Source organism: Streptomyces sp. NPDC001270, assembly GCF_042896695.1.
Taxonomy (GTDB): domain Bacteria; phylum Actinomycetota; class Actinomycetes; order Streptomycetales; family Streptomycetaceae; genus Streptomyces.
This window is the reverse complement of record NZ_JBIAXM010000005.1, coordinates 57,672-288,357: the sequence shown is the minus strand read 5'-3', so window position 1 is coordinate 288,357 and position 230,686 is coordinate 57,672. Positions and strand designations below refer to the sequence as shown.

Here is a 230,686-nt window from a genome sequence, read left to right as displayed (position 1 = left end):
GGCGGCCTGCTCGGCGTGCCCGGCCGGGTCCGTCCGGCCGGCCCACTCGGTCGGGCCGCCGGGGGCGAGAACGGGCGGAAAGGGCGGGGGCGAGGATGAACGCGGTCCGCTGCGGCGAGGATGGAGGCATGGGATTCCACGTCGACTCCGAGGCCGGGCGGCTGCGCCGCGTCATCCTGCACCGGCCTGATCTGGAGCTCAAAAGGCTCACCCCCAGCAACAAGGACGCCCTCCTCTTCGACGACGTGCTGTGGGTGCGTCGGGCGCGCGCCGAGCACGACGGGTTCGCCGACGTGCTGCGCGACCGTGGGGTCATCGTTCACCTCTTCGGCGACCTGCTCACCGAGACCCTGGAGATCCCCGAGGCCAGGGCCCTCGTCCTGGACCGCGTCTTCGACGAGAAGGAGTACGGTCCGCTCGCCACCGACCACCTGCGGGCCGCCTTCGAGACCCTGCCCGCGTACGACCTGGCAGAGGTCCTGGTCGGCGGCATGACCAAGCGGGAGTTCCTGGACGCGCACGCGGAGCCCGCCTCCGTCCGCTTCCATGTGATGGACCTCGACGAGTTCCTGCTCGACCCGCTGCCCAACCACCTCTTCACCCGCGACACCTCCGCCTGGATCTACGACGGTGTCTCCATCAACGCCATGCGCTGGCCGGCGCGGCAGCGGGAGACCGTGCACTTCGAGGCGATCTACCGGCACCACCCCCTCTTCAAGGGCGCGGGGTTCCACATCTGGTCCGAGGGGCAGGCCGACTACCCGTCCACCATCGAGGGCGGCGACGTCCTGGTCATCGGCAACGGCGCCGTCCTCATCGGCATGAGCGAGCGCACCACCCCGCAGGCCGTGGAGATGCTCGCGCACAAGCTCTTCGCCGCCGGGTCGGCCCGGACCATCGTCGCGCTCGACATGCCCAAACGGCGTGCCCTGATGCACCTCGACACCGTGATGACGATGGTCGACGGCGACGTCTTCACCCAGTACGGCGGGCTCGGCATGCTCCGCTCGTACACCATCGAACCGGGCGCCGCCGACCGGGAACTCAAGGTCACCGACCATCCGCCGGAGCACATGCACCGGGCGATCGCCGCCGCACTCGGCCTCAGCGAGATCCGCGTGCTGACCGCCACCCAGGACGTGCACGCGGCCGAGCGGGAGCAGTGGGACGACGGCTGCAACGTCCTCGCCGTCGAACCCGGGGTCGTCGTCGCGTACGAGCGGAACTCGACCACCAACACACATCTGCGCAAACAGGGCATCGAGGTGATCGAGATCCCGGGCAGCGAGCTGGGCCGCGGCCGGGGCGGGCCCCGCTGCATGAGCTGCCCGGTGGAACGGGCCCCGGTGTGACGACCGGAAAGGGACACCCGGGGTGTTGTATAGAAATGCTGCCTATCGTATAGACTTCCACGGTCTTCCGTAGTGTCCCCGTTCTCGCGATCCCTGGAGCGCCCCCCATGGCGACAGTCCCGACCGCCCTCGCCGGCCGTCACTTCCTCAAGGAGCTGGACTTCACCGAGGAGGAGTTCCGCGGCCTGATCGAGCTGGCCGCCGAACTGAAGGCGGCCAAGCGGGCCGGGACCGAGACACGGCACCTGAGCGGCAAGAACATCGCCCTGGTCTTCGAGAAGACCTCGACGCGCACGCGCTGCGCGTTCGAGGTCGCGGCGGCCGACCAGGGGGCGCACACCACCTACCTGGACCCGGCCGGCTCGCAGATCGGGCACAAGGAGTCCGTCAAGGACACCGCCCGGGTGCTCGGCCGGATGTACGACGCCATCGAGTACCGCGGCCACGGCCAGGGCGTCGTCGAGGAACTGGCCGCGTACGCCGGGGTCCCCGTCTACAACGGCCTCACCGACGAGTGGCACCCCACCCAGATGCTCGCCGACGTGCTCACCATGACCGAGCACAGCGACAAGCCGCTGACCCGGATCGCCTTCGCCTACCTCGGCGACGCCCGCTACAACATGGGCAACTCCTACCTGGTCACCGGCGCCCTGCTCGGCATGGACGTCCGCATCGTCGCGCCCCGGCTGCTGTGGCCGGACGAGACGATCGTCGAGCTGGCCCGGCAGCTGGCCGGGGCCTCCGGCGCCCGGATCACACTCACCGAGGACGTGGAACAGGGCGTGCGCGGCGCCGACTTCGTCGCCACCGACGTATGGGTGTCGATGGGCGAGCCCCAGCAGGTCTGGGACGAGCGCATAGCGCTGCTCGGCCCGTACGCCGTGACCATGGACGTGCTGCGCGCCACCGGCAATCCCGGCGTGAAGTTCCTGCACTGCCTGCCGGCCTTCCACGACCTCGGCACCGATGTCGGCCGGGAGATCCACGAGCGGCACGGGCTGACCGAGCTGGAGGTCACCGACGAGGTCTTCGAGTCCGAGCACTCCGTCGTCTTCGACGAGGCGGAGAACCGGATGCACACCATCAAGGCGGTCCTGGTCGCGACCCTGGCCTGAGCCCCGCTGTGCGGCCCGGCCCCGAACGTTCCTGAGCCGACGTCAGGCCGGGCGGCACTGACAGGGCGCGAGGAGCCGGAACCACACCGCCTTGCCCGACTCGGTGGGCCGGTGGCCGCAGGACGAACTGAGGGTCCGGATCAGCAGCAGCCCGCGCCCGCCCTCCTGCCAGACGTCGGGCTGCTCGACGGCCGGGTGCGTGAGGTCGCCCGGCGGCTCCGGATCCGAGTCGTGCACCTCCACCTGACAGCCGGTCGGCCGCACGTCCACCACCAGCTCGATCGGCCCGCGCCCGGCGGTGTGCTCCACCGCGTTGGCGACCAGCTCCGCCGTGAGCAGCTCCGCGGTGTCACGGTCGGCCGCGTGCCCCAGCGCCGTCAGGGCCGTGCGGATCAGGGCGCGGGCCACCGGCACCGCCGCGGTGGTGTGCGGCAGCGCGATGCGCCAAGAGGCCGATGCCGGCGGGCGTTCGTACACGGCGGTTCCGTTCATGGAGCAGGATGTCCTGCTTTCAACCGTAGAGAGGGTACGGGGCCCGCCGGACGGGGTTCCGCGCGGGTACCGCTCGGGGTCTTCGGCCCCGGTACGGGGCGGCATACCCGGGCCGGCGGCCCCTCTCGCACCTCCGGCCACGTTGTTACCGCGCTATTGACGAGTCGTGACCGTCGTGACCGTCGTGACCGGATCCGTCCGTCTTCCGCGGTCCACGATGTTGCGCCATCCTGACGACGGTCAGAATTCAGTGATAGCTTCGAGGGTAGAGATACGTGAGGAACCGCCCGCCCGAGGAGGCCGCACCTCATGAGTCCCTTCACCGGCTCCGCCGCCCGCACCCCGACCTGGGACCACCTCCGGGTCGAGCGCGCCGAGGGCGTCGCCACCGTCACCCTCGCCCGCCCCGAGAAGCTGAACGCGCTCACCTTCGGCGCCTACGCCGACCTGCGTGACCTGCTCGCCGAGCTGTCCCGCGAACGGTCCGTGCGGGCCCTGGTACTGGCCGGTGAGGGACGCGGCTTCTGCTCCGGCGGCGACGTCGACGAGATCATCGGGGCGACCCTCGCCCTGGACACCGCCCAACTCCTCGACTTCAACCGGATGACCGGCCAGGTCGTCCGGGCCGTACGGGAGTGCCCGTTCCCGGTGATCGCGGCGGTGCACGGGGTCGCGGCGGGCGCCGGGGCCGTCCTGGCGCTCGCGGCCGACTTCCGCGTGGCCGACCCGAGCGCCCGCTTCGCCTTCCTGTTCACCCGCGTCGGGCTGTCCGGCGGCGACATGGGCGCCGCCTATCTGCTGCCCCGGGTCGTCGGCCTCGGCCACGCCACGCGGCTGCTCATGCTCGGGGAACCGGTGCGCGCCGCCGAGGCCGAGCGGATCGGGCTGATCAGCGAACTGACCGAGGAGGGCCGCGCCGACGAGGCGGCGCAGGCCCTCGCCCGGCGGCTGGCCGACGGCCCGGCCCTGGCCCACGCACAGACCAAGGCGCTGCTCACCGCCGAACTGGACATGCCGCTTGCGGCATCGGTGGAACTGGACGCGTCGACCCAGGCGCTGCTGATGAACAGCGAGGACTACGCCGAGTTCCACGCGGCCTTCACCGAGAAGCGCCCCCCGAAATGGCAGGGACGGTGACCGGGCCGGGCGAAGGCGCGCGCGGCGGCGCCGATGACCGGCTCCGCCACGAGGCGGACCACCCGGCCACACCGCAGCCCGACCCGCAGTCGCGGTCGCAGTCGCCGGAGACTGCCGGTGGTCCCCGGCGCGTCGCGGTCATCGGCGGCGGCCCCGGCGGCCTGTACGCCGCGGCCCTCCTCAAGCGGCTGGACCCGCGACGGCAGGTCACCGTCTGGGAACGCAACGCCCCCCAGGACACCTTCGGCTTCGGCGTCGTCCTCTCCGACGAGACCCTCGGCGGCATCGAACACGCCGACCCGGTGGTCTACGAGGCCCTGCAACAGGAGTTCGTCCGCTGGGACGACATCGACATCGTCCACCGGAACATCCGCCACACCTCCTCAGGACACGGCTTCGCCGCCCTCGGCAGACGACGGCTCCTGGAGATCCTGCACGAGCGGTGCCGCTCCCTCGGCGTCGACCTGCGCTTCGGCAGCGAGGCACCGTACCCGGCCTGGCTCGCCGAGACGTACGACCTGGTCATCGCCGCCGACGGTGTGCACAGCACCACCCGCGAGGCGTACGCCCATGTGTTCCGCCCCCGGGTGACCACCCACCGGTGCCGCTACATCTGGCTCGCCGCCGACTTCGCCTTCGACGCCTTCCGCTTCGAGATCGCCGAGACCGAACACGGCGTGATGCAACTGCACGGCTACCCCTACTCCCACCCGTCACCCGGCCACCACCCCACAACGAGGCCCTCCGGGCCGCAGGACCGCTCCGGTGCCTCCACCGTGATCGTCGAGATGCGCGACGAGGTGTGGGAGGCCGCCGGATTCGGTGAACTCGACGAGCAGGAGTCCGTCGAACGCTGCGCCAAGATCTTCGCGGACGCGCTCGGCGGACGCCCACTGCGCTCCAACAAGTCCGCCTGGACCACCTTCCGCACGGTCGTCAACGAACGCTGGTCGCACGAGAACGTCGTCCTCCTCGGCGACGCCGCCCACACCGCCCACTTCTCCATCGGTTCCGGCACCAAGCTCGCCGTCGAGGACGCCCTGGCCCTGGCCGCCTGCCTGACCGAACACCCCACGACGGCCGGGGCGCTCGCGGCCTACGAGGCGGAGCGCAGACCGGTCGTCGCCTCCACCCAGCGGGCCGCCCGGGCCAGCCTGGAATGGTTCGAGGACCTCGGCCGCTACCTCGGCCAGCGGCCCCGGCAGTTCGCCTTCAACCTGCTCACCCGCAGCCGCCGCGTCACCCACGACAACCTGCGGCTGCGCGACGCACGCTTCACCGAGTCCGTGGAGCGCGAGTTCGGCTGCCCGCCGGGCACGCCCCCGATGTTCACCCCGTTCCGGCTGCGCGGGCTGACCCTGCGCAACCGGGTCGTCGTCTCACCCATGGACATGTACTCGGCCACCGACGGCGTCCCCGGCGACTTCCACCTCGTCCACCTGGGCGCCCGCGCCCTCGGCGGCGCCGGCCTGCTGATGACCGAGATGGTGTGCGTCAGCGCCGAAGGGCGGATCACCCCCGGCTGCACCGGCCTCTACACCGGCAGACAGGCCGAGAGCTGGCGCCGGATCACCGACTTCGTGCACACACAGGCACCGGGCACCGCGATCGGCGTACAGCTCGGCCACAGCGGACGCAAGGGCTCCACCAAGCTGATGTGGCAGGGCATCGACGAGCCGCTGCCCACCGGGAACTGGCCGCTCGTGGCCGCCTCCCCACTGCCGTACAAGCCGGGCAGCCAGACCCCGCACCGGCTCACCCGTGCCCAGCTCACCGACCTCCGCGAGCAGTTCACGGCCGCCGCCCGACGGGCCGCCCGGGCCGGCTTCGACCTGCTCGAACTGCACTGCGCGCACGGCTACCTGCTCTCCGGTTTCCTCTCCCCGCTCACCAACCGGCGCACCGACGCCTACGGCGGCTCGCTCCCCGACCGGCTGCGCTTCCCGCTGGAGGTCTTCGACGCCGTCCGCGGGGCGTGGCCCGAGGAGCGGCCGATGACCGTACGGATCTCCGCCACCGACTGGGCCGAGGGCGGGACCACGGCCGAGGAGGCGGTGGAGATCGCCCGTGCCTTCGCCGCGCACGGCGCCGACGCGATCGACGTGTCGACCGGACAGGTGGTGGCCGAGGAACAGCCCGAGTTCGGACGGTCCTACCAGACGCCGTTCGCCGACCGGATCCGGCACGAGACCGGCGTACCGGTGATCGCGGTCGGCGCGATCACCTCCTGGGACGACGTCAACTCGCTGATCCTGGCCGGGCGCACCGACCTGTGCGCGCTGGGCCGCCCGCACCTCTACGACCCGCACTGGACCCTGCACGCGGCGGCCGAGCAGGAGTACGAGGGCCCGGGCACCGGCTGGCCCGCCCCTTACCGCGCGGGCAGCAGGCGCCCGCGGACCGGACGCACCGACGCCCCCAAGCCCCGGCTCACACTGGAGCGCTGACCCGCGCCATGCCCGCGGTCAGCGTGCCGCCGTCCGCCGGGTCGATCAGGATGAACGCGCCGGTGCGCCGGGAGACGGCGTAGTCGTCGAGGGCGACCGGCTCCGCCGTGCGCAGGGTGATCCGGCCCAGGCCGTTCGCCGTCAGCTCGGCCGTCTCCCCGAGGGACCTGACGATCGCCCGCACGGTCCTGGTGGTGTGCTTGAGCAGCACCCGGTCGCCGGGGCACAGCGGACGGTCGGCGAGGTGGCAGACGTCCGCCGTGACGTCCTGGGTGAGCACGGGCGCGGCGGCGCCCGCGGTGATCATGTCGCCGCGGGAGACATCCCGCTGGTCGGCCAGGCGCAGTGCGATGGACTGCGGGGCGTGGGCCGCGGACACCGGCTCGCCCAGCGCGTCGATCCCGGCGATCTCGGAGGTGGCGCCCGAGGGGTGGACCGTCACCCGGTCGCCCACCCGCAGCGCGCCGGAGACCAGTTGCCCGGCGTAGTGGCGGACGTCGCCGTGCCGGATGACGTACTGGACGGGGAAGCGGGCCGGGGCGTCGGCGGGATCCGCGGCCACCGGGACGCCCTCCAGGAACTCCAGCAGCGCCGGACCGGCGTACCAGTCCATGGCGGCGGAGCGCTCCACCACGTTGTCGCCGGCCAGCGCCGACACCGGGATCGGGGTGAACGCCCCGAGGCCCAGCCCGGCCGCGTGGCCCGCGAAGTCCGCGACGATGCGGTCGAACTCCTCCTCCGCGTAGCCGACGAGGTCCATCTTGTTGACGGCGAGGACGACGTGGGGGACGCGGAGGAGGGCGGCGATGGCGGCGTGGCGGCGGGTCTGTTCGACGACGCCGCCCCGGGCGTCGACGAGGACGACGGTGAGTTCGGCGGTGGAGGCGCCGGTGACCATGTTGCGGGTGTACTGCACGTGGCCGGGGGTGTCGGCGAGGATGAAGCGGCGGCGGGGGGTGGCGAAGTAGCGGTAGGCGACGTCGATGGTGATGCCCTGTTCGCGTTCGGCGCGCAGTCCGTCGGTGAGCAGGGCGAGGTCGGGGGTGTCCTTGCCGCGGCTGAGGGAGGCGTGCTGGACGGCTTCGAGCTGGTCGGTGAGGACCGACTTGGAGTCGTGGAGCAGGCGTCCGACCAGGGTGGACTTGCCGTCGTCGACCGAACCGGCCGTCGCGAGGCGCAGGGTGTCGATGGTCGTGCTCATGTCTAGAAGTACCCCTCGCGCTTGCGGTCTTCCATCGCGGCTTCGGAGAGTTTGTCGTCGGCGCGGGTGGCGCCGCGTTCGGTGAGGCGGGAGGCGGTGATCTCGGCGATGACCTTGTCGATGGTGTCGGCGTCGGAGTCGACGGCGCCGGTGCAGGACATGTCGCCGACGGTGCGGTAGCGGACCTGGCGCTTCTCGACCGTCTCGCCGTCCCGCGGGCCGCCCCACTCACCTGCCGTCAGCCACATCCCGTCCCGCCGGAACACCTCACGGTGGTGGGCGTAGTAGATGGCCGGCAACTCGATGTCCTCGCGGGCGATGTACTGCCAGACGTCGAGTTCGGTCCAGTTGGAGAGGGGGAAGACGCGGACGTGTTCGCCGGGGGCGTGGCGGCCGTTGTAGAGGTTCCAGAGTTCGGGGCGCTGGCGGCGGGGGTCCCACTGGGAGAATTCGTCGCGGAGGGAGAAGACGCGTTCTTTGGCGCGGGCTTTTTCTTCGTCGCGGCGTCCGCCGCCGAAGACGGCGTCGAATTTCTCGTGCTGGATCTTTTCGGTGAGGGGGAGGGTCTGGAGGGGGTTGCGGGTGCCGTCGGGGCGTTCTGTGAGGGTGCCGCGGTCGATGTAGTCCTGGACGGAGGCGATGTGCAGGCGGAGGTTGTGGGTGTGGGCGGTGTGATCGCGGTGGTCGAGGACTTCGGGGAAGTTGTGGCCGGTGTCGACGTGGAGGAGGGCGAAGGGTACGGGGGCGGGGGTGAAGGCTTTGAGGGCGAGGTGGAGCATGACGATGGAGTCCTTGCCGCCGGAGAAGAGGATCACCGGTCGTTCGAACTCGCCCGCGACCTCGCGGAAGATGTGCACCGCCTCCGACTCCAGCGCGTCCAGATGCGAGAGTGTGCCGCTCACACCAGCCCCCGCTCCGCCAGCAGTACGTACACCGCGTCCGCCGACTCCCGCGGGGTCTGCTCCTCGGTCCGCAGCACCAGCGCCGGTTCGGCCGGCGGCTCGTACGGGTCGTCGACCCCCGTCAGACCGGACAGTTCGCCCGCCGCCTGCCTGGCGTACAGGCCCTTCACGTCCCGCTCGGTGCACACCTCGACCGGGGTGGCGACATGCACTTCGAGATAGGGCGTCGCACTCTTCTCGTGCCGGGCCCGGACCGCGTCACGGCTGTCGGCGTACGGGGCGATCACCGGGACCAGGGACAGCACGCCGTTGCGCGCGAGCACCTCGGAGACCAGCCCGATGCGCTGCACGTTGGTGTTCCGGTCCGCCCGGGAGAAACCGAGGCCGGAGGAGAGGAAGCGGCGTATCTCGTCGCCGTCGAGGACCTCCACCCTGCGTCCCTCGCCGGTCAGCCGGTCAGCGAGGAGACGGGCGATGGTGGTCTTGCCCGCGCTCGGCAGCCCCGTGAGCCAGATGGTGGCTCCCTGGGCCCTTGCCGTGGTGGTCATGCGCAACAGTCCTCTTCTTCTAACCAGGGCGTACCGGACCACCAGACTGTAGGTAAGAAACCTGAGAAGAGGTAAGGAGGAGGCTAAGGGTTCCATGAGTGACGCAAGATGTGTGTGGGATCACAGAAAGGGACGGTCGCCGGGCCGGTGTGTCCGGTCCGCCGGGCGACGGACACCGGCGCCGGGACGGCGTGCGGTGCGGTGGTGTCCGTCCGCGGTTGCGGCGTGGTGCCCCGCCCGGTTCCCGCCGCCGCTCCCGGGGCGCCCCTTCCTGGGACGCCGTCGCGGTCCGCGGTCCGTGCGGTCTGCGTGGTCCGTGCGGACCGCCCAGGATCACGCCCCGACGAACTCGGCCCCCGCGTCCCGCAGTCGTGCGTGCAGCGCGCGGAAGACCTCCGCCGAACGGGCGCCCGGCCAGTTCGCGGGCAGGAGGTGCGCCGGCAGCCCGGGGTCGGCGTACGGCAGGTGCCGCCAGGAGTCCAGGGCCAGCAGGTAGTCGTGGTACGCCTGCTCGGGCGCGGTGTCCGCCCGCCGCTGCCAGGCGTGCAGCACGGGCGCGTGCGCGTCCAGGAACACCTCGTGCTGCTTGGCGATGGCGGCCAGGTCCCACCAGCGCGCGACCGCCTCGGCGGTGGGCGCGAAGCCGAGATGCTCCCCGCGGAAGAAGTCCACGTACGGGTCGAGCCCCAGCCGCTGGAGGGTGTGCCGGGTCTCCTCGTGCAGCCGCGCCGGAGCGATCCACACCCCGGGCGCGGCCGTGCCGAAGCCCAGCCCCGCCAGCCGGGAGCGCAGCACGTGCCGCTTCTGCCGCTCCGATTCCGGCACCGAGAACACGGCGAGCACCCAGCCCTCGTCCTCGGGCGGCGCGGACGCGTAGATGCGCAGATCGCCGTCGTCGAGCAACTGCCGGGCGTCCGGCGACAGGCCGTATCCGGCCGCGCCCCGCTCCGTGCGGGCGGGCAGCAGCAGCCCGCGCCGTTTCAGACGGGACACCGACGACCGCACGGACGGCGCGTCCACGCCGACCGCGGCCAGGAGCCGGATCAGTTCCGCGACGGGTACCGGACCGGGCATGGAGCGGCCGTACGCGCCGTAGAGAGTGATGATGAGGGACCGGGGGGCGTGCTGCTCGGACACGTTGATCATCTTAGGTCTTCGTGATCATGGCTGGTCACCCTGGGTGCGGAGGCGAAAGCGCTGGAGCTTGCCGGTCGCCGTGCGCGGCAGCGCGTCCAGGAAGACGATCTCCCGCGGGCACTTGTACGGAGCCAGTTCGGACTTGACGAAGGCACGCAGGGCGTCGGCGTCCCGCTCGGCGCCCTCCGCCAGCACCGCGTAGGCCACCACTATCTGGCCGCGCGCCTCGTCGGGCCGCCCGATCACCGCGGCCTCGATCACGTCCGGATGGCGCAGCAGCGCGTCTTCGACCTCGGGGCCCGCGATGTTGTACCCGGCCGAGATGATCATGTCGTCGGCGCGTGCGACGTACCGGAAGTAGCCGTCGGCCTCGCGGACGTAGGTGTCGCCGGTGACGTTCCAGCCGCCGCGCACATAGACCTGCTGCCGCGGGTCGGCGAGGTAGCGGCAGCCGACCGGGCCGCGCACGGCCAGCAGGCCCGGTTCGCCGTCGGGCACGGGATCCCCGTTCTCGTCCTGCACACGCGCGTGCCACCCCGGTACGGGAACGCCCGTGGTGCCGGGTCGGATGTGCTCGTCGGCGGCGGAGATGAAGATGTGCAGCAGTTCGGTGGCGCCGATCCCGTTGATGATGCGCAGCCCGGTCCGCTCCATCCAGGCCCGCCAGGTCGCGGCGGGCAGGTTCTCGCCCGCGGAGACACAGCGCCGCAGCGACGAGGTGTCGTGTCCGTCCAGCTGGTCGAGCATCGTGCGGTAGGCGGTCGGCGCGGTGAACAGCACGGAGACCCCGTGCCGGGCGATGGCCGGCAGCAACTGCCGGGGCCCGGCCTGTTCGAGCAGGAGCGCGCTGGCGCCGGCGCGCATCGGGAAGACCACGAGGCCGCCCAGGCCGAAGGTGAAGCCGAGCGGGGGACTGCCCGCGAAGACATCGCCGGGACGGGGTCCGAGCACATGTCTGGAGAAGGTGTCCGCGATGGCGAGCACGTCCCGGTGGAAGTGCATGCACCCCTTCGGACGACCGGTGGTGCCGGAGGTGAACGCGATCAGCGCGATGTCGTCGGCCGCGGTCCGCACCGCCGGGTACGGGGTGCCCGGCGCGGGGCGGCTGAGCAGGTCGTCCGGCGCGTCACCGCCGTACGTCGTGACGCGCAGCCCGGGGATCCGGGCCTTCGTGAGATCGCCGACGGACCGCGCGTCGCACAGGGCGTGGCTCACCCGGGCGATCTCGCAGATGGTGGCCAGTTCGTGCGGGCGCTGCTGGGCCAGTACGGTGACGGCGACGGCGCCCGCCTTCAGCACCGCGAGCCAACAGGCCGCCAGCCACGGTGTGGTCGGGCCGCGCAGCAGGACCCGGTTGCCGGGCACCACGCCGAGGTCGCCGGTGAGGACGTGGGCGAGGCGGTCGACGAGCACGCGCAACTCGCCGTAGGTCCAGGAACCGCCGGTGGGCGTGTGGAACACCGGGCGTGCCGGGTCGGCGTGGTCCAGGAGTTCGGCCGCGCAGTTCAGCCGGTCGGGGTAGCGCAGCTCCGGCAGGTCGAAGTGGAGTTCCGGCCACTGGTCGGGCGGCGGGAGGTGGTCGCGCGCGAAGGTGTCGACGTGCGCCGAGACGTTCATGCCGGTTCGCCCCCTTGCCGGTCGGCTCGTGGTGGGCTCGCGCAACGAGCGTATCGTGTTGATGACGACAGTCAATGGTCCGCGATACCGTCGGGTGGGGTCCTGACGACCCGCCATGGAGGGAGGAACGGCTGTGCCCGCATTCTCACTCGAACCCGAGCAAATCGCCTGGAGCGCCCAGGTGCGTTCACTCGCCGCGCAGCGACTGCGCCCACTCGCCGAAAAGGGTGAGCCCGGTCGGGTCAATCGCCCGCTTGTCGCCGAACTCGGCCGACTGGGCCTGCTCACCCGACTGTTCGACTCCGGCGCCCTCGACCTCTGTCTGATGCGGGAGTCCCTGGCCCAGGCATGTACGGAGGCGGAGACGGCCCTCGCCCTCCAGGGCCTCGGCGCCCACCCGGTGCACGCCCACGGCACCCCGGCCCAGCGCGACCGCTGGCTGCCCCGCGTCATCGACGGCACGGCGATCGCGGCCTTCGCGCTGAGCGAGCCGGGGGCGGGTTCGGACGCCGCGGCGCTGGCCCTCCGGGCGGATGCGGAGCGGGACGCGGTCGCGCGCGGTGGGGACCCGGCCGGCGTCTCTCCTGCCGCCGCTGCCGGGTTGGGGAGCCTGGCGGACGCCGGGGGTGGGGACAGTGAGGACGGGAGCGGGGACGGTTTCGGGGGTGAGGGCCGCGGGGGTGTGGGTGGCGACGGCCGTGTGCGACGGGGCGTGCGGGGCGCCGGTCCGGATGCCGTGCTCGGTGACGCGCCGGCGGCTGAACGGGACGGCCCGCGCCGCTGGCGGCTCACCGGCGAGAAATGCTGGATCTCCAACGCCCCCGAAGCCGACTTCTACACGGTGTTCGCCCGCACCACCCCGGGCGCGGGCGCCCGCGGCGTGACCGCCTTCCTCGTGCCCGCCGACCGGCCCGGCCTCACCGGAAGCGCCCTGGACATGCTCTCCCCGCACCCCGTAGGCGCCCTGCGGTTCGACGCCGTACCCGTCACCGCGGACGACGTGCTGGGCGAGACCGACCGCGGCTTCCGGGTCGCGATGGGCACCCTGAACCTGTTCCGCCCGAGCGTCGGCGCCTTCGCGGTCGGCATGGCGCAGGCCGCGCTCGACGCCACCCTCCACCACACCCGCGGACGGGACGCCTTCGGCGGCAAGCTGATGGACCTGCAGACCGTCGCCCACCAGGTCGCCGAGATGGCCCTGCGCACGGACGCGGCCCGGCTGATGGTGTACGCGGCGGCGACGGCCCACGACGAGGCCGCGCCGGACGTCCCCATGCGCGCAGCGATGGCCAAGCTGCTCGCCACCGAGACCGCCCAGTACGTCGTCGACACCGCCGTCCAACTGCACGGTGCCCGTGCGCTGCGCCGCGGCCATCTGCTCGAACACCTCTACCGCGAGGTCCGCGCCCCGCGCATCTACGAGGGTGCGAGTGAGGTCCAGCGCGGCATCATCGCCAAGGAGCTGTACGCCACGTACGCCGCACCGCACACTCCGCAGGAGGCACCGTGACGGCCGAGCGCGTCAACCCGCCCGACCTCTCCCCGCCCGTCGGCTTCTCCCACGCCGTGGTCGCCACCGGCACCCGGTTGGTCTTCCTGGCGGGCCAGACCGCCCTCGACGCCGACGGCAAGATCACCGGTGACACCCTGCCCGAGCAGTTCGAGCGGGCCCTCGGCAACCTGCTCGCCGCCCTGCACGCGGCCGGCGGCGCCCCCGGTGACCTCGCACGGGTCACCGTCTACGCCACGGATGTCTCCGACTATCGCGGCCGTGCTCGTGAACTCGGCGCAATCTGGCGGAGGCTGACCGGGCGGACGTATCCGGCGATGGCCGTCGTCGGGGTCGTACGGCTCTGGGACGAGCGGGCGATGGTGGAACTGGACGGGTTTGCCGTGCTTTAGCGCTCCGCTTGGGGGCGTGGGCTTGTAGGTGGTTGGGGGCGAGGGCGAGGGCGAGGGCGAGGGCGAGGGCGGGTGTGTTGGGGTTGATTGCGCAGTTCCCCGCGCCCCTGGGCGGGTGGGTGGTGTCGGTCGGTGGATGGGTGCGGGTGGGGTGGGGGTGTTTGCGCAGTTCCCCGCGCCCCTGGGCGGGTGCCGGTGGTGGGGGTGTTTGTGTGGTTCCCCGCGTCTTCTGCGTGTGCTTGGGGTGGGGTTCAGGCGGCTGGGGTCAGGTGGGCGGTCGGAGGGCGGTGGGGTGGGACGACGCTGCCGTCGGGGTGCAGTTCGCCCGTGTCGTCGAAGTGGATCGTGCCGTCGCACAGCAGGTTCCAGCCCTGTTCGGGGCGGGCGGCGACGACGTGCGGGGCGCCGCCGGGGTGGCACGGGGAGAACTGGGGACACATGGCGGACCTCCGCGTCGGACGGGACGACTGCCCGGCGGCCTGGCTGCCGCACGGCATACCCAGACCATGCGCCGTCCGTGAACGCCCCGGAACGGCTCGTCGCGAGATGTGACAACACGCGGACAACTCCCCGACCGCTCCCTGACCGCTCCCTGACGGTCATGACGCGCCACCGATGGGGTGACGGTCACGGACCGGGCTCGGGCCAGCCGGTAAGTACCTGGCGTGACCCCCGCCCACCCCCATGATTCCGGGAGATACCCCATGCTCGTACGCCCCGTGCTCGGCACGGCCGCCGGTGCCGCCGCGCTGCTGCTCGGCGTGGTCGCACCGGCGACCGCGGCCGACGACCCGATCGAGACCGTCACCGTCGACAAGACCGGCCGGGTCGCGACGGACGGCACCGTCTTCCTCACCGGCACCTATCGCTGCAACAAGGGCACCGGACAGGTGTTCGTCAGTTCCTCGGTCAGTCAGAAGTCCGATTCGGTCCGGTACGGCGTCGGCGGCACCCTGGCCCAGTGCGACGGTGCCGAACACCGCTGGGCGAACTCCAGCAAGGTGTCGTCGGAACAGCTCGCCCCCGGGGCCGCCCGCGTCGAGGCCACCCTCCTGGAACTGCGCCCGCAGGGCGGCCTGCCGGTGCCGTACTTCCACGCCACCGGGCACCAGGACGTGACCCTCACCGCGAAGTGACCGCCGGTGTCGTGGTGGCCGGGACCCAGCCGCCCCCGCGGCCACCACGAAACCGGCCGGCGCACCGGGCCGGACGGATCCGGCAGCCGGGGGAGTCCGTGGCGTCCGGGGCCGCAACTGGGCGGCGTAGGTGCGTTCGATGTGCTGGGACAGCACCAGCACGCCGGTGGCCGGGGCCGCCGGTCGGGTACGGCGGAATGGCCGGGTACGGCGGTAGCCGGGGTACGGCGGGCGGTACGGCCGTGTCGTGCGACGTGCCCGGGTGCCGGCCGGTCCGAGTGCCGCCTCCGGGGTGACCACCGCGGCGGCCGGACGGTGGGCGCGTCGGCGGCGGGCAACTCCCGTTCTGTTCAGCGTGGTTCGGCGGCGGCAGCGGCTGACGCCCGGTCAGAAGTGAGTGGCGGTGCCGATGGTCCGACAGCCAGGCTATGTACAGTGCACCTATTTCTGAATACGATACTCGTCATGAACCTGATCAACCCCAGTTGTTCATCCATGGCCGTCAGCCTCCAGGCATGGCCCACATTCGTATTGCACTCGGCCAGGTCGGCGTAACCGTCGGGGACCTGGCCGGCAACGCGGACCTCATCCTCGAAGAGTGCGGCGTGCCGCCGAGCGAGGCGCGTACGTCGTCGCTCTGCCTGAAACGGTGTTACCCGACCGCCCGGTCGAGGGTGCGGCCCTGCCTGGGTCTTTCGTCGAAGCGTGCCCGATCACGGCGTCCTCGACGAGCAATCGGAATGTCGTTCCCGGCAACGAGTCGACTGCCGTACGCATACGCGGAATAGGTGTCGCCGTCGCGATCTGCGAGGACCTGTAGCAGGACGGCGGGTCGGTGGCTGCTGCTGGCACCATTCCCTGGATATCCCGTGCCGGACATCGGCTTGAATGGCTACGTCGAACAGGACAGGAATTCTACGGAGATCGTCACGGTCGGATTCGACCCGCCCTGATCGAGCGCCGGCACCGCCGGGTCGGCCGCTGGGCACGCCGTGAGCGTGCCGCGCCCAAAAACCCGGTCCGCGGTCTCGCGTAAAAAGTGGAAACAACCTCACTGTGGCGCGCCCCACGCCGCACACATATGTGCCCGTCAATTGGCGTGCGACAAATTTTGATCGCGCTGGGGGATGCGTGAAAACGGGGATCATAAACATGGCGACTTCGACAGGTGAGAGCGTTGGATAAAAATGGCATGGCCGCAGCAGGTAAAGCCTCGGCAAGGGAACTGTGGCAGAAGCTCTTTGAAGCCGGCCGGGTACTGAAGGTCGACCATGACATCCATCCGGGTGACATCGGCGGCCACCGTCCGCGTGAGGTAGTGGCCACTGTGTCGGTGGACTCTGTCGAACAGGTCCAGGACGTGGTGCGTGCCGCGACGCAGATCGGTGCGCGGTTGTACCCGCTGAGCACTGGTGCCAACTGGGGTATGGGTTCACGGTTTCCGGTGGTCGAAGGATGCACCGTGCTCGATCTGAGCGCGATGACCCGTATCCGCGAACTGGACCTGGACCACGGGTACGCGGTGATCGAACCGGGTGTGACGCAGGCTCAACTCGCAAAGGCCCTTGAGGGTTCCGAGTGGGTACTCAACGTCACTTCCTCCTGCGCGGACACCAGCATGGTGGGCAACGCCCTCGAACGCGGAGACGGCATCATCCGCTCCCGAGTCCAGGACACCCTCGCCGTCGAGGCGGTGTTGGGCAACGGTGAGCTGCTGACCACCGGCGGTCTGGACGGGCACAGCCAGTACCACGGCAGGGTCGCCGGCCCCGATCTCACCGCCGCCTTCGTGGAGTCCAATCTGGGCGTGGTCACCGCGATGGTGGTCAGCCTGGTCCGCCGGCCGGAGACCACGGAGCTGGTGTACGCCTCTTTCCGGCCCGAGGCGTTCCCCGACGTCGCCGACGCCGTGGTGCGGCTGGGCCGCGCCGGACTGCCGACGGACGGACTGCTGCGGCTGCGGGGCTCGGTCGTGCCGGCCGGCCCCCACGCACTGCCCGACACCCCGGACTCCGGGCTGCTCTCCATGACGGTGCCGCTGCTGGGGCGGAAGGAGACCGTGCAGCTCAGCCGACGTCTGATACAGGAAGCGCTGGAGTCGGTTCCGGACGTGGTGTCCTTCCGGAGCGTGGACGCCGCGACCGTCGAGGAAGACGACGCGTTGTACTTCCGGGCACGGATGGCACTCGGCATCCCCACCTGCGCTTCGCTGCGGCGCGGTCTGGGTGTGCCGAACTGTGAGGTGGAGGACACCGAGCTGGCGTGGCTCATGTTCCTGCCTCTGGTGCCCCTTGACCGGGAACACATGGTGCGCGCGGTGGACATCCTGCGCCGGGCGGTCGACAGGCACACGACGGCACTGACGGCCGAATTCAACATCGTCTCCCCGCACATCGCCAACATGGTCGTCCAGATAGCGTTCAGCAGGACCCCGGAGTCCACTGCCCGGGCCCACGCCCTGCGTGACGAGATCCGGGCGCAGTTCGCCGACGAGGGCTTTCCGGCATACCGCTCCAACATCGACCACATGGGCACCGAGCTGGCACTCAGGCGAAACGCCCTGATCGCGCCGCTGGCGGATCTCAAGCAACTGTTCGACCCGCGCGGCGTGATCTCTCCGGGCCGTTACCTGAAGGGATCCGCGAAATGACCAACGGCCTGGCCCCGTCCGGCACCATGAACACCCGCGGCGAATCCAGACCGGCGTTTGCCACCGCCAGGGACACGTCCGACAACGGGACGCTGCACAGCGATGTGGTCATCGTCGGAGCCGGCGTCGGCGGTTCCTTCCTGGCGCTGCTCCTGGGACAGCGCGGACTCCGTGTGACGGTGGTGGAACGCGCTGAGCGCATCGCGGCGCACGGCGCGGACTTCCTCAAGCCCCGGGGTATCCGGTTGCTCTCGGAGCAGGGACTGCTGCCCGAACTGCTGAGCCGAGGCGCGCTCCGGCGCGACACGATCAGTTATTACCACGACGGGGATCTGCTGCACGAATACAGCTACCTCGAGTACACCGGCCTCGGGTACTTCCTGATCCTGCCGTACCAGGAGATCGTCACTCCCATCGTCGAACGCGCCCAGCGCCTGCCGAACGTGGAGTTCGCCTTCAGCACGACCATCGCCGCCGTCGAGTCCCGGCCCCCCGCTGACCGGGACGGCGAGTCCGGCGGGGAGGAGTTCGCGGGTATCGCGGCTGTGGTTCTCAGCGACGGCAGAAGGCTGAGCACGCGGGCGGTGGTCGATGCCGGCGGTCCGAACTCACCGGTGCGGGCGTTTGTGGGTGCCCAGCGGGAGAGCTACGGATACGAGCACGAAGTGCGGATGGTCACCATCCCGGTCACGCCCAGCATCGCCGAGCGCAACCGGATGTACTTCGACTCCACCGGCTGGTTCGCCTACTTCTACCCGGTGGACGCGGAGCAGGCACGGGTGTTCGTGGGGGTGCCGCGGCACGAGGACGCCGCGGTCTTCGAGGAGCGCACGGAGAAGCTGACCGAGCGGCTGCGCGGCTTTGTCACCGACAGCGCCGACGCGCTGGACGCGCTGGACCCCGCCACATTCCTGCGCGCCCCCGTCAAGGCGCTGCGCACGGCGCACTACCACCGGGGCAACGTGGCCCTGCTGGGTGGCACGGCGTTCAGCTGTCACCCGATGACCGGACAGGGCATGAGCTACACCCTGGAGGACGCCTCGCTGCTCGCCGGGCTCATCGCCCGGTCCGCCGCCGGCGGCGGACCCGAGCTGGAGTCGTTGCTGGCCCAGGAGTACGAGTCGCGTCGCGAGGTGCATGCGCGGCTGGTCGACTACGGAGACGACCTGGCCGGCTCCTACCCGGACCGGGCGCTCTACCAGAAGAGTTTCCGGCCCGGGATGCACGGTGGTGACGTGTAGAACCCGAAGTCCGGGCGCCGTGCCGCAGTGTTCGTCGCCGCGTCCGTCGAAGTCGAGCCACCGCCACCGCCACCACCGGTGTTCCGCCGTGTCTTACGTGTGTCTCCGCCGCTCGGCGGCAATGAGAAAGGAAAATCTGCAATGGCGTCGACCGTCGCCGGGGAGCGGGGAAAGGAACAGCAGCCGCCCGCACCGGCAGCCAGGCTGCCCCGTCCGCAGCTCACCCTGACTGTGCTGCTGTGTGCGACCTTCATGCAGTTCCTGGACGTCTCCATCGTGAATGTCGCGGTGCCCTCGATACAGCGCGATCTGCACGCCGGCTCCGGCACCGTGGAGTTGGTGGCGTCCGGTTACACCCTGGCGTACGCCTGTGTGCTCATCACCGCCGGCCGGCTCGGTGACCGCTACGGCTACCGGCGCCTGTTCGTCACCGGAATGGCGGTCTTCACCCTCGCGTCACTGGCCTGCGTCGTCGCACCGGACAGCGCGACCCTCGTACTCGCCCGTGTCGTGCAGGGACTGGGCAGCGGGCTGATGGCTCCCCAGGTGCTGTCCGTCATCCAGGTCGAGTTCCCCCCGAGCAGCCGGGGCAAGGTCTTCGGCAGCTACGGCACGGCCATCGGCACGGCCACCGTGGTGGGTCCGGTGCTGGCCGGGCTGCTGATCGCGCTGCGGCTGCCCGGTCTCGACTGGCGGCTGGTCTTCGCCATCAACATCCCCGTCGGTCTCGCCGCGATGGCCGCCTTCCGGCTGATCCCGCCCAGCGTTCGGCAGGTCCGCGAGCGGCTCGACCCGGTGGGTGTCGGGCTGGTCGTGGCCGGCCTCGCCCTGCTGATCTATCCGCTGGCCGTGGGCCGGCAGCAGGGCTGGCCGGGCTGGTCCTGGGAGTCGCTGGGAGCGGCGGTGGTCGTGCTGGCGCTGTTCGCCTGGACTCAGTTCCGCCGTGAACGCCGGGGTCTGGATCCGTTGCTGCACCTGCGTCTGCTGGGCGACCGCACCGTCCGCCTCGGCCTGTTGGTGGTCCTGGCGTTCTTCGCCGGTGTGCCGCCGTTCTTCTTCCTGCTTTCGGTCTACCTCCAGGCCGGCTTCGGGCACTCGGCACTGGTCGCGGGCCTCACGCAGTTGCCCTTCGCGGTCGCGACCGCTGTCGGCTCCCGCGCCGCGGGATCGCTGGCCCGCCGGTACGGGACTGTCGTGCTGGTCTGTGCCACCGGCGCGCTGGCCGTCGCGATGGCCGCCCTGGCGCTGATCGTCCAGTTCGCCGGAGCGCAGGCCACACCATGGGAGCTGGCCGCGCCGATGCTGGTGGGCGGTACGGCCTTCGGAGTCTTCACCGCGTCGGCGTTCACCGTCCTACTGGCTCAAGTACCGGCATCGGCCGCCGGCTCGGCCTCCGGCATGTTGACGACGGTTCAGCAGGTCGCCGGGTCGCTGGGGCTGACCATCGGTGCTGTGGTGTTCTTCGCCTCCCAACCCCTGGTCGTCCACCAGGCCGGTCCGGCGGCACTGCGACACAACGCGGCGACCTCGTTCTTCCACACACTGCTCTACGAGACCGCGGTGTTCGCGCTCGCCTGCGTGGGCACAGTGGTGCTGCGCCGCAGGCCACGCGACGGGTCCCAGCTGTCCGCGCGGCCCGATCCCGCCGAGCGGTGAAGTCTCCCCGTGATCTCGGACCCTCGATGGTTGTGCCGTGAGGGCGTGTCGCTCCCCAGCTCTCCTGTTCCGAGGCGGAAATACGCTGGGGCGTTCCCGCTGCCGACCGGGCTCCAGCCCGCCTCTGCCGTGGGCCATGAAGTCCCAGAGGTGCCGCCGCACCCCCTCCAGAACCGCATCAGTGCAGCTCAACAGGGTGCGGCGGCCTCCGTCGGTCAGATGTCGCGGAACGTCTCGATCTGGGCCCCGATCGAGTTGAGGCGTTCCGCCAGGTCCTCGTAGCCGCGGTTGATGACGTAGACGTTGCGCAGCACGGACGTGCCCTCGGCGGCCATCATCGCCAGCAGGACGACCACGGCCGGACGGAGGGCGGGCGGGCACATCATCTCGGCGGCGCGCCAGCGGGTGGGACCCTCGACCAGGACGCGGTGCGGGTCGAGCAACTGAAGTCGGCCGCCCAGGCGGTTGAGGTCCGTGAGATAGATCGCACGGTTGTCGTAGACCCAGTCGTGGATCAGCGTCTGGCCCTGGGCGACCGCCGCGATGGCCGCGAAGAACGGGACGTTGTCGATGTTCAGGCCGGGGAACGGCATCGGGTGGATCTTGTCGATCGGCGCCTCCAGCTTGGAGGGCCGCACGGTCAGGTCCACCAGGCGGGTACGGCCGTTGTCGGCGACGTACTCCGTGGTGCGGTCGTGGTCGAGGCCCATCTCCTCCAGGACCGCGAGTTCGATCTCCAGGAACTCGATCGGCACGCGGCGCACGGTCAGCTCCGACTCGGTGACCACGGCGGCGGCCAGCAGGCTCATCGCCTCGACCGGGTCCTCGGAGGGCGAGTAGTCCACGTCGACGTCGATGACGGGCACGCCGTGCACGGTGAGTGTGGTGGAGCCGATGCCCTCGACCCGTACGCCCAGCGTCTCCAGGAAGAAGCACAGGTCCTGGACCATGTAGTTGGAGGAGGCGTTGCGGATCGTGGTGACGCCGTCGTAGCGGGCCGCGGCGAGCAGCGCGTTCTCGGTGACCGTGTCCCCGCGCTCGGTCAGGACGATCGGTCGGCCGGGGCGCACGGCCCGGTCCACCGTGGCGTGGTACTGCCCCTCGGTCGCGGCGACTTCCAGACCGAACCGGCGCAGCGCGATCATGTGCGGTTCGATGGTGCGCGTACCGAGGTCACAGCCGCCGGCGTACGGCAACTTGAAGGCGTCCATCCGGTGCAGCAGCGGGCCGAGGAACATGATGATGGAGCGGGTGCGGACGGCCGCCTCCGCGTCGATGGCGTCCAGCTCCAGCTCGGCCGGCGGCACGATCTCCAGGTCGACCCCGTCGTTGACCCAGCGGGTCCGTACGCCGATGGAGTTGAGCACCTCCAGCAGGCGGTACACCTCTTCGATCCGGGCCACCCGGCGCAGCAGGGTGCGCCCCTTGTTCAGCAGCGACGCGCACAGCAGGGCGACGCAGGCGTTCTTGCTCGTCTTCACGTCGATGGCGCCGGACAGGCGACGACCGCCGACCACCCTGAGGTGCATGGGGCCCGCGTACCCCAGCGACACGATCTCACTGTCCAGGGCTTCGCCGATGCGGGCAATCATCTCAAGGCTGATGTTCTGGTTGCCGCGCTCGATGCGGTTGACGGCGCTCTGGCTGGTTCCGAGCGCCTCCGCGAGCTGTGTCTGTGTCCAGCCGCGGTGTTGCCGGGCGTCACGGATGAGCTTGCCGATGCGTACGAGGTAGTCGTCTGCCATGGGGTTGAGGTTATCTCAGATATGAGATGGTGCCCGTTGGGGGGTCCATTCGAGTGACGGGACGTCAGTGGCCCCTGGGGGTACGGCGATGGGACGGTCCAGGGAGTAACCAGCTGGCATAAAAGGTGTTATGTGGCGATATTGCCTGATGGGGGCGTGGCTGTGGCGGGGCATCGGCCTCGGCGTGTCGCGCTCACGGCTACGCACGGCCGATGCCGCGGTCGATGCCGGGGCCCGTCCGGGCTCGCGGTCGGGGCCCGTCCGGGCTCATGCCGGGTGGTCGGCGGCTCGGCAGCGGCGGGATGGAGGGGTGGGGGCCGGGCCTGGACCCCGGGCCCGTATATCGCATGCGTACGTCGCACGCGTGGCCGCATCCGGCCGTCGGTCATCGACCGTCGGGAGGCTCGGCCTGCGGCTCGGGCCGGCCCGTCGGCGGTGCGCCCGCTGGGTCCGGCCTGTGTGACAGGTGTCTACCGTGGTGATGTCGTCACCGAGAGTGCCGGAGCGGGGGCGCGCTCCGGTTCGGTCGAAGCCGGGCGGCCGGTCCGGGCATGACCATTCGGGCCCCATGTACTAGAGTTATCTCGACATCGAGATATCTGCCGAGGGGCACCACAGCCGCCACCCCGGTAAGGACTGCCTAACTTAGCCTTACCTTAGCGGAACGGCCCGCGGGCCGTGGCGGCAGGATCGTGGTGGTACGCGCACATCAATGAAGGAGACTGTCGTGTCGGCGAACAGCTTCGACGCCCGCAGCACGCTGCAGGTGGGCGACGAGTCGTACGAGATCTTCCGGCTGGACAAGGTGGACGGCTCGGCCCGCCTGCCGTACAGCCTCAAGGTCCTGCTGGAGAACCTGCTCCGCACCGAGGACGGCGCGAACATCACCGCCGACCACATCCGCGCCCTCGGCAACTGGGACTCCCAGGCCCAGCCGTCGCAGGAGATCCAGTTCACGCCGGCCCGTGTGATCATGCAGGACTTCACCGGTGTCCCGTGCGTCGTGGACCTCGCCACCATGCGCGAAGCCGTGAAGGAGCTGGGCGGCGACGCCGCCAAGATCAACCCGCTGGCCCCGGCCGAGCTGGTCATCGACCACTCGGTCATCGCCGACAAGTTCGGCACCAACGACGCCTTCAAGGTGAACGTCGACCTGGAGTACGGCCGCAACAAGGAGCGCTACCAGTTCCTGCGCTGGGGCCAGACCGCGTTCGACGAGTTCAAGGTCGTCCCGCCCGGTACCGGCATCGTCCACCAGGTCAACATCGAGCACCTGGCCCGCGTCGTGATGGTCCGCGACGGCAAGGCGTACCCGGACACCCTGGTCGGCACCGACTCGCACACCACGATGGTCAACGGCCTCGGCGTCCTCGGCTGGGGCGTCGGCGGCATCGAGGCCGAGGCCGCCATGCTCGGCCAGCCCGTCTCGATGCTCATCCCGCGCGTCGTCGGCTTCAAGCTGACCGGCCAGCTCCGGCCCGGCACCACCGCCACCGACCTCGTGCTCACCATCACCGAGATGCTGCGCAGGCACGGCGTCGTCGGCAAGTTCGTCGAGTTCTACGGTGAGGGCGTCGCCGCCACCTCCCTCGCCAACCGCGCCACCATCGGCAACATGTCCCCGGAGTTCGGCTCCACCGCCGCGATCTTCCCGATCGACGACGAGACCCTTAACTACCTGCGGCTGACCGGCCGCAGCGACCACCAGGTCGCGCTGGTCGAGGCGTACGCCAAGGAGCAGGGCCTCTGGCTGGACCCGAAGGCCGAGCCCGACTTCTCCGAGAAGCTGGAGCTGGACCTGTCGACGGTCGTCCCGTCGATCGCCGGACCGAAGCGCCCGCAGGACCGCATCGTCCTCGCGAACGCCGCCCAGCAGTTCAAGTCGGACGTGCTCAACTACGTGGAGGCGGGCGACGAGGCGGGCAAGGAGTCCTTCCCGGCCTCCGACTCCCCGGCGGTCGCTCCCAACGGCGCCCCGTCCAACCCGGTCCAGGTCACCGCCCCCGACGGCACCACCTACACCCTGGACCACGGTGCGGTCACGGTCGCGGCCATCACCTCCTGCACCAACACCTCCAACCCGTACGTCATGGTCGCCGCCGCCCTGGTGGCCAAGAAGGCGGTCGAGAAGGGCCTGACCCGCAAGCCCTGGGTCAAGACCACCCTCGCGCCGGGCTCCAAGGTCGTCACCGACTACTTCGACAAGGCGGGCCTGACCCCGTACCTGGACAAGATCGGCTTCAACCTCGTCGGCTACGGCTGCACCACCTGCATCGGCAACTCCGGCCCGCTGCCGGACGAGGTCTCCAAGGCCGTCAACGACCACGACCTCGCCGTCACCTCGGTCCTGTCCGGCAACCGGAACTTCGAGGGCCGGATCAACCCCGACGTCAAGATGAACTACCTGGCCTCCCCGCCGCTGGTCGTCGCGTACGCCCTCGCGGGCTCCATGAAGGTGGACATCACGCGCGACGCCCTGGGCACCGACCAGGACGGCAACCCGGTCCACCTGAAGGACATCTGGCCGAGCGAGGCCGAGGTCAACGACGTCGTCGCGGGCGCCATCGGCGAGGACATGTTCAACAAGTCCTACCAGGACGTGTTCGCGGGCGACGCCCAGTGGCAGGCGCTGCCGATCCCGACCGGCAACACCTTCGACTGGGACGCCGAGTCGACCTACGTCCGCAAGCCCCCGTACTTCGAGGGCATGACCATGGAGCCGGCCCCGGTCGTGGACATCGCCGGCGCGCGCGTCCTGGCCAAGCTCGGCGACTCGGTCACCACCGACCACATCTCCCCTGCCGGTGCCATCAAGGCCGACACCCCGGCGGGCAAGTACCTCACCGAGCACGGGGTGGGGCGCCGCGACTTCAACAGCTACGGCTCGCGCCGCGGCAACCACGAGGTCATGATCCGCGGCACGTTCGCCAACATCCGCCTGCGCAACCAGATCGCGCCGGGCACCGAGGGCGGCTACACCCGCGACTTCACGCAGGACGGCGGACCGGTCTCCTTCATCTACGACGCCTCGCAGAACTACCAGGCCGCCGGTACCCCGCTGGTCGTCCTGGCCGGTAAGGAGTACGGCTCCGGCTCGTCCCGCGACTGGGCGGCCAAGGGCACGGCCCTGCTGGGCGTCAAGGCCGTCGTCGCCGAGTCCTACGAGCGCATCCACCGCTCCAACCTCATCGGCATGGGCGTGCTGCCGCTCCAGTACCCGGAGGGCGCCTCCGCCGAGTCGCTCGGCCTGACCGGCGAGGAGACCTTCTCCGTCTCCGGCGTCACCGCGCTCAACGACGGCAGCACGCCGCGCACGGTCAAGGTCACCACCGACACGGGCGTCGAGTTCGACGCGGTCGTCCGCATCGACACCCCCGGTGAGGCCGACTACTACCGCAACGGCGGCATCATGCAGTACGTGCTGCGCAACCTGATCCGCAAGTAACCGGCAGCGGCCCGAGCCCTCGGGCCCGGGCCGCCGCCGCCCAGGGCCGCATCCCCGATGACGGGGGTGCGGCCTTTTGCCGGTCACGTCCCGGGGCATCCGGGTCATCCGGGTCATCACCGACCCTCAGCCTGGACACAGGGTCCGCCCAGCGGACCGGGACAGGATCGGGACATGACTGGAACCCCAGGGCCGCGCACCGGCCGTACCCACGGGCCGATCGTCCGCCGCCCCGGCCACGCCGCCCGGCGCGGGGAGTGGTGGAGATGACCGCCGTGCCGGACCCGCCGCCGAGGGGCCGTTCCCTGGGCACGCGGCTGCTGACCGTCGTCATCGCCGCGCTCGTGGGTCTGAGCGTCGTGCCGGCCGTCGGCACCGTGATGGTCCAACGCGCCTACGTCCTGGGCCGTCTCGACGACCGGGTGACGGACGCCGCCGAGTGGGGCGCGGACGGCGCGGCACGCCACCCGGAACTCACCGCGGACCTCTCCTTCCTCGGCGACGCCGCCGGCCCGGCGGGCCTGCTCGCGGCCCGGCTCGACGAGAACGGGAAGATCCTGTCCGCGGCGGTGCTCGACGGGCCCGGCGACGGCTCCACGGACGGGCCCGGCGACGGGGCCAAGGACGGGTCCGGCGACGGCCACCGGGACGGCGAGGTCGGCCGGACCGGAGGGAGCGCGGGGCCGCGCGACCTCACCGGCGTCCAGCGCGCCGCCCTCGGGAGCATCGCCGCCGACGGCTCCGCGCACACCCGGACGGTGCCCGGACTCGGCACCTACCGCCTCCTCGCCCTCGACCGGGCGGGGATCCACCTCCTGACCGGCCTTCCCATGGACGAGGTGCTGGCCGGTCTCGGCGATCTGGCGGCCGCGGAGGCCGTGGTCGCCGGGGCCGGGCTGGCCGTGGCGTGCGGCGTGTGCGGGATCCTCGTACGGCGTCGGCTGCGCCCGCTGCGGCACGTCGCCGCCACGGCCGAGGCGATCTCCCGTACACCGCTCGGCACCGGCCGGACCACCGACCTCGCCCGGGTACGGCTGCCGGAGCGGGACACCGGGCCCGGCGGCGAGGTCGCCCGGATCGGCGCCGCCCTGAACCGCCTCGCCGACCAGGCCGCGGCCGCGCACGCCGACCGGGCGCGGGCCGAGGAGCGGGTACGGCGCGGCGAGGAGCGGATGCGGCGGTTCCTGGCCGACGCCAGTCACGAACTCCGTACGCCGCTCGCGGCCATCGCCGGTTACGCGGAGCTGATGAACCACGGCTCCGGCCGCGTCGCTCCCGAGCTTGCCTGGCGGCGGGTCACGGCGGAATCGGCCCGGATGACGGGGCTGGTCGAGGACCTTCTGCTGCTCGCCCGGCTCGACGAGGGACATCCGCTGCCGTCGGCCGAGGTGGACCTCGCCTGCCTGGTCACCGAGGCGGTGTGGGCGGCGCGGGCCGCCGGTGACGGGCACGTCTGGCGGCTCGAACTCCCGCCGGACGCCCCCGCCCTGGTGGTCGGCGACGAGGCACGGCTGGGTCAGGCGGTGGCCCGCCTGCTGACCAACGCGCGCGGGCACACCCCCGTGGGGACGACGGTGGTCGCCACCGTCGAGACCACCCCCACCCATGCCGTCGTCCGCGTCCGCGACGACGGTCCCGGCATCCCGTCCGACCTCCTCCCGGTGGTCTTCGAACCGTTCACCCGCGCGGACACCTCCCGCGCCCGGTCCGGTGGTGCGGAGGGCGGCGGCTCGGGGCTCGGACTGGCTGTCGCGGCGGCGGTGGTGACGGCGCACGGAGGCCGGATCGAGGTGGAGAGCGCACCGGGACGTACGGAGTTCGTGGCGGAGGTACCACGCTCCGGCCGGACAGGACCGGCGGGCGAACTCGGCAGGACGGGGCCGGTGGCGGGAGACGCGCGCCGACCGGAGGAGGACCGGGTGACCGGGGCGGAGCGGACGGCGGAGGCGGTGTAGGCGAGCGGAAGCCGCTCCGGGTGGACCCGGTGGCGGTGCGCACCGGGTCCGCGAGCCGGACGGGCGAGGGGGGATCGACCTGTCCGGGTGGGGCGTGGCTCGTGTCGGACGGAGATGCGACAACGTTGTCGACTCGCCTTCACGCGACTTTACCGCCTCAACCGACAACGATGTCAACCCAGTTGGGGTACCCCGGTCGGATGACCCTGGCGGATCCGGAGTGGACTGACGCGACGTCACTGACGGCTGCCGGCCACGGACGCGGTGGCCGGCACTGCCGCGCCCGCGGCGTCCGCCGGTGCGGCGCCCGGCCGGTTCGGCCGGGGGGACAGCGCTGGTCAGGGCGCCGGATCCCCGGCCCCCGGCTATTGGATCCCGGCCGCCGGCTCCCCGACGGCCACCACCGCACCGGGCTCAAGACGCCGTGTTCTCGCCCGCCTGTTCCGCCGCGGGCTCCGCCGCCTCGCCGGTGATGACCGCCTCCAGTTCCGCCCAGGCCCGGGAGGGCAGGTCCCGTGCCGTCCACTTGGCCGCGGAGCGGACTTCCTCCGGTGTTCGGAAGCCGGCTACGACACTTGCCACGACCGGGTGCCGCAGCGGGAAGCGGAGGGCCGCGTGGGGCAGTACCGTGCCATGCCGGCGGCAGACATCGGCCAGGGCGCGGGCCCGCGTGAGCAGGTCGGCGGGGGCGGGCCGGTAGTCGAAGTACGCCCCGTCCGCGGGGGAGGGGCTGCTGAGGAGCCCGGAGTTGAAAGGCGCCGCGGCGACCGCGGACACCCCTCGGTCCGCGCACGCGGCCAGGAGCGGCAGCGCGGTCCGGTCGGCGAGGGTCCAGCGGCCGGCCACCATCACCACGTCCACGTCCGTCTCGGTGACGAAGCGCAGCAGTGGCGGGACGGAGTTCATGCCGACGCCGACGGCGCCGATGACGCCTTGCTCGCGCAGTTCGACCAGGGCGGGGACGGCCTGGTCGACCGCGGTGTCCATGTGTTCGTCCGGGTCATGGACGTAGACGATGTCGATGCGGTCCACGCCGAGCCGCGCCCGGCTCGCCTCCAGGCTGCGCAGGACGCCGTCCCGGGAGTAGTCGGGCCGCCGGACCGAGGTGTCGGGGACGTCGAAGCCGCCCGCCGCCAGATCGGACCCGGTGGGGTGCGGGTTCGTCGCCAGGAGCCGGCCGACCTTCGTGGAGAGCGTGAACCGGTCGCGCGGCCGTCCCGCGAGTGCCCGGCCCAGCCGGCGTTCGGACAGGCCCAGGCCGTAGTGCGGAGCGGTGTCGAAGTGGCGTACTCCCGCCGCCCACGCGGCCTCGATCGTGGCGTCGGCCGTGGCGTCGTCGACGGCGGAGTAGAGGTTGCCCAACGGAGCGGCGCCGAAGCCGAGTTCGCCGACGCGCACCGGGGTGCGGCCGATCGTGCGCCGGTTCATGCGACCAGTCCGTACCAGCGTGCCGCGGTCCCGCCGTACACCTCGGCGCTCTCGTCGGGGCTGAGCGCCGCCGTGAGGGTCTGGGCGACGGCGAGGGTGTCGCCGTAGCCGGCGGCGAGCAGGCAGACCGGCCAGTCGGATCCGAACATCAGCCGGTCCGGGCCCAGTTTCTCCAGGAGCACGTCGGCGTGGCGGCGCAGGGCGGGTGCGTGGGGCGCCGGGGCGCGGGTGACCAGTCCGGAGAGCTTGACGGCGACGTTGTCGCAGTGGCCGAGCCGGGTCATGAGGGCCGTCCAGGGTTCCAGGCCGCCCGGTTCGACCTCCGGGTTGCCCACGTGGTCCAGGACGAAGCGCACCTCGGGCAGTTGGGTTACGGTCCGTACGGCCGCGCTCAGTTGGTCGGGGCGGACGAGCAGGTCGTAGACGAGGCCGGCCGCGCCGACGGCCGCCAGGCCGCGCCGGGCGTCCTTACGGTCCAGCCACCGTGGGTCCGGTTCGTCCTGGACGCCGTGGCGGATGCCGGCGAGGGCCGCGCCGCCCGGATGTTCGCGCAGTTCGGCCAGGCGGTCGGTGATCGCGGGGTCGGTCAGGTCGGTCCAGCCGACGACGGCACTCACGTGCGGGTCCCGCGCGGCCAGCGAGAGGAGTTCGGGGGTCTCCTCGGCGACCGGGACGGTCTGCACGACCACGGTGGCGTCGATGGCCGCCCGGTGCAGCAGGGGGCGTAGGTCGTCCATGGTGAAGCTGCGGTGCAGGACGGGGATCGGGTGGGTCCACGGCTGGTCGCGTACGTCGAGGTCCCACAGGTGGTGATGAGCGTCGATGCGCACACTCGGTCCCTTGTGTCTTGGGGGGCGGACTGGGGCGTGTTTCGACAGTGGCGTCGGCCCCGGCGGGACTTTCGAAACACGCTCGGTGGCCGGCGGGCCGGTGCCGTCCGGGCGGCCCGCGGCAGTGGGGTCCGCCGGTCCCGGCTCGGCGGCGTCCGCGTCAGTCGAGGTGGAAGACCTCCTCCGCCGGGACCCACCACTCGCCTTCGGCGGCGCTGTCCAGGGGCTGCTGGCAGGGATCGGTGAGGGCCCACCAGGCACGGGTGTCCGGGTCCTCGGCGATGGCGGCGGTGTCCTCGGCGTAGTTGTCGCCGCTGTACTCCAGGTAGCTGAACAGCAGGCCGTCCCTCAGGAAGATGGAGTAGTTGCCGATGTGGGCCCGTTTGAGGGCCGCCAGCACTCCGGGCCAGGCGGCGGCGTGCAGACGGCGGTATTCCTCTTCCTTCTCCGGCTTCAGCCGGATGACCGTCGCGAAGCGTTGCATGTCCTGACTCCTCATTCCTAAGTCCTCGGTCCCGGCATCCGGGCTCCGGTCCCCGGGTAATCGGTCCCCGGTTCTCGGTCTCCGGTTCTCGGTCCCCGGTTCTCGGTCTCCGGTTCTGGTCGATCCTTGTCAGTCCGGCGGTTTTTGTCAGCCCTTCGCCCGCAGCCTCAGACCGGCCATGCCGCCGTCGACGGCCAGCGCGGTGCCGGTGACGGAGGAGGCGCCCGGGGAGGCGAGGGCGCAGACGGCGTCGGCCACCTCGTCCGCGGTCACCAGCCGTCCGTGCGGCTGCCACGCGGACAGGGCGGCGCGCTCCCGCTCCGGATCGTCCGCCTTCTCCAGCAGCCGGGTCACCCAAGGGGTGTCGACCGTCCCCGGGTTCACGGCGTTGACCCGGATCCCGTCGGCCACCAGGTCGGCCGCCATGGCGAGGGTCAGTGACAGCACCGCGCCCTTGCTGGCCGAGTACAGGGCGCGGCCGGGCAGACCGGCCGTCGCCGCGATGGAGGCGACGTTGACGACGGCCGCGTGCCGGGAGGCGCGCAACTGGGGCAGCACGGCCCGGGTGACCCGCACCAGGCCGACCACATTGACGTCCAGCACCCGGTGCCATTCGTCGTCCGGGTTGTCCTCCACGCGGCCCTGGGCCCCGATGCCGGCGTTGTTGACCAGGATGTCCAGCCCGCCGAGCGACTTCACGGCCGATCCGGTGGCCGCGGTCACCGAGGCGTCGTCGCGCACATCGCCCCGTACGTGGACCATCCCGTCGACCGGCGGGGCCTGCGGGTCCAGTACGGCGACGCGCGCGCCCTCGGCCAGCAGCCGGCGTGCGGTGGCGAGTCCGATGCCGGAGGCGCCGCCGGTGACCAGTGCGGTCAGGCCGTCGAAGGCTGCCATGTCAGCTCCGCCCGGTCGGGGCCGGTCGCCGGACGGGGATGTCGTACTCCAACTGCACGATGGCTCCTCACACGGGGCGGGTTCCGCAAGGTCATCAGGGCGCGAGACCGCGGCGGGACGGGGCCCGGCCCAGTCCGGGAACACGGGTCCGTCGCGCCGGTCTCGTCCTGCCGCCGCCTCGCTGTCGGGCGGCCAGAACACGCCTCAAGTAATCAGACTCATTTGACGTCCGGGGTTGACCGGACCGGACGGACCATAGGCAGCTCTCGCCGCTGTGTGCAAGACAAGAGCGCGCTGGATGCCCTGTTTTATCGGTAAAGTCTCCCCGCGCTCGCCCAACGTCCGGGAGCCGCAGGGATATCGATGAGTCAGACTCTTGCCCGGTGACCACCGCAGTGTCATAGTGACCCGGCAAATGAGTCTGATTCATCGCTTCCGGAGGTCGGTTCCCGTGTCAGAACAGCGCAAGGTCTCGGCCAAAGACGGCGCAGCGACCAGGCGTTACCGGCCGGGATACGAACTGGTCGCCGAGCAGCTCCTCGGTTACATCGGCGAGCAGGACCTGCACCCCGGTGACCGCCTGCCCACGGAAGCCGGGCTCGCGGAGATCCTCGGCACCTCGCGCAACGTCACCCGTGAAGCGGTCAAGGTGCTGGCGGCTCTCGGGCGGTTGAGCGTGCGGCGCGGCGCCGGCATCTTCGTCGCCGAGTCACCCGGCGGCCTGGCCGACGACCATCTGACACACTTCCAGCCGACCAGCATGGAGCACGTGCTCATGCTCCTCGACTACCGCACGCTGATCGAGTCCGAGACCGCGCGCCGGGCGGCGGGCCAGGCGACCCCGATCGAGGTGCGGGACATCCGGGACGGCGCCGAACGCTCCCTGGAGTCGGGCCGGGGAGGCGACGCCGACGCCTTCGCCGCGGCCGACAAACTGTTCCACGACGCCGTCGGCGTCGCCGCCCACAACGTCTTCCTGCGGTCCAGCGTCGCCAACGTCCGGCGCCTGGCCGCCCAGTCCGACGTGCTCCTCTTCCACGGCGACACACCCGGTTCCCTGGAAGTGGCGGGCCGCCAGCACCTGGCCATCGCCGAAGCCATCGCCTCCGGAGACCCGGACCGGGCCGCCGAGCTGATGAACGAGCACATCGCCACCACCCGGCACCAGTTCGAGCGCCGGATCCGTGACCGGCTGTTCAACGTCACCCCCCACGCCGACGCCCCCGGCACGTCCGGTCCCTCGGACGGCGTCGGCCCCACCGAGACCACCCCGCCGGCGACCTCCGCCTCCTGAACCGAGGCCACCGGCGGGGTGTCCGAGGAATGAGCCGTCCATTGCCTGGACGGCCCGGTGAAGTCCCGGGCCGTCCACTCCCTTCATCGCACAGGCGATTGGATTCCCATGTCCATGTCTCCACCCCGTCCCCGTCGTGCACGACGCAGAAGCGTGCTCGCGGTCCTCTCGCTGGCCGCGGCCGCGCTGCCGCTGAGCGCCGTCCAGGCCCAGGCGGCCGCCGACCAGGGCCCGCCCCCGCTGAAGCTCTACGTCTCACCCGACCACGGCCGCGACAACGGACCGGGCAGCGCCAAGCAGCCGTTCCGGACGCTTGAGCACGCCCGCGACCACGTCCGCGGCATCAACCGCGACATGCACCGCGACATCCACGTCGAGCTGCTGTCCGGCACCTACCGGCTGACCGGCACCTTCACCCTGACCGCCCGGGACTCGGGGACGAACGGCCACCGCATCGTCTACGAGGCGGCACCCGGCGCCCGTCCCGTGGTCAGCGGCGGCGAGCAGGTCACCGGCTGGACCCCCCTCGACGCCTCCCACCAGGTGTACAAGGCGCACGTGGGCGATCTCGACACCCGCCAGCTGTACGTCGACGGCGAGCTGGAGACCCGCGCCCGCGGCCGGCAGAATCCGCCCGGCTTCACCAAGACCGCCACCGGTTACAAGATCACCGACACCAGTCTGGACGCCTACAAGAACCAGTCCGACATGGAGGTCGTCAGCAGTTGGGGCTGGATGCTGATGCGCTGCCCCGTGCAGTCCATATCCGGCACCACCATGACCATCCAGCAGCCCTGCTTCCACAACGCCAACCTCCACGAGGGCCAGGAGATCCAGAACCCGACCTGGCTGGAGAACGCCCGGGAACTGATGGACACCCCGGGGGAGTGGTACCTCGACAAGAGCGCGGGCGACCTCTACTACATGCCCAAGCAGGGCCAGGACCTGTCGAAGGCGACCGTCACGGTGCCGAAGGTCCAAGACCTCGTGGACCTGAACGGGACCAAGGACCACCCGGTCACCGACGTCTCCTTCCAGGGCATCACCTTCTCCTACTCGACCTGGCTCGCGCCGAGTTCGAGCGACGGGCTGATCGAGGGACAGGCCGGTTTCCGCATCGTCGGCGACGACAACCCGACCTTCGACTCCACCCGGCTGAAGTGGGTCAAGACGCCCGGCGCCGTCAACGTCAGCCACGGCCACGACATCGGCTTCGAGGGCAACACCTTCACCCACCTCGGCGCGGTCGGCCTCAACCTGAACACCGGCACCCAGCGCACCGACATCACCGGCAATGTGTTCCAGCAGATCGCGTCGACCGGCATCCAGGTCGGCGGCACCGATGTCATCGACGCGCACCCGGACGACCCGCGCGACATCACCAAGGACAACACGGTCGACAACAACGTGGTCACCCACGTCGCCGACCAGTACAACGGGTCGCTCGGCATCTTCGCCGGGTACACCGACCACACCGTCATCACCCACAACAAGGTCTACGACCTGCCCTACAGCGGCATCTCGGTCGGCTGGGGCTGGGGTCTGACCGACAAGGGCGGCGACAGCAACTACCCCGGCAACTCGGGCGTACCGGTCTGGGACACCCCGACCACCGCACGCGACAACGAGATCACCGACAACGAGATCAGCGACATCATGAAGTCGCAGGCCGACGGCGGCGCGATCTACACCCTCAGCGCCAACCCGGGCGGTGTCGTCTCCGGCAACTACATCCGCAAGGTCCCCGAGCACGCCTACGGCGCGATCTACCAGGACGAAGGCAGCCGCTACTGGCACACCACGAACAACGCCTTCTGCGACGTCGCCTACCAGTGGCTGCTGCTCAACCACGGCATGGACATCACCGCCGACTACAACTTCACGACGACGCCGAAGTTCAGCGCCCAGTTCAACAGCACCGACGACACGATCCTGAACAACACCACCGTCGACGGCTGTGAGCAGCTTCCCGCGTCGATCGTCGACAACGCCGGCCTCCAGCCGCGGTACCGGCATCTCGACCCCGACCCGCAGCCCGGCGACCGCACCGCGCCGAGCGCCCCCGGCAAGCCCGGCGCCGTCACCGACTTCCCCACCGTGGCGGACCTGACCTGGCCCGCGGCCACCGACGACACCGGTGTCACCGGCTACGCGGTGTACCAGGACGGCAAGCTCGCCAGTGCCGCCAAGGGCACCTCGGCGCGCATCCCGAACCTGACTCCCGGCCGGGCATACACCTTCACCGTGACCGCCCGCGACGCCGCGGGCAACGAGTCACCGGCCGGCGCACCGGTGACGGTCACCATGCCCTCCGGCGCCGACCTGGCGCTGCACAAGCCGGTGACGGTGTCCTCCTACTCGGATCCCAACACCCCCGAACTGGCGGTGGACGGTGACCTGTCCACCCGCTGGGCGCAGGGTCTCGGACTGCCCGACCCGTCCTGGATCCAGGTCGACCTCGGCGCGCAGTACGACGTCTCCGGCGCGATCACCACCTTCGAGAAGGCCAGCGGCTACAAATACCGCATCGAGGTGTCCCCCGACGAGGTGCACTGGACCACGCTGGACGACCACACCGGCAGCGACACCACCGCGCAGACCACCTACTCTCCCGCCGAGCGGGAGACCGACGGCCGCTACGTCCGGCTGACCGTCACCGGCTCCAGCGGCAACGGCGGCAGCCTCTACGAACTCCAGGTCTACGGCACCGCCCTGCCGCCGAGCGGCGACCACACCGCGCCGGACGCGCCGGGGCAGCCCACCGCCACCGCGCTGCTGCCCAGCATGGCCGACGTGAGCTGGCCGGCCGCACCGGACGACCAGGGCGTCACCAGCTACGCCGTCTACCAGGACGGCAAGCGGATCGCCGTCACCGACAAGACCCGGCTGCGGGTCGGCGACCTGTCCCCGCAGAAGGAGTACACGTTCACCGTCGTGGCGAGGGACGCGGTGCTCAACGCCTCCGAGCCCAGCCCCGCGGCCACGGTCACCATGCCGGCCGACGACGACCTGGCGCTGCACAAGCCGGTGACGGTGTCCTCCTACTCGGATCCCAACACCCCCGAACTGGCGGTCGACGGTGACCTGTCCACCCGCTGGGCGCAGGGTCTCGGACTGCCCGACCCGTCCTGGATCCAGGTCGACCTGGGCAAGGTGACGTCCGTCTCCAGCGTGGCGACGACGTTCGAGAAGCCCAGCGGCTACCAGTACCTCCTGGAGTACTCGGCCGACGGCGTCGCCTGGTCGACGTTCGACGACCACACGGCCGCCCGCACCACCGCGCAGACCGCCTACTCCTTCGCTGACACCCCGGTCGACGCCCGCTACCTGCGGCTGACCGTCACGGGTTCGAGCTGGAACGGCGGCAGCGTCTACGAACTGCGGGCCTACGGCGGCTTCTAGCGCCCCGACAGGCAACGTCCGCCCCGTCGCGACGCCGGCGCACGGGCCTTCTCCCGGCCGGGCCCGCTCCACCACAGGAACAGAAAGCGATCATGAAGATCACACATGTCGAAGTCCATCCGATCGACGTCCCCGCGGCCGACCCGCCCTTCTCCTGGCGGGACGGGCTGAGCGGCAGCCCATCGGTGGGCGACGGCGCGGTCCTGCACATCGGCACCGACGAAGGCGCCGAGGGGGTGGCGGTGTTCGCCCGGCCGGGAGCGGCCGTCACCCTGCGGGACCTGGTCGACCGCGTCTTCCGGGACGAACTCCTCGGAGCCGACCCCTTCCGGCGCGAATGGCTCTGGCACCGCGTCTGGGAACTCGACCGGATCCACGAACTGCCGCTGCCCACCCTGGGCCTGATCGACGTGGCGCTGTGGGACCTGGCGGGGCGGGTGCACGACCGGCCGGTGTGGCAACTGCTCGGCGGCTTCCGCGACGCCATCCCCGCCTACGCCTCCACCTCCACCTTCGCCACCACCGAGGAGTTCCTCTCCGTCGCCGACCAGAGCCTGGCACTCGGCTACCGCGGCATCAAACTGCACGCCTGGGGCGACGCCCGCCGGGACGCCGCCCTGTGCCAGGCCCTGCGTGACCACGTCGGCCCGGACGTCCCGCTGATGTACGACGGCTCGGCCGGCTTCGACCTGCCCGACGCCATCTACCTGGGCCGCGCCCTGTCCGAGGCGGACTACCTCTGGTACGAGGAGCCGATGCGCGAGTTCAGCATCAGCGCCTACCAGCGACTCGCCGAAGCCGTCTCCGTACCGCTGCTGGTCGCCGAGACCTCCGACGGCGCCCACATGAACTCCGCCGACTTCATCAAGGCCGGTGCCGCCACCTTCGGAGTGCGGGCCGGCACCACGCTGCGCGGCGGCATCACCGGAGCCATGCGCACCGCCCATCTGGCCGACGCCTTCCGGCTGCGGGCCGAGGTGCACGGCTCCGACATCCCCAACCAGCACCTGTGCATGGCCATCTCCAACACCACCTACTACGAGTCCCTGGTCACCGCCACCACCGTCGTCCGTGAGCGGCACGTCGACGAGCACGGACTGGTGCACGCACCCACCGGGCCGGGCATCGCCCTGCCCCTCGACTTCGGCTACGGCAACGAACTCAAGAGGTTCGTGGAACAGCCCCGCTGAGCCTCGCCGACCCCCACTGACCCCCCGCGCCCCACCCGCACCATCCCGAACCACGAAAGGCAAGACGATGACGTCTTCCCGCTTCTCCAGAACCGGCCCGGGTGCCCGAACGGTACGCGCCCTGGCCGCGGGAGCTGCCCTGACGGCCGTCACCCTGCTGGCCGGCTGCGCCAGCGCCGACCCGTCCGCCGGATCGGCCGCCAAGGGCGGCACCACCGCGTTCGAGCCCGTCGCCCAGAAGGCCGGCTCGCAGATCACCGTCTGGACCGACTCCACGCGCCTGCCGTCGGTGCAGGCGTACCAGAAGTCGCACCCGGACGTGAAGATGAAGATCGTCACCTACGACGGCGGCGCCGACGGCTCGACCTATCTGCAGTCGAAGGTGCAGCTGTTCGACCGTACCGGCGAGGGCTGGCCCGATGTCGTCTTCGGCTCGCCCACCGACGTCACCTGGGCGTCCGCCCCCACCAAGCCCGGCGCCACCCCCTTCGCCGCGCCGCTGGACGACAAGCTGGTCCCCGAGAACACCCTGGGCGGCTTCGCCAAGGGTTCGCTCGCGCCGTGCCAGTTCAACGGACACACCTACTGCCTGCGCAACGACATCGCGCAGGTCGTCCTCTGGTACAACAAGCCCCTCATGGACAAGTGGGGCTACCAGCCCCCCACCACCTGGGCCGAGTACGAGGCCCTCGGCCTGAAGGTCGCCAAGGAGCATCCCGGCTACCTCGTCGGCTCCGTCGGTGACACCAACTCCCACGAGTCCTACTTCTGGTCCGGCCAGTGCCCGGCCTTCAGCCTGACCGAACCGGACACGCTGCGGGTGGACCTGAAGGACCCCAAGTGCACCCGGATGGCGACCCTCCTGGACAAGCTGATCTCCGCCAAGGCCGTCACCACCCAGGGCTTCTTCAGCCAGGGCTTCGCCAAGAACAGCGGCTCGAAGGTCCTGATGGCCTACGGCCCGTCCTGGTACGGCCAGTACCTGTTCAAGACCGCCTTCCACACGCCCGCCCGGCAGATCACCGCGGCGGCGCCGCTGACCTGGCCCGGTGAGACCACCGCGAGCACCGGCAACGTGGGCGGCGGCGTCTGGATGGTCTCCTCGCACAGCACCAACCTCAAGGCGTCGACCGACCTGGTGACCTGGCTGACCACGTCGGACGAGAACCAGGCCAAGGCCCCCACCTACCCGGCCTACGCGCCCGCCGCCAAGGCCTGGCTCGCCAACCCGGCCAACAGCAGCTACTTCGCCGAAGACGTCAGCGGCCCCTTCCAGCAGGCGGCCGACGAGGTGTGGACGGGCTGGTCCAACACCAGGTTCTCCGACGCGACGTCCTGGTCCAGCGTCGTCCTGCCGGCCCTGACCGGCGGCAAGACGCTCACGGCCACCCTGCCGGCCTGGCAGAAGGCCATCGGCGACCAGGCCAAGGCCAACGGGTACCGGGTGACCGACCGATGACGCTGCTGGACACCCAGCCCGTCGCCGTCGCCGCCCCGCTCCGCCGCGGCAGCACGCCGCGGCGGCGGGCCGGCCGCGCGGGCTACTTCTTCGTCGCCGGGTACACGCTGCTGCTGCTCGCCTTCGGCGTGTTCCCCACCTGCTACGCCTTCTACCTGGCCGTCACCAACGACCGGGGCCAGTTCACCGGACTCAACCAGTTCACCAGGGTCGTGCAGGACTACCGTTTCCTGCCGGCGTTCGGCCACATCCTGGTGTACCTGGTGCTCTGGCTGGTGACCCTCGTGGTGCTGACGGTCCTGACGGCCGTCGTCCTGCGCAGCCGCCTGCGGACCTCGGTCTCGGCGCTGCTGCGGTTCCTGTACTACATCCCCGGCGCGCTCGCGGGCGTGGCCAGCGTGCTGGTCTGGCTGTTCATGCTCGACCCGGACGTGAGCCCGGTCTCCTGGCTGCTGAAGGCACTGGGTATGGACAGCTTCGCCGCCGTCCTGGCCCCCGGCAACCTCCCGATGATCTTCATGCTCATCGCCTTCTGGACCGGCGCCGGGGGCTGGATGGTCGTCATGTACGGGGCGCTGAACAACATCTCCGACGAGGTGATCGAGGCGGCCCGGATCGACGGCGCGGGCCCGTGGCGCATCGCCTGGTCCATCCAGATCCCGATGATCCGGCAGTGGATCGCCTACATGACCATCCTCGCCTTCGCCGCCGGCACCCAGCTGTTCGTCGAGCCGCAACTGCTCCAGACCGCCAGCCTGGGCAGGGTCAGCCCGACCTGGTCACCCAACCAGCTCGCCTACGTCTACGCCTTCCAGCAGGGCGACTTCAACGGCGCCGCCGCGATCTCCGTCTTCCTCCTGGCGCTGGGCCTGCTCTGCGCGGGCCTCCTGGTGTGGCGCTCGAACATGTTCACGTTGGATGAGAAATGACCCTGCCCTCCGCGCTTCCGCGCTCCCGTACCACGCCCTCGCGGGCCGTCTCCGCACTCGTCGTCGGCCTGCTGCTCGCCGCCCTGCTGGTGTTCTTCGTGCTGCCCGTCGTCTGGCTGCTGCTGGCCCCGAGCAAGACGGCCGGGCAGATCGTCCACGACAACCCGCTGTCCTTCGGCTCCTTCGGCCGGATCGGCGAAGCCTGGCGGCACCTGTTCTCCTTCGAGGACGGCGCCGTCCTTCTCTGGCTGCGCAACTCGGCCGTCTACTCGGGCGGTTCCCTCGTCCTGACCCTGCTCACCAGCGTTCCGGCCGGTTACGCGCTGGCTCTGACCAAGTTCCGCGGCCGCAAGACGCTGCTCGCGGTCACCCTCGTGACGATGATCATGCCGTCGGCCACGCTGGTCCTGCCGGTCTTCCTCGAACTGAACAAGTTCCACCTGATCGGCACGGTCTGGTCGGTGATCCTGCCGTTCTCGTTCTACCCGTTCGGGGTGTACCTGGTGTACATCTACTTTGCCACGAGCCTGCCCCGCGACCTGCTCGCCGCGGCCCGCATCGACGGCTGCACCGAATGGCAGCTGTTCCTGCGGATCGCGCTTCCGCTGGCCAAGCCGGTCATCGGACTCGTCGCCTTCTTCAGCTTCGTGGGGAACTGGAACAACTTCTTCCTGCCCTACCTGGTGCTGCCGAACAGCGACGAGTTCCCCATCCAGGTCGGTCTGAACCAGCTCCTGACGTCCACGCCGTCGTTCAACCCGGTGGCGGGCGCGGGCCTGAACATCACCATTCCGGAGCTGGCCCTCGCCATCATCATCGCCATCCTGCCCGTCCTGGTCCTCTTCCTCTTCTCCCAGCGCACCCTGGTCTCCGGGATGCTCGCCGGCGCGACCAAGGAGTGAGCGGAGAGCCTGTGACGCCGGGACGGACCGTCGGGGCGAGGAGACCGTGCTCGGAACAGGACAAGAGGGCCCGCCGGACAAGACCGGCGGGCCCTCTCGGTTCGTCGTCGTGCTCACGGGATCAGTCCCGGGTGACGAGCACGTCCGTCACGCCAGCAGTTCCACCTCCGCCAGCGTCGACTCGCCGTCCAGGACCAGGCGGTACTGGGTGTACGAGCCCGGCGCGGAGATCGTGAACGGCCGGGTCTGCCGGTCCCAGGAGAACGACTCGCCGGACCGCTTGTCCAGGGTCTGCCACGTCGTGCCGTCCGTGGAGCCCTGGAGGGTCCAGCCGGTCGGCGCCTTCGTGCGGTCCTTGGACGAGGTCAGCGTGTACTGGACCGCCTTGGTGGCGCTGTCCACCGGCAGGTCCACGGAGCTGACCGCCGCCTCCGTCGCCGACGTGTTGTCGAACAGCGGGCCCACGCCCTTCAGCACGTCCGCGCGCGGCGTCGGCACCTTGTCGTCCTTGGTGATGGAGACCGGGGCCGCGTCCTTGCCCGTACCCCACGAGGACGGCTTGGAGCCCATGTCGAAGGTGACCACGCCGCCCTTCTCCAGCACCGAGTTCGGCAGCGACGTCGACGTCCAGGTCTTTCCGTTGACCTTGACGCCCTGGACATAGACGTTCTTCGAGCTGTTCTTCGGAGCGTTGACCACCAGGTCCCGGCCGTTGTCCAGGTGGACCGTGACCTTCTTGAACAGCGGGGAGCCGATGCTGTAGTCGCCGCTGCCCATGACCAGCGGGTAGAAGCCGAGCGCCGAGAAGAAGTACCAGCCGGACATCTCGCCGTTGTCCTCGTCGCCCGGGTAGCCCTGCCCGATCTCGCTGCCGGTGTACAGGCGGGAGAGCGCCTCACGGACGTTCTGCTGGGTCTTCCAGGGCTGCCCGGCCGCGTCGTACATGTAAAGGGCGTGGTGGGCGACCTGGTTGGAGTGCCCGTACTCACCCATCCGCACGTCCCGGGCCTCGGTCATCTCGTGGATGACACCGCCGTAGGAGCCGACGACGTCGGACGAGGCGGTCTCCGGGGTGGAGAAGTACTCGTCGAGCTTGTCCCCGAGCCCCTTCTGCCCGCCGTACAGGTTCGCCAGACCCTTGCTGTCCTGCGGGGCGGTGAAGGCGTAGCCCCAGCCGTTGGTCTCCGTGTAGTCGTAGCCCCACACGCGCGGGTCGTACGTGGACGGGTCCCAGCGCCAGTTGCCCTTGGCGTCCTTGCCCTGGAAGAAGTCCACCCGGGGGTCGAAGAGGTTCACGTAGTCCTGGGCGCGGTTGAGGAAGTACTCCGACTCCTCCTTGTAGTGCTTCTCGCCCGTCTTCTTGTACAGGGCCTGGCCCATCTGGGCGACGCCGTAGTCGTTGACGTAGCCCTCCATCGCCCAGGACAGGCCCTCACCGGTGTCGGTGCTGGTGTACCCGAGGAACGGCGAGGTCGCCATGCCCTTGCGGCCGACGCCGGAGGACGGCGGCACCACCGTCGCGTTCTTCACGGCCGCGTCGTAGGCCGCCTTGGCGTCGAAGTCGACGCCCTTGACCATCGCGTCCGCGAAGGCCACGTCCGAGGAGGTGCCGGTCATCAGGTCCGCGTAGCCGGGGGAGGACCAGCGGGACGTCCAGCCGCCGTCCTTGTACTGCTGCACGAACCCGTCGACCATCTCGCCCGCCTTGCCGGGCGTCAGGAAGGAGTACGCGGGCCAGGTCGTCCGGTAGGTGTCCCAGAAGCCGTTGTTGACGTACACCTTGCCGTCGACGATCTTCGCGCCGGTCCTGGTCGGGGTGTCCTGGCCCGTCTTGGCGGAGAAGGGGGAGGCGTACTGGTACTTCGAACCGACCTTCTCGAAGGCCGAGTTGGGGTACAGGTACAGCCGGTACAGGCTGGAGTACAGCGTCGTCAGCTGGTCCGGCGTGGCGCCCTCGACCTCGACCTTGCCGAGCACCTTGTCCCAGGCTTGCTGGGCCTGGCGCTTGACGGTGTCGAAGGACGCGCCGGCCGGGATCTCCTGGCGCAGGTTGTCCTTGGCCTGGTCGACGCTGATCAGCGAGGTGGCGATGCGGAGCGTGACGGTGCGGTCGGCACCCGCGTCGAACTTCAGGTAGCCCTTGACGCCGCTCGACGAGCCGTCCGTCACCGGCTTGTCGAACTCGCCGTACACGAACATCCGGGTGGCGCCGGCCGACAGCCCGGACTTGACGTCCGAGTAGCCGCTGAAGGTCCCGCTCGCCTTGTCGAGCGTGAGGCCCGCCTGGTCCGTCACGTTGTCGAACAGCACGCTCGCGTCGTCACCGGGGAAGGTGAAGCGCATCGTCGCCGCGTGGTCGGTCGGGGCCATCTCGGCCTTCAGGCCGTTCTCGAACTTGACCCCGTAGTAGTACGGCCGGGCGGTCTCGTTCTCGTGCCGGAAGGCCAGCTCACGCGCCTCGCGGCCGGTGTCCGGGGTGCCGGACGCGACGGACGGCATCACCTGGAAGGTCTGCCGGTCACCCATCCAGGGGCTCGGCTCGTGGCTCGCGCTGAACGCCTGGATCGTCGGCAGGTTGTCCGCGTTGTTGGCCTTCGCGTACTCGTACAGCCAGCTGAGCGAGGACGCGTTGGTCACCGGGGTCCAGAAATTGAAGCCGTTCGGGACCGCGGTCGCGGGGAAGTTGTTGCCGCGCGAGAAGCTGCCGCTGGAGTTGGTGCCGCGGGTGGTCAGCGCGTAGTCGGACAGGTGCGCCTTGGGCTTCTCGGGGGCCACCTGCTTGACCGAGACGTCGTCCAGCCAGCCGCGGAACTTCGCCGGGCCCTTGGGGGAGTCGTAGGCCAGCACTATGCGGTCGATGGTCTTGCCCGCCGCGACCGAACCGATCCGCGACTCCACGTTGTTCCACTGGTTGACGTACAGCGCCTTGGAGGCGCCCTGCGCCTGCGGCGTGAGACCGAAGCCGTGCTGGTCGATCGCGCCCAGGCCGCTCAGGTAGGTGCCGTCCGTGAAGGCCAGGTCGACGGAGACGTTGGTGGCGTCGTAGTCGCGGTCACCGTCGGCCATGGACGGGAAGATGCGGTACGACAGCTGGGTGTCGCGGTCGACCTTCGTGTTCACGTCGAAGATCTTGTTGTACGAGTAACCGCGTCCGTCCGCGGTGTGCCGGCCCGCGTACCTGAGGGCCCGCGTGCCGGTGAAGCCCGCGCCCGCCTTCGCGGTCGGCGAGCTGGTCGGGCCGCGGTCGACCAGCGTGACCATGTCCTGCGGCACCGGGGCTCCGCTGTCACCGGTCGAGAACTGGACGTCCGCCAGCTGGAGGATGCCCGAAGCGCCGTTGTTCTTCGTCACGTCGAGCCGGAAGTGCTGGTACTCGGCCGGCTCGGCGAGGTCGTACGACTTGGTCTGGAACCGCTGCGGGAACGTCTCGCCGGAGCGGGTGTCGAGCGTCTTCCAGTCCTTGCCGTCGGTGGAACCCTGGAGGGTCCAGTCCTTCGGGTCGCGTTCGGCGGAGTCGTTCGCCGACGTGAGGGCGTAGGTCACCAGCTTGATCGGCTTGTCCAGGTCGAACTCGACCCAGCCGGTCGGCTCGAAGGCCAGCCACTTGGTGCTCGGGTCGCCGTCGGCGAGGTTCTCCTTGACTTCACCGCCGTCGGTGTTCTCGGCGCTCGCGCGCACGCCGGTGACGTGGTCGTTGACGTTGCCGGGGATGCCGGTGGTGTAGCCGCCGTCGACGCCCGAGGCGCGCTTGGCGCCGTCCGGTGTCGTGTCGACCGTGCTCAGCCAGTCCGGCGCCGGATCGTTCGCCTCGAACGAGGAAGCGAACTCCCGGTCGGCGGCCGGTGCCTTGGCGGGCAGGGCGACCGCGGCCCCCTGCGAACCCGCCGCCAGAACGAAGGCGGTCGTGATCACGACCGCCGGGCCCCATCTGTGTCGAACTCTCCGCTGCATGTGCGAAAACCCTCCCTGCGCATCAGACAACGTTGTCAAAATCGCTGCGCAGGAACCAGTAGGGAGTCAAGTGACCGATGATGTCAAGGGTGTTGCCTGTGGCATTCGGGGCTGTATGTCGTGGATTTTTCGGGCAAGACGCTCACAGTGGGCCCATATTTCCGGGAGGTCTCAACTCGGAAAAGACCCATGGTCAACCTTGCGCATGATGTTGCTCGGCCGCCGGGAACTGGACTATACCTGTCGGCATTTCCTGCACGACCCAGCGCTACCCGACGAGCGGTGCCGGGGAGGATCCGGTTCACCGCCTGAGTCCTGGAGAAGGCGAGGACTTGAGCATGGGATCCACTTCCGCAGCGAATCACGGTGGCGATGGCCTCGGCCGTCGTGATCTTATCAGACGCTCCGCGGCCCTCGGTCTGTTCACCCTTCCCGCGGCGGGCTTCCTGTCGGCCTGTGCGAGCAGCGGTGGGGACAGTCAGGACAAGGCCGCCGCAGGCAAGAAGACGGCGAAGAACCCGCTCGCGGTCAACGAGAGCGCGCAGATGGAGTTCGTCCTCTTCGACGGCGGCTACGGCAAGGAGTACGGCCAGGACGCCGTCAAGGTCTACGAGAAGGACTTCCCGAAGGCGACGGTGAAGTTCTCCACCACCCAGAAGATCCAGTCGACGCTCCAGCCCCGCTTCAACCAGGGCAACCCGCCGGACCTCATCGACAACTCCGGTGCCGAGCAGATGGACATGGGCGTCCTGGTCGGCAAGAAGCAGCTCGCCGACCTCACCCCGCTGCTCGACGCCCCCTCGTTCGACGACCCGGACAAGAAGGTCCGCGACACGCTGCGCCCCGGCATCGTCGAGATGGGCCAGTTCGACGGCGAGCAGGTCTGGATCCTCTACTACGCCTACACGGTGTACGGCGTCTGGTACTCGCAGAAGGCCCTGAGCGCGCTCGACGAGCAGTACCCGCAGACCTGGGACCAGATGCTCGCGGTCTGCGAGAAGGCCAAGAAGAAGGGCATGGCGGGCTGGACGTACGCCGGCAAGTACCCGTACTACCTCCCCTTCTCGCTCTACCCGATGATCGGCAAGGTCGGCGGCCGGGAGGTGCTCGACGCCATCGACAACCTCGAACCGAACGCCTGGAAGCACCCGGCGGTCAAGACCTGTTTCGAGGCGTACTACGAGCTGTACAAGAAGGGCTACGTCCTCAAGGGCACCCCCGGCCTCGACCACATCCAGTCGCAGACCGCCTGGGCCGAGGGCAAGGCGCTGTTCATCCCGAACGGCTCCTGGGTGGAGAACGAGTCGGCGAACGTCATCCCCGCCGACTTCGGCCTCGCCGTCTCCGCGCCCTCCGGCATCGACGGCTCCGACAAGCTGCCCTTCGGCACCATCTGGGCCTCCGGCGGTGAGCCCTACATCGTCCCGGCCCACGCGAAGAACGGCGCGGGCGGCATGGAGCAGCTGCGCATCATGCTCGGTGAGGCCGCGTCGAAGAACTTCACCGTCAAGGCGAGGTCGCTGAGCGCGTACAACGGCGGCACCACCGGGATCACCCTGACCCCGGGGCTCAAGTCCGGTGTCGCCGCGCTGGAGAAGGCGGGCCAGAACGTCGTCAACCCGCGGCTCCAGGACTGGTACGTGCAACTGGAGAAGGAAAAGATCGGCGTGGCCGGTCTGGGGGAGATGATGGCCGGCCGGCTCACTCCGGCGGAGGCCGTCAAGAAGATCCAGGGTTTCGCCGACGAGGCCGCCAAGGACACGTCGATCAAGCACTACAAGCACCAGTGACGATCCGTCACCAGGGTCCGCCTCGCCGAGCGCGCGGGGCGGGCCCTGGTGACGGCACTCGCGGGGAGATCGAGGGCGGCAGTCATGCAGCACGGTAAGTACCGGTTCATCGCGGGGTTCTTGGTGGTGCCCCTGGGGCTCTACGCCCTCTTCGTCGTCTGGCCCTTCATCCAGTCCATCTACTACTCGTTCACGGACTGGACCGGGCTGAGCCCCGACTTCAAGATGGTGGGCCTCGACAACTACACGAGGATGGTCCACGACGACATCTTCTGGAAGTCGTTGCGGCACAGCCTGCTGTTCGCGGTGGTGCTCCCACTGGTGACGATCAGTCTGGCGCTGTTCCTCTCCTTCATGATCAACGTGGGCGGCCGGCACCGGAGGGGCGGACCGGTGGTCACCGGGGTCCGGGGCTCCTCCTTCTACAAGATCGTTTACTTCTTCCCCCAGGTGCTGTCGATCGCGATCGTCGCCCTGTTGTTCGCTTTCGCGTACAACCCGGACAGCGGTGCCATCAACTCGGTGCTGCGCGGCATCGGCCTCGACGGCCTCCAGCCGCTGTGGCTGGGCGACCCGAGCCTCGCCCTGTGGTGCGTGATGGCGGTCCTGGTCTGGTCGACCACCGGCTTCTTCGTGGTCCTGTTCTCGGCGGGCATGGCGTCGATCCCCGCCGACCTGTACGAGGCGGCCCTGCTGGACGGCGCGAGCCGCTTCACCACGTTCTCCCGCATCACCCTGCCCCTGCTGTGGGACACCGTGCAGTCGGGCTGGGTCTACATGGGCATCCTCGCCCTGGGCGCCGAGTCGTTCGCGGTCGTGCAGATCATGACGACCGGACCGGGCGGCCCCGACTACTCGACCACGGTGATGGTCCTGTACGTGTACCAGAAGGCGTTCCGGGACGGTCAGGCCGCCTACGCCACCACCATCGGCGTCGCCCTGCTGGTCGTCACGCTCGCGTTCGCGGCGATCGTGATGCGGCTGGGCCGTCGCGAGCGGCTGGAGTTCTGATCCGATGAAGACGACCGAGACCCCCGCTCCCGTGCCGGCCGAGTCCGGCGCGCCGGTGACCAGGACGGACCCGTCCGCCGCGCGGCGGCCCGGACGGAAGAAGGAGGGCCAGGCACTCAACGCCTTCTCGCACGGTTTCCTGGTCATCTGGGCGATCATGGTGGTCACACCGCTGCTGTGGGCGGTGATGACCTCCTTCAAGGACGACCGGTCCATCTTCTCCTCGCCCTGGTCGCTGCCGGACAAGCTGCACTTCGACAACTGGTCGCGGGCCTGGACCCAGGCCAACATGAGCGACTACTTCCTCAACACCGTCCTGGTGGTGGCCGGCTCGCTGATCGGCACCCTGGTGCTCGGCTCGATGGCGGCCTACGTCCTGGCCCGCTTCGACTTCCCCGGCAACCGCTTCATCTACTACCTGTTCGTCGGCGGCATGAGCTTCCCGATCATGCTGGCGCTGGTCCCGCTGTTCTACGTCGTGAACAACATGGGGCTGCTGAACACGATCCACGGGCTGATCCTGGTCTACATCGCGTATTCGCTGCCGTTCACGGTGTTCTTCCTGACGGCGTTCTTCCGGACGCTGCCGACGTCGGTGGCGGAGGCCGCCTTCGTGGACGGCGCGTCCCACTCCCGGACGTTCTTCCAGATCATGCTGCCCATGGCCAAGCCCGGCCTGATCAGCGTCGGCATCTTCAATTTCCTGGGCCAGTGGAACCAGTACATGCTGCCGACCGTGCTGAACACCGATCCGGACAAACGCGTCCTGACCCAGGGCCTGGTCCAGCTCGCGGTGAGCCAGGGATACAAGGGCGACTGGTCCGGACTGTTCGCGGGGCTGGTGATGGCGATGCTGCCGGTACTGGCCGCATACATCGTCTTCCAGCGCCAGGTGGTGCAGGGGCTGACGGCAGGCGCGCTGAAATAACGCGTGGCCCGGCCGGCCCGGTGACGCCCGGTTCCCTGCGGTCCTTCGGGGTCGCTGCCGGGCGTCGGGCCGCCTCGGGGCGGCCGGTCCCGTACGGGAACCCCCTCGGGGTACTGCCGTGCCTCCGTCGGACCGGTCGCGGATTCGCGGGTGTGATTCGCACACAGGTTCCCTCGTCGCCGGTGGGGCGGGGGTGTGAGGGGCGGTCCGGGTTCCGCGGGTGAAGGGGCGGGGAGGCGCCGTGGGCGGGTCGGACGAGGGCTCGCGGCGGTCGGCGGCAGGGCCGCGGGAGGCGCCACGAGGCCGCTGCCGCCCTGCTGGAGTGGCGTGGGCGGGTCCGTCGGGTGTCCCCGGCGCGAACGACGAAGTGACAGCGATTTACGTCAAGGACTTGACTGCGGCAACCCCTTCAGCAGAGCTTGGAGTTCATAACTTGTAAGTGGCCCGGTTCCGCAGATGTGACCTGGGCCACGGGCGGCGCTGGGGCCGCCCGGCCGATGGCGGGAGTGGATGAGTCGATGGAGACTCCGGGGTCGCAGTCGTCGCTGCACCGAGCCAACCTGGAACGAGTCGTACGGGCCGTGCGGCTGGCCGGGTCGCTCACGCAGGCGGAGATCGCGCGGACGACCGGCCTGTCCGCGGCGACGGTCTCCAACATCGTGCGGGAACTCAAGGACGGCGGAACCGTCGAGGTGACGCCCACCTCGGCGGGTGGCAGGCGGGCCCGGAGCGTTTCGCTGAGCGGAGACGCCGGGATCGTCATAGGCGTCGACTTCGGCCACGCCCACCTGCGCGTCGCGATCGGGAACCTGGCGCACCAGGTGCTGGCGGAGGAGTCCGAGCCGCTGGACGTCGACGCGTCCGCCGCGCAGGGCTTCGACCGGGCGGAGGAACTGGTCAACCGGCTGATCGACGCGACCGGCGTGGACCGGGCGAAGGTCGCGGGCGTGGGCCTCGGCGTGCCCGGCCCCATCGACGTCGAGTCGGGCACCCTCGGCTCCACCGCCATCCTGCCGGGCTGGTCCGGCACCAGGCCCGCCGAGGAGCTGCGGGGGCGGCTCGGCGTTCCGGTGCACGTCGACAACGACGCCAACCTGGGCGCCCTCGGCGAGCTGGTCTGGGGCAGCGGCCGGGGCGTGCGCGACCTGGCGTACATCAAGGTCGCCAGCGGCGTCGGCGCCGGTCTGGTCATCGACGGCAAGATCTACCGGGGCCCCGGCGGCACGGCGGGTGAGATCGGCCACATCACGCTCGACGAGTCCGGCCCGGTCTGCCGCTGCGGCAACCGCGGCTGCCTGGAGACCTTCACGGCCGCGCGCTACGTGCTCCCGCTGCTCCAGCCGAGCCACGGCGCCGACCTGACCATGGAGGCCGTCGTACGGATGGCCCGGGACGGCGACCCGGGCTGCCGCCGGGTGGTCGCCGACGTCGGCCGGCACGTCGGCAGCGGGGTGGCCAACCTGTGCAATCTGCTCAACCCCAGCCGGGTGGTCCTCGGCGGGGACCTCGCCGAGGCCGGAGAGCTGGTGCTCGGCCCCATCCGGGAGTCGGTCGGGCGCTATGCCATCCCCAGCGCCGCGCGCCAGCTCTCCATCCTTCCCGGGGCGCTCGGCGGCCGTGCCGAGGTGCTGGGGGCGCTCGCCCTGGCGCTCAGCGAGATGGGTGATTCAACCCTTTTGGACGGCACCCTGCCCACCGCGACACCCGCCTTCACTTAGAGAACGGCTGACACCGTTGCCATCTCGTTAAGGATTTACTTCTTGACGTCGCACGTGTGGCCGAGTTGACTTCCAGCCACCTCGGCCGCAACGACGCGGCCTCGTCAGGGAGGTTTCTGAAGTGAACACGCGTATGCGTCGTGCCGCCGTTGCCGTTGCCGCAGGTGCGATGGCCGTTTCGCTTGCCGCCTGTGGAAGCGCCAAGAACTCGGGCAACAACGACTCTTCCTCGTCCTCGCCCAAGAAGGGCGACGACATCAAGGTCGGTCTGCTGCTGCCGGAGAACAAGACCGCGCGCTACGAGAAGTTCGACCGCCCGTTGATCGAGAAGAAGATCAAGGAGCTGACGAACAACAAGGCGGAGATCCAGTACAACAACGCCCGCCAGGACGCGAATCTCCAGGCGCAGCAGGTCGACACGATGATCACCAACAAGGTGGACGTGCTCATCGTGGACGCCGTGGACGCCAAGGCCATCCAGAACTCGATCCAGAAGGCCGCGGACGCCGGCATCAAGGTCGTCGCCTACGACCGTCTGGCCGAGGGACCGATCAGCGCCTACACCTCGTTCGACAACGTCGAGGTGGGCAAGACCCAGGGCGAGGCCCTCCTGAAGGCCCTGGGCAGCAAGGCCACCAAGTCCTCCAAGATCATCATGGTCAACGGCTCGGTCACCGACCCGAACGCCAAGCAGTTCAAGGAAGGCGCCCACTCCGTCCTCGACGGCAAGGTCACCATCGCCAAGGAGTACGACACCCCGGAGTGGTCGGCGGACAACGCCAACTCCGAGGTGGAGACGGCGATCTCGTCGATCGGCGCGAAGAACATCGCGGGCGTCTACTCCGCCAACGACAGCATGGCCGGCGGTATCATCACCGCCCTCAAGGCGGCCGGCCTCACCGTGCCGGTCACCGGCCAGGACGCCGAACTCGCGGGCGTGCAGCGGATCGTCACCGGCGAGCAGTACATGAGTGTCTACAAGTCCTACCCGGAGGAGGCGGCCACGGCCGCCGAGATGGCCGTCGCGCTCGCCAAGGGCGAGAGCCTCGACTCCGTCGCCAAGACCAAGGTCTCCAGCGGCAGCGCGAAGGACGTCCCGTCCACGCTGGTCCCGGTCGTCTCGCTGACCCAGGCCAACATCAACGACACCGTCATCAAGGACGGCATCTACACCGTCTCCGAGATCTGCTCGGGCAAGTACAAGACGGCCTGCGACAAGATCGGCCTCAAGTAGGCGGTCACGGTCCCTCCAGACACGGTGATCCACCCTTGAATCCCCGTGTGGGACACGACCGCCCCCGGCTCCACCGGTGCCCCGCGCATCAGTCAGCCCCGCAAGCTCGGCGCGGGGCGCCGGATGGATTTTCCCCAACTTCTGCACAACCTCCCGCCGGGTCAGGCGGCGAAGGAGATGGTTCACGTGTCCGCTACGCCCGTGCTGGCGTTGCGCGGGGTCTCCAAGCGGTTCGGTGCCGTTCAGGCGCTCACCGACGTAGAGCTTGAGGTCCACGCCGGTGAAGTGGTCGCCCTGGTGGGTGACAACGGCGCCGGAAAGTCCACGCTGGTCAAGACGATCGCCGGCGTGCACCCCATCGACGAGGGTGTCATCGAATGGGAAGGCAGGCCGGTCCAGATCGGCCGGCCGCACGAGGCCCAGAACCTGGGCATCGCGACGGTGTACCAGGACCTCGCGCTGTGCGACAACATCGACGTCGTCGGCAACCTCTTCCTGGGCCGTGAGCTGAAGCGGCGCGGCATCCTCGACGAGGTCGAGATGGAGCGCCGCTCCCGCGAACTGCTCACCACCCTGTCGATCCGCATTCCCAGCGTCCGCATCCCGATCGCCTCGCTCTCCGGCGGTCAGCGCCAGACCGTGGCGATCGCCCGCTCCATGCTCGGCGAGCCCAAGCTGGTCATCCTCGACGAGCCCACCGCCGCCCTCGGCGTCGAGCAGACCGCCCAGGTCCTCGACCTGGTGGAGCGGCTGCGCGAGCGCGGCCTCGCCGTGATGCTCATCAGCCACAACATGGCCGACGTCAAGGCCGTGGCGGACAAGGTCGCCGTGCTGCGCCTGGGCCGCAACAACGGCGTGTTCGAGGTCAAGACGACCTCGCAGGAAGAGATCATCTCCGCCATCACCGGAGCCACCGACAACGCCGTGACCCGTCGTGCGGCACGCTCGAACGGGGAGGTTTCCCAGTGAGCATCGACAAGACCTCCGCGGCCACGCAGGACGAGACCGTCGTGGAGAACACCGAGGCGGCGGCCGCCGCGGTGACCGCGGTCGACCCGCGCCTGCTGGTGCGCGAGCAGGGCCTGACGGGCTACCTCGGCGAGTTCAAGCGCAAGCTGAAGGCCGGTGAGCTGGGCTCCCTCCCGGTCGTCCTCGGCCTGATCATCATCTGCATCGTCTTCCAGAGCCTGAACTCCAACTTCCTGTCCGCGCAGAACCTGAGCGACATCACCGTCACGATGGTCGGCACGGGCATGATCTCCGTCGGCATCGTCTTCGTGCTGCTGCTCGGCGAGATCGACCTGTCGGTCGGCTCGGTCAGCGGCGCGGCCAGCGCCCTCGCGGCCGTCCTCGCGGTCAACCAGGGCTGGCCCGAGTGGCTGGCCGTGGTCATCGCCATCGTGGCGGGCGTCGCCATCGGCGCGCTGCACGGCTTCTTCTTCGCGGTGCTCGGCGCCCCCGCCTTCGCCGTGACCCTGGCCGGTCTGCTGTTCTGGCTCGGCTTCATGCTCAAGGTGCTGGGCGAGAACGGCACGATCAACCTCGACGGCGACGGACTGATCGGCAAGCTCACCACGTACTTCTTCTCCGACGTGGCCGCCGCCTACGGGCTGGCCCTCGTCGTGGTCGTCGTGTTCTTCGTCACGTCGTTCCTGGGCAACCGCCGCCGCGAGGCCGCGGGCATCCCGTCCCGGCCGCTGAGCGACACGCTGGTCCGCACGATCCTGCTGGCGGTCGTCTCGTTCGCCGCCGCCTACATGTACAACCAGTACAAGGGTCTGCCGCTGGCCACGGTGATCTTCGTGGCCTTCCTGGTGGGCACGGACTTCGTGCTGCGGCGCACCGCCTACGGCCGCAAGGTCTTCGCGCTCGGCGGCAGCGTGGAGGCGTCCCGCCGCGCGGGCATCAACGTCACCGCGGTGCGGATCTCCGTCTTCGCCATCTCCGGCGGCTTCGCGGCCATCGGCGGTCTGTTCCTGGCCTCGAAGATCGCCTCGGCCAACCAGAGCGCCGGCACCGGCGACCTGCTGATGAACTCGATCGCCGCGGCCGTCATCGGCGGCACCAGCCTCTTCGGCGGCCGGGGCCGCACCTGGAACGCGCTGCTCGGTGTCCTGGTCATCGTGTCCATCCAGTACGGGCTCCAGCTGGAGTCCATCGCCGAGCCGGTGAAGTACATGATCACCGCGGCGGTGCTGCTGATCACCGTGGTCGTCGACTCCATCACGCGCAAGACGCAGAAGACCGCGGGCCGCGCGTAGCGCTCCGCTCGGGGTCGGCCGCAATAGGTCGTTGCTTGGCTGCGGCGGCGTCGTGGCTGGTCGCTCCCCCGAGTTCTCGGCTTCGCTCGAACAGGGGGGACCCCCAGTTCCCCGCGCCCCTTCGGGGGCGTGAGATGGTGCCCGGTGCCTTTGAGGTGCCGGGCACTGTCGTGTCCGGCGGAAGGTGAACATTAGACTGCCTCGGGCCTGACTACGCTCGATCAGCTCTACTGCAAGGAGGCACTGGTGCCGCTGCTGACCCGCATCAGGGGACCGCGCGATCTGGACCGGCTCAGTCTTGAGGAGCTGGACCAGCTGGCGGAGGAGATCCGGACCTTCCTCGTGGACGCCGTCGCCAAGACCGGCGGCCACCTCGGGCCCAACCTCGGAGTGGTCGAGCTGACCATCGCCCTGCACCGGGTCTTCGAGTCCCCGAAGGACAAGGTGCTGTGGGACACGGGCCACCAGTCATATGTGCACAAACTGCTCACCGGTCGGCACGACTTCTCGAAGCTGAAGATGAAGGGCGGCCTCTCCGGCTACCCCTCGCAGGCCGAGTCCGAGCACGACGTCATCGAGAACTCGCACGCCTCCACCGTTCTCGGCTGGGCCGACGGCATCGCCAAGGCCAACCAGCTGCTGCGCCGCGACAGCCACGTCGCCGCCGTCATCGGTGACGGCGCGCTCACCGGCGGCATGGCCTGGGAGGCCCTGAACAACATCGCCGCTGCCAAGGACCGCCCGCTGGTCATCGTCGTCAACGACAACGAGCGGTCGTACGCGCCGACCATCGGCGGGCTCGCCAACCACCTGGCCACGCTGCGCACGACGGACGGCTACGAACGTTTCCTCGCCCGCACCAAGGACCTCCTCGGGCGCACCCCGGTCGTCGGCAAGCCGCTGTACGACACGCTCCACGGCGCCAAGAAGGGCTTCAAGGACTTCATCGCGCCGCAGGGCCTGTTCGAGGACCTGGGCCTGAAGTACGTCGGCCCGATCGACGGCCACGACATCGAGGCCCTGGAGTCGGCGCTGGCGCGGGCCAAGCGGTTCGGCGGGCCGGTCATCGTGCACTGCCTCACCGAGAAGGGCCGCGGCTACCAGCCCGCCCTCCAGGACGAGGCCGACCGCTTCCACGGCATCGGCCCCATCCACCCCGACAGCGGCCTGCCGGTCAAGGCGTCGGGCGCCGACTGGACCTCCGTCTTCGGCGACGAGATGGTGAAGCTCGGCCGGGAGCGCGAGGACGTCGTGGCCATCACGGCGGCGATGCTTCAGCCGGTCGGCCTGAAGAAGTTCGCGGACGCCTTCCCGGACCGGATCCACGACGTCGGCATCGCCGAGCAGCACGGCGCCACTTCGGCGGCGGGCCTGGCGCACGCCGGACTGCACCCCGTCTTCGCCGTCTACGCCACCTTCCTCAACCGCGCCTTCGACCAGGTGCTGATGGACGTGGCCCTGCACAGGTGCGGGGTGACCTTCGTCCTGGACCGGGCCGGCGTCACCGGCAGCGACGGCGCCTCCCACAACGGCATGTGGGACATGTCCATCCTCCAGGTCGTGCCCGGCCTCAGGCTCGCCGCGCCGCGCGACGCCGAACAGGTGCGCGCCCAGTTGCGGGAGGCCGTCGCGGTCGAGGACGCGCCGACCGTCGTGCGCTTCTCGAAGGGCGCCGTCGGCCCCGCCGTACCGGCCGTGGACCGCGTCGGCGGCATGGACGTGCTGCGCAGGCCCGGCACCGACACCCCGGACGTGCTGCTGGTCTCCGTGGGCGCGCTCGCGCCGATGTGCCTGGAGATCGCCGACCTGCTGGACAAACAGGGCATCACCACCACCGTCGTCGACCCGCGCTGGGTCAAGCCCGTGGACGAGGCCATGGCGCCCCTCGCCGAGCGGCACCGGGTGGTCGTCACGGTCGAGGACAACTCCCGGGTCGGCGGCGTCGGCTCGGCCGTCGCCCAGGCCCTGCGGGACGCGGGCGTCGACGTACCGCTGCGCGACTTCGGTATCCCGCCGCGCTTCCTCGACCACGCCTCGCGCGCCGAGGTCCTCGCCGAGATCGGCCTGACCGCACCGGACGTCGCCCGCCAGGTCACCGGAGTCGTCGCCCGGCTGGACAGCCGCTTCGAACCGCCCACGGCCGAGATCGACCCCGTGGAGCGGGCCCGCGACTGAACGCCCGGACGGGCCGGTTCCGTCACCGACGACGAGTGACGCAACCGGCCCGTTTGCGTGAACACGTCCGTGCCGGGGCATAGGTTCCACGCCCCCTCTCGATCATGTCGAGAACGCCGAGCGCGGGAGGTACCTCGTGACCAGCAGCCTCTTCAGGACGAAGCAGGTCGAGCAGTCCATCCTCGACACCGAGGAACCGGAGCACGCGCTCAAGAAATCCCTGTCGGCGCTGGACCTGACCGTCTTCGGCATCGGCGTCGTCATCGGCACCGGCATCTTCGTGCTGACCGGCAAGGCCGCCAAGGAGAACGCCGGTCCCGCGGTCGCCCTGTCCTTCGTCGTCGCCGCCGTCGTCTGCGCCCTCGCGGCGCTCTGCTACGCCGAGTTCGCCTCCACCGTCCCGGTGGCGGGATCCGCGTACACCTTCTCGTACGCCTCCCTGGGCGAGCTGCCCGCCTGGATCATCGGCTGGGACCTGGTCCTGGAGTTCGCGCTCGGCACGGCGGTGGTCGCCGTCGGCTGGTCCGGGTACATCCGGTCGCTGCTGGACAACGCGGGCTGGCACCTGCCGGCCTACCTGGGCAGCCGGGACGGGGCGCACGGGTTCGGCTTCGACATCCTGGCCGCCGCGCTGATCCTGGTCCTCACCTGCATCCTCGTGCTCGGCATGAAGCTCTCCGCCCGGGTCACCTCGATCGTCGTTGCCGTCAAGGTGGCTGTCGTCCTCATCGTGATCGTCGCCGGTGCCTTCTTCGTCACCGCCGGCAACTACAAGCCGTTCGTCCCGCCCACACAGCCGGTCGAGGCGGGCGGCAGCCTGCACGCGCCCCTCTTCCAACTGCTGGCGGGCTGGGCACCGTCCAACTTCGGGGTGATGGGCATCTTCACCGCCGCCTCCGTCGTCTTCTTCGCGTTCATCGGTTTCGACGTCGTGGCCACCGCCGCCGAGGAGACCAGGAACCCGCAGCGGGACATGCCGCGCGGCATCCTCGGCTCGCTGCTCGTGTGCACCGTGCTGTACGTGGCGGTGTCCGCCGTCGTCACCGGCATGCAGCGCTACACCCAGCTCTCCATCGACGCCCCGCTGGCCGACGCCTTCAAGGCCACCGGGCACCCCTGGTTCGCCGGCGTGATCAGCTTCGGCGCCGCCGTCGGCCTGACGACCGTCTGCATGATCCTGCTGCTCGGCCAGACCCGGGTGTTCTTCGCGATGAGCCGCGACGGGCTGCTGCCGCGCTTCTTCTCCCATGTCCACCCGCGTTTCCGCACCCCGCACCGGCCGACCATCCTGCTCGGCGTCGTCATCGCGGTCATCGCGGGATTCACCAGCCTCAGTGAACTGGCCGAGCTGGTGAACATCGGCACGCTGTTCGCCTTCGTCGTCGTCGCCGTCGGGGTGGTCATCCTCCGGCGGACCCGCCCGGACCTGCCGCGCGCCTTCCGCACCCCATGGGTGCCGGTCGTCCCCGTGGTGTCCGTCGTCGCCACCTTGTGGCTGATGCTGAACCTGCCCGCCGAGACCTGGCTGCGGTTCGCCGTCTGGATGGTGATCGGCTTCGGCGTCTACTTCCTGTACGGCCGCACGCACAGCCGACTGGCCCCCGGCGGGCAGACCCCGGCCCCGCCCCCGGCGAAGGGTCCGCGCGCCTGAGCGGGCACGACGAAGTCCGGTGGGGGACGCCCCGAACGGACGCGGGGAGCCAGGGCGTCCCTGTTCGAGCGAAGCCCTCGCCCCGTATGTCCCGCTTCGGTGGAGGCTCCGGGTCCGGATAGCGTGCTCACCATGCTCGCCGCGCCTCCCGCCCCACCACGGTCCGTCGCCGTACGGACGGCGTACTGGGCGCGGCTGCTGCCCCTGCTGGCGGTACTGGCCTGCGTCACCCGGCTGCCGTCCTTCGCCCGGCCGCTGTGGAACCCGGACGAGGGCTATCTCGCCGTACAGGCGCGGATGCTGGCCCACGGCGGACGGCTGTACGAGACGGTCGTGGACCGCAAGCCGCCGCTCGTGCCCTGGCTGTACGAGGGCGCGTTCGCGGTGTTCGGATCGGGCTCGCTCACCCCGGTGCGGGTGCTGGCGATCCTCGCGCACCTGTGCACCGCGCTGCTGCTGGCCTCCCTGGCCCGGCGCCGCTGGGGCGGCACCGCGGGCCGCACGGCCGGCGTGCTGTACCTGCTGGTGTCCGTCGGACTCAACCCCGAGGACGCGCAGGCCGCCACCTTCGAGGTGTTCATACTGCCCTGCACGGCCGCCGCGATGTGGTGCGCGGACCGGCGCCGCTGGGGCGCCGCCGGGACCGCCGTCGCCTGCGCCTTCCTCGCCAAACAGACCGGCGGGGCGGTGCTGGTGCCGGTGGTGTGGCTGCTGCACCGGCACGGCGCACCGCCGGGCGGGGTGCTGCGGCTGGCGGCGGGGACGGCCGTGCCGGTACTGTGCGCGGCCCTGGTCACGGACCCGGCGGGCTTCGTCTTCTGGACCGTCACCGGCTCCGGCGCGTACGCCTCCTTCACCGGCTCCGAACTGCACGTCCTGGTCCGGGCCCTGACCAACACGGCGATCCTCGCGGTGGCCTCGGCCGGCCTGGTCCCGCCGGTGCTCCGCGCGTTGCGGGTGGCCCGCACGGGCGTGCCGGACCTGTGGCTGTGGCTGGGTGCCTCGGCCGCCGCCGTCACCGTCGGCTTCCACTTCTTCGGCCACTACTACCTGCAACTCACCCCGGCGATCGCCCTGTTGGCGACCGCCGCGACGCAGGTCCTGCCCCGGGAACGGCTCACGGCCGCGGTCCGCACCACCGCCTGCTGCTGCGCCCTGTTCCTGGCCTGGGGGCTGCTGGCGCCCCGCACCGACCTGGGGCACGCCCAGCGGCTCGCCGCCGCGGTCGGCGCCCGCACGGCGCCCGGTGACCGCGTCCTCGTCTGGGGCATGCACCCGGAGACGTACTGGCTCGCCGCACGCACCCCCGCCAGCCGCTATCTCACCGCGGGCCTGCTCACCAACTACAGCGGCGGACGCAACGGGCCCCAGGTGGGCGAGAAGTACGCCGTACGGGGCGCCTGGCCGGTCTTCCGCGCGGAACTGGCCGCGCACGCCCCGGCCCTGGTGGTCGACGACTCCCGCGGCGGACCGTACGCCCCCGACCGGGTACCGAGCCTGCGGCGGCTGCTGACGGCCGGTTACCAGGAGGTCGGGGAGGTGGACGGGGCGGTGCTGTACGGGCGGGCCGCGGGGGAGTAGCCGTACGTTCGGCCGTACGCACGGGTCGCGGGGGAGCAGCGGTACGTTCGCAGCCGCGGCTCCGCTCGCTCCGCCTCACCGGGGGACGCGGTCCGCGGGCTGGCTCCGGCGCGGCCCGGCCGGTCACCCCAGCGCGGCGCGCGGGCCGGTGACCTCCGCTCCCAGTTCCGTGACCCTGCGGCGCAGTTCACGGTCGGCCGTGACGACGAGCCGGTGCCGGTCCGGATGCCCGGCGACCAGCTCGACGACCCGGTCGTCGCCGCTGCCCGGCGCCGACTCCACCCGCACACCGGGCACGGACGTCACCGCACGCGCGCCGCCCTCGACGACGAGCACGATCTCGGCGGGCGCGGCACGGCCGGGCAGTCCGTCGGCGGCGAGCCGGTCGCGCAGCCGCTCGGCGGCGCCCTTCCGGTCCCGCCACCATCCGTCGGGCACCGACCCGACCACGTTGGCGGCGTCGACGATCACGAGCAGCGGGGATTCCACGTCCATGCCGCCAGGGTCGCACGGCGCCGCGGACCGGGGCGCTCCGGCCGCCGCCCGGGGCGCCGCTTAGAGTGAGGTGGTGAACGGCGATTGGCTCATACGCGGCCGAGACGGCCGGCTCAGTGTGTACCTGCTGTCGGACGACGCCGTCCTGTGCCGGGCGGAGCGCGGGCCGGACGGCACCTGGGACGCCCCGCGCAAGGTGGGCGGCGAACAGCGGCTGCACCCCGTCCTCGCCGTCGGACAGGGCACCGACGGCTACGCCCACCTGGTGTCCTGGCGGCCCACCGTCTCCGGCGAGGCCGGTCTCGTGCACTCCACCCACTTCCGCCCCAGGCTCGCCGCACTCGACTGGGCCGCGATCGGCCACCCCAACAAGAAGGGCGCGCGCACCGGTACACCGGCCGTCGCGGTCGACGCCCAGGGACGCGCCCACGTCTTCGTCCGCAACGGCGGCGGCGGTGTGAGCATGGTCGCCCAGAAGGTGAAGGGCGGCTGGGAACCGTGGCGCGACCTCAAGGGGAGTGACGTGCAGGAGGAACTGGCGGCGGTGACGGGAGAGTCGGGACGGGTGGAGCTGTACGCCGCGGTCCCCGACGGCATCCTGTACTGGCGGCAGGAGAAACCGGGCGCGCAGCCGGCCCTGGCGCAGGCGCTGGAGACACCGGTCCGCCCGGGCACCCTGCACGCCGTCGCCACCTCGCCCGACAGCACGACCCTCTTCTTCACCGACAAGGCCGGCTATCTGTGCGCCTGGCGTCCTGGGGGGCCGCCGGTCACCCTGCTGCCCGCCGCGGGTCCCGGCCCGGTGTCCGCCGTGCGCTGTGAACTCGACGGCCACGACTGCACGTTGCTCGCCCAGCGCGCGGCGAGCGGCCGGGTCGCCTTCGCCGCATACCCCACCGAGCAGGAGTCGGCGGGAGCCTGGTGGACCGAGTCGGGTCCGGCGCTCCCCGCGGACGCCGGGGTCTCGCTGGCCGTCGACGCGGACGACGAGGTGGTGGCGGCGTCCGCCCCGTCCACCGGCCGGCTCCTGCTCACCCGCCGCAAGGACGAACCCGGGCTGGCGCTGGTCGCGTGGCGGGAGGTCTGAGACCGCCGGCCCGGCGGCCGACGCCCCGTCCGCGAACCGCGCCGAGCAGCGGCGCGGCACGACGGAGAACCGCCCCGACACGCCAGTGGGCCTCCGCCACCCGGGCGGAGGCCCACTGCCGCGACCGCTGTCACACCGGGACGCTCGCCACGCCCGGAGCCAGGAACCGCTTGCCGTTCACGCGCTCGGAGACGCCCTCACGGTCCAGGTACGGCGTGACGCCGCCCAGGTGGAAGGGCCAGCCGGCACCGGTGATGAGGCAGAGGTCGATGTCCTGCGCCTCGGCGACGACGCCCTCGTCGAGCATGAGCCCGATCTCCTGCGCCACCGCGTCCAGCACCCGCGCCCGCACCTGCTCCTCGGTCAGCACGGCGTCGCCCTGCTTCAGGAGCGCGGCGACCTCCGGGTCCAGCTCCGGCTTGCCGCTGTCGTACACGTAGAAGCCGCGCTTGCCCGCCTCGACGACCGCCTTGAGGTTGGGGGAGACCGTGAAGCGGTCCGGGAAGGCCCGGTTCAGGGTCTGAGAGACGTGCAGGCCGATGGCCGGGCCGACCAGCTCCAGCAGGACCAGCGGTGACATCGGCAGCCCCAGGGGCTCCACCGCCTTCTCCGCGACCTCGACGGGCGTGCCCTCGTCGATGACGTTCTGCACCTCGCCCATGAAGCGGGTGAGGACGCGGTTCACGACGAACGCCGGGGCGTCCTTGACCAGGACCGCTGTCTTCTTCAGCTTCTTGGCCACGGCGAACGCGGTCGCCAGCGACGCGTCGTCCGTCTGCTCGCCGCGCACGATCTCCAGGAGCGGCAGCACCGCGACCGGGTTGAAGAAGTGGAAGCCGACGACCCGCTCGGGGTTCTTGAGCTTCGACGCCATCTCCGTCACGGACAGGGAGGAGGTGTTGGTGGCGAGGATCGCGTGCGCCGGGGCGACCGCCTCGACCTCAGCGAACACCTGCTGCTTGACGCCGATCTCCTCGAACACGGCCTCGATGACGAAGTCCGCGTCCGCGAAGCCCTCGGCCTTGTCCAGGACACCCGTCACCAGCGCCTTGAGGCGATTGGCCTTGTCCTGGTTGATCCGGCCCTTGCCGAGCAGCTTGTCGATCTCGCCGTGGACGTAGCCCACGCCCTTGTCGACGCGTGCCTGGTCGATGTCGGTGAGGACGACGGGGACTTCGAGCCGGCGCAGGAAGAGCAGGGCGAGCTGCGAGGCCATCAGGCCGGCGCCGACCACGCCGACCTTGGTGACCGGGCGGGCCAGGTTCTTGTCCGGGGCGCCCGCGGGGCGCTTGCCGCGCTTCTGGACCAGGTTGAACGCGTAGATGCCGGCGCGCAGTTCGCCGCTCATGATCAGGTCGGCGAGCGCCGCGTCCTCGGCGTCGTAGCCCTGCTGGAGGTCGCCGTTCTTGGCGGCGGCGATGATGTCGAGGGCGCGGTAGGCCGCCGGGGCCGCGCCGTGCACCTTGCCGTCCGCGAGGAAACGGCCCTTGGCGACGGCCTGGTCCCACGCCTCGCCGCGGTCGATCACCGGGCGCTCGACCTCGATGTCGCCCCCCAGCACCTGAGCGGTCCACAGGAGCGACTGCTCCAGGAAGTCGGCGCCGTCGAAGACCGCGTCGGCGATGCCCAGGTCGAAGACCTGCTCGCCCTTGAGCTGCTTGTTCTGGTTCAGGCTGTTCTCGATGATGACCGAGACGGCCTTGTCGGCGCCGATCAGGTTCGGCAGCAGGGTGCAGCCGCCCCAGCCCGGCACCAGGCCGAGGAACACCTCGGGCAGGGAGAACGCCGGGACGGCCCGGGACACCGTGCGGTAGGTGCAGTGCAGGCCGACCTCGACACCGCCGCCCATGGCGGCGCCGTTGTAGTAGGCGAAGGTCGGCACGGCGAGGCCGGCGAGGCGCTTGAACACCTCGTGGCCGCCCTTGCCGATGGCCAGCGCGTCCTCGTGGTTCGTCAGCAGCTCGACGCCCTTGAGGTCGGCGCCGACCGCGAAGACGAACGGCTTGCCGGTGATGCCCGCGCCGACGATCTCACCGGCCGCCGCCTCCGCCTCGACCTGGTCGATCGCGGTGTTCAGGTTCGCCAGCGAGGCCGGTCCGAAGGTGGTCGGCTTGGTGTGGTCGAAGCCGTTGTCGAGGGTGACGAGCGCGAACCGGCCCGCGCCGAACGGCAGGTCGAGGTGGCGTACGTGCGCCTGCGTGACGACCTCGTCGGGAAACAGCGCGGCCGCGTCCTTCAACAGATCAGCGGTGGTGCTCACTTGTCCCCCTCGAAGTGCGGGTTCTCCCAGATGACGGTCGCGCCCATGCCGAAGCCGACGCACATGGTGGTCACGCCGTAGCGGACCTCGGGCTGCTCCTCGAACTGGCGGGCCAGCTGCGTCATCAGCCGGACGCCGGAGGAGGCCAGCGGGTGCCCGAAGGCGATGGCGCCGCCGTACTGGTTGACGCGCTCGTCGTCGTCCGCGATGCCGTAGTGGTCGAGGAAGGCCAGGACCTGGACGGCGAACGCCTCGTTGATCTCGAACAGGCCGATGTCGGAGATGGACAGGCCCGCCTTGGCGAGGGCCTTCTCCGTGGCCGGGATCGGGCCGTAGCCCATGACCTCCGGCTCGACGCCCGCGAAGGCGTACGAGACGAGGCGCATCCTGACCGGCAGGCCGTTCGCGCGGGCGAAGTCCTCGCTCGCGACGATCGAGGCGGTGGCGCCGTCGTTCAGACCGGCCGCGTTGCCCGCGGTGACCCGGCCGTGCACCCGGAACGGCGTCTTCAGGCTCGCCAGGTTCTCCAGCGTGGTGCCCGGGCGCATCGGCTCGTCGGCGGTGACCAGGCCCCAGCCGGTCTCGCCGGCTTCCGGGTTGGTACGGCGCACCGAGATCGGCACCAGGTCCTGCTGGATCTTGCCGTTGGCGTACGCCTTGGCGGCCTTCTCCTGCGAGCGCACCGCGTACTCGTCGGCGCGCAGCTTGGTGAGGTGCGGGTAGCGGTCGTGCAGGTTCTCCGCGGTCATGCCCATGAACAGGGCGGACTCGTCGACCAGCTTCTCGCTCACGAACCGCGGGTTCGGGTCCACGCCCTCGCCCATCGGGTGGCGGCCCATGTGCTCGACGCCACCGGCGATGACGGCGTCGTAGGCGCCGAAGGCGATCGAACCGGCGGTGGTCGTGACGGCGGTCAGCGCGCCCGCGCACATCCGGTCGATCGAGTAGCCCGGTACGGACTGCGGGAGACCGGCGAGGATGCCCGCTGTGCGGCCCAGGGTCAGGCCCTGGTCGCCGATCTGTGTGGTCGCGGCGATGGCGACCTCGTCGATCTGCTGCGGGTCCAGACCGGGGTTGCGGCGCAGCAGCTCCCGGATCGCCTTCACGACGAGGTCGTCGGCACGGGTCTCGTGGTAGATGCCCTTCGGGCCCGCCTTGCCGAACGGGGTACGGACGCCGTCCACGAAAACGACGTCCCTGACGGTACGAGGCACGATGGCTCTCCTCCACGGTGCGGGATGGCACTGCCGCGCTGCGCTGAGCGCGCGCTCAGACTCTATGCTACTTATCGGTAACGTAGCTGCCCACCCCTCGGAGCGGGAGCGGCGAACGTCACACCTTCGGCGGCACCGCATACCGGTTCTTCTGGCGCGGCCCCTGAGCCTTCCGCGCGGGGTGGCCTGCGGACCGCGCACGGCGGGCCGCTCACCGCGGGCCGCGCCTTGAGCGGCAGCGGGCTGCGGGGCTGGGGGCTTCGGAATAGCCGGGCTTCGGAATGCGCGGGCTTCGGAACGCTTCGGAACACGGCGAGGGGCGGCCGACTGCGGTGTGCGGGCCGTCCCAGGATCTTGGCGTGATTTCGACGTCCGTTTTCCGCTTCCGTCGGCCTGCGACGCCCACGGGGAGACCGTCTTCGGGCGCTTCGGGGCGTTGACGCCACCGACCTGACGCCCGCCGACCCACCGCTCGCCGTGCCCGGCGACGGCTACGAGGGTTCCTGGTCCGCCTTGGCCTTCGCCGTCGCCGACAGCGCGGTCACGAGCGCGGGGGCGACCTGTTCGATCTGCCAGGGTCTCGCCCCGTACCCGGCGAGGGCGGCGGTCACCGAGTCGGTGTCGGCCGGCTTCGGCGGTTCCCAGCACAGCCGGCGCACGGTGTCCGGCGCGATCAGGTTCTCCTGCGGCAGGACGAGTTCCTCGGCCAGCGCCGTGACCGCGGCGCGGGCCGCCGACAGCCGGGCGGCGGCGACAGGGTCCTTGTCGGCCCAGGCCCGTGGCGGGGGCGGCCCGGTGACCGGCTGGCCCGGCTGCGGCAGCGCGGAATCGGGCAGTGCCTTGGCCCGGTCCACCGCGGCCTGCCACTGCTCCAACTGCCGCCGTCCGGTCCGGTGGCCGAATCCGTTCAGCGCGGCGAGGGCGTGCACGGTGCTCGGAAGGGCGAGCGCCGCCTCGACGATGGCCGTGTCGCTGAGCACCTTGCCCGGCGACACGTCCCGCCGCTGGGCGATCCGGTCCCGGGTCTGCCACAGCTCGCGCACCACGGCGAGCTGACGCCGCCGCCGCACCTTGTGCATGCCCGACGTGCGCCGCCAGGGGTCCTTGCGGGGCTCGGGCGGCGGGGCCGCGGCGATGGCGGCGAACTCCTGCAGCGCCCAGTCCAGTTTGCCCTGCCGGTCCAGCTCCTTCTCCAGCGCGTCGCGCAGGTCGACGAGGAGTTCCACGTCCAGGGCGGCGTACCGCAGCCAGGGCTCGGGCAGTGGCCGGGTCGACCAGTCGACGGCCGAGTGGCCCTTCTCCAGGACGAAGCCCAGGACGCCCTCGACCATCGCGCCGAGACCGACCCGCGGGAACCCGGCGAGCCGGCCCGCCAGCTCCGTGTCGAACAGCCGGCTGGGCACCATGCCTATGTCACGCAGGCACGGCAGGTCCTGGGTGGCCGCGTGCAGCACCCACTCGACCCCGGACAGCGCCTCGCCGAGGGCGGACAGGTCGGGGCAGGCGACCGGATCGATCAGCGCGGTCCCGGCGCCCTCGCGGCGCAGCTGCACCAGGTAGGCGCGCTGGCCGTAGCGGTAGCCGGAGGCGCGTTCGGCGTCGACCGCGAGGGGGCCGGTGCCCGCGGCGAAGGCCGCGACGGCCTCGGCCAGCGCGGCCTCGTCGGCGATCACGGGCGGAATGCCCTCACGCGGTTCGAGCAACGGGACCGGCGTCCCCACCGCAGAAGATCCGCCGTCGTCCGGAGGGGTACCCCCGGTGGTGCGCAGTGGCATGTCTGCTGCGGTCTCTTGGGCGTCGGTCACCTGTCAAGAGTATCCGTGGATGGACGGCACCCGTCGACGGAACGTTCCGTCGACGGGTGCCGAGGGGGCGTAAACCAGTCAGGTCGGTGAAACGTCGGGGACACGGTCGGCGGGGGACGCGGCCGGGAACCGCCCGGCCGATCCGGTTCACGGAAGTGAACGGCCGGAGTGAAAAACCGGCCGTCGCCGTGGGCTCAGTGGATGATTCCGGTGCGCAGGGCCACGGCGACCATGCCGGCCCGGTCACCGGTGCCCAGCTTGCGGGCGATGCGGGCGAGGTGGCTCTTGACGGTCAGTGCGGACAGGCCCATGGAGACGCCGATCGCCTTGTTCGACTGGCCCTCGGCGACCAGGCGCAGCACCTCGACCTCGCGGCCGGACAGCTCGCGGTAGCCACCCGGGTGACTCGGGGCACCCGGGGGGCGGCGGTGCATACGGGCGGCGGCGCCGAGGGGAGCGGCGCCCGGTCGGGTGGGGAGCCCGATGTTGGTCCGGGTGCCCGTGACGACGTAGCCCTTGACTCCGCCGGCCAGGGCGTTGCGCACGGCGCCGATGTCGTCGGCGGCGGACAGCGCCAGACCGTTGGGCCAGCCCGCGGCCCGGGTCTCGGACAGCAGGGTCAGGCCGGAACCGTCCGGCAGGTGGACGTCGGCCACGCAGATGTCGCGGGGGTTGCCGATGCGGGGACGAGCCTCCGCGACGGACGAGGCCTCGATGACGTCCCGCACACCGAGGGCCCACAGGTGGCGGGTGACGGTGGAGCGGACACGTGGATCGGCCACGACCACCATGGCGGTCGGCTTGTTCGGGCGGTAGGCGACCAGGCTTGCGGGTTGCTCAAGGAGAACGGACACCAGGCCTCCTGGGGTGCGGGACGGGACCGGCTCGTGGGGGGTGAAGCCGGGACGAACCGTGCTTTCAAGGTCACAGTCGTCTTCGGCACCAAACCCGTTCGCCTTTAGAGAATGATCACGATCTGGTGAGAACAATCCGTGCAATTCGGACACGCGATCGATCACCCGAAGATCAAGTCGGTTCGACCGGATTCGCTTCCGCGACTGAAAGTGGCCGTATCGACAAAGAGATGGTCAACGAGATGATGATCGACCGGTGGGCGGGACAGGGGGGCGGGTCGGGGTGAGGGGGTGGGGTGTGGGGGTGGTTCCGAGGGCCGGGGTCGGAGGGCCGGCGCCCTCCGACCACCGGCCGCTCGGGGACGAAGCCGCCGGACCGGAACCCGTTCAGTCGGCGAGGCCCGGTCCGTGCGGCTGATCGGACGCGGTGACGGCCGGGCCGCCGACCGAACCGTCGGCCGATGTGTCGACCGTGACGTCAGCCGGTGTGCTCGACCGACGTGTCGACGGATGTGCCCGATTAACGTGCCGACCGTGTCTCGTCGGCCGCGCTCACCGCGGCCCGGTCGCTGCGGCAGTGGCCGTCAGCGGGACTGCGGGTCCCTGCGCTGGGGCAGGGTCACCACCGACGCGTCGCCCGGTGCGGCCGGCGGCAGGCCCGCGACCTGGGCCAGCAGATCGCACCAGGAGGCCAGATGGGTCGCCGTGTCCGGCACCCCGCCCAGCCCCTCCCGAGGCGTCCAGGAGGCCCGGATCTCGATCTGCGAGGCCGGCGGCCGCGCGGACAGCCCGCCGAAGTAGTGCGAACCCGCGCGGGTGACGGTGCCGCTCGGCTCGCCGTACGACAGCCCGCGCGCCTGGAGCGCACCGGTCAGCCACGACCAGCACACCTCCGGCAGCAGCGGATCGGCCGCCATCTCCGGTTCCAGTTCCGCGCGCACCAGCGTCACCAGCCGGAAGGTGCCCTGCCAGGCGTCGTGCCCGGCCGGATCGTGCAGCAGGATCAGCCGGCCGTCGGCCAGGTCCTGGTCGCCGTCGACGACCGCGGCCTCCAGGGCGTACGCGAAGGGAGCGAGCCGCTGCGGGGCCGGCGTCGCATCCACTTCGATCTGCGGGCGCAGCCGCGCCGTGCGCAGTGCCTCGACCGCGGCCCGGAAAGCGGGCGGTGGCGAACTGTCCGAGTGCCGGTCCGCCTCCCTGGCACTCTTCGCATCGTCCATCCCACCAGCGCCGTCCGACAGTCGTCCCTGAGCCGCAGCCATGCGGGGAAGAGTAAGGGGAACGGGCGCTTCGCGCAGGGAGGGACACCACCTAAAGGGAACCTAAAGATCCCGGCCGCCTCCGGCCGAGGGCGCGACCAAGCCGGGTCCGGGGCCGTGCGAGACTTGCCGTCGTGAGTGCCAACGCAAGCCCCACGGGCCAGCAGCCGACCGCCACGTACGACAGCGCCTTCCTCAGGGCGTGCCGGCGCGAACCCGTGCCGCACACCCCCGTGTGGTTCATGCGCCAGGCCGGCCGCTCGCTGCCCGAGTACCGCAAGGTGCGCGAGGGCATTCCGATGCTGGAGTCCTGCACCCGCCCCGAACTCGTCGCCGAGATCACCCTCCAGCCGGTGCGCAGGCACGACGTGGACGCGGCGGTCTACTACAGCGACATCGTCGTACCGCTCAAGGCCATCGGCGTCGATCTCGACATCAAGCCCGGGGTCGGGCCGGTCATCGAGCGTCCGATCCGTTCCCGGGCCGACCTCGCCCAGCTGCGCGACCTCACCCCGGACGACGTCGCCTACGTCACCGAGGCCATCGGCCTGCTCACCCGCGAACTCGGCCCGACCCCCCTCATCGGCTTCGCCGGCGCCCCGTTCACCCTGGCGAGCTATCTCGTCGAGGGCGGCCCGTCCCGGACGTACCAGAACGCGAAGGCGATGATGTACGGCGACCCCGAGCTGTGGGCCGACCTGCTAGACCGTCTCGCCGACATCACGGCGGCCTTCCTGAAGGTGCAGATCGAGGCCGGTGCCTCCGCGGTCCAGCTGTTCGACTCCTGGGCCGGCGCGCTCGCCCCGGCCGACTACCGGCGCTCCGTGCTGCCCGCCTCCGCCAAGGTCTTCCGCGCCGTCGCCGGGTACGGCGTGCCGCGCATCCACTTCGGCGTCGGCACCGGCGAACTGCTCCCGCTCATGGGCGAGGCCGGCGCCGACGTCGTCGGTGTCGACTGGCGCGTCCCGCTCGACGAGGCGGCCCGCCGTGTCGGCCCCGGCAAGGCGCTCCAGGGCAACCTCGACCCGGTGGTCCTCTTCGCCCCCCAGGAGGCCGTCGAGGCCAAGACCCGCGAGGTGCTCGACGCGGCCGCCGGTCTGGAGGGCCACGTCTTCAACCTCGGCCACGGCGTGCCGCCCGACACCGACCCGGACGCCCTGACCCGGCTCGTGGACTACGTGCACACGCACACCGCCCGCTGACTCACCACGTCTGCCAGGTCTGCCGGGGCCGGGCCTGTCTGCCGAACAGCAGCCGGGGCGGCTCCGGCGGGGGCACGGTGCCCGGCCGCAGCGGCAGCGCGAGCAGCATGCCCACGACGAAGCCGACGACGTGCGCTGCGTACGCCACCGAACCGGCGTCGGAGACGCCCTGCCCGGACGAGTACACCGCCTGGAGCACGAACCAGAAGCCCAGCACCAGCCAGGCCGGCAGCCGCAGCGGCAGGAAGATCAGGAACGGGACGAGGACCCAGACCCTGGCCTTCGGATACAGCACCAGATAGGCGCCGAGGACTCCGGCGATCGCCCCGGACGCGCCGATCAGCGGCTCGCCCGAGGAGGCGTTGAACAGCGCGAAGCCGTAGCCGGCCGCGTAGCCGCAGACCACGTAGAAGAGGAAGTAGCGGATGTGGCCCATCCGGTCCTCGACGTTGTTGCCGAAGATCAGCAGGAACAGCATGTTGCCCAGCAGGTGCAGCCAGCTGCCGTGCAGGAACATCGCCGTGAAGACCGACAGCGGCGGGTACTTGTCGTACGACGGCGGGCCCACCACGCAGCCAGGCCCCTGTGGGCCGACGCCCACGGCGCCGGTCGGCACCAGCCGCGGCAGCTGATGGTGGATCAGCTCCCTGGGCACCGCCGCGTAATGGTCGAGGAACGCCTGGAGATGGCACAACTGCGCCAGGTCGCTGCCGCCGGTCACGGAACCCGCCATGCCGGGCGTGCGCAGGAAGACCAGCACGCACGCGGCGATCAGCGCGTACGTCACCCAGGGGGTGCGGCGTACCGGGTTCACGTCATGGACGGGGATGACCACACAGGAGTAGTGCCCGCACCACGGCGGACGGAATCCGTGCGGGCCGCCGGAGGAGGCTCGGTGTTTCCTGCGGACCCAGCCGGGGAAGGCCCTCCGTTCAGCGCGCCGGGGCGTCGCCTGTGGCCGCCTTCGCCACCTTCGCCGCCGCCTTGCGCGCCGCCACCAGGACCGGGTCCCACACCGGGGAGAACGGCGGCGCGTAGCCCAGGTCGAGGGCCGTCATCTCCTCGACGGTCATCCGCGCGGTCAGCGCCACCGCGGCGATGTCGACCCGCTTGGCCGCGCCCTCCCCGCCGACGATCTGCACGCCGAGCAGGCGGCCGGTGCCGCGTTCGGCGAGCATCTTCACCGTCATGGGGGCGGCGCCGGGGTAGTAGCCGGCCCGGCTGGTCGACTCGATGGTCACCGTCTCGAACTGCAGGCCCACCCGGCGCGCGTCCTTCTCCCGCAGTCCGGTGCGGGCGATCTCCAGGTCGCAGACCTTGCTCACCGCCGTGCCGACCACACCCGGGAAGGTGGCGTAACCGCCGCCGACGTTGCTGCCGATGATCTGGCCGTGCTTGTTGGCGTGGGTGCCGAGGGCGATGTGCCGTTCCTGGCCGGAGACCAGATCCAGCACCTCGACGCAGTCACCGCCCGCCCAGATGTTCCGGTGGCCCCGGACGCGCATCGCGAGGTCGGTGAGCAGCCCGCCGTGGCGGCCCAGGGGCAGCCCCGCGGCCCGCGCGAGCGTCGTCTGAGGGCGCACGCCGATCCCGAGGACGACCACGTCGGCGGGGAACTCCGCGTCCTCCGTCGCCACCGCCCGCACCCGGCCGTCGTCCCCGGTGAGCAGCTTGGTGACGGGCGCGTCGTCGACCATGGTGATGCCCAGGCCCGTCATGGCCCGGTGCACCAGCCGGCCCATGTCGGGATCGAGTGTGGACATGGGCTCCGCGCCCCGGTTGACGACGGTCACCTCGTAGCCGCGTTTGATCAGCGCCTCGGCCATCTCGACGCCGATGTAGCCCGCGCCGACGACGACCGCGCGGCGGCCCCGGGTGCGCGCCAGGGTGTCCAGCAGGGCCTGGCCGTCGTCGAGGGTCTGGACGCCGTGCACCCCGGGGGCGTCGACGCCCGGCAGGTCCGGGCGGAGCGGCGTCGCGCCGGTCGCGATCACCAGTTTGTCGTACGAGGTCCACGACTCGGCGCCGGAATCGACGTCACGCGCGCGTACCCGCTGCCGGTCCGCGTCGATCTCCGTGACCTCGGTGCGCATGCGCAGGTCGATGTGGCGCGCGCGGTGCTCCTCGGGCGTGCGGGCGATCAACTGGTCCCGCTCGGGCACGTCACCGCCCACCCAGTACGGGATGCCGCACGCGGAGAACGACGCGAAGTGACCGCGTTCGAACGCCACGATCTCCAGTTCGTCGGGCCCCCGCAGCCGGCGTGCCTGCGACGCCGCGGACATCCCCGCGGCGTCACCGCCGATCACGACCAGCCGTTCCGCCCCGCCGCGCGCCCCGCTGATGCTCGTGCTCATGCGCACACGCTACGGGGCACGGGGCCGGTACGGCCCGCTCAGCCCCAGTCGCCCGCTCAGCGCCCGTCGTCGGATCAGCCCTTGTCGCCGGGCGCCCGGCCGGCCACGTTCCCGGCCGCCGTGTCCCCCGCCGCCGGGGGCGCGGCCGGCAGCGGGCCCAGGGCGGTCGTGACCGGCGCCTGGGCGGTGCGGCGCGACAGCCGCGGGCGGACGGCCCGCAGCCACCCGAGGACGAGCAGCGCCGCCACGGCCACGAAGGGCAGCGCCGCGCCCAGGGCCAGGGCGATCCAGCGCAGCACGGTGACGAAGACGTGCCAGCCGCCGGACACCGCGTCCCCGAAGCCGGGACCGTCGCCCTTCCCGTCCTTCTCCACCGGCGCCTCGGACAGCGTCAGGGTGACGGTGGCCAGGCTCGTGCGGTCCTTCAGGGACGCCTGCTGGGCGAGCAGCGCCTCCAGATCGGCCTCGCGGCTGCTCAACTCCCCTTCCAGGGTGACCACATCGCTGAGTTTGTCCGCCCGGTCCATCAGGTCGCGGATCCGGGACACGCTGGCCCGCTGCGAGGCGATCCGGCTGGTCACGTCCACAACCTGGTCGGTGACGTCCTCCGCGCGCGCGGTGCGCCGGATCAGCTCGCCGCTGCCCTGGAGGCGGGCGAGGACCTCCTCGTAGGCGTCGGTGGGCACCCGCAGGACGACGCGGGTGCTCTCGTGGCCCCGGTCGTCCCGGCTGGTGCTCTCCTGGCCGACGAACCCACCCGCGTCCTCGACGGCGGCGCGGGCCTGGTCGAGGGCCTTGGGCACGTTCTTGACGCGCACCGTCAGGGCGGCGGTGCGGATGATGTGGCCGACGCCCGGCCGGGGCGCCTCGGTCGTCCCGGCGGCGTCCGTCCGCCCGGCCGCGTCGCTCCTGCCGGCCGCGCCGGAGCCGCCGCCACCGGCCGCGTCCCGCTCGGCCACGCTGCCGGCCGCGGCGGCCTTGTCGGCACTGCTGCTCGCGGTGTCGGAGGCGCCGCACCCGGTCAGCGCGAGGGTGGCCGCCAGCAGGATCCCGAGCAGGGCGGGCAGCGGGCGTGCGGAGTGTGGTGTGCGCATGGGCGATTCCCCCCAGGGGCCGTGACGACGGATGTTCCTTCGACGCCGCACCCGGCCGGAACGTTTGGCCGGAACGATTCCGGAACGGTTCCGGAGCGGTCACGGTCGGAACGCGCGCGGGACACGCGCCCCCGGCCCCGGAGCCCCGCCGTCTCGCCCCCGCAGGACAGACGGTTCGACGGGTTGGACGAACGCAACGAACGCCACGAACGCCACGACTGCAATGAGTTCGGCGGACTCGGAGGGCGCGGCGGCGAGGCCCGGCCCCGGGGTGGGCCGTCGGTGGCGTCTGAGAGGCTGGAGCCATGAGCGCATCGGGTACGGGTACGGGGCACGTCGTCGTCATCGGAGCGGGGATCGCCGGGCTGGCGGCGGCCCACCGGCTGCTGGACCGCGGGGCGCGGGTGACCGTGCTGGAGGCGGCGGACCGGGTCGGCGGCAAGCTGCTGCCCGGTGAGATCGCGGGCGTACGCGTCGACCTCGGCGCCGAGTCGATCCTGGCCCGCCGGCCGGAGGCGGTGGCGCTCGCGCGCGAGGTGGGCCTGTCCGGCCTGCTGCGCACCCCTGCCACCACGACCGCCTCGATCTGGACCCGTGGCGCGCTGCGCCCCATGCCCAAGGGACATGTGATGGGCGTCCCCGGCACGGCGTCCGCGCTGGCCGGTGTGCTGTCCGAGGAAGGCGTCGCCCGCGTCGGGCGCGAGGCCGGCCTGCCGCCCACCGAGGTCGGCGACGACGTGGCGGTCGGTGCGTACGTGGCCGCCCGGCTCGGCCGCGAGGTCGTCGACCGCATGGTCGAACCCCTGCTGGGCGGGGTGTACGCGGGCGACGCGTACCGCATCTCGATGCGCTCGGCCGTCCCCCAGCTGTTCCAGGCCGCGCAGACCCACGACTCGCTCACCGAGGCGGTCCGCGGCATCCAGGCGAAGGCCGCCGCGCACCAGCAGACCGGTCCGGTCTTCCAGGGCGTCGAGGGCGGCCTGGGCCGGCTGCCGCTCGCCGTCGCCGAGACCGTGCGGGCCCGGGGCGGCGCGGTGCTGACCTCGACACCGGTGACGGAGCTGCGCCGGGAGGCGGCCGGCGGCTGGCGCGTCGTCGCCGGCGACCGGGTGCTGAGCGCCGACGCCGTGGTGGTCGCGGTGCCCGCGCCGGCCGCCGCCCGGCTGCTGGCCGCCGAGTCCCCCGGCGCCGCCGCCGAGTTGAAGGCCGTGGAGTACGCCTCCATGGCGCTGGTCACCCTGGCCTACCGCCGGGACGCCGTCGCCCTCCCCGAGGGCAGCGGCTTCCTTGTGCCCCCGGTCGACGGGCACACCATCAAGGCGTCCACCTTCGCCTCCCAGAAGTGGGGCTGGATCGCCGAGCAGGACCCGGACGTGATGGTGCTGCGCACCTCCGTCGGGCGGTACGGCGAGACGGAGATCCTGGGCCGCGCGGACGCCGACCTGGTCGCCCTCTCCCGCCAGGACCTGCGGGAGGCCACCGGTCTGGCCGCCGAACCCCTGGAGACCCGGGTGACCCGCTGGACCGACGGCCTGCCCCAGTACCCGGTCGGCCACCACGCGCGCGTGGCCCGCATCCGTGAGCACGTCGCCAAGCTCCCCGGTCTGGCCGTGTGCGGCGCCCAGTACGACGGCGTGGGCATCCCGGCCTGCGTCGCGAGCGCCGCCGCGGCCGTGGACCGGCTGGCGGGCGACCTGCGCACCCTCGCGGACGCCGGAGCGGAGCCGGCCCGACCCGGAGCGGAGCAGGCCGGACCCGGTGCGGCCGCCGCGGGGCCGAGCGGGAGAATGAACGCATGAGTGACGACGCCCCCACCACCGAGTCCGGCAGGATCCCGAACAAGGGCAAGCTGGCCAAGGACCTCAACGAGGTCATCCGCTACACGCTGTGGTCCGTGTTCCGGCTGAAGGACGTGCTGCCCGCGGACCGCACGGGCTACGCCGACGAGGTCCAGGAGCTGTTCGACCAGCTCGCCGCCAAGGACGTGACGATCCGCGGCACCTACGACGTCTCCGGGCTGCGCGCCGACGCCGACCTCATGATCTGGTGGCACGCCGAGACCAGCGAGCAGCTCCAGGAGGCGTACAACCTCTTCCGCCGCACCAGGCTGGGCCGCGCGCTCGACCCGGTGTGGTCGAACATGGCGCTGCACCGCCCGGCCGAGTTCAACCGCGCGCACATCCCGGCGTTCCTCGCCGACGAGACGCCCCGCACCTACGTCAGCGTCTACCCGTTCGTGCGCTCCTACGACTGGTATCTGCTGCCCGACGAGGACCGCCGCCGGATGCTCGCCGACCACGGCAAGATGGCCCGCGGCTACCCGGACGTGCGCGCCAACACGGTCGCCTCGTTCTCCCTCGGCGACTACGAGTGGATCCTGGCCTTCGAGGCCGACGAACTGCACCGCATCGTCGACCTCATGCGCCATCTGCGCGGCTCCGAGGCCCGGCGGCACGTCCGCGAGGAGGTCCCCTTCTTCACCGGCCGCCGCAAGGAGATCGGCGAACTGATCGAGGGGCTGGCGTAACGCACGGACGCACCGCACCGCACCGCGGGAACACCGCGGCGCGCGCCCCGCGGAGCCCGGACGCACCGTCAGGGGCGCTCGCGCGGCCTCGCCTCCGGCGTCCGGACCTGGCCGCAGTCCGGGTCCGGCCTCCGGCGTCCGCGCCTGCCCTCAGGGGCGTTCGGCCTTGCCCTTCAGCGCGTCGCGCAGTGACTGCTGCTGTCCGGTGCGGCCGGCAGGGGTCCGGGGCTCGGGCTCGGGGCGCGGCGCGCACGCCGCGCGCCGCCCCGGCACCCGGCCCTCCAGCAGGTACGCCTCCAGGTGGGCGTTCACGCACGGGTTCGACCCGCCGGCGATCCCGTGCGTGCCCGCGTCCCGCTCGGTCACCAGGACCGAGCCGGCCAGCCGCCGGTTCATCTCCAGCGCCCCGCCGTAGGGCGTGGCCGCGTCCCGCTCGCCCGCCAGGATCAGCGTCGGCGGCAGCTCGCCCGGCCCGGTCCGCACGTCGAGGGGCCGCTGCCGGGGCACCGGCCAGTACGCGCACGGCAGGTTGGTCCATACGTTGTCCCAGGTCTCGAAGGGCGCCACGCGCGCGAGCCGGGTGTTGTCGCGGTCCCACACCGCCCAGTCCGTCGGCCAGGGCGCGTCGTTGCACTCGACGGCCGTGTAGACCGCGCCGGCGTTCTCCGCTTCGGCGGCCGTCCCGTCGACCGGCGCGGCGATCCCGACCAGTGGCTTCGGGTCGCCCTTGAGGTACGCGGACAGCGCCGCGGCCCGGCTCGGCCAGAAGTCGTCGTAGTAGCCGGCCATCAGGAACGCGCCCTGCAACTGGGCCGGCCCGACCTTGCCGTCGGCGGGCTCGGCGGAGAGCCGGGCCCGCGCCTTCTCGTAGCTGATCCGCACCTGTTCGGCCGTGGCACCGAGCCCGTACACGTCGTCGTGCCGGGCGATCCAGTCACGGAAGTCCGTCCAGCGGCTCTCGAAGGCGGCCGACTGCTCCAGGTTGGCGCGGTACCAGATCTGCGCGGGGTCCGGGTTCACCGCGGAGTCCAGCACCATCCGCCGTACGTGCGCGGGGAACAGCGTCGCGTACAGGGCGCCGAAGTAGGTGCCGTACGAGGCGCCCATGAACGTCAGTTTCCGCTCGCCGAGCGCGGCCCGCAGCACGTCCAGGTCACGGGCGTTGTTCAGCGAGTTGTAGTACCGCAGGGCGCTGCCGGACCGTTCGGCGCAGCCGCGCGCGTACGCCTTCGCCTGGGCGATGCGTTCCTGCTTGTACGACTGCGAGGGGTGCGTCGGTGCGGCCGCCGGCCCCTTGCGGAAGCGCTCGGGTGCCTGGCAGGACAGCGGTGCCGAACGGCCCACCCCGCGCGGGGCGTAGCCGATGAGGTCGTACGCGGCGGCGATCCGGCGCCATTCGGGCAGCACCCCGATCACCGGGAAGTACAGTCCGGAGGCGCCCGGTCCGCCCGGGTTGTAGACGAGGGCGCCCTGCCTGCGCACCTTGAGCTTGCTGTTGTGCGGGTCCTTCTGGGTGGCCCGCGCCCGGCTGACGGTCAGTTCGATCTGCTTGCCGTCGGGGTGCGCGTAGTCGAGCGGAACGCTGACCGTGCCGCACCGCAGGCTCGCCGGCGCGTCCGGTTCGGCGGAGCACTTCCCGAAGTCGATGCCCGTGGCCCGGGCCCGAGCGGCGGCCACCGAGGCGCCCCGCGCCTCGGCCGCGGCCGGAGCGCCGGCGGCAACCGGAGCGCTGCCCGCGGGGGCGGCGGCGAGGGCGGTCAGGAGCAAGGATCCGGCGGCCGAGCAGAGGGCGGCAGCTTTCATCGGGTATCCCTTCGGAGCGCGGCAGCACCGTCGCTGCGGCGACAAAAGGGATGTTTCGTTCGCGGTGCGGCGAAGGCAAGCACCGTCCGCCGGTGTCGGCGTCAATGCTCCCCATGCGCCCCCGGAGGGCTCGTTTCACTCCCGCCGCGGCCGGTCGCGGTGGGTGAGGGCGGCCGGCAGCTCGGGCTCGCCGATCGCACGGATGCCGTGTACGGCGACGGAGGCCAGGTAGGTGTGCTCGTCGCCCGCTCCGCCCGACTGCCGGGCCAGCGCGCCCAGCATCCGCTGCCCGGCGGGGGAAGCCCACCGGGAGTAGGGGGGCGCCTCGACCCGGGCGAGGGCCAGACAGCTCAGCGTCACGGTGAGCGGCAGGGCGAACCACAGGGCGATCAGGTGACGGGAGGTCCCGGCCGGTGCGGGCGGCAGCAGCGCGACCGTACCCAGGGCCGGCACGGCCACCGCGGCGGCGCGCACCCGGCGGACCCCGGCCGCCACCGTCGTACGGGCCCCGTCGGGCACCGCGAGCCCCGCGCGGACGAGCCCGTCGGCCAGGCTCCGCACGGCGTCGGCGCCCGCGGCGGCGGAGCGCACCGGCGCGATGCGGGACTGCCCGTCCGGGCCGATGGCGCCTATCACCGACCGTTCCATGTCGTCCCGGCCCCGCGGGTCGACGACGGTCGCCCAGCCGGTGTGCGCGAGCAGCAGCCGTCGCTGCCGCGCCATGGCGACCAGGGTGAGTTCGGCGACCCGGGCGGGACCGCCGGACAGGAACGCCGCCTCGTACAGGGTCAGGCCGCGCTCCCGGCGCACGGTCACCGTGTGCGGGGCGGAACCCGCGGCACGTACGGCGGCCAGGCTCAGCCGGGTACACGCCGTGCCGGCCGTGGCCCAGGCCAACAGCAGGAGAAGCACCCAGAACATGACGTGTTTCTATGCCAGGGGCCTGCGGAACACCATGGCCGCGTCGTCAACGGCACGCGGCGTTGCATGTCCGCGACGATCCATTCCGCGCAGGTCAGGTCAGGTCAGGCCAGGGGGCGTCAGCCGCGTCGCGTCAGTACCCTTCGCGCCGCCCGTCGGACCCGGGCGGCCGGCCGCCCCGACCGCGGCGCCGGGCCCGACCGCTCCCGCCACCACCCGCGCAGCTCGCGCCGGACCTCCGCGTCCGCGGGTTGCCGCTCGCGCAGCAGGTGCGCCACGAAGTCCAGGGCGTCCCGCCGGTAGCCGCCGGTCATCGGCTGCCCGTGCGCATAGCCGAGGAACGCCGGCCGGTAGCGAGTCCCCAGGATGCGCGGCAGTTCGGGCGCCACCTTGGCGACCACGTCCGCCCGCTTCGCGGCGAGCGCCCGCGCCTGCACCCCCATCCGTACCCGGTCGAACCCCTCGGGCAGCGGAGTCCCCGCGACCAGCGCGGACAGCACCGCCGCCTGGGCGAGCGCGACCCGCTCCCGGGCCGGCTCGCCCGCCGCCTCCTCCGCCGTACCCGCTCGCGCCACCGGCGGCGGCCCGGCGCAGGCCAGGTCCGCGCCGCCCTCGTCCACCGCCGTCCGGATGGCGGCCAACTCCCGTTCCAGCTCCGCCGGTTCGGGGAAGTTCTCGTCCCGCTCCAGCAGCACCCCGGGCGGCCGGATACGGGAGGCGAGGTCGGTGAGGATGTCGAGGACCTCGCGCGGGACCGGGTGGGCGTGACTGTCGTGCCACACCCCGTCGCGGGCGAAGCCGCCCGCGACATGCACGTACGCGATGGCCTCCAGCGGCAGTCCGGCGAGCGCCTTGGCCGGATCCTCGTCGCGGTTGACGTGGTTGGTGTGCAGGTTCGCCACGTCGATGAGCAGTCGTACGCCGGTCCGGTCGGCGAGTTCGTACAGGAACTGCCCCTCGGTCAGCTCCTCGCCCGGCCAGGAGATCAGCGCCGCTATGTTCTCCACGGCGAGCGGCACGGGCAGCGCCTGCTGCGCGCGGCGCACGTTCGCGCACAGCACGTCGAGGGCGTCCCGGGTGCGCGGCACGGGCAGCAGGTGGCCCGCCTCCAGGCGCGGGGAGGCGGTCAGCGGTCCGCCCGCCCGGACGAACGCGATGTGCTCGGTGACCAGCGGCGCGTCCAGTCCCGTGGCGCGTTCGGCGAGTGCGGCCAGCCGGTCCTCGTCGGGCCGGTCCGCGCCGCCGAGACCGAGCGAGACACCGTGGGGGACCACGGTCACCCCGCGCTCGCGCAGCCGCCGCAGCGAGGCGGGCAGATGCCCGGGGCACACGTTCTCCGCCACGACCTCGACCCAGTCGATGCCCGGCATGCGTTCGACGGCGTCCGCGATCTCCGGCCGCCAGCCGATCCCCGTACCCAGTTGCCGCATCGCCCGTCCCCCTCCGTGCCGTTTTGCTGCTGCGGTGGCGTGCCGGAGGTATGGCCCGCACAGCCGGGCGCGAATCCCCCTCTCGGCTTCTTCAGAGCAACATTTGAGGTAGCGGCGGGGACCGGTGCCACGGGGCCGGAACGGACCGATCAGACAGGCTCCGGCCGGCACCGTCACCGTCTGCGCAGCCGTGGCGCGAAGCGGGTGCCGCCCTCCGCCGCGACGGTCAGCCCGGGGGCGATCTCCGTGAACCCCGCGTCCCGTACCAACGGCAGTTCGCTGACCGTCAGTTCGCGCCAGTCGGCCGGGTCCGCGGTGCGTACGGACAGCGGGAAGCCCGCGTCCCGCCAGTCCGCCCGCTCCGCGTCGGACAGCTCCCACCAGGCGAGCTGGGCGCCGTGCCCGGCCTGGGCCATCGATTTGCCCGCCGACATGCCGACACCCGGGTTCAGCCACAGCACGGGGTACGCCGGGTCCGGGCCGGCCGGCGGCTCCGGCTCGTCGAGTTCGGTGCCGGACACCTGGAGCCGGGCCAGGTCCTTGGGCCAGCCGTCCAGCGGAACGGGCGGGAAGACCCGTACCTCCGCGGACTTCCCGGTGACGGTGATGCCCGGCAGCGCCTCGGCCCGCCGCCACTCGGCGCCCCGGGCCCGCCGCACCACCTTCCGGATCCGCGCGTCCTGCCAGTCCCGTACCGCCTGGGCCCACTCGCCGTCGCCCAGCGCCCGCTCGTCCGCGAGCAGCACGAGCACCGCCCGGGCCGCGGTCTCCAGGGCGTCGGTGCGCGCGGGCGGTGCTCCCCGCTCGATCCGTACGACCAGGGGCAGCACGAACTGCGGGGCCTCGTCGCGCGGGGTGCGCTCGGTACGGAAGGGGGCGGCACCGGGGGAGTCAGGAACATCGCTCACGACAGCCCACCTTACGGCGCCGCGCGGCGGTGCCGCCGTGGCCCGGTGCCTGCCGCCCGCCGGTCATCCGGAGCAGGCGGTGCGCTGTGCCTCCTGCCACGCGCAGACGGGGCACAGCGTGATGCCCGGGTGCGACCGCGGGTACTCGGTCGGCTCGCGGCACAGCACGCACTCCGCGTACGGCGGACCACCGGCCGGGGCGGGCCGGTCGGGGCCGGCGGTCGGGCAGCGTTCCTCGTCGGTCATGCCCTCCAGCGTAGGCCGGTCAGCGGCGCGGGGCGGTCGCCGAGATCAACGCGGAGACCTTCACGAACTGGAAGCCCCGCTTGCGCAGTTCCGGCACGATCGTCCGTACCACCCGCTCGGTGGTCGGCGCGGCGCTGCGGGTGCAGTGCATGACCACCACCGACCCCGGCTGCACTCCGTCCAGCACCTGCTTGGCGACCGCGTCGGCGTCCGTCGCGAACGCGTCCCCGCTCACCACGTCCCACTGCACCGCCGTGACCCCGAGCCCGCTCAGGGCGCGCAGCGCCTGCTGGTCGTAGCAGCCGCCGGGGAAGCGGAAGTACGGCATCGGGTGCGGCACGCCCGCCGTGCGCAGGGCGGTGTACGCCTGCTCGACGTCCGTGCGCATCCGGTCGGCGGAGACGGTGGGCAGGCCGTAGCAGTCGGCGGTGAAGGCGTAGTGGCTGTAGGAGTGGTTGGCGACCTCGAACAGCGGGTCGCTGCCGATGGAGCGGGCCTCGGCCGGGTACTGCTCGGCCCATCGGCCGGTCATGAACACCGTCGCCGGGACCTTCAGCGTCCGCAGCGTGGCGATGAGCTGCGGGTTGTCGAAGTGTTCGCCCGCCGCGGCGCGCGGCCCCTGGCCGGCGGTCATGTCGGCGTCGAAGGTGAGGGCGACGGTCTTGCCCTGGGTGCGCGGGCCGTTCATGAAGACCGGGGTGAGACCGCCGGGGCCCGGGGTGAGCGTGGGCGGACGCGAGGCTGAGGAGGGGGTGGACCGCGTGGTGGCCGGGCCGGCGGCGTGCGGGGGCTCGGCTGTGCCGCACGCGGCGAGGACTGCGCTCAGGGCGCAGACGGCGGCGACTCGGCGTACAGAAGTGAACACGGTATGAAGATATGACTTAGAACGGGGTGCATTGAGTGACTTAGCTTGCGAAGTCCCTATATGTCACCCGACCGGCCTTGCGCGTTCGGTCACTCGCCCGACCAGTAGAGAACGGGTTCGCGCGGCCGGGCACGCCGCTGTCCGGAGGCGCATTGCGGCTGTCGGGTCGGGCACGCCGCTGTCGGGAGGGGCGCCGCCGCGGACCCGCCCGTTGCCTGCACTGCCCGGACGGGCCCTTTCGCGTGCGCGTGCCCCGTCAGGGCTCCGTGGCCGGTGTGGCCGGGCTGCCCCGACCCGCGCCCCCGCCCGGCCCGCGGGCCCGTTCGACCTGCCAGGTCCGTTCGTTTCGCCAGGTCCGTTCGTCCCGTCGAGGCCGGTCGGGGCCCGTCGGGCTCGTCCGGCTCATGGCCGTAGCCGCCGGTCAGGAGGCCGGAGGACTGGGGGTGGTCACCGGGGGCGTGCCGGAGGCCGGCTGCGGCGGTGGGGGAGGTGCGGTCCGCTCTCCACCGCGCGGCGGGGGCGGCGCCTCCTCCGGGGGAGCGGTCGCCGGGGGGCCCGCCGGGTGGGTGTGGCCGTCCGTGGAGCCGTCCCCCGCGGGCGCCGACCCCGGGTGCGCCGACCCGGTGCGCACCGGTCCGGTGTGTGCCGGTCCGGTGGTCGCGGGCTTGACGGGCGGGGGCTCGGCGCCGTGCGGGGCGGCTTCGCCGACCGCGGGCTGCTGGGCCTTCTCCAGGAAGCGCAGCAGCTCCACGGGGAAGGGCAGCACCAGCGTGGAGTTCTTCTCGGCCGCCACCGCCACCACCGTCTGCAACAGCCGCAACTGCAATGCGGCGGGCGTGTCCGCCATCTGCTGGGCCGCTTCCGCGAGCTTCCTGGACGCCTGGAGTTCGGCGTCGGCGTTGATGATCCGGGCCCGGCGCTCACGGTCCGCCTCGGCCTGCCGCGCCATGGAACGCTTCATCGTGTCGGGCAGGGACACGTCCTTGATCTCGACCCGGTCGATCTGCACACCCCAGCCCACGGCCGGGCTGTCGATCATCAGCTCAAGGCCCTGGTTGAGTTTTTCGCGATTGGACAGCAGATCGTCGAGGTCGCTCTTGCCGATGATCGAACGGAGCGAGGTCTGCGCCATCTGGGAGACGGCGAACCGGTAGTCCTCGACGTTGATGACCGCCGCCGTCGCGTCCATGACCTTGAAGTACACGACCGCGTCGACCCGGACGGTCACGTTGTCCCGGGTGATGCCCTCCTGCGCGGGGATCGGCATCGTCACGATCTGCATGTTGACCTTGCGCAGCCGGTCGACCCCCGGGATCACCATCGTGAAGCCAGGCGTACGGGCCGGGTCCAGGACCCGCCCGAGCCGGAAGACCACGCCGCGTTCGTACTGCTTGACCACTCGGGCCGCCGCGGCCAGGTAGACCACGCCGACGGCACCGAGTCCCACGAGGGCTCCCACCAGTTCCTGGAGCATGACGACCTCCCTAGGTCAGAGGTCTGTTCGTCCACTCCTGCAACGATATGCCCGGTGTCTGGTCCGGGGCCACGCCCCTGCCCCGGACCAGACCGGCGCGTTACCGCGCCGCCGTGAGCCGTACCGGCTCGGTCCCGGACTCGCTGTGCCGCTCGGCCCAGGTCTCCAGCGCCAGGCGGCAGGCATGGTCCAGGTGGTGCAGGCCGGACAGGTCGAGCCGGACCGGCCGGTCCTTGGGCAGCGACTCCAGGCTGTCGAGGATCTTCGGCAGCCGCAGGAAGGTCGCGTTGCCCGACAGATACGCCTCGACCGGGCCCGCCCCCTTGTCGACGAACTCCAGCTTGACGTGCGAGGACTCCCACGCCGTCTTGACGATCGCCAGCGCCAGGCCGATGATCACGCCCTCGAACATGCTGATCGCGACGATCGCCACGGCCGTGACGACCACGATCAGCGCCTCGCCCCGCGACTCACGCCACAGCACGGCCAGCGCCCGCACCGGGATGAGCTTGGCGCCCGAGTACACCAGGATGCCCGCGAGGGCCGGGATCGGGATGTAGCCCAGCACACCCGGCAGCAGGGCCGCGAACAGCAGCAGCCAGCCGCCGTGCAGCACCCGGGACGCCTTCGTACGGGCGCCCGCCTGCACGTTGGCCGCACTGCGCACGATCACCGCGGTCATCGGCAGTGCGCCGAGCAGCCCGCAGATCGTGTTGCCCGCGCCCTGGGCGACCAGTTCCTTGTCGTACTGGGTGCGCGGCCCGTCGTGCAGCCGGTCCACGGCCGCCGCGCTGAACAGCGACTCGGCGGACGCGATCAGCGTGAACGCGACGACCGTGCCCAGCACTCCGACCCCGGCGAGTTCGCCGAAGGCGCTCAGCGGCGGCGGCTGGACGGAGTCCAGCAGCCCCTGCACCTCGACGGTGGCCACCGGCAGGTCGAGGACCAGTGCCGCCAGTGCGGCCAGGCCGACCGCGGCGAGCGGACCGGGCACCGCGCGTATCTTCGCGGGGACGAGCTTCCAGAGGACCAGGACCGCGATGGTGCCCGCGCCCACGGCGAGGGAGGCCAGCGCCCCCGTGTCGCCGAAGGCGTCCACGAGCGCCCCCGGGAGCCCGGCTATCTTGCCGGGACCCGAGGCCGGGGCCTGAGCGGCCAGCGCCGGATACAGCTGCCCGGCGATGAGCACCAGACCGATACCGGCCAGCATGCCTTCCACGACCGAGACCGAGATGGCCCGGAACCAGCGCCCGAGCCGCAGGGCGCCCATCGCCATCTGGAGCACCCCGGTGACAAGCACGATGACGCCGAGCACGGGCAGCCCGAACTGGTGCACCGCCTCGAAGACCAGCACGGTCAGGCCGGCGGCCGGACCGGAGACCTGGAGGCTGCTGCCGCGCATCAGCCCGGTGACGAGACCTCCGACGATGCCGGTGACCAGGCCGAGTTCGGCCGGTACGCCGGAGGCGACGGCCACGCCCACACACAGCGGGAGCGCGACCAGGAAGACGACGAGGGAAGCGGTGAAGTCCTGCTTGAGATGGGGGAATTTCTTGGTCACGGCGCCGCTCACAGTGCCTCGAAGGTGTCGGTCGTGGCGACGTGCGCCCGGACCGCGCCGGTGTGCACCTCGTAGTACCAGGCGTGCAGGGCGAGCCGCCCCTGGGCCAGTTTCTCGGTCACGCACGGGTACGAGCGCAGCCGCAGCACCTGGGTCAGGACGTGGCTCTGCACGCCCTCGGCGACCGCGGGGTCGGCGGCCGCTCCGGCCGGGCGCGGGGTCGCGTGCGCCAGCCAGTCGCGCACGGCGGGTACGGCGGTCAGGTCGTCGCCGCGCACCAGCGCGCCGACGGCACCGCAGTGGGAGTGACCGCAGACGACGACGTCACGGACGCCGAGCACCTCGATGGCGTACTCGATGGTGGCCGCCTCGGCGGTAGGGGTCGATGAGACGTACGGCGGGACGATGTTTCCGGCGGTGCGCAGTTCGAACAGCTCACCGGGGCGGGCGCCCGTGATCAGGGCCGGGACGACCCGGGAGTCGGAGCAGGTGATGAAGAGGACCTGCGGTGACTGGCCTTCGGCGAGTTTGGCGAACTCCTCAGGGCGCTGTCCGAAGGTACGGGCGTTGTCGATGAGGGGTTGCATGGTGTCTTGATTCCTCCTGGCGCGCCATGACGGCGCGTCGGGCTTGCGCGACGGTTGTGGGGGGTGGGTGGGGGCTGCCGGTCTCTCAGCAGAGGAAGACCTGAAGTGCCGCCGGAGTGTGGGCTCTCAAGGCTCTTGAGGGGTGGTGCCGTGGCGCGCCGGACGCGGTCTGCGGGCGCGCGGTCGCCGTGTGACGGGCGGGAAGGGGGCGTTCGTTCGCCCATCCCGGGGCGGTGGTTCGCCGGTGGTCACGGGCGTGTGGCGGACCGGGTGGTTCCGCGGTGTGCCCGGTGACGCGGTACGTCACCGGGCCGAGAGGTGCCTGCTGCCCGGACAGCTCAAGTCCGGGATCAGCCTTGGCCTTTACATGACGGAATGTGTGCGCGGATGCGAACGCATCCGCGCACATGAAGAGCTGCAGGGCGAGCAGCACGGCGGCGAGGGGCGTCAGCGCACGCCGGGCCGCTTTACCTCGGAACATGCGCCCCCTCTCGGCAGTCCACGCCTCTAGTACGTACCAAGCATTGGTCAATGAATGGTCAAGAAACACATTAACCCTGCAAAGTTGCTTGCAGGGTTAACTCCGCGTTTCGACCCCAGGAGAGCGTGAAAAATGCGGGTCGCTGGCGCGAACGCGGTACTTGACCCGCGGGCCTTGATCGTCTAAAAGGCACGCCGCGCATGCCGGACACCGGGTCACCCTGACAAGGCGGGTGTCCCGAGGGCCAGGTGACGGAGGCGAGGTGTCGGGGCCGCCCCGAGGCCCGTGTGTCAGGCCGCCACGAGGGGCTTCGCGTCCCGGGTCAGCGCGGTGAGCCGGGATATCGCGCGGAAGTACTTCTTGCGGTAACCGCCGTTCAGCATCTCCTCGCTGAACAGCGCGTCGAAGGGCAGTCCCGAGGCGAGGACCGGCACCTCACGGTCGTAGAGCCGGTCCGCGAGGACCACGAGGCGCAGCGCCGTGGCCTGGTCGGGCACCGCCCGCACACCGGTGAGGCACACCGCCCGCAGGCCGTCGGTCAGCGCGCCGTAGCGGCTCGGGTGCACCTTCGCGAGATGGTCCAGCAGCCCCGGGAACTCGTCGAGCGAGGCGCCCTCGGTGGCATACGCCGTCTGGGTCACCTGCTCGTCGGTGAACGGCGCCGGCGCCTCGGGCAGACCGCGGTGGCGGTAGTCCTCGCCGTCGATGCGCAGCGTGCGGAAGTGGGCGGACAGGCCCTGGATCTCCCGCAGGAAGTCGACGGCCGCGAACCGGCCCTCGCCCAGCTTGCCCGGCAGCGTGTTGGAGGTGGCGGCGAGCGCGACGCCCGCGTCGACCAGCCTGCCCAGCAGCGTCGACACCAGGACCGTGTCACCGGGGTCGTCCAGCTCGAACTCGTCGATGCACAGCAGCCGGTGGCCGCTGAGGGTGCGCACGGTCTCCTGGAAGCCGAGGGCGCCGACCAGGTTGGTCAGCTCGACGAAGGTGCCGAACGCCTTGAGCGCGGGCTCGGCCGGCGCGGCGTGCCAGAGGGAGGCGAGCAGGTGGGTCTTGCCGACGCCGTACCCGCCGTCGAGGTAGACGCCGCGCGGTCCGGCCGGGACCCGGGCCGCCCTGGACCTCCCGAAGCCGAGGAACCCCCGCCTGCCGCCGCCGGACGGGGCCCCGCCGAGTCCGGCCGCGAAGCCCTCCAGGACCCGTACGGCCTCGGTCTGGCTGGGCTGGTTCGCATCCGGCAGATAGGTGGCGAAGCGGACCGAGTCGAAGCGCGGCGGCGGCACCATTTCGGCGACCAGCCGGTCCGCGGGGACGCGCGGCTCGCGGGCGCACAGGGACAGCGGGGCCGCGCCGGCGGCGGAGCCGGGCCGGGAGGCGGCGGTGGAGGACGACACGGTTACTCATGTTAAGCGCCGTGCCACACTGCACCGCATGCGACGCCTGTTCCCTGTGACCGAAGAAACAGCAGCCCAGGCCATTGCCGCGGACGCCGGACGGGAGGGGGAGGAGGGGACCGGCGGCCCCGCGCCGGGCGGCGCGGGCGATCTCGCGGACCGGGAGTGGAGCCTCCCCGAACTGGCCGCCGCCTATGCCTACCCCGAGCCGGCCCGGCGCGGCCGCACGGCCTGGCTGCGGGCCAACATGGTGTCCACACTGGACGGCGCCGCCCAGCACGAAGGGCGCTCGCAGCCCATCTCCGGACCGGCCGACATGCAGATCTTCGGAACGCTCCGGGCCCTCGCGGACGTCGTGGTCGTCGGTGCGGAAACGGTACGCCAGGAGGGTTACCGGCCGGCACGCGCGCGTGCCGCGTTCGCGGCGGTCCGGGAGGCGGCGGGGCAGGGCCCGGCCCCGGCGATCGCGGTCGTCAGCGCACGTCTGGAGCTGGACTTCACCCTCCCGCTGTTCACCGCGCCCCTGGTGCCCACCCTGGTCCTGACCGGCGCCGCGGCGGCCCCGGACCGGATCGCCGCCGCCGAGCGCGCGGGTGCCCGGGTGGTGATCGCGGGCGACGGCGCCGAGGTCGATCCGGCCCGCGCAGTACGGGCCCTCGCCGGCCTCGGCCACACCCGGCTGCTCACCGAGGGCGGCCCCCGGCTGCTCGGCCGGTTCGTCGCCGCCGGGGCTCTGGACGAGCTGTGCCTGACGCTCGCGCCGATGCTCACCGCGGGTGATGCGCAGCGCATCACCGGCGGTCCTCCGGTGGCCGTGCCCCGGCGCTTCGCACTCGTGTCCCTGCTGGAGGACACCGGATATCTGTTCGCTCGCTACCAGCGATCCTGAAAACAGCGGAATGTGTCGTTCCGTTTAGCTTCCGCCGGGCACACTGAATCCGGCAGGACCCGCGCGAACACGGGGCAGGATGGTTTCCGCAGGGTCTGGTACGGCCCACGGAGGAGAGAGGACCAGAAGGGTCCTCGAAGGAGAATGGGGCGCTGGTGTTCACAAGCGTATTGATGATCGAGAAGGCCCTGACGTCCGCCGACGTGGAGTTCGTCACCACCTTGCACGGAGACGAGGCGGTCTCCTTCCACGTGCTGCTCCAGCCGCGCGGTGACCAGGCCGACCGGCTGCTGCGTGCCATCGACGACATCGCCCTCGGCGAACTCGACGACGCCGCCCGGGAACGGGAGACACCGGAGGGCGACGCGGCGAAGGAGCCCGCCGAACAGGCGCTGGAGGTGTCCCTCACCGCGCTGCGGTCGGCCGGCGGCCAGGCCGACGGCCGGCTGGTCGAGGCCCATCCACTGGACGCCCTGAAGTCCCTCGTCGAGGAGGTGGGGGCCGACGAGGTGATCGTCCTCACCGACCCGCACTACGTGGAGGAGTTCTTCCACCGCGACTGGGCCTCGCGGGCCCGGCACAAGGTGGGGGTGCCGGTGCTGAAGCTGTTCTCGCACAGCAAGGCGTAGCGCTGCCGCTCGAACATGCGAAAGCCGAGCGGCCATGCCTCGGTCCACCCCGGCCCCACCCAGGCTTGCGCGTCCGTTCGCGCACACGCACTTGTCGGCCGCGGCCGGCCGTGTACCACCATCCGGCGGATCCGTGGATCGATGCGCCCCGCGCCCCCGAAGGGCACGGTCCGCGCCAAGCAATAGGCTGGGAGCGCGTTCCCCGCGGGGCGCGCTCCGTCGACGTACAGCACCTGGGAGAACACGCGCATGGCAGCCGGCCTTCGTACCGCCATGGACCGACCACACTTCATCGGCATCGGCGGCGCCGGGATGTCGGGGATCGCGAAGATCCTCGCACAGCGTGGGGCCAAGGTCGCGGGGAGCGACGCCAAGGAGTCGGCGACCGCCGAGGCCCTGCGGGCGCTCGGGGTGACCGTGCACATCGGGCACGCGGCCGAGCACCTCGCCGACGACGCCGACTGCGTGGTCGTGTCCTCGGCGATCCGCCCGGACAACCCGGAACTGGTCCGCGCCGCCGAACTGGGCATCCCGGTGGTCCACCGCTCCGACGCCCTCGCCGCCCTGATGGACGGCCGCCGGGCGATCGCCGTCGCCGGCACCCACGGCAAGACGACCACCACGTCGATGCTGGCGGTGGCGCTGACACGGCTCGGCCTGAACCCCTCGTACGCCATCGGCGGCGACCTGGACGCCCCCGGTTCCAACGCCCTGCACGGCACCGGCGACATCTTCGTGGCCGAGGCGGATGAATCGGACCGCAGCTTCCACAAGTACACGCCCGAGGTCGCGATCGTCCTCAACGTCGAACTCGACCACCACGCGAACTACGCCTCGATCGACGAGATCCACGAGTCCTTCGAGACCTTCGCCGGCCGGATCGTGCCCGGCGGCACCCTGGTGATCGCCGCGGACCACGAGGGCGCCCGGGACCTGACCCGGCGCCTTGCCGGTTCGGTACGGACGGTGACGTACGGTGAGCGCGCGGACGCCGACGTGCGGATCCTGTCCGTCGTCCCGCGGGGGCTGACCAGCGAGGTCACCGTGGAACTGGACGGCGCGCCGCTGACCTTCACGGTCTCCGTGCCCGGCCGGCACTACGCGCACAACGCGGTGGCCGCGCTCACGGCAGGCGTCGCCCTGGGCGTCCCGGCGCGCGACCTGGCGACGGCACTGGCCGCCTACACCGGGGTGAAGCGCCGCCTCCAGCCGCTCGGCGAGGCGGCCGGCGTGCGGGTCATCGACTCGTACGCGCACCACCCGACCGAGATGACGGCCGACCTGGAGGCGATGCGGGCGGCTGCCGGGGACGGCCGGATCCTGGTGCTCTTCCAGCCGCACCTGTTCTCCCGCACGCAGGAGCTGGGCACGGAGATGGGCCGCGCCCTGGCCCTCGCGGACGCCTCGGCCGTCCTCGACATCTACCCGGCCCGCGAGGACCCGATCCCCGGCGTGACCAGCGAGTTGATCATCGAGGCGGCACGCACGTCCGGCGCGGACGTCACCGCCGTCCACGACAAGGCCGAGGCCGTGTCCGTGATCGCGGGAATGGCGAGGCCCGGCGATCTCGTTCTGACCATGGGCGCGGGTGACGTGACGGACCTGGGCCCGCGGATTCTGGACCACCTGTCGTAGCACTGAAGGAGCTGAGGCTCATGTCGTACGACATCGACAAGCCGGACGAGCAGTGGCGCGCGGAGCTGACCCCGGCCGAGTACGCCGTGCTGCGCCAGGCCGGCACCGAGCCGGCGTTCACGGGTGAGTACACGGACACCAAGACCACCGGTGTCTACTCCTGCCGCGCCTGCGGCGCCGAACTCTTCACCTCGCACACGAAGTTCGAGTCCCACTGCGGCTGGCCGTCCTTCTACGACCCGAAGGACTCCGACGCGGTGGAACTCCTGGAGGACCGCACGCACGGGATGGTGCGGACGGAGGTCCGGTGCGCTCGGTGCGGGTCGCATCTTGGGCACGTGTTCGAGGGCGAGGGGTATCCGACGCCGACCGATCAGCGGTACTGCATCAACTCGATCTCGTTGCGATTGGCGCCGGACGAGGGCTGAACATAATCAGCTGACGACGGATCGGATGATGCCCGCAACGCGGAGTTCTGCGCGGGCATCATCACGTTTCACCAGGCCCGGTACGTCAAGGTGCCCGAAGATACGGCGTCGGCGTACGTCCGAACCGCCGATGCGGGAGACGAAGGCGGGCCGTCCGGAGTGCCTGGCCTGTGCCACGGGCCCGGACCTGGTCGACTGGCGGCGCATCGGCACTGCGCTGGGGCAGGCGGCCCTTCCGGCGAAGAAGCGGCCGGACGCGGTCGACGCCTGGGTGGCCCTCGCCGCCGCCCGGCACGGCAGCGCGGTCATCTTCACCAGTGACCCGGACGACATCGGCGCGTACCTGGCGGTGTTGGCCCCGCCGGACGTGCATGTGGTCGCCGTCTGACGATGGCTTCGCGGGGTCGGTTCGACAGGGTGTTTCCCTCGGCCGTCCGACGGGAAGCCCACCGGTCCGGCAGGCGTACTTCTCGTGGTGCAGGTGTACTCCTTGCGGATGAGGGGCGGACGGCACCGTGGTACCGCTGACCGGGCTCCATTCACCTCCCTGGACTCACGGTTCGGCGCGCAGGCGTTCGTAGCGTGATGCATGGGCCGGAACACGGTCCGCCATCGCCCGCTGCCTGCCTTCCGGGAGTACCTCCGTGGCAACATTTCTCTACCGGCTGGGCCGGTTCTCGTTCCGGCGACGACGGCTCGTCCTGCTGCTGTGGATCGCCGTCCTGGCCGTCGTCGGCCTCGGTGCGGCCGGCGTGTCGAACAGTACGACGGACAGCTTCAGCATCCCCGGCACCGAGTCCCAGCAGGCTACGGACCTGCTGAAGAAGGAGTTCCCGCAGGCGTCGGCCGACGCGGCCACGGCTCAGGTGGTCTTCCGGACGGCGAACGGGCAGAAGCTGACGTCCGGCGCCCACAAGTCCGAGATCGAGTCCCTGGTCGCGGACCTCGGCAGGGCGCACCAGGTGGCCCAGGTCGCCGACCCGTACACCAGCGGCACCGTCAGCAAGGACGGCACGATCGCCTATGCGCAGGTGACGTACAAGGTCGCGCAGGCCGAGGTCAGCGACCAGGCCCGCGACGACCTGGACGACGTCGTCGCGAAGGGCGAGCACGCGGGTATCGATGTCAGCACGCGTGGGTCGGCCGTCGCCCCCGAGGCCCACCAGAGCGCGTCCGAGATGATCGGCATCCTGATCGCCGCCGTCGTCATGGTCATCACCTTCGGCTCGCTGATCGCGGCCGGACTGCCGCTGCTGACCGCGCTGTTCGGGGTGGGGATGGCGGTCTCCGGGATCACCGTCGCGACCTCCTTCATCGACCTCAGCTCCAACACGAGCACCCTGGCGCTGATGCTGGGCCTGGCCGTGGCCATCGACTACGCCTTGTTCATCGTCTCCCGTTACCGGAGCGAGCTGAAGGAGGGCCGCGCACCGGAGGAGGCCGCCGGGCGGGCGCTCGGTACCGCCGGCTCGGCGGTGGTGTTCGCCGGGATGACCGTGGTCATCGCTCTGGTCGGACTCAGCGTCATCGGTATCAAGATCCTGACCGACATCGGGCTCGGTGCCGCGTTCGCGGTGGTCGTCGCCGTGGTCATCGCGCTGACCCTGCTGCCCGCGATGCTCGGCTTCGCGGGTCCGCGGATCGCGGCCGGGAAGTACAGGACGCGCCGGATGCGGGCCGTCGAGCGCGGCGAACGCGAGCCGATGGGCGTGCGCTGGGCGAAGTTCGTACTGCGCAACCCGGTCAAGATCCTCGGCGCCTCGGTGATCGGTCTGCTGCTGCTCGCCGCTCCGGCCCTGTCGCTCCAGCTCGGCATGGGCGACGACTCGACCGCCGCCCCCGGCAGCACCCAGCGCATCGCCTACGACACCGTCAGCAAGGGGTTCGGTGCCGGCTTCAACGGTCCGCTGACGGTCGTGCTCGACGCCCGCCACAGCGACGACCCGAAGGCCGCCGCGAAGGACGCGGCCGGCCTGCTCAAGGACCTGCCCGACATCGCCTCCGTGAGCCCGGCCGCCTTCAACCGGACCGGCGACGTGGCCCTGCTCCGTGCCGTCCCCGGCTCCTCCCCGAGCAGTCAGAAGACGGTCGACCTCGTCTCCGAGATCCGCGACCGGAGCGCGGCCCTCCGTGACGACACCGGCGCCGATCTGATGGTCACCGGCACCACCGCCCTCAACATCGACATCTCCGACAAGCTGAGCGCGGCCCTGGTCCCGTACCTGTGCGTGGTCGTCGGCCTGGCGCTGATCCTGCTGATGCTGGTGTTCCGCTCGATCCTGGTCCCCCTCAAGGCCGCCGTCGGCTTCCTGCTGAGCATCCTCGCGACCCTCGGTGTCGTCGTCGCCATCTTCCAGAAGGGCTGGTTCGCGGACGTCTTCGGCGTCGACCAGACCGCCCCGATCGTGAGCATCCTGCCGATCTTCATGGTCGGCGTGGTGTTCGGACTCGCGATGGACTACGAGGTGTTCCTGGTGACCCGGATGCGGGAGGAGTACGTCCACGGGGCCGAGCCGCGGGAGGCGGTCGTCGCCGGCTTCCGGCACGGGGCCCGGGTGGTCACGGCCGCGGCGGTCATCATGATCTCCGTGTTCGCCGGGTTCATCTTCAGCGACACGGCGATCATCAAGTCCATGGGCCTGGGCCTCGCCGCCGCCGTCCTCCTCGACGCCTTCGTGGTCCGGATGACCCTCGTACCGGCGGTGATGGCCCTGCTCGGGGACCGTGCCTGGTCGCTGCCCCGCCGGCTGGACCGCATGCTGCCCAACGTGGACGTGGAGGGCGAGAAACTGCGGCACCTGCTCGACGACAACCCCGAGCACCCGGTGCAGCGCACACCCGAGCCCGCCGGAAAGAGCTGAGCGGCCGGCCGTACGATCCGAAGCGGGGCGCACCGCCACCCCGGCCGTTCCACCAGCACCGCCCGCCGGCCCCTCCTCCCCCCGGGGACCGGCGGGCGGCACCTGTATCGAGAAGGTGTACGACGTGACCGCAATGACCGCAGCCCGGCCCTCGGCGTCCTCCGTCACGCCCGAGACGCTGCTGGGCGGGGCGGAGCGACGCTCGGACGTCGCGGTCCTGCGCTGGCTCATGCGCGTGAGACAGGTGGACCTGGACCATGCGTGGATCCGACGCTGGAGCGCGCCGTTGATGTGCGGGCTGTTCGGGATCCCGGCCCTCCAGAACGCGGCTGACGGCGCCGGACCCGGCCTGCCGGGACTGCTGATGCTGACGGTCGCCTTCTGCCTCCCGCTGCTGTGGCGGCACCAACGGCCCCTCCTGACCTTCGCCATCACCTCCGCGGTCTCGGTGGTCGTCCTGGCCCTGGACACCTCCACGGGGTCCGAGACCGCGCGGGTGGCGGCGCTGCTCAATGCGGGCCGCGCCGTGCGCCCCGTTCAACTGGCGGTCTGTGTGGCGGTGGCCATCACCCAGACGTCGCTCTCCAGCGTCGCCCAGAACCAGGGCCATACGACCGGACTGCAGACTCCGGTGGTGGCGACCGTCCAGGCGCTCCTGGTGGCGGCGGTCGCCGCGGCGGGCGTGGTCGGCCGAGTGGTCAACGCGTACATCGTGGCCCTGCAAGAACGCGCCGTCCGCCTGGAGATCGAGCGGGACCAGCGCGCCCGCCTCGCCGCCGCCGCCGAACGCTCCCGCGTCGCCCGCGAGATGCACGACATCCTCGGCCACACCCTCGCCGTCATCGTCGGCCTGGCGAACGGCGCCGCCGGACTGACCGAGGCGAAACCCGAACGGGGCGCCCAGACCCTGCGCATCATCGCCGACAGCGGCAGGGGCGCCCTGGCCGAACTGCGCCGTCTCCTCTCCGTCATCGGCGACGACGAGAAGACCGCCGCCGAGGACGTCCCGCTCGCCCCCCAGCCGGGGTTCCACGACCTGAACGCGCTGCTGGAGCGGGTCCGTGCCGCCGGTCCCGCCGTCACCCTGCACACCGAGGGCCACCCGGCCGGCCTGCCGCCCGGCCTCCAACTCGCCGTCTACCGCGTCGTCCAGGAGGCGATGACGAACACCCTCAAGTACGCCGCGCCCTCCACGACCGTCCAGGTCACGATCACCGTCGACGGCACCGCCGTGGACCTCACGGTCGAGGACACCGGACCGTCCCTCACTCCCCAGGTCAACACCGACGGCCGCGGCCTGGTCGGCATGCGCGAACGGGCCGCGCTGTACGGCGGAAGCGTCACCGCGGGCTCCAACGACCGCGGCGGCTGGACCGTCCACGCCCGCTTTCTGATCGCCAGCACCTCGGCACCCACGGAGAACAGACCCGTATGACCACTGTCCTCATCGTCGACGACCAGGCCCTGCAACGGCTCGGCTTCAGCATGCTCATGGAGCAGCACGCCGACCTGAGTGTGGTCGGCGAGGCCACCCACGGCGCCGAGGCGGTCCGCATGACCGCCGAACTGCGCCCCGACGTCGTGCTGATGGACGTCCGCATGCCCGGCATGGACGGCATCGAGGCCACCCGTCGCATCGTCCACTCCGGCGGACGCTCCCGGGTCCTCGTGCTGACCACCTTCGACCTGGACGAGTACGCGTACGACGCGCTGCGCGCCGGCGCCAGCGGCTTCCTCCTGAAGGACGCCCTGCCCGACGAACTCGTCGCCGGCATCCGGGCGGTGGCCGCCGGGGACGCCGTCATCGCACCCGGTCTGACCCGCAAGCTCATCGACGCCTTCACCGAACGCATGCCGGGCCAGACCCCCGACCAGGAACGCCGGCTCGCCGCCCTCACCGAACGCGAATGCGAGGTCCTCACCGCGATGGCCACCGGCTGGAGCAACGCCGAGATCGCCGAACGGCTGTGTCTCGCCGAGTCCACGGTCAAGTCCCATGTCAGCCGGGTCCTGGCGAAGATCGGCGCCCGGGACCGGGTACAGGCGGTGATCTTCGCCTACGACACGGGGCTGGTGAAACCTGCGTGATCCCTGGGCGGGGCAGCAGTTCGCGGAAGGTGGCTCCGCGCCGATCTCCACCTGTCCGACGCGGGGCGAGAAGGTCCAGGGCACAGTTCGTCACGCGGCGGCTGTCATCCTCGGTGGCGGGGGATCGAGGCCGCGTGCGGTGGAATCCGTGGCGAATCCGGTGCCCTGGGATCGCATCCCGGGAAACCGTCCCGGGTGACAGCCCGGCTGGCCGCCACCCGCCCCACCAAGCCGGTGGCCTCCACCACGACCACCACCCCCGCCACCTCGTACGTGGGCAGGACCGTCACCCTGCGCGCCAGGGCCAACGGCGCTTACGTCACCGCGGAGAACGGTGGTGGCACCCCGCTGATCGCCGACCGCACGGCCGTCGGCGAGTGGGAGAAGTTGGACGTACTCGACGCGGGCGGCGGCACCATCGCGCTGCGGGCGCACGCCAACAACAGGTACGTCACCGCCGAGAACGCGGGCGCCGCCCCGCTGATCGCCAACCGCACGGCGATCGGCTCGTACGAGACCTTCCAGCTGATCACCAACTCCAGCGGCACGGTCAGCCTGCGCGCCAAGATCAACGGCAGGTACGTCACCGCGGAGAACGGTGGAGCGGACCCGCTGATCGCCGACCGTACGAGCATCGGTGGCTGGGAGCAGTTCGACATCGCCGCCGTGTGAGCCGCCTGATCAGGCCGGAGCCGCGGGCACGGGGGATCAGCCGAACAGCTGGGAACCGAGTGGGCGCCGCCGGTCGAAGCCGGGGAGGATCAGGAAGGTCCCGCTGGCGGTCGTCGTGGTGAACGGCAGCAGCGCGTCGGAGGCGTCCATGCGGGTGAGGGTGGCGGTGAAGGTCCGCAGGTCGTTCTGGAAGCTGATGAAGAGCAGGCCGGGCGCGGGCTCGTCGGTGCTGTAGGAGCGGCGGAGCATGAGGCCGGTGCCGACCACGGCCGAGTGCGCCCTGCGCACATGGGCGTCCACCGGGACGAGATACCGTCCGTCGGGCGTCTTGGCGCCGAGTTCCGGACCCGAGGAGACGGTGCCGCCGGAGAGGGGTACGCCGCTGGCCCGGCGCCGCCCGAAGACCGCCTCCTGCTCGGCGACGGACAGGGCGGCGAACCGCGGCAGGTCGAGTTCCATGCGCCGCAGTACGGCAAGGGTGCCGCCGGCGACCGCGGCGGGCCCGGCCAGCCACAGGTCGCGTTGTTGTTCGGCGCTCGTGTGCGGGCCCACGATGCCGTCGATGAAACCGAGCAGGTTCCGCGGCGCGGTGAGGCCCTCGCCGACGGGCACGTTCGTACCGCGGTGCCCGGACTGCCGCCAGCGTTCGCGGACGCGGTCACCGGTCTGGTCCAGGAGCGCGGCGGCGACGATCGGTACGAGCAGCGCGTCGCTGGCGCAGATCTGTATCAGCAGGTCACCACCGCGTGCCTGCGGGGTGATCCGCTCGCGGGAGAACCGGGGGAGGTCGGTCGAGCCGGGCAGCGAAGCACCGGCCGCGCGCACCAGCCGAGGCCCCACGCCGACGGTCACGGTCAGGTCGCCCGGCGGCATGCCCAGCAGCCGCGGGTCGGTCCCCGCGGTGAGGGCACTGATGGCCCGGCCGAGTTCGGCCAGCAGCGGGCCGGGCGCCACGGCGGCGTCGAGGTCGGCCACCACGGCCAGCAGGTTGCGCTGGGCCGGCTGGGGGAGCGTGATGCCCGCCTGGTGCCGGCCCGTCGCCGGAATCCGCGTCGGCGTGTCCGCCGCGGCGGGGGCGGCCCGGCCCGGCCGGGCGGAGTCCGATGTGCACCCGGCGGTGAGACCGGCGGCCACCAGGACGCCGGTGACATCGAGTAACGCGCGGCGTGAGGGGTGCTGATCGGCTCGGTGCATGGTGTGCAGAGTGCCACACCCGAATCGAGGCCGGCGCCCAACCCCCTTATTTCGGCACGGAGTTCGTCGCCGTGCCAGACTGGGATCATGTCTCGATCAGCTCTTCGCGTGATGGCGGCGGTACTGGGCACACTGACCCTCGTGGTCGGCTGCGGCGGGGGCGGCGGCGACGACGGATCGGACAAGGGCCGGCGTCCTGCCGGGGCGCATGTGACGATCCGCGTGCCTGCCGACGCCCCGACGATCTCGGCCGCGGTGTCCCTGGCCCGCTCCGGTGACCTGGTGCTGGTCGCTCCGGGCGTGTACCACGAGTCGGTGAAGATCGACACGGCCGGCGTCACTCTCCGTGGCGCGTCCCGGGACAAGGTCGTCATCGACGGGCGGTTGCAGCAGCCGAACGGTGTCGTCGTCGCGGCACCCGGGGTGGCCGTGCAGAACCTGACCGTGCGCAACAACACGCAGAACGGGGTGCTGGTCACCGGTTCGGCCGCGGCGGTCGCCGGGCTGCCGGGGCACAGCGGCGGCTACGACACCGGCGACGAGCCCGTCACCCTGCTGAAGTCGTTCCTGGTCTCGTACGTGACCGCGACCCGCAACGGCCTGTACGGCATCTACGCGTTCTCCGCGCAGAACGGTGTCATCGAGCACTCCTACACGTCGGGCGGTGCCGACTCGGGGATCTACGTCGGACAGTGCAAGCCGTGCCGCGTCGTGGTGCGGGACAACGTCTCCGAACTCAACGCGGTCGGTTACGAAGGCACCAACGCCAGCGGCGACATGTACGTGGTCGGCAACCGGTTCGTCGGCAACCGCGTCGGACTGACCACCAACTCCGACCACCAGGAGAAACTGCTCCCGCAGCGCGATGCCGTCATCGCCGGCAACCTGATCGCGGACAACCAGCAGAAGCAGACCCCCGAACAGGCCGACGGGGGCTGGGGCATCGGCGTCGGCATCGACGGCGGCAGCGGCAACCGGTTCCTCCGCAACCGGATCACCGGCAACACCAACGCCGGGCTCGTGATCACCGCGACCGCCGACATCCCGGCGAACGGCAACCGGATCACGGACAACACCTTCACCGCCAACGGCGTCGACGTCGGCTGGACGTTCCCCACCGCCACCCACGGACGGGGCAACTGCCTCCAGGGCAACGCGCTGCGCACGACCGTGCCCGCACGGCTCGCGACGACCGCGGCCTGCCCGGTTCCCGGTACGTCGGCCACACCCTCCGGCACCTGGTCGAACCCGGCGGCGCCCGCGGGCATCCCGTTCACCGACGTGGCCGCGCCCGGACCGCAGCCGCAGTTCCCGCAGGCCACCACCACCGGCGCCACCGCCGTGCCGGCCGTTCCGGAACTGCCGGACACCGCGGGCATCCCGCTGCCGTCGGCGTCACTGCTCGCCGCCGGCGCGCGGGTGCGGACCTCGTGAGCGGCGGCTACCGATCCGGTGTGGCTCCGGGTACCGGCTGGACGGGCACGTACTTCTGGGTGTCGAAGTCGATGACCACCGGCTGCGCCTCGGAGGCCACCTCGGCCCGCACCCGGTACATGGTGCCGTCCGAGCCGATCCAGTAGCGCACGGTCCCCGACTTACCTGCCTTGGTACCGGCGTCGGGCCCGATCATGACGTCCGTCCGATGGCCCTGCACCTGGTCGCGTCCGATCCAGACGGCGCCGTTCTGCGGGAGCAGTTCGGCGTTGTCCGGCCGGTCGCTGCCCAGGCCGAGCGCGATGCCCAGCGAACTGTCCAGGGAGATGCCGGACGTCTGCAACGGACGGCTGTACCAGCCGGACGCGGGCGGCGCTGCGGGTGCGGTCGCCGGGGGGTTCGGCATGAGGTGGACGCGGACGGTGGTGGCCGTCCATTCGATCAGCCCGTCGCTGGACGTGTCGCGCCCGGTCCCGCGCACCACCCCGTAACCGCTCTTGGCGCGGTAGTCGATGGAGCCGGTGACGACCAGCCCGCCGGCGGTGGTCGGCACCGTGATCGTCACCGCGCGGCCTCCCGCCTGGTAGTTGCGGAACCGCGTGATCGCCAGCCGGTTCACCTCGTCCGAGGTCAACGCACGCCTACCGGTGGGGTCGCCGCTGCCGGCGAGTACGAACGCGGTGGTGGTGACGGCCGCGATGGCTATGATGCCGACTGCCACCCAGCGTAACCGTGGCCACCGGCGGCGCCGGTCCGTCGCGCGCCACGGGAGACCTCGCTTGATCCTGATGCTCTGCACGCGCCGCGATGCTAACAGGCCCGAACTCCGCCCCCTCGAAACTCCCTGTTTCGCACGCATGACGCTCCGTCAACTTGTAGGCTCATCAGTGAGTTTGCACAATTGGCGTTAGTGTAGGACGAGATAAGGGAATGCCATGCCATTACGTAGGCTGGTGTGGGTGGGGCTGTCCAGTCTGATACTGATGGGCGGCGCCACAGGCACGATCGTGACAGGCGCCGGGCAAGCCGGCGCAGCGACCTCTGACGGCACACTGACCGTCGAGGTGCTGCGGGACTTCTTCGGCACTGGCGTGATCAACACGACCATGGACGTGCCGCAGCGGGGGATGAAGGTCGACGTCGCCGACCTTGCGGGCCATCACGTCACCGGCGTGACGGATGCCACCGGCAAGGTCATCGTGCCGCCGTCGAGCGAGTTGACCGGCGGCCGGTACCGCGTCGACGTCACCGTCCCGGCCCCGTACAACGACTATCTGCGGGCGGCACCTGCTTCGACCGCGGAGAACCACTTCGACAGCTTCACCTCGTTCGTGGACGTCTCGGGAGGCAAGGACGACTCGGTGATCACCGGGGTCTGGGACGCGGCCGACTACGCGCTTCCGGACTCCAACTACTACGTCCCGATCCAGAACGGCGCCGGCGGGACGGACACCCGGGCACTGGTGGCGTTCGGGACGGGCGCCCGGGGTGACTGCCCCACCGCCCAGGCATGTCCGACCGTGCTCAACACCCAGGAGCAGGTGGGCACGACCTTCGGGCTCGCCTACGACAAGTACCGGAGCAGGCTGTTCCAGGCGGAGTTCGCCCGTCGGTACACCCTGTACGGGCCGGACGGCGGTGACGCCATCTACACCGTGCCGACCGACGGCGGCAGCGCACCGAAGCTGTTCGCGAAGGTGCCGGGCGCCACGGTGACGCAGCACGACACCGCCAACCTGATCAAGGACGGCGGGTTCACCGACGTACCGGGCAAGGAGAGCATCGGCGGCATCGCCCTGTCGGAAGACGGTTCGACGCTGTACGCGGTGAACCTGCGCAACCGCTCTCTGGTCAGCTTCGACGCGACCGGGGCCACCGCCTCGGCGCCCGAGGCGACGGTCCCGATCCCCGACCCGGGCTGCACGGCGTCCGGCGACTGGCGGCCGTTCAGCGTGGCCACCCACAACAACACCCTGTACGTGGGCGGGGTGTGCAGCGCGGAGAGCACACAGAAGCGCGACGACCTGAAGGCCGTCGTCGCCACCTTCGACGGCAAGAAGTTCACCACCGTGCTGAGCCAGCCGCTGACCGCCGAGCGCGGGGCCGTGCTCACCGGCTTGTCCAGCTACGACCAGGTCACCCACTGGAACCCGTGGAACAACGACCTGCAGACGTGGGACAAGCTCAGTGTGAACAACACGATGATCGATCCGCAGCCGGAGCTGGCCAGCCTGGCCTTCGCCCGCGACGGCTCGATGATCCTCGGCTTCCGTGACAGGTTCATGGACGTCGTGAGCTGGGGCGGCCTCGACCCGAGGCCGGGCAAGGACACGCCGCAGAACGGCATGTCCGGCGGCGACATCAACATGGCCTGCGCCACGCCCACCGGCGGGTACGAGTGGGAAGGCACCGGAAGCTGCCCCAACCACGCGAACCCCGCCAACGACGGCGCCCAGCCCGCCGGCGTCGTCGAGTACTTCCCGGGTGACTTCTTCCCGGGCAATCCCGGACCGCACCAGGAGTCCTCGCTGGGCTCGGTCGCCTACATTCCGCAGCAGCAGTGGGTCGTCAGCACGCAGATGGACCCGACCGGCAATGTCATCACCGACGGAACCGGTTACTACGACATCACCACCGGCGCCGGACCCGGCAACGACCCGAAAAAGAACGCGTACCAGTTCATCGGTCCGAACCAGAACGGGTTCGGCAAGGCCGGCGGCCTGGGCGACATCGCGTACGCCGCGGCGAACGCACCGATCCAGATCGGCAACGTGGTCTGGTACGACGGCGACCACAACGGCATCCAGGACCCCGGTCAGGTACTGCTGCCGGACGCCACGATCAACCTGCTGGACGCCGACGGCAAGCAGGTCGCCACGACCAAGACCGATGCCGCCGGTGAGTACTACTTCGGTGGTGTCGGCGCCGAGTACGAGCTGACACCGGGCGCGAAGTACACGGTGCAGTTCGACGTGTGCACCGCGGACACCAGCAACGTGCCAGGTCAGCCGGCGGCCACCAAACTGCGGTTCACACTCCCGCGGGCCGGTGACAACCGGGCACATGACTCCAATGTGACCCCGCCGACCACCGGCCGGCTGTGCAACGGGTACGCCCCCGTCACAGCACCGACGAAACCAGGAGGGGTTGACCACACGATCGACGCCGGCGTGTACATCCCGAAGAAGGCATCACCGACACCCACGCCGCCGGCATCCACGCCGCCGGCCTCGGTGCCGCCGACGCACGGGACGCCCAACACTCCGGCGCCGGCCGGCTCCCCATCGGGTTCGCTCGCACACACCGGTGCGTCCGGCATGAGGGACATGCTCCTGCTGGTCGTGGTGCTGCTCGGTGCGGGTGCGGCCATCGCCTTCGTAGGCCGTAAGCGCCTCGCCAGGCACCGCTGACACCCAGAACTCTCCGGAAAGATCCGACGGGCCGGTGCCCTGCACCGGCCCGTCGGCATGACCGGTCGACCCGGGCGGCGGATCAGCCGGTCGCCGGTCCGCGGGAGCACGGAGGAGGGGGAGGCCGAACGGCTTCCGGGCCATGGCCCGGCTCGGCCGCCGTACCCACCGACTCGGCGCAGCCGTCGCTGCGATCTCCTGGAGACCGCTGTCTCAGACACCCCTGGCCGTGCGACCCAGCTTCCCATTGGGGTGATTGACCCCGAATTCACGGGGTTTCATGCCCCGTCGGCTCATCAGCACGATGGCCAACGCGTCAGCGATCCCCGTGGCCGAAGCGGAGGAGCAGGACGGTACGAGCCCGAGGGAGTCCGCCTCCGTACAGGCCGGCAGTTCGAGCACGATGTCCGCTTTCGCGGCCAACTCGGACAGCGGGGCACCGGTGATGGCGATCACGGGCACACCACGCGCCTGAACGATGCCGGCCAGGTTGCAGACTTCGGTCGTCTCCCCCGAGTACGAGACCGCCATCAGCACGTCGTCCGACGTTATCGCCCCGGCGTCACCGTGCAGGGCGTCACCGGCGTGCACGTGGAACGCCGGGATTCCGATGGTCGAAAGAAGGGATGCCTGCCGTGCGGCGACCAGACCGGACTTTCCGATTCCTGAGGTGACCACTCGACCCCGGCAGCTCTCCACCCTCCTGACAGCATGTGCGAAGGAGTCGTCGATGCGCGTGGCGAGCGCGGTCAGGGCAGCGGCCTCCCGGCGCACCACCTCCCGGCCCGCGTTGATCACCGCACGAGTTTCGTCAGTTCTCATCCGCGCTCTCTTCTCGCGTCCGTAGGGGAGAAAGCCGCTGCCGGCCTCGGACCGTGCTACCGCCCCCGCACCCGCTGTCCTATGAGATCGGCCGCGGCCGCCACGTCGTCGACGATGTCGTACGGTCGCTCCCGTTCCGTCCGCAGCGCCTCGCGGGCCTGCGGGCCCTGTCCTGTCTGCACCAGCAGCGGGTGTGCCCCCGCGGCCCAGGCCGCGCGTACGTCGCGCGCCGTGTCGCCGACCAGGAAGGCACGGCCGACGGGCGCCCCCAGCAATCCCATTGCCGCCAGCACCATCCCGGCAGCGGGCTTGCGGCAGGGGCATCCTTCTCCCTCCCGGTGGGGGCACAGGATCGAGCACGACACCCTCAGCCCGACCGCGGCCAGGAGCGTGACGACGCGGGCGTGCAGGTCGACGGCGGCGGACTCGGACAGCACGCCACGACCGATGCCCGCCTGGTTGGAGACGATGGCGAGCGACGCCCCGAGCCGGTCGAAGGAATCCGCGGCGGCCGCCGCGGCGGGCAGCAGCCTGATGTCGGCGGGATGACGGACGTACCCCTGAACGTCTTCGATCAGGGTGCCGTCGCGGTCGAGCAGGACGGCAGGACCGGAGCGCCGGGGCACGTCGCCGTGCTGGAGCACGATCATGAACGTCAGTCGGGCAGTCCCGCGCGTCGACGCTCGTCCGCGTCGAACTGGGCGGCTGTCTCCCGTGCGTAATGGTGATCCGCCCACCGCCCGAGAAGTTCGGGCGGTGCCGTCACGACATGCGCGCCGGCGAGAAGAGCCTGCGTCAGGTCGTCGGCCCGGCGCAGACTGCCCACCAGGATCCGGGCGGGCAGGGCATGCTCGTTGAGGAGTCGGCGGGTGGAGGCCACGATCGCGGCGGCGTCGCCTCCCTCCTCCAGGATCCGGCTCCAGAAGAGGGTCACGTAGTCGGCTCCGGCCTTCGCCGCCAGAAACGCCTGCCCGACGGTGAAGCACGTGGTGGCGTTCGACGGGATGTTCTCGGAGTGCAGGCGATGCAGCAACGACAGTGCCGGGCTGCCGTTCGCGTCGACGATCGGGATCTTGACCACTACGTTCGGCCCGATGGCGTGCAGGCGGCGGCATGCGGCGAGGACATCGCTCGCGTCGGCGGAGGTGATCTCCACCGCCACCGGCTGAGGCGCTATCAATTCCGCGATGATCGATATCTGCTTTTCGACGTTCGTTACACCCTGCTTCCGCAGAATGCTCGGATTCGTGGTGACTCCGTCAATTGTGCCGGTTGAATGCCAGGTGCGGACGGCTTCGATGTCCGAGCTATCCAGAAAAAGCATGAGGAATCCTTCTGGAGTCGATGGCTCTTTCAATCCTCAAGGCCCCACCTGCGGTCTGTCAATACCGGTACTTGAGTTTGGTGGGTGATGCGGACCCGTGCGGCGCCCGACGATGTGGGGCATCAACGGGGAGTCGGAATCGACTGATCACCCGCCGTCCTGGCCGAAAACAAGAGGCAGGTCGAGTGGAGGATCCCGGAACTGGCCGGCGAAAGTTCATCCTATTCTTCGCGTATAACTGTAAAACGACCTCGTGTCAGCCTCTGTGGTGCACTCCGGTGGGAGGTGATCAGGCCACTTCTTCCGCAGGGCGGAATGATGGTGGTTATTTCGGGTATTTATTCGGGATGCCCTGGGGAGGGGGCCTGGCGGAGAGCCGTCGACTCGGCCGGCCCGCAGGCTATCCGATCTCGAAATCACCGCACAGCGGAGGTAGGGGTCCCATGCGTTCGGATTACCGTTGCCGTCACCCCCGAGCGTTCGGTGGTGATGCGATCGACTTTCTTCGGGAAATACAGCGCGGGCTCAACTGGGAATTACTTCAGTTCTCGTACAACCGGCAGTGGGTGCGATCGGTCGGCAATCCGGTTGTCTTCCAGGTGGAACTGACGAACAAGTGCCCGATGACTTGCCAGATGTGTCCGCGGACCCATGCCATGACACGCTCGCTCGGGAACATGTCCTTCCCGCTGTACGAACGCCTCATCGACGAGGTCGCCGCTTCCACGTCGAAGCTCTTTCTGCATCACTTCGGTGACTCGCTCATGCATCCGGACATCGGCAGATTCATTGCCCACGCCAGGAAGCGACGGATAAAGACCTACCTGTCCGCGAATCCGGTGCTGCTCACGACGGATCGTGTCGCGGCGCTCGTGGACAGCCGGCTCGACCGGCTGGTGCTGTCTCTCGACGGCGTGACCGGACAGACCTCGGAGAAAGTCCGGGGCCGGGCGGCGCGAAATGTCGAACTCGCCGAACAGCGGATAGACGAACTCCTCGCCTACCGGGCCGGGGCGCGCACCGGGAAGCCGTTCATCACCTTGCAGTTCGTGCGGCAACGGCAGAATGCGCATGAGGTGGGTGACTGGCTCAGAAAGTGGCGGGCGAAGGACGGAATCGATCGCGTGCGGGTGAAGTCGTACAGTACCTGGAACGGTGACGAGGAGAAGATACGGGAGCTGCAACTGGACACCAGGCCGCCGTCCTCCGTGGTGTGCATGCGACCGTGGACCTCGGTCACGGTGCTCTGGGACGGCAGGGTCGTCCCCTGCTGCTTCGACTACGACGGTCTGCTGACCCTCGGAAACCTCAACGAGTCCTCGCTCCACGAGATCTGGCGTGGGGAGAACCTCACCCGGATGCGAAAAATGCACCGGGACGGTAAATTTGGGGAGATCGCACTGTGTGCGTCCTGCGAGGACCGCGAAGGATATCCGGTCCGCAAGATATTCTATCCACTCAACCGAATGAAGTCCCATTCTTCACCGATCGGCGAAGAATGGAAGGACTACGAATCCTGAACGAACCAGGACAGATGGAGAAAGCGGCTGTGACTGCCGATGCAGGATCCACGCACCACGGGCAGGTCGAAGTGCCCGAGTCCATGCGCCGGTTCGGCCGCTGGCAGCAGCACGGCGAGGAGGGCCGGAAGTGGCTTGAGGCCCTGCCACGTGTCATCTCGGCAACCTGCGACCGCTGGAGCCTGGTGGTGGACGGCCCCCCGATGCACGGCTACAACAGCCTCGCCGTTCCGGTGCGTCGCGGGAACGAGCTGTTGGTGGTGAAGGCCACCTGGCCCGACGAACAGGTCGCCGAACAGGTCCTCGCCCTGCGCCTGTGGCACGGTCGTGGGGCGGTCCGGCTCGTCGACGCGGACGTGGCCGCGGGACTGCTGCTCATGGAGCGGCTCGACAGCACGCAGAACCTGCGGATGCGTCCGCTCGACGAGGCGGTGCCGACGATCGGGCGATTGCTGCGAAGCCTGGCCATCGAGCCGCCGGAGGGACTGCGGACCACGGGCGGTATCGCCGCCCGGCACCGACGGGAACTGCCGTCGCACTGGGAGGAACTCGGCCGGCCCATGCCGCGCCGGGTGCTCGACAGAGGTCTTGAACTGGCCGAGGAACTCTCCACCGACGACTACTCGCTCCTGGTGAACAACGACCTCCATTACGAGCAGGTGCTCCGGAGGGGGGACGGGGGCTGGAGCGTCATCGATCCGCTGATCGTCAGCGGCGTCCTGGAATTCCAGACGGCGCCCCTGGTGTGGACCAGGTTCGACGAGTTCGGCTCCGGCGGAGTCCGGTGGTGCGTGGACGCCTTGGCGGACGCGGCGGAGCTGGACCGCGACCGTGCCCACAGGTGGGCGCTGCTCCGGACGATCGAGTACTGGCTATGGGGCCTCAAGGCCGGTTTCACCGAGGACCCCGTGCGCTGCGGCCGTATCGTCGAGGCGCTGATGTGAGCTTTTGCCGGCCGTCGGTCCGCTGCCGGGCCCGGTCGCACGCGCCGCCGTGACGGAGCGCAGGAAACGGGCGAGCGACGCCATGTGCGGCTCCCAGGAAACGGGCCGGGGGTCGTGCCGGGACGTCCGGCGGCGGGTCATCTCGGCCGTCAGGTCATCGACGAACCCGGGCAGCGTGGCGGCGGCCGCTACGACGTTGGGCAGGCCGAGCACATGGCCGTGCTGGTGTTTCTGTGCCACCACCATCCGGGATCCGCTCGCATAGTGCCGTGACACGACGCCGCTGGCGTAATGGGCCGAGGGCGCCCTGGTCCAGCACCACAGCAGATCGCACGCCTGCAAACGAAGATTCAACTCCTCCGCGTCCAGGTGCTCGTGTACGTGGATCAGCCGACCGTGATGGTGTTCCCCCAGCTCGGCGATCTGCTCCAGCAGGCCCGGAGAGGGAAGCCGCCACGGGCTGGTGAGGAGTTGCACCACCCAGTCGAGTCGCTCGGCGCGAGGCAGGAGTTCCCGCAGGAGCGGAACCAACTCCCGGTCGAACTTGAGAAAACCGCTCGTCCCCACGATCCGTGCGTCCGCAGGAAGGGAGAAACGCCGGCGCAGCGACGTGCGGTCCGACAGGTGAGAAGGCGTGGTGGCGGGGTGGGGAAAACACAGGGTGGGAACTCCTCCGGTGGCGGGCAGGAGTCCTCTGCTCATCGCCACGAAACCGGTCACGGCCGCGGCCGGCGTATCGGCGCCGGCGGAATGCTTGAACACCACGACCGGACGCCGTGTGCCGCGCAGAATACGCAGGATCTCGGCATCGGGCATCAGCTCTTCATGATGTTGCAGCAGGACGACGTCGGCGGAGTCGGTCTCCACCGGATCCGCTCCGGAGACGGTTTCGACGTGACACCCCTCGGCCGCCAGCCCCTTGGCGATGTCATCGGCGAAAACGGCGATACCACAGTGGGCGCCCATGGACGGGCTCACCTGGAGCACTCTCATTTCTCAGGCCCCGGTGGCAGCGGCGGGCGATGCCTCGTGACGGCATTCCTCCGCCGAGCAGAATTCCAGTTCTCCGGTGGGCGCGTGGTCCTGGCGTCTGCTTCCCGGCGGAGTGTGCGCGGAGCCTTGGAAATGACCGACGGCCGTCGCAAGGCCCGTGGTGCGCCGGACGAGGTCGTCGATGTCGGACCGGCTCCAGACCGTCGGTTCCTGGACGCTCGCCACGCTGGTGATACTGCCCAACCCGTCGATCAACTGGCTGTGTCCCGATGCGGAGGGCAGGACCAGGAGGATGGGTTTGTGCAGGGCCGAGGCCCAGCCGAGTTCGACGGCGACCCCGCCGGACTGGGGGCTGCCCACGATCGCGCAGACGACGTCGGAGTGGGCCATGGCCGTGAAATCGATCGGAGTGCAGACCGAAGCGGCCCGCCACTCGGCACCCCATGCTTCACTGTGATGCGCGTTGAAGACCGTCGCGCCGGAATCGATGAAGGCCCGTCGAAGCGACTCCAGTCTGTGCTGCCACATGGTGTCGACCAAACCGGTCTGGCGGTTCATCAATTGTGTGTACGGGGCCGCTAGGAAGACACGCGGTCGTGTATGGGATTTTGATCCCGGGGCTGAGTTTTCTCGGTGGGTGTACAGGGGCGATTTTTTGGCCATGGTGGGTTCACCTCCACTGAGTCAAAGATGAGGAAAACACAGCGCCGTGGTCCCGGCAACCAACTCGGCGAGATGCGTGGGCCACCGCCGGGTAAGGAGCGGACCCCGCTCCCTCAAACTGCGCCAAAAATGGACGTACGGGGCGGGGTTGTTTCAAGTAAGTCGGCGAAGGGAAGGTGTCGTCGATGGTTCGTGGCCTGGAGCGCTTCTCGTGAATCGGCGTCGGAAAGGGTCGGTGTTCCTGTGGTTACGCGCGAAATGGGTGACGCGAACGGCGACTTGGACAATGCTGGGCACGGTCGCGACAGGTACCTCTTCATTCGGGTACTTGAAGCATGCAATGCCGACTGTTTCATGTGTGAGTATGCGCTGTCCCGGGACTCGTACCGGTTCACCGTGGCGGAGTTCCGCGAACTCCTGCCGCGGGCGTGGGAAGCATCCGTGCGCTACGTCCGGTTCACCGGCGGTGAGCCCCTCATGCACCAGGACATAGGTGAGCTGATACGCCTGGGCGCCCGGCAGCAGATGAAGATGTCCGTGATCACCAACGGATTTCAGCTGCCGAGGATGGCCGAATCCCTTGCCGACGCTGGCCTGGCACAGGTGATCGTCAGCATCGACGGAAGCTCCGCGGACACCCACGATCTGTACCGCAGGACCCCGGGGATCTTCGACAGGGCGGTCGAGGGACTTCGCCGTTGCCGTGACCTGTCCATCCTGACCAGGGTCAACACCGTCGTGGGCCCGCACAACTACACCGAGATGCCCGCACTCCAGAGGGTGCTGTCGGACCTCGGCGTGGGCCAATGGGAACTGTCGGCGCTCAAACTGGACCGTTCGATGGTCTATCCGTCCCCCGACGACGTGGTCGCGTGCTGCGACCCGGTGTACGAGCCGGACGACGCCGCTCTCCTCGTCCCGTTGGGCAAGCGGTTCTACGGCGACACCGCCGAGGAACGGGCGCAGTACTTCGAGCGGTCGGTGCCTCCGCGGGCCGGCCGGCCCGTCTGTCACGTCGTCGACGACGTCGTCTATCTCGACGCCAAGCAGGGGGTCGGGTACGCGTGCAGCTGTCTGCCTCACCGGGGCGGTGTCGGCGGCGCCGTGGCCCGCCGCGAGGGCAGGTGGTGGCTGGACACCCCCGCGTTCCGGGCACATGCGGAGCAATTCCGCGGCCAGGGGCCGGTCAGCTGCCAGGGCTGCTCCACCACCGCGGCCGGTTACAGCGACGACGTGGCCCGGCTCGGCCGAGTGCCGGAGTGGAACTACTGAGCAGCATCGGTGTGGAACGACTGAGCGGCATCGGTAAGGACGCAGCACAGCGGCGACGCACGGTGGGCCGGGCCGCTGTCATGGATCGGAGGGCTCCTGGGATGGACAGCATGAACTCCGTTACGGCCGACTCGACCCCTGCTCACAGCGGTGGCCGTCCGGTGCGGCCCGAACCCGTCGCCTGCACGGTGCCGGCCGACGACGTCGTACGCGCCGAGGTCGAGGAGCTGATGGCGAACGGCCTCCTGTCGGACTGGTACGGGGGGCCGCAATCCCACCGGTTCGAGCAGGCGTTCGCGGCCTACCACGGTCCCGACACCCACGCGGTCGCCGTGAACTCCGGTACCAGCGCCCTGCACCTCTCGCTGGCCGCAGCGGGCGTCGGACCGGGGACCGAGGTGATCGTGCCCGCGCTGTGCTACGTGGCGGCCGCGGCCGCCGTGGTCCAACTGGGCGGGGTTCCGGTCATCTGCGACGTCGAGCCGGACAGTCTCACCCTTGACACCGCACGCGCCGAAGCCTTGATCACCAGCAGGACCAGGGCGATCCTCCCCGTCCATTTCTGGGGCTATCCCGCCGACCTGGTCACGCTGCGCGAGGTGTGCGATCGGCACGGCCTCGCGCTCGTGGAGGACGCCGCGCAGGCCCCGGGCGCCACCGTGGGAGACCGGAAGGTCGGAACGTTCGGGGAGTTCGCCACGTACAGCCTGGGCGTGCGCAAGCACGTGGCGTGCGGCGAGGGCGGAGTGGTGCTGGCCAGGACCGCGAGCCGGGCGGACCGGATCCGCAGCCTCTGCAACTCGGGGAAGGGGCCGGGATGGGACGACTACCTGACCCTCGGCTACAACTACCGGATGGTCGAATTCTCCGCCATCGTGGCCAGACGCGGCCTCGAAAGGCTGGACGAGGAGATCGCCGCCCGCCGGCATGCCGCGCACCTCTACCGAGAAGGACTGAAGTCGACGGACCTCACACCGGTGGCCGAGCCCCGGTGGGGACGCTGCGTCTACTTCAAGCTGCCGATTCTGCTTCCGGAGGAAGGCGCGGAGCGCCGCCGGGCCGTCGTGGACGGCATCAACGCCGAGAATGTGAGCTGCCGCATTCCGCATCGCCCGTTGTATTCCATTCCATGGCTGCGTGAATACACCGAGGAGCACGGGGTGTATCCCGGAGACGGTGGGTGGCCGGTCGCGCGGGCCGCCCACGCACGGCTGATCGAGGTCGAGACCGGTCCGAATCTGCCGGCGCACGAGGCGGCGAAATCCGTCCACGCGGTGCACCGGGTGTGGAACTCGTTCACGGACTGAGGAGTGCGTCGGCTATGGCGGGAATGGTACTGGCCGCGGTCAGCGACTTCGGCTGGGGCAGCATCGGCAAACTGCGCCTGATACTGGACCGACTGGGCGGTGTTGACGTCGCGCTGGACGAGGCGACGGCGTCCTGGGCGAATTCCGGTGAACTCCTCGGAGCGCGGCACCGGGTCGCGGGGCACCGGGACCGGCGCGACGCGGCGGTCGCGCTCGTCATCAACGATCCGAGGGCCGCCGACGAGATCAGCGACATCGGCGTACCCGTGGTGTACGTGGACAGCCTCCCCTACCTGTGGACCCTTCCGTCCGAGATACCCCGGCGGGCTGCCCTGCACTGCGCGCAGCGCAGCCCGCTCGCCGAACTCCCCGCAGGAAGCCCGCTGCACGGGCGGCAGGACCTGCGGTGGATCGAACCCATCGTTCCGCCGGCCCGTCGGCGCGGCGGCCGGGGCGAGGGGTGTGTCGTCAATGTGGGGGGAATGCACAGCCACCTGGTCGGGGGCGCGTCGGACGCCTATCTGCGGCTGGTCGTGATTCCGCTGGTCGAGCGCCTGGTGGACGGCGGGCACACGGTGTCGGCCGTGTGCGGGAACCTGCCGGACTGGGCGTGCGCGCGCGTGACCGGACTGGTTCCCTCCACGACGACGATCGGAGTCCACAGCGGGCGCCGATTCGAGGAGATCCTGAGCCGTTCCGACATCCTCTTCACGTCTCCGGGCAGCACCACGATGCTCCAGGCGGCAGCCGTCGGTATCCCGACGGTCCTCCTTCCGCCGCAGAATCTCAGCCAGATCCTGCACCCACGCATCTACCTGACGCCGTCGCGCAGCGTTCTGCACTGGCCGTCCGGCGTGCTCGATCCGGAAACCGTCGAGAAGCTGCGGCCTTCAGGAGAGGACGCGGTCCTCGAATACGTCTACGAATCCATCGTGGCAGCGGAGAAATCGGTGTCCGCGGGGCGGGAACTGAACGACGCGATCGACAGGTCCGTCGCGCTGGGTTCGGACCATCGCCCGCCGCTCGACATCGAGGAACTCGGCACGGGCGGCGCCGGCCAGGTCGCCAGGGTGATCAGACAGGCGCTCCTCGCTCCCTTGCCGCGTCCACGGACGGCCCACCGCCGTCAAGCGCCGCCTGCCGTCGGCGGGACCGTGGGCGCATGAGCACCTCGTATCCGGGGGACACCCTCACGTTCGCCGTCCAGGCGGCCCCGTCCCGGCAGGCCGGCTCCTGGACGCGCCTCGCCCGGGACGCGGAGGACCTCGGCTACCGGGCGCTGCTCGTCCCCGAGCACGTCGGCAGCGGCGGACCGCTCGTGGGCATGGCGGCCGCGGGCGCGGTGACGACGTCGCTGTCGGTCGGCTCACTCGTCCTCTCGGCCGACTTCCACCACCCGGTACTCCTCGCCGAGGAGTTCATGACGCTCGCCGCCCTGATCGGCGGACGGCTGGAAGTAGGTCTCGGCGCCGGGTGGATGCGCCGCGACTACGAACGCCTCGGACAGACCATGGATCCGCCCGGCGCGCGCATGGCGAGGCTGTCGGCCTTCGTCGACGCGTTCCTGTCCCGGTGCGACGGAAGAGGCTACGAAGGACCTCACCACCGTTTCCCCGCCGCGGACGTCCAGCCCGCGGCGGCCGGCTGGAAGCCGGTGATCGTGCTGGGCGGCGGCGGCCGCCGCATGCTGGACCTGGCGGTGCGCCGCGCGGACATCGTCAATATCGGTGCTCCGATGACGACCGGGCTGCGGAACGCCCCGCTCGGACCGGAGGCGACCCACCGGGCGTTCGCGGACCGGGTGGCGCGCCTCGTGCGGACGGCACACGAACTCCGCCGGTGGCCGCGCCTGCAGTGCCTGGTCTACGAGACCCACGTCACCAGCGATGCCTGGGCTTCGGCGCGCGGCGTCGCGGACGGGTTCGGGATACCGGCGGACGAGGTGCTGGCGTCCCCGCTGACGCTGATAGGAAGCGTTCCGGAGCTGTGCGACAAGATCCAGCAGTGCCGCGAAACCCTCGGCATCACCTACTGGGTGGTGAAAAGCCCGGCGATGTATGACTTCGCCCCCGTCGTCGCCAGGCTGCGCGACGCGTGAACGACACCTCGCCCCTGCCCGCCGACGTGCTCCGCCCCGAGGTCCCGCGCCCGTCCACGGCATCGAAAGAGGAGGCCCATGCCCCGCACGCGGAAGACGGTCCTGGTGGTGCGGCACAACGCGCTGGGCGACCTGATCGTCGCCCGTCCGGCCCTCCTCGGGCTGCGACGTCACTTCCCGGACCATCGGCTCGTCATCACCTGCCCGAGCAGTCTGGTGCCCCTGGCCGACCACTTGGGGCTCGCGGACGACTACCTGACCGAGACCGCGGACACGGAGTACGACCCCAGGGAGCACGAGACGCTCGACGGACCGATCCTGTCGCGGCTCGCCGGACACCTGTCGGTGGCCGACGCCGTCGTCGCGCTGCGGGTGCCCCAGCGCCCGTTCTGGGACGTCCTGACGGAGCACGCTCCGAGGCGGCTCGTCGCCTACCGGCACTCCGGGGTGCGACGCACGGACGGCTTCCCCGAGTTCACCTTCGAGGACCACATCCTGCTTCGGTGGAGGCGGATGCTGGCCGCCTTCGGAATCGTCGCCGACGACCAGGACCTCCACTTCGACCCGCCCGTGGGCCGACGGACCGGCTCCGGACACACCCTGGTACACATCGGTGCGGGCAGCCCCGCGCGGCGGTGGCCGCTGGAACGGTGGGCGGTGGTGATCCGCCACCTCCACAGCCGGGGACACCACGTCCTCCTGACGGGGAGCCGAGCGGAAGCAGCCGACATCGCGGCCCTGCGTACGCTGGCGGACCTGCCCGCCGAGCGTGACCTGGCCGGGACCACCGACGCGCTCGAACTCGCCGCGCTGGTGGGCACGGCGAGACTCCTGGTCTGCACCGACACCGGCATCAGCCAGATCGCCACGGCGCTCCGGCGTCCGTCGGTCACCCTGTTCGGCCCCACGCCGCCCCAATGGTGGGGGCCCGCCACGCCCTCACCCCTGCACGTCACGCTCTGGAAGGGACGGACCGGCGACGCCTATGCGGACCACGTCGATCCGGGACTGCTGGACATCGGGGCACAGGAGGTGATCAGCGCTCTGGACCTGCTGCCGGGCGAGCGCGCCTGAGGGCCGGCGGCAGGCGCGGGGCGTCCTGCGGACCGTGGAGCGTCACGCGGGCCGGCGCTGTCCCGTCGTAGCACCCCCCCCCGGGCCGCGACGGCACCCCGGCACCCGCCCTGACCGCGGCCCGCCGGGTGGGCCCGGTCCGGGTCAGCGCCCCGACGCTGTCGGCGTGGACGGCGGCCACCGTGGCGGCGGAGTCCAACAGCGTGCCGGCCATGTCCCGCACCACCCGCCGGCCCGTCACAGCGGCACACCGAAACGGCGCGCGCCCTCGCACATGTCGGCGGGGGTGACGGCGTATTCCCAGCGGCCCACCACGAGCGCACAGGCGATGGAGGCGAGGCGGGCTCCGTCCGACGGGGTGAGCCCGGCCGTGAGGGACAGCGCGAGGACCGCCGCGGCCACGTCTCCGGCACCGGCGACGTCGACCGGCTCCTGATTGAGCGCGGGGAGGTCTTCGACGTGTTCTCCGGCCACGACGGTCATGCCGTCCGCCGCCCTGGTGATCAGCAGTGCGGAGAATCCGGCCGTCGCGCAGAGTCGCCTGCCGGACCGGTGGGGGGTGTCCGCGGAATAGCCGAGGGACGCGCAGAAGGCCGCGAATTCCCGCTGGTTGGGTGTGACGGCCGTCGCCCCGGCGTAGACACGGGGATCGGGTCTCTTGGGGTCGACCACGACAGGAACCGACCTCGCACGGGACACGTCGATGACCGACCTGATCAGGTCGGGTGCGCAAACGCCCTTGGCGTAGTCCGAGACGAGCACGGCATCGGCGGTGTCCAGCGCCGCACGCAGCAGCTCCCGAAGACGCCGGGCGTACGGCGGGGGCAGCACCGTCGTGGACTCACGGTCGACCCTCAGCAGGTGCTGTCCGTTCCCGACCATGCGCGTCTTGAGGGTCGTGGGCCGGTCCGGTGTCCGGATCAGCCCCGTGCGGATCCCCGCCCGGCCGAGCAGCTCGCTGATCAGCCGGCCCTCTTCGTCCTCGCCCACCGTGCCGAACACCTCGACCTGCGCTCCGAGCGCGGCCGCCGCCTGCGCCGCGGCGGCGGCGCCGCTGGCCCGCTGCCTGGTCCGCTCCTGACGCAGGACGGGTACCGGCGCCTCGGGGGATATCCGTTCGACGGTGCCGTGCGTGAACGCGTCGAGGATGAGATCTCCCACGACGACCAGGCGCTTGCCCGCGACGGCGCGCAGCGCCGAGCGGAGGTCAGGCACGGGTCGTCCGGATCTGCTCGGCGAGCAGCGACGTCGACAACTCGGGAATGCGGGGCAGCAGCCGAACCCGCCCGCCGTACGACTCCACCACCTCTCGCTCCGGCATCGGAAGGTAGGCGTAGGAGTCGTCCTTGACGCAGACATCGGGACGAAGCGCCTCGATCTCCGGCAGGGGGGTGTCCTGTGCCATCGCCACCACGTGATCGACGGCGCGGAGCCCGTGGAGGACGGCCGTCCTGCTCGCGAAGGGGACGAACGGCCGGTCGGGCCCTTTGAGACGGCGTACCCAGGCGTCCGTGTTGACGCCGACGATCAGCACGTCACCCAACGCGCGCGCCATGTCCAGGAATCCGATGTGCCCGGCGTGCAGGAGGTCGAAGCAGCCGTTCGTCCACACGACCGTCCGCCCGCGGGCCCGCCACTCGCCGCGCTGGTCCACGAGGTCGGCGAGTCGCACCGTCGTGCCCGCCGCGAGCTGTCCGGGAGCGAGGCCGGCGCGCATCAGCAGGGCCTCCAGGACGGTTCGGTGGGTCGCCCCCCGGGCGGAACGGCCGTCCGCCACGACGAGCACGGTGACCGCGGCCCGCGCATGCGGTTCCGCCGGACCACCCGCCGCCGACAGCAGGACACACGCCGTACCGGTCGCGGCGGCGTGACGAAAAGCCGGGGACACGGAGTCATCGGCGTCGTCGGCGGCCAGCCCCACCAGTACGTCGCTTTCGCCGAGTGGATCCATGTCCCCGCCGTACACACGCACGTGCGGTGCCTGTGACCGCAGGCCGCTCTCCGCGAGCAGGAGCCGGATGGGGGGACTGGCGGCGACGGCGCCGCACAGGACCAGGCTCCCTCCCCGGCGTGCCGCGTCCCGGGCCAATTCCGCGGCTCGTTGGAGGTCGGTCAGATGCTCGCGCACGACGTCGTCGAATGTCGGATTCGGCAGTGCCACTCTCCGGCTCCTCCTGGTCGGCCCGCCCAAGGTCCCGCGGGCCCAGTGTGGGCGGTGTGCTCCGGCTTGCCAAGACGCCGGTTCACGCCCCGTCCGAGGAATACCGCCGTAGGCCCCGGAACCACAGCAGGCGATAAACCATGAAGGCGATCACCGACCACACGACTCCCGTGGTCATTCCGGCAAGTCCCTCGGAAACGGTGGCGTGCCCGGCCAGGATCTCCACCGGCGTTCCGAAAGTGGCCTCGAAGGGAAGTACCGACGCCGCGGTGCGCACCCAGTCCGGCATCATTTTCAACGGTGCCACGGCACCCGCCAGGATGTATCCCACTCCCACCCAGAGTTGGGCGACACGTTGCACCTGCGTCATCCAGAAAGCCAGCATTCCGACCGCGCTCGCCATGAGGAAACTCAAGGTGAAACCGATCAGAATGGACACCGGTGCCATGAGGAGCGTGACCGTTCGACGGCCGTCGTCGGCCGTGAGGAACACCACGACGGCCAGGAGCGGTATTCCGAAGAGTCCGGCGAGCCCGCGCCGGCACAGCTCCGAGCAGTACAGGTAGTGGCCGGGATCCCGCGGTCGCAACAGCTGCGCGGAAAGGTTCCCCAGGCGGATCGACTGGTCCCACGCGCCCGTCACGGAGACCGTGGTGACCTGGCTCACGACGGCCGCGGCGAAGTAATAGGTGATGAAGTAGGTGGCGTCGAGCCCGGCGACCGTGCCGCCGCGCTGACGCGTGACCTGGAGCCACACCCACATCAGGAGCAGCGGGAACGTCAGGCTCACGAGGTTGAGCCAGACACGGGCCCGCCGTGTGACGGCCATGCGCCAGTACACCGGGAGCAGACCGCCGTAGAGACGGGTGAGGTCACGCACGAGGGCTGCCGCTCGACGCGCCGCGCGCGGGGTCGTCCGGCGCCCGGCCCTCCATGATCAGTTTTCTGAGCACCTCCTCGACCGCGGGGGGCTCGACGACCAGGTCAGCTATGTTCCATTCGCTCAGCAGCCGGGTGACCACCGCCGTGACCAGCGGACGAGGAACACGGACACACGTCTGGTCGCCGTCCCGCCAGGTCGTGCCGGTGCCCTGGAAGAACGAGGCCGGTGGTTCGCCGGCGGCACGGAATCTGATCACCACTTCCGGGGCCAGTTCTTCCACCAACTGCCCGAGATTCCCCTGGTACCGGACGCGCCCGCCGTCGATCAGCATGACGCGGTCCGCGACTTCCACGATGTCGGTCATGTCGTGGCTGGTCAGCAACACCGTTGCCCGGTGCCGTTCCCGGTAGTAGGTCAGGAACCGGCGCACCGCCTGCTGCCCTTCCACGTCCAGACCGAGCGTCGGCTCGTCGAGGAAGAGGACCGCGGGCTCGTGCAGGAGAGCGGCGGCCAGTTCGCAGCGTCCGCGTTCGCCGAGGCTGAGTTGCCGCACTGGCTTTCCGACCAGGTCCGACAGCCGGAGCACGTCCGTGAGTTCGCCGAGGATCCTCTCGAACCGCTCGGAAGGAATGCCGTAGATGGCCTTGTTCGCAAGGAAGGTGTCCATGGCCGGCAGATCCCAGAGCAACTGGTTGCGCTGGCCCATCACCATGGTGATGCGTTTGAGGAGGCCGGCCGCCCGTTTGTGGGGGGTCTGACCGAGAACCCGCACCTGGCCCGCCGTGGGACGGAGAAGACCGGAGAGGCACTTCATCACGGACGTCTTGCCCGCACCGTTGGGGCCGAGGAATCCGACGATCTCCCCGGCGGCGATGTGGAAGGTGACACCCGAGACGGCGTGGACGTCCTTCGTGGTGGTGCGGGGGCGCCGTCGGCCCGGGACCTCTTCACGGGTGCGGACCCGGTACCGCACGACGAGGTCCTCCGCGCTGACGCAGTGCTCGCCGTGGTCCGACCTGTGCTGTCCGGAGGTCAATCCCGCTCCCTGAGTGACGACTGCTGGACGAGAGGACGATTACGGCCGGCCGGAGAGTGGCAGCCTCTGCCTGAGGACCACCGGGCCAAGGCGGCGGCCGGGAAAGGAGGATACCGAGAGCATGCGCGGTGTTCGGCTGACCGGCGGCTGCGGAGGCAGGGTCCGAACGGGAAGAATCGGTGACTACGCGCGGGCGATGCGAGCCTTCCACCGGGACTCGGCAGCCGCCGAACTGACGTATCGGAGCAATCTGGTCGCCGGAATCGTCCTGAGCCTTTTCTGGCTCGTCTGGGCCATGATCACCCTGCGCGTCTTCTACGATCACGTCGCCGTGCTGCGCGGCTGGAGATATCAGGACGCGCTCCTGGTGCTCGCCTTGTTCTTCAGCGTCAACGGCCTGCGGCAGGCATTGTTTCAGCCGAGCATGCTGCGCATGACCGAATACATCGAGAAAGGCACCCTGGATCTTTTCCTCACCAAGCCCATCAGTACCCAGTTCCTGGTCAGTTTCCGGTACGTCAACCCAGTGGCCTGGATCGACTGCACCTGGGGCGGTGCTCTCGCCGTCTACTGCCTCGCCGGCCGCGACCCGGTCCCTTCCGCCGCCGATCTCGTGCGGGGCGTACTCCTCCTGGGCACCGCCGTGGTTCTGCTGTACTGCCTCAGTTTCGGTCTGCAGACCCTCACCCTCTGGACCGCCAATTCTCGCGAACTCAGCGACATCGTCGCCGGAATCATCGACATCGCGCGGTTCCCGATCCCCCTGTACGGGCCGCTGGTGAGTTTTGTCTTCACCACCGTGGTGCCCGTCGCCTTCTTCACGACCGTGCCCGCACAGGCCCTGATGGGACAACAGGGATGGCGGACCGTGGCCGTGGCCATCGGTGTTGCGGGTGCCGGCCTGCTCGTCACCCGTCTGCTCTGGACCGCGGCCCTCCGCGGCTATCAGGGTGTCAGCAGTTGACGTCACTTCCCGGGACCGCCACCGCTGTCACCGCCGTACTTGGCGATGAATGACCCCACGTCGTAGAAGTCCTGGGCCCGGCTCCGGATCAGCTCGTCCGGCCAGTCCCACCACTTGATGGCCGCAAGCCCCTCGCAGGTCGCCTCGTCGAAGCGATACCTGATCCGACGCGCGGGCACACCACCGACCATGCCGTACGCCGGAACGTCCTCGTGGACCACGGCCCCCGCGGCGACCACCGCGCCGTCCCCGATGGTGACACCCGACAGGATCGTCGCCCCGTGGCCGATCCACACGTCATTGCCTATGGACACAGGGCCGCGCGAGTGGTCCTTGGGCCCGCCGGACAGCAGGTCCAGGTACGAGGAGGTCGTCACATGGCCCGTGGGATGGCTGCCGCCGACGATGATGGCGGTGTCGTCCGCGATCGAGCAGAAACTGCCGATGGTGACGCTCTGACGCGCCCAGCCATACACGCGCAGCCCGTTCGCGTAACTGTGCCGGCCCATACTGACCCGCGCGTTCCCGAAGATCGCGCACCTGCCGGGATCGGTCTGTTCCCCGATCTGGCCTCTGCGCCAGCGGAAGACGAAGTCGAAGAGCCTGGCGGACAGTCCGTCGAGCAGCCTGTCGATCCCGTCGGCAACGCGCTTCACCATGCCACACCTCAGCTTCCCGGCCGTGGGTCGGTCCGACGGTCGCGCAGTCTTCCGGCGACCGCGAGCACGTCGTCGGTGCCTCGTGGTTCGAGGTGGCTCAAGGCCCAGTGGTGGACGGCCACGGCTGACTCACCGACTTCCGGGCGGGGGCTCCGGTCGTTCCAGGCCACCGGGTAGAAGACCGCCGGCTCGAAGAGGCGGACGGACGGGAACTCGGCCAGGACCCGGCTGAGCATGAAGGGACCGGTCGCCTCGACGGGATTCTTGCCCAGCCCGACCAGATCGCGCGCCTGTTCCCACGCGAACCGGTAGGCGGGGTGGCCCTTCGCCGCGCCCAGGATGGCGTTGCCCACCCAGCCGGGCCGCTCCAGTCCCGCGAAGGCCGCCACGCCGTCCAGCAGCGGATCGAGAGGGGAGAGACACTCGAAGTCCATGTCCACGTAGACGCCTCCGAACAGCGTGAGCAATTCGAGCCGCACCACGTCCGCCTGCTCGGCGAAGTACCGCGCACGGTGGAGCACCGGTGCGCTTCGCAACGGCGGCAGATTGTGCTCGGTCCACAGCCGGTACACCCAACCCGGGTGGTGGTTCCGCCAAGTCCCGGCGTACCGCCGGAAGTCCTCGGGGACAGGCCGTCCTCCGAGCCAGACCTGGTGCAGGATCCGCGGGATGACGTGCGGCTGCGGACGACGGCCGAGACGATCCTCCACCGTCGTCTCCCGCCGGCGTCGGGAGGCCGGCAGGCCCGGCATGGTGAGCGCCCGCAGTTCGTCCCGGGGATCCCGCAGGCAGGCCGGGGCGGCGGCGGTGTCGCCGGACGGGGCAGGTGCTCGGGGCACGTGGGGCACGAGGCGCGACACGTGTTCCCTGTCGGGGCGGGGAAGCGGCTCGGCCGCGGACTCCGCGGTGCGCTCGGGGAGCCAATAGGGGAATCCGCCCCACTCCCGGTCGCGGTCGGCGGTACGGAGCACGTCCTCCCGCAGCGCCCGCCGCCAACGGTCCACCCACGTGCTGAGCACGAGGTCGAGACGGCACACCACGTGGTCGGCGGTGCGTTCCACGGGATTCCTGGAGACACGTGTGCGCCACAGGCGGGGCTCCGCGGCCCGGGACCAGGTCTGTCCGGTGAGCCATCGCTCGCCGTCCGGGTGGACCGTCCGGCAGTTCAGGAGCCACCGGTCGACGTCCTCGGTGCGCAGCAGCCCTTCGAGGTCCGCGAGCAAGGCGTGACCGAGGACTTCGTCCGCACGAAGAACCAGCACCCAGTCGGTACCCGGCACCGCACGTCCGAGGAATTCCACCAGGTCCCGCCTCGGCGGCAGGCGTACGACTCCGTCGTAACCGGCCGGGACCGCCGCTCGGCCCTCCTCGCCGAGCGGGTCGTCGGTGCCGAGGCTGTCGGTGCCGAGGTCGTCGGCGCCGAGCAGGAGCAGTACCCGCCGCGCCGGGATCCCGGCGCGGGCGAGCCGGGGAGAGTACGGCCCGCTCGTCCGGCCGCGGGCGTCGATGACCAGTGACAGGCTCGGCATTTGGTGCCCTCGGTCGCTCATGTCGGCCGCCGGTGGTCAGGCCGGCCGGGTGTGAGCCAGCGCCTGGAACGTCCGCTCGTACCGCTCGACCATGGTCGTCGCGGAGAACAACCGGTCGGCTCGCTGCCGGCACGCCGCCGGCGACAACTCCTTCAGTCGGGGCACCGCTTCCACCATCTCGCTCAGCGAGTCGACCACGAACCCGGTGACGCCGTCCTCGACCACTTCGGGAACGGCTCCCTTCGAGAGGCCGAGGACGGGTGTGCCGCACGCCATGGCCTCCACCATCACCAGTCCGAACGGCTCCTCCCACTGGACGGGGAAGAGCAGGCCCGCGGCCCGCCCGAGGACGTCCGTCTTCTGGGCGTGTGAGGGATTCTCGATGACTTCCTCGTCACCGCTCAGTACCGGGACGACGTTCCGTTCCCAGTGGTCCCGTTCCTGCGGCTCCTCGCACTTGATCAGCATCTTCAGCCGCCGCCCCGCACGCCGGGCCACCTCGACGGCCTGCTCGGGCCCCTTCTCGCCGGCCGCGCGTCCGAGAAAGACGAGGAAGTCCTCCTTCTCGGACCGGAACGGATGGATGTCCATGTCGATGCCGTTGTGGATGGTCGCGGCCCAGGACACATCGGGGTTGACCCGCTGCTGCCGTGCACTGATCGCGATGCGGTGCAGCCGGTCGCCGACGAGGGTGTGCAGCCTGCGGTTCCCCGTGCCCCAGGGCAGATGCATTGTCGTCACGATCGGGGTCCCCGAGCCGAATGCTCCGAAATACGGGCCGAACCAGCTGTGATCGCTCATGACGTCGAACTCGCCGCTGCGCAGAAAAGCAGCCGTCTCGTGATACATCTCGTCCGCGACGAGACGTTTTCCATCCCAGCCCGGTGCCTCGGCGAGTACGTATTCGAGGCTCGCCGACGTCTTGGAATCTCCGCTCGCGAACAGGGTGACGTCGTGGCCGCGCTCCACCAGCCCTTCCGACAGCAGCGACACAACTCGTTCGATCCCGCCGTAACCTTTGGGGGGCACGGGCAACACGACGGGGGCCACCACCGCAATCCGTAACCGGTGCGACGCACGCATTCTTTCGCTGTCTCCCATCCATGGGGACCATCTGAATCGTGGCAGTGACCGCATACAACCGGATCAACGGTCGTCCCCGCAAGAGGGCCCGCAAGAGGGCCTGGGAGCAGGGCTGCGGATGGTTTGTCGTGGATGCCAGGTTGGCGTGCGATGCCCGCCCTTCGCCGCCGGACCGACGACCTGAGCTTTCCTCACCAAGAGGGCGGTGGCGGGCAGGGACTCCCGAACGCCCCGCTCCATCACGCCGGACGTATGGGCACGGTCGTATGCACCCGGTCGTATGGGCGCGGTCGTGCGGGCACGAGCGTATGGATACGGTCGTACGGGCACGGTCGTATGCGCGCGACGCAGTCGAACTCCCGTAGCAGTCGGCCGGGTTGACGGAGATCGACGGCATTGGGATCATGAGAAATGATCTGGGCGTTCCGGCAATGAGGCAAATCCACTTGTTTTGTGTCCGGCATCGTAAGTAGGGGGAATGGTGGCGCACAAGTCCAATTCGAGTGCGCGGCGCGGCGGAAAGCCTGCCACTTTGGCATTGGTCGCACAGCATTCAGGGGTCTCACCCCAGACGGTGTCGAACGCGCTGAATTCCCCGGACCTGCTTGCGCCGGAGACCCTGGCGCGGGTCCGCAGATCCATCGACAAGCTGGGCTACCGGCCGCATCAGGCCGCGCGTTCACTGCGGACCAAGTCCAGCCGACTCATCGGATTCGAAGTCCAACTGTCCGCCTACGGTGTCTTCGGGCCCGTGTCGGAGCACTTCCTCCATTCGGTGTCGGAGTCGGCGAGCGAGGCCGGATACGGCATCCTCCTCTTCACGGCGTCCGCAGGCGGCGACGACGAAACAGAGCGCTATGCGGAGCTGTTACGTGAGCGGTCCGTCGATGCCTTCATCCTGACCAACACCCACCGGGGTGACCGCCGCCCGGGCTGGCTGCGCAAGCGCGGCATTCCGTTCGTCCCCTTCGGCCGCTGGTCGGCCCGGGACACGGAGGACTGGATCGACGTGGACGGCGCGCACGGGACGGCGGCGGCCGTCGACCACTTGGTCGGCCTCGGACACCGGAAGATCGCCTTCCTCGGCTGGCCCCGGGGTTCCGGTGTGGGCGACGACCGGGCACTCGGCTGGCGCGAGGCGATGCGGCGGCATCAACTCTCCGTGCGCGGTCTACGGGTGAGCGCGGTGGACGACGTCGACGCCGCGCGGGATGCGGTCGAAGGACTCTTCCCGGCAGGTGTCACCGCGGTGGTCGCGGCGAGCGACACACTGGCCCTCGGCTGCTACCGGGCGCTACGGGAGAGCGGCCGGACACCCGGTCGCGACGTCGCCGTCATCGGTTTCGACGACTCCGCCGCTGCGGGGCTGCTCTCGCCCCACCTGAGCAGTCTCCGGCAGCCCCTCCGGGAGGTCGGACGCTCCTGCGTGCACCTGCTCCTGGACCGGATCCGGGAACCGCAGCGGGACCCGGAACACATCCTTCTGAAACCAGAGCTGATCGTCCGGGAAAGCGCGTCGCAGAGCGTGTCGAACTGACCGGCGGGGCCCGGGGCCGAGCCCGCACTCCGGAACGTCCCCCATGCGCCGCAGCTGGCTTCCGCCAGATCCGACGGCCTTGTACGGCGGGCTTCGACCAGCCCGCCGTGTTCATTCCAACTCGGAGGGCAGAACCATCAGCACTTCGCTTCCCAGCACCCCGTTGAAGATCGCCGTCGTCGCACCCGTCATCCTTGCCGTGCCTCCCTCGGGATACGGCGGAATCGAGCGCGTGGCATGGTCGCTGACGGAAGGACTGGTGGGCCGCGGTCATGACGTGACGCTGTTCGCCAGCGGCGACTCACGGACCAAGGCGGCCCTCTCGGCGGTACGGGACACCGCCACGGGGTGGGACGCGGCCGACATCCCCGCCGAGGAGATGTACCACGAAGCCGCGGCGTACTTGCGGGCCGCGGAGTTCGACGTCATCAGTGACCACAGCTGGTTCGGTCTCTACCTCGGGGCCCTCGTCTCCTCGACGACGCCGGTGGTGACCACGCTGCACGGGCCCTGGGTGCCCGACGTCCGCCGGCCCCATCAGCTGATCGGGGACCGCATCCACCGGGTCGCCATCAGTGATCACCAGCGCGGGAGCAACCCGGACGTCCGCTACGCCCGCACCATCCACAACGGCATCGACCTGGAGCACCATCCCTACCGTGCCGACAAGGAGGACTACCTCGTCTTCCTCGGACGTACGGCGGACGAGAAGGGGCCGGAACAGGCCGTCGAGGTCGCCAAGCGGGCCGGTCGCCATCTGAAGATGCTCATCAAACGTGATGAACCCGCGGAGGTCGAGCACTGGGAGCGGTTTGTCGCGCCGGTGCTGCGCGGCGACGAGGAAGTGATCGACTCCCCGTCGCACGAACAGAAGGTGGATGTCCTCGGCCGGGCGGCCGGCCTGCTCTTCCCCATCCAGTGGGACGAGCCCTTCGGCCTGGTGATGGCGGAGGCCATGGCGTGCGGAACGCCGGTGATCGCCCTCGCCCGGGGATCCGCACGCGAGGTCGTCGCGGACGGGGTCACCGGTTTCGTCGTCGAGTCGCTCGACGAGATGGTCGACGTGGTACCGCGCCTCAAGGAGATCTCTCCCGCCGCGTGCCGGGAACGCGTCGAGCGCATGTTCTCCGCGGAAGTGATGGCGGATCAGTACGAGGATCTCTTCCGGTCGCTCGCCGGGTCGACCGGGTCGACCAGGGCATGAGGGCCGGTCAGGGCACGGGCGGTCACCGCAAGCGCGGTCACGGCACGTGCGGTCACGCCTCGCGCACACCCGGGCAGGACGAACCCGGGCAGGACGAGCTGTGAGGCCCGGCATCATGACCCGGGATTTCCGGCGTCTGTGGTTCTCTTTCACGCTCTCCACGGCAGGTACGGGCGTCTCCATGGTCGCCTTCTCGGTCTACCTCCTCGACGAGTTCGGCGCCTGGGCCGTGGGTTCCTTCATGGCCGTGCTCGCGTTCGCCCGCCTGATCCTGCTGCCCTGGGGCGGAGTGCTGGCCGACAAGCGGTCGCGGGTCGGTGTCATCCGCACCGGGTACGGCCTGTCCGCGCTGGGCACGTCGTTGATCGTCCTGATTCCGCACCGGGGCATGGGGGTCATCCTCGTCTCCGCCTCACTTCAGGGCGCGGGGTACGCGCTGTTCTCGCCCGCGATCCGCGCCCTGCTGCCCGAACTGGTACCGCTGGACCTCCTGGAGCGGGCGAAAGGCAGACTCACCGCGACGGACGGCCTGTTCGCCCTCGTCGGGCCGGCCATCGGCGGCGCCGCCGTGGCGTATGCCGACGCGCAGATCGTGCTCGTCCTCGACGCCTGCTGCTACGTACTGGCCATGCTGTCCTTGCCGGCTCCGGCCCGGCCGCCGTCCGGTGCCGCGGCGCCGAAGGGTTCGAGGGCCGGCGGTCTCCGGGAGTCCGTCCGGGCGATCACCGAGGTCCCCTGGGTCACGTATGGCATGGCGCAGGCAGCCGTTCAGATCCTCCTCGGCTTCGCGCCGGGGAGTGTGCTGATCAGAATTGTCGCGGAGGAGAGGTACCACTCCGGAGGGCTGGGCATCATCCTTTCCGCCTCCGGTGGCGCTGGGCTCGTCGGGACGCTCATCGCGGCCCGATGGGTGCCGCGGATGCCGGGGTTCGTCGCCAATCTGGGCTTCGTGAGCTATGCGTCCGTGGAATTGTGCATCGGATTCCCGGTCCCGCTACCGGTATTCGTGGCCAGCGTCTTCATCGCCGGGGTCGGGATCAGTTTCCATGGCATCTGGTGGTACGCGGCCCTCAGCAGAAATTTCCCGAACGCCATGCTCGGCCGGGTCAGTTCGGCCGACGAGTCGGTCACGGGTGCCCTGGAGCCGGTCGGCATGGCCCTGGCGATTCCCGCGGTCCACCTCATCGGCATCGAGGCGGTCGGGCTGCTGGGCGCCCTGGCATTCGTCATCGCGCCGCTGGCGGTGCTTGCCGTCAGAGATTTTCCCGGCTACGGAAGGCGGCCGGGAACCCCCCGTACCGAACTGAGTCCGCGTTAGCCCGACGAGAGCCGATCGACGTGCCGTCGTGGGCGGGCCCGCTCTCCACCGGTTCAGCTCGGTACTTACGGTTCTGGATGCGGTTCCGCGATCCGTGTGACGAACAGCGATGCGGTGCGGATTTCACCTTATTTGCGTGAAGTTCTCACACGAGGCGTCTCGTTTGAGACAGGGGCCCTGGCTCGAAACGAGTCATGATTGTGGCTCTCTTGACACTGTCCGAATCACCGCCGTAGCTTTTGAGCACTCACGACCCGGTGCTGACTTCGCCGTTCCTGCTCCAGGCGCAGTAGTACACCCGATATTACGTGTACTTGACTCGTCCGTCGTCCGTCCATGGTTGTCCGGGAAATTCTCCGTTGACTGAGTGGCGCGCGCACCGAATATCGTCTCTGCTCCCACGAAAACTCTGAGACCGTCCGATCGCGTCTGTCGACACGCCCTTGTCCGGGCCGCTCACACGCGTCCTGCTCCGTGCCGTCGACTTTGACAGGAATGAGGGTTTCTCATGAAGTTGGCTCTGATCTCAGGGGACGGGCTACCGGTGAGCGGTCTGCTCACGATCTTCAGGAACGTGGTGGAGGCAGAGCTTCCGAACGACACCCTGGACCTTCCGGTCGTCGCGGATCTGGGCTTCTCCTGGCGGCCGGACAAGAGGAACTTCTTCCCTCGGGGACGCGAGGACGCCGGCTATCCGTCATGGATGAACGTCAGCACTGCCGTCCCCCTCGGCGCGGACCGGGACGAACTGGAGCACGCGCTCACTTCCATACGGGGTGCCGTTGCACGGGCGGACAGCCTGGACGACCGGGAGACCGCCGAACTCCGGCGCCTCGTGGAGTCCATCGCCGAACCCTACGAGGACTACTTCGCGGAGTGGTTCGAGGAGCATGACGTCGACTGGGTCTGTGCGGTCAACATGACTCTCTCCGACGCCGTTCCGGTGACGCTCGCCCTGCACCGTGCGGCGGCCCGGCGGTGGCCGGCCGACGCCTCCGGTGGGGTGATCTTCTGGGATCACGACCTGTTCGGGAGCTATGCGGTCTTCGAAGAGGGCGCCCGGGTCTACCCGTCGAAGCCGAACCGGTTCACGCCGCTGCCCGGATCCCACCCCTGCCACCGATGGGCGGTCGTGTCCCCGGGCCTGGCCGCGGAGGCCGCCCAGTACCCCACGGGGCTCAGCGCCACGACGGTGCCCAACGTGCTTCCGGCCCTGGGCTCGGGTGAACTGGAAAAACGCCACGACGCCTTCCGTGAGCAGCACGGGCTGTCCCCGGACCGGCCGCTGCTGCTCGTACCGGTGCGTGTCTTCCAGGTCAAGGGTGTCGAGATATCCGTCCGGATGTTCGCGGAGATCAAAAAGACCTGTGCGGCACGTAAGCTTCCCGTTCCCTACCTGCTGGTGTTCGGCAGTCTCGACGAGGATCCGCCTTACGCAGCCCAAGTCGTCTCCCTCGCCCGGCACCTGAACGTGCGGGACGACGTCGTGTTTCTGGACGGGGTGCCGCTGTCGAGCCATCAGGACACCGCGCTCCGCTGGCACCTCGACGAGGTCGATCTGCTCCGGCTGTGCCGGGCCGGCGGGGGAGCGGTGCTCTTCACGCCGAACACCGCTGACGTCGAGAGCGTCGGTCTCGGACCGGCCCTCGCGGCCCTTGCGGAAGTGCCCTGCGCCGTCACCGAGTACGCGTGTTTCGAAGACATCTACGGCGTCCAGAGCGGCTGCGTCAAAATCACGGAAACTGCGGAACTGATTGTTCCCGCGGAACGGTTGGTGAGTCTGATGGTCCGCAATTCCGAGGGTGATCCCGCGGTGCGGGAGATTCTGCGACGGGACAGGGAACAGGTGTTGCGCTCGTTCGACCCGCAGCCGTGGAAGGAGCTTTTGAGGGAAATCTCCGAAGAAGAGCGCCGCGTCGAAGGGTACCGCGATCTGTCGGCAAGGACGACTTGACACGGGAGAGACCTACGGCGCAGCCGCCGGTTCCGCAGGGAAGGACGGAGTGATCAGCCACTTCCAGGAACCGATGCCCAAGGCAGCCGTATCGCACTGACGGCGAAAGGACGGCACACAGCCCACTCGGTTCGGACGGACCGGCCGACGTGGATGCTCCACGATTCTTCGACGGAAGGTTACGACATGCCGCAGAAAGCGCCCCTGGGCCCGGACCGGATCCGTACCTGGGACGAATTGCCCGACCACGTGGACGTGCTCATTGTCGGAGGCGGTCTCGCGGGTCTCGAACTGGCGAAGCACCTTGAGCTTTCCGGCGCCGAGGACGTACTGGTCGCCGAGGCGGGTGCGCACGGTGACCTCGACCATGTGTACGCCGCGAATGACGCCGCTTCCGCCGACACCATCTGGACCGATGAGACCGCCGACGAGTACTTCGTCCAGTTGTGGAATTCGGCCACCGAACCCCATTTCTCCCGGGGCTCCGGGATCCGGCGCCGGCTCGGAGGACGCTCCCTGTACTGGCACGGTGTGCTGCTGCCGGTGGAGGAGTGGGCCCTGGCGGATCCCGCCTGGCCGGAGTCAGTGGTGAAGGAACTCACCGACTCCTGGCAGCACGGCCCCTCGCTCTACGCGCGCGTGCGATCGGACCTGACGGCATGGAGCGAGCGGGCGCGGTGGCGGACTCCGGTGGGCGAGAGCGTGGAGGTCGGACGCTTCCGTCTGGTCGAACCGCCCCGGGCGGTCCGCCAGGCGGATGCCGACGGCGCGCGCTGGGAGGCGTACTCGCCCCTGTCGCACTGGCTGGAGAAGACGGGGGGAGAGAACGCGGCAGCGGCGAGCGCCGGTTCGGTCCGTATCGCCACGGACGTGGAGACCATGGCCGTACTGGTCTCCGGGGGGACGGCTCAAGGTGTTGCCGTGCGGCACCGGGTCAGCGGCGAGCAGAGGAGGATCACGGCGCGGAAGGTGGTGCTCGCCGCGGGGACCGTGGAGAGCACCCGCCTGGCCGTCCAGGCGCTCCACCAGGCCGGCAGGCTGCCGCAGAGCCGCCTGACCGGACTGGTCGACCACATCGTGCAGGGTTTCAATGTCACCCTCCCCGCCGACAGCGTGCCGCCATGGCTGCACCGGCGAGCCCGGAAGAGCGTGTTCGCGTTCGCGCCGGGAAGCGGCCCGTCCCGCTCCAACCTGTTCATCCAGCTCGATCCCACCGCGGAGGGAGACCTACGGCTGGAGGCCTGGGTCACCGGGGAACAGATCCGCTCCGCTCAAGGAGTGGTCTCCTGCACCGCAGGCGACACCTGGCCCTGGCCGGTGACGATATCGACCGGGCTCGACACGAGGGATGTCCTGACCGTCGAAGCGCAGCGGGACGAACTCCAGCAGTTCTGGTCGGACTGGTGTGCCGAATTCGGGCTGAAACCGGGTCCGTTGGAGTTCGACTTTGACTTCCTCGACCCCAGCCGCACCCTGCGGTCGGTGCGCGATGTGCTGCGGAACGGAGGGTGGGACGCCGCTGAGGGCCGGCCGGTGACGTGGTCGAGCCCGCTGGGGACCGAGGAGCACGAAGGCGGGACGCTCGCGATCGGTGACGTACTCGACGAGCGGCAGGAGTTCATCGGGCTGACAGGTCTGTTCGCGGTGGGCCCGGCCACCATTCCGCGGCAGGGGGCAGCCAACCCTTCGATGACGACGCTGGCCCTGTCCAGGCGGCTCGCCGCGCTTCTCATGGAATGAGCGCCTCTTGTCCCGGGCGCTGACGACTTCGAGAGCCAATACTTCTGGGGGCAGCGGTGAGCTTTTCAGGGCATGCGGGACCGCGGCGGACAGAAGCGAAAGGCCCGCGCGGACGGTTGAGGGTGGGAGTCGTCCACGCCGCGTTCGAGGGTATGCAGATCTTCCTCGGCGGCGTCGGGACCGCGATACGCGGACAGGTGGCGGCCCTGCCGAAGGTGCAGCGGGAACTCCGCCACCACGGAGTGGACCTCGTCCCGCACTTCATCGAGATCGCGTATCTGCCGACGCATCCGCACTATGACGCGAAGTCGTTCGCGCGCCACCGGGAACTGGTCGCGGAGACCGGAGGGACGTTCTCCGTCGTTCCCAGCGGGACCACGGGACTGGCAGCCGATGCGGTCTGGGGAGACGCGGGACTCGGCGAACTGCGGAACTGGCAGATCGCGTCGGCGGCCCTGGCCGGCCGGCTGATCGACCTCGCCGCTCGACACGACCAGCTGGTCGCCTACTGCCATGAGCCCGTCTTCGCTTTCGCCCCCCTCCACGCCTCGCTCCAGTGCGAGGCCGCCGGGGTCGGTCTCACCGCGGTCTACGTGTCCCACGCGACGGCCTACGCACATGAGATGCCGCTGCCGAATCCCGACCGTCTGATGGCGGAGTCGCTGCCGGTGCACTGGGCGAAGATGACGCCGCGCGTACGGCTCGGCGCCATCAGCAGACACATGTCCGACCATCTGATCAGAGAGTACGGTGCGCGCGCGGAAACCTTCGTGCCCGCCGGAAACGGCGTCGACACCACCGATCACTGGTACCGGCAGCGGTCGCGTGCCGAACTGACCGGGCTGCTCACCCGGCATGGTGTCCCGGTCGACCGGGACCTGCTCGTGACCTTCGGGCGCGGCGTGCCCTACAAGCGTCATGACATGCTGATCCGAGCCGCCGCCGAGATCCGCGGCTCGGCGCATCCGGTCGTCATGAGCGATCCGGACCTGCCCGAGCTGCGGCACCTGGCGGAGCGCCTCCAGGTCGACGCCACTCTCATCACCTCCTTCGACCGCGAGCTGATGGCGGCTCTCCTGCAATGGGAGCGAACCAGAGCCCTCACCCTGTCGGCGCGGAACGAACCATGGGGGATGATCCCCATGGAGGCGAGGCTCCTGGCCAGGGAGAGCGGAGCCCTTCTGATCGCGGCGGATTCCGGCGGTTTCACCGAGCAGATCGACCAGGGCGTCGACGGCTTCCTGCACGTCCCGGACGACCCTTCGGATCTCGCCCGGGTGATTGACCGAGTGCTCGGGCTGACCGAAAGCGAACAGAGATCCGTACGACGGCACGGAGCGGAACGCGTACGGAACGAAGAGAGCTGGCCCAAAAAGATCATTGAGTCTCTGCGGGCGGTCGTCCCGGAGATCGACGCCGCGGCGGATGCCGTCCTGGACGCGCTCACGTAGGCGGCTCCGCACGGTGGCCACGGCCGTACCCGGCGAGTCACCGCAGGACCCGAGTCCTGCTCGGACAACGGATCGACCGGATAGGGGAGTGCAGTGTCCCGACGTCTTCGCATCGCGATGATCGCCCCGCCGTGGTTCGAGCTTCCACCCAGGGGATACGGCGGGATCGAGTACATGTGCTCGTATCTCGTGGACTCGCTCGTCGACCGGGGCCATCACGTCACCCTGGTGTCGAGCGGTGAGAACGGCACAAAGGCGCACCACGTCCGCACGTACGACGCTCCGCAGTGGCGGCGGCTCGGTGAGCCGATGCCGGAAGTCCGTCATGCGGCCTCGGTCCGGCGGATTCTCGAATCCCTGGACATCGACGTCGTCCATGACCACAGCCTGGTGGGGCCGCTGCTTGCGGCCGGCCGGGCCGTGCCCACGGTCGTGACCTTGCATGAGCCCGTGACGGGGGACTACGGAGACTACTTCCGTCTGCTCGGCGATACGGTGCGGCTGGTGGCCATTTCCGAGGCGCAGCGCGCCACTGCCCCGGAGTTGAACTGGTGCGCGACGGTGCACAACGGCGTCGATCCGGCCGGCTTCCGGTTCCAGCGGCGCAAGGCGGACTGGGTCCTGTTCCTCGGGCAGTGCATGCCGCACAAAGGAATGCACACGGCGATCGACGCCGCACGCGCGGCCGACGTGGCCATCCGGATCGCGGCCAAGTGCGGCGAACCCGCCGAGATCGAGTACTTCGAGTCGGAGATCCGGCCGCGGCTGGACAAGGACGTGGAGTGGCTGGGCGAGGTGGGCGGCGAGCGGAAGAAGGCGCTGCTGGCCGACGCGTCCTGCCTGATGTTCCCGATCGCCTGGGACGAACCGTTCGGCCTGGTGATGATCGAGGCCATGGCCTCGGGCACGCCCGTGGTGGCCCTCGACCGGGGCTCGGTGCGGGAGGTCGTCACCAACGGACTGACGGGCATCGTCTGCGATGCGGCCGCGGACCTGCCGAACGCCATTCGTCTCGCCGCACAACTGGACGCCGAGCACTGCCGGAAGGCGGCCACCGACGCCTTCAGCAGTGACCTGATGGCGGAGAGGTACGAGAGGGTCTACGAGTCGGCACTTGAGTCCCGGCACCGGTGACCGGCCGAACACGGGAACGGCCGGCCACTCCGCCGCGCCTCGCCCAACGGCGCGCTCCGCTCCGGACCCGGCGGACCGCCCGGTGGTGGCGAAGGCCGCGCGGCACGTTCTCGGTGACGGGCGTGCGGAGGGGACGGGGCAGCGGCCCGTCACGAGCGATCGCTCGGCCGGGCCGTCCCTTCCCGTCCGCGCCCCGTCAGATCGCGTTGATCGCCGCGGGTGCTCGCTCCACCCGGGTCAACGCCCTCAGCAACGCGGCTTGGCCGTGCCGTCGGGCGGCGAGCCGGGCCAGCAGCACCAGCACCGGGTCGAAGGCGGCGTCCGGGAGCGGCGGGACGGTCCGTCCCACGCTGACGGCGAGATCGTCCATGTGGACGGCGATCTCCACCATCCGGGTGACCAGGAAATCGTCGAGACGCAGGGCCCACCCCGTCTGCGGCATGAACACGGCCCGGTCGCCCGGACAGGTCGCGAGGCTGGTCCGCTGCTCCGCCAACGAGGTGCGGGCGAGCCCCGTCAGAGACGACGCCCCCTGGGCCGCGAGGTCCTCGCCCCTGGCCCGAATTCCCGCGTTGACCTCGCCGTCGAGCGGTGCGTCGATCCAGGCGGCTCGGCCGTAATGGTCGAGCAGGGGGATCGGCGCCTCCTGCGGCAAAGACTCCTGCGGGGCGGAGTCGGCCCAGCCCCGCAGGGCGGAGCCGACACTGAAGAGCTGATGGGCGAGGTGACCGGCCAGGCCGCCGACCGTCAGCTCGGCCAATGCGCTGGGCCGCTCCCACGACGCGGCCACTTCCGGGGCCTCCAGCAGTAGTACCGCCTGTTCCGCCGCGCTCAGGTAGGCGTCTGTGACGCTCATCAAGTCCTCCGTGATCGGAATTACCCGACATCATGATCCCTGGGCGCGGATCGGCAGCGGCCTTCGACCCGGTCGTGACATGACTCACGTGCGACCCGACGGTCCCCTGAACGGCCGCTGCCGAACGTGGAGTTGATGATGGGGCGGTCAGGGCCGTGCGGGGCGGGTGAGGACCTGGAGGTCGGTGAAGCCGTAGAGGCCCCAGGGGCCGTTCTCGACGCCGAGGCCGCTCCATTTGTGGCCGCCGAAGGGCAGGTCGGGGCGGACGCCGAGGCCGTGGACGTTGACCGAGACCTGGCCCGCGTCCAGTTCGGCCGCGACCTGGCCGGCGCGGTCCAGGTCGGGTGACCAGACGGACGCGGTCAGGCCGTAGGGGGAGGCGTTGGCCCGTTCCACGGCGTCGGCCAGGTCCCGGTAGGCGATCACGGGCAGCGCGGGACCGAACTGTTCCTCGTCCACGATGCGTGTTCCGTCGGTGAGGCGGGTGAGGATGGTGGGCCGGTAGAAGTAGCCGGGCCGGTCGAGGGGTGCGCCGCCGGCGGCGGCCAGCGCGCCCTGGCGCAGGGCGTCGGCCACCAGGTCGGTCACCCGGTCCAACTGGGGGCGGTTGTTGAGCGGGCCGAGCTGGGCACCTTCGGCGGTGCCCGCGTCCACCCGGACGGACCTGGCCCGTGCGGCGAGTGCTTCGACCAGGTCGGCGTGGAGGCGTTCGGGTGCGTAGACACGTTTGACGGCCAGGCAGACCTGGCCGTTGTTGCGGAACGCCGCCCAGAACAGGCGGTCGGCGATCTGCTCCGGGTCGGCGTCGTCGAGGACGATGGCCGGGTCGTTGCCGCCGAGTTCCAGGGTGAGGCGCTTGAGATCGTCGGCGGCAGCAGCGGCGACCCGTCGGCCGGTCGCGGTCGAGCCGGTGAAGCTGATCTTCCGGGGCACCGGATGGGTGGTCATCAGGGCGCCGAGCGGGTCGCGTCCGCTGATCACGTTCAGCACGCCGGGCGGCAGCACCTCCTGGAGGAGTTCCCCGAGGGCGAGTGTGGTCAGCGGCGTGTAGGGGGAGGGCTTGACCACCACGGTGTTGCCCGCCCGCAGCGCGGGCGCGATCTTCCACATGGCCAGGGTGACGGGGAAGTTCCACGGCGTGATGGCGGCCACGACACCGAGCGGTCGCCGGATGATCTCGGCGTAGCCACGGGCGTCGTCCTGGACGATTTCGCGGGGCAGTTCGAGGTCGGCGTAGTAGCGCAGCCAGACGACGGCGCCCGCGATCTCGGAGCGGGCGTCCTTGAGGGGTTTGCCCTGTTCGGCGGTGAGGAGGGGAGCCAGCCGGCCGATGGCGGCCTCCAGCGCGTCGGCGGCCCCGCGCAGCGCCTCGCGGCGGGTGCGGTCGTCGCGCCGCCAGGTCCGGAACGCCTCGGCGGCGGTGTTCATGGCGTGGTCGAGCTGGTCGGGTGTGCAGTCGGGGGCCTGGGCGAAGGGTTCACCGGTGGCGGGGTCGGTCACGTCGAACGTGCCCGCGGCTGGGACCGGTTTGCCGCCGATGGTCATCTGGTGCATGGCTTTCTTTCCTCACGGATGGTGCGGCAGGAGGACGGGTTTGACGGTGGTGCCGTCGGCGGACTCGCGTTCGGCCGTGGCGATGTCGTCGAGCGGGTAGGTGCGGACCAGCCGCTCGAACGGGAAGCGTCCCTGCCGCCACAGGTCGATCAGCCGGGGGACGAACCGCTGCGGCACCGCGTCGCCCTCGATCACGAACCGGAGGCTGCGGCCCGCCAAGGCCGACGGCCGCAAGGTGAGTTCGTCGCCGCCCGCGCCGACCAGGGCGCAGCACCCGCCCGGTCGCAGGACGGTCACGGCCGTGGTCATCACGGCGGCCACCGCGGTGGTGTCGAAGGAGTGGTCGACCGGTCCGACCGCGGCGGCCAGGTCCGGGTCGGCGCCGTCCAGTACGCGGGTGGCGCCGAGTTCCGCGGCGAGTGCGCGGCGGCCGGGGTGCAGGTCCACCGCGACGATGTCGGCGGCCCCCGCGACCTTGGCGGCCATCACCGCCGCGAGGCCCACGGCTCCGGTGCCGAACACGGCGACGCCGTCACCGGGCCGTACGGACAGGGAGTTGAGGACGGCGCCCGCACCGGTCTGCAGGCCGCAGCCGAGCGGGCCGAGCAGGTCGAGCGGGAGCGCGGGGTCGACCACGACCAGGTTGCGTTCGGTGGCCACGGCGTGCGTGGCGAAGGAGGACTGCCCGAACCAACGGGCGGCGACCGGCGCCCCGGTCAGGTCGGTGGCTCCGCTGGAGCCGTCCACCCGCGCACCGGACACGTTGCGGGCCATGAACTGAGCGCAGTACGCCGGTGCGCCGGTGTGGCACTGGGCACACCAGCCGCACGAGTCGAAGCTCATGACCACGTGGTCGCCGGGCCTGACCCGGGTCACCCCGGGACCGACCGCCTCGACCACGCCGGAGCCCTCATGGCCGAAGATCATCGGCATCGGCAGGTGCGGTCTCCGGCGCACGGTGACGTCGGTGTGGCACATGCCGGCCCCGACCACCCGGACCAGGGCCTCACCGGGCCCGGGTTCGTGCAGGTCGACGTCCTCGACGGCGAAGGGCTTGGCCGGGTCGCGCAGGACCGCCGCCCGAATTCTCATGGGAATCAGCCTTCCGTGATCGTCGCGCAGCCGGCGGCGCGGCGGTGCGCGACGAGCGGCCCGATCCCCGTCGGCCAGGTCGGCAGGGGCGCAAAAGCGCCTGTGCGTTCCCGTCCGGCACGGTGAACGGCGCCTCGGCCGCGGATGGATGCCTGCGGCGGCGTCCTCCCGGGCCGGTTCGGCGCGGGGCGGTCGGCGCGGGTGCGGGCGACCGCGAAGAACGCTTCGGGGGAGGTTTCCCTGGGGGTCACGTGTCCTGGCTCCTTTCGGGAACACTGGACCGGTTCGGGCACGCCGAAACATGACACCCGCCCCTGGGGCACCGCCGCAACCTCGCTCGCCCCCCCGCGATGTGGCGACGACCGGCCCGGATCAGTCCGTGCGGCCCTCCAGGGCACGGCGGGTCAGGATCCGGGCAGGTGCTCCCGGTACTCCCGGTCCGCGAGGAAGTCGCTGCCCGCCGACGTGCCCTCCGCGGCGTGCGCGGCCGCCTCGGCGGGCGGGGCGCCGGAGCGCAGGGCCGCCTCGACCCGGTGTGCCCTCAGCGGCGTCGCGCCCGGGTTCGCCGGCGCCACCCGGCCGCCGTGGGCCGCGACGGAGACGATCACCCCTGGGTGGCCGAAGCCGGGCGGTGACCGCGGCCGGCTGCCGTGGACGAGGACGACCGGGCCGACGCCGCCGAAGTGATTCTTCGCGGACGGGAGACGAGGCGCGGCGCGGGCATGGCTCTCCAAGGCGTTTCCTGGGGGCGGCGGCCTGACGCGATCTTCGTGGTCGATCGATGAGGGTGGCCTACCTGGTAGGTTGCGTCAAGGTGTCGCCGTGCGGCGGTCCCCGGTCGAGAGGCCGTGTGGTCGGCGAAGTACCCGGTGGCGCCGGAAGGGTGGTGTGCCGCCGCGCGGGCGGGGTGCCGCACGCCGACTTTCGGCCACGGGCCGACCACGGTCCGGTCACGGTCCGGTCACGACCTCCGGCCCCGGTCGCGATCTCCGCCCGCGGCCCGGTGGCGGCATCCGGCCACGGTCCGGACCTCCGGCACGGTCCGGTCACGACCTGGTGGTGGGCCGTCGCCCGCCAAAGTACTGAAACAGTCGCGGTCTAAACTCTCCACGCAACGGGCTGCGCACCGACGACCGTGGCCGAAAATGGCCAGTTTCTGCCAAACCCGAAGGGTATTCGGCGCTTTGATACGGATAGATTCAGTCACCAAGCGATACCCCGATGGCACCGTGGCGGTCGACCAACTGTCGCTGGAGATCCCGGACCGCTCGATCACCGTGCTCGTCGGGCCCTCCGGCTGCGGCAAGACGACCACCCTGCGGATGATCAACCGGATGGTGGACCCCTCCGAGGGACGGATCCTCCTCGACGACGTCGACATCCAGGAGCAGCCGGTCACCACACTGCGCCGGTCGATGGGGTACGTCATCCAGAACGCGGGCCTCTTCCAGCACCGCACCATCGTCGACAACATCGCGACGGTGCCCCGGCTGCTCGGCTGGAGCAAGCAGAAGGCCCGGGCGCGGGCCGCGGAGCTGATGGCACGCGTGGGGCTCGACGCCTCGCTCGCCAAGCGGTACCCCTACCAGCTGTCCGGCGGCCAGCAGCAGCGCGTCGGTGTCGCCCGCGCCCTCGCCGCCGACCCGCCGGTGCTGCTGATGGACGAGCCGTTCTCGGCCGTCGACCCCGTGGTGCGCAAGGGACTCCAGGACGAGCTGCTGCGCATCCAGGAGGAACTGGGGAAGACGATCGTCTTCGTCACCCACGACATCGACGAGGCCATCAAGCTGGGCACGATGGTCGCCGTGATGCGCACCGGCGGCAGACTGGCCCAGTTCGCCCCGCCCGCCGAACTGCTGAGCGCGCCCGCGGACGCCTTCGTCGAGGACTTCCTCGGCGCCGACCGAGGCATCCGCAGGCTCTCGTTCTTCCCCTCCGGCGACCTGGAACTGCGCACCTCGCCGGTCGTCGCGATCGACGCCGACGCCGCGCTGATCGCCGCCCGCGCCGCCGACGACGTGCCGTACCTGCTGGTCACGGACCCCGACGGCAAGCCGCTCGGCTGGAGCGCCCCCGACGACCTCACCCCGGGGCAGATCGACCGGGAGCGGCTGCTGGCGTACGGGCGGCCGTTCGTGCCCGGCACCGACTCGCTGCGCGCCGCCCTCGACGGCGCCGTGCTGTCACCGACCGGCTGGGCCACGGGCGTGGACGCCGACGGACGCGTCGTCGGCGTCGTGTCGCAGCAGGTCGTCAGCGAGGCGATCCGCGCCGCGCACGCGAGCGGACGCAGTGAGGCGAAGGTCGGCGGATGAGCGGCTTCTTCGACATCCCCAGCGACCTCCAGCACAGCTACTTCGGCCTGGTCGGGCTGCATCTGCGCGAGGCGCTGCTGCCGGTCGTGGCCGGGCTGCTCGTCGCGCTGCCGATCGCCCAGCTGTGCGTGCGCTTCCGGCGGCTCTACCCGCCGGTACTGGGCGTGACCACCGTGCTGTACGCGATCCCGTCGCTCGCCTTCTTCGTCGTCCTCATCGACTACACGGGCCAGAGCGAGATCACCGTGATGATCCCGCTGGCCGTCTACAGCCTGGTGGTGTTCGTCCCGGCGATCGTGGACGGGGTCCGCTCGGTGCCGCAGGAGACCCTCGACGCGGCCACCGCCATGGGCCTCGGGCCGGTGCGCCGGTACTTCCAGGTCCAGCTTCCGATCGCGGTGCCCGCGATCATGGCCGGGCTGCGGGTGGCCACGGTGTCCAGCATCTCCCTGGTCAGCGTCGGCATGCTGATCGGCAACCAGGGCGGACTCGGCAACCTGCTCAACGACGGCATGATCTACCACGAACCCCGCCTGGTGTGGATGTCCGTCGTCGGCACGGCCGTGCTCGCCATCCTCGCGGACGCCGTGCTGATCGGCGTACGTCTGCTCCTGACACCCTGGATGCCGCGCGGCACCCGCAAGGCCCGCGCCGCCGAGGCCGCCACCAAGACCCGGCCCGACGCGACCGCGGTCGCCCTGGAGGACGCAGTCCGGTGAACGTACTCCACTTCATCAACGCCTTCTTCAGCGACGGCGCCCACTGGCACGGCTACGACGGCATCCCCACCCGGGTGTTCCAGCACATCCAGTACTCGCTGCTGGCCCTCGCCGTCGCTGCCGCCATCGGCCTGCCGCTCGGCCTGCTCACCGGGCACACCGGACGCGGCGGCAACATCCTCGCGTCCATCGCCACCGCCGCCCGCGCGCTGCCCAGCTTCGGCCTGCTGGTGCTGATGTTCGTGCTGCTCGGCTTCGGCCTGCTCCCGGTGATGATCCCGCTGGTCGTGCTCGCCATCCCGCCGATCCTGGTGACGACGTACGAGGCGGTGCGCTCCGTCGACCCGTCCCCGGTGGACGCCGCCCGGGGCATGGGGATGCCGGAGTCGCGGATCCTGTTCCAGGTCGAGGTGCCCGTCGCGCTCCCGCTGATCCTCAGCGGCCTGCGCTCGGCGGCCATCCAGATCGTCTCCACCGCCACCATCGCCGCCTACGTCAGCTTCGGCGGCGTCGGCCGCTACATCATCGACGGCCTCTACCAGTACAACTACGAGAAGGTCGTGGGCGGCGCCACGCTGGTGGCCGTCATGGCGCTGGCGACACTCGCGGTGTTCTGGGCGGTGGCCCGGATCACGGTGTCGCCCGGCGTGCGCAGGCGCGGCTGAGGGCGGGCGCGGCCGAGGGTCAGCCTCCGGTGCGGGCCAGCGCCAGCTCAAGCACGACGAGCAGCGCGTCCCGCACCGAGCCGCGCTCCCGGGCGTCGAAGACCACCAGCGGAACGCCGTCGGTGACGTCCAGCGCCCAGCGGACCTCGTCCAGGGTGTGCTCCACCCGGCCGTCGAAGGCGTTGACCGCCACGGCGAACGGGATGCCCTTGTGCTCGAAGTAGTCGACGGCCGCGTAGCAGTCGTCCAGGCGCCGGGTGTCGACGATGACCAGCCCGCCGACCGCGCCCTCCACGATGTCGTCCCACATGAACCCGAACCGGTCCTGCCCGGGCGTGCCGAACAGGTACAGCTTGAGCGTCGGGTCGATGGTGATGCAGCCGAAGTCCATCGCCACCGTGGTCGTCGTCTTGCCCGGGGTGTGCGTGAGGTCGTCGACGCCCGCCGCCACCTCGGTGATCACGGCCTCGGTGGTCAGCGGCTCGATCTCGGAGATGGTGCCGACGGTCGTCGTCTTGCCCACGCCGAAACCGCCCGCGACGACCATCTTCACCGGCAGGGGTGGTCGTGCGGCGGGATGCGCGGCAGAGCCGTGGACCAGTGGTTCAGTCGGTGTCACGGAGTACCCCTCGGGAGTCGGGGATGGCCCGCAGGCCATCGATAACCCTGCGCAGGACGGATGCGTCATGAGTGCTTTCGAAGTCGGGCACGTACACCGTCAGCCGGCCGGCGTCGCGCAGGTCCTCGGCCAGCACGCGAACCACGTTGAGGTGGAGGTGCAGCCGGGCCGCCAGCTCCGCCAGCGACTGCGGCAGCCGGCAGGCGGCGACGATGTCGTGCTGCTCGAAGGAGAGCCGGTCGAGCGCGTCCAGGCCCGCGGCGGTGGCCACCACCTGGGTCTCGACGGGCATCGTCCGGCCGGAGGCGGTGTCCGCCACCCGGCCGGCGGTGACCAGGAACGGCCGTACGGCGGGCGCCGGGCCGACCGGCTCGGCGCCCGGGTACCCCGAAGACGAGGCGCCGTCCGCCATGGGTTCCCACGCCCTCTCTCTCGGTCTTCGCGGGCGGCCGGTCAGCCGGCCGGCGCGGCGCCGACGCTGTTCTTCAGTTCGAGCACCAGCTGGGGGCTGAGCGCGGCCCCGGCCCGGTTGGCGAACAGCGTCATCTCGTAGGCGACGTTGCCCAGCTTGGCCTCCTTGTCGGTGACCACGCCGAGGACGGCGCCGCTGCCGATCGCGGAGACGATCACATGACCGCCCTCCAGATCGATGATGACCTTGTTGAGATCGCCCAGGCCGTAGTTGCCGGAGGCACCGGCGGCCAGGCTGGTGATGCCGGAGACGATCGCGGCCAGCCGTTCGGAGTGTGCGCGCTCGCGCAGCTCCGACACGGCGATGAGCAGGCCGTCGGAGGAGACGGCGATCGCGTCGACCACCCCCGCGGTCTCGGTAGCGAAACGGTTCAGCAGCCAGGTGAAGTCGGCTGCGGCGGCCCGCAGGTCGGTCGGCGTGGTGCCGCCCGTCGGGGCGTCACCGGTCGGCGTGCTCACTGCTCGGCTCCTTCCGGATGGTGGTTCTGGTCGTGCGGCGAATCCGCGCGCCCGGCATCGGTGCCGGGGCGCTCGAGGCTGCTGGTGTCGCTGTCGAGCCGGGCGCGCGCCACCGCCGCCTCGAACTCCTCAAGGGCCTCCCGCTCGGCCGCCGCGTCCCGGGGGCGCACCGCCTGCGGTACGGCCCGCCCGGCACCCGCGGTGGTGCTGAGGGTGGCCCCGCGGACCCGCCGGCGCAGCGGGCGGGCGGCGGCGGAGCCGTCCTCCGGCCGGGCGGCGGTCGGCGGTATCCCGGTGCGGGCGCGGGGGAGCAGCGGGTGCTGCTCGGGAGCCGCGGCCCTCTCCTGGGCCGCGGCGGAGGTGCCGGGGGTCACGGCCGTATTCTCCGTGCTCGTCCCGGCGGCGCGGTCGGCGCCCTGCGGTGGTTCGCGCCGGGGCAGCCGGCGGGGGAGCGGACCGTGCGGTTCGCCGGAGCCGGCGGAGGCGTGCCCGCCGTCCCGGCCGCCCGGATGCGCGGGCGTCGGCCCGGAGGCGGCGCTGCCGTCTGCGCGCGGACGTGACGACGCGGACGACGACACGGACGATCCGGTGGCGGACGGAAGCGGCGATCCGGTGGCGGGCGGACGCTGTGCTCCGGTGGTGACCACGGCCGGGCGCGGACCGGTGCTCGCGGGCACGCCCGGTACGGCGCCGGCCCCCCGGTCGCCCTGGCCACCGGGCTCGGCGGGACGGGCGGCCAGGGCGGCCCCCCGGTCGGAAGCCGTCGGGCGGGCCGTGTCACCGCCCGCCGCCGAGGCGCCGGGCGACACCGGGCTCATGCTGAGCAGCAGCGTGCTCGGCAGCGACACCTCGGCCGTCACACCGCCGCCCGGCGTACGGGTCAGCTCGACCCCGATCTCCCAGCGCCGGGCCAGCGTGCCGACCACGAACAGGCCCAGCACCCTGGTCGGCACGAGGTCGAGGCGCTCGCGGCGGATCAGCCGCGCGTTCTCCTCGGCGAGCCGCTCCGCGCTCATGCCGAGGCCGTGGTCGGTGACGACGACGTGCGTGCCCTCCGGGCCGCGGCGCACGGTCACCTCGACGGGGCTGCCCTCCGGCGAGAAGGACACCGCGTTCTCCAGGAGTTCGGCCACCATGAGGGTGAGGTCGCCGATGATGTCCGGCTCGACCATGGCGTCCGAGGCGGTGTACAGCCGTACCCGCTGATACGCCTCGATCTGGCCGAGCGCGGCCCGCACCACATTGGTCAGCGGCGTAGGACCGGAGTCCAGCACCGTCTCCCGGATACCGGCCAGCAGCATCAGGCTGTCGGCGTTGCGGCGCAGGCGCACCGCGATGTGGTCGATGGAGTAGAGGCGTTCCAGCACGGCCGGGTCGGTCTCGCCGCGCTCCACCGCGTCGATCAGCGCCAGCTGACGGATGGTCAGATTGCTGACGCGGCGGCCGACGTTGCCGAACATCTCGGCGGTGTTGCGACGGCTGAGCACCTGTCGCTCCAGCAGCGCCGCGGCGGTCTTCTGTACGTGGTCGAAGGCCCCGGCCAGGTCACCGATCTCGTCGCGGGCGGTGACGGGCATGTCCCGCAGCCGGGGCGGACCGTCGTCCTCGGTGTCGTCGTCGGCCACCCGGGCGAGTTCCCGGCCGGCGACCTCGGCGACCTCCTGCGCCGCCTCGGTCAGCGCCTGCACCGGGCGGATCACCGAGCGGCGGACCAGCACGGAGAGGGTGAACCAGAGGGCGAAGCCGATCGCGGTGCCGCCCAGCAGCAGAATGGCGCGCCACTGGGCCGTACCGGAGGCGTCGTCGGCCCGCTCGGCGACCTGGCCGATCAGCGCGGTGGCGATCTTCAGCCGGGCGGCGGCCTGGTCCGGGTAGTGGGGATAGTCGGCCAGCGCGTCGTGGACCGCTCGCCGGAGTTCCTGCCGGCTGCCCGACTGCAGCCTGCCGACGTCGATCTGCAACTCGGCGAACGACTCGGCTATGGCACGCTGCGCCGAGGTGTGCTCCATCCCGGCCAGTTCCGCCGTCTGTGCCTCGGTGGCGAACCGGCCGAACCGGTCGGCCTGCTGCCGGTACTGCTCGTAGGAGCCGACCGCGTTGGTGAACTCGATCTGCGCGTTGGTGTCTCCGGTGGTGGCCGAGAACACACTGGTCTCGAAGGCGGCGTGAGCGGCGTCCGCGCGCAGCAGGGAGTCCAGCAGGTTGCCGGTGAAGGTGGCCGAGAGGGAGGTGTCGCGGTCCAGACCGAGGCCGTCGATGAGGCCCTCGGCCGCGTTGGTGTAGGCCGGGTCGATGTTGTCGGCCGGCAGATGGGCCGTCTCGACCGAGTCACGCAGACTGGACAGGCCCTGCACCTCACGCAGCGCCTGCGCCTCGCTCTGCGGCAGCCGGTCGCCGAAGGCGTCGAGCACCGTCTGCACCTGGCCGTCCACGGCCTGCTGGGCGGCGAGGTAGGCGGCGGTGGAGGGCCTGCTGTCCCCGGACTCGTAGCGCACCGACAGCAGGATCGCCTGCTGGTGCTCGGCCTCCACCCGGTCCACCAGCCGGGCGACCTGCGCACTGTCGCGCACCAGCCGCGCCGCGGAGCGCGCCGTGTTCGACTGCTGGACCAGGTCGGTGATCAGGTACGACAGGAGTACGGCGACCACGGCGAGCGGTACACCGACGAGCAGATTGAGTTTGCGCCGGAAGGACCAGCGGTCGGCGAAGCCTCTGATCCCGTTCCGCGGCGGCGGGGCGTGCCGGGCGGGCGCGTCCACCTCGTACGTGGACACCGGTCCTCCTTCGTGGGGGATGTCATCCGCGGGGCGTCCTCACCCCGGTGAACAGGGCCTCATCGCCCCGGTGCGGGGCTTCCTGCCCCGGAAATGTCGCGCAACGACGCCTAAACGGAACCCGTGCACCGCTGTGCCCTCTGTCAACTGCGGTGAGACTACAGGCTCCTTGAAGCGCTGATCAGCTTGCCCTTCATCAAGAATCCGTTACAAACGGACCGCTCTCCGCGCACAGCCGAACGCAGATCGAATCCAATCGGTGATCCAGTGGCACTTGACTGGGCGAGAACCGTCTGGATTGGATCGTGTGGAGTTGTCCCATGAAGGTGTCCACCCATCAATCCCACAACTTGAGTCCGGAACAGGAATCGTGACTTCCAACACCCACACCAGCAGGATCACCCGGAAACACCGAGGTGCGGCGGCCGTCGCACTCGCCGCTGCAACGGCCCTGCTGGCGGGCTGTTCCTCCTCCGATGACACGTCCGGCGACCCGCTCAAGGGCGGTGCGAAGGCGAGCGGCGACTCGGTCGTCGTCGGGTCCAACAACTTCGCCGAGAGCATCCTGATAGCCGACATCTATGGCGAGGCTCTGAAGGCCAAAGGAATCAAGGTCACCTACAAACCGAACATCGGCAGCCGTGAAACTACATACGGCCTGCTCAAGAACGGTTCGATCTCGGTCCTGCCCGAGTACAACGGTGCCCTGCTCGCCTACCTCGATTCGAAGGCCACGCCGAAGAGCACCGAGGAGACCACGTCGGCCATCGAGGCCAAACTCGATCCCAAGCTGACGCTGCTGGAGCCGGCCCCGGCCCAGGACAAGGACTCGGTCACCGTCAACGCGGCCACCGCGAAGAAGTACGGCCTGACCGGCAAATCCTCCATCGCCGACCTCAAGAACGTCGCGAAGGACCTGGTCATCGGCGGTTCGCCGGAATTCCAGACCCGGCACCAGGGCCTTGAGGGACTGAAGTCGGTGTACGGCATCGAGTTCAAGTCCTTCAAGGCGCTCGACGCGGGCGGCCCGCTCACCCAGGCCGCGCTGACGAAGGACACCGTGCAGGCCGCCGACATCTTCACCACGGACCCGACCATCACCAAGGAGAAGTTCGTCGTCCTCCAGGACACGGAGAACCTCTTCGGGTTCGCCAACGTCCAGCCACTGGTCTACAAGAGCGGGCTCTCCAAGGACGGCGTCGACGCGCTCAACGCGGTCTCCGCCAAGCTCGACACGGCGACCCTGCTGGACCTCGACACCCAGGTGCAGTCGGGCAACAAGGACCCGCTGGACGTCGCCAAGACCTGGCTGAAGTCCGTCGGCCTCGGCTGATACCCCGCGTCCTGGGATCGAGCCCGGACGGCGCGACACGCGTGTCCTCGAACCCCGGGGTCGTCTCCTCCGACCCCGGGGCCGTGCCGCCGGACTCCGTCCCGCCCCCGGGCCCCGGGGGTACGGCCGCCGCTCTCGGGGTCTGATTCCCGGCCCCTGGGGTGGGTCGGGTCGGCCGACCCCGGGAGATCCGCGTCACACGGGACGGGCGCGACCTGGACACACCGGCGCCCCGGCGGCGGCACACCCCGGGACCGCCGGGCACCCCGGGACCGTCCGGCTCGCCGACGCGGCCGCCGAGCCCGTCGCCCCCGGGAGCACTGGATCCGGCCCCGGCCGTGCTCCCGTCGGACACCGAGGCCGCCCCCTGACCGGGGACATGGGCGACGACCGACATGACGACCGACATCACGACCGCGAGCGAACCGCTGCCGCTGCCGGTGCGACCGCGCACCGGCGCGGGTACCGACCGCAGCAGGCGGACGCACCACCGCGGAGGCGGTGACTGCTCGACGCGCGGGTCGGCCGAGGCCGCGGACCGGTGCCGTCGGCGAAGCTCCGCCGACGGCACCGGCACCGGCACCGATGTCGGCACCGATGTCGGCATCGACCCGGCGCCTGCCGCGGCCACAGCGCCGGATACGGGTCGTCAGAGGTCGAACTCGTGCGGCGGGAGGTCCAGCGTGAAGCACGCCTCCCGCACCACGGCCTGCTCGGTCTTGTCGAAGTCGCCGTCGGCGCCGCCGATGACGATGCCGATCTGGATCACGGCGCGTGCCTCGGCGGGCTTCTTCTTCGCCTTGGCGATCTCCTGGAGCACGCTGACCTTGCCGAAGTCGAAGTCGGTGGTCAGCTTGTTCAGGTTCTCCTCGAAACGGCGCCGCAGGTCGTCCGCCGGGAAGTTCTGCAGCACCTCGTTGGTGGCGATCAGCTGGGCGACCCGCTGCCGCTCGCTCGGGTCGATGGTCCCGTCGGCGGCGGCGACGAGCGCGCACATCGCCATGCTCGCGTCCCGGAACGCACCGCTTTTCAGGTCGTTCTTCTTCGCCACCAGTTGGGTCTGCATCGTCGATGCCGACTCCTTGATGCGGTCCCACAGAGCCATGCGAACTCCTCGTATGCGCACTCGATCACGTCTACAGCACCGTAGAAACTCATGGGAGCCCGATTGAGTTCCACGCCCGGCGCCGAGTGACCGGCCGGTCCGCGGCACCGACCCGGTCAGGTGTACCCGTCGGTGCCGTCGCTCATACCGGTCGCCCGGTATGAATCAGGGTGCGGGTTTGCGGACCCGGCGCACGGCGGCGGGGGCGAGGCCGCCCGCGGTCCTGCGGTCGTCCGGGTCGCTGCGGCGGTGATGACCGCGAGCGACCGGCATCCACGGCTCAGGGCGGCCGTCGATGCGCGGGCGCACCGACCACCCGTCCGATTACCGGAGCGGCCGACTTCCCATTGAGAACCGACCGTCCGCCTTCTATCGTGGCGATCTCCGGTGTGGCGCACCACTGTCCGCCGGAGCCTCCGGAAGCCGGACGGGACCCGAGGGGGAGCCGTGCCTCGACATCGTCCGTTTGCGGAGGCAGGAGGGTGGTCGGGGCCGCCGGCAACCGGACCGCCGTCCGGGCCGGTCACCCGGTCCGTACGCCGACCGACCGCTGTCGCACGGTGAGTTATCGTGTGCGGGGGGTAAAAAACAAACGGCACGTCCCGTTCTTTTCCGGTCCGTCAAGGAGTGTCCAGCAGATGGCGAGGCAGTTACGCGCCGAGCAGACCCGCGCCACGATCCTCACGGCCGCGGCCGACCTGTTCGACCGTCGCGGCTACGAGTCGACCAGCCTGAGCGACATCGTCGAGCACGCCCGGGTCACCAAGGGGGCGCTGTACTTCCACTTCGCCGCCAAGGAGGACCTGGCGCACGCCATCATGGAACTCCAGTCCAGAACCGTGCGGCAGCTGGCGGCCGAGGTCGACCGCCGCGGCTGCTCCTCGCTGGAGTCCCTGATGCGGACCACGTTCGGCATCGCCCGACTCGCCGTGGAGGGCCCCATCCCCCGGGCCGGACTCCGCCTGGCCACCGCGGACATCGCCGTGCGGGCACCGCTCAAGCACCCCTTCACCGAGTGGCTGGAGCTGGCCACCCGAAGAATCCTGGGTGCCGTCAAGGATTCCGACCTGCACCCGGACGTCGACGTGGAGGCCGTCGCCCACTCCCTGGTCAGCTTCTTCGTCGGCACCCGCGTCGCCGGCCGCTCCCTCGAACCCGTCGGCCGGCTGCCCCGCCGGATCGCCGAGATGTGGTACCTGCTGATCCGCGGCCTGGTGCCGGTGCCCCGCCGGGCCCGCTACCTGACGCTCGCCACCCAACTGGAGCGGGAGATCCGAACCGCCTGAACCGCGCGGTCCCTCGGGCGGCGACCCCGGAACGCGCGTCACGCCGGAGCGAAACCGAGTGGCGCCGGGACGGAACTGCCGGGTGCCGGGACGAAACGGCCCGGCGCCGTACGGCGGTGCCCGGACGTCAGGCCGGTTGCAGCGGCAGCGACTTGATGCCGTTGATGAAGTTCGACATCAGCCGCTCGGGAGGTCCGGCGAGGCGCGGCGGTCCGGGCAGCGCGCGCAGCACCTCCTCGTACAGCAGCCGTAGCTGGAGCCGGGCGAAGTGGGCGCCCAGACAGACGTGCGGGCCGTCCCCGAAGGAGACGTGCGGATTGGGCGTACGGGCGAGGTCCAGACGGTCGGGATCGGTGAACGCCCGTTCGTCACGGTTGGCCGACGCGTGGAAGACGACCACCTTGTCGCCCGCGCGCAGCGCCCGCCCGGCCAGCTCGGCGTCCCGTACGGCAGTACGGCGGAAGGTCAGCACGGGCGGATGCCAGCGCAGCAGCTCGTCGACGGCCGGGGCGAGCCGGACCTTCCCCTCGCGCAGCAGCCGGTACGCCCCCGGGTGCTCGGCCAGCGCCAGCAGACCGCCCGGGGCGGCGCCGCGCACGGTGTCGTTGCCCGCGACGGTGAGCAGGAAGAAGAACATCTCCAGTTCGCCCGCGGCGAGTTCGCCGTCCAGCGCGAGCGTGGTCAGCACGTCGTCGGCCGGATGACGCCGCTTGTGGTCGGCCAACTGCCGCGCGTACCCGAACATGTCCCGCAGCTGGGCCGGGGAGCGCGGATCGACCGGCCGGCCCGCCGAGTCCCGCGCCTGCTCGCCCGCCTCGTCCGGATCCTGGTAGCCGATGACCCGCCGCGTCCAGCGCAGCAGCAGCCCTCGGTCGCCCGGCGGGACACCCAGCAGGTCGGCCAGGTTGAGCAGCGCGTACTCGTCGGTGACGGCGCCGACCACGTCGACCGTGCCGTCGCCGTCCCGGGCCGTGGCCAGCGCGCCGGCGAGAAGGGCGCGGGCCCGCTCCCGGGCCAGTGCCGCGAACCGGTTCACCCGCGCCGGTGTGAAGGCCCGGCTGACCAGGCGGCGCAGCCGGCCATGGTGCGGCGGATCCTGGTTGAGCATCATGCGCCGGATGAAGGGCAGGTCGGCGGGGTCGGGATCGCGGATCTGGGTCGCGCCCGCGTACGACGAGAAGGCCGCGGAGTCCTTGAGCACCCGCACCACGTCCGCGTGCCGTGTCACCGCCCAGAACCCGGGCCCGGCCGGCCAGCCGAGCACCTCGGGCTCGTCCTGCCAGACCACCGGGTGGTGATCGCGCAGCAGCCGGTAGTCGTCGTACGGCACGCCCAGGGCGTACCGGCGAGGATCGAAGACATCGGGAACCGGCTGCTGGAACGACTTGGACGCCACCTCTCCACCGTGCCCCCGACTCGCCCCGCCAACAACCCCGCACCACCCGGAAGCCGCGGCGGGGGCGGCCCCCGAGGGGGACGGAGAACCGTGCGATCGGCCGGGGCGGCGCCGCGGGCGGTTGACGGTACGGCACGGCGCGACCTGCGGGGCGGCTAGGCGCTCGCCCCGCGGAAAAGGGGGTTGTTCGGCCGGGGTTCACGCGATGGTGTGATCATGTGCTGGGGTGCGGATGGGGGTTGAGGGGCCAGGGTAGGGCCCCCGCCATGACGCAGCCCTTCGTACTCCCGCACTTCTACATGCCGTATCCCGCGCGGCTGAACCCGCATGTCGACGAGGCACGTGCCCACTCGACCGCGTGGGCGCGCGAGATGGGCATGCTGGAGGGCTCCGGGATCTGGGACCAGGACGACCTGGAGGCGCACGACTACGGTCTGCTGTGCGCGTACACGCATCCCGACTGCGACGGCCCCGCCCTTTCGCTGATCACCGACTGGTACGTGTGGGTGTTCTTCTTCGACGACCACTTCCTGGAGAAGTACAAGCGCAGCCAGGACCGCGCCGCGGGCAAGGCCCACCTCGACCGGTTGCCGCAGTTCATGCCGCTCGACCTGACGGCCCCCGTGCCGGAGCCGGAGAACCCCGTCGAGGCGGGCCTCGCCGACCTCTGGGCACGCACGGTGCCGGCGATGTCCGCCGACTGGCGCGCACGGTTCGCCGTCGCCACCGAGCACCTGCTCAACGAGTCGCTGTGGGAACTGTCCAACATCAACGAGGGACGGATCGCCAACCCCGTCGAGTACATCGAGATGCGCCGCAAGGTGGGGGGCGCCCCCTGGTCGGCGGGGCTCGTGGAGTACGCGACCGCCGAGGTGCCCGCCGCCGTGGCCGGCACGCGCCCGCTGCGGGTGCTCATGGAGACCTTCTCCGACGCCGTGCACCTGCGCAACGACCTGTTCTCCTACCAGCGGGAGGTGGAGGACGAGGGCGAGAACAGCAACGGGGTGCTCGTCCTGGAGACCTTCTTCGGCTGCGGCACCCAGGAGGCCGCCGACACGGTCAACGACATCCTCACCTCGCGCCTGCACCAGTTCGAGCACACCGCGCTCACCGAAGTGCCCGCGCTCGCCCTGGAGAAGGGCCTCACCCCCGGCCAGGTGGCGGGGGTGGCGGCGTACACCAAGGGGCTCCAGGACTGGCAGTCCGGCGGCCACGAATGGCACCTCCGCTCCAGCCGGTACATGAACGAGGGCGCCGTCTCGGCCTCCCCCTGGCACGGACCGACCGGCCCGGGCACCTCGGCGGCGGACATCGGCGCCCTGCTCTCCTCCGCCGCGGCCGAGCGGCTGCGCGCCTACTCCCACCTGCCGTTCCAGAAGGTCGGTCCGTCCCTGCTGCCCGACTTCCACATGCCCTACCAGGTGGAGCTGTCCCCCCACCTGGACGCCGCCCGCGGGCGGCTCACCGGCTGGATGCACCGCATGGGCATGCTGGCGGAGGGCATCTGGGACGAGGACCGGCTCACCGCCTACGACCTCGCGCTGTGCGCCGCCGGCCTGGACCCGGACGCCACGCCCGAGGCCCTCGACCTCAGCTCCGCATGGCTCTCCTGGGGAACCTACGGCGACGACTACTACCCACTGCTGTTCGGCCACCGCCGGGACCTGGCAGCCGCCCGGACCACCACGGCACGGCTCTCGGCGTGCATGCCCCTGGACGGCGAGCCGGTCCCCGCGCCCGGCAACGCCCTGGAGCGCGGTCTCATCGACCTGTGGGCCCGCACGACGGCCGGGATGACCGATGAGCAGCGGCGCTCCATGAAGGCGTCCGTCGACACGATGACCGAGAGCTGGCTGTGGGAGCTGTCCAACCAACTGCAGAATCGAATCCCCGACCCGGTCGACTACCTGGAGATGCGGCGTGCCACCTTCGGCGCCGACCTCACCCTCAGCCTGTGCCGGATGGGCCAGGGCCCGTCGATCCCGCCCGAGGTGTACCGCAGCGGGCCGGTGCGCTCGATGGAGAACGCCGCGGTCGACTACGCGTGCCTGCTCAATGACGTCTTCTCCTACCAGAAGGAGATCGAGTACGAAGGAGAGATCCACAACTCCGTCCTCGTCGTGCAGAACTTCTTCGGCGTCGACTACCCGGGGGCACTGGGCGTCGTACACGACCTGATGACCCAGCGCATGGAGCAGTTCCAGCACGTGGTGGCGAACGAACTCCCGGTCGTACGGCAGGACTTCGACCTCTCGGACGAGGCGGGCCGGGCACTCGACGGATACGTGGCCGACCTGCGGAACTGGCTCGCCGGAATCCTGCACTGGCACCGCCAGGTCGACCGCTACCAGTCCGCTTACCTGGCCCGCCGTTCCCACGGCTTCCTGCCGGACCGGCCTCCCGCGCCCGCGCTGCCCGTCAGCTGAGGCAGGGCACCGCGGGGCCGGAACCACCGGCTCGGACGCGGCTCGCGCCGGCGCCCGCACACCCACCGGGCGCGGGCGCGAGCCGCCCCCGCACCGCTGCCGCCTCCCCCGCACCATGGCACTCATGCTGCCGCACCCGCCCCACCGCTTCGGGCCGCCGCTTCGGGGCCGGCCGACGGCCGCGCCGCCGCCTCCCGGCAGCGGCGGCGGTCGCCGGACCCCCGATCCCGATGGCTTCCCGCTGCCGGTCCGGGGCCAGTCTCACTCGTTCGTGGCTCGTCGTGCCCACACCCTCCGGGTAGACACCTGCCGGAGGCGATCCATGGAACAGACAGCGTTGCGTCCCCAGCCGGTGCCCGGTCAGGAACGGCCGGCCGACGGCACGCCGGGTCCCACCCGACGCCCGCACGCCGCCCGCCGGCGCGGCCGGCGGATCAGGGCCGTGCTGTTCGGCCTGTTCGCCGGCGCGGTGCTGGTCCTGTCCGGCGTCGGACTCGGCACCGTCGGCGCCACCGTGATCGGCATGGGCAAACTCGCCGACGCCGAGCGGCAGCCGCCGCCACGCCCGTCGGCCCCGGTCACGCACGCGGCGGCCCCGCATCCCGCGGCGGCGCCGGCCGGCCTGACGCTCGGCGTCGAGGCCGTGGACGCCGAGAAGGCGGGGGCACTGGTCATCGGCGTCCATGTGCCCGGCCCCGGCTACACGGCGGGCCTGGTCCGCGGGGACGTACTCCTCCAGTTCGGGCCGAGCCGCGTCGACACGGCCGCCGATCTCCTACGGGCCGTCTCCCGGGCCCGACCGGGCGCACCGGTCACCCTCACCCTGCGCCACTCAAGCGGCGGCTACCAGCAGTTGACCGTCGTCCCCGGCGTCGTCACCTGAGAGCACCGGGGAACGGACGGCCGGCGGCTCCGGTGTGGGGAGCGCGTGGGGAGGGGGTGCGCTTCGAGGGGGTCCGCTTCGAGGGGGTGCGGAGGGCGGTGTTCCGGCCGTGTTCCAGGGGCGCACCGACGTACCTCGGTGGCTTTTCCGGTCGGGGCGAGGGGTCGGTGAAGGCGTCGGCCCGGCTCCGCGACGACCCGCCCGGGCGGGCGCGAGTCCGTAACCGGCTCGCGTCGTCCCCCGCGTCCGGGCAGGATGCTTCCGTGGTTCCCTGCCCTGCCCCCGCACGCGTCCCAGGAGGCCCGGATGTCCGGTAGCGCCCCCGCTCAGTTCACCGCCGACGACTACCGGGCCCGTATGGAGCGCGCGGCGCGCTCCGCCGCCGACGCGGGGCTCGCGGGGCTGCTGGTCGCCCCGGGACCCGACCTGGTCTGGCTCACCGGCTACGCACCCACCGCCGCCACCGAGCGGCTCACCCTGCTGGTACTGGCCCCCGGCCGGGATCCGGTGCTCGTCGTGCCCACCCTGGAGGCCCCGGACGCGGAGAAGGCGGCCGGCGCACCCGCCCTGACGCTGCGCGACTGGACCGACGGCACGGACCCCTACACGGTGACCCGGACCCTGCTCGCCCCGGACGGCCGGTTCGGCATCAGCGACAACGCCTGGGCGATGCACCTGCTCGGCCTCCAGAAGACGCTGCCCGACACCTCCTACGCCTCCCTCACCGACGCCCTGCCGATGCTCCGCGCGGTCAAGGACGCCGCTGAACTGGAACTGCTGGCCGCCGCGGGGGCCGCCGCCGACGCGGCGTTCGAGGAGATCCGGAAGGCCACCTTCGCCGGGCGCCGCGAGACGGACCTGGGCCGCGACCTGGCCGGCCTGCTGCGGCGGTTCGGGCACGCGCAGGTCGACTTCACCATCGTCGGCTCCGGGCCGAACGGCGCCAACCCGCACCACGAGGTCGGCGACCGCGTCATCCGCCGCGGCGACATGGTCGTCCTGGACTTCGGCGGCCTGAAGGACGGCTACGGCTCCGACACCACCCGCACGGTCCACGTGGGCGAGCCCACCGACGAGGAGCGCAGGGTCCACGACATCGTGCGCGCCGCCCAGGAGGCGGGCTTCCGCGCGGTCCGGCCCGGGGCCGCCTGCCAGGAGGTGGACCGTGCGGCCCGTGCGGTGATCGAGGACGCCGGGTACGGCGAGTACTTCATCCACCGCACCGGTCACGGCATCGGCGTCACCACGCACGAGCCGCCGTACATGATCGAGGGCGAGGAGCGGCCCCTCGTGCCCGGCATGTGCTTCTCCGTGGAGCCCGGCATCTACCTGCCCGGCCGGTTCGGGGTGCGCATCGAGGACATCGTGACCGTGACCGAGGACGGCGGCCGCCGGCTCAACGACACCACCCGGGAGATGGTCATAGTGGAGTGAGGGCGCCGTCCCGCGCCGCCCCCCGAGCAGGAGACCCCACTCGACGACATCCCGGACGACAACGGCCCGACCATGACCCAGGCACCGCCCCCTTCCACGGACACCGTCCGCCGGCTGATCCGTGCCATCGTCAAGGAGAACGCGTACGGCGCGTCCGGACCCGACGTGCGGCCGGTCGCGGAGGGCGGCGAGCACGCCACGTGGTGGGTCGGCGGCACCTACGTGCTGCGCCTCGCCCTCGACCGGGACGCCACCGTCCGCCAGCGGCGCGAGCTGCGCCTGCGCGACCTCGTACGCCCGTATCTGCCGGTGGGCGTCCCGGTCAGCGTCGCGCACGGCGAGTGGGCGCCGGGGCTGTCCTACACCCTCGACACCAGGCTGCCCGGCGGCTCCGGGGAGGAGAACGACGTGTCCGCCGTCGGCGAGGCCGACCTGGCCGGGCTGCTCACGGGCCTGCGCGAGGTGCCCGTACGACAGGCCGGCAGCCTGGGCGTGCCACGGGCCGCCCCGCGCTCCCTGGAGGCGCTGCGCCGGATGGCGGTGCCCGCCGCCGAACGCCTCGGTGCCGCCGACGAGTTCGACCCCGTCCTGCTGCGGCAGCTCACCCGGACCGGCGCGGCACAGCTCACCGCGCAAACCGGCATCGCCGTCCTGGTCCACCACGACCTCAAGGGCGAGCACCTGATGGTCAGCCCCGACGGGCGGGTGCGCGGTGTCCTCGACTGGACCGACGCGGCCGTCGGCGATCCCGCCGAGGACATTGCCGGGCTCGCGCTCGCCGTCGGCTCCGGCGCGGCCGTGCGCGCCGCCACCCTCGCCGACTACGGTCCCCGGCCCTGTCTGCGCGGCCTGTGGCTCGCCCGCTGCGACACCGTCCTGCGGCTCGCGGACCGCCTCGCGGGCCATGACGTGGGTCCGCTGCCGCTCCTGCGGAGCCAACTGCGCCGGGCCTGGGAGGCGATCCTGCTGGAGCGGGTGACCGAACTCAGGGACGAATTGCCGGACGAATCGCCGGACGACAGGGAGTAGCCGACCGGGGCCGCCCCCATGGCCCGGTGCCGACGTACGGCGAGCGGATCCCGGGGCCGAGCCCACTGTGGGCGGGTCCGGCGGTGGGCGGGTTCGGTGGCAGGCGGATGGGACAGTGGGCGCCGCCGGCGGCGGGTGCGTCCGCCCGCGCCTGTCGGCCCGCGCGCGTCAGCCCTGATGCAGGACGACGCAGGACTCCCCGGGAAGGTGCAGCACTCCGTCCGGGCCCGGCGTCCCGACCGGTTCCCACGCGGCGAGCACCCCGGCCCGGCCGGTGCCCAGCGCAATCGCCGCGGGCTCGGGGCCGAGGTTCACGGCGACCCGGACGTCCCCGCGGCGGAAGGCCAGCCAGCGTGCCTCCTCGTCGCAGGCCACCTTGGTGTCGGCGAGGTCGGGATCGGTGAGGTCCGGCTGCTCCCGGCGCAGCGCGACGAGCCGGCGGTACCAGGCCAGTACGCGCGCGTGGGGCTCGCGCTCCGGCTCCGACCAGTCCAGGCAGGAACGGTCGCGGGTCGCCGGGTCCTGTGGGTCCGGCACGTCCTCCTCGGCCCAGCCGTGCGCCGCGAACTCCCGCCGCCTGCCCCGCCGTACGGCCTCCGCCAGCTCCGGGTCGGTGTGGTCGGTGAAGAACTGCCACGGTGTGCCCGCCGCCCACTCCTCGCCCATGAACAGCATCGGCGTGAACGGCACGGTCAGCGTGAGCGTCGCCGCGCAGGCCAGCAGGCCCGGGGAGAGCGTGGCGGCCAGCCGGTCGCCCAGGGCCCGGTTGCCGATCTGGTCGTGGGTCTGGGCGTAGCCGAGCAGCCGGTGCCCGGCGACGCGGGCGCGGTCCAGCGGCCGGCCGTGCCGCCGGCCCCGGAAGCTCGAATACGTACCGTCGTGGAAGAAACCGCCGGTCAGCGTCTTGGCGACGGCGGTGAGCGGAGCCCGCGCGAAATCGGCGTAGTAACCCTGGGACTCGCCGGTCAGGGCGGTGTGCAGGGCGTGGTGGAAGTCGTCGTTCCACTGTGCGTGCACCCCGAGGCCGCCTTCCGCGCGCGGAGTGATGATCCGCGGGTCGTTGAGGTCGGACTCGGCGATCAGGAACAGCGGTCGGCCGAGTTCGGCGGCGAGACCGTCCACGGCCGCCGACAGCTCCTCCAGGAAGTGCACCGCGCGCGTGTCCCGCAGCGCGTGCACCGCGTCCAGCCGCAGCCCGTCGATCCGGTAGTCGCGCAGCCAGGCCAGCGCGCTGCCCACCAGATACGCGCGCACCTCGTCGGAGCCGGGCGCGTCCAGGTTCACGGCCGCGCCCCAAGGGGTGTGATGGGTCTCGGTGAAGTACGGGCCGAACGCGGGCAGATGGTTGCCGGAGGGGCCCAGATGGTTGTGCACGACGTCCAGGACCACGCCGAGCCCGAGTCCGTGCGCCCGGTCGACGAACCGCTTCAGCGCCTCCGGACCGCCGTACGGTTCGTGCACCGCCCACAGCGACACGCCCTCGTAACCCCAGCCGTGCCGCCCCGGGAACGGGCACAGCGGCATCAACTCCACATGCGTCACGCCCAGCTGCACCAGGTGGTCCAGCCGATCGGCCGCCGCGTCCAGCGTGCCCTCGGGGGTGTACGTGCCCACGTGCAGCTCGTACAGCACGGCGCCCGGCAGCGAGCGCCCCGCCCACCGCGCACGCCACGCGTGCCGCCCGTGGTCGACCACGGCGCTCGGCCCGTCCGGTCCGTCCGGCTGGCGGCGCGACCGGGGATCGGGCAGCACCGGGCCGTCGTCCAGCGCGAACCCGTACCGTGCGCCGTCACCCGCCTCCGCCTGCCCCGACCACCACCCCGCCCGCTCCGGATCGCGTTCCAACGCGCGCGTGGCGCCCTCGCAATGGAGCGTCACCCGGCCTGCCTGCGGTGCCCACACCTCGAACTGCACGGACGGTTCCCCTTCGTCTGCTCACCGTGATGTAGTCCGTCCATCGTGCCGTGAGCGGCATCGATCCGCTTTCGAATCCTGGCTTCCGGCATGTCGCCGGAAGTACGCGCGCGTGGCGGCCCTTTCCGCGCCGCCGGGGCCTGCTGGACACCCCCGGTCGCGCTGGCCGACAATCACCAGCGTGACGTCGTCCTTCGAGCACCACACTCATCCCGCGCGGTTGTCCGACGCCGAGCGCGAGAAGGCGCTGAAGGTGCTCCGCGACGGCGTCGCCCTGGGCCGGCTGTCGCACGACACGTTCGTGCACCGCATGGAACTCGTGCTCGCCGCCCGCCGGCCCGACGAACTCGCCGCGCTCACCGCCGACCTGCCGGGGGAGGGCAGCCTCGCGCGCACCGTCCTGCGCGCCGTGGAAGCGGTCTCCGGGTTCACCGTACGGCTGCGCAGGGCCTGGCAGGCCGAACGGCTGCCCAAGCTGCAACTGCCGCACCCGGCGGCCGTCCACCCGCTGCGCATCGGCCGCGACCCCGCCAACGGCCTGCGGCTGACCCACGAGACGGTCTCCCGTGTGCACGCCGAACTCACCCGGCAGGGCGGCATGTGGGTCCTCAGGGACCTCGGTTCGACCAACGGCACGGTCGTGAACGGGCGTCGGGTGATCGGCGCCGCCGTCGTCCGCGCGGGCGACCAGGTCGCCTTCGGCCGGGTGGCCTTCCGGCTCGCGGCGGCGTGAGCGCGAGCGGGATCCTGGCCGTACCCATATCTGTGCCTGTGCCTGTGCCTGTGCCCGTGCCGATTCCGGTTCTGGTTCCGGTTGCCGTGCCCGTGCGCCGGGAGCGCCGGGCGCCGTGCGGGGACGCCACGGTGGCCGGCGCGCTCACGCGGTCGGCTCACATGGTCGTCTCGCGTGCGTGCAGGGCCGCCGCCAGCACCGTGCGCGCCTGGTGTTCGACCTGGTGCTCCAGGGGGACCCACCGCGCGCGGAAACGTTTCGCGAAGGCTTCGCACCACCCGGCCACGAGCCGTTCGAGCCCGGGCGCGGCACGGTCGTCGGTGGCCCGTAGCACCCGCAGCAGCATCGCCGCCGCCCGCAGCGGAAGCCGCCGTCCGAACGCGTCCACGCTGCCGACGTAGGCCATCGTCGTGTCGACGGGCGGCGAGTGGATCCAGTCCGCGGCCAGCCCCGGGATCAGCTCCAGCGCCCAGCCGGCGGCCCGCAGCAGCGGATCCTCGGTGCCCTCCAGCCGGGGCAGCGCCTCCGCCAGCACCTGCTCCACCTGCGCCGCGTCCCGCCGCAGCCGGTGCGCCAGCCGGCGCATCGCGGCCGCCGGAGCGGGATGCGGCGCCGGATCGTCCACCAGGTCGCTCGCCCACATCGGCACCTCGATGACGGCCGTCAGACCGCCGTACCGGTGCGTGTGGTACCAGGTACTGCGCCGCGCGTCGTCCGGCATGCTCGGGTAGGCGACACCGGATTCCGGTCCCGGCATCACCCGGACCCCGGGTCCGGAGGTGGGCCATCCGGCGGCGTCCGACGCGCCGGTCTCCACCGGGATGTGCAACTCGGCCGCGGACTTGGCGAACGGCTCGGCGAGTCCCGGCACGTCCTTGGTCAACTGCACCCAGCTGCCGCCCAGATCGGTTCCGTGCAGCGTCACCTGGAGGTAGGGCCGCAGTTCGTCGATCACACCGGTCAGGGCCAGCGTCTCGGGCGGCAGCCGGTCCGGCGGCAGCACGGACGGCGACCACTCCGGCTGCTCCGGCCCGGCCGGGCGGTAGAAGCCGAGGTGGTAGTCGAGCAGGCTGCGCGGCGCCGGAGTCACATGCAGGCTCGCCCCGTCCGGGTCCGCGCACAGCAGGAAGTGCCAGGCCACTCCGGACCTCAACTCCCGTTCGTGCAGGACCCGTTCGGCCACGGCGAGGAGCGTGGACCCGCCGGTCGGTTCGTTCGCGTGGGCGCCCGCCACCACCAGGACGGCCTGCCGGGCACGTCCCACCGAGAGCAGGTGCAGAGGTCTGCCCGCGCTGGACACACCCACTTGACGCAGTCCGCACAGGCTTGGGCGCTCCCTCGCCAACACCGTCGCGGCCGCTATGAGTTCGGGAACGCTTGGGTAATGCAGCTCCGGCAGCAGACTCACCCCCGACTTGTCCGCCTGACTTCGCCACCCCCAGTGCCGCACGGCAGGGGGGAACTGTCAAGGATGACACGGGGGAGGCGCCAGGGGGCGCCCGGACGCACTCCCGGCCGAACGGCGCGGCGGGCCGATACCGACCGGGCGCGGGAACCGATGGTGGCCGAGCGCGGGAAAGGGCGGGGGCCGGGCGCGGGGCACGGTGGTGGCCGGGCGTGGGAGTGGTGGGCGGCGAGGTGTGGGGGCGGTGGTGGCCGGGCGCGGGGGACGGGTGGTGCGGTCGGCGGGGCCGCCGGTCACCGTTGCTGGTGCAGGGCGCGCCCGGCGAGCGTCAGGAACACCTCGCCGACCGCCTCCGAGAGGGTCGGGTGCGGGTGCACATGCCGGGCCACGTCGGACGGCTGGGCGTCCCAACCGACCACGAGCTGGCCCTCGGCGATCATCTCGGACACGTGCGGGCCCACCAGGTGCACGCCCAGCACCCGTCCGCCGTCCGCCTCGGCGACCACCTTCACCAGACCGCCCCGGCCGTGCACCATGCCCTTGGCGACGGCCGTCAGCGGCATCGTGCCGACCACGACGTCATGCCCACGCGCGCGTGCCTCGGCCTCGGCCAGCCCCACGGACGCGGTCTGCGGGGACGAGTACGTCACCCGGGGTACGGCCGCGTAGTCGACGGGCACGGGCGGCAGCCCCGCCAGGGTCTCCGCCACCAGCAGCCCCTCCGCGAACGACGCGTGGGCCAGCCCCAGGGACGGCGGCGGCAGCAGGTCACCCACGACGTGCACATCCGGCACGGCCGTCTCCAGCCGCTTCCAGTCCGCCGGCGCCACGAAGCCGCGCCCATCCGTCACCAGGCCCGCGGCAGCCAGGTCCAGACCGTCGGTGACCGGGGCCCGGCCGACCGCCACCAGCAGCCGGTCCGCCGCCACGGTGCGGGTCTCGCCGCGCGCGGTGCGGACCCGCGCGCGTACGCCGCGCTCCAGCACCTCCGCGTCCAGCAGCCGCGCTCCCGCCAGCACGTCGATGCCGCGTCGGCGCAGTCCGCGGGTCAGGTGGCGGCTCACGTCGGTGTCCTCCAGCGGCACGATCCGCTCGGCGGCCTCCACCAGGGTGACCTCGGCGCCCATGGACCGGTGGAACGAGGCGTACTCCACGCCGATCGCGCCGCCGCCCAGCACCAGGACGGAGGCTGGCAGGCCCGCCGCGAACAGCGCGTCGTCGCTGGTGACCACGTACTCTCCGTCCGGTGCGAGCCCCGGGAGGGTACGCGGCCGTGAGCCGGTCGCCAGCACGATCCCGCGCCGCGCGGTGAAGTCGAGCACGCCGGGGCCCGGCCCGGAGTCCTCGCCCACGCCCTCGACACGGACCGTGCGCGGACCCGTCAGCCGTCCGCTGCCGTGCACGACCCGCACGCCCGCCTGCGCGAGATGCGCCGTCACGCCTTGGTGGTTGCGCGTCACGATGTCGTCGCGCGTCGCGACCAGGGCGGGCCAGTCGACGCCGTCCAGCGCGGCCCGCACGCCCCAGCGCTCGCGGGCCTCGGCGATGCCGTCCACGAGTTCGGCGGCGTGCAGCATCGCCTTGCTCGGGACGCAGCCACGGTGCAGACAGGTCCCGCCGACCTTGTCGCGCTCGACGAGCACCACCTGAAGACCCAGGGAAGCGGCGCGCAGGGCGGTGCTGTACCCGCCGGTGCCGCCGCCGACGACGATGACGTCCGGTGTGTTCATGTTCTCCACCCTCGGCCCACCCCTTGCCATGAGTCCAAGGCAATGTTCTTGTGGAACCGATGCAGAATATTCATGGGAGGGCCGGGGGATGAACCCGCGATGAGTCTGCGGCAGATGGAGTACTTCCTCACGGTCGTCGAAGAGGCGTCCTTCACGCGTGCGGCCGAGGCGCTGCACGTCACCCAGTCCGCGCTCTCGCACCAGATCAAGGCCCTGGAGCGGGCGGTCGGCGGCCAGCTCCTGGAGCGTCTGCCGCGCGGAGCGCGCCTCACCCCGATGGGCCGTGCCTTCCGGCCGCACGCCGAACTCGCCGTCCGCAGTGCCACTCAGGCCGGTCGCGCGGCCCGCGCGGCGGCCGGTGCCGAGGGCGGCGAACTCCATGTAGCCGCCCTCCACTCCATCGCCGTGGGCGCCCTGCCCGACGTCTTCGCCCGCTGGTACGCGACCCATCCCCGGGTGCTGCTGCACCTCCACGAGTACGCCACCGCCGGGGCCCTGGAGGACGCGGTGGAGCGCGGCGTGGCGGACCTCGCCGTCGGTCCCGTGCCGGCCGGCCGCGACGGGACCGTCGTCCCGGTCGGCGAGGAGGAGATCGTCCTCGTCGTCCCGTTCGACGACCGGCTCGCGGGCCGTACGACGGTGACACTGCCGGAACTCGCCGACCACGCCTGGATCCGCTGCGCCATGGAACCGGTGGTGCACGGCGAGCGCTTCCTCGACTGGGCGTGCGCGAGTGCCGGGTTCAGACCGGTCACCGCCGTGTGGACCGAGCACACGTCCACGGCCGTACGCATGGCCGCGGCCGGGGTCGGGGTGTGCGCGGCGCCGTCCCACATCGTGCACGCAGCGGTCGGCGAGGACTGCGTCGTCCTCACGCCCGACCCGCCCTGGCGGCGGCCCCTCGCCGTCCACGCCCGCTTGCCGCTCACCGGCGCCGCCGCGGCCTTCACCGACCTGCTGCGCACGGCCTGGCCGCCCCCGCGGCCCACCGCGCCCCTTCCGGTACGGTCCCCGACACCGGGTGCGCCACGTGGCGAGGGGGCGCGGGCGGGGGCGAGCCGAGTACGTCCGGCCGGCGGCTGATTTTCTGACCACCTGTCTGGCTGGCTGTCTGTCTGACCGCCTGTCTGGCTGCCTGGCGTCTGGCCGTCTGGCCGCCTGCACGGCGGTCAGCCGCTTGAGGACAGCGGTCGGCCGTCGGGAGACGGAGATCGGCCGTGGGGGGACGGAGATCGGCTGTGGGGGGACGGAGATCGGCTGTGGGGGGACGGAGATCGGCCGACGGCGCGGGGTGCGGTCGGCCCGGCGCCACCGGGTGGCCGCCCAGCCGGCTGCCCTCTCCTCGGCCGGCCCGGCCGGCCCGCTCAGCCGGTCCCCGCGGTCGCCTCAGCCGGTCCCCGCCGCACCCTCACCCGGTTTCAGTGGTCCGCTCCAGCAGCACCACCGGCCTCGGCTCGAACAGGTCGGCCACGCGCGCGTGGCCGTCGAACTCCCGCCCCGGGGCCAGTACGTCCGCCCAGCGCCCGGGCGGAAGCGCCAGCCGCGTGTCCCGCCAGCCGCCCGCCTCCGCCAGCCGCAGCGACAGCCGCGTCACCGCGGTGACGACCGCGCCGGAACGCGCGAAGGCCACACAGTGCGCCGCGGCGGGACCCCGCGCGGACAGCGGCGCGTACGTCGCCGTGTCCCCGAAGACCTCCGGCCGGCGCGCGCGCAGCCGCAGCGCCGCCGCCGTCACGGCGGTCTTCTCCCCGGACCGCCCCGGCTCCAGGGCCTCTCCGGCCTCGCCGTCCGCCCCGGTCGGGAACCGCACCGGCCGCCGGTTGTCCGGGTCCACCAGCGCCCGGTACTCGTCCTCCGTGCCCTGGTACAGATCCGGCACCCCGGGCATCGTCAGATGGACCAGGGCGGTGCCCAGGACATTGGCCTGTACGTGCGCCGCCAGCGCGTCGCGGAGGGCGGCCACCCGCCCGCCCGGCGGCCCGCACGGACCGGCCGCGACGAACGCCGCCAGCGCCTCCTCGTAGGCCGGATCCCGCTCCGTCCAACTCGTGTACAAGCCCGCCTCGCGCGCGTGCTTCAGCAGGGCCTGCCCGATCCGCTCCGGGTCCGCCGGGCCGAGCCCGAAGACCGTCTGCCAGGCGGCCCAGGCGAGCTGCGCGTCAGGTCCGGCCGCGCCGTTGCGGCTCACCTCGGCGAGGACGTCGGCCCACCGTCCCGGGCACTCGGTCAGCACGGCCAGCGCCGCGCGGACATCGGCGCTGCGCTTGGTGTCGTGCGTGGAGACCACGGTCCCGGTGGCCGGCCAGTCGCGCTGCACGCGCGCGCAGTACGCGTGGAAGCCGGCCGGGGACACCGCCGGCCGGCCGGGCTCGCCGCCGACCTCGGTGGCCGACAGCAGCGGCACGTACCGGTAGAACGCGGTGTCCTCCACGGACTTGGCGCGCAGCGCCGACGCGGTCTGCGCGAACCGCGCCCGGAACTCCGCGCCGCCCGGCCCCACGCCCGGCGCCCCGTCACCGTCCGGTCCCAGCAGCAGGCCGAGCACGACATCGACGGCCTCGCCCTCCTCGGGCACCACGAAGGCGTGCCGGGCCTGGCCGGCGGCCTCCTCGGTGATCACGCGCGCCGCGTCCCCGGGGGAGTACGGCCGGTACACCCGCAGCCGGACCAGCAGCTCCCGCAGCGCGGTGCGCAGCGCCCAGGGCGCGCGGTCGCGCAGAGCGGGGTCCGGGGACGCGGCGCACAGCCGGCCCACCACCCGGGTCAGCCGGTCCGTCTCGGCGGCCAGCTCGTGCGTGAGCACCTTGTAGGCGGCCCGCCGCACCGTCGCGTCCCAGTCGCCGCCCCGGTCGGTCTGCGGCGCCGCGAACCGCCGGTAGTGGCCGAGCAGTTCACCGGACCCGGCCGGGTCCGTGAACAGCCCGTCGACGTGCCGCAGGGCGTCGTAGCCGGTGGTGCCGGCCACCGGCCAGGAGGCGGGCAGGCGCTCCCCGTCGGCCAGGATCTTCTCGACGACGGTCCAGCGTCCGCCGCCCGCCTCGTGCAGCCGCCGCAGATAGCCCCCGGGGTCGGCCAGGCCGTCGGGGTGGTCGACGCGCAGCCCGTCGACCACGCCCTCGCGCAGCAACTGGAGGATCTTGGCGTGCGTGGCCTCGAACACCTCCGGGTCCTCCACCCGTACGCCGATGAGTTCGGAGATGCTGAAGAAGCGCCGGTAGTTGAGTTCCGTACGGGCCAGCCGCCACCACACCGGGCGGTACCACTGCGCGTCGAGCAGCCGGGTCAGCGGCAGTTTCCCGGTGCCCTCGCGCAGCGGGAAGGCGTGGTCGTGGTAGCGCAGTACGTCGCCGTCGACCACCAGGTGCGCGCTCTCCGCGCCGAGCGGGCCCCCGAGGACCGGCAGCAGCAGTTGGCCGCCCTGTGCCTCCCAGTCGATGTCGAACCAGCGCGCGTACGGCGACGCGGGACCCTCCCGCAGGACCTCCCACAGGGCCCGGTTGTGGCGCGGGGCCATCGCCATGTGGTTGGGCACGATGTCCACGACGAGGCCGAGACCGTGCTCCCGCGCGGTGCGCGCCAGCGCCCGCAGGCCCTCCTCGCCGCCCAGCTCGTCCCGTACGCGCGCGTGGTCGACGACGTCGTAGCCGTGCGGGGAGCCCGGCACCGCCTCCAGGACGGGGGACAGATGCAGGTGCGACACGCCGAGCGAGGCCAGGTGGGGCACGGCGGCGGCGGCCGCGGCGAACGGGAACCCGGGCTGCATCTGAAGCCGGTAGGTGGCCGTGGGCACCGCCGGACCGGATCGCTCAGCTGTCATGCAGACCTACGTACCCATCCCGCCGCCTTCCGTGTCACCGGGCCGCGCAGGTGCCCACGCGCGCGTGACGCGTACGGCCACGCGCGCGGGGCGGACGGCGGCCCCACCCGCCCTACGCGGGGCGTTGCAGCACCGCGAGGCTCCGGTCCAGGAGGGTCAGGCGGTCGCCGGCCGTCACCCGCGGGCCCGGGTCCGGCGGTACGCCCCGGGCGCGGGAGGTGTCCACGGCGATCCGCCACTGCCGCCCGTGGCCGACCGGCACGACGAAGTCCAGGGTTCCCGGTGAGGCGTTGAACATCAGCAGGAAGGAGTCGTCGACGACGCGTTCCCCGCGCGGGCCCGGCTCGGAGATCGCGCTGCCGTTGAGGAAAACCGTCAGGGCCGAGGCCCGCGCCGTCTCCCAGTCCCGCTGGGTCATCTCCCGGCCCTCCGGAGTGAACCAGGCGATGTCGGACAGCTCGTCACGGGTGCCCTCCACCGGCCGGCCGTGGAAGAAGCGCCGCCTGCGCAGGACCGGGTGGTCCTTGCGCAGCCACACCATCGTCCGGACGAATTCCAGCAGCTCGTGGCGGTCCTTTGGCCACCGCACCCAGGACAGCTCGTTGTCCTGGCAGTAGGCGTTGTTGTTGCCGCGCTGGGTGCGGGCGAACTCGTCGCCGTGGCTGAGCATCGGCACGCCCTGGGACAGCATCAGGGTGGCGGCGAAGTTCCGCATCTGGCGGGCGCGCAGCTCCAGGACGGCCGGGTCGTCGCTGGCGCCCTCCACCCCGCAGTTCCAGGACCGGTTGTGGCTCTCGCCGTCCCGGTTGTCCTCGCCGTTGGCCTCGTTGTGCTTGGCGTCGTACGACACCAGGTCGTGCAGCGTGAACCCGTCGTGGCAGGTGACGAAGTTGATCGAGGCCAGCGGGCGGCGCCCGTCGTCCTGGTAGAGGTCCGACGAGCCGGTCAGCCGGGAGGCGAACTCGGCGAGCGCGCGCGGCTCGCCCCGCCACAGGTCCCGCACCGTGTCGCGGTACTTGCCGTTCCACTCGGTCCACAGCGGCGGGAAGTTGCCCACCTGGTAGCCGCCCTCGCCCACGTCCCACGGTTCGGCGATCAGTTTCACCTGGGAGACCACCGGGTCCTGCTGGACCAGGTCGAAGAACGACGACAGCCGGTCGACCTCGTGGAACTGCCGCGCGAGCGTGGCCGCGAGGTCGAAGCGGAAGCCGTCCACATGCATGTCGAGGACCCAGTACCGCAGCGAGTCCATGATCATTTGCAGGACGTGCGGGGACCGCATGAGCAGCGAGTTCCCGGTGCCGGTGGTGTCCGTGTAGTGGCGCGGGTCGTCCGCGAGACGGTAGTAGCCCGGATTGTCGATGCCCCGGAACGACAGCGTCGGACCCAGGTGGTTGCCCTCGGCGGTGTGGTTGTAGACCACGTCGAGGACGACCTCGATCCCGGCCTCGTGCAGTGCCCGGACCGCCGACTTGAACTCCAGGACCTGCTGGCCCCGGTCGCCCCAGGAGGCGTAGGCGTTGTGCGGGGCGAAGAAGCCGATCGTGTTGTAGCCCCAGTAGTTGCTCAGGCCCAGGTCGGCCAGCCGGTGGTCGTTCACGAACTGGTGCACCGGCATCAGCTCCAGGGCCGTCACCCCGAGCCCCGTCAGATGCTCGATCACCGCCGGATGCGCGAGCCCCGCGTAGGTGCCGCGCAGTTCCTCGGGCAGCCCCGGGTGCCGCATGGTCAGGCCCTTCACATGGGCCTCGTAGATCACCGTGTGGTGGTACTCGGTGCGCGGCCTGCGGTCGTCGCCCCAGTCGAAGTACGGGTTGATCACGACGGACGTCATGGTGTGCGGCGCCGAGTCCAGGTCGTTGCGCTTCTCCGGCGCGCCGAAGTGGTAGCCGTAGACCTCCTCGCCCCAGTCGACCGAGCCGCTGACCGCCTTCGCGTACGGGTCGAGGAGCAGCTTCGCCGCATTGCAGCGCAGTCCGCGCCCGGGATCGTACGGGCCGTGCACCCGGAACCCGTACCGCTGTCCCGGCATGACACCGGGCAGGTACGCGTGCCGCACGAAGGCGTCGCTCTCGCGCAGTTCCACCGCCGTCTCCGAGCCGTCGTCGTGCAGCAGACACAGCTCCACTCGGTCCGCGGCCTCGGTGAAGACCGCGAAATTGGTCCCGGCGCCGTCATAGGTGGCACCGAGCGGATATGCCTCTCCAGGCCAGACCTGCATGGACACGACTCTTCCAGGTGTGCCGCGCCCCGGGGAGCGCCGCGGCCCCGAGTCCCGCCGGAAAGTGACGGAACCTCCTGCGACTTACTGCCCTCTTACCGGGCGACCAGTGCATGCGGCGCCGCATGGGACGCCGTGTGCCGAACCAGTGGGGCAGACACGTACTCCCGGGACACAGGGGGAGTAGGGGGAAAATGTGCGCGACATAGTGCACCGCCATCTGGGCAAGGTGGTGGCCGGTGCGGCCATCGCGGTGGCGGGAACCGCCGTGATGGCCGCGATCACCCTGCCGGGCACGGCGGGGGCCGACGACACGGGAGGCGGCGCGGCGGGCGGCAGTGCCGCGGGGCAGGCGGTACCGGGAGGGGACACCGCGGCCGCGCCGGGCGTGGTCGAACAGGCGCCCGAGGAAGGCGCGCGGGGCACGGGGACCGACCCGCTCACCGACGACGAGACCGACCGGGCGGCCAGGATCGCCGACAACCCGCAGCTGCGGGAATCCAGCAAGGACGTCGAGGGCGGACGCGGCCCGCAGCAGCTCACCGTCGACCTCGCCGAGCCGGACGCCGGCGAGGTCGACGACCCGGCGGCGCCGCGCCGCGCGGACGTGAGTTTCTACGACTACCGCAACGACACCCTCGTCACCAGGACCGTCGACCTGGCCGCCGGGAAGGTCGTGCGGACCGGCGTCCAGCACGGCGTCCAGCCGCCGCTGAGCCACGCCGAGTACACCGAGGCGGCCCGGCTCCTGATCGACGACCGGCTGGGCGCGGGCCTGCGCGCCGACTACCGGGACGCCACCGGCCGGGACCTGACCTCCCCGGACCAGTTGCTGCTCAACGGAGCGGTCTACCGGGCCGCGCCGGGCGCCCAGCCCGCGGCCCTGGACAAGTGCGGCGAGCACCGCTGCGTACGGCTGTTCCCGAAGGTCGTGAACGGGCCCTGGATCGACACCCGCTACCTGGTCGTCGATCTCAGCGCGCGCAAGGTCGCCGCGCTGCACCGCGGCTGACCCGCCGTCCGCTTCGCCACCGCGGCTCACCCCGCCCAGAACCGAACTCCGGTACCGCCCGAATCCCGGTGCCGTCCGCACCTCCTGCAAGGGAGTCACTTCCTCATGCCCGTGAACACCATCAGCCGTGCCCGCACCCGGGCGGCCGTCGGCCTGTCCGTGGCGGCGCTGACCGCCGGCGCCACGGCCGGCGCCGGTCCGGCCGCCGCCCAGCCGCGGGCCGCGGCGCCGGCCGCCGCCGAGTGCAGCGCTGCCTACCGCGTCGAGCAGAAACTCGCCGGCGGCACCACCTGGCGGATGTGCTGGCGCTACGACAGCAAGGCTGGGCTCGTCCTGGACGACGTCTCCTACCAGCCCAAGGGCGAGGCCAAGCCGATCAAGGTGCTCAACAGCGCCCGGCTCGGCCAGATCCACGTCCCCTACGACGACGGCAGCGTCGAGTACGACGACCTGACGGGCTTCGGCTTCGCGCAGGGCCTGATGAACCTGGCCCCGGGCGAGTGCCCCGGCGGCACCATCAGGACCGTCAAGGTGCCCGGCGCGTGGGACCCGCAGCACCCGAACGTCAAGGGCCTGTGCACCACCACCCGCTCCCGCGGCCACGCCTACCGGATGCAGGGCGACAGCGCGACCAAGGTCTACCAGGCGCAGGGCCAGGACCTCCTGGTGTACACGGTCAACCAGGTCGGCTGGTACGAGTACATCTCCGAGTGGCGCTTCCAGGACGACGGCACGATCACCATGAACGTCGGCGCGACCGGGAGCCTGTCCTACGAGGACTACGACGCGGGCGACGGCCGCGGCTGGCCCATCGGCAAGGGCGCCAAGGCATACGCCACCAGCCACAGCCACAACGTCTTCTGGCGGCTGGACTTCGGCCTCGACGGCTCGTCCCGGACGAAGGTCGAGCAGTACGACTCGGCCGTCTCCGCGCCCGCCCACGGCCAGGAGGCCCCCACCGCGAAGACCACCCGCACCACGGTCACCAAGGAACTGGCCGGGGACTACCGGGCGTACCGCTGGTGGCGGGTGGTCAGCGCCACCGGCAAGAACAAGGACGGGCACGCCCGTTCGTACGAGATCGTGCCCGGCGCCACCACCAAGTACCCCGGGCGCAGCTTCACCAAGCACGACCTGTACTTCACCGAGTACAACAAGTGCGAGCAGTTCGCCAGCAACAACACCGGCGCCTGCCCCGCCGGGGCGGGCAAGTCGGTCGACAAGTGGGTGAACGGGCAGACCCTCACGCACCCCGTGGCCTGGGTGAACGTCGGCTTCCACCACATCGCCCGGGACGAGGACCAGCAGCCCATGCCGGTCCACTGGCAGGGATTCTCCATCGCGCCCAGGGACGTCACCGCCATGAATCCGCTCACTCCCGACCAGCTCTCCTGGCAGAACGGACACTGGCAGCCGCGCAGTTGAGCAACGACCCTGTGCATCCGGCTGCACCGCCGACCGCTCCCGGAGTACCCTTCCTTGATCGTTGGGACGGGGATGCCCGGGGGAGCGGAAGGCGGTGCACGGGTGGGCTCGGGAGGGCTGGAGCTGCCCCCTGGTGACGAGGGTCACGAGGGGAACTCCACAGACGTCCCGCCCGGCGCGGTGTCCCTCGCCCGGCCGATGGACGCGGTGGGATCCATCGGCCCGGAACTGGACTGGGACACGGACGCCTGGCTGGAGGTGCGCACCCGGGCCCAGCGGGCCGGCCGGGCCTACATCTGGCTGAACCTCGTCGAGCAGCGGCTGCGCGCGGTCGTGGCCGCGGTCCTGCGGCCCGTCTACGAACCCGTCCACGGCGGCGACTGGGTGGTAGCCGCGGCGGGCCCCGCCGGACAGGAGTGGGTGCAGCGCGCCGTCGCCGTACGCGAAGTCAGCCGCCGCAAGGGGTACCTGCTCGATCCGGCCGACGACAACGTGCTCAGCTTCCTCACGCTGCCGCAGCTGCGCGAACTGATGGTGCAGCACTGGCCCTGCTTCGAGCCCTACTTCGACGAGCGCCGGGACGTCGAACTCGCCCTGGACGAGCTGGAGGTCACCCGCAACGTCGTCTCGCGCAACCGCGCCCTGTCCGAGGCCGTCCTGAACCAGGCCGAGCGGGCCTCCGCCCGGCTCCTGGACATCCTGGGCGCAGGCGGTGACGTGCCGTCGGCGCGCCGGCTGCCCGTCGACGCGGTGGAGGACCTGGTCGGCGACCGGTACGCGGACGTGGTCGCCGTGCACCCCGACCGGGTGCGGCTGCTGCGCCAGTTCCCGGCCGAGGACATCTTCGGCGGGGCCCGCCGCCTGGACGCCATCGGCATCGGCCTCAACCTGCTGGTGCAGAACTTCTCCGGGCGGCGCCTGGTGCGCATGGCCGAGTCCGGCGGCCGGGTCCGGCTGCTGTTCCTGAACCCGGCCTCCAGCGCGGTGAAGCGCCGGGAGCGCGAACTCGGGATGAAGCGGGGCGAACTGAGCCGGTCGGTCGAGATGAACATCCTGCACATGCGCCGGGTCCGCTCCCGGCTGCGCGACCCGGGCGCCTTCGAGATCCAGGTGTACGACGAGACGCCGCGCTTCACGGCGTACCTCGTGGACGGTGACGGCACGGACGGCATAGCCGTGGTGCAGTCCTATCTGCGCGGGGCGCGGGGGATGGAGTCTCCGGTGCTGGTGCTGCGGGGCGGCAGCCGTGTGGTCAAGCCGGACGACGTGGCCGAAGCGGGTCTCTTCCCGACCTATCGCGAGGAGTTCGAGCTGGCTTGGGCGGATTCGCGCCCCGTGTCCTGAACCGTGCCCGGCCCGCCCTTCGGCACATGCGGAATGCGGTCCTCGGATTGTCAGTGGGGCGTGCGATGGTGGAGACCACTGGGGGAACGCACCACCAAGAAGGGGGGCCGCCCATGGGCTGGCACCAGGAGCTGCTGATCGGCTTCGACCTGGAGACGACCGGCACGGATCCACGCGAGGCACGCATCGTCACGGGCGCCGTGATCGAGGTCAGGGCCGGCCGGCCCGTGGGGCGCCGGGAGTGGCTGGCCGATCCGGGCGTGGAGATCCCCGCCGACGCGGTGGCGGTGCACGGGATCAGCACGGAACGCGCGACGAGCGAGGGCCGCCCCGCCGACCAGGTGGCGGACGCCATCGCCGGTGTCCTGACCGCCCATTGGACGGCGGGCGTCCCGGTCGTCGCCTACAACGCGGCCTTCGACCTCTCCCTGCTCACCGCCGAACTGCGGCGCCACGGCCTGCCGTCGCTCTCCGACCGGCTCGGCGGCGCCCAGCCGGGCCCGGTCGTCGACCCCTACACCATTGACCGCTGGGTCGACCGCTACCGCCGCGGCAAGCGCAACCTCGAAGCGGTCTGCGCGGAGTACGGCATCGTGCTGGACACCGCCCACGACGCCGCGGCCGACGCGCTGGCCGCGGCGCGGCTGGCCTGCGCGATAGCCGACCGCCACCCGAAGATCGCCGAACTCGGCCCGGCGGACCTGCACCGCCGTCAGATCGAGTGGTATGCGGCCTGGGCGGCGGACTTCCAGAACTTCCTGCGCCGCAAGGGCGACGCCGGCGCGGTGGTAGACGGCACCTGGCCGCTGCGGGAAGCGGCGGACGAACGGGTGTGAACCGGCCGGGCCCGGTTCAGAAGGAGTACCACCGCACCGTCTCGTCCCCGTCCCGCAGCGAGGCCACCCGGCGCCGGAACTCCTCCAGCGCCGCGGGACTGGCCGGGGCGTGCTGGGCGACCCATGCGCAACTCGCCGTCTCCCGGGCGCCGCGCAGCACCGAACAGCCCGCCCAGGCACGCACGTCCCAGCCGTACGTCCCGGTGAAGGCGTCGTAGTCCTCAGCGGGCAGGCCGTAGCGGTCCCGGGAGAGGGCCAGGACCACCAGGTCGTGCTCGCGCAGGTCGGCGGAGAAGGTCTCCAGATCGACCAGGACCGGTCCGTCCGGGCCGATGTGCACATTGCGGGGCAGTGCGTCGCCGTGGATCGGGCCCGGCGGCAGCTCGGGCGTCAGCGCGGCGGCGGCCGCCGCGAATCCGTCGCGTCGCTCGCGCAGATAGGCCGCGTCCGCGGGGTCGATCGCGTCACCCGCGAGCCGCAGCCAGCGCTCCACACCGCCCAGCAGCTCGCGGGGCGGCAGTTCGAACGGAGGGGAGGGCAGAGCATGCACGAGCCGCAGCAACTCGGCCAGGTCCCGCGCCTCGGCCAGGCGTACGGCGGCGGGCAGCCGGTGCCACACGGTGACCGGGTGCCCCGCCACCAGCCGGGCCTCGGGCTCGGCCGCCCGCACCGCCGGGACCCCCGCCTCGGCGAGCCAGCCGGCGATCCGCAGTTCGCGCCGGGCCCGTTCCAGCAGTTCGGCGTCCCGGCCCACCTTGACCACCAGGTCACCGGCGGCGAACACCGCGTTCTCGCCCAGCGCGAGCAGCCGCGCGTCCCGGGCCGGACCCGGCAGCACCCTCGCCGTTTCCAGTACGTCCCGCGCGCGTGCCTCGTCCATCGTCCGCCTCCGTGTCCGTGCCCACGGCGCCGTCCGACCCGCGCCGCCCGCCGGTCAGTCTCGCATCCGCACAGGTCGCAGGGCGTGCCCGGGACCTCCACACGGTGGGCCGGAGGCGGCCGTGTGACCGGACCCGCGCGGCCGGGGGCACACCAGGATCCGCGGGGCCACGGCACCCCGCGGGCGGTGGCGGACCCCCGAAAACCTCATTGCACGATACGTATCGTCTCGTTTAGCGTCGGCGGCATGACCAGTCCCTCGCACATCGCCATGTTCTCCATCGCCGCCCACGGCCATGTGAACCCCAGCCTGGAGGTGATCCGGGAACTCGTCGCGCGGGGGCACCGGGTGACGTACGGGATCCCGCCGGCCTTCGCCGAGAAGGTGGCCGGGACCGGGGCCGTGCCCGTGACCTACATCTCCACGCTGCCCGGCCCGGACGCGGACCCCGAAGCCTGGGGGACCACCCTGCTGGACAACGTGGAGCCGTTCCTGGACGACGCCATCCAGACGCTCCCGCAGCTGATCGAGTCCTACGAGCACGGCGGGCACGGCGTACCGGACCTCGTGCTGCACGACATCGCCTCCTATCCGGCCCGCGTCCTCGCCCACCGGTGGGGCGTGCCCGCGATCTCCCTCTCCCCGAACCTGGTCGCCTGGGACGGCTACGAGGAGGAGGTGGCCGAGCCGCTGTGGGCCGAACCCGGGAAGACCGAGCGCGGCCGGGCCTACTACGCACGCTTCGAGGGCTGGCTCCGGGAGAACGGGATCTCCCAGCACCCCGACCCCTTCGCCGGCCGTCCGCCACGCTCCATCGTCCTGATCCCCAAGGCGCTCCAGCCGCACGCCGACCGGGTCGACGAGCGCGTGTACAGCTTCGTCGGCGCCTGCCAGGGCGACCGCGCCGCGGAAGGCGACTGGCGGCGCCCGGCGGATGCCGAGAAGGTCGTACTGGTGTCGCTCGGATCGGCGTTCACCAAACAGCCCGCGTTCTACCGGGAGTGCGTCGCGGCGTTCGCGGAGCTGCCCGGCTGGCACCTGGTGCTCCAGATCGGCCGGCACGTCGACCCCGCCGAGCTGGGCGACCTACCCTCGAACGTCGAGCTGCGCACCTGGGTTCCGCAACTGGCGATCCTCAAGCAGGCCGACCTGTTCGTCACGCACGCCGGGGCGGGCGGCAGCCAGGAGGGGCTGGCCACGGCCACGCCGATGATCGCCGTACCGCAGGCCGTGGACCAGTTCGGCAACGCCGACATGCTCCAGGGGCTCGGCGTGGCCCGGCGCCTGGACACGGAGAAGGCCGACGCGGCGACCCTGCGGGCGACGGCACTCGCCCTTGTCGACGACCCCGAGGTGGCCCGGCGGCTGAAGCGGATCCAGGCCGAGACGGCCGAGGAGGGCGGTACCCGGCGAGCGGCCGACCTGATCGAAGCGGAACTCCGCGCTCACCGCGGCTGATCCACCGAGGCGGCGAAGGCCCGCCGGCTCCTGCTGGATCCCGGTGCACGGAATGCCGGGTCCACCAGGTGGCGGCCCGGGACGGGGACGGACCGATCAAGCCGTGCACGGGCCCGGTCGGCTACGGCGGTGACGCCGCGCGGGTCCACCTGCTGCTGACCGAGAACCCGGCCCTGCCGTACAGCCAGGCGGCCCTTCTCGTTCCGGCCAAACCTGGGCGGATCGGCGCGGCTCGGCTCACGAAAGGGCGGGGCGATGCGATGCTGCGCCAGTACGTGGGGCAGCGGGTGGACGCGGTGGCCCACGGACGGCTCGACGAGCTGCGCCGGGACGGGCACCGTCAGGGACTGCTTCGCCGCCGCCTGAGCTGTTCGGTGAGATCACTCGCGGCCCGTCGGAGCGGCTGCTCAACTCGCAGTTGCCGCACGAACCGGACTGGACCTGCGGCAGAGCTGCTGCGGGCGACCGTCGACACCGTGCCACGGGGCGATCCGCTCGGCCGACCCCGGCACCGACGGCGCAGGATTCCGGGCGGTCATTCCGACGGCTCGCGATGATGATCAGGAGGTGGGCTCGTGACTGGGGCAGACGGCCGGGTGGCATTGGTGACAGGGGCCAGTAGCGGAATCGGTGCGGCCACCGCCGGTCTCCTTGCCGCGCGAGGGATGCGCGTCGTGGTCAACTACCTGCGCAACACCGAGGCGGCCGACGAGGTCGTGGCCGACATCGAGGCCGCAGGCGGGCAGGCCATGGCCGTGCAGGCCGACGTGCGCGAGGCAGCGGCCGTCGAGAGCATGATCGAACAGGTCCAGGCGGCGTGGGACGGCATCGAGGTGCTCGTGCACAACGCGCTGATCCCGTATGCGGTCAAGTCGTTCCAGGACATGACGTGGGAGGAGCTGGGCGGCAAGATCGACGCCGAGATGCACGCGGCGTTCGCGGTCACCAAGTCCGTCCTGCCCGCCATGAGCGAACAGGGCTGGGGACGCATCGTCTACATCAGCACCGGCCTCAGCCGCCGGCCCCGGGCGGGCATGATCGCGCTGGGCGCGGCCAAGGCCGCCCTGGAGCAGTTCGCCCGTTACCTCGCCCAGGAACTGGGCCCGCAGGGCATCACGGTCAACATCGTCGCAGCCGGCCCGGTGGAGGACACCCGCATGGGGTCCGCGCTCGACGAGAAGATCAAGCAGCGGCAGGTGGCCCTCACCCCTGTGGGCCGCCTGGCACGCCCGGCCGACGTCGCCCAGGCGGTCGCCTTCTACGCCGGCGAGGACAACTCCTTCATGACCGGCACCACAGCCGCGGTCAACGGCGGAATGTCGATGGACTGACAGCCCGGCCCGTATCCGCCGCACCGTCACCTCAGCACCGTACGCCGCGCCGCCCCGCGCCCGTGCAGAACGGCGCGGTGATGACAGGATCGAGGAACAGCTTCATGTACCGGATCGATCTCGCCTACGTCGGGCGGGGCCTGCAAGAGGAACTGGCCGCCTACATCGCCGACCAGCAGGACTACTACGCCGACGAGGGCGTCCACGTCGCACTGCGGGACGGCTGCACCTGGGACATCGAACGGCTGCGCCGCTGCGCCACCATCGGACTTGGCCGGGCACTGCTCTCCCGCCTGACCGACGGCATCCCGTGGGTCGCCCTCAACGTCAACACCCACCACCCGCTGTTCTGGTTCCTCGCCCGCCCCGGCCTGACCTCCCTGACCGACCTGGCCGGCCGACGACTGGCGGTACACGCTCCCCACACCCCACCCGGGTGCTTCGCCCGGATCGTGCTGCGCAAGGCCGGCCTCGACCCCGACCGCGACCTCGACACCGTCGTCCGCCACCCCGGCGACTACGGCATGGACCTGCGCCGACTGCGCGAGGGCAAGATCGACGCCGCCTACGTCGGCAGCACCATGGCGCCCGAGGCGGTCGCCGCCGAGCAGGGCTGGCAGGTGCCGGCCTGGGTCGGCGACCACTTCCAGATCCCCACCGTGGGCGTGGCCGTCGACCCCACCTGCATCGACCCGGACGACCCCGCGGTCCAGGCCGTCGTACGAGCCCACCGGCGCGCCCTACAGGTGATCCACAACGACCCCGACACCACCGTGCGGCACATGCGGACGTTCCTGGGCGGACAGACCGAGGACGAAGTCCGAGCCCACTACGAGACGTTCATCGCGCCCTACTTCACCACCGACGGCCAAGCCGACCTCGCGGTCGGCGACAGCGCGATCATCGAGGTCGCCGCCGAACTCGAAGTCCCCGCCACCGTCACGGCAGCCGAGTTCTACCGCACCACCACAGCCTAGAAGCCCGGCGACGCCGCGCTGCCAAAGCACGGGCAGTACCTCAGGACCACCCACGCAGAGGCATGCCCGGCATCGTCCGCGGCCCCGCGGCGACGGGTCCGGTCGTCGTGCTCGCCCCCACGGGGCACGGTGGCCGCCTATGGTGTGCGGATGACGACCTATGCGGCGCTGCTGCGCGCGGTCAACGTCGGCAGCAGGAAAGTCCCGATGGCCGAGCTGCGCCACCTCCTGGCGGGCCTCGGCTACGACGGCGTACGCACCCATCTGCAGAGCGGCCAAGCGGTGTTCGCGACCGACCACGGCGACGAGGAGTCGCTGGCCGCGGAGATCAGCGCGGTGCTGGAGCGGCGGTTCGGTTTCTCCGTGGACGTGCTCGTGCGCGATCACGGCTACCTTAAGGCGGTCGCCGACGCCTGCCCCTTCCCGGCCGCCGATCTTGAGCCAAGGCAACTCCACGTCACCTACTTCTCCGAGCCCGCCGACCCGGCCCGCTACGCCGACATCGACCTGGCGGCCCACCTCCCGGAGGAGTTCCGCCTCGGCGACCGCGCCCTGTACCTGTACGCCCCCGCCGGCCTCGGCCGCTCCAAGCTGGCCGAGGCCCTGTCCCGGCCGCGCCGGACCAAGGGCTTCGTCGCCACCAGCCGCAACTGGAACACCGTGGTCAAACTCGTGGAGCTGACCACCCCGGCAGCGTGACCTCGCGCGGCCCGAGGCGCGGCGCACGGGAATGGACTTCCCGGGACGGGCCAGGCACGGATGGGCACCGGTGTCGTCGGTGCCGGCGGTGTCATGGATCTCGTCGCGGGGTCCATGGCCCGGAGCCGCGGCCCTGCCCCAGGGGCAAGGCCGATCCGACTGATCCGGCCCACCCGGTCGGGCTGGCCGATCCGGTCGGGCCGCCGGTCCCCTGTGACTCCGTACGGTCCCGTGTGCCTCCCCGCGACGAGGCTGTCGCGTTTGTTCAAGAGGGGTGGCGCGGCGCTGCCTAGCGTGGGCGGCATGACGTACCACGATCTCCATCCGTACCTGCTCGAATGCGCCGCCGAGGCGTCCCGGGTCGCGCGCGGCGTGCCCGCCGCCCGGCTCGGCGACCCCACCCACTGCCCCGGCTGGGACGTCCGCGCCCTCGTCAACCACTGGGTCCTCTACACCTCGCACGGCCTGGAGCACCGCGCCCTGCGCAGGCAACTGTCCGAGGAGCTGACGGCCCGCGACTTCACCGCCGATCCCGACTGGGCCGAGGCGTACGCGGCGCAGTTGGACCGCGCCGCGGCCGCCTGGGCGGACCCGGCGGTCTGGGAGGGCGAGATCGACCTCGGCATGGCGAAGATGCCGGCCGCCGATCTCGCGGCGATGATCATCAAGGAGACGGCGGTGCACGGCTGGGACGTGGCGGTCGCCACCGGTCAGGAGTTCCGGGTCTCGGATGGCGCCGCCCGCCTGGTCCTGGAGGTGGTGGAGAAGCACGCCGACCTCTACCGGCAGTACGACGGCTTCGCCGAACCGGTCCCGGTGCCGGACGACGCGCCCGTGTTCGAGCGGGCGCTGGCATCGAGCGGCCGCGACCCGCGGCAGGGTCCGACCGGGCAGGCATCCCCGAAGGACTGATCCAGGGCGCTCGATCCGGCGCTCTGGCGAGCACGTGGCCCGCGGCTCGACCTGACCCGTGATCCGGCACATGATCCGGCACATGGTCCGGCACGCGATCCGACGCGTGGCCTGACGAGTGATCCGGCGACTGATCCGGCGATCGATCCGGGGACCGGTGATCCGGGGATCGATGATCTGGGGATCGATGATCCGGCGATCGCTCCGGCGATTGATCTTTCGTGCGCGACGGCGTTTCGTGTTCCCGACGGTCCGGAGGGTCCGGACGGGGAGGGAGCGGCGCGGTGGACCAGAACACGGGGGACGGCGAGCGGCCGGCTGGGCCTGCGGACACCGGATGGCTCGCGGCACGTTTCGAGGCGGACCGGCCGCATCTGACGGCCGTGGCCCACCGGTTGCTCGGCTCGGCCGCCGAGGCGGACGACGCGGTGCAGGAGGCATGGCTGCGTGCCGCCCGAGCCGACATCGGCGAGGTGGCGAACCTGACCGGCTGGTTCACCACGGTGGTGACCCGGGTGTGCCTGAACCTGCTGCGCTCGCGCCGCACCCGGCGCGAGGAGCCCTTCGCGCCACAACAGCCGGAGCAGCAGGGCCCGGTGGCCGGCGGGGAGGGCGCCGACCCGGTACGGGAGGCGCTGCTCGCCGACGAGGTCGGGGTGGCCCTGCTCGTGGTGCTCGACACGCTGGGGCCGGCCGAGCGGGTCGCGTTCGTGCTGCACGACCTGTTCGCCGTGCCGTTCGACGAGATCGCCCCGCTGATCGAGAAGACCCCGGCCGCCACCCGGCAACTCGCCAGCCGTGCCCGCCGCCGGGTCCGGGGCCGCGCTCCCGGGCCCGGCGACGACCGGGGGCGGATGCGCGAGGCCGTCGAGGCGTTCCTGGCCGCCACCCGCCAGGGGGACTTCGCGGCGCTGTTCGCGCTGCTCGACCCGGACGTGGTGCTGCACGCCGACCGACTGGTCGTGCCCACCCCCGAGCCGGTCACGGTGCGCGGCGCCGAGCCGGTCGCCCGCGGCGCCATGGCCGCCGTGGCACGGGCCCGCTTCACCGGGCTCGCCCTGCTGGACGGTGCGGTCGGCCTGGTGATGGCGCCGTTCGGCCGGCCGCGGCTGGTGCTGGCCTTCACGTTCGAGGCGGGCCGCATCACGGCGATCGAGGTGATCGCGGAGCCGGAGCGGCTGGGCCGGATCGAGATCGGGGTCCTGCCGGCGGAAGGGCCGACTGTCGTACCACCGGTTCTGCCACCGGCCCCGCCGACGGAAGGATGACAGCCGCGCTCAGCTGAACAGCGAATATGTGACTGAACGGTGCTCCGATGAATATGGCCACTCGGTGTACCGCGCGCGTCGCAGCCATGCAATTTCGTGCACCCTGCATTGACGACGACTCATCAGTGCTCCTACCTTTCCGGCGTTGGGTACAGGCTGAACCCACGGGAGGGGTCACATGCCCACGCACCGAAGAGTCGCCCTCGTCACCCTCGTCTCCGCCGTCCTGGTCCTCGGAGATCTGGGCGGTCCAGGCACACCGAGCTTCGCCGCCCAGACCCGGACCCAGACACAGCCCCAGAGCCAGATCACGACCGGGACCCAGACCCGGACCCAGGTCTCGTCCCTGGATGTCTACGTCTCACCCGCCGGCGACGACCACGCCGACGGCAGCGCCCGCCATCCCGTCCGCACCCCGCAGCGCGCCCGCGACCTGGTCCGCGCCCGGACCGCGGAGATGCGGACCGACCTGACCGTGCACCTCGCGCCGGGCACCTACCGCCTGGCGCAGCCCCTCGTCCTGGACGCCCGCGACTCGGGCACGGACGGCCACCAGGTGATCTGGCAGGGCAACGGCGACACCGTGTTCAGCGGCGGCCGTCAGGTCACCGGCTGGCACCGGGTGCCCGGCCGCACCGGACTGTGGTCCGCGCCCGCGCCCCAAGGGCTCACCGACACGCGGCAGTTGTACGTCGACGGCGTGCGTGCCCAGCGGGCCCGCGGCACCGTACCGGTGACCCTCACCCAGACCGCCACTGGCTACACGGCGTCCGCCGACACGATCGCCCACTGGAAGCGTCCCACCGACGCCGAGTTCGTCTACACCAGCGGCGAGGCCCTGTGGAACGTCGAACGCAACGGGCTCGGCCAGTGGACCGAGCCGCGCTGCCGCATCGCCGCCGCCCAGGGCACCACGATCACCATGGTCCAGCCCTGCTGGGACAACTCCAACAAACGGGTGGAGTTCCCCGACATCCCCGGCCGCACCGTCAGCATGGTCGGCCCCGGCCGGCTCACCAACGGCGGCCGGGCCTCGTACGTCGAGAACGCCTACGAACTCCTCGACCAGCCCGGCGAGTGGTACCTCGACCGGACGGCCCGGATGGTCTACTACCTGCCGCGTCACGGCGAGAACCTCGCCCGCGCCGACGTCGAGGCCGCCGCGGCCGAGAAACTCGTCGACGGGCAGGGCACGGCCGCCGACCCCGTCCACGACATCGCCTTCCGCGGCCTGCGGTTCAGCTACGCGACCTGGCTGACCCCGAACACCCCCACGGGCTTCTCCGAGATCCAGGCCGGCAACACCATCACCGGAGAGCGGGGCTGGGCCACCCAGGGCCTGTGCCAGTACGTCGAAGGCGGCACCTGCCCCTTCGCGTCCTGGACCAAGATGCCGGGCAACGTCTCCTTCAGCCACGGCCGGCGCATCGAGTTCAGCGACGACGTCTTCGCCCATCTCGGCGCCGCCGGACTGGACCTGGGCACCGGCAGCACCGACGCGACGGTCCGCGGCAACGTCTTCACCGACATCTCCGGCAACGGACTTGAGATCGGCGGAGTCGACGGCGGGACCCCCGCGTCCGGCGTGACGGTGACCGACAACCACCTCTACGCGCTGCCCCGCGAGTACCACGGCGGGGTAGCCGTCCTCAACGGCTACACCCGGCACACCACGATCGCCCACAACCAGATCGACCACGTCGGCTACTCCGCCGTCTCCATGGGCTGGGGCGGCTGGCCCGACAAGATCGGCGACCCGGCGACCCCCAACCCCAGCCACGACAACGCCGTACGCGACAACCTGATCTTCGACTACATGCAGATGCTCGACGACGGCGGCGGCATCTACACCCAGGGCCTGACCGGCACCTCGATGACCGACGGCGAGAAGGTCACCGGCAACGTCATCCACGACCAGTGGGGCCTCGGCAAGAGCGTCTACACCGACAACGGCTGCACCTACGAGACGGTCGAGGGCAACATCCTCTACGGTGCGTCCTACGCCAACGTCGCCTCCCGGCACACCGACTACCGCGACGCCCTCGGCAACAACGACCCGACCCTGGTCAAGGACAACTGGTGGGAGGAGGGCACCGCCGACGGCGCCGACAAGGGCCTGGTGACCACCGGCAACCACATCATGACGGGGCCGGCCGACGTACCGGCAGACATCCTGGCGAACGCCGGGCTCGAACCGACCTACCGGTACCTGCTGAACCTCCCGGTCGCGGCGCCGTCCGTGCCCGAGGCGCCGTCCCGCGTCGGCGCGAGCACGGCGGGGCCGGACGCGCTGTACGTCACGTTCAACCCGACGTTCGCGGACGGCGGGTCACCGGTGACGCGGTACACGGCGCGGGCGTACGACGTGGCGGACCGCCAGGTCGCCGAACAGGCCGTCGGCGCCGCCGAGTTCAAGCGGACCGCGCTGCTGCGGATCGCCGGCCTGCCCGCGTCCGGCGGTCCGTTCACGGTGACCGTCACGGCGCGCAACGCGCACGGCGACAGTGCCCCGTCGCTCGCCTCGCTCCCGCTGGCCCCCACGGCCGCGACCGTGCCGGCCGGTGCCCCCACGAGCCCCAAGCTGCGTACGGCGGCCACGGCGGCGACCCTGGCCTGGACCCCGCCGTCCGTGCCGGGCGACGCGAAGATCGTCGGCTACCGGGTGACGGTCTCCGACGGCCGTGACCCCATCGCCGTCACCGGCCGGGACGCCCTGGTCACCCAGCCCTCGGCCAAGGCCATGTTCCGGGTGATCGGCGGGCTCGAACCCGGTACGTCCTACACGGTGACCGTCGCGGCGGTGACCGCGGCCGGCACCGGCCCGGCGGCCACCGTCACGGCGACCACCAAGCCCTGACCGCACCACACCCCCCTGCCGGGCCCGACCCCGACCGACCACCGGGCCCGGCACCCGACCCCACACCCCCGCCCCAGGCACACGAGGAACGACACGAAAATCCCCCACGGGCCTGCGGCTGACCACTGCCGTAAGCCCTCTTTCTTAGGGGCGCGGGGAACTGCGCAACAAACCCCCACGACCCCCGGCCGCCCCCCGTCCCAAACCCCCCTCAGGGGCGCGGGGAACGGCGCAACCAGCCCCAACCCCCCGGCCAGGGCCCCGCACCCACACCGACGCCCCGTCGTCATACCGCTCCAACACCACCCGGGCCACCTCCGGCGCCGCCCCCAGCACGTCCGCGAGGACATCCGCATCCCGCGCACCGCGCGCGATACGGTCCGGCAGGAACCCGGGAGCCAGGACGTACGGCGCGACAGCGACCCGCGCGCAACCGACCGCGCGCAACTCCCGCACCGCGTCCTCCGTACGCGGAAACCCCACGGACGACCCGGCGGAGGCGGACGCGGGCCGCACGGCCCGCCAGCCGGTGCGCCGCCACTCCCGCGCGAGATCCGCGATCACCTCGATCGCCTCCGGGTCGGTGGACCCGGCCGTGGCCAGCACCACCCCGGTCGAGGCCCGGTCACCGGGCGCGACGCCGGCCTCGCGCAGCCGGCGCTCCAGCGCCGCCAGCAGCAGCGGCGCCGGCCCGAGCACCTCGGCCTGCCGGATCCGCAGCCGCGGCGGCGCGTCCCGCAGCACCGCGGGCACATCGGCCTTCGCGTGGAAGGCACGGGTGAGCAGCAGCGGCAACGCCACCACGTCCCGCACGCCGTCCGCCGCCAGGCCCTCCAGCACACCGTGCACGGACGGCGCGTCGAAGTCCAGGAAGGCCGTCGCCACCCGCAGTCCCGGCCGCAGCGACCGTACCCGCCGCACCAGGGCGTGCACGGTCGCGGCGTGCCGCGGATCGCGGCTGCCGTGGGCGATCACCACGAGGGCGGGGCGGACCGGTGCGCGCACGGGATGCCTCAGTTCCGCACCAGCAGCCCGCGGCTGCGCAGCACCCACCGCTCCAGCGGGCTGAAGATCAGCAGGTCGATGGCGATGCCGACGAACAGGATGAGCAGGATCGCCTCGAACACCATGGCCATGTCGCTCGCGTTGCGGCCGTTCTCCAGCAACTGCCCGAGGCCCACGCCGAGGTCCGGGAACGACGCGATGATCTCGGCGGCCATCAGCGAACGCCAGGAGAACGCCCAGCCCTGCTTCATGCCCGCCACATAGCCGGGCAGCGCGGCCGGCAGCGTGACGTACCAGGTGCCCTTGAGGCCGGTCGCGCCCATCGTGCGGCTGGCCCGCAGGAACAGCGGCGGCACCTGGTCCACGCCGGACACCAGGCCGTTGGCGATCGACGGGACCGCGCCGAGCAGGATCACCGCGTACATCATCGAGTTGTCCAGGCCCAGCCAGATCACGGCCGGCGGCACCCACGCCACCGACGGCAGCGACTGGAGCCCGGACAGGATCGGACCGATGGCCGCGCGCACCGGCCGCACCCGCGCCACCAGCAGGCCGAGCGGAGTGCCGATGATCAGCGCGAAGCAGAAGCCGAGCAGTCCGCGCGAGACACTGGTCCAGATGTAGCCGAGCAGTTTGCCCTCGAGCCAGGCGTCGTGGAACTCCTGCCACACGGCCTTCGGGGAGGGCAGCTTGGTGGGATCGTCGACGATCTTGAGGGATATCAGTCCCTGCCAGACCACCAGGACCACCAGGATCGCGACGAGCGGCGGCAGGATCTTGTCGACGAACGTCTTGCGGAACGGCGTACGGCTGGTGTGCGAACTCTCCAGCGCGTCGAGGCCCGCCCCGATGCCGGGCAGTTCGGCGGGGTTCGTCGCGGCGTCCGTCGTCTTCGTCTCAGTGCTGGCCATGACGGCGGATCTCCCCACGCAGGACTTCGGTGATCTCGACGGACAGTTCCGCCACCGGGGCGTCCTCGACGCGGCGCGGCTGCGGGATGTCGACCGTCCACTGCCGGGCCACCCGGCCCGGCCGCGACGACAGCAGCACGACCCGCTGGGCCAGCCGCACCGCCTCGCGCACGTTGTGCGTCACGAACAGCACGGACAGCCCGGTCTCGGTCCAGATGCGGGTCAGCTCGTCGTGCAGTACGTCCCGGGTGATGGCGTCGAGCGCCGCGAACGGCTCGTCCATCAGCAGCAGACTGCTCTCCTGGGCGAGCGAGCGGGCCAGCGCCACCCGCTGCCGCATACCGCCGGACAGCTCGTGCACGCGCTTGCCGTACGCGCCCTTCAGCCGGACCAGTTCGAGCAGTTCCTCGGCCTTGGTGCGCCGCTCGGGCTTGGCGACGCCCCGCAGTCTGAGGGCGAGTTCGATGTTCTTGCCCGCGGTCAGCCACGGGAAGAGGGCGTGCTCCTGGAACATCAGGGCCGGGCGGCCGTCCGTCGTGATCGAGCCCGTGGTGGGCGCGTCGAGGCCCGCCACCAGGTTCAGCAGCGTGGACTTGCCGCAGCCCGAGGCACCCAGGAGGGTGACGAACTCGCCCGGCGCGACATCGAGGGTGATGTCGTCCAGGACGAGCTGCTGCCCGCCCGGGCCCGTGAAGGACTTCGAGACGTGGTCGAGGCGGGCCGCGTGCTCCACGGACTCGGCGGCCCCGGCGTACGTCGTGGCCATGGTCGTCACCTCCTGGATACTCGTCGGAACGGGTCAGCTGGTGCCGAGACCGGCGGCGGAGACCGGGCTCTCGCCCTCGGCCTTGAGGACCTTGTTGAGGATCGTCAGGTCGTAGATGCCGTCGAGGTTGGGCTTCGCGAGCAGGCCGGCCTTGACCGCGTGCTCCGCCTCCGTGTTCAGCGTGGCGGCCAATGGGTCGTCGGTGACCTGGATCGACTTCCAGGCCGGGTCCAGCACATCGGCGGGCAGCGCCTTGCCGGAGTCCGTCTCCAGTTGCTTGTTGGCCGCGGCCTTCGCCTGGTCCGGGTTGGCCTTGATCCACTTGTTGGTGTCGACGGACGCCTTCAGCACGGCCTCGACGGCCTTCGGGTGCTCCTTGAGGAACTTCTGCGACACGATGATGTTCGTGATCACGAACTTTCCGTCCGGCCACAGCGAGGACTCGTCGAGGAGGACCTTGCCGCCCTCGGCGACCAGCTTCGACGCGGTCGGCTCCGGTACCCAGGCGCCGTCGATCGAGCCGGACTTGAACGCGTCCGGGGTCACCTTGTTGTCGCTGCGGACGACCGTGACGTCGCCCTTGCCGCTCTGCGCGTCGACCTTCCAGCCCTGGTCCGCGATCCAGTTGAGGAACGCCACGTCCTGCGTGTTGCCGAGCTGGGGCGTGGCTATCTTCTTGCCCTTGACGTCCTTGAGGGTCTTGATCTTGTCCGGATCGACGACGAGCTTCACCCCGCCGGAGGCCGAACCGCCGATGATCTTCAGGCTCTTGCCGTTCGACTGGGTGTAGCCGTTGATCGAGGGGGAGGGGCCGATCCAGCCGATGTCGATGGAACCGGCGTTCAGCGCCTCGATCTCGGAGGGGCCCGCGTTGAAGGTGGCGTACTGGGCCTTGGTGGCCCCCAGCTCCTTCTGGAAGAAGCCCTTCTGGTTGCCGACCAGCGCGGTCGCGTGGGTCAGATTGCCGAAGTAGCCGATCTTGACGGAGTCCAGGCCGTCGATCTTCTTGGCGCCCGCGGCGACCTTCTGGTTCGCGGAGCTGTCGTCGGACTGGGAGCCGTACCCGCAGGCGGCGAGTGCGAGGAGGGGGAGCGCGGCGGCCACGGCGAGCGCGCGGCGCAGTGCGGGGGTGCTGTTGGCAGGCACGGGAGGGGTTCCTCTCGTTGGCCCGGCGGTCACGGTCTCTCAGGGCGTGGCCGGGAGGTCGGCAGGTCTTCGGACAGGGGCGTGGGGGGTGTGGGCGCGCAGGCAGTGCGCGTACGTCAGCGCACACATCGGGCCACTCCGCCCTGTCCGCTGCCGAGGGCGCCGCTGCCGACGCGCCCGCCCTCCTTGGCGAACGTCGAGAAGACATCGGTCGACGAGGTCACGGTCAGAAGTCCCAGCCGTCGTTCTCGGCCTCGTCCTTGACCGGTTCGGGCGCGGCGAAGGACTCGCCGACCATGCCCGCGGTCAGTGTCGTGCCGTCGCTCGGGTCGATCAGGATGAACGAGCCGGTGCGGCGCGAGTCGGCGTACGAGTCGAGCGGCAGCGGTTCGGCGGTGCGGATCTTGACCCGGCCGATGTCGTTGGCGACGAGCTGCCCCGGGTGCGGGTGCAGGGAGAGGTCGTCGAGGGTGAGCCGGGAGGGGATGTCCTTCACGATCGCCTTGACGGTGCGGGTGCCGTGCTTGAGCAGCACCCGGTGGCCGACGCCCAGCGGCTGGTCGGCGACGTGGCAGACGGTCGCCTCGACGTCCTGGGTGACGTCCGGCGCGTCCTTGCTCGGCACGATCAGGTCGCCGCGCGAGATGTCGATGTCGTCCTCAAGCAGGATCGTCACCGACTGGGTGGTCCAGGCCGCTTCGACCGGTGTGCCGAGCAGGTCGATGCCGCTGATCCGGGAGGTCCGGCCGGCCGGCAGGACCGTCACCTCCTCGCCCACGCGGAAGGAGCCGGCCGCGATCTGGCCGGCGTAGCCGCGGTAGTCGGGGTGCTCGGCGGTCTGCGGCCGGATGACGTACTGCACGGGCAGCCGGGCGTGGCAGTGCGCCAGGTCGTGGCTGACCGGGACGGTCTCCAGGTGTTCGAGGACGGTCGGGCCGCCGTACCAGTCCATGGTCGCGGAGGGCTCCACCACGTTGTCGCCGACCAGCGCCGAGATCGGTATCGCGGTGACCTCGGGAACGCCGAGATCGGTGGCGTAGGCCGTGAACTCCTCCGCGATCCGCGCGAAGACGGGCTCCCGGTAGCCGACGAGGTCCATCTTGTTGACGGCGAGGACGACGTGGGGGACGCGGAGGAGGGCGGCGATGGCGGCGTGGCGGCGGGTCTGTTCGACGACGCCGTTGCGGGCGTCGACGAGGACGACGGTGAGTTCGGCGGTGGAGGCGCCGGTGACCATGTTGCGGGTGTACTGCACGTGGCCGGGGGTGTCGGCGAGGATGAAGCGGCGGCGGGGGGTGGCGAAGTAGCGGTAGGCGACGTCGATGGTGATGCCCTGTTCGCGTTCGGCGCGTAGTCCGTCGGTGAGGAGGGCGAGGTCGGGGGTGTCCTTGCCGCGGCTGAGGGAGGCGTGCTGGACGGCTTCGAGCTGGTCGGTGAGGACCGATTTGGAGTCGTGGAGCAGGCGTCCGACCAGGGTGGACTTGCCGTCGTCGACCGAACCGGCGGTGGCGAACCGCAGCAGTGTGGTGGCCTGGAGTTCCCCGGCCGTCGTCGTGCTCATGTTTAGAAGTACCCCTCGCGCTTGCGGTCTTCCATCGCGGCTTCGGAGAGTTTGTCGTCGGCGCGGGTGGCGCCGCGTTCGGTGAGGCGGGAGGCGGTGATCTCGGCGATGACCTTGTCGATGGTGTCGGCGTCGGAGTCGACGGCGCCGGTGCAGGACATGTCGCCGACGGTGCGGTAGCGGACCTGGCGCTTCTCGACCGTCTCGCCGTCCCGCGGGCCGCCCCAGTCACCTGCCGTCAGCCACATCCCGTCGCGTTGGAAGACCTCGCGTTCGTGCGCGTAGTAGATCTCGGGCAGGGCGATGTCCTCGCGGGCGATGTACTGCCAGACGTCGAGTTCGGTCCAGTTGGAGAGGGGGAAGACGCGGACGTGTTCGCCGGGGGCGTGGCGGCCGTTGTAGAGGTTCCAGAGTTCGGGGCGCTGGCGGCGGGGGTCCCATTGGGAGAATTCGTCGCGGAGGGAGAAGACGCGTTCTTTGGCGCGGGCTTTTTCTTCGTCGCGGCGTCCGCCGCCGAAGACGGCGTCGAATTTCTCGTGCTGGATCTTTTCGGTGAGGGGGAGGGTCTGGAGGGGGTTGCGGGTGCCGTCGGGGCGTTCTTTGAGGGTGCCGCGGTCGATGTAGTCCTGGACGGAGGCGATGTGCAGGCGGAGGTTGTGGGTGTGGGCGGTGTGGTCGCGGTGGTCGAGGACTTCGGGGAAGTTGTGGCCGGTGTCGACGTGGAGGAGGGCGAAGGGTACGGGGGCGGGGGTGAAGGCTTTGAGGGCGAGGTGGAGCATGACGATGGAGTCCTTGCCGCCGGAGAAGAGGATCACCGGTCGTTCGAACTCGCCCGCGACCTCGCGGAAGATGTGCACCGCCTCCGACTCCAGCGCGTCCAGATGCGACAGGGAGTACGGCGTGTCCGTGCCCTCGCCGGACCGCGTGACGGTCGTCATGCCAGTCCCCTCTCGCTGAGCAGCGCATACACCGACGCCGCCGACTCCTGCACGCTCTGGTGCTGCGACTCGATCCGCAGATCGGGCTTCTCGGGCTCCTCGTACGGGTCGTCGACCCCCGTCAGACCGGACAGCTCGCCCGCCGCCTGCTTGGCGTACAGGCCCTTCACGTCGCGTACGGAGCACACCTCGACCGGCGTCGCCACATGCACCTCCACGTACGACGTGCCGTTCTCCTCGTGGCGTTCCCGGACGGCCGCGCGGCTGTCGGCGTACGGCGCGATGACCGGGACGAGCGCCTTGACGCCGTTGCGGGCCAGGAGTTCGGCGAGGAAGCCGATGCGCTGCACATTGGTGTGCCGGTCCGCACGGCTGAAGCCGAGGCCCGCCGAGATGAACTCGCGGATCTCGTCGCCGTCGAGCACCTCGACGAGGTGGCCCGACGCGCGCAGCCGGCCGGCCAGCTCGTGGGCGATGGTGGTCTTGCCGGCGCTCGGCAGACCCGTGAGCCAGACGGTGGCCCCGGTCGTCACGTGTGTCTCCTGGGTCTCGGTGATCGTCATTCGTGCAGCCCGCACTCGGTCTTGGCACGTCCGGCCCAGCGGCCCGCCCGCGCGTCCTCGCCCGCCAGTACCCGGCGGGTGCAGGGCGCGCAGCCTATGGAGGCGTAGCCGTCCATCAGCAGCGGGTTGGTGAGCACGCCGTGCTCGGCGACGTAGGCGTCCACGTCCTCCTGCGACCAGCGGGCGATCGGGGCGATCTTGACCTTCTGCCGCCGCTCGTCCCAGCCGACCACCGGGGTGTCCGCCCGGGTCGGCGACTCGTCGCGGCGCAGACCGGTCGCCCACGCCTGGTAGTCCCTGAGCCCCTCCTCCAGGGGCAGCACCTTGCGCAGCCGGCAGCACAGGTCGGGATCGCGGTCGTGCAGCTTCGGGCCGTACTCGGCGTCCTGTTCGGCGACCGACCGGCGCGGGGTGAGGGTGATGACGTTGACGTCCATCACCGCCTCGACCGCGTCCCGGGTGCCGATGGTCTCGGGGAAGTGGTAGCCGGTGTCGAGGAACACCACGTCGACGCCCTTCCTGGCGCGCGAGGCCAGATGGGCGACCACCGCGTCCTCCATGGAGGACGTCACACAGAAGCGGCGGCCGAACGTGTCCGCCGCCCATCGCAGGATGTCGAGCGCGGAGGCGTCCTCCAGCTCGTGCCCCGCCCGTTCGGCGAGGGTCCGCAACTCGTCGCTCGTCCGTTCGTCCTGAGCCGTGTTCATGTTCGGTCATCCCCTCCGTTGTCGGAGTGCCGGAGGCCGCCCTCGTCGGGGGAGTTCGCCCGCGGCGCGCTCCGAGCGCTCCCACGGCTCACCCCGCGGGCCAGCAGCCCGAGGAACTTCAACTGGAAGCCGCGGTTGCACGCCGCGCATTCCCAGGCGCTCCCCCCGGACCGGTGGTCGTGCCCGGTCAGGGGGGACGCCGCTGTCTGCTCGCTGGGACGCAGGTCCTCGTCGCCGCAGTAAGGACAGTAGAAAGGAGCGGCCCGCTCGCTCATGAGAGGGCCTCCTCGTCGGCACGGGCGGTCCAGGCGGCGAACCGCTCGCCGTCCTCGCGCTCGGCGAGGAAACGCCTGAGGACGCGCTCCACGTACTCCGGCAGTTCCTCGGAGGTCACCTTCAGCCCCCGCACCTTGCGGCCGAAGCCGGCCTCCAGGCCGAGCGCGCCGCCCAGGTGCACCTGGAAGCCCTCGACCTGGTTGCCGTCGCCGTCCAGGACCAGCTGGCCCTTGAGTCCGATGTCCGCGACCTGGATGCGGGCGCAGGCGTTCGGGCAGCCGTTGACGTTGATGGTGAGCGGCTCGTCGAAGTCGGGGAGGCGGCGCTCCAGTTCCTCGATGAGCGCGGCGCCGCGCACCTTCGTCTCGACGATGGCCAGCTTGCAGTACTCGATGCCGGTACAGGCCATGGTGCCGCGTCGGAAGGGGGACGGGTGCGCGGTGAGGTCCAGCGACTCCAGCCCCTCGACCAGCGAGTCGACCTGCTCCTCGGCGACGTCGAGCACGATCATCTTCTGCTCGGCGGTGGTACGCACCCGGCCGGAGCCGTGCGTCTCGGCGAGATCGGCGATCTTCGCCAGCGTGGCGCCGTCCACGCGGCCGACCCGCGGGGCGAAGCCGACGTAGAACCGGCCGTCCCGCTGCCGGTGCACCCCCACGTGGTCGCGCCACCGCTCGACCGGCTGGGCGGGCGCCGGGCCGTCGGTCAGCTTCCGCTTCAGGTACTCGTCCTCCAGCACCTGCCGGAACTTCTCCACGCCCCAGTCCGCGACCAGGAACTTCAGCCGCGCCCGGGTGCGGAGCCGGCGGTAGCCGTAGTCACGGAAGACCGAGAGGACGCCCTCGTGGACGTCCGGGACCTCGTCGAGCGGGACCCAGGCGCCCAGCCGCTGCCCGATCTTCGGGTTGGTGGACAGACCGCCGCCGACCCACAGGTCGAAGCCGGGCCCGTGCTCGGGGTGCACGACGCCCACGAACGCCACGTCGTTGATCTCGTGCGCCACGTCGAGCAGCGGCGAGCCGGAGACGGCGGTCTTGAACTTGCGGGGCAGGTTGGAGAAGTCCTTGTTGCCGATGATCCGGCGGTGGATCTCCTCGATGGCCGGGGTGCCGTCGATGATCTCGTCCTCGGCGATGCCGGCGACGGGCGAGCCGAGGATGACGCGCGGCGTGTCGCCGCAGGCTTCGGTGGTCGACAGCCCGACGGCCTCCAGCCGGTTCCAGATCTCGGGGACGTCCTCGATCCGGATCCAGTGGTACTGGATGTTCTGCCGGTCGGTGATGTCCGCGGTGCCGCGGGCGAACTCCTGGGAGATCTCGCCGATGACCTTCAGCTGCCGGGTGGTGAGGCGTCCGCCGTCGATCCGCACCCGCAGCATGAAGTAGCTGTCGTCCAGCTCCTCCGGTTCCAGGATCGCGGTCTTGCCGCCGTCGATCCCGGGACGGCGCTGGGTGTACAGCCCCCACCAGCGCATACGGCCGCGCAGGTCGTTGGGGTCGATGGAGTCGAAACCGAGTTTCGAGTAGACCGTCTCAATGCGTGTCCGCACATTGAGACCGTCGTCGTCCTTCTTGAACTGTTCGTTGCCGTTGAGCGGGGTGAAGTGACCCGCGGCCCACTGCCCCTCTCCGCGATGACGGCTCACCTTGCGGCGGGGCGCGGAGGCAGCAGGGTTCTGCGGAGTGGCGGCCATGGCGAGTACGTCCTTCGGGACAGGCGGAATACGGCTCTGACCTGCGCGGCAGGCGCATGGAGCATACGTGTGCGGCCTTTGCGCAGGAAGCAGGCAAAGGCGTGGAATGTCGACGTCGCGGGGCTGTCAGCTCGCCGGACAGATGGCGCTGGACATGCGGCCGAGGTCGACGTGCCGCCGACTCACCAAGGCAATTCCAGTTCCAGACATGACGGAAGCGTGGCACGGCGATCTGGACACAGTCCAGCATTGCCCGCCATGTGGACGTCATCGTCTCGGAATGCGGTATGGGAGTGTGATCGGTCACATGTTCCGCAGGGGGCCTTGTCGATGCAGGTCAGGCCGGGTATGCCCCGGGTCAGGGCCCCGGCGTGGCTACCTCGCGCTCCTCCTCGATCCTGGTGTCGAACAGCCGGAATCCCCGGCGCAGATAGTTGTCCATCGCATGCGCGCCGTCCTGGCTGCACGTATGCAGCCAGACCCGCTTCGTCGGGGTCCGCTCGGGCCACCGCTCCGCGAGGTCCCAGGCGCGGGCCGTGCCGTACGACAGCAGATGGCCGCCGATCAGCCGCCCCCGGAAGGCCGGCAGCAGTCCGAAGTAGACGATCTCCACGACGCCGTCGTCCTGCGGATCCAGTTCCGCGTAACCGGCGGGCGTGCCCCGGTCCAGGGCGACCCAGGTCTCCACGCCGGGCCGGTCCAGGTGCTCCAGCCACCGGGCGTGACTCCAGCCGAGCCGGTCGGTCCAGCGGATGTCACCGCCGACCGAGGCGTAGAGGAAGCGGCTGAACTCGGGGGAGGGGACCTCGGCACGGACGACCCGGACGTCCCCGTCGGGTGTGGCGGCGGGCAACAGGTCGGTCGGGGAGGTCTGTTCCAGGGACCAGGTGGTCACGGCGACGGTGCTCATGCGGGCCAGGGAACCAGCTAACCCAGCGACTTGTCGACAGCGGCCAGCGGGACGGTGAAGAGCATGCGGTTCGTGACCGACCACACCTCGCCCGTCTGCGGCACGTAGGACAACGACCCGGTGTGCTCCGCCCAGCAGTGGTGCGTCGCGTCCGAGCCGCAGCGCGCCACTCGCGCGCCCCCGGTGTCCTGGCGCCACAGGCCGCCGTGGCCCGTCAGGTCGGCGGGCGGATGCGCGAGGTACCAGGTGCTGCGGGCCGACCCCGGCGGCTGGTGGGAGAGCACGCCGCGGATTCGGTGCGCCTGCGTCGTGTACGCCTCCACCGCGTCCGCCCGCCCCGCGGCGTCTATGGCGAGCAGGCCGCTGCGGGCCGGGTCCGAACTGAACGAGTACCGCCACAGGCGGGCCCGCCGGTCGCTGCCGGTGGCGGTCCCCTCGCCGAGGACCAGGCTGTCGGGGGCCGTGCCGCGGTCCAGGGAGATCGTGCCGGGGCACGGCGAGCCGGTCGCGGTGCACCGTCCGGCGGGGTAGCGGTAGGCGGCGACCGCGGGCATGACGTACCGGTAGCCGTCGGCCGACCAGCCGTCCGGCACCCGGCCGATCGCCGCGGCGTCGACCGTGGTGCGCTGGATGCGGTCCAGGTCGTAGACGTAGAGCGCGTCGGCGCTGCCCGTGTTGGTGGTGACCAGCAGCTTGTCCTGGTACCAGACCATGCCGGAGATCTGGGAGGACAGCCCCCGGTAGTCACGGCCGTCCGCGGTGGGGACCACGAGGAGCACCCAGCGGTAGGCGAGGCGGTCGGGGTCGTCGGCGTCCACGAAGGCCACCCGGGCGAGCCCCCGGTCGGCGGCGGGCCCGGCCTTCGTGTGCGTCGAGCCCGCGAGGACCACCCGGTGCTCGCCCCACAGGCCGTCGTCGTCCGCGTCCGCCGAGGTGGTCACCGACGACGGCCGCCAGTCCGGTGCGGCGGCGTCGGCGCGGTCCCAGCAGTAGGCCCGGTCGGCCGCCGGCTCGACGGGCAGCGACTCGCGGTCGCCCTCGGTGCAGTCGGTCGCGTTGCGCAGGGTGCGGTCGGCGCTGCGCAGGACGGCGTCGACGCCGACCGGACGGCCCATCGCCGAGGTCAGCCGGTCCAGCGTCCGGTACGGCACCGGCTGCTCCTGGAGCCGCAGCTTCGCGGTGTCGGCGGCGGAGGTCAGCGGCCTGAGCGCGCCGGGGTCGTCGGCGATCGTGGCCTGCGAGGCGCTGATCAGGGTGGCGGTCGCGGTGAGCGCGAGCGCGGTACCGGCCAGGACCGCGCGCAGGGCCTTGCCCCGCTTGCGCCTGCGATGTCTGCCGCGATGCTGCATAGTTCCTCCCGACGCGGGCCAACTGCGCCTGGTGATCCGTACGTTGACCGAGGAGCAGGTGGGGAAGCCCGTACGAGGATGCTACGACAGGAGCGGCCCCCAGCGGTCGAAGACCCTGCAAATATGCGGTGGATACCGCTGGATGTGCCGAATCGGATGCGCTGCATATGCCACCGGCCCTACCCTTTCACCTCCCGTCACCTCCCGTGCGCCCTCGGGACCGCCGCCGCTGTGCGGCGGGCCGGGCGGGTATGCCGGAGAAGCAGCGACACGCCCGGCCCCGCCAGGACGTCCGAGCAGGCCGTGCGACATCCGCCGCGGTCCGACAGCGCCCCGCACGGGCTCAGGCCCGGCCCCCGCGCGGTGTGCCTGCCCGCGACTCGGGCGTGGCCGTGGTTGCCTCTCCCCGGGCGCGTGCCCGCCGGCCCTCTCCGTCCCCGGAGGGAACCCGCTCAGGACTCGGGTCGTGCCCGGTCCACCACCGCCGCCAGGTCCAGGGTGTGCGGCAGGGTGCCGAACGCGGAACCCCAGTCGCCGCCCAGGCGGGACGCGCAGAACGTGTCGGCGACCTCCGGGGGCGCGTACCGCACCAGCAGCGAACCCTGGAGGACCAGTGCCATGCGTTCCACCAGGCGCCGGGCGTGTCCCTCGGCGCTCTCCGCGTCGCCCAGGTCGCCCAGACCGGCCAACAGGTCCTTCACCGCCCCGTCCAGCCGGTGGTCGGCGCCGCGCGCCCGGCCGACCTCCAGCAGGAAGGCGTCCAGCGACTGCGGTTCGCGGCGCAGCGCCCGCAGCACGTCCAGCGCCTGCACGTTCCCGGCGCCCTCCCAGACGGAGTTGAGCGGCGACTCGCGCACCAGCCGGGGCAGCCCCGACTCCTCGACGTAGCCGTTGCCGCCCAGGCACTCGGCCGCCTCCACCGCCACCGGCGCACACCGCTTGGTCACCCAGTACTTGGCGGCGGGCACCGCGAGCCGCAGCAGCGCCAGTTCCCGCTCGCTCCCGTCGTCACAGGCGGCGGCCAGGCGCAGCGCGAGCGCCGTCGCAGCCTCCGACTCCAGGGCGAGGTCGGCCAGCACGTTGCGCATCAGCGGCTTGTCGACCAGCCTGCCGCCGAAGGCCGCACGGTGCGTGCAGTGGTGCACCGCCTGCGCCACCGCCTGCCGCATCAGGCCCGCCGACCCGAGCACGCAGTCCAGCCGGGTCGCGGCGACCATCTCGATGATCGTCCGCACCCCGCGCCCCTCCTCGCCCACCCGGCGCGCCCAGGTCCCCGCGAACTCGACCTCGGCGGACGCGTTCGACCGGTTGCCCAGCTTGTCCTTGAGCCGCTGGAGGAGGAAGACGTTGCGGCTGCCGTCCGCCAGCACCCGCGGGACGAGGAAGCAGGTCAGCCCCTCGGGCGCCTGCGCCAGCACCAGGAACCCGTCGGACATCGGGGCCGAGCAGAACCACTTGTGCCCGGTCAGCTCGTACGCCCCGGGCTCGGCGAGCGGCCGGGCCGCGGTCGTGTTCGCCCGTACGTCGCTGCCGCCCTGCTTCTCCGTCATGGCCATCCCGAGGAGCGCGCCGGGTTTCTCCCCCGCGGGCCGCAGACCGCGCTCGTAGACCGTGGACGTCAGCCGGGGCTCCCACTCGGCGGCGAGCGCGGGCTCGGCGCGCAGCGCGGGCACCGCCGCGTGCGTCATGGACAGCGGGCAGCAGGTGCCGGCCTCCACCTGCGTCCAGACCAGGAATCCGGCGGCCCGCCGCACCTGCCCGGCCGGCCGGACCCAGGCCGTGGTCAGGCCCGCCGAGACCCCCTTGCCCAGCAGCCGGTGCCAGGCCGGGTGGAAGTCGACCTCGTCGATCCGGTGGCCGTAGCGGTCATGGGTGCGCAGCCGGGGCGGGTACTCGTTCGCCTGCACCCCCCACTCCTGCAACTGGGCCGAGCCGGCGGCCCGGCCGAGCGCGGACAACTCGTCGCGCACCTCGTCGAGCAGGGCGGGGTCGGTGTGTCGTTCGACCGCCTCGGCCAGGGCCCGGTCGGCGGTGAACACGTCGTACCCGACCAGCGGCGGCGGCTGGTTCGTCACGGTGTGCGTGGTGGTGCCTGCCATGTCTGCGAACCTATCCCGGGGCGACGGCGGGGGCACCACAGTGACACAGGGGGCGGCGCCCGGCGCCCTGTCCGGGCGGCGCACGCCCGCGGCCTTCCCCGGAAGGTCCCCTGCGCTCCGCCCGGAAGGTGAGGGGGCGTCGTACGGCGATACCTTTGGCTCGTGCAGCCAGCCAGTGAACCCCCTGAGCAGCCCACCGGGCGCTTCCACCGGGCACGTGCCCTCTACCGGAACGTTTCCATGCGGCGGACCCTCTGGCTGCTGCTCAAGGACACCGTCAACTCCTGCCTGGAGTACCGCATCCTGGGCCTGGCGGCCGAGGCGGCGTTCTTCACGCTGCTGTCGGTACCGCCGCTGCTGCTCAGCCTGATCGGGCTGCTCGGCTACGTCGACGACTGGACCGGCGCGGACACCATCCAGAGCCTGGAGACCAATCTGCTCGACGCCTCCCGCACCGTCCTGTCGGACAAGGGGGTGAAGGAGATCGCGGAGCCGATCCTGCACGACGTGATGCAGGGCGGCCGGCCCGACGTCATCTCCATAGGCTTCCTGTTCGCGCTGTGGTCGGGTTCGCGCGCGGTGAACGTCTTCATCGACACGATCACCGTGATGTACGGCCTCGACGGCGTCCGGGGCATCGTCCGCACCCGGCTGATGGCCTTCCTGCTGTTCATCGTGGCGCTGGTGATCGGCTCGGTGGCGCTGCCGCTGACGGTGGCCGGGCCGGACGCGGTGGTGCGGGTCCTGCCGTGGTCGGAGACGGTGGTGCAGGTCCTGTACTGGCCCGTCGTGATCGTCCTGTCCATCGTCTTCCTGACCACGCTGTACCACGTCTCCGTGCCGGTGCGTTCGCCGTGGATCGAGGACGTGCCGGGCGCGCTGGTGGCCCTCGCGATGTGGGTCCTGGGCAGCTTCCTGCTGCGCATCTACCTGACGCACACCATCGAGGGCGCCACGATCTACGGATCCCTGGCCGCCGCGGTGGCGGTACTGCTGTGGGTCGGTGTGTCGGCGTTCGCGGTGCTCGTCGGCGCCGCCGTGAACGCCGCGATCGACCGGGTCTGGCCGGCCGCCTCCACGGCCGCGGCCCGCGCCGCCAACGAGCGGGTGCGCAAGGCCCAGGTCGCCGAGTACGTGGCCTGGGCCGCCACGGTCGCCGCCCCCGACGACCCGGATGATCCGGACATGCCGTCCGAGTTCCCGGAGCGCTGGTCCCGCTTCCTGCCGCCGGAGGACGTGACGGCGAGGCTCCGTACGCATGTGAAGCACGCCCAGCAGCAGCCGCACAAGGCGAACGGAACCACCGCCCCGCCGGACAAGTGACGCCCGCCGCCTGCCGTACGCCGTCCGTGCCCGTCCCCGCCGCGTTCCGCCGGTCCGCTCTCCGGTGGGCGCGGCCGGCCTGGCCGGTGCGGCCGGGCCGGGCGAGGTCCGGGCCTGGCCGGCGGGAGCACCGCACCCGCCCGGCGTAGCCTGCCGTACGTGTACGAGGAGCGGGCGTCCCGGCTGGCCGGAGCGGTGGTGTGGCGGATCACCCCGGACGGTGCCGTCGCCGGACCCGTGCTCCCCGACGGCTGCATGGACCTGCTGTGGAGCGAGGGCCGGCTGTTGGTCGCGGGCCCGGACACCCGCGCCCATCCGCACGACGGCCCGGCCCGCCGCTGGGCGGGCCTCCGCTTCCGGCCGGGCACCGCGCCCGCCTTCTTCGGCGTGCCGGCCCACGAACTGCGCGACCGGCGGGTGGAATTGGCCGACCTGTGGCCCGCCGCGCGGGTGCGCCGGCTGGGCGCGCGCGTCGACAAGGCGGCCGACCCGGCGACCGCGCTCGAGGAGATCGCCCTGGAGCGCTCGGCCGGTCTGCCGCCGCCCGACCCGTTCCTCGCGCCCCTGGTCGAGGCCCTGGACGCGGGCCGACCGGTGGCCGCCACCGCCGACGAGCTGGGTCTCGGCGCCCGGCAGCTGCACCGCCGCAGCCTGGCCGCCTTCGGCTACGGTCCCAAGACACTGGCCCGTGTCCTGCGGCTGCAACGGGCCCTCGCACTGGCCCGGTCCGGGGTGCCGCTCGCCGAGACCGCGGTCCGCGCGGGCTACGCCGACCAGCCCCATCTGGCCCGCGACGTGAGGGAGTTGGCGGGGATGCCGCTGGGACGGCTACTCGTCGGCGGGTAGCGGAGCGAACAGGTCGACGGCGTTGTTGTCCGGGTCGTGCACGGTGGCGTACCGCTGGCCCCAGAAGGCGTCCCACGGCTTCAGTTCCCCGTGGTACCCGGCGTCCACCAGGTCCTGGTACAGGGCGTCCACCTCGGCCGGCGAGCCGCACCGGAAGGCGAGCGAGACCCGGCCGCCGCCGACGGGAGGCCGCCAGCCGGGGTGGAAGGCGCGGACGGTCTCCTCGGTGTCCAGGGCGAAGGTCAGCCCGCCGGGCAGTACTGCCTCGACGTGCGGCTGCTCCTCGGCGTCCGCGGGGAATTCCAGGCCGAGGCGACGGTAGAAGGCGAGCGAGGCGGCGAGGTCGGAGACGACCGCGCCGATCAGGGCGAAGCGTGGTTCCATACCGTCACCGTAGGCGGCGTCCGGACCGCCGGTCTTGAACGAATCGGACGCCCTGCGAGAACGCAGGAGACGCCGTCTCGCCCCTGTCCCTCCCCTCGATCCTGTCGCTGTTCTGCTCCGTTCTGCTCCGTCCCGTCCCGCCCGTTCTGCCTCAGCCGAAGGTGACCGGCCCCCGGGGTGTGTCCACCGTGAAGGACAGCGCCACCGGGCCCTCGGCGAGGGCGAGTCCGGTGCCCAGAGCGGTCAGCAGCGGGTGGATCGCGTCCGGATCGGGCGCGGTGGCCGAGACCGCCAGCAAGGGGGTGACCGGCAGGCCGGACGCGGCCGGGTGGAGTGCGGCGCCCCAGTCGATCAGGAACGGGACAAGACCGGAGGGGTGCGCCGTGTCACTGTCGGTGAGGCGCCACGTCAGCAGGGACCCGTCCGGCCGACGGCGGCTCATCGGCCGCGGGGTACCGGGGTCGTAGCCCCCCGCGCGCGCCGCCGCGACCGCCGAGTCCAGGTCGGGCGGGCTGATCGCCCAGGTCACCGGGCGTGCCCCGGCCAGCAGGTCGACGCCGAACGGCCGCCCGTCCGACGGATCCGGCTGCTCCGGATCAGGTCCGATGATCTCCAGGTAGCTGCGGCCGCCCAGCGACACCAGGAAATTGCGGGTGCCGAGCCCGACGTGGACGCCACCGGCGGCGGGCGGCACCCCGGTCCGCCGGGTGAAGCCGGCGACCGTCGACGCCAGGTCCGGAGTGGCGAGGACCAGGTGGTCGAGGAGGGGCGGGATGGCATTCATTCCGGCCGACGCTAAGCGCCCCGCGGGTCCCGTTCAAGGTGCGCCGCGGAGAAAGCCGGGGCGCGGACGGACGGCAGCCGCGCCGGGGAGGACGGCTGGGCCGCTCGGGCAACTCCGCCGACCCGCCCGCCGCGGAGGGTTCGCGGCCCCGGCCGGCCCGCGTACCTGGGCTCGGGCACCGGCCGGACGGCCCTGTCGACAGGCCCAGTGACGTTTCTGCGGTGAAACGGATCCGCCATTGGGGTGAGTAAAGGGCGCGCACGGAGAGAGTCACGTGAGTACATAGAGATCCTCTTGTCCTGGTAAAGGACATACCCCCATGGGAGGAGCCAGACCGTGACTTACGGGACCCAATTGCGTGAGCAGATCGCCGCTGAAGGGACGACTCCGCTGATCGGCGTGTACGACATGTACTCGGCGTCGATCGCGGCCAAGCACTACGACGGGATGTTCGTCTCCGGCTTCGGTTTCGCGGCCTCGTACTACGGCCTGCCGGACATCGGGTTCATCGCCTGGCCGGACATGGTCGCGTTCGTCCAGCGGCTGCGGGGTGCGTTCCCGCGCCACCACCTGCTGGTGGACATCGACGACGGCTATGTGGACCCGGAGGTCGCCTGCCACGTCGTGGAGGGGCTGGAGCGGATCGGTGCCTCGGGCGTGATCCTGGAGGACCAGAAGCGGCCGCGGCGTTGCGGACACGCCGAGGGCAAGCAGGTGCTCCCGCTGGAGGAGTACCTGGAGAAGCTGGAGAAGGTACTGGAGACCCGCCAGGACCTGGTGGTGGTGGCCCGTACGGATGCCACGGACGAGCACGACATCCTGCACCGGGCCGAGAAGCTCGCCGCGACCGACGCCGATGTCGTCCTGGTCGACGGGGTCCGCAGCGTGGAGTGGATCCGCCGGATCCGCGAGGTCGTCGGCGGCAAGCCGCTGCTGTTCAACCAGATCGCGGGCGGCAAGTCGCCCCGGCTGTCGCTGGGCGAACTGACCGACCTCGGCGTGGACGTGGCGATCTACAGCACGCCGTGTCTGTTCGCGGCCCATGAGGCGATGGACTCCGCGCTCACCGGCCTGAAGGCGGCCGACGGCCGGCTGCCCGAGGTGGACGCGGCGAGCGGGGTCGGCGTCAAGGCGTCCACCCTGCTGCTGGAGAAGAACATCGCACGCGAGCGGCTGCAGCCCGAGGGCGTGGGCGTGTGACGCGATCCGTACCCACGTTGCGGACGGCGACGGTGATCGCCGCGGCGCTCCTCGGGGCCGCCGCCGCGCCCGCGGCGGCGGGCGGGCCCGAGGGCGGGGTCAAGGGCGGCAGCCTGATCACCGTCCTCGACAACTCGCAGGCGGACTCGATCCTGGAGGTGGACCGCACGGCGAACCTCCAGACCGGCCGTGGCACCGCGGGCAGCGACCACGACGGCAGCGCCGTCGACGCCATCCAGGCCCTCATGGGCGAGGACGCCTCGGCCGACGAGGACTGATCCGGCCTCGTCGCCCGGTCGACGGCCGGGCACCCGACCCGCGGGCGCCCGGCCGGCGGCACCCCGTCCCGTACGGCCCGTGGCACCGCGGCCTGCCGCCGACGGGCACCGGCAGGCGCCCGCCGAAGTCTCGTCCCTGGGCGGGCGCCCGCCGAGGTCCCGTCCCTGGGCGGGCACCCGCCGAAGTCTCGTCCCGGCGCAGGCACCCGCCGAGGTCCCGTCCCTGGGCGGGCGCCCACCGAAGTCTCGTCCCGGGGCAGGCACCCGTCGAACCGCCCTCCCCGGGCGGGCACCCGCCGAAGCGGCGTGCGCAGGCGGGTACCCGCCCCCGTGGCGCGGGCTACGGTGCGACCCTCACGAGCTTGCGGTTGAGGAATTCGCCGATGCCCAGCTCCGACAGTTCACGCCCGAACCCGGAATTCTTGACCCCGCCGAAGGGCAGGCTGGGCGAGTCGGCGAAGCAGGAATTGATGTACACCATTCCGGCCTCGATACGAGACGCCACCTGCCGGGCATGCTCGACGTCGGCGTCGAAGACGTAGCCGCCCAGGCCGAACCTGGTGGCATTGGCCAACTCGATCGCTTCTTCCTCGCTGTCCACGACGTAGAAGGACAGCACCGGCCCGAACGCCTCGTCCTGGTAGAGCGGGTTGTCCGGGCCGATGTCCGTGACGATCGTCGGTTCGAGGAAGAATCCGGGGCGGTCGACGCGGTAGCCACCGTGGACGATTCGGGCTCCCGCGGCCTTCGCGGCCTCGATCTGCCGCAGCAGCACGTCCAAAGCGCGTTCACTGGACACGGGGCCGACGAGGGTGTCCTCGTCCTTCGGCTCACCCACCCTGATCGCGGCGAAGCGTTCCTTCAGCGCGGCCAGCATCTCCTCGCCCCGTTCCCTGCCGACCACGATCACGCGCTTGATGTTGACGCAGCCCTGCCCCGAGTTGTAGATGCGTCCCAGCACGACCTGTTCGACCGCGTGCGCCAGCGGCGCGCCTTCCAGGATCAACGCGGGGTCGCTGCCGCCGAGTTCCAGGACCGCCTTCTTGAGGTTGCGGCCGGCGCGTTCGCCGACCGAGGTCCCGGCCCGCTCGCTACCGGTCAGGGTGACGCCGCGTACCCGGAAATCGTCGATCAGCCCGGCGATCTGCTCGATGCCGCAGAAGAGGTTCGTGTAAGCCCCTTCCGGGGCCCCCGCCTCCTCCAAGAGCCGGGCGAAGGCCAGGGCGCACTGCGGCACGCTCTCGGCGTGTTTCAGCATGACCACGTTGCCCGCGACGAGTTGGGACGCGGCCACCCGGGCCAGCTGGTAGTAGGGGAAATTCCACGGTTCGATCGCCAGGATGACGCCGATGGGCTCGGCGGTCAGCTTCGCGCCGGGCTCGCCGGGCAGTGACCGCTCCGCGAGGAATTCCTCCGCGTGCGCCGCGTAGTAGTCCAGGATGTCCGCCACCAGATCGACTTCGAAGTAGCCGAAGCGGGTGACCTTTCCCATTTCCAGGGTCAGGTATTCCACGTATTCATCCCGCTTCTCGCGGAGGATCCGGGCGGCGCGGGCGACGATCCGGGCCCGTTCCGCAACCGGCCTGAACCGCCAGTCCTCACGGTAGAGCCGGTCCGCGGTGGCCAGCGCCGCAAAGACTTCCTCATCCGACTGCTGCGGGAATTCTTTCACGAGTTCACCGGTGGCCGGGTTGACCGTACGAAAGCTCATGATCTGCTCCTTTTCTTGTTCTTGTTCTTGTTCCTGGCTTTTCCTGCTGGCTTTTCCTGGCGCGAAGGCCACGGGTCCCGGCGTGACCACAGCCGCCGCCGGGCTCCGGCCCACGCGGCACTGCCCGCTGACGGGCGTCACCGCGCGTCGCCGTCGAACCTCGCTCGGTCCGGGGCAGGTTCGAGCTGGGGGATGGCGCCCGGCGCAGTGGCGAGCGCGGAGCGTGACGGTCTGCCCGGTCAGCGTGGCGCTCGTGCCGAGCGTGCGGCTCATGCCCAGCAGTAGACCGGCCCGGAGGCATTCGGTGAGGATGCCGATGAAACCGGCCAGGAAGAGGCCGAGCAGAGCCTTGCCGGGGAGGCGGTCCTGCCGGGCGGCCACCGTGATCGGGGCCGCGGATTCGATGAGGGTGTCAGGCATGGCGATCTTCCAGGAGCGGTGTGTGGCCCGTCAGGGCGTGCGGCGCCCTGACGGGAGTGCCGGTGCGGGCGGGACGGGTCGTTGCCGCGGCGACGGGGAGAACGGGCCGGGGCGTGCGGGCCGTTGCTCAGCGACACACACCGAGCGTGCTTCGGGCGTCCGCCGTCAGCCAGACACCCGGTTCAGCTACGTCTCGGATGGCTATCACTGGCAGGGACAGGCTGAGCCGCCGACCGCGAGGGATACTCGACACATGGCAACCCATCGCGCCGGCCGCGTCGGACCGTCGGCCGCCGGGGAACCGGCTCCGGTGTCCGGCCCGGGGCGGGGGCTCGACCCGCGCGTGGAGCTGGGCGAGTTCCTGCGCACCCGCAGGGCCCGCCTCAAGCCGGCCGACGTAGGGCTCACCGACCACAGCCGCCGACGCCGGGTACCGGGCCTGCGGCGGGAGGAACTGGCACAGCTCGCCGGAGTCTCCGCGGCGTACTACACACGGTTCGAGCAGGGCAACGCCCGCAACGTCTCACGCGAAGTGCTGGACGCGATCTCCCGGGTGCTCCGGCTTTCCGACGCCGAGCACGCCCATCTGCTCGGCCTGGCCCAGCCAGGGCGGCACCGGCAGCGGCCCACGCCGGCGCGCCGGCAGGTCCGGCCCGCGGTGCGCGAGTTGCTGACGGCGATGGAAGGCGTGCCGGCGTACGTATGGGGCCGCCACACCGATGTGCTGGCGTGGAACCAGACCGCCTCCGCCCTCTTCGGGGACTGGGCGGCCCGTGCCCCGCAGGACCGGAACTGGGCCAGGATCACCTTCCTCGACCCGGCCTCCCGGACGCTGTTCGCGGACTGGGAGGCCAAGGCGTACGACGTGGTGGGACAGCTGCGGCTGGGCGCCGATCCGCAGGCGGACGACTCGTCGCTGGCGTCGCTGATCGGTGAACTCTCCGTGCGGAGCGAGGACTTCCGCAGGCTGTGGGCCGCCCACGACGTCAAGAAGAAGACGCACGGCACCATGCGTTTCTCGCATCCGCTGGTGGGTGAACTGACACTGCGTTACGAGACTCTCGCGGTCCTCGGCGACCCGGAGCAGAAGCTGACGGTCTACCACGCCGAGCCCGGTTCGCCCGCGGAGGAGGCGCTGCGCCTGCTGGCCAGTTGGGGAGCGGACGCCGCACGGGAGCGCCCGGACGACCCGGCCGACCTCGCCGCCCCGGAACGCGGCACGCGCCGCCCCGACTGACGGCACTACGTCGATGAGTCGACCTGGCCCTGACCACTTGGCCCCGACCGCTTGCCTCTGACCTGGCACGGGTCTGACCCGGTGGGGGTCTGACGGGGGCAGCTCTGACCCGGTGCGGGCCCGGCCCCGGCCCCTTTTGAGCCCGGTTCGGCAGAGAGGGCCGGGCCCCATGGCCGGGCCCGGCCCGACGGTCGGGCCGGTCGGCCGCCGGCCCGCTCCCGCCTGCCCCCGCCCGGTAACCGACCCGCTGCGGCGGTGGGTTCACTGTCCGGGCCCCGTGGCCGGCCCCGGTGCGGCAGGCGGGTCAGCGTCCGGGGCCGGGTCGGGTGGCCGTGCTCGTGCGGGGGACGAGGCGGGTCGGCAGTTCCGTGCGCGTTCCCGCCAGGCGTTCGCCGCGCGCCAGCCGTACCAGCAGCCGCAGAGCCGTCGTCGCCATCTCCGCCAGCGGCCGGTGGACCGTGGTCAGCGCCGGGACGGCCCAGCGGGCCTCGGGCAGGTCACCGAAGCCGACCACGCTCAGGTCGTCCGGCGCCCTGAGCCCGCGCTCCGCCAGCGCCTCGTGGATCCCGAGCGCCATCCGGTCCGAGCAGGCGAACACGGCCGTCGGCGGCTCGGGCAGGTCGAGCAGTTCCAGCGTGCACAGCCGGGCGCCGGTGCCGTCGGGACCCGCATGCCGCACGTACTCGGCGTGCTGCTGCACCCCCGCCGCGGCGAGGGCGGAGCGGTACCCGGCCACCCGGGCGTCGCCGTGCACCGTGCCCGGGCGTCCGGCGAGCACGGCGATCCGCTCGTGGCCCAGCGCCAGCAGGTGCTCGGTCGCGGTCACCGCGCCCTGGCCGTCCGCCGCGCCGACCGAGACGACACCGGGCGGCGGCTGGTGCGCCGGGTCGATCAGTACGTACGGGAGGCGGCGCCGGGTCAGCCAGGAGTGCTGGGACGGGGACAGCCCCGGCAGGTGGAACAGCACCCCGCAGGAGCCGCGCGCGGCGGCCCGGTCCAGCCAGGCGTGTTCGGCGCGACCGCTCGCGGTCCCGTCCGGGACGGCGGACACCACCACCTCGAGACCCGCCTCGTGCGCCGCCTCCGCCACCCCGCGCAGCACCGGTCCCGATCCGGGGCCGTCCAGCGACTCCAGCACGAGATCGACCAGACGGGGCGGCCCGGCCGCCTCGAAACGGGATCTGCGCACGTAGCCGAGCCGGTTCAGCGCCTCGGTCACCCGGCGGCGGGTCTCCGGCGCCACGTCCTTGCGGCCGTTGACCACCTTTGACGCGGTCGGCACCGACACGCCCGCCTCGCGGGCCACCATCGCCAGCGTCGGACCGGCCGCCGCGCTCGCGCTCCCCGTACCGACCATCGTCGAACCAGCCTCTCCAGCCCGCCCGAGGGCCAACGAAAGGTGCGGCCGACGCCGCCTCCGCGGCCTGCCAGAACATCATCGAGAAAGCGCTTGCTACGAGAGGTGTGACTCAAGACGACCCGAAGACAGGGAATGCGCGCAAACATCGGCGAGGGAAGTCGCGATCACGGGGGTATCGAACTCGTGATCACGGAAGGCGGTGAACGCGTGATCACAGAGCCGGCGGACCCGCGATCACGAGTGGCGGGGCTCGTGGTCGTCGCGGTCTCCGACGTCGGCGTAGGCGTCGGAGCAGGCGTCGGCGGTCCCGGGGCGCGGGAACGGCGAACCCGAAGCGGGCGCAGACCCACCGGATGGCGCACCGGCGTACGCCGAACAGCCCTCCGGGCGCTGCGCGACCCCGGAATACCGGCGGACGCTGGAGTGCTCTGATGTCACGGTGCAAGCGCTTGAGGGCGACCGGTGCAAGCGCACGGCGGGAGGAGCTGGTGGGCGGATGACGGCAGACCAGGCGGGCCCCGTGGCCGACACGCCGTACGGGGCGGTACGCGGCAGACACGAGCGCGGTGTCGCGGTGTTCCGCGGCATCCCCTACGCGGCCCCGCCCTTCGGGCCGCGCCGGTTCCGCCCGCCCGAGCCGCCCGAACCCTGGGACGGCGTGCGCGACGCGGGCTCCTTCGGACCGACCGCGCCGAAACCGCCGTACTCGGAGGCGTTCGCCCGCTATCTGTCCGACCCGGTCGTCCCCGGCGACGACTGCCTCAATCTCAACATATGGACTCCGGAACCTGGGCCGGGCGCCCGGCTCCCCGTCCTGGTCTGGCTGCACGGCGGCGCCCTGACCAGGGGTTCGTCCGCAGTGCCGGTGTACGACGGGCACGCCTTCGCCCGTGACGGCGTCGTCCTCGTCTCCGTCAACTACCGACTGGGTGTCGAGGGCTACGGACTGTTCCCGGACACGCCCGCCAACCCGGGACTGCGCGACCAACTGGCCGCTCTGCGCTGGGTGCACACCGCCATCGCGGCCTTCGGCGGCGACCCCGACCGGATCACCCTGGCCGGGCAGTCGGCCGGAGCGATCAGCATCGGCGCGCTGATCGCCGCCCCGCAGGCCCAGGGGCTGGTGCGCCGGGCGGTCCTGCAGAGCGGCCCGCCCGAGGTCGTGGAACGCGACAAGGTACGGCGCATGGTGCGCCGGATGGCCACCCGGCTGAAGGTGCCCGCCACCGCCGAGGGCTTCGCCGCGGTCGACCGGGACCTTCTGCTGCGCACCCAGGCCGAGGTGGGCCGGCTGAGCAGCCCGGTCCTGGGCGGTCCGGCGTTCGGGCTCGTCGTGGACGGCGACGTCGTCCCGCGCGGCCCGCTGGAGGCGCTGACCGAGGGCGGGGCGGCGCGGGACGTGGACCTGCTGCTGGGCTGGACCCGCGACGAGTACCGGCTGTGGCTGGTTCCCGGCGGCCTGATGGACCATGTGGACCGGCTCGGCCCGGTGGCGCTGGCCGGTGCCATGGCCCGCTGCCACTGCGGCCCCGAGGTCCCGCGCGGCTACCGCGCCCTCAACCCCAAAGCCCGTACCGCCGAGGTCGTCGGCCAACTGGTCACCGACCATCTGCTGCGCCGCCCGTTGCACCGGTTGGCCGACGCCCGCCCCGGCACCTCGTACGTCTACGAGTTCGCCTGGCCCTCCAACCTCCCGGACCTCGGCGCCTGTCACGCCCTCGAACTGGGCTTCGTGTTCGACACCGGCGACATCCCCGAGTCCCGCAAGCTCGCGGGCGAGGGCGGCCCGCAGGGACTGTCCGACGTGATGCACGCGGCCTGGGTGCGCTTCGTCGCCACCGGCGACCCCGGCTGGCAGGCATGGGACGACAGCCACCCGGTGCGGATCCTCGGCGACGGCGAGCCGCACACCGCCCACGGTCCGCGCGACGCGGACCTCGCCCTGTGGACGGCAGGCAATGGCGCCCACGGCTCGGCCCCCGTCGACGGCACGCCGGCCACGCGCGGCACCGAACTGGCCTCCGCCGTACGCCGGCTGCGCCGCACCATGGCGGCCCGACTGCACTGAGACCGACTGGGCTGAGACCGACTGGGCTGGGACCGACTGGGCTGGGACCGACTGGGCTGGGACCGATCGCACTGAGACCGGCCGGATGGGGATCGGCCGCATTCGGACCGGGCGGGTCGGGACCGGCTGGGTCGGGACCGGTCGTAGCGAGACTGTCCGCACCGAGACCGCCTGCGCCGGGATCGACTGCGCCTCAGGCCGCTTCCAGGGTCCGGGCGATCGACGCGACGGTCCGCGGTCCCACTCGGCAGCAGCCGCCGATCAGCCGGGCGCCCGCGTCCCGCCACGCCGAGACCCGTTCGGCGGCGAAGGTGGCCCGGCCGTCCCAGGCGCGGGCCGCGGCGTCCCAGGACTCGCCGCTGTTGGGGTAGGCGACGACCGGTTTGCCGGTGACCCGGGCGGCGATGCCGACCGCCCGGTCCACGTCCTCGGGCGCGCAGCAGTTCACGCCCACCGCGATCACCTCGTCCGCGTCCGCGGCCAGGGCGAACGCCTCCGCCAGCGGCTGCCCGGCCCGGGTGCGCTCCCCGTCGACGCTGTACGACAGCCAGACGGGCACGCCGAGTCCGCGCACCGCCCGCAGCAGGGCCGCCGCCTCGTCGGCGTCCGGGACGGTCTCCAGGGCCAGCACGTCCGGGGCGGCCCCGGCCAGCACCTCCAGGCGCGGGCGGTGGAAGCGTGCCAGCTCCGCCACGCTCAGCCCGTACCGGCCCCGGTACTCGGAGCCGTCCGCGAGCATCGCCCCGTACGGTCCCGCCGACGCGGCCACCCACAGCGGGCGCGTGATCCCCTCGTCGCGGGCGCGCCGTGCCGCGTCCCGGGCCAGCCGCACGCTGTCGGTGAGCAGCAGGGCCGCCTGCCCGCGGCCGATCCCGCGACTTTCGAAGCCCTCGAAGGTGGCCTGGTAGGAGGCGGTGGTGGCGACGCTCGCGCCCGCCCTGAAGTACGCGAGATGCGCCGCGGCGATCGCCTCTGGCCGCTCGACCAGCAGCCGCGCCGACCACAGCGCGTCGGCCAGGTCGTGCCCGGCTGATTCGAGCTGGTTGGACAGACCGCCGTCGAGCACGACCGCACCGGCCCCGAGCGCTTCGGCGAGCCGCGGTGAGCTGTCGCTGGTCATGCCTCGACGCTAGCCGATGCCACCGGCGGACGGCCCGGTGCACGAGTGCACGAGTGCCCGAGTGCCCCAGCGTCCGAGGCCGACGACGGGCCATGGCCCCTCGGCCACGCACCACCGACCGGCCGCGGCGGCAACGCCACCCGCCCGGTCACCACCCCGGACCATTCCCGGTCTCGGCCCGACGGCCCGTCCGCCCGTCCGCCCAGCCGCCTGACCGTCTGGCCCTGGCCCACCACTCACCCGATACAGAACTTGCCCCATCCGATTCCGGACTGCCCCCACCCGGCACGGAATCGGCCCCGCCCGATACCTGACTGCCCTGCGCGGCGGGCCAGTTCGCCGACGCGGCCCCTGAGCCGACGCCGCGGAACGCCCCCACGGCGAGTCGATAAAGGTCCTCAATTGCTCGATAAGTGAACGATCTTGGACAGGATCCGGCCGACGACGTCAGGATGCCGGGCGTGATCCCCGTCTTCACGGACGACGAGCCGCGTGGGCCGAGAGCGGGGATGTTTCCGAGGAGTTCGCGTGCTGATTCCGAGCGCCCCGCAGACTTGCGCCCCGCCCGGCAGTCCAGAGATCGCTCCGTACCCGTTCCGCCCGACCCTCAGTCCGACCCCGACCCCGACCCCGACCCCGACCCCGACCCCGACCCTGATTCCGATTCGGACCCCGACTCGGGCTGTGGGCGGCCTCCTCCGCTCCGCGGCCGTCGGTCTCCCGTCCGGGCGGGAGTGCCGGATCCATGGCGGCTGAAGCGCCCGGAACAACGAAAACCGTCGATGCGCCGGCCCGCCCGCCGAAGCGCTCCCTGCCGCGCAGATGGACGTCCGACGAACCACGGCTGCCCCGGGGCAGGGTCGTCGCGTCGGCCGTCACCACGTCGGCCGGACTGGCCGTGCTGGTGGCGGTGGGCACGCTCATGCACCAGACGGTGCTGGTACCGCCGCTCGCGGCCACGGCGGCGATCGTCACCGCCACCCCCGACTCGCCTCTCGCCCAGCCCCGCCACGTCCTCGGCGGCCACCTGCTGTCCTGCCTCGTCTGCTTCGCCGCGCTCGCGCTCGGTTTTCACGGTCCGTGGGCCGCCGTCGTGGCCTGCGGCATCGCGTGCGCACTCGTACTGCTGCTCAAGGCGGCCCATCCACCCGCTCTGGCGACCGCCGTCATGATCATGCTCACGGACCCGCCTCCTGGCCGCTTCGTACCCCTGCTGGCCGCCGGCGCGGTGCTGCTGGTCCTGGTGCAGATGGTCTCCGCCCGTCTGCGACGAGAGGTCTACCCCACGTCCTGGTGGTGAGCCGACACGGCCGTGACGTCGGCCGCCGTCGCCCGCCATCGGCCGCCGCGCCCGCCCGCGCACCGCGACCACCCGAGTCGTCACCGGCCGCGGGCGACAGACAGGTCGGCATCAGGTGGAGGCGCGGACGAGCCCTCGGCGACGCGATCCCACGACAGTTCGGTCGGCGCCGAAGCGAACCGGGCCTAGCGTCGGCCCTATGAGCGACATCGCGCAGAAAACCGCGGCGGAAGCGGCCGTGGCGGCCGTGGAAGGGGCAGCGGGATCGTTGCCGGGGCTGCGAGGGGAGACGGAGCCGGAAGCCGGTCCGCGTACGAGCCGGTCCTTCGCCGCGCTCCACCACCGGCCCGGTCGGCCCCTGTTGCTGCCCAACGCCTGGGACCACGCCTCGGCCGCCGCCCTCGCGGCCCGCGGATTCGCGGCGATCGGGACGACGAGCCTCGGTGTCGCCGCGGCGGCCGGGCTGCCCGACGGCGCGGCGGTGACCCGCGATCACACCCTCCGGCTCGCCCTCACCCTCGGCACCGAGCCGTTCCTGCTCTCCGTCGACGCGGAGGGCGGTTTCAGCGACGAACCCGACGAAGTGGCCGAACTCGCACGGCAGTTGTGGGCCGTCGGGGCCGTCGGCGTCAACCTGGAGGACGGGCTCGGTCCCGCGGACCGGCATGCCGCGAAGATCGCCGCCGTCAAGGCGGCCGCACCCGGCCTGTTCGTCAACGCCCGCACCGACACCCACTGGCTGGGCGACGGCACGGGCACCCGCGAACGGCTGGACGTCTACCGACGGGCGGGCGCGGACGGCGTGTTCGTACCGGGGCTGAGCGCCCCCGAGGAGATCGCCGGTCTGGTGCGGCACCTCGACGTCCCCCTGAACGTCCTCTACTCGCCCACCGGGCCCACCGTGCGCCACCTCGCCGACCTGGGCGTGCGCCGGATCAGCCTCGGCTCGCTGCTCTACCGCAGGGCCCTGGGCGCCGCCCTGGACGCCATGACCGACATCGCGGACGGCCGCGCACCGGACGGTACGACGCCCTCGTACGACGACGTACGGGCACTGGAACGGCGGCCCGGATGAGAGCGAGAGCACAGCCCGGTCCGGGGCACGCTGGTACGGTGGGCGTCTTTCTGGGTATGCCTGTACGACAGACCTTTTCGACTCGTCACCGGCGAGAGACCGAGGAACCATGGACCTGGAGATCCCCGGCGAGAGGCGCCTGGCCGCCGCCGTCGTGATGGACGAACGGGAGCGGGTGCTCCTGGTGCGCCGCAGCGAGCGCGAGCGGTTCCTGCCCCGGGTGTGGGGCGTGCCGTGCGGGAAACTGGAGCCGGGGGAGAGCCCCATGGACGGCGCCCTGCGCGAACTGAAGGAGGAGACCGGCCTGCTCGGCGAGATCGTCGGCCGGGTCGGCGAGTCCTCCTTCGTCAGCGACTACCGCGGTCACGAGGTCAAGAACTGGCAGGACAACTTCCTGGTCAGGCCGCTGACCCGGGTCGTCACCCTGCCCGAGCCGGACCAGGCCCACGCCTGGCTGGCCCTCGACGAGCTGACCGGCGTCGACATCGACGACTACAACCTGGATGTTGTCCGCCAGGCCGTCACGTATACGAGCTTCTGAGCAGTTCGGCCAGCTCGTCCAGCGCCGTCAGATAGCCCGGCACGTCCAGCGGAACCTTCGCCACCGCCCCCGGATGCGGACCGGCCACCGTGAACACGTCCGTGTGCCGCCGGCGCCCCGCCCCCGTCTCCAGGAACAGCGTCACCGTCGGCGCGTCCGTGTCGCACCAGGCGCGGTGCAGGGTGTGCGCGGGCAGCGCGTAGGTGCTGCCCGCCGTGTAGCGCCCCACCTGAGTCAGCCGTAGCGGCTGACGTCCGGCCGGCGCCAGCCGCCAGTCCGCCGAACCGTCCGACAGCGTCTCCTCGTAGCGGTCCGCCGCGATCCCGTCGCCCCCGGCCTCGTACAGCTCCATCGCCAGCCGGCCCCGCACGATGCAGGAGGCCAGCGCGCAGCGGTGGTTGTGGACGTCCTCCTTGCCCGCCGAGCCGGTGCCGGGATGCCACACGTGGGCGCGCAGCATGTGCCCGGTGCCGGTGTCGACCAGCAGGAGCTTGTCGAAGCCGAGGACGTGCCGGTACGACAGCCGGGCGCAGCCCGCCGGGTCGCCCTCGCCCGAGGCCAGCTCGGCGATCAGCTCCAACAGCCGGTCGGGGGAGCCCAGTTCGGCGATCACCGCGCGGGCCGCCAACACCCTTTCGTGTTCGGGCAGTTCACCGTCCAGGGACTCGGCCAGCAACCGCCGTGCCGCCAGGACCTGTCGACCGCCCATGCACCCACCCTTCGACCGCCGGGCCGGAACGACGGGTTCAGCCGTCCGGCTGATACATCCATACGGCATGCGCCCGCATCGCCGAAAGACCTTGATAGGTCATCCACATGGGGCGGCGCAGCTCGGTGCCGTCGCCCCGGTCCCAGCTCCAGATGCCGTCCGTGTGCCCCGCCCACACGGCGGCGAACGCCCCGTCGAGCCGCTCCCGCCAACGCGCCTGGAGACCGTCCGCCAGCGCGACCTCGCGGGCACCCGGCGTGGTAAGGGCGCGCACCAGCCAGGACGCGGTGAAGTGCCGCACGTTCAGTACCTCGTGCCGGGCCGGGTCGTCGGTGCGCGGCCTGCGCACCTCCTCACGCAGGTTCGTCACGTCCGGGCAGACGTCGTGCCGCGGGTCGGGGCAGGCGAGCAGCCAGCGCACCCCGTCCTGCCGGGCCGCCCGCGCCCCCGCGCTCTCGCCCAGCACCCGCGCCGCCCGGTCCAGGGCGACCACGGCCTGCGCGGTGTGCAGCGCCGACGGCGGCCCGTACGGCGGACACAACCGGTACGCCCAGCACCGCAGATGCTCCCGGCGCTCGTCGTCGAGCGCGCCGTCCACCAGGGCCTCGCACAGCTCGGGCAGGTGCGGGGAGCGGGGCGCGGCGCGCAGCAGACCGCGCAGCACGGTCGTGACGACATGGGTCGAGTCCCGGCCTGCCGGGTCGAGCGCGCGGGTGAACCGCGTGGTGCACCCGGTCACCTCCGCCGCCACCCGGTCGCCCGACGACCCGGCCCGCGCCAGCGCACCCAGCACCAGCGCGGTGATCTCGGGCCGGGCCTCGGAACCCTGGGTGCGCGCCGACCAGCCACCGTCCGGCAGCCGCAGCCGCCACAGCGTCTCCACCAGGTCGCCGGTGCTCAACCGCCCGTCGGGCACCCCCAGATCGAGCATCATGTGCAGGCCGTACGCCGTGCTGAGCGCCGTGGGCGGCGCCGCGTCGCCCTCGCCCAGCGAGTGCGACCAGCCGGTGAGCCGGCCGCGCACCGGGTCGTCGACCACGGTCACCTCGCCCACCAGCGTCTCGTACGCGGCCGCCAGCACCCCCGGCAGCGGGCCGGGCGTCCCGGCAGCCGTCCTGGCGGACACCGCGGCGGGCCGCCCCGCCCCGGCGGCCCGCACCCGCAGCAGCGCCGCCGCCAGCCAGGCCGCCACCGCCGTACCGACCCCGCTCACCCCGGCGACCAGCCACTTGGCCGGTTCCCCGCCGAGCGAGTCCGGCAACACCCCGAACAGGGCCTGGAAGACGCCGTATCCCGCCGCCGCGCAGCCCAGGCCGCCCAGCCAGCCGACGAACCGGGCGGGCGAGCCCACGCCTGCCGGCGGCACCGGACCGGCCGCCCCGGATCCCGAGGGTCCGCGTCCCAACTGCTGTTGCGACAAGGCGCGCTCCCTCCCCCGCGGCGGCACACGACACCCGCTCACACTCGCGAAAAGTCCAGTCTATGGGGTCGGCGGGACCCCGGGGGCGTCGGCGGCGGGCGCCGTCCGGGGCCAGTGCTCCAGCGCGATGTGCAGGGCGTCGACCGCCTTGTCCCAGGAGAGCTGTACGTCGCGCGGGGCGCCGAAACCGCCCGCCGACTCCAGGGCGCAGTAGCCGTGGAAGGTGCTGCGCAGCAGGCGTACGGCGTCGGTCAGATCGGGTTCGGCGAGGCCGTAGGCGCGCAGCAGGCCGTAGGTGATCTCGGCGGTGCGGCGCAGGGCGGGGGAGTCCGTGACGAGGTCCTGGTCGATCCGGATCTGGGTGGCCGCGTACCGGCCCGGCCGCTGAAGCGCGTACGACCGGTAGGCCGCGGCGAACGCGACCAGCGCGTCCTTTCCGGTCCGGCCCGCCACGGCGTCCGCGATCCGGTCGATCAGCTCGCCGCCCGCGTACAGCGCGAGCCGGGTGCGCAGTTCTCCCAGACCGCGGACGTGCGAGTACAGGCTGGCGTCCCTGACGCCGAAGCGGCGGGCCAGCGCGGACAGGGTGACCTGCTCGAAGCCCACCTCGTCGGCCAGTTCGGCCGCCGCGGCGACGAGCCGGTCGACGGTGAGTCCTGCCCGGGGCATGCGGCGGGCGACCTCCGAATCCCTCTGTCAGCGGCCGGTCGGCGGCCGGTGGACCGGCCGAGAGCCGGCCGCTCCACCGACGGTCGGTCGGTCCACGGTCGGCCGGCCGGCCGTCCCATGCGGCCGGCCGCCTAATATAGCCAGGTCCGGCGGTGCGTCGGCGCGGGCCGCGGGCGGGGAGCCGGGCCCAGACGCACGCGGTGATACGGGGGTGGGGCGGATGGATGACGGAGCGCGGCCCCTGTGGCGGCAACGGGACTTCGGGACCTTCTGGTTCGCGCAGACCCTGTCCGTGCTCGGCGACTCCTTCGCGATGATCGCCCTGCCGCTGCTGGTGCTCCAGGCCACCGGTTCGCTCGCCCGGATGGGGCTGCTGACGGCGGTGGGCGGTGCGGCCTCCGTGCTGGCCGCGGTGTTCGCCGGGGCGGTGGTGGACCGGGTGGACCGACGCAGGCTGCTGATCGGCTGCGACCTGGTGCGCATGGTGCTGTACGGACTGGTGCCGCTGGTGTGGGCGTTCGGCCCGCGCGGCTGGCTGCTCTACGTGGTCCTCCCGGTGTGCGAGGCCGTCGGCATGCTGTTCGCCGTCGCCTACGTCACCGTCGTGCGGGGGCTGGTCGACCGGGACCGGCTGACCGAGGCCAACGGCCGGCTGAACGCCACGGCGGCCGCGGCCGGGGTGCTCGGACCGCTGGGCGCGGGCCTGGTCGCGGCCTGGACGGGACCCTCCGCCGCGGTCGGTGTGGACGCGGCGAGCTTCGGGGTGTCGGCGGCCTGCCTGTGCTTCGTCCGGATCCGGGCGCGTGCCGTGGACGGCGCCGAACGGCCTGGGCGGGCCGGTCTGTGGCGGGACCTGCGCACCGGCGTGTCCTTCCTCCGCCACCACCCGGTGCTGCGCACCCTGACCGTCCTCCTCTTCGTCTTCAGCTTCCTCACCCTCGGCCTCACCGACCTGGTCATCTACCACGTCAAGCACGACCTCGGCCATCCGGACGGCACGGTCGGCACCGTCATGGCGGTGGGCGCGCTCGGCACGATCGCGGGCTCGCTCCTCGTCGCCCGGGTCCGCCGGCGGTTCGGTTTCGGGCCGACCTGGACCGGTTCGGTCGCGGTGTGCGGGCTGGCCTTCGCCGGCCTCGGCCGGACGCACGAGGTGGCCGTCGTCGCCGTGCTGAGCGCCGCCTTCCTGGCCTGCGTGGGCATGGCGGGCACCTGCTCCATGTCCCTGCGGCAGGAGGTCACTCCGGAACCCCTGCTGGGCCGCGTCACCTCCGCCTTCTGGACCCTCCAGTACTCGGCGGCACCGGTCGGCGCCGCCGTCCTCACCTGGGCCGCGGAACGGCACGGTACGGCCCTGGTCGCCGCCGTCGCCGGCGGCTGCTGCGCACTGATCGCCGCGGTCGCGCCGGCCACCCCGATCCGGGGGGCGTGACCGGCGGGTCGTGGGTGCCGCGCCCAGGGCCTCCAGCCGCATGCCGATACGGTCCCACCGCGCCCCTTCAGGGCGTTGCCGGACCGCAGCGGATTCCGCCCGGCCCGCTCAGCCGTCGGGCGTCCTCGTCCGCCGGACCAGCCCCAGCGCCGCCGGCAGCGACGCGCCGGACAGCGCGGGCGCCCGACGGGGACAGGCCGAACGCGCCGCGCAGGCCGGGCACCGCCGGCCCGTAGAGGGCCTGGAGCATGCCGATGAGGACGAAGGCGACGCAGGACGCCACCGCGGCCGGCCGGGTGAACAGGCGCCGGCCGGCCGCGGTGGCCGTGATGTCCTGGTCGGTCAACCGAGTTCCGAGAAGACGAAGGAGAACTCGGCGGGTTCGGCCCGCAGGTAGTACTGCGGGAGCGGGCCGGGACCGCAGGACTGCGAGCCGATGCCGTGCTGGCCGTGGTCCAGGTTGACCCACACCGTGTCACCGGGCGTGAGGTCGCTGCGGTGGGTGGCGGCGTCCAGTTGCTCGGTGGTCCAGCGGCGGGCGGTGAACCAGAACTCCGGGTCGCCCTCGACGCGCAGCCCGCCGATCTCCGCCCAGCGGACGTCGGCGCGGGCGCCGTTCTCCTGCGGGCGGACGTACGGGGTCTGCAGGTCGTCGACCGTGGACTCCCAACGGGCCGGCAGCGCCGCCGACCTCGTGTCCGGGTACGCCTCGCCGGGGCCGCCGCCGAACCAGCGCACCCGGTCGGCGGCCGACAGCCCGAGGCGGACACCGAGCCGGGGCAGCGGCACCGTCCAGTCGCCCTCGGGGGTCACGGACACCGTGAGCCGCACCCGGTCGCCGTCCGACGTCCAGCGGTACACCGTCGCCAGCCCCGCCTCCCGGGCGGCGGGTGCCACCCGGGTGCGCACCGTCAGCGCGTCGCCTTCCGTTTCCACCGCGTCGATGCGGTGCCGCATGCGCTGCAGACCGAGCCGGCGCCACAACGGCCCGTACCGGGTGTCGGTCTGCCAGGCCGCGCCGTCGTCGTTGTCGGTGGGCGCCCGCCACACGTCGAGGCGCGGACCGGTGACCGGCACCGCGCCGATCGCCGTCAGCGTGCCGGTCCGGGCGTCGAAGGCGGCCGGGCCGAGGGTGATCAGCCGCTCGCCGGGCACCGGACGCGTACTCGCCGTGACGGACGGCACCGGGCGCGCCGTGACCGGGAACCGCCCCCAGGCGACCACGTGGCCGCGCGGCGCCCACGCGGTGTCGGCGGCCAGTACCGCCCGTACCGTCCCCTGGACCTCGCCCGGACCCGCCGGGGGCGGCTGGGGGAGCTTCACCTCGGCCGACTCGCCGGGTGCCAGGGCCGGCACCGCCAGCGCGCCCGACTCGACCGTCTCGCCGTCCACCTGGTACGACCACTCGAAGGCGAACGCGGACAGATCGGCGAAGTCCTGCTTGTCGGTGATGCGCACGGTGCCGCGCGCGCCGTCCCCGTCGATCAGGACGGGCTCGATCACCTTCTTGTACTCGACCAGACCGGGGGAGGGCCGGCGGTCCGGGAACAGCAGGCCGTCGCAGACGAAGTTCCCGTCGTGCAGTTCCTCCCCGAAGTCGCCGCCGTACGCGAAGCCGTACCGCTCGTCCTCGATGCCGTGGTCGATCCACTCCCAGATGAACCCGCCCTGGAGCCGCTCGTACGACTCGAAGATCCGCTGGTAGTCGGCGAGGCCGCCGGGACCGTTGCCCATGGCGTGCCCGTACTCGCACAGGATGAAGGGGAGTTCGCGGCGGCGCCGGGTGCCGCCGTCCAGGCCGCGGCCGATCCGTTCGACCTCGGCGTGCGGGGCGTACATCCGCGAGTACACGTCCGTGTCACGGCAGGTGTGGTCGCCCTCGTAGTGGACGAGCCGCGACGGGTCCCGGCCGTGGATCCACTCGGACATCGCGGTCAGGCCGCGGCCGGTGCCGGCCTCGTTGCCCAGCGACCAGATCACCACCGACGGGTGATTCTTGTCCCGCTCCACCATGCGGGCGGTACGGTCCAGCAGGGCCGGGGTCCAGCGGTCGTCGTCGACGGGGTTGTCCCGCCACCCCTGCTCGGTGAAGCCATGGGTCTCCAGGTCGCACTCGTCGATCACCCACAGGCCCAGTTCGTCGCACAGGGCGAGGAAGGCGGGGTGCGGCGGATAGTGCGAGGTGCGTACGGCGTTGATGTTGTGCCGCTTCATCAGCAGCACGTCCTCGCGCATGGTCGCCATGTCGAGGGCGCGGCCCAGCCGCGGGTGCCACTCGTGCCGGTTGACGCCCTTGAACAGCACCGGCCTGCCGTTGACCTTGATCAGGCCGTCGGCCAGTTCCACCGTGCGGAAGCCGACGCGCAGCGGCACCCGTTCGCCCTCGGTGGCCAGCACGCCGTCGTACAGCGTCGGGGTCTCCGCGGTCCACGGCCGGGCCGGGACCGTGACCGGCTCGCCGGTCGCGACGTCGATGCCGAGGCCGGGCACGGTGACCCGGCCGTCCACGTCCGAGTCGACGCGCAGCGTGCCCGTGCCGGTGCGGTGATCGTAGGAGGCGTGCACGAAGAAGTCGAGGACGGCGCCCGCCGGGCGGTGCAGCAGGGTGACGTCACGGAAGATGCCGGGCAGCCACCACTGGTCCTGGTCCTCCAGGTACGAGCCGGCCGACCACTGGTGGACCCGGACGGCGAGCACGTTGCCGGTGGGCCGCAGCAGGTGTCCGACCGCGAACTCGTGCGGCAGCCGGGACCCCTTGAACTCGCCGATGTCCGTGCCGTTCAGCCAGACGCGGGCGCAGGACTCCACCCCGTCGAAGCGCAGCACGCAACCGTCCTCGGCGAGGTCCGGCCAGTCGTCGGGGAGGTCGAAGAGGCGCAGGTGGTCGCCGGTCGGGTTCTCGGTGGGCACGCGGGGCGGGTCCACCGGGAACGGGTAGAGGTGGTTGGTGTAGATCGGGGAGCCGTGGCCCTGGAGCACCCAGTGGCCGGGCACCGGGATCTCCGCCCAGCCGCCGGAGTCGTAGCCCGGCTCCGCGAACGTGTCGTCCTCGGCGTCGGCTGTCGGCGACAGGCGGAAGCGCCAACCGCCGTTCAGGGACAGGGAAGCGGCGTCGGAGGAGGGGTACCAGGCGCGGGGCGGAAGGGCCCCGGAGCCGGGCGAGACGTCCTCGACGTAGTCAACGGTCCGGAAAGACATCGGTCTCCTTGCTCGGCCCCCGACGCCGGTCCGCGCGGCTCCCGCACCGGCCGTCGCCGGGGGAGAGGAGGAACGCGGGCGGCGGGGGCGGGATGGACGTGGCGGTGGCCGTGGAGATCAGGTGGCGGGGACGGTCGGGTCGGTCGAGGCGATCGTGGTGGCCGTGACGGGGGCGGTCGCGGTGGCCGCGACCGGGGTGGTCGCGCGGAACCCCAGGAAGTACTGCCGGACGGGTCGGCGGGTGGCACCGCCGTTACCGCGGCCGGAGCCGCGGCCGTTGGGACGCTACCCTTCGCCCAATGCTTCGGCAAGGGGTTGGACGAAGTGCGCCCCGAAAGAGGTGGGGAGCGGGTGGGGCTGCCTGTTCGAGCTGTTCGAGCGAGGCCGGGAACCCGGGGGAGGGAGCTGCCATGACGGATCCGCGGTCGACGTACCGGACGTCCCGCGGAGCGCTCAGCGCCTGGCCGGGGGCCTGGTGCGGGCCGGGTCCTGGCCCGGCCGGCCGCCCGGCTGGAGCGCGCCCTCCAGCGCGAACGTCGCCGCGCCCAGGGAGACCGGGTCGGTGGGGATCGGCGAGAGGACGATCTCGGTGGCGGCCAGCGGGCGGCGCAGCGCGTACCCGGCGACGGCCCCGCGCACCTCCGCGAGCAGCCGCTCACCGAGCCGCGCGGCGACCCAGCTGCTGAGCACGACGACCTCCGGGTTGAGCAGGTTGATCAGGTCCGAGATGCCCGCGCCGAGATAACGGGCGGTGTCGCGGACCACCGTGACCGCCACCGGGTCGTCGGCGGCCACCGCGCGGGCCAGCGCGTCGATCGTGGCCGTCTGGTCCTCCGGGTGCAGCAGCGCGGACCGCGGGCTGACCTCGCGCAGGTTCCGCATGATGCCGGGCGCGCCGACGTACGTCTCCACGCAGCCCTGATTGCCGCAGTGGCACCGCCGGCCGTCCAGTACGAGCGTGGTGTGCCCCCACTCGCCGGCACTGTTGCTGACCCCCCGGTACAGCCCGCCGCCGAGCGCCAGACCCGCGCCGACCCCGGTGCCGAGGTTGACCACCACGGCGTCCCCCCGGCCGCGCGCGGCCCCGAACCACAGCTCGGCCACCGTGCAGGCGCGCAACGGGTTGTCCAGGTACAGCGGATAGGCGATGTGCTCGGCGAGCAGGGCGTGCAGCGGTACGCCGTGCCAGTCCCAGTTGGCCGCGTACTCGGCGACGCCGGAGTCCCGGTCCACCTGGCCGGGGAAGCTCACCCCCACACCGAGGACCCGGGCCGCCTCGACCCCGGCCTGCGCCACCACCGAGCCGACCGCCGCGGCGACGTGCCCGACCACCTGCTCCGGGCGGTTCTCGTCGGGACGCAGCTCCTCGTCGGCGCGGGCCAGCACGTTCAGCGCGAGATCGAACAGCTCGGCATGGACGTAGGTCTCCGCGATGTCGACGCCGATCAGCGCGCCCCCCGAGGCGTTGACGGCGACGAGCCCGCGCGGGCGGCCCCCCGCCGAGTCCTCGAAGCCGACCTCGGTGATCATGCGGAGGTCGAGCAGCTCCCCGACGAGCGTGGCGACCGTGGCCAGGCTCAGCCCGGTGGCAGCGGCCAGCTCCTGCCGGGACGCCGGGGACTCGGCGATGATCTGGCGCAGCACCTCGTAGCGGTTCGCGGTACGGATGTCACGGGACGTGCGCTTCACGGAACTGCCCCTCCCAGCCCCGTTCCCGCGGGCCGGACGGGGGCGGCTTCGGCGTCGGGCTCCGGCGTGGCGCAAGGGTATGGGCTGGAAGGGGCGTGGGCAAGTTCGGCCAGGACTTAGGAAATGGCCTTTATGAAGTCACTCGCCCAGGGCGTCGCGGACGAAGTCGTTGGCGAACTTCCCGGCCGGATCCAGGGATCTCGCGAGCGCCAGGAAGTCGTCGAGACGCGGATAGCGCCCGCGCAGCACGGACGCCGACGCGGTGAACACCTTGCCCCAGTGCGGGCGCGGTCCGAACGGATCCAGCGCCTCCTCCAGCCGCCGCACCACCGGCAGCACCGCGGCGATGTCGTCGACCCAGGTGAAGTGCAGCGCGACCGAGTCCCGGCCGTGCGCGGGGCCGAGCCACTGCGGGTCGGCGGCGACGGTCCGCACCTCGCAGGTCTGCACCACGGGGGCGACCGTCCCCCGGACCGCGTCCAGCGCGTGCAGCGCGTCGAGGGCGGCCGGCCGCGGCAGCAGGTACTCCGACTGCAACTCGTCGCCGCTGCTCGGGGTGAAGTCCGCCCTGAAGTGCGGCAGCCGTTCGTGCCAGGGACCGGGCACCCCGAACTGCGGGGTGCAGTTGACCGCGGGCATGCCCGGCACCGGGTGCATGGCCTCGGCCGCGGGCGCCGCCCACGGGAAGACCGGCGGCGCCTGGTCGGTGCGCCGCTTCAGCCACACCTGCCGGAAGCCCGGCTCCCGCCAGTCGGTGAACAGGCTCACGCTGTACGCCGCCGCCGCGACCGTCTCGAAGTCGAGTCCGGCCAGCGGCAGTTCCGTGAAGACGTGCTGCTCTACCTCATAGGCCGGTTCCAGGTCGAGGGTGAGCGCGGTGACCACGCCGAGTGCGCCGAGGGAGGTGACCGCACCGTCGAAGCGGGCGTCGCCTCGCGCGACGACCACCGTCGAGCCGTCCGCGGTCAGCAGCTCCACCTCCCGTACCGGGGCGGCCAGCGAGCCGTTGCCGACCCCCGAGCCGTGGGTGCCGGTGGCCACCGAACCGGCCACCGAGATGTGCGGCAGGGAGGCCATGTTGGGCAGGGCGAGACCGTGCGCGTGCACCGTGCGGGCCAGTTCGGCGTACCGGACGCCGCCCGCGACCCGTACCGTGCGGGCCGCCGTGTCCACGTCGAGGGCGGGCGGCAGGCCGGCGATCGAGACCAGGACGCCGTCGGCGCCCGGGTCGGCGATCCGGTTGAAGGAATGGCCGCTGCCCAGCACCCGCAGCCGTGTGGCGGCGGTCACCACGGACCGCAGCGCGTCCAGCGACCGCGGGCGGTGGTACTCCTTGGCCGTGTACGTGATGTTGCGCGCCCAGTTGGTGACTCTCTGCGTCAACCCCGTCACCCCTCCCAGTGAGTGCTCGTGCTGCTCCGACCTTCTCATTCGCGGCGCCGCACGGCGGCGGTCCCCCCTGGTCGGAGTGGCGTGGACGCCGTGGCGACCCGGCCCGCGGGGGGACCCGGCACATCCGACGCGCGAGCGGGGGCATACCGTGAGGAGTCGAACGCCTGAGCCGGGAGGAGACACGGGATGGGCAGCCGTACCGCGCTGGTCGAGGATCTGATGGAGCGCTTCCCGCACGTACCGCGGGAAGCCGTCTTCAAGGAGGACCTGCTACGGGGCGGTGTCGCCTTCGACGCGTCCGCCCTGTCCGACAACGAGGACGGCGAGGTCAAACCGAAGTCGTACTTCATCTTCTCCTTCGACCACGGCACCCTGCCGGAGCTGGGCGAGGCCGCGCTGCGCCGCCCGCCGGAGGAGATCATCCTCACCGGCGGACCGTACGACCTGCGCCGGACCGTGGTGTCCGTGCGGGTGAACCCGACCTCGCCGTACCGGGTCGCCGCCGACGGCGAGGGGCAGCTCGGGCTCTACCTCGACGGCAAGCGGATCGCCGACGTCGGCGTGCCGCCGATGCCCGAGTACTACCGGCACACCCTCTCCAACGGGAAGTCCGTGATGGAGGTGGCCCCCACCATCCAGTGGGGCTACCTGATCTACCTCACCGTCTTCCGCGTCTGCCAGTACTTCGGCGCGAAGGAGGAGTGCCAGTACTGCGACATCAACCACAACTGGCGCCAGCACAAGGCGGCCGGCCGGCCCTACACCGGCGTGAAGGACGTCGAGGAGGTCCTGGAGGCGCTGGAGATTATCGACCGGTACGACACCCAGAAGGCGTCCACCGCCTACACGCTCACCGGCGGCGCCATCACCAAGACGGTCGCCGGGCGCGACGAGGCCGATTTCTACGGCCACTACGCCAAGGCCATCGAGGAGCGCTTCCCGGGCCGCTGGATCGGCAAGGTGGTCGCCCAGGCCCTGCCCAAGGACGACGTGCAGCGCTTCAAGGACTACGGCGTGCAGATCTACCACCCGAACTTCGAGGTGTGGGACCGCCGTCTCTTCGAGCTGTACTGCCCGGGCAAGGAGCGCTACGTCGGCCGCGACGAGTGGCACCGCCGGATCCTGGACTCCGCCGACGTCTTCGGCGCGCGCAACGTCATCCCGAACTTCGTGGCCGGTGTCGAGATGGCCGAGCCGTTCGGCTTCACCACCGTCGACGAGGCCATCGCGTCCACCACCGAGGGCCTGCGCTTCTTCATGTCGCACGGGATCACGCCCCGCTTCACCACCTGGTGCCCGGAGCCCACCACCCCGCTCGGCAAGGCCAACCCGCAGGGTGCGCCGCTGGAGTACCACATCCGGCTCCTTGAGGCGTACCGCGCCACCATGGACGACTTCGGCCTGTCCTCCCCGCCCGGCTACGGCCCGCCCGGACCCGGCCGCGCGGTCTTCTCCGTCAGCTCCTTCATGGACAGCCTCCCGGCCCGGGAGACGGCGACCGAGCCGGCCGAGGTCTGAAGCCACCGGTGCCACCGGCCGTCGGACAGGGAGGTCCCTTCCGGCGGCCGTCCGGCATGCGCCGCGGGCCGCGTCCCGGCGCGCGGTTCCTGTCCGCGCGCGGCCCCGCACCCGGCCCCGAGCCCTGCCCCGACCGGCCCGGGGCCAGAGCCGAAGAGGCTGCTTGTCAGCCGTGTCAACGTCGTGAAAGGCTCGGCTTCGCCGCGAGGTTTCCCCACAACCGCACTGCCCCTATGGTGAGTTGACCTCGCCCGTGGACGCAGGAGACCCATGCCCGAACCGCCGACCCCTCAGGACGCCACCGAGGCCGCGCTGTTCGCCGAGTACGGGGACATCGTGCTCTTGTACGCCGACCTGTGCACCACCGGCACCGGGACGGCCGAACGACTGGCCACGGAGGCGTTCGCGCTCGGCCTGCGCGAGGCCCGCGCCATGGGATGCGCACCCGGGCGCACCGCGGGCCGGCGCACCGCCCGGCTGCCCGTGATCCCGCTGTTGCTCGCCGCCGTACGCGCCACGGCCGCCGGCTGGGAGGCCGCGGGGCGCGGCCACCAGCTCGACCCCGGCCTGCGGCTGTGGCTCACCTCCGGGCAGGCCGCCCGCTACACCGGGCCGCCCCCGCAGCGCCCGGTCGCCCTGCGCGGCCTCAGGGACCTCCAGGAGACGGACGCCACGCTGCTGTGGCTCGTCGAGGTGGAGGCACTGCCGCTGCCCGTCGTGGCCCGCAGGCTCGGGCTCGACCCGGACCTCGCGGCCCGCGAACTCGACCAGGCGCGGACCCTGTTCCGGGACCGCTGCCACCGCGCCCACCTCGACACCCCGATGGACGCGGAGTGCCGCAGCTTCGCCCGGCTGCTGGACGCGGTCACCCGCTCGCCCGCCGGCGACACCCCCGACGACCTCGCCCGGCACCTCGCCGGCTGCGCACGGTGCGCGGAGGCCGCCGGCTGCCTGCGGCTGCACGGCGGCGGACTGCCCGCGGCGCTGGCCGGCGGAGTCGTCGGCTGGGGCGGCCTCGCCTATCTGGAGCGCCGCCGCCGGGCGGCCGAGGCACGGCTCGGCGCGGGCCGCCCGGCGACACCGGCGGACCGGGAGACCGACGACCCGACGGCCGGCGCCGGCCACGGCCGTCTGCTGCGCAACAGCCTGCTCGCCACCGCCGTCCTGCTGTCGGTGCTGGCGCTCGGGGTGTCGATGATGCCCCGCGGCGGCACCGCCCGCACCCGGGGCTCCGACGCCGACTGGGCCGCCCGCCACGACAACCGGCACCCGTCCGCCGAGCCCGCCGAACCGCTGCCGTCCGCCGAGGCCAGCCGCCGCCCGCTGCCGTCCGCGAGCCCGTCGCGGTCCACGCCCGCCACCCGCTCCGCCACCCCCTCGGTGACCCGCACCGCCGTCGGGGTCGCCGACCGCGAACCCGACCCGGAACCCCAGGGCACCACGTCCGCGACCGCGTCCGCCGCCACCCGTGTTCCCGCCGCCACGGTCAGCGCCCCGGCCGCCTGCCGGGTCGAGTACGACCAGGTCGACGAGTGGACCGGCGGCTTCCAGGCCACCGTCACCGTCACCACCGCCGAGGCCCTGAGCGACTGGCGCGTCGCCTGGTCCTTCCGGGACGGCCAGCAGGTGAGCCAGATGTGGAACGCGCGGATCAGCCAGCAGGGCTCCCGGGTCACCGCGAACGCCACCGACTACGACGCGTCCGTCGCCGCGCACGGCAGCCTCAGCTTCGGCTTCCTCGGCACATGGCACGGCAGGAACTCCGCGCCGTACGCGTTCACGCTGAACGGCGCCGCCTGCGCCGCCTCCTGACCGCCCGCCGAAAAACAGGTTGACGCGGGGAGTTCGGGGCGGGATAGATTCTGCGTGCGCACACCGAGCGGTGCGCGCACCCGAGAGCGGACGAGGAGGTGTCGACCGATGGCTGTCGTTGCGATGGGCGCTGCCCGCATCCAGGAATCCATCAAGTCCACCTCCGTGGCCACCGGCTGACGACCACTCACCGAGCCGCGCACCAGGCGCGCGCCACCGCCGGGGCCACCCTGTGAAGGGTTTCCCGTTGTCTTCCACCTCCGCAGTTTTCGCCGCTCTCGCTCCCTACGGCTGGGACCGGGCGTGGGCCGACCAGTTCGCTCCCCACGCGGCCGAAGGGCTGCTGCCCGGCCGGGTCGTCCGCGTCGACCGCGGCCAGTGCGACGTGATCACCGCAGGCGGGGTGCTGCGCGCCGACACCGCCTTCGTCACCCCCCACGACCCGCTGCGGGTCGTGTGCACCGGCGACTGGGTCGCCGTCGAACCCGGCGGCAACCCGCGCTACGTACGGTCGTACCTGCCGCGCCGTACCGCCTTCGTGCGGTCCACCTCGTCCAAGCGGTCCGAGGGGCAGATCCTCGCCGCCAACGTCGACCACGCCGTCGTCGCCGTGTCCCTGGCCGTCGAACTCGACCTCGGCCGCGTCGAACGCTTCCTGGCCCTGGCCTGGGAGTCCGGGGCGCAGCCCGTGGTCGTGCTCAGCAAGGCCGACCTGGTGCCCGACCCGGTGACCCTCGCGCACCTCGTGCGGGACGTGGAGACGGCCGCGCCCGGGGTGCCGGTGCTGACCGTCAGCGCCCTGCGCGGGGAGGGCCTCGACACCCTCGTCGCGCTGGTCGGGGCGGGCACCTCCGTGCTGCTCGGGCAGTCCGGCGCGGGCAAGTCGACCCTCGCCAACGCCCTGCTCGGCGAGGACGTGATGGACGTCCGGGCCGCCCGGGACGTGGACGGCAAGGGCCGGCACACGACCACCACCCGCAACCTGCTCGCGCTGCCCGGCGGGGGCGTGCTCATCGACACACCGGGGCTGCGCGGCGTCGGGCTCTGGGATGCCGAGACCGGAGTCGGACAGGTGTTCGCCGAGATCGAGGAACTGGCGCAGGAGTGCCGCTTCCACGACTGCGCGCACGACTCCGAGCCCGGCTGCGCGGTCACGGCCGCCGTCGAGACCGGCCGGCTGCCGGTCCGCCGCCTGGAGAGCTACCGCAAGCTCGTCCGGGAGAACCAGTGGATCGTCGCCAAGACCGACGCGCGGGCCCGCGCCGAACTGCGCCGGGACTGGAAGCGGAAGGGGGCGGAGGGCAGGGCGGCGATGCAGGCCAAGCGCGGACACCTGCGCTGAGTCCGCGGGGGCGGCCGGCGGCGGGTGCACGGGGGCGGCAGCGTCGCGTCCGATTTCCGCCAGCCGCTCCCGCCCACGTCACCCACACTGGGTGACGTGATGGACGAGGACACCAGGTACGAGGCCGTGCGCAGCCGGGACGCCCGGTTCGACGGGGAGTTCTTCTTCGCCGTCGAGACGACCGGGATCTACTGCCGTCCCAGCTGTCCGGCCGTGACCCCGAAGCGGCGGAACGTGCGGTTCTTCACGACCGCCGCCGCCGCGCAGGGCCGCGGCTTCCGGGCGTGCCGCCGTTGCCGCCCGGACGCCGTGCCCGGCTCCGCCGACTGGAACGTCCGCGCGGACGTCGTGGGCCGTGCCATACGGCTGATCGGCGACGGCGTCGTCGACCGGGAAGGCGTCGCCGGGCTCGCCGGCCGGCTCGGCTACAGCGCACGGCAGGTCCAGCGGCAGCTCACCGCCGAACTGGGCGCCGGACCCGTCGCGCTCGCCCGGGCCCAGCGGGCGCACACCGCGCGCGTCCTGTTGCAGACCACCGACCTGCCGATCACCGAGATCGCCTTCGCGTCCGGGTTCGCGAGCGTGCGGCAGTTCAACGACACGATCCGGGCCGTGTACGCGGCCACCCCGAGCCGGCTGCGGGCCACCGCGCCCCGGGGCCGCGGCGCGGTGCCGCGCGGCATCCCGGGCTCCGGGATCCCGCTGCGGCTCGCCCACCGGGGGCCCTACCAGGCCGCCGCCGTCTTCGACCTGCTCGCGCGCGAGGCCGTACCCGGGATCGAGGAGGTGCACGGCGGCCGGGGCGACCGGACCTACCGGCGCACGCTCCGGCTGCCGTACGGCACCGGCATCGCCGCCGTGGCCGAGCGGACCCGGTCCCCGCGGGCCGCGCCCGCCCACCCGGGCGGCTGGCTGGACGCCCGGCTGCACCTCACCGACCCGCGGGACCTGACCACGGCGGTGCAGCGGCTGCGCCGGCTGTTCGACCTGGACGCCGACCCGTACGCCGTCGACGAACGGCTTGCCGCCGATCCGCAGCTCGCCCCGCTGGTCGCCGCCCGGCCCGGCCTGCGCTCGCCGGGCGCCGCCGATCCGGCGGAGTGGGCGGTGCGCGCGCAGGCCGGGCGCGCCCGGTCCGAGTGGCTGGTGCAGCGGTACGGGAAGGCGCTGGACGCCCCCTGCGGCAGCCTCACCCACCTCTTCCCGGAACCCGCCGTGCTGGCCGCCGCCGAGCCGCACGGCACCCTGGGCGCGCTGGCCGTCGCGCTGGCCGACGGCACCGTACGGCTCGACGTCGGCGCGGACCGGGACGACACCACGCGGGCCCTGCTCGCCCTGCCCGGCCTGGCGGCGGACGTGGCCGCCGCGATCCGGATCCGCGCACTCGGCGATCCCGACGTGGCCCCGCCCGGCCTCGACATGCCGGACGGCCGACGGCCCTGGCGTTCGTACGCCGTGCGGCACCTGGACACCGCGCGGCACCCGGACGCCGCGCGTGAGCCGGACGACGGGAACCACCCGTACGCTCCGCAGCACACGGACTCGGAAAGGAAGCCGCAGCCGGCATGAGTCTCGAACCCACCTACTGGACCACCGTGGCCGCACCCATCGGCCCGCTCCTGCTCACCGCGGGCCCGGACGGCGCGCTCACCTCGCTCTCCGTGCCCGGCCAGAAGGGCGGCCGCACGGTCGGCGAGGACTGGCGGCGCGATCCCGGCCCCTTCCGGGCGGCCGAGGAGCAGCTGCCCGCCTACCTCGCCGGTGAACTCAAGGAGTTCCGGCTGGAGCTGAGGACACGGGGCAGCGACTTCCGCGAGCGGGTGTGGGGCGCGCTCGACGCCGTTCCCTACGGCGCGACCACGACGTACGGCGAGATCGCCGCGCGGATCGGCGCCCCGCGGGCCGCGGTGCGTGCGGTCGGCGGCGCGATCGGCGCCAACCCCCTGCTGATCGTCCGCCCGTGCCACCGGGTGATCGGCGCGGACGGCTCCCTGACCGGCTACGCGGGCGGCCTCGACCGCAAGACCTGGCTGCTCACCCTGGAGGGCGCGCTCGGCCCGCGCTGACCGACGGCGCCGGGCCGCTCCGCCCGGCGGAGCCGACCTTCGGCACCGCCCGTCCACGGCGGTTCCCCGCACCCCGGCCCGGCACACCCGCGAGCTGCGGAAAGCTCCCGCTGGGCCGAGTGGGTGTCATCCCGGTGATGTTGCTCCGGCGCCGCCCTGCCGTGTGTCACCTTCGCCTCCTGCGGGCCATCGGGAAGGGCGGGCGCACACATGGTCAAGGGCGGGCGGGTTCTCGCGGCGGCGCTGCTGGCGCTGATCGGTACGACGGCGACGGCACCCGGGGCGGCGACCGCACCCCGCGACGGCGCCACGGCGACGGCAGCGGCACGGACGACGGTGACCGCGACCGCAGGCACTGCTCGCGCCGGATCCCTGCCGAGCCCCTGGTCCGGCACCTGGGAGGCCGCCCCGTCCGGCACCACGCCTGCACTGCCGGGCGCCGCCGTCCGCAACGTCGTCCGCCTCAGCGTCGGCGGGACCCTGCTGCGGATCCGGGTCAGCAACCGGCTCGGCACCGCGCCGCTGGCGCTCGGCGCGGTCACGGTCGCACTGCGCCGCGGGACCGGCCCGGACGCCGTGCCCGGCACGATGCGCACCGCGACCTTCGGGGGCCTGCCCACGGCCACCGTCCCGCCGGGTTCCGACGTGGTCAGCGATCCGGTGCCGCTCGTCGTGCCGGCCGCCGCCGACCTGCTCGTCACCGTCCACACCCCCGGCGACTCCGGGCCCGCGACCCACCACCGCACGGCCCTGCGGACCAGCTACATCGCCCCGCAGGGCGCCGGCCGGGCCGCCGACGTGGACGGCTCCGCGTACACCGCCACCACCAGCCAGTGGTACTACGTCACCGGCGTCGACGTCCTCGGCCGCGGCGGCGCCGGCAGCGTCGTGGCCTTCGGGGACTCGCTCACCGACGGCACCGGCTCCACACCCGACGCCGACCACCGCTGGCCCGACCGGCTCGCCGAGCGCCTCGGGCCCCAGCGGCTCGGCGTACTCAACGCGGGGATCGCCGGCAACCGCCTGCTGCGCGACGGCACCGGGCCGAGCGCGCTGTCCCGGCTGGATGCCGACGCCCTGTCCCGGGCCGGCGCGCGGGCACTGATCGTCTTCGAGGGCATCAACGACATCAACGGCAAGCCCCAGGCGGACGACGTCCGCGACTTCGAGGCCGCCTACCGCACCATCGTCACCCGCGCGCACGCCCACGGCATCCGGGTCGTCGGGGCCACCCTCACGCCGTACGGCGGGCACGGCGGCTTCACGGCCGCCCGTGAGGACCTGCGGCAGCGGATCAACGCCTTCATCCGCACCGGCGGTGCCTTCGACGCCGTCGTGGACTTCGACGCCGCCGTCCGCGACCCGGCCGCCCCCCAGCGGATCCGGCCCGCCTACGACCCCGGCGACCACCTGCACTTCAACGACGCGGGCATGCGGGCGCTGGCCGACGCGATCGACCTCGGCGCACTGCGGTGAGGCGCCCCGGCGGCCGTTGGCCGGTTTTCGCCGGTCAGCGGGCCCCGCGCCGTCAGCCCCAGACCACCGCACCCAGCCAAGCACCCAGGATCAGCAGGCAGGTGAACAGTTCCGTCAGCACACCGGAGCCGCCCGAGCGCATCGCCGTACGCAGTGCCGCCATCGCCTCGCCGTGCCCGCCGAGCCGCAGCCGCTCGTGCAGATAGATCCCGGCGAGGAAACCGGGGACCGCGCCGACCACCGGGAGCAGGAAGAAGCCGAGGAACGCCCCCACCCCTCCGTACACCTCCAGGTCCGGCGGGGCTGCGCCCGCGCGCAGCCGCCGGGGCGGCAGCGCCCAGCGCACCACCTGGGACAGGAACAGCACGACGGTCGCTCCGACCAGCACCCCCCAGGCCACCGGCTGCGGATCCTGCAACGCCCACCACAGCACCCCGGCCCACACCAGCCACGACCCCGGCACCCCGGGCACCAGCACTCCGCACAGGCCGAGCACGATGACCAGGCCGACCAGCAGGAGTTCCCACACTCCCATCTGCCCAGGGTGCCGGAGCGCGGCCACCCGCGCAGGTCAAGTACGGGTCACTCGTGGGCGTCCCGGGCCACCCAGCCGCGTTCGTAGGCGTGCCAGCC

Annotated in this window: 186 protein-coding genes (1 of these 186 running past the window's edge); 96 read left to right on the top strand and 90 right to left on the bottom strand. The window is 71.7% G+C overall.

Going from position 1 to position 230,686, the window contains the following annotated elements; all coding sequences use genetic code 11:
- Positions 1-128 precede the first annotated feature (128 nt).
- Positions 129-1,352 carry an arginine deiminase gene (locus ACFY2B_RS11205; RefSeq protein WP_390762878.1) on the top strand — a complete coding sequence of 408 codons (1,224 nt, stop codon included), beginning with the start codon at positions 129-131 and terminating at the stop codon, positions 1,350-1,352.
- A gap of 107 nt (positions 1,353-1,459) precedes the next feature.
- On the top strand, positions 1,460-2,467 hold the full coding sequence (gene argF / locus ACFY2B_RS11200) for an ornithine carbamoyltransferase (RefSeq protein ID WP_390762877.1): 1,008 nt from the start codon (positions 1,460-1,462) through the stop codon (positions 2,465-2,467).
- A 42-nt stretch (positions 2,468-2,509) separates the two neighbouring features.
- On the opposite strand, the gene ACFY2B_RS11195 is transcribed toward argF, so the two are convergent.
- Entirely contained in the window at positions 2,510-2,959 is a 450-nt protein-coding gene (locus tag ACFY2B_RS11195; protein ID WP_390762876.1) for an ATP-binding protein, read from the bottom strand.
- Between the two features lie 309 nt (positions 2,960-3,268).
- On the opposite strand from ACFY2B_RS11195, the gene ACFY2B_RS11190 reads away from it, so the two are divergent.
- Positions 3,269-4,096 carry an enoyl-CoA hydratase family protein gene (locus ACFY2B_RS11190; protein WP_390762875.1) on the top strand — a complete coding sequence of 276 codons (828 nt, stop codon included), beginning with the start codon at positions 3,269-3,271 and terminating at the stop codon, positions 4,094-4,096.
- On the top strand, positions 4,081-6,543 hold the full coding sequence (locus ACFY2B_RS11185) for a bifunctional salicylyl-CoA 5-hydroxylase/oxidoreductase (protein ID WP_390762874.1): 2,463 nt from the start codon (positions 4,081-4,083) through the stop codon (positions 6,541-6,543). The genes ACFY2B_RS11190 and ACFY2B_RS11185 overlap by 16 nt, the downstream gene beginning before the upstream one ends.
- Here ACFY2B_RS11185 and ACFY2B_RS11180 read toward each other — a convergent pair.
- The 5 genes from ACFY2B_RS11180 to ACFY2B_RS11160 form a co-directional block, all read right to left on the bottom strand.
- Complete coding sequence (locus ACFY2B_RS11180; protein WP_390762873.1) at positions 6,527-7,744, bottom strand: sulfate adenylyltransferase subunit 1; 1,218 nt, start codon at positions 7,742-7,744, stop codon at positions 6,527-6,529. The two genes, ACFY2B_RS11185 and ACFY2B_RS11180, sit on opposite strands and share 17 nt — an antisense overlap.
- 2 nt (positions 7,745-7,746) lie before the next feature.
- Complete coding sequence (cysD, locus tag ACFY2B_RS11175) at positions 7,747-8,646, bottom strand: sulfate adenylyltransferase subunit CysD (protein ID WP_390762872.1); 900 nt, start codon at positions 8,644-8,646, stop codon at positions 7,747-7,749.
- Positions 8,643-9,194, bottom strand: coding sequence for an adenylyl-sulfate kinase (gene cysC, locus ACFY2B_RS11170; protein ID WP_390762871.1), 552 nt, complete (start codon positions 9,192-9,194; stop codon positions 8,643-8,645). Before cysC (ACFY2B_RS11170) ends, cysD (ACFY2B_RS11175) begins: the two co-directional genes overlap by 4 nt.
- A gap of 333 nt (positions 9,195-9,527) precedes the next feature.
- A complete protein-coding gene (locus tag ACFY2B_RS11165; RefSeq protein ID WP_390762870.1) occupies positions 9,528-10,340 on the bottom strand; it encodes a PaaX family transcriptional regulator C-terminal domain-containing protein in 813 nt (270 codons plus the stop codon).
- A gap of 15 nt (positions 10,341-10,355) precedes the next feature.
- Positions 10,356-11,948, bottom strand: a complete 1,593-nt coding sequence (locus tag ACFY2B_RS11160; protein WP_390762869.1) for an AMP-binding protein — start codon at positions 11,946-11,948, stop codon at positions 10,356-10,358.
- 133 nt (positions 11,949-12,081) lie between these two features.
- Between ACFY2B_RS11160 and ACFY2B_RS11155 the strand changes: the two genes are divergently transcribed.
- Together ACFY2B_RS11155 and ACFY2B_RS11150 are read left to right on the top strand one after the other, a co-directional pair.
- Positions 12,082-13,458, top strand: coding sequence for an acyl-CoA dehydrogenase family protein (locus tag ACFY2B_RS11155; protein WP_390762868.1), 1,377 nt, complete (start codon positions 12,082-12,084; stop codon positions 13,456-13,458).
- Positions 13,455-13,850: a RidA family protein gene (locus ACFY2B_RS11150; protein ID WP_390762867.1), complete on the top strand. Its 396-nt coding sequence runs from the start codon at positions 13,455-13,457 to the stop codon at positions 13,848-13,850. Before ACFY2B_RS11155 ends, ACFY2B_RS11150 begins: the two co-directional genes overlap by 4 nt.
- A 251-nt stretch (positions 13,851-14,101) precedes the next feature.
- On the opposite strand, the gene ACFY2B_RS11145 is transcribed toward ACFY2B_RS11150, so the two are convergent.
- The gene (locus ACFY2B_RS11145) at positions 14,102-14,290 is read right to left on the bottom strand and encodes a DUF5999 family protein (protein WP_390762866.1); all 189 of its coding nucleotides are present in this window, start codon (positions 14,288-14,290) and stop codon (positions 14,102-14,104) included.
- 264 nt (positions 14,291-14,554) lie between these two features.
- On the opposite strand from ACFY2B_RS11145, the gene ACFY2B_RS11140 reads away from it, so the two are divergent.
- From ACFY2B_RS11140 to ACFY2B_RS11125, 4 genes are all read left to right on the top strand, one after another.
- Positions 14,555-14,986 (top strand): DUF6299 family protein, encoded by a 432-nt coding sequence (locus tag ACFY2B_RS11140; RefSeq protein WP_390762865.1) that lies wholly within the window; start codon positions 14,555-14,557, stop codon positions 14,984-14,986.
- Between the two features lie 1,192 nt (positions 14,987-16,178).
- Positions 16,179-17,636: an FAD-binding oxidoreductase gene (locus tag ACFY2B_RS11135; RefSeq protein ID WP_390762864.1), complete on the top strand. Its 1,458-nt coding sequence runs from the start codon at positions 16,179-16,181 to the stop codon at positions 17,634-17,636.
- A complete protein-coding gene (locus tag ACFY2B_RS11130; RefSeq protein WP_390762863.1) occupies positions 17,633-18,877 on the top strand; it encodes an FAD-dependent oxidoreductase in 1,245 nt (414 codons plus the stop codon). Before ACFY2B_RS11135 ends, ACFY2B_RS11130 begins: the two co-directional genes overlap by 4 nt.
- A 141-nt stretch (positions 18,878-19,018) precedes the next feature.
- Positions 19,019-20,533: an MFS transporter gene (locus ACFY2B_RS11125; RefSeq protein ID WP_390762862.1), complete on the top strand. Its 1,515-nt coding sequence runs from the start codon at positions 19,019-19,021 to the stop codon at positions 20,531-20,533.
- A gap of 215 nt (positions 20,534-20,748) precedes the next feature.
- Here the strand turns inward: ACFY2B_RS11125 and ACFY2B_RS11120 are convergent, their stop codons facing one another.
- The gene (locus tag ACFY2B_RS11120) at positions 20,749-22,278 is read right to left on the bottom strand and encodes a helix-turn-helix domain-containing protein (RefSeq protein WP_390762861.1); all 1,530 of its coding nucleotides are present in this window, start codon (positions 22,276-22,278) and stop codon (positions 20,749-20,751) included.
- Positions 22,279-23,005: 727 nt separating this feature from the next.
- Between ACFY2B_RS11120 and acnA the strand changes: the two genes are divergently transcribed.
- Together acnA and ACFY2B_RS11110 are read left to right on the top strand one after the other, a co-directional pair.
- Entirely contained in the window at positions 23,006-25,723 is a 2,718-nt protein-coding gene (gene acnA, locus ACFY2B_RS11115) for an aconitate hydratase AcnA (RefSeq protein ID WP_390762860.1), read from the top strand.
- A 266-nt stretch (positions 25,724-25,989) separates the two neighbouring features.
- On the top strand, positions 25,990-27,678 hold the full coding sequence (locus tag ACFY2B_RS11110) for a sensor histidine kinase (RefSeq protein ID WP_390762859.1): 1,689 nt from the start codon (positions 25,990-25,992) through the stop codon (positions 27,676-27,678).
- A gap of 414 nt (positions 27,679-28,092) precedes the next feature.
- Here the strand turns inward: ACFY2B_RS11110 and ACFY2B_RS11105 are convergent, their stop codons facing one another.
- The 4 genes from ACFY2B_RS11105 to ACFY2B_RS11090 form a co-directional block, all read right to left on the bottom strand.
- On the bottom strand, positions 28,093-29,106 hold the full coding sequence (locus ACFY2B_RS11105) for an aldo/keto reductase (protein WP_390762858.1): 1,014 nt from the start codon (positions 29,104-29,106) through the stop codon (positions 28,093-28,095).
- Positions 29,103-29,936, bottom strand: coding sequence for an amidohydrolase family protein (locus ACFY2B_RS11100; RefSeq protein WP_390762857.1), 834 nt, complete (start codon positions 29,934-29,936; stop codon positions 29,103-29,105). Before ACFY2B_RS11100 ends, ACFY2B_RS11105 begins: the two co-directional genes overlap by 4 nt.
- Before the next feature lie 160 nt (positions 29,937-30,096).
- Complete coding sequence (locus ACFY2B_RS11095; protein WP_390762856.1) at positions 30,097-30,420, bottom strand: L-rhamnose mutarotase; 324 nt, start codon at positions 30,418-30,420, stop codon at positions 30,097-30,099.
- A 147-nt stretch (positions 30,421-30,567) separates the two neighbouring features.
- Positions 30,568-31,317 carry an SDR family NAD(P)-dependent oxidoreductase gene (locus tag ACFY2B_RS11090; RefSeq protein WP_390762855.1) on the bottom strand — a complete coding sequence of 250 codons (750 nt, stop codon included), beginning with the start codon at positions 31,315-31,317 and terminating at the stop codon, positions 30,568-30,570.
- 451 nt (positions 31,318-31,768) lie between these two features.
- On the opposite strand from ACFY2B_RS11090, the gene ACFY2B_RS11085 reads away from it, so the two are divergent.
- The 6 genes from ACFY2B_RS11085 to ACFY2B_RS11060 all read left to right on the top strand — a co-directional run bounded on the left by ACFY2B_RS11085 (position 31,769) and on the right by ACFY2B_RS11060 (position 40,493).
- Positions 31,769-32,611, top strand: coding sequence for a FadR/GntR family transcriptional regulator (locus ACFY2B_RS11085; RefSeq protein ID WP_390762854.1), 843 nt, complete (start codon positions 31,769-31,771; stop codon positions 32,609-32,611).
- 108 nt (positions 32,612-32,719) lie between these two features.
- On the top strand, positions 32,720-36,013 hold the full coding sequence (locus ACFY2B_RS11080) for a discoidin domain-containing protein (protein ID WP_390762853.1): 3,294 nt from the start codon (positions 32,720-32,722) through the stop codon (positions 36,011-36,013).
- Positions 36,014-36,105: 92 nt separating this feature from the next.
- Positions 36,106-37,203 carry an enolase C-terminal domain-like protein gene (locus ACFY2B_RS11075; protein WP_390762852.1) on the top strand — a complete coding sequence of 366 codons (1,098 nt, stop codon included), beginning with the start codon at positions 36,106-36,108 and terminating at the stop codon, positions 37,201-37,203.
- A gap of 67 nt (positions 37,204-37,270) precedes the next feature.
- Positions 37,271-38,662, top strand: coding sequence for an ABC transporter substrate-binding protein (locus ACFY2B_RS11070; protein WP_390762851.1), 1,392 nt, complete (start codon positions 37,271-37,273; stop codon positions 38,660-38,662).
- Positions 38,659-39,591 carry a carbohydrate ABC transporter permease gene (locus tag ACFY2B_RS11065; protein WP_390762850.1) on the top strand — a complete coding sequence of 311 codons (933 nt, stop codon included), beginning with the start codon at positions 38,659-38,661 and terminating at the stop codon, positions 39,589-39,591. The genes ACFY2B_RS11070 and ACFY2B_RS11065 overlap by 4 nt, the downstream gene beginning before the upstream one ends.
- Positions 39,588-40,493, top strand: coding sequence for a carbohydrate ABC transporter permease (locus tag ACFY2B_RS11060; protein WP_390762849.1), 906 nt, complete (start codon positions 39,588-39,590; stop codon positions 40,491-40,493). Before ACFY2B_RS11065 ends, ACFY2B_RS11060 begins: the two co-directional genes overlap by 4 nt.
- A 147-nt stretch (positions 40,494-40,640) precedes the next feature.
- Here the strand turns inward: ACFY2B_RS11060 and ACFY2B_RS11055 are convergent, their stop codons facing one another.
- Complete coding sequence (locus ACFY2B_RS11055; protein ID WP_390762848.1) at positions 40,641-44,444, bottom strand: GH92 family glycosyl hydrolase; 3,804 nt, start codon at positions 44,442-44,444, stop codon at positions 40,641-40,643.
- Between the two features lie 338 nt (positions 44,445-44,782).
- On the opposite strand from ACFY2B_RS11055, the gene ngcE reads away from it, so the two are divergent.
- The 10 genes from ngcE to ACFY2B_RS11005 all read left to right on the top strand — a co-directional run bounded on the left by ngcE (position 44,783) and on the right by ACFY2B_RS11005 (position 58,793).
- Entirely contained in the window at positions 44,783-46,234 is a 1,452-nt protein-coding gene (gene ngcE, locus ACFY2B_RS11050) for an N-acetylglucosamine/diacetylchitobiose ABC transporter substrate-binding protein (protein ID WP_390762847.1), read from the top strand.
- Between the two features lie 84 nt (positions 46,235-46,318).
- Positions 46,319-47,245 carry a carbohydrate ABC transporter permease gene (locus tag ACFY2B_RS11045; RefSeq protein WP_390762846.1) on the top strand — a complete coding sequence of 309 codons (927 nt, stop codon included), beginning with the start codon at positions 46,319-46,321 and terminating at the stop codon, positions 47,243-47,245.
- A gap of 4 nt (positions 47,246-47,249) precedes the next feature.
- Positions 47,250-48,173, top strand: a complete 924-nt coding sequence (locus tag ACFY2B_RS11040) for a carbohydrate ABC transporter permease (protein ID WP_390762845.1) — start codon at positions 47,250-47,252, stop codon at positions 48,171-48,173.
- Between the two features lie 518 nt (positions 48,174-48,691).
- Positions 48,692-49,891, top strand: coding sequence for an ROK family protein (locus ACFY2B_RS11035; RefSeq protein ID WP_390762844.1), 1,200 nt, complete (start codon positions 48,692-48,694; stop codon positions 49,889-49,891).
- A gap of 133 nt (positions 49,892-50,024) precedes the next feature.
- Complete coding sequence (locus ACFY2B_RS11030; RefSeq protein ID WP_390762967.1) at positions 50,025-51,125, top strand: substrate-binding domain-containing protein; 1,101 nt, start codon at positions 50,025-50,027, stop codon at positions 51,123-51,125.
- Positions 51,126-51,302: 177 nt separating this feature from the next.
- On the top strand, positions 51,303-52,094 hold the full coding sequence (locus ACFY2B_RS11025) for an ATP-binding cassette domain-containing protein (protein ID WP_376523619.1): 792 nt from the start codon (positions 51,303-51,305) through the stop codon (positions 52,092-52,094).
- Positions 52,091-53,386, top strand: coding sequence for a sugar ABC transporter permease (locus tag ACFY2B_RS11020; RefSeq protein WP_390762843.1), 1,296 nt, complete (start codon positions 52,091-52,093; stop codon positions 53,384-53,386). The genes ACFY2B_RS11025 and ACFY2B_RS11020 overlap by 4 nt, the downstream gene beginning before the upstream one ends.
- 246 nt (positions 53,387-53,632) lie before the next feature.
- The gene (gene dxs, locus ACFY2B_RS11015) at positions 53,633-55,561 is read left to right on the top strand and encodes a 1-deoxy-D-xylulose-5-phosphate synthase (RefSeq protein WP_390762842.1); all 1,929 of its coding nucleotides are present in this window, start codon (positions 53,633-53,635) and stop codon (positions 55,559-55,561) included.
- 136 nt (positions 55,562-55,697) lie between these two features.
- The gene (locus ACFY2B_RS11010; protein ID WP_390762841.1) at positions 55,698-57,212 is read left to right on the top strand and encodes an amino acid permease; all 1,515 of its coding nucleotides are present in this window, start codon (positions 55,698-55,700) and stop codon (positions 57,210-57,212) included.
- A gap of 132 nt (positions 57,213-57,344) precedes the next feature.
- Entirely contained in the window at positions 57,345-58,793 is a 1,449-nt protein-coding gene (locus ACFY2B_RS11005; protein WP_390762840.1) for an ArnT family glycosyltransferase, read from the top strand.
- A 123-nt stretch (positions 58,794-58,916) separates the two neighbouring features.
- Here ACFY2B_RS11005 and ACFY2B_RS11000 read toward each other — a convergent pair whose 3' ends face one another.
- A complete protein-coding gene (locus ACFY2B_RS11000; RefSeq protein WP_390762839.1) occupies positions 58,917-59,288 on the bottom strand; it encodes an NTP pyrophosphohydrolase in 372 nt (123 codons plus the stop codon).
- A 73-nt stretch (positions 59,289-59,361) separates the two neighbouring features.
- Between ACFY2B_RS11000 and ACFY2B_RS10995 the strand changes: the two genes are divergently transcribed.
- Positions 59,362-60,375, top strand: coding sequence for a hypothetical protein (locus tag ACFY2B_RS10995; protein WP_390762838.1), 1,014 nt, complete (start codon positions 59,362-59,364; stop codon positions 60,373-60,375).
- 130 nt (positions 60,376-60,505) lie between these two features.
- On the opposite strand, the gene ACFY2B_RS10990 is transcribed toward ACFY2B_RS10995, so the two are convergent.
- The 5 genes from ACFY2B_RS10990 to ACFY2B_RS10970 form a co-directional block, all read right to left on the bottom strand.
- Positions 60,506-62,635, bottom strand: coding sequence for a 3-hydroxyacyl-CoA dehydrogenase NAD-binding domain-containing protein (locus tag ACFY2B_RS10990; RefSeq protein WP_390762837.1), 2,130 nt, complete (start codon positions 62,633-62,635; stop codon positions 60,506-60,508).
- Positions 62,632-63,849, bottom strand: a complete 1,218-nt coding sequence (locus ACFY2B_RS10985; protein ID WP_390762836.1) for a thiolase family protein — start codon at positions 63,847-63,849, stop codon at positions 62,632-62,634. The genes ACFY2B_RS10990 and ACFY2B_RS10985 overlap by 4 nt, the downstream gene beginning before the upstream one ends.
- Before the next feature lie 491 nt (positions 63,850-64,340).
- Positions 64,341-65,654 carry an HRDC domain-containing protein gene (locus ACFY2B_RS10980; RefSeq protein ID WP_390762835.1) on the bottom strand — a complete coding sequence of 438 codons (1,314 nt, stop codon included), beginning with the start codon at positions 65,652-65,654 and terminating at the stop codon, positions 64,341-64,343.
- A gap of 194 nt (positions 65,655-65,848) precedes the next feature.
- Positions 65,849-66,508 carry a response regulator transcription factor gene (locus tag ACFY2B_RS10975; protein ID WP_250401061.1) on the bottom strand — a complete coding sequence of 220 codons (660 nt, stop codon included), beginning with the start codon at positions 66,506-66,508 and terminating at the stop codon, positions 65,849-65,851.
- Between the two features lie 584 nt (positions 66,509-67,092).
- On the bottom strand, positions 67,093-67,770 hold the full coding sequence (locus ACFY2B_RS10970) for a DUF3000 domain-containing protein (RefSeq protein ID WP_390762834.1): 678 nt from the start codon (positions 67,768-67,770) through the stop codon (positions 67,093-67,095).
- A gap of 131 nt (positions 67,771-67,901) precedes the next feature.
- On the opposite strand from ACFY2B_RS10970, the gene hemE reads away from it, so the two are divergent.
- A complete protein-coding gene (gene hemE / locus ACFY2B_RS10965) occupies positions 67,902-68,969 on the top strand; it encodes a uroporphyrinogen decarboxylase (RefSeq protein WP_390762833.1) in 1,068 nt (355 codons plus the stop codon).
- Between the two features lies 1 nt (position 68,970).
- Here hemE and ACFY2B_RS10960 read toward each other — a convergent pair whose 3' ends face one another.
- From ACFY2B_RS10960 to ACFY2B_RS10950, 3 genes are all read right to left on the bottom strand, one after another.
- Positions 68,971-69,804, bottom strand: coding sequence for a rhomboid family intramembrane serine protease (locus tag ACFY2B_RS10960; RefSeq protein WP_390762832.1), 834 nt, complete (start codon positions 69,802-69,804; stop codon positions 68,971-68,973).
- A 97-nt stretch (positions 69,805-69,901) separates the two neighbouring features.
- Entirely contained in the window at positions 69,902-71,326 is a 1,425-nt protein-coding gene (locus tag ACFY2B_RS10955) for an FAD-dependent oxidoreductase (RefSeq protein ID WP_390762831.1), read from the bottom strand.
- Positions 71,327-71,400: 74 nt separating this feature from the next.
- Positions 71,401-72,420, bottom strand: a complete 1,020-nt coding sequence (locus ACFY2B_RS10950; RefSeq protein WP_390762830.1) for a DUF4349 domain-containing protein — start codon at positions 72,418-72,420, stop codon at positions 71,401-71,403.
- Between the two features lie 305 nt (positions 72,421-72,725).
- Between ACFY2B_RS10950 and hemG the strand changes: the two genes are divergently transcribed.
- Complete coding sequence (hemG, locus tag ACFY2B_RS10945; RefSeq protein WP_390762829.1) at positions 72,726-74,219, top strand: protoporphyrinogen oxidase; 1,494 nt, start codon at positions 72,726-72,728, stop codon at positions 74,217-74,219.
- Entirely contained in the window at positions 74,216-74,947 is a 732-nt protein-coding gene (hemQ, locus tag ACFY2B_RS10940; RefSeq protein ID WP_376523155.1) for a hydrogen peroxide-dependent heme synthase, read from the top strand. The genes hemG and hemQ overlap by 4 nt, the downstream gene beginning before the upstream one ends.
- A 150-nt stretch (positions 74,948-75,097) precedes the next feature.
- Here hemQ and ACFY2B_RS10935 read toward each other — a convergent pair whose 3' ends face one another.
- The 10 genes from ACFY2B_RS10935 to zapE all read right to left on the bottom strand — a co-directional run bounded on the left by ACFY2B_RS10935 (position 75,098) and on the right by zapE (position 86,614).
- Positions 75,098-76,750 carry an alpha/beta hydrolase gene (locus ACFY2B_RS10935; RefSeq protein WP_390762828.1) on the bottom strand — a complete coding sequence of 551 codons (1,653 nt, stop codon included), beginning with the start codon at positions 76,748-76,750 and terminating at the stop codon, positions 75,098-75,100.
- Positions 76,751-76,885: 135 nt separating this feature from the next.
- Entirely contained in the window at positions 76,886-77,671 is a 786-nt protein-coding gene (locus ACFY2B_RS10930; protein WP_390762827.1) for a TIGR04222 domain-containing membrane protein, read from the bottom strand.
- Positions 77,672-77,790: 119 nt separating this feature from the next.
- Positions 77,791-79,101, bottom strand: coding sequence for a DUF692 domain-containing protein (locus tag ACFY2B_RS10925; RefSeq protein ID WP_390762826.1), 1,311 nt, complete (start codon positions 79,099-79,101; stop codon positions 77,791-77,793).
- Positions 79,102-79,274: 173 nt separating this feature from the next.
- The gene (locus tag ACFY2B_RS10920) at positions 79,275-80,009 is read right to left on the bottom strand and encodes a peptidyl-tRNA hydrolase (protein WP_390762825.1); all 735 of its coding nucleotides are present in this window, start codon (positions 80,007-80,009) and stop codon (positions 79,275-79,277) included.
- Positions 80,010-80,072: 63 nt separating this feature from the next.
- Complete coding sequence (locus ACFY2B_RS10915) at positions 80,073-80,255, bottom strand: hypothetical protein (RefSeq protein WP_390762824.1); 183 nt, start codon at positions 80,253-80,255, stop codon at positions 80,073-80,075.
- A gap of 19 nt (positions 80,256-80,274) precedes the next feature.
- Complete coding sequence (locus tag ACFY2B_RS10910; protein WP_390762823.1) at positions 80,275-81,120, bottom strand: polysaccharide deacetylase family protein; 846 nt, start codon at positions 81,118-81,120, stop codon at positions 80,275-80,277.
- A 421-nt stretch (positions 81,121-81,541) separates the two neighbouring features.
- Positions 81,542-82,594, bottom strand: coding sequence for a slipin family protein (locus ACFY2B_RS10905; RefSeq protein ID WP_390762822.1), 1,053 nt, complete (start codon positions 82,592-82,594; stop codon positions 81,542-81,544).
- A gap of 100 nt (positions 82,595-82,694) precedes the next feature.
- On the bottom strand, positions 82,695-84,155 hold the full coding sequence (locus ACFY2B_RS10900; RefSeq protein WP_390762821.1) for a SulP family inorganic anion transporter: 1,461 nt from the start codon (positions 84,153-84,155) through the stop codon (positions 82,695-82,697).
- Positions 84,156-84,163: 8 nt separating this feature from the next.
- Complete coding sequence (locus ACFY2B_RS10895; RefSeq protein WP_376523132.1) at positions 84,164-84,742, bottom strand: carbonic anhydrase; 579 nt, start codon at positions 84,740-84,742, stop codon at positions 84,164-84,166.
- Between the two features lie 771 nt (positions 84,743-85,513).
- On the bottom strand, positions 85,514-86,614 hold the full coding sequence (gene zapE / locus ACFY2B_RS10890; RefSeq protein ID WP_390762820.1) for a cell division protein ZapE: 1,101 nt from the start codon (positions 86,612-86,614) through the stop codon (positions 85,514-85,516).
- 37 nt (positions 86,615-86,651) lie between these two features.
- Between zapE and ACFY2B_RS10885 the strand changes: the two genes are divergently transcribed.
- The 9 genes from ACFY2B_RS10885 (at position 86,652) to ACFY2B_RS10845 (ending at position 95,816) form a co-directional block, all read left to right on the top strand.
- Positions 86,652-87,503 carry a pyrimidine reductase family protein gene (locus ACFY2B_RS10885; protein ID WP_390762819.1) on the top strand — a complete coding sequence of 284 codons (852 nt, stop codon included), beginning with the start codon at positions 86,652-86,654 and terminating at the stop codon, positions 87,501-87,503.
- Between the two features lie 155 nt (positions 87,504-87,658).
- Positions 87,659-88,132: an indole-3-glycerol phosphate synthase gene (locus tag ACFY2B_RS10880; protein ID WP_376523125.1), complete on the top strand. Its 474-nt coding sequence runs from the start codon at positions 87,659-87,661 to the stop codon at positions 88,130-88,132.
- 249 nt (positions 88,133-88,381) lie between these two features.
- A complete protein-coding gene (gene murC / locus ACFY2B_RS10875) occupies positions 88,382-89,767 on the top strand; it encodes a UDP-N-acetylmuramate--L-alanine ligase (RefSeq protein WP_390762818.1) in 1,386 nt (461 codons plus the stop codon).
- A gap of 20 nt (positions 89,768-89,787) precedes the next feature.
- Entirely contained in the window at positions 89,788-90,195 is a 408-nt protein-coding gene (msrB, locus tag ACFY2B_RS10870) for a peptide-methionine (R)-S-oxide reductase MsrB (RefSeq protein WP_390762817.1), read from the top strand.
- 130 nt (positions 90,196-90,325) lie between these two features.
- Positions 90,326-90,583 carry a hypothetical protein gene (locus ACFY2B_RS10865; RefSeq protein ID WP_390762816.1) on the top strand — a complete coding sequence of 86 codons (258 nt, stop codon included), beginning with the start codon at positions 90,326-90,328 and terminating at the stop codon, positions 90,581-90,583.
- Positions 90,584-90,839: 256 nt separating this feature from the next.
- Positions 90,840-93,056: an MMPL family transporter gene (locus tag ACFY2B_RS10860; protein ID WP_390762815.1), complete on the top strand. Its 2,217-nt coding sequence runs from the start codon at positions 90,840-90,842 to the stop codon at positions 93,054-93,056.
- A 124-nt stretch (positions 93,057-93,180) separates the two neighbouring features.
- Positions 93,181-94,491: a sensor histidine kinase gene (locus tag ACFY2B_RS10855; protein ID WP_390762814.1), complete on the top strand. Its 1,311-nt coding sequence runs from the start codon at positions 93,181-93,183 to the stop codon at positions 94,489-94,491.
- Positions 94,488-95,144 carry a response regulator gene (locus tag ACFY2B_RS10850; protein ID WP_390762813.1) on the top strand — a complete coding sequence of 219 codons (657 nt, stop codon included), beginning with the start codon at positions 94,488-94,490 and terminating at the stop codon, positions 95,142-95,144. The genes ACFY2B_RS10855 and ACFY2B_RS10850 overlap by 4 nt, the downstream gene beginning before the upstream one ends.
- 195 nt (positions 95,145-95,339) lie before the next feature.
- Complete coding sequence (locus ACFY2B_RS10845; RefSeq protein WP_390762812.1) at positions 95,340-95,816, top strand: hypothetical protein; 477 nt, start codon at positions 95,340-95,342, stop codon at positions 95,814-95,816.
- Positions 95,817-95,852: 36 nt separating this feature from the next.
- On the opposite strand, the gene ACFY2B_RS10840 is transcribed toward ACFY2B_RS10845, so the two are convergent.
- The gene (locus ACFY2B_RS10840) at positions 95,853-97,010 is read right to left on the bottom strand and encodes a Dyp-type peroxidase (protein ID WP_390762811.1); all 1,158 of its coding nucleotides are present in this window, start codon (positions 97,008-97,010) and stop codon (positions 95,853-95,855) included.
- Positions 97,011-97,097: 87 nt separating this feature from the next.
- Here ACFY2B_RS10840 and ACFY2B_RS10835 point away from each other — a divergent pair, with 87 nt between their 5' ends.
- Entirely contained in the window at positions 97,098-98,444 is a 1,347-nt protein-coding gene (locus ACFY2B_RS10835) for a right-handed parallel beta-helix repeat-containing protein (RefSeq protein ID WP_390762810.1), read from the top strand.
- A gap of 7 nt (positions 98,445-98,451) precedes the next feature.
- Here ACFY2B_RS10835 and ACFY2B_RS10830 read toward each other — a convergent pair whose 3' ends face one another.
- The gene (locus ACFY2B_RS10830) at positions 98,452-99,165 is read right to left on the bottom strand and encodes a hypothetical protein (protein WP_390762809.1); all 714 of its coding nucleotides are present in this window, start codon (positions 99,163-99,165) and stop codon (positions 98,452-98,454) included.
- A gap of 214 nt (positions 99,166-99,379) precedes the next feature.
- Between ACFY2B_RS10830 and ACFY2B_RS10825 the strand changes: the two genes are divergently transcribed.
- Positions 99,380-101,854: an SdrD B-like domain-containing protein gene (locus ACFY2B_RS10825; RefSeq protein ID WP_390762808.1), complete on the top strand. Its 2,475-nt coding sequence runs from the start codon at positions 99,380-99,382 to the stop codon at positions 101,852-101,854.
- Positions 101,855-102,067: 213 nt separating this feature from the next.
- On the opposite strand, the gene ACFY2B_RS10820 is transcribed toward ACFY2B_RS10825, so the two are convergent.
- The 3 genes from ACFY2B_RS10820 to ACFY2B_RS10810 are packed head-to-tail and all read right to left on the bottom strand — an operon-like array spanning position 102,068 to position 104,033.
- Complete coding sequence (locus ACFY2B_RS10820; protein ID WP_390762807.1) at positions 102,068-102,676, bottom strand: SIS domain-containing protein; 609 nt, start codon at positions 102,674-102,676, stop codon at positions 102,068-102,070.
- A gap of 56 nt (positions 102,677-102,732) precedes the next feature.
- On the bottom strand, positions 102,733-103,326 hold the full coding sequence (locus ACFY2B_RS10815) for a D-glycero-alpha-D-manno-heptose-1,7-bisphosphate 7-phosphatase (RefSeq protein ID WP_390762806.1): 594 nt from the start codon (positions 103,324-103,326) through the stop codon (positions 102,733-102,735).
- A 5-nt stretch (positions 103,327-103,331) separates the two neighbouring features.
- Complete coding sequence (locus ACFY2B_RS10810) at positions 103,332-104,033, bottom strand: transaldolase family protein (protein ID WP_390762805.1); 702 nt, start codon at positions 104,031-104,033, stop codon at positions 103,332-103,334.
- Between the two features lie 410 nt (positions 104,034-104,443).
- Between ACFY2B_RS10810 and ACFY2B_RS10805 the strand changes: the two genes are divergently transcribed.
- Entirely contained in the window at positions 104,444-105,520 is a 1,077-nt protein-coding gene (locus ACFY2B_RS10805; protein WP_390762804.1) for a radical SAM/SPASM domain-containing protein, read from the top strand.
- A 29-nt stretch (positions 105,521-105,549) separates the two neighbouring features.
- Positions 105,550-106,464, top strand: coding sequence for an aminoglycoside phosphotransferase family protein (locus tag ACFY2B_RS10800; protein WP_390762803.1), 915 nt, complete (start codon positions 105,550-105,552; stop codon positions 106,462-106,464).
- Here ACFY2B_RS10800 and ACFY2B_RS10795 read toward each other — a convergent pair.
- The gene (locus ACFY2B_RS10795) at positions 106,393-107,430 is read right to left on the bottom strand and encodes a hypothetical protein (RefSeq protein WP_390762802.1); all 1,038 of its coding nucleotides are present in this window, start codon (positions 107,428-107,430) and stop codon (positions 106,393-106,395) included. The genes ACFY2B_RS10800 and ACFY2B_RS10795 overlap by 72 nt on opposite strands.
- Positions 107,431-107,460: 30 nt before the next feature.
- Entirely contained in the window at positions 107,461-108,015 is a 555-nt protein-coding gene (locus ACFY2B_RS10790) for a nucleoside 2-deoxyribosyltransferase (protein WP_390762801.1), read from the bottom strand.
- 363 nt (positions 108,016-108,378) lie between these two features.
- On the opposite strand from ACFY2B_RS10790, the gene blsE reads away from it, so the two are divergent.
- The 5 genes from blsE (at position 108,379) to ACFY2B_RS10765 (ending at position 113,871) form a co-directional block, all read left to right on the top strand.
- On the top strand, positions 108,379-109,392 hold the full coding sequence (gene blsE / locus ACFY2B_RS10785; protein WP_390762800.1) for a cytosylglucuronate decarboxylase: 1,014 nt from the start codon (positions 108,379-108,381) through the stop codon (positions 109,390-109,392).
- Positions 109,393-109,502: 110 nt separating this feature from the next.
- The gene (locus ACFY2B_RS10780) at positions 109,503-110,699 is read left to right on the top strand and encodes a DegT/DnrJ/EryC1/StrS family aminotransferase (protein WP_390762799.1); all 1,197 of its coding nucleotides are present in this window, start codon (positions 109,503-109,505) and stop codon (positions 110,697-110,699) included.
- Between the two features lie 14 nt (positions 110,700-110,713).
- Positions 110,714-111,865: a hypothetical protein gene (locus ACFY2B_RS10775; protein WP_390762798.1), complete on the top strand. Its 1,152-nt coding sequence runs from the start codon at positions 110,714-110,716 to the stop codon at positions 111,863-111,865.
- On the top strand, positions 111,862-112,797 hold the full coding sequence (locus ACFY2B_RS10770) for a TIGR03621 family F420-dependent LLM class oxidoreductase (protein ID WP_390762797.1): 936 nt from the start codon (positions 111,862-111,864) through the stop codon (positions 112,795-112,797). Before ACFY2B_RS10775 ends, ACFY2B_RS10770 begins: the two co-directional genes overlap by 4 nt.
- Before the next feature lie 78 nt (positions 112,798-112,875).
- Complete coding sequence (locus ACFY2B_RS10765; protein ID WP_390762796.1) at positions 112,876-113,871, top strand: glycosyltransferase family 9 protein; 996 nt, start codon at positions 112,876-112,878, stop codon at positions 113,869-113,871.
- 237 nt (positions 113,872-114,108) lie between these two features.
- On the opposite strand, the gene ACFY2B_RS10760 is transcribed toward ACFY2B_RS10765, so the two are convergent.
- The 4 genes from ACFY2B_RS10760 to ACFY2B_RS10745 form a co-directional block, all read right to left on the bottom strand.
- Entirely contained in the window at positions 114,109-115,086 is a 978-nt protein-coding gene (locus ACFY2B_RS10760; RefSeq protein ID WP_390762795.1) for a bifunctional heptose 7-phosphate kinase/heptose 1-phosphate adenyltransferase, read from the bottom strand.
- Positions 115,079-116,032, bottom strand: coding sequence for an adenylyltransferase/cytidyltransferase family protein (locus ACFY2B_RS10755; protein ID WP_390762794.1), 954 nt, complete (start codon positions 116,030-116,032; stop codon positions 115,079-115,081). The genes ACFY2B_RS10760 and ACFY2B_RS10755 overlap by 8 nt, the downstream gene beginning before the upstream one ends.
- Before the next feature lie 82 nt (positions 116,033-116,114).
- A complete protein-coding gene (locus tag ACFY2B_RS10750; RefSeq protein ID WP_390762793.1) occupies positions 116,115-116,912 on the bottom strand; it encodes an ABC transporter permease in 798 nt (265 codons plus the stop codon).
- The gene (locus ACFY2B_RS10745) at positions 116,905-117,951 is read right to left on the bottom strand and encodes an ATP-binding cassette domain-containing protein (protein ID WP_390762792.1); all 1,047 of its coding nucleotides are present in this window, start codon (positions 117,949-117,951) and stop codon (positions 116,905-116,907) included. Before ACFY2B_RS10745 ends, ACFY2B_RS10750 begins: the two co-directional genes overlap by 8 nt.
- Before the next feature lie 196 nt (positions 117,952-118,147).
- Here ACFY2B_RS10745 and ACFY2B_RS10740 point away from each other — a divergent pair, with 196 nt between their 5' ends.
- Entirely contained in the window at positions 118,148-118,915 is a 768-nt protein-coding gene (locus ACFY2B_RS10740; protein WP_390762791.1) for an ABC transporter permease, read from the top strand.
- Positions 118,916-118,917: 2 nt separating this feature from the next.
- Here ACFY2B_RS10740 and ACFY2B_RS10735 read toward each other — a convergent pair whose 3' ends face one another.
- The 3 genes from ACFY2B_RS10735 to ACFY2B_RS10725 are packed head-to-tail and all read right to left on the bottom strand — an operon-like array spanning position 118,918 to position 122,132.
- Positions 118,918-119,574: a CatB-related O-acetyltransferase gene (locus tag ACFY2B_RS10735; protein WP_390762790.1), complete on the bottom strand. Its 657-nt coding sequence runs from the start codon at positions 119,572-119,574 to the stop codon at positions 118,918-118,920.
- An 8-nt stretch (positions 119,575-119,582) separates the two neighbouring features.
- Positions 119,583-121,103: a glycosyltransferase family 32 protein gene (locus tag ACFY2B_RS10730; RefSeq protein WP_390762789.1), complete on the bottom strand. Its 1,521-nt coding sequence runs from the start codon at positions 121,101-121,103 to the stop codon at positions 119,583-119,585.
- Positions 121,104-121,139: 36 nt separating this feature from the next.
- The gene (locus ACFY2B_RS10725; RefSeq protein ID WP_390762788.1) at positions 121,140-122,132 is read right to left on the bottom strand and encodes a glycosyltransferase family 4 protein; all 993 of its coding nucleotides are present in this window, start codon (positions 122,130-122,132) and stop codon (positions 121,140-121,142) included.
- A 532-nt stretch (positions 122,133-122,664) separates the two neighbouring features.
- On the opposite strand from ACFY2B_RS10725, the gene ACFY2B_RS10720 reads away from it, so the two are divergent.
- The 7 genes from ACFY2B_RS10720 (at position 122,665) to ACFY2B_RS10690 (ending at position 132,524) form a co-directional block, all read left to right on the top strand.
- Complete coding sequence (locus ACFY2B_RS10720; protein ID WP_390762787.1) at positions 122,665-123,723, top strand: LacI family DNA-binding transcriptional regulator; 1,059 nt, start codon at positions 122,665-122,667, stop codon at positions 123,721-123,723.
- Between the two features lie 43 nt (positions 123,724-123,766).
- Positions 123,767-124,927 carry a glycosyltransferase family 4 protein gene (locus ACFY2B_RS10715; RefSeq protein WP_390762786.1) on the top strand — a complete coding sequence of 387 codons (1,161 nt, stop codon included), beginning with the start codon at positions 123,767-123,769 and terminating at the stop codon, positions 124,925-124,927.
- 115 nt (positions 124,928-125,042) lie between these two features.
- Positions 125,043-126,245, top strand: coding sequence for an MFS transporter (locus ACFY2B_RS10710; protein ID WP_390762785.1), 1,203 nt, complete (start codon positions 125,043-125,045; stop codon positions 126,243-126,245).
- Positions 126,246-126,753: 508 nt separating this feature from the next.
- Positions 126,754-128,199, top strand: coding sequence for a hypothetical protein (locus ACFY2B_RS10705; RefSeq protein ID WP_390762784.1), 1,446 nt, complete (start codon positions 126,754-126,756; stop codon positions 128,197-128,199).
- A gap of 186 nt (positions 128,200-128,385) precedes the next feature.
- Positions 128,386-129,939, top strand: coding sequence for a GMC family oxidoreductase (locus ACFY2B_RS10700; RefSeq protein WP_390762783.1), 1,554 nt, complete (start codon positions 128,386-128,388; stop codon positions 129,937-129,939).
- 122 nt (positions 129,940-130,061) lie between these two features.
- Complete coding sequence (locus tag ACFY2B_RS10695) at positions 130,062-131,390, top strand: glycosyltransferase family 4 protein (protein WP_390762782.1); 1,329 nt, start codon at positions 130,062-130,064, stop codon at positions 131,388-131,390.
- 93 nt (positions 131,391-131,483) lie between these two features.
- Positions 131,484-132,524, top strand: a complete 1,041-nt coding sequence (locus ACFY2B_RS10690) for a glycosyltransferase family 4 protein (RefSeq protein ID WP_390762781.1) — start codon at positions 131,484-131,486, stop codon at positions 132,522-132,524.
- Positions 132,525-132,720: 196 nt separating this feature from the next.
- On the opposite strand, the gene ACFY2B_RS10685 is transcribed toward ACFY2B_RS10690, so the two are convergent.
- The 4 genes from ACFY2B_RS10685 to ACFY2B_RS10670 all read right to left on the bottom strand — a co-directional run bounded on the left by ACFY2B_RS10685 (position 132,721) and on the right by ACFY2B_RS10670 (position 136,760).
- Entirely contained in the window at positions 132,721-133,380 is a 660-nt protein-coding gene (locus ACFY2B_RS10685) for a maleylpyruvate isomerase N-terminal domain-containing protein (protein WP_390762780.1), read from the bottom strand.
- 147 nt (positions 133,381-133,527) lie between these two features.
- Positions 133,528-134,934, bottom strand: coding sequence for an aldehyde dehydrogenase family protein (locus ACFY2B_RS10680; RefSeq protein ID WP_390762779.1), 1,407 nt, complete (start codon positions 134,932-134,934; stop codon positions 133,528-133,530).
- Positions 134,935-134,946: 12 nt separating this feature from the next.
- Positions 134,947-136,026, bottom strand: a complete 1,080-nt coding sequence (locus tag ACFY2B_RS10675; RefSeq protein ID WP_390762778.1) for an NAD(P)-dependent alcohol dehydrogenase — start codon at positions 136,024-136,026, stop codon at positions 134,947-134,949.
- Positions 136,027-136,430: 404 nt separating this feature from the next.
- Entirely contained in the window at positions 136,431-136,760 is a 330-nt protein-coding gene (locus ACFY2B_RS10670; RefSeq protein ID WP_390762777.1) for a hypothetical protein, read from the bottom strand.
- Positions 136,761-137,210: 450 nt separating this feature from the next.
- Between ACFY2B_RS10670 and ACFY2B_RS10665 the strand changes: the two genes are divergently transcribed.
- Genes ACFY2B_RS10665 through ACFY2B_RS10655 form a run of 3 tightly spaced genes read left to right on the top strand, consistent with a single transcriptional unit; the run spans position 137,211 to position 139,725 of the window.
- Positions 137,211-138,341, top strand: coding sequence for an ABC transporter ATP-binding protein (locus tag ACFY2B_RS10665; protein WP_390762776.1), 1,131 nt, complete (start codon positions 137,211-137,213; stop codon positions 138,339-138,341).
- Entirely contained in the window at positions 138,338-139,060 is a 723-nt protein-coding gene (locus ACFY2B_RS10660; protein ID WP_390762775.1) for an ABC transporter permease, read from the top strand. The genes ACFY2B_RS10665 and ACFY2B_RS10660 overlap by 4 nt, the downstream gene beginning before the upstream one ends.
- The gene (locus ACFY2B_RS10655) at positions 139,057-139,725 is read left to right on the top strand and encodes an ABC transporter permease (RefSeq protein WP_390762774.1); all 669 of its coding nucleotides are present in this window, start codon (positions 139,057-139,059) and stop codon (positions 139,723-139,725) included. The genes ACFY2B_RS10660 and ACFY2B_RS10655 overlap by 4 nt, the downstream gene beginning before the upstream one ends.
- Before the next feature lie 19 nt (positions 139,726-139,744).
- On the opposite strand, the gene ACFY2B_RS10650 is transcribed toward ACFY2B_RS10655, so the two are convergent.
- The 4 genes from ACFY2B_RS10650 to ACFY2B_RS10635 are packed head-to-tail and all read right to left on the bottom strand — an operon-like array spanning position 139,745 to position 144,048.
- Positions 139,745-140,344 carry an ATP/GTP-binding protein gene (locus ACFY2B_RS10650; RefSeq protein WP_390762773.1) on the bottom strand — a complete coding sequence of 200 codons (600 nt, stop codon included), beginning with the start codon at positions 140,342-140,344 and terminating at the stop codon, positions 139,745-139,747.
- Positions 140,331-140,756, bottom strand: coding sequence for a DUF742 domain-containing protein (locus ACFY2B_RS10645; protein ID WP_390762772.1), 426 nt, complete (start codon positions 140,754-140,756; stop codon positions 140,331-140,333). The genes ACFY2B_RS10650 and ACFY2B_RS10645 overlap by 14 nt, the downstream gene beginning before the upstream one ends.
- 41 nt (positions 140,757-140,797) lie before the next feature.
- The gene (locus ACFY2B_RS10640) at positions 140,798-141,274 is read right to left on the bottom strand and encodes a roadblock/LC7 domain-containing protein (RefSeq protein WP_390762771.1); all 477 of its coding nucleotides are present in this window, start codon (positions 141,272-141,274) and stop codon (positions 140,798-140,800) included.
- Positions 141,271-144,048: an ATP-binding protein gene (locus tag ACFY2B_RS10635; protein WP_390762770.1), complete on the bottom strand. Its 2,778-nt coding sequence runs from the start codon at positions 144,046-144,048 to the stop codon at positions 141,271-141,273. Before ACFY2B_RS10635 ends, ACFY2B_RS10640 begins: the two co-directional genes overlap by 4 nt.
- A 370-nt stretch (positions 144,049-144,418) precedes the next feature.
- On the opposite strand from ACFY2B_RS10635, the gene ACFY2B_RS10630 reads away from it, so the two are divergent.
- Complete coding sequence (locus ACFY2B_RS10630; RefSeq protein WP_390762769.1) at positions 144,419-145,381, top strand: ABC transporter substrate-binding protein; 963 nt, start codon at positions 144,419-144,421, stop codon at positions 145,379-145,381.
- 649 nt (positions 145,382-146,030) lie between these two features.
- Here the strand turns inward: ACFY2B_RS10630 and ACFY2B_RS10625 are convergent.
- Positions 146,031-146,486 carry a tellurite resistance TerB family protein gene (locus tag ACFY2B_RS10625; protein ID WP_390762768.1) on the bottom strand — a complete coding sequence of 152 codons (456 nt, stop codon included), beginning with the start codon at positions 146,484-146,486 and terminating at the stop codon, positions 146,031-146,033.
- 638 nt (positions 146,487-147,124) lie between these two features.
- Here ACFY2B_RS10625 and ACFY2B_RS10620 point away from each other — a divergent pair.
- Positions 147,125-147,772, top strand: coding sequence for a ScbR family autoregulator-binding transcription factor (locus ACFY2B_RS10620; RefSeq protein ID WP_390762767.1), 648 nt, complete (start codon positions 147,125-147,127; stop codon positions 147,770-147,772).
- 127 nt (positions 147,773-147,899) lie between these two features.
- Here the strand turns inward: ACFY2B_RS10620 and ACFY2B_RS10615 are convergent, their stop codons facing one another.
- Positions 147,900-149,168 (bottom strand): cytochrome P450, encoded by a 1,269-nt coding sequence (locus ACFY2B_RS10615; protein ID WP_390762766.1) that lies wholly within the window; start codon positions 149,166-149,168, stop codon positions 147,900-147,902.
- Between the two features lie 266 nt (positions 149,169-149,434).
- Between ACFY2B_RS10615 and cyc2 the strand changes: the two genes are divergently transcribed.
- From cyc2 to ACFY2B_RS10595, 4 genes are all read left to right on the top strand, one after another.
- Entirely contained in the window at positions 149,435-151,594 is a 2,160-nt protein-coding gene (gene cyc2, locus ACFY2B_RS10610; RefSeq protein ID WP_390762765.1) for a germacradienol/geosmin synthase Cyc2, read from the top strand.
- A gap of 322 nt (positions 151,595-151,916) precedes the next feature.
- Positions 151,917-152,477, top strand: a complete 561-nt coding sequence (locus tag ACFY2B_RS10605; protein WP_390762764.1) for a PDZ domain-containing protein — start codon at positions 151,917-151,919, stop codon at positions 152,475-152,477.
- 306 nt (positions 152,478-152,783) lie between these two features.
- Complete coding sequence (locus ACFY2B_RS10600; RefSeq protein ID WP_390762763.1) at positions 152,784-153,911, top strand: aminopeptidase P family protein; 1,128 nt, start codon at positions 152,784-152,786, stop codon at positions 153,909-153,911.
- A 72-nt stretch (positions 153,912-153,983) separates the two neighbouring features.
- Positions 153,984-154,940 (top strand): aminoglycoside phosphotransferase family protein, encoded by a 957-nt coding sequence (locus tag ACFY2B_RS10595; RefSeq protein WP_390762762.1) that lies wholly within the window; start codon positions 153,984-153,986, stop codon positions 154,938-154,940.
- A 168-nt stretch (positions 154,941-155,108) separates the two neighbouring features.
- Here the strand turns inward: ACFY2B_RS10595 and treZ are convergent, their stop codons facing one another.
- A complete protein-coding gene (gene treZ / locus ACFY2B_RS10590; RefSeq protein WP_390762761.1) occupies positions 155,109-156,854 on the bottom strand; it encodes a malto-oligosyltrehalose trehalohydrolase in 1,746 nt (581 codons plus the stop codon).
- 181 nt (positions 156,855-157,035) lie between these two features.
- Between treZ and ACFY2B_RS10585 the strand changes: the two genes are divergently transcribed.
- On the top strand, positions 157,036-157,587 hold the full coding sequence (locus ACFY2B_RS10585; protein ID WP_376522976.1) for an FHA domain-containing protein: 552 nt from the start codon (positions 157,036-157,038) through the stop codon (positions 157,585-157,587).
- 157 nt (positions 157,588-157,744) lie between these two features.
- On the opposite strand, the gene ACFY2B_RS10580 is transcribed toward ACFY2B_RS10585, so the two are convergent.
- The gene (locus ACFY2B_RS10580; protein WP_390762760.1) at positions 157,745-158,995 is read right to left on the bottom strand and encodes a M14 family zinc carboxypeptidase; all 1,251 of its coding nucleotides are present in this window, start codon (positions 158,993-158,995) and stop codon (positions 157,745-157,747) included.
- Positions 158,996-159,285: 290 nt separating this feature from the next.
- A complete protein-coding gene (lpdA, locus tag ACFY2B_RS10575; RefSeq protein WP_390762759.1) occupies positions 159,286-160,722 on the bottom strand; it encodes a dihydrolipoyl dehydrogenase in 1,437 nt (478 codons plus the stop codon).
- Between the two features lie 99 nt (positions 160,723-160,821).
- On the opposite strand from lpdA, the gene ACFY2B_RS10570 reads away from it, so the two are divergent.
- On the top strand, positions 160,822-161,805 hold the full coding sequence (locus tag ACFY2B_RS10570) for a LysR substrate-binding domain-containing protein (RefSeq protein ID WP_390762758.1): 984 nt from the start codon (positions 160,822-160,824) through the stop codon (positions 161,803-161,805).
- A gap of 325 nt (positions 161,806-162,130) precedes the next feature.
- Here the strand turns inward: ACFY2B_RS10570 and treY are convergent, their stop codons facing one another.
- Together treY and glgX are read right to left on the bottom strand one after the other, a co-directional pair.
- Positions 162,131-164,539: a malto-oligosyltrehalose synthase gene (treY, locus tag ACFY2B_RS10565; protein ID WP_390762757.1), complete on the bottom strand. Its 2,409-nt coding sequence runs from the start codon at positions 164,537-164,539 to the stop codon at positions 162,131-162,133.
- Positions 164,540-164,651: 112 nt separating this feature from the next.
- Positions 164,652-166,760, bottom strand: coding sequence for a glycogen debranching protein GlgX (glgX, locus tag ACFY2B_RS10560; protein WP_390762756.1), 2,109 nt, complete (start codon positions 166,758-166,760; stop codon positions 164,652-164,654).
- Between the two features lie 196 nt (positions 166,761-166,956).
- On the opposite strand from glgX, the gene ACFY2B_RS10555 reads away from it, so the two are divergent.
- From ACFY2B_RS10555 to ACFY2B_RS10540, 4 genes are all read left to right on the top strand, one after another.
- On the top strand, positions 166,957-167,772 hold the full coding sequence (locus ACFY2B_RS10555) for a Tat pathway signal sequence domain protein (RefSeq protein ID WP_390762755.1): 816 nt from the start codon (positions 166,957-166,959) through the stop codon (positions 167,770-167,772).
- Positions 167,773-167,877: 105 nt separating this feature from the next.
- The gene (locus ACFY2B_RS10550) at positions 167,878-169,197 is read left to right on the top strand and encodes a copper amine oxidase (protein WP_390762754.1); all 1,320 of its coding nucleotides are present in this window, start codon (positions 167,878-167,880) and stop codon (positions 169,195-169,197) included.
- A 72-nt stretch (positions 169,198-169,269) separates the two neighbouring features.
- Complete coding sequence (locus ACFY2B_RS10545; RefSeq protein ID WP_390762753.1) at positions 169,270-170,541, top strand: SAV2148 family HEPN domain-containing protein; 1,272 nt, start codon at positions 169,270-169,272, stop codon at positions 170,539-170,541.
- Between the two features lie 113 nt (positions 170,542-170,654).
- Entirely contained in the window at positions 170,655-171,377 is a 723-nt protein-coding gene (locus ACFY2B_RS10540; RefSeq protein WP_390762752.1) for a 3'-5' exonuclease, read from the top strand.
- 16 nt (positions 171,378-171,393) lie between these two features.
- Here ACFY2B_RS10540 and ACFY2B_RS10535 read toward each other — a convergent pair whose 3' ends face one another.
- Positions 171,394-172,257, bottom strand: coding sequence for a phosphotransferase enzyme family protein (locus ACFY2B_RS10535; protein WP_390762751.1), 864 nt, complete (start codon positions 172,255-172,257; stop codon positions 171,394-171,396).
- A 246-nt stretch (positions 172,258-172,503) separates the two neighbouring features.
- Between ACFY2B_RS10535 and mgt the strand changes: the two genes are divergently transcribed.
- The 7 genes from mgt to ACFY2B_RS10500 all read left to right on the top strand — a co-directional run bounded on the left by mgt (position 172,504) and on the right by ACFY2B_RS10500 (position 181,759).
- Positions 172,504-173,715 carry a macrolide-inactivating glycosyltransferase gene (gene mgt, locus ACFY2B_RS10530; protein WP_390762750.1) on the top strand — a complete coding sequence of 404 codons (1,212 nt, stop codon included), beginning with the start codon at positions 172,504-172,506 and terminating at the stop codon, positions 173,713-173,715.
- Positions 173,716-174,290: 575 nt separating this feature from the next.
- Positions 174,291-175,046 carry an SDR family NAD(P)-dependent oxidoreductase gene (locus tag ACFY2B_RS10525; protein WP_390762749.1) on the top strand — a complete coding sequence of 252 codons (756 nt, stop codon included), beginning with the start codon at positions 174,291-174,293 and terminating at the stop codon, positions 175,044-175,046.
- A 104-nt stretch (positions 175,047-175,150) separates the two neighbouring features.
- Entirely contained in the window at positions 175,151-176,023 is an 873-nt protein-coding gene (locus ACFY2B_RS10520) for an ABC transporter substrate-binding protein (RefSeq protein ID WP_390762748.1), read from the top strand.
- A 150-nt stretch (positions 176,024-176,173) separates the two neighbouring features.
- Complete coding sequence (locus tag ACFY2B_RS10515; protein WP_390762747.1) at positions 176,174-176,722, top strand: DUF1697 domain-containing protein; 549 nt, start codon at positions 176,174-176,176, stop codon at positions 176,720-176,722.
- Positions 176,723-177,025: 303 nt separating this feature from the next.
- Positions 177,026-177,634 carry a TIGR03086 family metal-binding protein gene (locus ACFY2B_RS10510; protein WP_390762746.1) on the top strand — a complete coding sequence of 203 codons (609 nt, stop codon included), beginning with the start codon at positions 177,026-177,028 and terminating at the stop codon, positions 177,632-177,634.
- A gap of 284 nt (positions 177,635-177,918) precedes the next feature.
- The gene (locus tag ACFY2B_RS10505; RefSeq protein ID WP_390762745.1) at positions 177,919-178,902 is read left to right on the top strand and encodes a sigma-70 family RNA polymerase sigma factor; all 984 of its coding nucleotides are present in this window, start codon (positions 177,919-177,921) and stop codon (positions 178,900-178,902) included.
- A 178-nt stretch (positions 178,903-179,080) separates the two neighbouring features.
- Entirely contained in the window at positions 179,081-181,759 is a 2,679-nt protein-coding gene (locus ACFY2B_RS10500) for a right-handed parallel beta-helix repeat-containing protein (protein WP_390762744.1), read from the top strand.
- Positions 181,760-181,903: 144 nt separating this feature from the next.
- Here ACFY2B_RS10500 and ACFY2B_RS10495 read toward each other — a convergent pair whose 3' ends face one another.
- From ACFY2B_RS10495 to ACFY2B_RS10430, 14 genes are all read right to left on the bottom strand, one after another.
- On the bottom strand, positions 181,904-182,764 hold the full coding sequence (locus ACFY2B_RS10495) for a sirohydrochlorin chelatase (RefSeq protein WP_390762743.1): 861 nt from the start codon (positions 182,762-182,764) through the stop codon (positions 181,904-181,906).
- Between the two features lie 8 nt (positions 182,765-182,772).
- Positions 182,773-183,675 (bottom strand): ABC transporter permease, encoded by a 903-nt coding sequence (locus tag ACFY2B_RS10490; RefSeq protein ID WP_390762742.1) that lies wholly within the window; start codon positions 183,673-183,675, stop codon positions 182,773-182,775.
- A complete protein-coding gene (locus ACFY2B_RS10485) occupies positions 183,662-184,441 on the bottom strand; it encodes an ABC transporter ATP-binding protein (RefSeq protein WP_390762741.1) in 780 nt (259 codons plus the stop codon). Before ACFY2B_RS10485 ends, ACFY2B_RS10490 begins: the two co-directional genes overlap by 14 nt.
- Positions 184,442-184,474: 33 nt before the next feature.
- The gene (locus ACFY2B_RS10480; protein WP_390762740.1) at positions 184,475-185,587 is read right to left on the bottom strand and encodes an aliphatic sulfonate ABC transporter substrate-binding protein; all 1,113 of its coding nucleotides are present in this window, start codon (positions 185,585-185,587) and stop codon (positions 184,475-184,477) included.
- Between the two features lie 226 nt (positions 185,588-185,813).
- Positions 185,814-187,148, bottom strand: a complete 1,335-nt coding sequence (locus ACFY2B_RS10475) for a sulfate adenylyltransferase subunit 1 (protein ID WP_390762739.1) — start codon at positions 187,146-187,148, stop codon at positions 185,814-185,816.
- A 2-nt stretch (positions 187,149-187,150) separates the two neighbouring features.
- The gene (gene cysD / locus ACFY2B_RS10470) at positions 187,151-188,086 is read right to left on the bottom strand and encodes a sulfate adenylyltransferase subunit CysD (protein WP_390762738.1); all 936 of its coding nucleotides are present in this window, start codon (positions 188,084-188,086) and stop codon (positions 187,151-187,153) included.
- On the bottom strand, positions 188,083-188,619 hold the full coding sequence (cysC, locus tag ACFY2B_RS10465) for an adenylyl-sulfate kinase (RefSeq protein WP_390762966.1): 537 nt from the start codon (positions 188,617-188,619) through the stop codon (positions 188,083-188,085). Before cysC (ACFY2B_RS10465) ends, cysD (ACFY2B_RS10470) begins: the two co-directional genes overlap by 4 nt.
- Positions 188,620-188,645: 26 nt before the next feature.
- On the bottom strand, positions 188,646-189,356 hold the full coding sequence (locus ACFY2B_RS10460; protein WP_390762737.1) for a phosphoadenylyl-sulfate reductase: 711 nt from the start codon (positions 189,354-189,356) through the stop codon (positions 188,646-188,648).
- On the bottom strand, positions 189,353-189,631 hold the full coding sequence (locus tag ACFY2B_RS10455) for a hypothetical protein (RefSeq protein WP_390762736.1): 279 nt from the start codon (positions 189,629-189,631) through the stop codon (positions 189,353-189,355). Before ACFY2B_RS10455 ends, ACFY2B_RS10460 begins: the two co-directional genes overlap by 4 nt.
- Positions 189,628-191,325: a nitrite/sulfite reductase gene (locus tag ACFY2B_RS10450; protein WP_390762735.1), complete on the bottom strand. Its 1,698-nt coding sequence runs from the start codon at positions 191,323-191,325 to the stop codon at positions 189,628-189,630. Before ACFY2B_RS10450 ends, ACFY2B_RS10455 begins: the two co-directional genes overlap by 4 nt.
- 126 nt (positions 191,326-191,451) lie before the next feature.
- A complete protein-coding gene (locus ACFY2B_RS10445; protein ID WP_309486338.1) occupies positions 191,452-191,535 on the bottom strand; it encodes a putative leader peptide in 84 nt (27 codons plus the stop codon).
- A 148-nt stretch (positions 191,536-191,683) separates the two neighbouring features.
- Positions 191,684-192,235 (bottom strand): GNAT family N-acetyltransferase, encoded by a 552-nt coding sequence (locus ACFY2B_RS10440; protein WP_390762734.1) that lies wholly within the window; start codon positions 192,233-192,235, stop codon positions 191,684-191,686.
- 17 nt (positions 192,236-192,252) lie between these two features.
- Positions 192,253-193,584, bottom strand: a complete 1,332-nt coding sequence (locus ACFY2B_RS10435; protein WP_390762733.1) for a hypothetical protein — start codon at positions 193,582-193,584, stop codon at positions 192,253-192,255.
- Positions 193,585-194,036: 452 nt separating this feature from the next.
- Positions 194,037-195,683, bottom strand: a complete 1,647-nt coding sequence (locus ACFY2B_RS10430; RefSeq protein WP_390762732.1) for an acyl-CoA dehydrogenase family protein — start codon at positions 195,681-195,683, stop codon at positions 194,037-194,039.
- Between the two features lie 162 nt (positions 195,684-195,845).
- On the opposite strand from ACFY2B_RS10430, the gene ACFY2B_RS10425 reads away from it, so the two are divergent.
- Both ACFY2B_RS10425 and ACFY2B_RS10420 read left to right on the top strand, forming a co-directional pair.
- Positions 195,846-197,006, top strand: coding sequence for a YihY/virulence factor BrkB family protein (locus tag ACFY2B_RS10425; RefSeq protein ID WP_390762731.1), 1,161 nt, complete (start codon positions 195,846-195,848; stop codon positions 197,004-197,006).
- Between the two features lie 159 nt (positions 197,007-197,165).
- Entirely contained in the window at positions 197,166-197,852 is a 687-nt protein-coding gene (locus ACFY2B_RS10420) for a helix-turn-helix domain-containing protein (RefSeq protein ID WP_390762730.1), read from the top strand.
- Here the strand turns inward: ACFY2B_RS10420 and ACFY2B_RS10415 are convergent.
- Both ACFY2B_RS10415 and ACFY2B_RS10410 read right to left on the bottom strand, forming a co-directional pair.
- Positions 197,835-198,236 (bottom strand): VOC family protein, encoded by a 402-nt coding sequence (locus tag ACFY2B_RS10415; protein WP_390762729.1) that lies wholly within the window; start codon positions 198,234-198,236, stop codon positions 197,835-197,837. The two genes, ACFY2B_RS10420 and ACFY2B_RS10415, sit on opposite strands and share 18 nt — an antisense overlap.
- A 151-nt stretch (positions 198,237-198,387) precedes the next feature.
- Positions 198,388-199,020, bottom strand: a complete 633-nt coding sequence (locus ACFY2B_RS10410; RefSeq protein ID WP_390762728.1) for a VOC family protein — start codon at positions 199,018-199,020, stop codon at positions 198,388-198,390.
- 336 nt (positions 199,021-199,356) lie between these two features.
- On the opposite strand from ACFY2B_RS10410, the gene ACFY2B_RS10405 reads away from it, so the two are divergent.
- Together ACFY2B_RS10405 and ACFY2B_RS10400 are read left to right on the top strand one after the other, a co-directional pair.
- Positions 199,357-200,220 (top strand): oxaloacetate decarboxylase, encoded by an 864-nt coding sequence (locus ACFY2B_RS10405; RefSeq protein WP_390762727.1) that lies wholly within the window; start codon positions 199,357-199,359, stop codon positions 200,218-200,220.
- Positions 200,217-200,498, top strand: coding sequence for a hypothetical protein (locus tag ACFY2B_RS10400; RefSeq protein WP_390762726.1), 282 nt, complete (start codon positions 200,217-200,219; stop codon positions 200,496-200,498). Before ACFY2B_RS10405 ends, ACFY2B_RS10400 begins: the two co-directional genes overlap by 4 nt.
- A gap of 340 nt (positions 200,499-200,838) precedes the next feature.
- On the opposite strand, the gene ACFY2B_RS10395 is transcribed toward ACFY2B_RS10400, so the two are convergent.
- Positions 200,839-202,629 carry an aldehyde dehydrogenase family protein gene (locus tag ACFY2B_RS10395; protein ID WP_390762725.1) on the bottom strand — a complete coding sequence of 597 codons (1,791 nt, stop codon included), beginning with the start codon at positions 202,627-202,629 and terminating at the stop codon, positions 200,839-200,841.
- Positions 202,630-202,882: 253 nt separating this feature from the next.
- On the opposite strand from ACFY2B_RS10395, the gene ACFY2B_RS10390 reads away from it, so the two are divergent.
- Entirely contained in the window at positions 202,883-203,866 is a 984-nt protein-coding gene (locus ACFY2B_RS10390) for a helix-turn-helix domain-containing protein (protein ID WP_390762724.1), read from the top strand.
- A 304-nt stretch (positions 203,867-204,170) separates the two neighbouring features.
- Here ACFY2B_RS10390 and ACFY2B_RS10385 read toward each other — a convergent pair whose 3' ends face one another.
- Complete coding sequence (locus tag ACFY2B_RS10385; protein WP_390762723.1) at positions 204,171-205,223, bottom strand: LacI family DNA-binding transcriptional regulator; 1,053 nt, start codon at positions 205,221-205,223, stop codon at positions 204,171-204,173.
- A gap of 499 nt (positions 205,224-205,722) precedes the next feature.
- Between ACFY2B_RS10385 and ACFY2B_RS10380 the strand changes: the two genes are divergently transcribed.
- On the top strand, positions 205,723-207,294 hold the full coding sequence (locus tag ACFY2B_RS10380; protein WP_390762722.1) for a carboxylesterase/lipase family protein: 1,572 nt from the start codon (positions 205,723-205,725) through the stop codon (positions 207,292-207,294).
- Positions 207,295-207,487: 193 nt separating this feature from the next.
- Here ACFY2B_RS10380 and mmuM read toward each other — a convergent pair whose 3' ends face one another.
- The gene (mmuM, locus tag ACFY2B_RS10375; RefSeq protein ID WP_390762721.1) at positions 207,488-208,414 is read right to left on the bottom strand and encodes a homocysteine S-methyltransferase; all 927 of its coding nucleotides are present in this window, start codon (positions 208,412-208,414) and stop codon (positions 207,488-207,490) included.
- A 745-nt stretch (positions 208,415-209,159) separates the two neighbouring features.
- Between mmuM and ACFY2B_RS10370 the strand changes: the two genes are divergently transcribed.
- From ACFY2B_RS10370 to ACFY2B_RS10360, 3 genes are all read left to right on the top strand, one after another.
- Entirely contained in the window at positions 209,160-209,714 is a 555-nt protein-coding gene (locus ACFY2B_RS10370) for an HPP family protein (RefSeq protein ID WP_390762720.1), read from the top strand.
- 199 nt (positions 209,715-209,913) lie between these two features.
- The gene (locus ACFY2B_RS10365; protein WP_390762719.1) at positions 209,914-210,789 is read left to right on the top strand and encodes an isocitrate lyase/phosphoenolpyruvate mutase family protein; all 876 of its coding nucleotides are present in this window, start codon (positions 209,914-209,916) and stop codon (positions 210,787-210,789) included.
- Between the two features lie 109 nt (positions 210,790-210,898).
- Positions 210,899-211,330, top strand: coding sequence for an NUDIX hydrolase (locus tag ACFY2B_RS10360; protein WP_376522882.1), 432 nt, complete (start codon positions 210,899-210,901; stop codon positions 211,328-211,330).
- Here the strand turns inward: ACFY2B_RS10360 and ACFY2B_RS10355 are convergent.
- Genes ACFY2B_RS10355 through ACFY2B_RS10345 form a run of 3 tightly spaced genes read right to left on the bottom strand, consistent with a single transcriptional unit; the run spans position 211,311 to position 214,128 of the window.
- A complete protein-coding gene (locus ACFY2B_RS10355) occupies positions 211,311-212,039 on the bottom strand; it encodes a hypothetical protein (protein ID WP_390762718.1) in 729 nt (242 codons plus the stop codon). The two genes, ACFY2B_RS10360 and ACFY2B_RS10355, sit on opposite strands and share 20 nt — an antisense overlap.
- Before the next feature lie 37 nt (positions 212,040-212,076).
- On the bottom strand, positions 212,077-213,459 hold the full coding sequence (locus ACFY2B_RS10350; protein ID WP_390762717.1) for a hypothetical protein: 1,383 nt from the start codon (positions 213,457-213,459) through the stop codon (positions 212,077-212,079).
- 60 nt (positions 213,460-213,519) lie between these two features.
- Positions 213,520-214,128, bottom strand: coding sequence for a TetR/AcrR family transcriptional regulator (locus ACFY2B_RS10345; RefSeq protein WP_390762716.1), 609 nt, complete (start codon positions 214,126-214,128; stop codon positions 213,520-213,522).
- Positions 214,129-214,348: 220 nt separating this feature from the next.
- Here ACFY2B_RS10345 and ACFY2B_RS10340 point away from each other — a divergent pair, with 220 nt between their 5' ends.
- Complete coding sequence (locus ACFY2B_RS10340; RefSeq protein ID WP_390762715.1) at positions 214,349-215,560, top strand: MFS transporter; 1,212 nt, start codon at positions 214,349-214,351, stop codon at positions 215,558-215,560.
- Positions 215,561-215,627: 67 nt separating this feature from the next.
- Here ACFY2B_RS10340 and ACFY2B_RS10335 read toward each other — a convergent pair whose 3' ends face one another.
- The 4 genes from ACFY2B_RS10335 to ACFY2B_RS10320 form a co-directional block, all read right to left on the bottom strand.
- Positions 215,628-215,906, bottom strand: coding sequence for a hypothetical protein (locus ACFY2B_RS10335; protein WP_390762714.1), 279 nt, complete (start codon positions 215,904-215,906; stop codon positions 215,628-215,630).
- Positions 215,903-218,758 carry a glycoside hydrolase family 2 TIM barrel-domain containing protein gene (locus ACFY2B_RS10330; protein WP_390762713.1) on the bottom strand — a complete coding sequence of 952 codons (2,856 nt, stop codon included), beginning with the start codon at positions 218,756-218,758 and terminating at the stop codon, positions 215,903-215,905. The genes ACFY2B_RS10335 and ACFY2B_RS10330 overlap by 4 nt, the downstream gene beginning before the upstream one ends.
- Before the next feature lie 453 nt (positions 218,759-219,211).
- On the bottom strand, positions 219,212-220,447 hold the full coding sequence (locus ACFY2B_RS10325; RefSeq protein WP_390762712.1) for an ROK family transcriptional regulator: 1,236 nt from the start codon (positions 220,445-220,447) through the stop codon (positions 219,212-219,214).
- Between the two features lie 138 nt (positions 220,448-220,585).
- Positions 220,586-221,830, bottom strand: coding sequence for an FAD-binding protein (locus ACFY2B_RS10320; RefSeq protein WP_390762711.1), 1,245 nt, complete (start codon positions 221,828-221,830; stop codon positions 220,586-220,588).
- 195 nt (positions 221,831-222,025) lie between these two features.
- Here ACFY2B_RS10320 and ACFY2B_RS10315 point away from each other — a divergent pair, with 195 nt between their 5' ends.
- The 6 genes from ACFY2B_RS10315 (at position 222,026) to ACFY2B_RS10290 (ending at position 230,053) form a co-directional block, all read left to right on the top strand.
- Entirely contained in the window at positions 222,026-223,357 is a 1,332-nt protein-coding gene (locus ACFY2B_RS10315) for a radical SAM protein (RefSeq protein ID WP_376522863.1), read from the top strand.
- Positions 223,358-223,627: 270 nt separating this feature from the next.
- The gene (locus ACFY2B_RS10310; protein ID WP_390762710.1) at positions 223,628-225,169 is read left to right on the top strand and encodes a cellulose binding domain-containing protein; all 1,542 of its coding nucleotides are present in this window, start codon (positions 223,628-223,630) and stop codon (positions 225,167-225,169) included.
- Between the two features lie 247 nt (positions 225,170-225,416).
- Positions 225,417-226,511 (top strand): ribosome small subunit-dependent GTPase A, encoded by a 1,095-nt coding sequence (gene rsgA, locus ACFY2B_RS10305; RefSeq protein WP_390762709.1) that lies wholly within the window; start codon positions 225,417-225,419, stop codon positions 226,509-226,511.
- 99 nt (positions 226,512-226,610) lie between these two features.
- On the top strand, positions 226,611-228,080 hold the full coding sequence (locus ACFY2B_RS10300; protein WP_390762965.1) for an AlkA N-terminal domain-containing protein: 1,470 nt from the start codon (positions 226,611-226,613) through the stop codon (positions 228,078-228,080).
- A complete protein-coding gene (locus ACFY2B_RS10295) occupies positions 228,077-228,577 on the top strand; it encodes a methylated-DNA--[protein]-cysteine S-methyltransferase (RefSeq protein ID WP_390762708.1) in 501 nt (166 codons plus the stop codon). The genes ACFY2B_RS10300 and ACFY2B_RS10295 overlap by 4 nt, the downstream gene beginning before the upstream one ends.
- Before the next feature lie 210 nt (positions 228,578-228,787).
- Positions 228,788-230,053 carry an SGNH/GDSL hydrolase family protein gene (locus ACFY2B_RS10290; RefSeq protein ID WP_390762707.1) on the top strand — a complete coding sequence of 422 codons (1,266 nt, stop codon included), beginning with the start codon at positions 228,788-228,790 and terminating at the stop codon, positions 230,051-230,053.
- Positions 230,054-230,105: 52 nt separating this feature from the next.
- Here ACFY2B_RS10290 and ACFY2B_RS10285 read toward each other — a convergent pair whose 3' ends face one another.
- Positions 230,106-230,588: a DUF456 domain-containing protein gene (locus ACFY2B_RS10285; protein ID WP_390762706.1), complete on the bottom strand. Its 483-nt coding sequence runs from the start codon at positions 230,586-230,588 to the stop codon at positions 230,106-230,108.
- Positions 230,589-230,635: 47 nt separating this feature from the next.
- Positions 230,636-230,686, bottom strand: the end of a protein-coding gene (locus ACFY2B_RS10280; RefSeq protein ID WP_390762705.1) for a helix-turn-helix domain-containing protein. 939 nt of this gene lie beyond the right edge of the window; the window shows 51 of its 990 coding nt (coding positions 940-990); its start codon lies off the right edge, out of view — the gene reads right to left on this strand; the stop codon is at positions 230,636-230,638.

Bases quoted from the DNA above. Each gene is read 5' to 3' on its own strand.
- ACFY2B_RS11205 (WP_390762878.1), top strand. From the start codon at position 129: ATGGGATTCCACGTCGACTCCGAGGCCGGGCGGCTGCGCCGCGTCATC.
- argF (WP_390762877.1), top strand. From the start codon at position 1,460: ATGGCGACAGTCCCGACCGCCCTCGCCGGCCGTCACTTCCTCAAGGAG.
- ACFY2B_RS11195 (WP_390762876.1), bottom strand. From the start codon at position 2,959: ATGAACGGAACCGCCGTGTACGAACGCCCGCCGGCATCGGCCTCTTGG.
- ACFY2B_RS11190 (WP_390762875.1), top strand. From the start codon at position 3,269: ATGAGTCCCTTCACCGGCTCCGCCGCCCGCACCCCGACCTGGGACCAC.
- ACFY2B_RS11185 (WP_390762874.1), top strand. From the start codon at position 4,081: ATGGCAGGGACGGTGACCGGGCCGGGCGAAGGCGCGCGCGGCGGCGCC.
- ACFY2B_RS11180 (WP_390762873.1), bottom strand. From the start codon at position 7,744: ATGAGCACGACCATCGACACCCTGCGCCTCGCGACGGCCGGTTCGGTC.
- cysC (WP_390762871.1), bottom strand. From the start codon at position 9,194: ATGACCACCACGGCAAGGGCCCAGGGAGCCACCATCTGGCTCACGGGG.
- ACFY2B_RS11165 (WP_390762870.1), bottom strand. From the start codon at position 10,340: ATGATCAACGTGTCCGAGCAGCACGCCCCCCGGTCCCTCATCATCACT.
- ACFY2B_RS11160 (WP_390762869.1), bottom strand. From the start codon at position 11,948: ATGAACGTCTCGGCGCACGTCGACACCTTCGCGCGCGACCACCTCCCG.
- ACFY2B_RS11145 (WP_390762866.1), bottom strand. From the start codon at position 14,290: ATGTGTCCCCAGTTCTCCCCGTGCCACCCCGGCGGCGCCCCGCACGTC.
- ACFY2B_RS11140 (WP_390762865.1), top strand. From the start codon at position 14,555: ATGCTCGTACGCCCCGTGCTCGGCACGGCCGCCGGTGCCGCCGCGCTG.
- ACFY2B_RS11135 (WP_390762864.1), top strand. From the start codon at position 16,179: ATGGCCGCAGCAGGTAAAGCCTCGGCAAGGGAACTGTGGCAGAAGCTC.
- ACFY2B_RS11130 (WP_390762863.1), top strand. From the start codon at position 17,633: ATGACCAACGGCCTGGCCCCGTCCGGCACCATGAACACCCGCGGCGAA.
- ACFY2B_RS11125 (WP_390762862.1), top strand. From the start codon at position 19,019: ATGGCGTCGACCGTCGCCGGGGAGCGGGGAAAGGAACAGCAGCCGCCC.
- ACFY2B_RS11120 (WP_390762861.1), bottom strand. From the start codon at position 22,278: ATGGCAGACGACTACCTCGTACGCATCGGCAAGCTCATCCGTGACGCC.
- ACFY2B_RS11110 (WP_390762859.1), top strand. From the start codon at position 25,990: ATGACCGCCGTGCCGGACCCGCCGCCGAGGGGCCGTTCCCTGGGCACG.
- ACFY2B_RS11105 (WP_390762858.1), bottom strand. From the start codon at position 29,106: ATGAACCGGCGCACGATCGGCCGCACCCCGGTGCGCGTCGGCGAACTC.
- ACFY2B_RS11095 (WP_390762856.1), bottom strand. From the start codon at position 30,420: ATGCAACGCTTCGCGACGGTCATCCGGCTGAAGCCGGAGAAGGAAGAG.
- ACFY2B_RS11090 (WP_390762855.1), bottom strand. From the start codon at position 31,317: ATGGCAGCCTTCGACGGCCTGACCGCACTGGTCACCGGCGGCGCCTCC.
- ACFY2B_RS11080 (WP_390762853.1), top strand. From the start codon at position 32,720: ATGTCCATGTCTCCACCCCGTCCCCGTCGTGCACGACGCAGAAGCGTG.
- ACFY2B_RS11075 (WP_390762852.1), top strand. From the start codon at position 36,106: ATGAAGATCACACATGTCGAAGTCCATCCGATCGACGTCCCCGCGGCC.
- ACFY2B_RS11070 (WP_390762851.1), top strand. From the start codon at position 37,271: ATGACGTCTTCCCGCTTCTCCAGAACCGGCCCGGGTGCCCGAACGGTA.
- ACFY2B_RS11065 (WP_390762850.1), top strand. From the start codon at position 38,659: ATGACGCTGCTGGACACCCAGCCCGTCGCCGTCGCCGCCCCGCTCCGC.
- ACFY2B_RS11060 (WP_390762849.1), top strand. From the start codon at position 39,588: ATGACCCTGCCCTCCGCGCTTCCGCGCTCCCGTACCACGCCCTCGCGG.
- ACFY2B_RS11055 (WP_390762848.1), bottom strand. From the start codon at position 44,444: ATGCAGCGGAGAGTTCGACACAGATGGGGCCCGGCGGTCGTGATCACG.
- ngcE (WP_390762847.1), top strand. From the start codon at position 44,783: ATGGGATCCACTTCCGCAGCGAATCACGGTGGCGATGGCCTCGGCCGT.
- ACFY2B_RS11045 (WP_390762846.1), top strand. From the start codon at position 46,319: ATGCAGCACGGTAAGTACCGGTTCATCGCGGGGTTCTTGGTGGTGCCC.
- ACFY2B_RS11040 (WP_390762845.1), top strand. From the start codon at position 47,250: ATGAAGACGACCGAGACCCCCGCTCCCGTGCCGGCCGAGTCCGGCGCG.
- ACFY2B_RS11035 (WP_390762844.1), top strand. From the start codon at position 48,692: ATGGAGACTCCGGGGTCGCAGTCGTCGCTGCACCGAGCCAACCTGGAA.
- ACFY2B_RS11030 (WP_390762967.1), top strand. From the start codon at position 50,025: ATGCGTCGTGCCGCCGTTGCCGTTGCCGCAGGTGCGATGGCCGTTTCG.
- ACFY2B_RS11025 (WP_376523619.1), top strand. From the start codon at position 51,303: ATGGTTCACGTGTCCGCTACGCCCGTGCTGGCGTTGCGCGGGGTCTCC.
- ACFY2B_RS11005 (WP_390762840.1), top strand. From the start codon at position 57,345: ATGCTCGCCGCGCCTCCCGCCCCACCACGGTCCGTCGCCGTACGGACG.
- ACFY2B_RS11000 (WP_390762839.1), bottom strand. From the start codon at position 59,288: ATGGACGTGGAATCCCCGCTGCTCGTGATCGTCGACGCCGCCAACGTG.
- ACFY2B_RS10970 (WP_390762834.1), bottom strand. From the start codon at position 67,770: ATGGCTGCGGCTCAGGGACGACTGTCGGACGGCGCTGGTGGGATGGAC.
- ACFY2B_RS10955 (WP_390762831.1), bottom strand. From the start codon at position 71,326: ATGAGCACGAGCATCAGCGGGGCGCGCGGCGGGGCGGAACGGCTGGTC.
- ACFY2B_RS10950 (WP_390762830.1), bottom strand. From the start codon at position 72,420: ATGCGCACACCACACTCCGCACGCCCGCTGCCCGCCCTGCTCGGGATC.
- hemG (WP_390762829.1), top strand. From the start codon at position 72,726: ATGAGCGCATCGGGTACGGGTACGGGGCACGTCGTCGTCATCGGAGCG.
- hemQ (WP_376523155.1), top strand. From the start codon at position 74,216: ATGAGTGACGACGCCCCCACCACCGAGTCCGGCAGGATCCCGAACAAG.
- ACFY2B_RS10935 (WP_390762828.1), bottom strand. From the start codon at position 76,750: ATGAAAGCTGCCGCCCTCTGCTCGGCCGCCGGATCCTTGCTCCTGACC.
- ACFY2B_RS10930 (WP_390762827.1), bottom strand. From the start codon at position 77,671: ATGTTCTGGGTGCTTCTCCTGCTGTTGGCCTGGGCCACGGCCGGCACG.
- ACFY2B_RS10925 (WP_390762826.1), bottom strand. From the start codon at position 79,101: ATGCGGCAACTGGGTACGGGGATCGGCTGGCGGCCGGAGATCGCGGAC.
- ACFY2B_RS10915 (WP_390762824.1), bottom strand. From the start codon at position 80,255: ATGACCGACGAGGAACGCTGCCCGACCGCCGGCCCCGACCGGCCCGCC.
- ACFY2B_RS10905 (WP_390762822.1), bottom strand. From the start codon at position 82,594: ATGCTCCAGGAACTGGTGGGAGCCCTCGTGGGACTCGGTGCCGTCGGC.
- ACFY2B_RS10895 (WP_376523132.1), bottom strand. From the start codon at position 84,742: ATGCAACCCCTCATCGACAACGCCCGTACCTTCGGACAGCGCCCTGAG.
- ACFY2B_RS10885 (WP_390762819.1), top strand. From the start codon at position 86,652: ATGCGACGCCTGTTCCCTGTGACCGAAGAAACAGCAGCCCAGGCCATT.
- murC (WP_390762818.1), top strand. From the start codon at position 88,382: ATGGCAGCCGGCCTTCGTACCGCCATGGACCGACCACACTTCATCGGC.
- msrB (WP_390762817.1), top strand. From the start codon at position 89,788: ATGTCGTACGACATCGACAAGCCGGACGAGCAGTGGCGCGCGGAGCTG.
- ACFY2B_RS10865 (WP_390762816.1), top strand. From the start codon at position 90,326: ATGCGGGAGACGAAGGCGGGCCGTCCGGAGTGCCTGGCCTGTGCCACG.
- ACFY2B_RS10850 (WP_390762813.1), top strand. From the start codon at position 94,488: ATGACCACTGTCCTCATCGTCGACGACCAGGCCCTGCAACGGCTCGGC.
- ACFY2B_RS10840 (WP_390762811.1), bottom strand. From the start codon at position 97,010: ATGCACCGAGCCGATCAGCACCCCTCACGCCGCGCGTTACTCGATGTC.
- ACFY2B_RS10835 (WP_390762810.1), top strand. From the start codon at position 97,098: ATGTCTCGATCAGCTCTTCGCGTGATGGCGGCGGTACTGGGCACACTG.
- ACFY2B_RS10825 (WP_390762808.1), top strand. From the start codon at position 99,380: ATGCCATTACGTAGGCTGGTGTGGGTGGGGCTGTCCAGTCTGATACTG.
- ACFY2B_RS10820 (WP_390762807.1), bottom strand. From the start codon at position 102,676: ATGAGAACTGACGAAACTCGTGCGGTGATCAACGCGGGCCGGGAGGTG.
- ACFY2B_RS10815 (WP_390762806.1), bottom strand. From the start codon at position 103,326: ATGATCGTGCTCCAGCACGGCGACGTGCCCCGGCGCTCCGGTCCTGCC.
- ACFY2B_RS10805 (WP_390762804.1), top strand. From the start codon at position 104,444: ATGCGTTCGGATTACCGTTGCCGTCACCCCCGAGCGTTCGGTGGTGAT.
- ACFY2B_RS10795 (WP_390762802.1), bottom strand. From the start codon at position 107,430: ATGGGCGCCCACTGTGGTATCGCCGTTTTCGCCGATGACATCGCCAAG.
- ACFY2B_RS10790 (WP_390762801.1), bottom strand. From the start codon at position 108,015: ATGAACCGCCAGACCGGTTTGGTCGACACCATGTGGCAGCACAGACTG.
- blsE (WP_390762800.1), top strand. From the start codon at position 108,379: ATGGGTGACGCGAACGGCGACTTGGACAATGCTGGGCACGGTCGCGAC.
- ACFY2B_RS10780 (WP_390762799.1), top strand. From the start codon at position 109,503: ATGAACTCCGTTACGGCCGACTCGACCCCTGCTCACAGCGGTGGCCGT.
- ACFY2B_RS10775 (WP_390762798.1), top strand. From the start codon at position 110,714: ATGGCGGGAATGGTACTGGCCGCGGTCAGCGACTTCGGCTGGGGCAGC.
- ACFY2B_RS10770 (WP_390762797.1), top strand. From the start codon at position 111,862: ATGAGCACCTCGTATCCGGGGGACACCCTCACGTTCGCCGTCCAGGCG.
- ACFY2B_RS10765 (WP_390762796.1), top strand. From the start codon at position 112,876: ATGCCCCGCACGCGGAAGACGGTCCTGGTGGTGCGGCACAACGCGCTG.
- ACFY2B_RS10740 (WP_390762791.1), top strand. From the start codon at position 118,148: ATGCGAGCCTTCCACCGGGACTCGGCAGCCGCCGAACTGACGTATCGG.
- ACFY2B_RS10735 (WP_390762790.1), bottom strand. From the start codon at position 119,574: ATGGTGAAGCGCGTTGCCGACGGGATCGACAGGCTGCTCGACGGACTG.
- ACFY2B_RS10730 (WP_390762789.1), bottom strand. From the start codon at position 121,103: ATGCCGAGCCTGTCACTGGTCATCGACGCCCGCGGCCGGACGAGCGGG.
- ACFY2B_RS10720 (WP_390762787.1), top strand. From the start codon at position 122,665: ATGGTGGCGCACAAGTCCAATTCGAGTGCGCGGCGCGGCGGAAAGCCT.
- ACFY2B_RS10715 (WP_390762786.1), top strand. From the start codon at position 123,767: ATGCGCCGCAGCTGGCTTCCGCCAGATCCGACGGCCTTGTACGGCGGG.
- ACFY2B_RS10710 (WP_390762785.1), top strand. From the start codon at position 125,043: ATGACCCGGGATTTCCGGCGTCTGTGGTTCTCTTTCACGCTCTCCACG.
- ACFY2B_RS10705 (WP_390762784.1), top strand. From the start codon at position 126,754: ATGAAGTTGGCTCTGATCTCAGGGGACGGGCTACCGGTGAGCGGTCTG.
- ACFY2B_RS10700 (WP_390762783.1), top strand. From the start codon at position 128,386: ATGCCGCAGAAAGCGCCCCTGGGCCCGGACCGGATCCGTACCTGGGAC.
- ACFY2B_RS10685 (WP_390762780.1), bottom strand. From the start codon at position 133,380: ATGAGCGTCACAGACGCCTACCTGAGCGCGGCGGAACAGGCGGTACTA.
- ACFY2B_RS10680 (WP_390762779.1), bottom strand. From the start codon at position 134,934: ATGCACCAGATGACCATCGGCGGCAAACCGGTCCCAGCCGCGGGCACG.
- ACFY2B_RS10675 (WP_390762778.1), bottom strand. From the start codon at position 136,026: ATGAGAATTCGGGCGGCGGTCCTGCGCGACCCGGCCAAGCCCTTCGCC.
- ACFY2B_RS10660 (WP_390762775.1), top strand. From the start codon at position 138,338: ATGAGCGGCTTCTTCGACATCCCCAGCGACCTCCAGCACAGCTACTTC.
- ACFY2B_RS10645 (WP_390762772.1), bottom strand. From the start codon at position 140,756: ATGGCGGACGGCGCCTCGTCTTCGGGGTACCCGGGCGCCGAGCCGGTC.
- ACFY2B_RS10625 (WP_390762768.1), bottom strand. From the start codon at position 146,486: ATGGCTCTGTGGGACCGCATCAAGGAGTCGGCATCGACGATGCAGACC.
- ACFY2B_RS10620 (WP_390762767.1), top strand. From the start codon at position 147,125: ATGGCGAGGCAGTTACGCGCCGAGCAGACCCGCGCCACGATCCTCACG.
- cyc2 (WP_390762765.1), top strand. From the start codon at position 149,435: ATGACGCAGCCCTTCGTACTCCCGCACTTCTACATGCCGTATCCCGCG.
- ACFY2B_RS10605 (WP_390762764.1), top strand. From the start codon at position 151,917: ATGGAACAGACAGCGTTGCGTCCCCAGCCGGTGCCCGGTCAGGAACGG.
- ACFY2B_RS10600 (WP_390762763.1), top strand. From the start codon at position 152,784: ATGTCCGGTAGCGCCCCCGCTCAGTTCACCGCCGACGACTACCGGGCC.
- ACFY2B_RS10595 (WP_390762762.1), top strand. From the start codon at position 153,984: ATGACCCAGGCACCGCCCCCTTCCACGGACACCGTCCGCCGGCTGATC.
- lpdA (WP_390762759.1), bottom strand. From the start codon at position 160,722: ATGAACACACCGGACGTCATCGTCGTCGGCGGCGGCACCGGCGGGTAC.
- ACFY2B_RS10570 (WP_390762758.1), top strand. From the start codon at position 160,822: ATGAGTCTGCGGCAGATGGAGTACTTCCTCACGGTCGTCGAAGAGGCG.
- treY (WP_390762757.1), bottom strand. From the start codon at position 164,539: ATGACAGCTGAGCGATCCGGTCCGGCGGTGCCCACGGCCACCTACCGG.
- glgX (WP_390762756.1), bottom strand. From the start codon at position 166,760: ATGCAGGTCTGGCCTGGAGAGGCATATCCGCTCGGTGCCACCTATGAC.
- ACFY2B_RS10550 (WP_390762754.1), top strand. From the start codon at position 167,878: ATGCCCGTGAACACCATCAGCCGTGCCCGCACCCGGGCGGCCGTCGGC.
- ACFY2B_RS10545 (WP_390762753.1), top strand. From the start codon at position 169,270: ATGCCCGGGGGAGCGGAAGGCGGTGCACGGGTGGGCTCGGGAGGGCTG.
- ACFY2B_RS10540 (WP_390762752.1), top strand. From the start codon at position 170,655: ATGGGCTGGCACCAGGAGCTGCTGATCGGCTTCGACCTGGAGACGACC.
- ACFY2B_RS10535 (WP_390762751.1), bottom strand. From the start codon at position 172,257: ATGGACGAGGCACGCGCGCGGGACGTACTGGAAACGGCGAGGGTGCTG.
- mgt (WP_390762750.1), top strand. From the start codon at position 172,504: ATGACCAGTCCCTCGCACATCGCCATGTTCTCCATCGCCGCCCACGGC.
- ACFY2B_RS10520 (WP_390762748.1), top strand. From the start codon at position 175,151: ATGTACCGGATCGATCTCGCCTACGTCGGGCGGGGCCTGCAAGAGGAA.
- ACFY2B_RS10515 (WP_390762747.1), top strand. From the start codon at position 176,174: ATGACGACCTATGCGGCGCTGCTGCGCGCGGTCAACGTCGGCAGCAGG.
- ACFY2B_RS10510 (WP_390762746.1), top strand. From the start codon at position 177,026: ATGACGTACCACGATCTCCATCCGTACCTGCTCGAATGCGCCGCCGAG.
- ACFY2B_RS10500 (WP_390762744.1), top strand. From the start codon at position 179,081: ATGCCCACGCACCGAAGAGTCGCCCTCGTCACCCTCGTCTCCGCCGTC.
- ACFY2B_RS10490 (WP_390762742.1), bottom strand. From the start codon at position 183,675: ATGGCCAGCACTGAGACGAAGACGACGGACGCCGCGACGAACCCCGCC.
- ACFY2B_RS10485 (WP_390762741.1), bottom strand. From the start codon at position 184,441: ATGGCCACGACGTACGCCGGGGCCGCCGAGTCCGTGGAGCACGCGGCC.
- ACFY2B_RS10475 (WP_390762739.1), bottom strand. From the start codon at position 187,148: ATGAGCACGACGACGGCCGGGGAACTCCAGGCCACCACACTGCTGCGG.
- cysD (WP_390762738.1), bottom strand. From the start codon at position 188,086: ATGACGACCGTCACGCGGTCCGGCGAGGGCACGGACACGCCGTACTCC.
- ACFY2B_RS10460 (WP_390762737.1), bottom strand. From the start codon at position 189,356: ATGAACACGGCTCAGGACGAACGGACGAGCGACGAGTTGCGGACCCTC.
- ACFY2B_RS10455 (WP_390762736.1), bottom strand. From the start codon at position 189,631: ATGAGCGAGCGGGCCGCTCCTTTCTACTGTCCTTACTGCGGCGACGAG.
- ACFY2B_RS10450 (WP_390762735.1), bottom strand. From the start codon at position 191,325: ATGGCCGCCACTCCGCAGAACCCTGCTGCCTCCGCGCCCCGCCGCAAG.
- ACFY2B_RS10445 (WP_309486338.1), bottom strand. From the start codon at position 191,535: ATGTCTGGAACTGGAATTGCCTTGGTGAGTCGGCGGCACGTCGACCTC.
- ACFY2B_RS10440 (WP_390762734.1), bottom strand. From the start codon at position 192,235: ATGAGCACCGTCGCCGTGACCACCTGGTCCCTGGAACAGACCTCCCCG.
- ACFY2B_RS10435 (WP_390762733.1), bottom strand. From the start codon at position 193,584: ATGCAGCATCGCGGCAGACATCGCAGGCGCAAGCGGGGCAAGGCCCTG.
- ACFY2B_RS10430 (WP_390762732.1), bottom strand. From the start codon at position 195,683: ATGGCAGGCACCACCACGCACACCGTGACGAACCAGCCGCCGCCGCTG.
- ACFY2B_RS10415 (WP_390762729.1), bottom strand. From the start codon at position 198,236: ATGGAACCACGCTTCGCCCTGATCGGCGCGGTCGTCTCCGACCTCGCC.
- ACFY2B_RS10410 (WP_390762728.1), bottom strand. From the start codon at position 199,020: ATGAATGCCATCCCGCCCCTCCTCGACCACCTGGTCCTCGCCACTCCG.
- ACFY2B_RS10395 (WP_390762725.1), bottom strand. From the start codon at position 202,629: ATGCCTGACACCCTCATCGAATCCGCGGCCCCGATCACGGTGGCCGCC.
- ACFY2B_RS10390 (WP_390762724.1), top strand. From the start codon at position 202,883: ATGGCAACCCATCGCGCCGGCCGCGTCGGACCGTCGGCCGCCGGGGAA.
- ACFY2B_RS10385 (WP_390762723.1), bottom strand. From the start codon at position 205,223: ATGGTCGGTACGGGGAGCGCGAGCGCGGCGGCCGGTCCGACGCTGGCG.
- ACFY2B_RS10380 (WP_390762722.1), top strand. From the start codon at position 205,723: ATGACGGCAGACCAGGCGGGCCCCGTGGCCGACACGCCGTACGGGGCG.
- mmuM (WP_390762721.1), bottom strand. From the start codon at position 208,414: ATGACCAGCGACAGCTCACCGCGGCTCGCCGAAGCGCTCGGGGCCGGT.
- ACFY2B_RS10370 (WP_390762720.1), top strand. From the start codon at position 209,160: ATGGCGGCTGAAGCGCCCGGAACAACGAAAACCGTCGATGCGCCGGCC.
- ACFY2B_RS10365 (WP_390762719.1), top strand. From the start codon at position 209,914: ATGAGCGACATCGCGCAGAAAACCGCGGCGGAAGCGGCCGTGGCGGCC.
- ACFY2B_RS10360 (WP_376522882.1), top strand. From the start codon at position 210,899: ATGGACCTGGAGATCCCCGGCGAGAGGCGCCTGGCCGCCGCCGTCGTG.
- ACFY2B_RS10355 (WP_390762718.1), bottom strand. From the start codon at position 212,039: ATGGGCGGTCGACAGGTCCTGGCGGCACGGCGGTTGCTGGCCGAGTCC.
- ACFY2B_RS10345 (WP_390762716.1), bottom strand. From the start codon at position 214,128: ATGCCCCGGGCAGGACTCACCGTCGACCGGCTCGTCGCCGCGGCGGCC.
- ACFY2B_RS10340 (WP_390762715.1), top strand. From the start codon at position 214,349: ATGGATGACGGAGCGCGGCCCCTGTGGCGGCAACGGGACTTCGGGACC.
- ACFY2B_RS10330 (WP_390762713.1), bottom strand. From the start codon at position 218,758: ATGTCTTTCCGGACCGTTGACTACGTCGAGGACGTCTCGCCCGGCTCC.
- ACFY2B_RS10315 (WP_376522863.1), top strand. From the start codon at position 222,026: ATGGGCAGCCGTACCGCGCTGGTCGAGGATCTGATGGAGCGCTTCCCG.
- ACFY2B_RS10310 (WP_390762710.1), top strand. From the start codon at position 223,628: ATGCCCGAACCGCCGACCCCTCAGGACGCCACCGAGGCCGCGCTGTTC.
- ACFY2B_RS10300 (WP_390762965.1), top strand. From the start codon at position 226,611: ATGGACGAGGACACCAGGTACGAGGCCGTGCGCAGCCGGGACGCCCGG.
- ACFY2B_RS10295 (WP_390762708.1), top strand. From the start codon at position 228,077: ATGAGTCTCGAACCCACCTACTGGACCACCGTGGCCGCACCCATCGGC.
- ACFY2B_RS10290 (WP_390762707.1), top strand. From the start codon at position 228,788: ATGGTCAAGGGCGGGCGGGTTCTCGCGGCGGCGCTGCTGGCGCTGATC.
- ACFY2B_RS10285 (WP_390762706.1), bottom strand. From the start codon at position 230,588: ATGGGAGTGTGGGAACTCCTGCTGGTCGGCCTGGTCATCGTGCTCGGC.